General features: G+C 56.4%; 211 protein-coding genes, 12 tRNA genes, 3 other RNA genes, 2 riboswitches and 1 other annotated feature (2 of these 229 only partly in view). Of the genes, 112 read left to right on the plus strand and 114 right to left on the minus strand.

Annotated features, from left to right (window positions below):
* Window positions 1-2,671: the 5' portion of a multidrug efflux RND transporter permease subunit SdeY gene (sdeY, locus tag AC2AXP_RS01135; protein ID WP_004954537.1), read on the minus strand. 476 nt of this gene lie to the left of the window's left edge; 2,671 of the gene's 3,147 nt are visible here — the first part of the coding sequence; its start codon is at window positions 2,669-2,671; the stop codon falls past the left edge of the window.
* 17 nt (window positions 2,672-2,688) lie between these two features.
* The gene (gene sdeX, locus AC2AXP_RS01140) at window positions 2,689-3,876 is read right to left on the minus strand and encodes a multidrug efflux RND transporter periplasmic adaptor subunit SdeX (protein ID WP_004954534.1); all 1,188 of its coding nucleotides are present in this window, start codon (window positions 3,874-3,876) and stop codon (window positions 2,689-2,691) included.
* A gap of 142 nt (window positions 3,877-4,018) precedes the next feature.
* On the opposite strand from sdeX, the gene acrR reads away from it, so the two are divergent.
* From acrR to mscK, 3 genes are all read left to right on the plus strand, one after another.
* Window positions 4,019-4,699 (plus strand): multidrug efflux transporter transcriptional repressor AcrR, encoded by a 681-nt coding sequence (gene acrR / locus AC2AXP_RS01145; protein WP_004954531.1) that lies wholly within the window; start codon window positions 4,019-4,021, stop codon window positions 4,697-4,699.
* 19 nt (window positions 4,700-4,718) lie between these two features.
* Window positions 4,719-5,072 (plus strand): DsrE/DsrF/TusD sulfur relay family protein, encoded by a 354-nt coding sequence (locus AC2AXP_RS01150; protein ID WP_039992404.1) that lies wholly within the window; start codon window positions 4,719-4,721, stop codon window positions 5,070-5,072.
* A gap of 106 nt (window positions 5,073-5,178) precedes the next feature.
* A complete protein-coding gene (gene mscK / locus AC2AXP_RS01155; RefSeq protein ID WP_371902028.1) occupies window positions 5,179-8,562 on the plus strand; it encodes a mechanosensitive channel MscK in 3,384 nt (1,127 codons plus the stop codon).
* 20 nt (window positions 8,563-8,582) lie between these two features.
* Here mscK and rsmS read toward each other — a convergent pair whose 3' ends face one another.
* Both rsmS and priC read right to left on the minus strand, forming a co-directional pair.
* Window positions 8,583-8,762 (minus strand): pleiotropic regulatory protein RsmS, encoded by a 180-nt coding sequence (gene rsmS / locus AC2AXP_RS01160; RefSeq protein ID WP_004954523.1) that lies wholly within the window; start codon window positions 8,760-8,762, stop codon window positions 8,583-8,585.
* A gap of 109 nt (window positions 8,763-8,871) precedes the next feature.
* Entirely contained in the window at window positions 8,872-9,408 is a 537-nt protein-coding gene (gene priC, locus AC2AXP_RS01165; RefSeq protein ID WP_039992402.1) for a primosomal replication protein PriC, read from the minus strand.
* A 357-nt stretch (window positions 9,409-9,765) separates the two neighbouring features.
* On the opposite strand from priC, the gene AC2AXP_RS01170 reads away from it, so the two are divergent.
* The 16 genes from AC2AXP_RS01170 (at window position 9,766) to AC2AXP_RS01245 (ending at window position 27,378) form a co-directional block, all read left to right on the plus strand.
* Complete coding sequence (locus tag AC2AXP_RS01170) at window positions 9,766-11,097, plus strand: MFS transporter (protein WP_371902029.1); 1,332 nt, start codon at window positions 9,766-9,768, stop codon at window positions 11,095-11,097.
* Window position 11,098: 1 nt separating this feature from the next.
* Complete coding sequence (locus AC2AXP_RS01175; protein ID WP_004954513.1) at window positions 11,099-12,037, plus strand: aminoimidazole riboside kinase; 939 nt, start codon at window positions 11,099-11,101, stop codon at window positions 12,035-12,037.
* A gap of 17 nt (window positions 12,038-12,054) precedes the next feature.
* The gene (locus AC2AXP_RS01180; RefSeq protein WP_273868983.1) at window positions 12,055-13,095 is read left to right on the plus strand and encodes an ADP-ribosylglycohydrolase family protein; all 1,041 of its coding nucleotides are present in this window, start codon (window positions 12,055-12,057) and stop codon (window positions 13,093-13,095) included.
* A gap of 61 nt (window positions 13,096-13,156) precedes the next feature.
* Window positions 13,157-13,891: a GntR family transcriptional regulator gene (locus tag AC2AXP_RS01185; RefSeq protein ID WP_039991036.1), complete on the plus strand. Its 735-nt coding sequence runs from the start codon at window positions 13,157-13,159 to the stop codon at window positions 13,889-13,891.
* A gap of 47 nt (window positions 13,892-13,938) precedes the next feature.
* A complete protein-coding gene (locus AC2AXP_RS01190; protein WP_004954505.1) occupies window positions 13,939-14,319 on the plus strand; it encodes a DUF454 family protein in 381 nt (126 codons plus the stop codon).
* Between the two features lie 268 nt (window positions 14,320-14,587).
* Window positions 14,588-15,139 carry an adenine phosphoribosyltransferase gene (gene apt / locus AC2AXP_RS01195; RefSeq protein WP_039992400.1) on the plus strand — a complete coding sequence of 184 codons (552 nt, stop codon included), beginning with the start codon at window positions 14,588-14,590 and terminating at the stop codon, window positions 15,137-15,139.
* A gap of 148 nt (window positions 15,140-15,287) precedes the next feature.
* Window positions 15,288-17,249, plus strand: coding sequence for a DNA polymerase III subunit gamma/tau (gene dnaX, locus AC2AXP_RS01200; protein WP_004954501.1), 1,962 nt, complete (start codon window positions 15,288-15,290; stop codon window positions 17,247-17,249).
* Window positions 16,582-16,646, plus strand: a sequence feature (DnaX frameshifting element). (Overlaps the previous gene by 65 nt.)
* Before the next feature lie 42 nt (window positions 17,250-17,291).
* Window positions 17,292-17,621, plus strand: a complete 330-nt coding sequence (locus tag AC2AXP_RS01205) for a YbaB/EbfC family nucleoid-associated protein (protein WP_004954498.1) — start codon at window positions 17,292-17,294, stop codon at window positions 17,619-17,621.
* A complete protein-coding gene (recR, locus tag AC2AXP_RS01210) occupies window positions 17,621-18,226 on the plus strand; it encodes a recombination mediator RecR (RefSeq protein WP_004954497.1) in 606 nt (201 codons plus the stop codon). The genes AC2AXP_RS01205 and recR overlap by 1 nt, the downstream gene beginning before the upstream one ends.
* 144 nt (window positions 18,227-18,370) lie before the next feature.
* Entirely contained in the window at window positions 18,371-20,242 is a 1,872-nt protein-coding gene (gene htpG, locus AC2AXP_RS01215) for a molecular chaperone HtpG (protein WP_039991035.1), read from the plus strand.
* 196 nt (window positions 20,243-20,438) lie between these two features.
* Window positions 20,439-21,083 (plus strand): adenylate kinase, encoded by a 645-nt coding sequence (gene adk, locus AC2AXP_RS01220; protein WP_484381380.1) that lies wholly within the window; start codon window positions 20,439-20,441, stop codon window positions 21,081-21,083.
* Window positions 21,084-21,245: 162 nt separating this feature from the next.
* Window positions 21,246-22,379, plus strand: coding sequence for a sugar diacid recognition domain-containing protein (locus tag AC2AXP_RS01225; RefSeq protein WP_484381381.1), 1,134 nt, complete (start codon window positions 21,246-21,248; stop codon window positions 22,377-22,379).
* 120 nt (window positions 22,380-22,499) lie between these two features.
* Window positions 22,500-23,765 carry a GntP family permease gene (locus tag AC2AXP_RS01230; protein WP_198773339.1) on the plus strand — a complete coding sequence of 422 codons (1,266 nt, stop codon included), beginning with the start codon at window positions 22,500-22,502 and terminating at the stop codon, window positions 23,763-23,765.
* A gap of 10 nt (window positions 23,766-23,775) precedes the next feature.
* Window positions 23,776-24,924 carry a glycerate kinase gene (locus tag AC2AXP_RS01235; protein ID WP_039991033.1) on the plus strand — a complete coding sequence of 383 codons (1,149 nt, stop codon included), beginning with the start codon at window positions 23,776-23,778 and terminating at the stop codon, window positions 24,922-24,924.
* Between the two features lie 108 nt (window positions 24,925-25,032).
* Window positions 25,033-25,995, plus strand: a complete 963-nt coding sequence (gene hemH, locus AC2AXP_RS01240; RefSeq protein ID WP_004954482.1) for a ferrochelatase — start codon at window positions 25,033-25,035, stop codon at window positions 25,993-25,995.
* Window positions 25,996-26,073: 78 nt separating this feature from the next.
* Window positions 26,074-27,378, plus strand: coding sequence for an inosine/guanosine kinase (locus AC2AXP_RS01245; protein ID WP_004954479.1), 1,305 nt, complete (start codon window positions 26,074-26,076; stop codon window positions 27,376-27,378).
* Between the two features lie 65 nt (window positions 27,379-27,443).
* Here the strand turns inward: AC2AXP_RS01245 and ybaL are convergent, their stop codons facing one another.
* A complete protein-coding gene (gene ybaL, locus AC2AXP_RS01250) occupies window positions 27,444-29,138 on the minus strand; it encodes a YbaL family putative K(+) efflux transporter (RefSeq protein WP_004954475.1) in 1,695 nt (564 codons plus the stop codon).
* A 229-nt stretch (window positions 29,139-29,367) separates the two neighbouring features.
* Window positions 29,368-30,588, minus strand: a complete 1,221-nt coding sequence (locus AC2AXP_RS01255; protein ID WP_004954469.1) for an MFS transporter — start codon at window positions 30,586-30,588, stop codon at window positions 29,368-29,370.
* Window positions 30,589-30,766: 178 nt separating this feature from the next.
* On the opposite strand from AC2AXP_RS01255, the gene ushA reads away from it, so the two are divergent.
* The gene (gene ushA / locus AC2AXP_RS01260) at window positions 30,767-32,419 is read left to right on the plus strand and encodes a bifunctional UDP-sugar hydrolase/5'-nucleotidase UshA (protein WP_198773337.1); all 1,653 of its coding nucleotides are present in this window, start codon (window positions 30,767-30,769) and stop codon (window positions 32,417-32,419) included.
* Between the two features lie 49 nt (window positions 32,420-32,468).
* Here ushA and ybaK read toward each other — a convergent pair whose 3' ends face one another.
* The 3 genes from ybaK to copA form a co-directional block, all read right to left on the minus strand.
* Entirely contained in the window at window positions 32,469-32,948 is a 480-nt protein-coding gene (gene ybaK / locus AC2AXP_RS01265) for a Cys-tRNA(Pro)/Cys-tRNA(Cys) deacylase YbaK (protein WP_449145276.1), read from the minus strand.
* Window positions 32,949-33,179: 231 nt separating this feature from the next.
* Entirely contained in the window at window positions 33,180-33,983 is an 804-nt protein-coding gene (locus AC2AXP_RS01270; RefSeq protein ID WP_004954455.1) for a TraB/GumN family protein, read from the minus strand.
* A gap of 160 nt (window positions 33,984-34,143) precedes the next feature.
* Complete coding sequence (gene copA / locus AC2AXP_RS01275) at window positions 34,144-36,663, minus strand: copper-exporting P-type ATPase CopA (protein WP_050763090.1); 2,520 nt, start codon at window positions 36,661-36,663, stop codon at window positions 34,144-34,146.
* Window positions 36,664-36,771: 108 nt separating this feature from the next.
* On the opposite strand from copA, the gene cueR reads away from it, so the two are divergent.
* Window positions 36,772-37,173 carry a Cu(I)-responsive transcriptional regulator gene (cueR, locus tag AC2AXP_RS01280; protein WP_004954450.1) on the plus strand — a complete coding sequence of 134 codons (402 nt, stop codon included), beginning with the start codon at window positions 36,772-36,774 and terminating at the stop codon, window positions 37,171-37,173.
* Here the strand turns inward: cueR and AC2AXP_RS01285 are convergent.
* Both AC2AXP_RS01285 and AC2AXP_RS01290 read right to left on the minus strand, forming a co-directional pair.
* Complete coding sequence (locus tag AC2AXP_RS01285; RefSeq protein ID WP_273869123.1) at window positions 37,170-37,628, minus strand: NfeD family protein; 459 nt, start codon at window positions 37,626-37,628, stop codon at window positions 37,170-37,172. The genes cueR and AC2AXP_RS01285 overlap by 4 nt on opposite strands.
* A gap of 2 nt (window positions 37,629-37,630) precedes the next feature.
* Entirely contained in the window at window positions 37,631-38,536 is a 906-nt protein-coding gene (locus AC2AXP_RS01290; protein ID WP_004954444.1) for an SPFH domain-containing protein, read from the minus strand.
* Window positions 38,537-38,779: 243 nt separating this feature from the next.
* On the opposite strand from AC2AXP_RS01290, the gene cfa reads away from it, so the two are divergent.
* On the plus strand, window positions 38,780-39,931 hold the full coding sequence (gene cfa / locus AC2AXP_RS01295; protein ID WP_039991032.1) for a cyclopropane fatty acyl phospholipid synthase: 1,152 nt from the start codon (window positions 38,780-38,782) through the stop codon (window positions 39,929-39,931).
* 182 nt (window positions 39,932-40,113) lie between these two features.
* Here the strand turns inward: cfa and AC2AXP_RS01300 are convergent, their stop codons facing one another.
* The 3 genes from AC2AXP_RS01300 to tesA all read right to left on the minus strand — a co-directional run bounded on the left by AC2AXP_RS01300 (window position 40,114) and on the right by tesA (window position 42,486).
* Entirely contained in the window at window positions 40,114-40,968 is an 855-nt protein-coding gene (locus AC2AXP_RS01300) for a thioredoxin family protein (protein WP_004954440.1), read from the minus strand.
* Between the two features lie 77 nt (window positions 40,969-41,045).
* Window positions 41,046-41,822 (minus strand): SDR family oxidoreductase, encoded by a 777-nt coding sequence (locus AC2AXP_RS01305; RefSeq protein ID WP_004954437.1) that lies wholly within the window; start codon window positions 41,820-41,822, stop codon window positions 41,046-41,048.
* Between the two features lie 25 nt (window positions 41,823-41,847).
* On the minus strand, window positions 41,848-42,486 hold the full coding sequence (tesA, locus tag AC2AXP_RS01310) for a multifunctional acyl-CoA thioesterase I/protease I/lysophospholipase L1 (protein WP_164844328.1): 639 nt from the start codon (window positions 42,484-42,486) through the stop codon (window positions 41,848-41,850).
* Between tesA and ybbA the strand changes: the two genes are divergently transcribed.
* Together ybbA and ybbP are read left to right on the plus strand one after the other, a co-directional pair.
* The gene (ybbA, locus tag AC2AXP_RS01315) at window positions 42,457-43,143 is read left to right on the plus strand and encodes a putative ABC transporter ATP-binding protein YbbA (protein ID WP_039991029.1); all 687 of its coding nucleotides are present in this window, start codon (window positions 42,457-42,459) and stop codon (window positions 43,141-43,143) included. The two genes, tesA and ybbA, sit on opposite strands and share 30 nt — an antisense overlap.
* Window positions 43,140-45,572 (plus strand): putative ABC transporter permease subunit YbbP, encoded by a 2,433-nt coding sequence (gene ybbP, locus AC2AXP_RS01320; RefSeq protein WP_004954431.1) that lies wholly within the window; start codon window positions 43,140-43,142, stop codon window positions 45,570-45,572. The genes ybbA and ybbP overlap by 4 nt, the downstream gene beginning before the upstream one ends.
* A gap of 57 nt (window positions 45,573-45,629) precedes the next feature.
* On the opposite strand, the gene AC2AXP_RS01325 is transcribed toward ybbP, so the two are convergent.
* Window positions 45,630-46,535, minus strand: coding sequence for a LysR family transcriptional regulator (locus AC2AXP_RS01325; protein ID WP_484381382.1), 906 nt, complete (start codon window positions 46,533-46,535; stop codon window positions 45,630-45,632).
* A gap of 184 nt (window positions 46,536-46,719) precedes the next feature.
* Between AC2AXP_RS01325 and AC2AXP_RS01330 the strand changes: the two genes are divergently transcribed.
* On the plus strand, window positions 46,720-47,817 hold the full coding sequence (locus AC2AXP_RS01330; RefSeq protein WP_039991028.1) for an NADH:flavin oxidoreductase: 1,098 nt from the start codon (window positions 46,720-46,722) through the stop codon (window positions 47,815-47,817).
* An 87-nt stretch (window positions 47,818-47,904) separates the two neighbouring features.
* Here AC2AXP_RS01330 and purK read toward each other — a convergent pair whose 3' ends face one another.
* The 4 genes from purK to ppiB form a co-directional block, all read right to left on the minus strand.
* Complete coding sequence (gene purK / locus AC2AXP_RS01335; RefSeq protein ID WP_371902033.1) at window positions 47,905-48,972, minus strand: 5-(carboxyamino)imidazole ribonucleotide synthase; 1,068 nt, start codon at window positions 48,970-48,972, stop codon at window positions 47,905-47,907.
* Window positions 48,969-49,493 (minus strand): 5-(carboxyamino)imidazole ribonucleotide mutase, encoded by a 525-nt coding sequence (gene purE / locus AC2AXP_RS01340; protein WP_004954422.1) that lies wholly within the window; start codon window positions 49,491-49,493, stop codon window positions 48,969-48,971. The genes purK and purE overlap by 4 nt, the downstream gene beginning before the upstream one ends.
* A 166-nt stretch (window positions 49,494-49,659) precedes the next feature.
* Window positions 49,660-50,382, minus strand: coding sequence for a UDP-2,3-diacylglucosamine diphosphatase (locus AC2AXP_RS01345; RefSeq protein ID WP_004954419.1), 723 nt, complete (start codon window positions 50,380-50,382; stop codon window positions 49,660-49,662).
* 10 nt (window positions 50,383-50,392) lie between these two features.
* On the minus strand, window positions 50,393-50,887 hold the full coding sequence (gene ppiB, locus AC2AXP_RS01350) for a peptidylprolyl isomerase B (protein ID WP_004954414.1): 495 nt from the start codon (window positions 50,885-50,887) through the stop codon (window positions 50,393-50,395).
* A gap of 279 nt (window positions 50,888-51,166) precedes the next feature.
* Between ppiB and cysS the strand changes: the two genes are divergently transcribed.
* Window positions 51,167-52,552, plus strand: a complete 1,386-nt coding sequence (gene cysS / locus AC2AXP_RS01355) for a cysteine--tRNA ligase (protein ID WP_004954412.1) — start codon at window positions 51,167-51,169, stop codon at window positions 52,550-52,552.
* A gap of 54 nt (window positions 52,553-52,606) precedes the next feature.
* On the opposite strand, the gene ybcJ is transcribed toward cysS, so the two are convergent.
* On the minus strand, window positions 52,607-52,819 hold the full coding sequence (ybcJ, locus tag AC2AXP_RS01360) for a ribosome-associated protein YbcJ (protein WP_004954409.1): 213 nt from the start codon (window positions 52,817-52,819) through the stop codon (window positions 52,607-52,609).
* Window positions 52,820-52,829: 10 nt separating this feature from the next.
* Window positions 52,830-53,696 (minus strand): bifunctional methylenetetrahydrofolate dehydrogenase/methenyltetrahydrofolate cyclohydrolase FolD, encoded by an 867-nt coding sequence (folD, locus tag AC2AXP_RS01365; protein ID WP_198773331.1) that lies wholly within the window; start codon window positions 53,694-53,696, stop codon window positions 52,830-52,832.
* A gap of 320 nt (window positions 53,697-54,016) precedes the next feature.
* Between folD and AC2AXP_RS01370 the strand changes: the two genes are divergently transcribed.
* A tRNA-Arg gene (locus AC2AXP_RS01370) sits at window positions 54,017-54,093 on the plus strand.
* A gap of 387 nt (window positions 54,094-54,480) precedes the next feature.
* Here the strand turns inward: AC2AXP_RS01370 and AC2AXP_RS01375 are convergent.
* From AC2AXP_RS01375 to AC2AXP_RS01395, 5 genes are all read right to left on the minus strand, one after another.
* Window positions 54,481-55,947 carry a hypothetical protein gene (locus AC2AXP_RS01375; protein ID WP_484381383.1) on the minus strand — a complete coding sequence of 489 codons (1,467 nt, stop codon included), beginning with the start codon at window positions 55,945-55,947 and terminating at the stop codon, window positions 54,481-54,483.
* Between the two features lie 364 nt (window positions 55,948-56,311).
* Window positions 56,312-56,926 carry a YagU family protein gene (locus AC2AXP_RS01380; RefSeq protein WP_484381384.1) on the minus strand — a complete coding sequence of 205 codons (615 nt, stop codon included), beginning with the start codon at window positions 56,924-56,926 and terminating at the stop codon, window positions 56,312-56,314.
* Window positions 56,927-57,631: 705 nt separating this feature from the next.
* Window positions 57,632-58,735, minus strand: coding sequence for an acyltransferase family protein (locus AC2AXP_RS01385; RefSeq protein ID WP_484381385.1), 1,104 nt, complete (start codon window positions 58,733-58,735; stop codon window positions 57,632-57,634).
* A 400-nt stretch (window positions 58,736-59,135) separates the two neighbouring features.
* Complete coding sequence (locus AC2AXP_RS01390) at window positions 59,136-59,471, minus strand: hypothetical protein (RefSeq protein ID WP_127913644.1); 336 nt, start codon at window positions 59,469-59,471, stop codon at window positions 59,136-59,138.
* A gap of 386 nt (window positions 59,472-59,857) precedes the next feature.
* On the minus strand, window positions 59,858-60,757 hold the full coding sequence (locus AC2AXP_RS01395) for a LysR family transcriptional regulator (protein ID WP_004954332.1): 900 nt from the start codon (window positions 60,755-60,757) through the stop codon (window positions 59,858-59,860).
* Between the two features lie 280 nt (window positions 60,758-61,037).
* Between AC2AXP_RS01395 and AC2AXP_RS01400 the strand changes: the two genes are divergently transcribed.
* Together AC2AXP_RS01400 and AC2AXP_RS01405 are read left to right on the plus strand one after the other, a co-directional pair.
* Complete coding sequence (locus tag AC2AXP_RS01400; protein WP_273869125.1) at window positions 61,038-61,472, plus strand: (R)-mandelonitrile lyase; 435 nt, start codon at window positions 61,038-61,040, stop codon at window positions 61,470-61,472.
* A 56-nt stretch (window positions 61,473-61,528) separates the two neighbouring features.
* Entirely contained in the window at window positions 61,529-62,578 is a 1,050-nt protein-coding gene (locus AC2AXP_RS01405) for an NAD(P)-dependent alcohol dehydrogenase (RefSeq protein ID WP_198773428.1), read from the plus strand.
* 475 nt (window positions 62,579-63,053) lie between these two features.
* Here the strand turns inward: AC2AXP_RS01405 and AC2AXP_RS01410 are convergent, their stop codons facing one another.
* Window positions 63,054-64,121, minus strand: a complete 1,068-nt coding sequence (locus AC2AXP_RS01410) for an aldo/keto reductase (RefSeq protein WP_371902037.1) — start codon at window positions 64,119-64,121, stop codon at window positions 63,054-63,056.
* A gap of 93 nt (window positions 64,122-64,214) precedes the next feature.
* On the opposite strand from AC2AXP_RS01410, the gene AC2AXP_RS01415 reads away from it, so the two are divergent.
* Both AC2AXP_RS01415 and AC2AXP_RS01420 read left to right on the plus strand, forming a co-directional pair.
* Complete coding sequence (locus AC2AXP_RS01415) at window positions 64,215-65,108, plus strand: LysR family transcriptional regulator (RefSeq protein WP_004954325.1); 894 nt, start codon at window positions 64,215-64,217, stop codon at window positions 65,106-65,108.
* Between the two features lie 459 nt (window positions 65,109-65,567).
* Window positions 65,568-67,016: a GGDEF domain-containing protein gene (locus AC2AXP_RS01420; RefSeq protein WP_004954322.1), complete on the plus strand. Its 1,449-nt coding sequence runs from the start codon at window positions 65,568-65,570 to the stop codon at window positions 67,014-67,016.
* 4 nt (window positions 67,017-67,020) lie between these two features.
* Here AC2AXP_RS01420 and AC2AXP_RS01425 read toward each other — a convergent pair whose 3' ends face one another.
* Entirely contained in the window at window positions 67,021-67,182 is a 162-nt protein-coding gene (locus AC2AXP_RS01425; protein ID WP_004954320.1) for a YnfU family zinc-binding protein, read from the minus strand.
* Window positions 67,183-67,258: 76 nt separating this feature from the next.
* Window positions 67,259-67,738 carry a cold-shock protein gene (locus AC2AXP_RS01430; protein WP_039991019.1) on the minus strand — a complete coding sequence of 160 codons (480 nt, stop codon included), beginning with the start codon at window positions 67,736-67,738 and terminating at the stop codon, window positions 67,259-67,261.
* Between the two features lie 299 nt (window positions 67,739-68,037).
* Here AC2AXP_RS01430 and cspE point away from each other — a divergent pair, with 299 nt between their 5' ends.
* Window positions 68,038-68,247: a transcription antiterminator/RNA stability regulator CspE gene (gene cspE / locus AC2AXP_RS01435; RefSeq protein ID WP_002210315.1), complete on the plus strand. Its 210-nt coding sequence runs from the start codon at window positions 68,038-68,040 to the stop codon at window positions 68,245-68,247.
* A gap of 57 nt (window positions 68,248-68,304) precedes the next feature.
* Here the strand turns inward: cspE and AC2AXP_RS01440 are convergent, their stop codons facing one another.
* The 3 genes from AC2AXP_RS01440 to crcB form a co-directional block, all read right to left on the minus strand.
* Complete coding sequence (locus AC2AXP_RS01440; protein WP_004954314.1) at window positions 68,305-69,498, minus strand: Bcr/CflA family efflux MFS transporter; 1,194 nt, start codon at window positions 69,496-69,498, stop codon at window positions 68,305-68,307.
* The gene (locus AC2AXP_RS01445; protein WP_004954311.1) at window positions 69,491-70,102 is read right to left on the minus strand and encodes a TetR/AcrR family transcriptional regulator; all 612 of its coding nucleotides are present in this window, start codon (window positions 70,100-70,102) and stop codon (window positions 69,491-69,493) included. Before AC2AXP_RS01445 ends, AC2AXP_RS01440 begins: the two co-directional genes overlap by 8 nt.
* A 278-nt stretch (window positions 70,103-70,380) precedes the next feature.
* The gene (crcB, locus tag AC2AXP_RS01450; protein ID WP_004954303.1) at window positions 70,381-70,764 is read right to left on the minus strand and encodes a fluoride efflux transporter CrcB; all 384 of its coding nucleotides are present in this window, start codon (window positions 70,762-70,764) and stop codon (window positions 70,381-70,383) included.
* A gap of 175 nt (window positions 70,765-70,939) precedes the next feature.
* Window positions 70,940-71,002, minus strand: a riboswitch (Fluoride riboswitch).
* A 177-nt stretch (window positions 71,003-71,179) separates the two neighbouring features.
* On the opposite strand from crcB, the gene tatA reads away from it, so the two are divergent.
* Window positions 71,180-71,386, plus strand: coding sequence for a Sec-independent protein translocase subunit TatA (gene tatA, locus AC2AXP_RS01455; protein WP_004954300.1), 207 nt, complete (start codon window positions 71,180-71,182; stop codon window positions 71,384-71,386).
* 100 nt (window positions 71,387-71,486) lie between these two features.
* Here the strand turns inward: tatA and lipA are convergent, their stop codons facing one another.
* The 13 genes from lipA to leuS form a co-directional block, all read right to left on the minus strand.
* Window positions 71,487-72,452, minus strand: coding sequence for a lipoyl synthase (gene lipA, locus AC2AXP_RS01460; protein WP_004954298.1), 966 nt, complete (start codon window positions 72,450-72,452; stop codon window positions 71,487-71,489).
* A complete protein-coding gene (lipB, locus tag AC2AXP_RS01465) occupies window positions 72,445-73,113 on the minus strand; it encodes a lipoyl(octanoyl) transferase LipB (RefSeq protein WP_198773327.1) in 669 nt (222 codons plus the stop codon). Before lipB ends, lipA begins: the two co-directional genes overlap by 8 nt.
* A 134-nt stretch (window positions 73,114-73,247) precedes the next feature.
* Window positions 73,248-73,514 (minus strand): DUF493 family protein YbeD, encoded by a 267-nt coding sequence (gene ybeD / locus AC2AXP_RS01470; protein WP_004965965.1) that lies wholly within the window; start codon window positions 73,512-73,514, stop codon window positions 73,248-73,250.
* A 202-nt stretch (window positions 73,515-73,716) separates the two neighbouring features.
* Window positions 73,717-74,928: a D-alanyl-D-alanine carboxypeptidase DacA gene (gene dacA / locus AC2AXP_RS01475; RefSeq protein WP_039992375.1), complete on the minus strand. Its 1,212-nt coding sequence runs from the start codon at window positions 74,926-74,928 to the stop codon at window positions 73,717-73,719.
* Window positions 74,929-75,089: 161 nt separating this feature from the next.
* On the minus strand, window positions 75,090-76,166 hold the full coding sequence (gene rlpA / locus AC2AXP_RS01480; protein ID WP_004965961.1) for an endolytic peptidoglycan transglycosylase RlpA: 1,077 nt from the start codon (window positions 76,164-76,166) through the stop codon (window positions 75,090-75,092).
* 10 nt (window positions 76,167-76,176) lie between these two features.
* Entirely contained in the window at window positions 76,177-77,289 is a 1,113-nt protein-coding gene (gene mrdB / locus AC2AXP_RS01485) for a peptidoglycan glycosyltransferase MrdB (RefSeq protein ID WP_004965959.1), read from the minus strand.
* Window positions 77,290-77,295: 6 nt separating this feature from the next.
* Window positions 77,296-79,191, minus strand: a complete 1,896-nt coding sequence (mrdA, locus tag AC2AXP_RS01490; RefSeq protein ID WP_198773325.1) for a peptidoglycan DD-transpeptidase MrdA — start codon at window positions 79,189-79,191, stop codon at window positions 77,296-77,298.
* Between the two features lie 36 nt (window positions 79,192-79,227).
* Window positions 79,228-79,698: a 23S rRNA (pseudouridine(1915)-N(3))-methyltransferase RlmH gene (gene rlmH / locus AC2AXP_RS01495; protein WP_004965954.1), complete on the minus strand. Its 471-nt coding sequence runs from the start codon at window positions 79,696-79,698 to the stop codon at window positions 79,228-79,230.
* Window positions 79,699-79,701: 3 nt separating this feature from the next.
* Window positions 79,702-80,019, minus strand: coding sequence for a ribosome silencing factor (gene rsfS, locus AC2AXP_RS01500; protein WP_039992842.1), 318 nt, complete (start codon window positions 80,017-80,019; stop codon window positions 79,702-79,704).
* An 88-nt stretch (window positions 80,020-80,107) separates the two neighbouring features.
* Complete coding sequence (gene nadD, locus AC2AXP_RS01505; RefSeq protein WP_004965948.1) at window positions 80,108-80,770, minus strand: nicotinate-nucleotide adenylyltransferase; 663 nt, start codon at window positions 80,768-80,770, stop codon at window positions 80,108-80,110.
* Entirely contained in the window at window positions 80,760-81,794 is a 1,035-nt protein-coding gene (gene holA / locus AC2AXP_RS01510; protein WP_004965946.1) for a DNA polymerase III subunit delta, read from the minus strand. Before holA ends, nadD begins: the two co-directional genes overlap by 11 nt.
* Window positions 81,791-82,363, minus strand: coding sequence for an LPS assembly lipoprotein LptE (gene lptE, locus AC2AXP_RS01515; protein ID WP_039992374.1), 573 nt, complete (start codon window positions 82,361-82,363; stop codon window positions 81,791-81,793). The genes holA and lptE overlap by 4 nt, the downstream gene beginning before the upstream one ends.
* 14 nt (window positions 82,364-82,377) lie before the next feature.
* On the minus strand, window positions 82,378-84,960 hold the full coding sequence (leuS, locus tag AC2AXP_RS01520) for a leucine--tRNA ligase (protein ID WP_371902040.1): 2,583 nt from the start codon (window positions 84,958-84,960) through the stop codon (window positions 82,378-82,380).
* Window positions 84,961-85,224: 264 nt separating this feature from the next.
* Between leuS and AC2AXP_RS01525 the strand changes: the two genes are divergently transcribed.
* Window positions 85,225-85,707, plus strand: coding sequence for a zinc ribbon-containing protein (locus AC2AXP_RS01525; RefSeq protein WP_004965940.1), 483 nt, complete (start codon window positions 85,225-85,227; stop codon window positions 85,705-85,707).
* An 86-nt stretch (window positions 85,708-85,793) separates the two neighbouring features.
* Here the strand turns inward: AC2AXP_RS01525 and rihA are convergent, their stop codons facing one another.
* The 11 genes from rihA to miaB all read right to left on the minus strand — a co-directional run bounded on the left by rihA (window position 85,794) and on the right by miaB (window position 96,701).
* On the minus strand, window positions 85,794-86,726 hold the full coding sequence (rihA, locus tag AC2AXP_RS01530; RefSeq protein ID WP_273869048.1) for a pyrimidine-specific ribonucleoside hydrolase RihA: 933 nt from the start codon (window positions 86,724-86,726) through the stop codon (window positions 85,794-85,796).
* 102 nt (window positions 86,727-86,828) lie between these two features.
* Window positions 86,829-87,554 (minus strand): amino acid ABC transporter ATP-binding protein, encoded by a 726-nt coding sequence (locus AC2AXP_RS01535; protein WP_004965935.1) that lies wholly within the window; start codon window positions 87,552-87,554, stop codon window positions 86,829-86,831.
* Entirely contained in the window at window positions 87,554-88,228 is a 675-nt protein-coding gene (gltK, locus tag AC2AXP_RS01540) for a glutamate/aspartate ABC transporter permease GltK (RefSeq protein ID WP_004965933.1), read from the minus strand. Before gltK ends, AC2AXP_RS01535 begins: the two co-directional genes overlap by 1 nt.
* Window positions 88,228-88,968, minus strand: a complete 741-nt coding sequence (locus tag AC2AXP_RS01545; protein ID WP_039992372.1) for an amino acid ABC transporter permease — start codon at window positions 88,966-88,968, stop codon at window positions 88,228-88,230. Before AC2AXP_RS01545 ends, gltK begins: the two co-directional genes overlap by 1 nt.
* Window positions 88,969-89,171: 203 nt before the next feature.
* Window positions 89,172-90,068 carry a glutamate/aspartate ABC transporter substrate-binding protein gene (locus tag AC2AXP_RS01550; RefSeq protein ID WP_484381386.1) on the minus strand — a complete coding sequence of 299 codons (897 nt, stop codon included), beginning with the start codon at window positions 90,066-90,068 and terminating at the stop codon, window positions 89,172-89,174.
* Between the two features lie 370 nt (window positions 90,069-90,438).
* Window positions 90,439-91,968: an apolipoprotein N-acyltransferase gene (gene lnt, locus AC2AXP_RS01555; RefSeq protein WP_004965924.1), complete on the minus strand. Its 1,530-nt coding sequence runs from the start codon at window positions 91,966-91,968 to the stop codon at window positions 90,439-90,441.
* Between the two features lie 7 nt (window positions 91,969-91,975).
* Window positions 91,976-92,854, minus strand: a complete 879-nt coding sequence (gene corC, locus AC2AXP_RS01560; RefSeq protein WP_004965923.1) for a CNNM family magnesium/cobalt transport protein CorC — start codon at window positions 92,852-92,854, stop codon at window positions 91,976-91,978.
* Between the two features lie 85 nt (window positions 92,855-92,939).
* Window positions 92,940-93,413 carry an rRNA maturation RNase YbeY gene (gene ybeY, locus AC2AXP_RS01565; RefSeq protein WP_004965920.1) on the minus strand — a complete coding sequence of 158 codons (474 nt, stop codon included), beginning with the start codon at window positions 93,411-93,413 and terminating at the stop codon, window positions 92,940-92,942.
* Complete coding sequence (locus tag AC2AXP_RS01570; protein WP_004965918.1) at window positions 93,410-94,465, minus strand: PhoH family protein; 1,056 nt, start codon at window positions 94,463-94,465, stop codon at window positions 93,410-93,412. The genes ybeY and AC2AXP_RS01570 overlap by 4 nt, the downstream gene beginning before the upstream one ends.
* A gap of 346 nt (window positions 94,466-94,811) precedes the next feature.
* Window positions 94,812-95,147, minus strand: a complete 336-nt coding sequence (locus AC2AXP_RS01575; protein ID WP_039992370.1) for a zinc ribbon domain-containing protein YjdM — start codon at window positions 95,145-95,147, stop codon at window positions 94,812-94,814.
* A 117-nt stretch (window positions 95,148-95,264) separates the two neighbouring features.
* Window positions 95,265-96,701 carry a tRNA (N6-isopentenyl adenosine(37)-C2)-methylthiotransferase MiaB gene (miaB, locus tag AC2AXP_RS01580; protein WP_088499619.1) on the minus strand — a complete coding sequence of 479 codons (1,437 nt, stop codon included), beginning with the start codon at window positions 96,699-96,701 and terminating at the stop codon, window positions 95,265-95,267.
* A 200-nt stretch (window positions 96,702-96,901) separates the two neighbouring features.
* Between miaB and ubiF the strand changes: the two genes are divergently transcribed.
* Window positions 96,902-98,083, plus strand: a complete 1,182-nt coding sequence (gene ubiF / locus AC2AXP_RS01585) for a 3-demethoxyubiquinol 3-hydroxylase (RefSeq protein ID WP_004965910.1) — start codon at window positions 96,902-96,904, stop codon at window positions 98,081-98,083.
* Between the two features lie 95 nt (window positions 98,084-98,178).
* Here the strand turns inward: ubiF and AC2AXP_RS01590 are convergent.
* From AC2AXP_RS01590 to nagB, 12 genes are all read right to left on the minus strand, one after another.
* A tRNA-Gln gene (locus AC2AXP_RS01590) sits at window positions 98,179-98,253 on the minus strand.
* Window positions 98,254-98,271: 18 nt separating this feature from the next.
* Window positions 98,272-98,348 (minus strand) — tRNA-Met (locus AC2AXP_RS01595).
* Window positions 98,349-98,387: 39 nt separating this feature from the next.
* Window positions 98,388-98,462, minus strand: a tRNA-Gln gene (locus AC2AXP_RS01600).
* A 44-nt stretch (window positions 98,463-98,506) separates the two neighbouring features.
* Window positions 98,507-98,581, minus strand: a tRNA-Gln gene (locus tag AC2AXP_RS01605).
* A gap of 28 nt (window positions 98,582-98,609) precedes the next feature.
* A tRNA-Leu gene (locus AC2AXP_RS01610) sits at window positions 98,610-98,694 on the minus strand.
* 10 nt (window positions 98,695-98,704) lie between these two features.
* Window positions 98,705-98,781, minus strand: a tRNA-Met gene (locus tag AC2AXP_RS01615).
* 217 nt (window positions 98,782-98,998) lie between these two features.
* The gene (gene asnB / locus AC2AXP_RS01620; protein WP_430299486.1) at window positions 98,999-100,663 is read right to left on the minus strand and encodes an asparagine synthase B; all 1,665 of its coding nucleotides are present in this window, start codon (window positions 100,661-100,663) and stop codon (window positions 98,999-99,001) included.
* Window positions 100,664-100,967: 304 nt separating this feature from the next.
* Window positions 100,968-102,431, minus strand: a complete 1,464-nt coding sequence (locus tag AC2AXP_RS01625) for a carbohydrate-binding protein (protein ID WP_039992369.1) — start codon at window positions 102,429-102,431, stop codon at window positions 100,968-100,970.
* A gap of 205 nt (window positions 102,432-102,636) precedes the next feature.
* Window positions 102,637-103,389, minus strand: a complete 753-nt coding sequence (locus AC2AXP_RS01630; RefSeq protein ID WP_004965903.1) for an HAD-IIA family hydrolase — start codon at window positions 103,387-103,389, stop codon at window positions 102,637-102,639.
* A gap of 63 nt (window positions 103,390-103,452) precedes the next feature.
* Window positions 103,453-104,673 (minus strand): DNA-binding transcriptional regulator NagC, encoded by a 1,221-nt coding sequence (nagC, locus tag AC2AXP_RS01635; protein WP_004965899.1) that lies wholly within the window; start codon window positions 104,671-104,673, stop codon window positions 103,453-103,455.
* A gap of 23 nt (window positions 104,674-104,696) precedes the next feature.
* Window positions 104,697-105,836 (minus strand): N-acetylglucosamine-6-phosphate deacetylase, encoded by a 1,140-nt coding sequence (nagA, locus tag AC2AXP_RS01640; protein WP_004965896.1) that lies wholly within the window; start codon window positions 105,834-105,836, stop codon window positions 104,697-104,699.
* An 18-nt stretch (window positions 105,837-105,854) separates the two neighbouring features.
* Window positions 105,855-106,655: a glucosamine-6-phosphate deaminase gene (nagB, locus tag AC2AXP_RS01645; protein ID WP_039992368.1), complete on the minus strand. Its 801-nt coding sequence runs from the start codon at window positions 106,653-106,655 to the stop codon at window positions 105,855-105,857.
* Between the two features lie 514 nt (window positions 106,656-107,169).
* On the opposite strand from nagB, the gene nagE reads away from it, so the two are divergent.
* The 5 genes from nagE (at window position 107,170) to AC2AXP_RS01670 (ending at window position 116,110) form a co-directional block, all read left to right on the plus strand.
* The gene (nagE, locus tag AC2AXP_RS01650; RefSeq protein ID WP_371902042.1) at window positions 107,170-109,206 is read left to right on the plus strand and encodes an N-acetylglucosamine-specific PTS transporter subunit IIBC; all 2,037 of its coding nucleotides are present in this window, start codon (window positions 107,170-107,172) and stop codon (window positions 109,204-109,206) included.
* A gap of 247 nt (window positions 109,207-109,453) precedes the next feature.
* Window positions 109,454-111,121 (plus strand): glutamine--tRNA ligase, encoded by a 1,668-nt coding sequence (gene glnS, locus AC2AXP_RS01655; protein ID WP_004965890.1) that lies wholly within the window; start codon window positions 109,454-109,456, stop codon window positions 111,119-111,121.
* Window positions 111,122-111,645: 524 nt separating this feature from the next.
* Window positions 111,646-113,052, plus strand: coding sequence for a chitoporin ChiP (gene chiP, locus AC2AXP_RS01660; RefSeq protein ID WP_004965888.1), 1,407 nt, complete (start codon window positions 111,646-111,648; stop codon window positions 113,050-113,052).
* A 49-nt stretch (window positions 113,053-113,101) separates the two neighbouring features.
* On the plus strand, window positions 113,102-113,428 hold the full coding sequence (chiQ, locus tag AC2AXP_RS01665) for a ChiQ/YbfN family lipoprotein (RefSeq protein ID WP_004965886.1): 327 nt from the start codon (window positions 113,102-113,104) through the stop codon (window positions 113,426-113,428).
* Window positions 113,429-113,446: 18 nt separating this feature from the next.
* Window positions 113,447-116,110: a beta-N-acetylhexosaminidase gene (locus AC2AXP_RS01670; RefSeq protein WP_484381387.1), complete on the plus strand. Its 2,664-nt coding sequence runs from the start codon at window positions 113,447-113,449 to the stop codon at window positions 116,108-116,110.
* A gap of 200 nt (window positions 116,111-116,310) precedes the next feature.
* On the opposite strand, the gene fur is transcribed toward AC2AXP_RS01670, so the two are convergent.
* From fur to ybfF, 4 genes are all read right to left on the minus strand, one after another.
* A complete protein-coding gene (gene fur / locus AC2AXP_RS01675; RefSeq protein WP_004965880.1) occupies window positions 116,311-116,757 on the minus strand; it encodes a ferric iron uptake transcriptional regulator in 447 nt (148 codons plus the stop codon).
* Between the two features lie 324 nt (window positions 116,758-117,081).
* The gene (fldA, locus tag AC2AXP_RS01680; RefSeq protein WP_371902044.1) at window positions 117,082-117,621 is read right to left on the minus strand and encodes a flavodoxin FldA; all 540 of its coding nucleotides are present in this window, start codon (window positions 117,619-117,621) and stop codon (window positions 117,082-117,084) included.
* A 229-nt stretch (window positions 117,622-117,850) separates the two neighbouring features.
* Complete coding sequence (ybfE, locus tag AC2AXP_RS01685) at window positions 117,851-118,138, minus strand: LexA regulated protein (RefSeq protein WP_004965877.1); 288 nt, start codon at window positions 118,136-118,138, stop codon at window positions 117,851-117,853.
* Window positions 118,139-118,388: 250 nt separating this feature from the next.
* Window positions 118,389-119,159, minus strand: coding sequence for an esterase (gene ybfF / locus AC2AXP_RS01690; RefSeq protein ID WP_198773318.1), 771 nt, complete (start codon window positions 119,157-119,159; stop codon window positions 118,389-118,391).
* A gap of 213 nt (window positions 119,160-119,372) precedes the next feature.
* On the opposite strand from ybfF, the gene seqA reads away from it, so the two are divergent.
* From seqA to AC2AXP_RS01710, 4 genes are all read left to right on the plus strand, one after another.
* Entirely contained in the window at window positions 119,373-119,909 is a 537-nt protein-coding gene (gene seqA / locus AC2AXP_RS01695) for a replication initiation negative regulator SeqA (RefSeq protein WP_004965869.1), read from the plus strand.
* Between the two features lie 75 nt (window positions 119,910-119,984).
* Window positions 119,985-121,628, plus strand: coding sequence for a phosphoglucomutase (alpha-D-glucose-1,6-bisphosphate-dependent) (gene pgm / locus AC2AXP_RS01700; protein WP_371902045.1), 1,644 nt, complete (start codon window positions 119,985-119,987; stop codon window positions 121,626-121,628).
* A 166-nt stretch (window positions 121,629-121,794) separates the two neighbouring features.
* Complete coding sequence (locus AC2AXP_RS01705; RefSeq protein ID WP_039992363.1) at window positions 121,795-122,439, plus strand: PadR family transcriptional regulator; 645 nt, start codon at window positions 121,795-121,797, stop codon at window positions 122,437-122,439.
* Window positions 122,439-122,741, plus strand: coding sequence for a DUF3861 domain-containing protein (locus AC2AXP_RS01710; protein ID WP_004965859.1), 303 nt, complete (start codon window positions 122,439-122,441; stop codon window positions 122,739-122,741). The genes AC2AXP_RS01705 and AC2AXP_RS01710 overlap by 1 nt, the downstream gene beginning before the upstream one ends.
* A 70-nt stretch (window positions 122,742-122,811) precedes the next feature.
* Here the strand turns inward: AC2AXP_RS01710 and AC2AXP_RS01715 are convergent, their stop codons facing one another.
* From AC2AXP_RS01715 to AC2AXP_RS01760, 10 genes are all read right to left on the minus strand, one after another.
* The gene (locus AC2AXP_RS01715) at window positions 122,812-123,483 is read right to left on the minus strand and encodes an oligogalacturonate-specific porin KdgM family protein (RefSeq protein WP_004965857.1); all 672 of its coding nucleotides are present in this window, start codon (window positions 123,481-123,483) and stop codon (window positions 122,812-122,814) included.
* A gap of 74 nt (window positions 123,484-123,557) precedes the next feature.
* Entirely contained in the window at window positions 123,558-124,865 is a 1,308-nt protein-coding gene (locus tag AC2AXP_RS01720) for a TRAP transporter large permease (RefSeq protein ID WP_004965855.1), read from the minus strand.
* Entirely contained in the window at window positions 124,862-125,374 is a 513-nt protein-coding gene (locus tag AC2AXP_RS01725) for a TRAP transporter small permease (protein ID WP_004965854.1), read from the minus strand. The genes AC2AXP_RS01720 and AC2AXP_RS01725 overlap by 4 nt, the downstream gene beginning before the upstream one ends.
* Window positions 125,375-125,388: 14 nt before the next feature.
* A complete protein-coding gene (locus AC2AXP_RS01730; protein ID WP_273869077.1) occupies window positions 125,389-126,375 on the minus strand; it encodes a TRAP transporter substrate-binding protein in 987 nt (328 codons plus the stop codon).
* Window positions 126,376-126,552: 177 nt separating this feature from the next.
* Window positions 126,553-127,242 (minus strand): two-component system response regulator KdpE, encoded by a 690-nt coding sequence (gene kdpE, locus AC2AXP_RS01735; RefSeq protein WP_004965850.1) that lies wholly within the window; start codon window positions 127,240-127,242, stop codon window positions 126,553-126,555.
* 6 nt (window positions 127,243-127,248) lie between these two features.
* Window positions 127,249-129,951, minus strand: a complete 2,703-nt coding sequence (kdpD, locus tag AC2AXP_RS01740; RefSeq protein ID WP_273869081.1) for a two-component system sensor histidine kinase KdpD — start codon at window positions 129,949-129,951, stop codon at window positions 127,249-127,251.
* A gap of 72 nt (window positions 129,952-130,023) precedes the next feature.
* Window positions 130,024-130,593 carry a potassium-transporting ATPase subunit KdpC gene (kdpC, locus tag AC2AXP_RS01745; protein WP_039992362.1) on the minus strand — a complete coding sequence of 190 codons (570 nt, stop codon included), beginning with the start codon at window positions 130,591-130,593 and terminating at the stop codon, window positions 130,024-130,026.
* A gap of 18 nt (window positions 130,594-130,611) precedes the next feature.
* Window positions 130,612-132,681 (minus strand): potassium-transporting ATPase subunit KdpB, encoded by a 2,070-nt coding sequence (gene kdpB, locus AC2AXP_RS01750; RefSeq protein ID WP_484381388.1) that lies wholly within the window; start codon window positions 132,679-132,681, stop codon window positions 130,612-130,614.
* Between the two features lie 22 nt (window positions 132,682-132,703).
* The gene (gene kdpA / locus AC2AXP_RS01755; protein WP_484381389.1) at window positions 132,704-134,392 is read right to left on the minus strand and encodes a potassium-transporting ATPase subunit KdpA; all 1,689 of its coding nucleotides are present in this window, start codon (window positions 134,390-134,392) and stop codon (window positions 132,704-132,706) included.
* Window positions 134,392-134,481: a K(+)-transporting ATPase subunit F gene (locus tag AC2AXP_RS01760; protein ID WP_039992361.1), complete on the minus strand. Its 90-nt coding sequence runs from the start codon at window positions 134,479-134,481 to the stop codon at window positions 134,392-134,394. The genes kdpA and AC2AXP_RS01760 overlap by 1 nt, the downstream gene beginning before the upstream one ends.
* A gap of 475 nt (window positions 134,482-134,956) precedes the next feature.
* Here AC2AXP_RS01760 and AC2AXP_RS01765 point away from each other — a divergent pair, with 475 nt between their 5' ends.
* The 12 genes from AC2AXP_RS01765 to nei all read left to right on the plus strand — a co-directional run bounded on the left by AC2AXP_RS01765 (window position 134,957) and on the right by nei (window position 145,476).
* Complete coding sequence (locus AC2AXP_RS01765; protein ID WP_004965842.1) at window positions 134,957-135,163, plus strand: YbfA family protein; 207 nt, start codon at window positions 134,957-134,959, stop codon at window positions 135,161-135,163.
* A 142-nt stretch (window positions 135,164-135,305) separates the two neighbouring features.
* Complete coding sequence (locus AC2AXP_RS01770; RefSeq protein ID WP_004965840.1) at window positions 135,306-136,259, plus strand: YbgA family protein; 954 nt, start codon at window positions 135,306-135,308, stop codon at window positions 136,257-136,259.
* Window positions 136,260-136,334: 75 nt separating this feature from the next.
* On the plus strand, window positions 136,335-137,765 hold the full coding sequence (gene phrB / locus AC2AXP_RS01775; protein ID WP_484381390.1) for a deoxyribodipyrimidine photo-lyase: 1,431 nt from the start codon (window positions 136,335-136,337) through the stop codon (window positions 137,763-137,765).
* A gap of 19 nt (window positions 137,766-137,784) precedes the next feature.
* The gene (locus tag AC2AXP_RS01780; RefSeq protein WP_004965836.1) at window positions 137,785-138,765 is read left to right on the plus strand and encodes an MBL fold metallo-hydrolase; all 981 of its coding nucleotides are present in this window, start codon (window positions 137,785-137,787) and stop codon (window positions 138,763-138,765) included.
* 18 nt (window positions 138,766-138,783) lie between these two features.
* Window positions 138,784-139,527, plus strand: coding sequence for a type 2 GTP cyclohydrolase I (locus AC2AXP_RS01785; RefSeq protein ID WP_004965833.1), 744 nt, complete (start codon window positions 138,784-138,786; stop codon window positions 139,525-139,527).
* A 207-nt stretch (window positions 139,528-139,734) separates the two neighbouring features.
* A complete protein-coding gene (pxpB, locus tag AC2AXP_RS01790; RefSeq protein ID WP_088499621.1) occupies window positions 139,735-140,391 on the plus strand; it encodes a 5-oxoprolinase subunit PxpB in 657 nt (218 codons plus the stop codon).
* Entirely contained in the window at window positions 140,385-141,317 is a 933-nt protein-coding gene (gene pxpC, locus AC2AXP_RS01795; protein WP_004965828.1) for a 5-oxoprolinase subunit PxpC, read from the plus strand. Before pxpB ends, pxpC begins: the two co-directional genes overlap by 7 nt.
* Window positions 141,307-142,044 carry a 5-oxoprolinase subunit PxpA gene (pxpA, locus tag AC2AXP_RS01800; protein ID WP_371902051.1) on the plus strand — a complete coding sequence of 246 codons (738 nt, stop codon included), beginning with the start codon at window positions 141,307-141,309 and terminating at the stop codon, window positions 142,042-142,044. The genes pxpC and pxpA overlap by 11 nt, the downstream gene beginning before the upstream one ends.
* Before the next feature lie 228 nt (window positions 142,045-142,272).
* Window positions 142,273-143,001, plus strand: a complete 729-nt coding sequence (locus tag AC2AXP_RS01805) for a DUF969 domain-containing protein (protein WP_004965824.1) — start codon at window positions 142,273-142,275, stop codon at window positions 142,999-143,001.
* On the plus strand, window positions 143,001-144,008 hold the full coding sequence (locus AC2AXP_RS01810) for a DUF979 domain-containing protein (RefSeq protein WP_039992837.1): 1,008 nt from the start codon (window positions 143,001-143,003) through the stop codon (window positions 144,006-144,008). The genes AC2AXP_RS01805 and AC2AXP_RS01810 overlap by 1 nt, the downstream gene beginning before the upstream one ends.
* 8 nt (window positions 144,009-144,016) lie before the next feature.
* Entirely contained in the window at window positions 144,017-144,661 is a 645-nt protein-coding gene (pcp, locus tag AC2AXP_RS01815; RefSeq protein ID WP_004965820.1) for a pyroglutamyl-peptidase I, read from the plus strand.
* A gap of 23 nt (window positions 144,662-144,684) precedes the next feature.
* Window positions 144,685-145,476: an endonuclease VIII gene (gene nei / locus AC2AXP_RS01820; protein WP_004965817.1), complete on the plus strand. Its 792-nt coding sequence runs from the start codon at window positions 144,685-144,687 to the stop codon at window positions 145,474-145,476.
* A gap of 139 nt (window positions 145,477-145,615) precedes the next feature.
* Here the strand turns inward: nei and AC2AXP_RS01825 are convergent, their stop codons facing one another.
* Window positions 145,616-146,905, minus strand: a complete 1,290-nt coding sequence (locus AC2AXP_RS01825; RefSeq protein ID WP_004965815.1) for a citrate synthase — start codon at window positions 146,903-146,905, stop codon at window positions 145,616-145,618.
* A gap of 756 nt (window positions 146,906-147,661) precedes the next feature.
* Between AC2AXP_RS01825 and sdhC the strand changes: the two genes are divergently transcribed.
* From sdhC to pnuC, 29 genes are all read left to right on the plus strand, one after another.
* Window positions 147,662-148,051: a succinate dehydrogenase cytochrome b556 subunit gene (sdhC, locus tag AC2AXP_RS01830; protein ID WP_004965813.1), complete on the plus strand. Its 390-nt coding sequence runs from the start codon at window positions 147,662-147,664 to the stop codon at window positions 148,049-148,051.
* The gene (gene sdhD / locus AC2AXP_RS01835; RefSeq protein WP_004965811.1) at window positions 148,045-148,392 is read left to right on the plus strand and encodes a succinate dehydrogenase membrane anchor subunit; all 348 of its coding nucleotides are present in this window, start codon (window positions 148,045-148,047) and stop codon (window positions 148,390-148,392) included. Before sdhC ends, sdhD begins: the two co-directional genes overlap by 7 nt.
* Window positions 148,393-148,395: 3 nt before the next feature.
* Complete coding sequence (sdhA, locus tag AC2AXP_RS01840; RefSeq protein WP_004965810.1) at window positions 148,396-150,162, plus strand: succinate dehydrogenase flavoprotein subunit; 1,767 nt, start codon at window positions 148,396-148,398, stop codon at window positions 150,160-150,162.
* An 18-nt stretch (window positions 150,163-150,180) separates the two neighbouring features.
* Window positions 150,181-150,897, plus strand: coding sequence for a succinate dehydrogenase iron-sulfur subunit (locus AC2AXP_RS01845; RefSeq protein ID WP_004965808.1), 717 nt, complete (start codon window positions 150,181-150,183; stop codon window positions 150,895-150,897).
* Between the two features lie 290 nt (window positions 150,898-151,187).
* Entirely contained in the window at window positions 151,188-153,995 is a 2,808-nt protein-coding gene (gene sucA, locus AC2AXP_RS01850) for a 2-oxoglutarate dehydrogenase E1 component (RefSeq protein WP_004965806.1), read from the plus strand.
* An 18-nt stretch (window positions 153,996-154,013) separates the two neighbouring features.
* Window positions 154,014-155,234: a 2-oxoglutarate dehydrogenase complex dihydrolipoyllysine-residue succinyltransferase gene (odhB, locus tag AC2AXP_RS01855; RefSeq protein WP_004965803.1), complete on the plus strand. Its 1,221-nt coding sequence runs from the start codon at window positions 154,014-154,016 to the stop codon at window positions 155,232-155,234.
* A 121-nt stretch (window positions 155,235-155,355) separates the two neighbouring features.
* Window positions 155,356-156,522: an ADP-forming succinate--CoA ligase subunit beta gene (gene sucC / locus AC2AXP_RS01860; protein ID WP_004965801.1), complete on the plus strand. Its 1,167-nt coding sequence runs from the start codon at window positions 155,356-155,358 to the stop codon at window positions 156,520-156,522.
* Window positions 156,522-157,394 (plus strand): succinate--CoA ligase subunit alpha, encoded by an 873-nt coding sequence (gene sucD / locus AC2AXP_RS01865; protein WP_004965798.1) that lies wholly within the window; start codon window positions 156,522-156,524, stop codon window positions 157,392-157,394. The genes sucC and sucD overlap by 1 nt, the downstream gene beginning before the upstream one ends.
* A gap of 731 nt (window positions 157,395-158,125) precedes the next feature.
* Window positions 158,126-159,694, plus strand: a complete 1,569-nt coding sequence (gene cydA / locus AC2AXP_RS01870) for a cytochrome ubiquinol oxidase subunit I (protein WP_004965795.1) — start codon at window positions 158,126-158,128, stop codon at window positions 159,692-159,694.
* Window positions 159,695-159,708: 14 nt separating this feature from the next.
* Window positions 159,709-160,848: a cytochrome d ubiquinol oxidase subunit II gene (gene cydB, locus AC2AXP_RS01875; RefSeq protein WP_004965793.1), complete on the plus strand. Its 1,140-nt coding sequence runs from the start codon at window positions 159,709-159,711 to the stop codon at window positions 160,846-160,848.
* Window positions 160,849-160,865: 17 nt separating this feature from the next.
* Window positions 160,866-160,979 (plus strand): cytochrome bd-I oxidase subunit CydX, encoded by a 114-nt coding sequence (gene cydX / locus AC2AXP_RS01880; protein ID WP_004965790.1) that lies wholly within the window; start codon window positions 160,866-160,868, stop codon window positions 160,977-160,979.
* Window positions 160,979-161,272 carry a cyd operon protein YbgE gene (gene ybgE, locus AC2AXP_RS01885; RefSeq protein WP_004965788.1) on the plus strand — a complete coding sequence of 98 codons (294 nt, stop codon included), beginning with the start codon at window positions 160,979-160,981 and terminating at the stop codon, window positions 161,270-161,272. The genes cydX and ybgE overlap by 1 nt, the downstream gene beginning before the upstream one ends.
* Before the next feature lie 129 nt (window positions 161,273-161,401).
* A complete protein-coding gene (gene ybgC / locus AC2AXP_RS01890) occupies window positions 161,402-161,806 on the plus strand; it encodes a tol-pal system-associated acyl-CoA thioesterase (protein WP_039992359.1) in 405 nt (134 codons plus the stop codon).
* Window positions 161,803-162,486: a Tol-Pal system protein TolQ gene (tolQ, locus tag AC2AXP_RS01895; protein ID WP_039992358.1), complete on the plus strand. Its 684-nt coding sequence runs from the start codon at window positions 161,803-161,805 to the stop codon at window positions 162,484-162,486. The genes ybgC and tolQ overlap by 4 nt, the downstream gene beginning before the upstream one ends.
* A 12-nt stretch (window positions 162,487-162,498) precedes the next feature.
* Window positions 162,499-162,927, plus strand: a complete 429-nt coding sequence (tolR, locus tag AC2AXP_RS01900) for a colicin uptake protein TolR (RefSeq protein ID WP_004965781.1) — start codon at window positions 162,499-162,501, stop codon at window positions 162,925-162,927.
* 78 nt (window positions 162,928-163,005) lie between these two features.
* Complete coding sequence (gene tolA, locus AC2AXP_RS01905) at window positions 163,006-164,193, plus strand: cell envelope integrity protein TolA (protein ID WP_004965779.1); 1,188 nt, start codon at window positions 163,006-163,008, stop codon at window positions 164,191-164,193.
* A 257-nt stretch (window positions 164,194-164,450) separates the two neighbouring features.
* Complete coding sequence (gene tolB / locus AC2AXP_RS01910) at window positions 164,451-165,743, plus strand: Tol-Pal system beta propeller repeat protein TolB (RefSeq protein WP_004965777.1); 1,293 nt, start codon at window positions 164,451-164,453, stop codon at window positions 165,741-165,743.
* 44 nt (window positions 165,744-165,787) lie between these two features.
* Window positions 165,788-166,300, plus strand: a complete 513-nt coding sequence (pal, locus tag AC2AXP_RS01915) for a peptidoglycan-associated lipoprotein Pal (protein ID WP_039992356.1) — start codon at window positions 165,788-165,790, stop codon at window positions 166,298-166,300.
* A 9-nt stretch (window positions 166,301-166,309) separates the two neighbouring features.
* On the plus strand, window positions 166,310-167,095 hold the full coding sequence (cpoB, locus tag AC2AXP_RS01920) for a cell division protein CpoB (protein ID WP_004965773.1): 786 nt from the start codon (window positions 166,310-166,312) through the stop codon (window positions 167,093-167,095).
* A gap of 175 nt (window positions 167,096-167,270) precedes the next feature.
* Window positions 167,271-167,346: transfer RNA gene (locus AC2AXP_RS01925), tRNA-Lys, on the plus strand.
* Between the two features lie 15 nt (window positions 167,347-167,361).
* Window positions 167,362-167,484: non-coding RNA, RtT sRNA (locus AC2AXP_RS01930), on the plus strand.
* A gap of 66 nt (window positions 167,485-167,550) precedes the next feature.
* Window positions 167,551-167,626, plus strand: a tRNA-Lys gene (locus tag AC2AXP_RS01935).
* A gap of 15 nt (window positions 167,627-167,641) precedes the next feature.
* Window positions 167,642-167,764: non-coding RNA, RtT sRNA (locus AC2AXP_RS01940), on the plus strand.
* Between the two features lie 57 nt (window positions 167,765-167,821).
* A tRNA-Lys gene (locus tag AC2AXP_RS01945) sits at window positions 167,822-167,897 on the plus strand.
* A 15-nt stretch (window positions 167,898-167,912) separates the two neighbouring features.
* A non-coding RNA gene (locus AC2AXP_RS01950) (RtT sRNA) lies at window positions 167,913-168,035 on the plus strand.
* A gap of 58 nt (window positions 168,036-168,093) precedes the next feature.
* A tRNA-Val gene (locus AC2AXP_RS01955) sits at window positions 168,094-168,169 on the plus strand.
* A 6-nt stretch (window positions 168,170-168,175) separates the two neighbouring features.
* Window positions 168,176-168,251, plus strand: a tRNA-Lys gene (locus tag AC2AXP_RS01960).
* Between the two features lie 645 nt (window positions 168,252-168,896).
* A complete protein-coding gene (gene nadA / locus AC2AXP_RS01965; RefSeq protein ID WP_198774138.1) occupies window positions 168,897-169,958 on the plus strand; it encodes a quinolinate synthase NadA in 1,062 nt (353 codons plus the stop codon).
* A gap of 27 nt (window positions 169,959-169,985) precedes the next feature.
* Complete coding sequence (gene pnuC, locus AC2AXP_RS01970; protein WP_004965765.1) at window positions 169,986-170,711, plus strand: nicotinamide riboside transporter PnuC; 726 nt, start codon at window positions 169,986-169,988, stop codon at window positions 170,709-170,711.
* A gap of 33 nt (window positions 170,712-170,744) precedes the next feature.
* Here the strand turns inward: pnuC and zitB are convergent, their stop codons facing one another.
* The 4 genes from zitB to AC2AXP_RS01990 form a co-directional block, all read right to left on the minus strand.
* Window positions 170,745-171,695 carry a CDF family zinc transporter ZitB gene (zitB, locus tag AC2AXP_RS01975; protein WP_004965763.1) on the minus strand — a complete coding sequence of 317 codons (951 nt, stop codon included), beginning with the start codon at window positions 171,693-171,695 and terminating at the stop codon, window positions 170,745-170,747.
* Between the two features lie 3 nt (window positions 171,696-171,698).
* On the minus strand, window positions 171,699-174,902 hold the full coding sequence (locus tag AC2AXP_RS01980; protein WP_430298933.1) for an ATP-binding protein: 3,204 nt from the start codon (window positions 174,900-174,902) through the stop codon (window positions 171,699-171,701).
* Window positions 174,902-175,507 carry a response regulator gene (locus AC2AXP_RS01985; protein WP_004965759.1) on the minus strand — a complete coding sequence of 202 codons (606 nt, stop codon included), beginning with the start codon at window positions 175,505-175,507 and terminating at the stop codon, window positions 174,902-174,904. The genes AC2AXP_RS01980 and AC2AXP_RS01985 overlap by 1 nt, the downstream gene beginning before the upstream one ends.
* Window positions 175,508-175,585: 78 nt before the next feature.
* Window positions 175,586-175,915 (minus strand): protein YbgS, encoded by a 330-nt coding sequence (locus tag AC2AXP_RS01990; RefSeq protein WP_004965756.1) that lies wholly within the window; start codon window positions 175,913-175,915, stop codon window positions 175,586-175,588.
* A 229-nt stretch (window positions 175,916-176,144) separates the two neighbouring features.
* Here AC2AXP_RS01990 and aroG point away from each other — a divergent pair, with 229 nt between their 5' ends.
* Window positions 176,145-177,200 (plus strand): 3-deoxy-7-phosphoheptulonate synthase AroG, encoded by a 1,056-nt coding sequence (gene aroG / locus AC2AXP_RS01995; protein WP_004965752.1) that lies wholly within the window; start codon window positions 176,145-176,147, stop codon window positions 177,198-177,200.
* A 60-nt stretch (window positions 177,201-177,260) separates the two neighbouring features.
* Here aroG and gpmA read toward each other — a convergent pair whose 3' ends face one another.
* From gpmA to modE, 9 genes are all read right to left on the minus strand, one after another.
* Window positions 177,261-178,013: a 2,3-diphosphoglycerate-dependent phosphoglycerate mutase gene (gene gpmA, locus AC2AXP_RS02000; protein WP_004965750.1), complete on the minus strand. Its 753-nt coding sequence runs from the start codon at window positions 178,011-178,013 to the stop codon at window positions 177,261-177,263.
* Between the two features lie 200 nt (window positions 178,014-178,213).
* The gene (locus AC2AXP_RS02005) at window positions 178,214-178,555 is read right to left on the minus strand and encodes a PsiF family protein (protein ID WP_004965748.1); all 342 of its coding nucleotides are present in this window, start codon (window positions 178,553-178,555) and stop codon (window positions 178,214-178,216) included.
* 314 nt (window positions 178,556-178,869) lie between these two features.
* Window positions 178,870-179,913, minus strand: coding sequence for a galactose-1-epimerase (gene galM / locus AC2AXP_RS02010; protein ID WP_004965745.1), 1,044 nt, complete (start codon window positions 179,911-179,913; stop codon window positions 178,870-178,872).
* On the minus strand, window positions 179,907-181,058 hold the full coding sequence (gene galK, locus AC2AXP_RS02015) for a galactokinase (protein ID WP_004965743.1): 1,152 nt from the start codon (window positions 181,056-181,058) through the stop codon (window positions 179,907-179,909). Before galK ends, galM begins: the two co-directional genes overlap by 7 nt.
* A gap of 11 nt (window positions 181,059-181,069) precedes the next feature.
* A complete protein-coding gene (gene galT, locus AC2AXP_RS02020) occupies window positions 181,070-182,119 on the minus strand; it encodes a galactose-1-phosphate uridylyltransferase (RefSeq protein WP_430298935.1) in 1,050 nt (349 codons plus the stop codon).
* A gap of 297 nt (window positions 182,120-182,416) precedes the next feature.
* On the minus strand, window positions 182,417-183,238 hold the full coding sequence (locus AC2AXP_RS02025) for a CPBP family intramembrane glutamic endopeptidase (protein WP_430298936.1): 822 nt from the start codon (window positions 183,236-183,238) through the stop codon (window positions 182,417-182,419).
* Window positions 183,239-183,423: 185 nt separating this feature from the next.
* Window positions 183,424-183,996 carry a cysteine hydrolase family protein gene (locus AC2AXP_RS02030; RefSeq protein ID WP_273866943.1) on the minus strand — a complete coding sequence of 191 codons (573 nt, stop codon included), beginning with the start codon at window positions 183,994-183,996 and terminating at the stop codon, window positions 183,424-183,426.
* Between the two features lie 116 nt (window positions 183,997-184,112).
* Window positions 184,113-185,585 carry a molybdate ABC transporter ATP-binding protein ModF gene (gene modF, locus AC2AXP_RS02035; RefSeq protein WP_039992355.1) on the minus strand — a complete coding sequence of 491 codons (1,473 nt, stop codon included), beginning with the start codon at window positions 185,583-185,585 and terminating at the stop codon, window positions 184,113-184,115.
* 90 nt (window positions 185,586-185,675) lie between these two features.
* Entirely contained in the window at window positions 185,676-186,470 is a 795-nt protein-coding gene (gene modE, locus AC2AXP_RS02040; RefSeq protein ID WP_004965730.1) for a molybdenum-dependent transcriptional regulator, read from the minus strand.
* A gap of 198 nt (window positions 186,471-186,668) precedes the next feature.
* Here modE and AC2AXP_RS02045 point away from each other — a divergent pair, with 198 nt between their 5' ends.
* The 4 genes from AC2AXP_RS02045 (at window position 186,669) to modC (ending at window position 189,516) form a co-directional block, all read left to right on the plus strand.
* A complete protein-coding gene (locus tag AC2AXP_RS02045) occupies window positions 186,669-186,812 on the plus strand; it encodes an AcrZ family multidrug efflux pump-associated protein (protein WP_004965725.1) in 144 nt (47 codons plus the stop codon).
* Window positions 186,813-186,987: 175 nt separating this feature from the next.
* Complete coding sequence (gene modA, locus AC2AXP_RS02050; protein WP_484381641.1) at window positions 186,988-187,761, plus strand: molybdate ABC transporter substrate-binding protein; 774 nt, start codon at window positions 186,988-186,990, stop codon at window positions 187,759-187,761.
* On the plus strand, window positions 187,758-188,447 hold the full coding sequence (modB, locus tag AC2AXP_RS02055) for a molybdate ABC transporter permease subunit (RefSeq protein ID WP_004965720.1): 690 nt from the start codon (window positions 187,758-187,760) through the stop codon (window positions 188,445-188,447). The genes modA and modB overlap by 4 nt, the downstream gene beginning before the upstream one ends.
* 1 nt (window position 188,448) lies before the next feature.
* The gene (modC, locus tag AC2AXP_RS02060) at window positions 188,449-189,516 is read left to right on the plus strand and encodes a molybdenum ABC transporter ATP-binding protein ModC (protein WP_004965717.1); all 1,068 of its coding nucleotides are present in this window, start codon (window positions 188,449-188,451) and stop codon (window positions 189,514-189,516) included.
* Between the two features lie 30 nt (window positions 189,517-189,546).
* On the opposite strand, the gene AC2AXP_RS02065 is transcribed toward modC, so the two are convergent.
* Window positions 189,547-190,368 carry a pyridoxal phosphatase gene (locus AC2AXP_RS02065; protein WP_004965715.1) on the minus strand — a complete coding sequence of 274 codons (822 nt, stop codon included), beginning with the start codon at window positions 190,366-190,368 and terminating at the stop codon, window positions 189,547-189,549.
* 176 nt (window positions 190,369-190,544) lie between these two features.
* Here AC2AXP_RS02065 and pgl point away from each other — a divergent pair, with 176 nt between their 5' ends.
* Window positions 190,545-191,549 (plus strand): 6-phosphogluconolactonase, encoded by a 1,005-nt coding sequence (gene pgl, locus AC2AXP_RS02070; RefSeq protein ID WP_484381391.1) that lies wholly within the window; start codon window positions 190,545-190,547, stop codon window positions 191,547-191,549.
* Window positions 191,550-191,899: 350 nt separating this feature from the next.
* Here pgl and AC2AXP_RS02075 read toward each other — a convergent pair whose 3' ends face one another.
* Window positions 191,900-192,382 carry a kinase inhibitor gene (locus AC2AXP_RS02075; RefSeq protein ID WP_430298939.1) on the minus strand — a complete coding sequence of 161 codons (483 nt, stop codon included), beginning with the start codon at window positions 192,380-192,382 and terminating at the stop codon, window positions 191,900-191,902.
* Between the two features lie 48 nt (window positions 192,383-192,430).
* Window positions 192,431-193,417, minus strand: a complete 987-nt coding sequence (dmeF, locus tag AC2AXP_RS02080) for a CDF family Co(II)/Ni(II) efflux transporter DmeF (protein ID WP_198772847.1) — start codon at window positions 193,415-193,417, stop codon at window positions 192,431-192,433.
* Window positions 193,418-193,495: 78 nt separating this feature from the next.
* Here dmeF and AC2AXP_RS02085 point away from each other — a divergent pair, with 78 nt between their 5' ends.
* Window positions 193,496-193,771, plus strand: coding sequence for a metal/formaldehyde-sensitive transcriptional repressor (locus AC2AXP_RS02085; protein WP_004965709.1), 276 nt, complete (start codon window positions 193,496-193,498; stop codon window positions 193,769-193,771).
* Window positions 193,772-193,773: 2 nt separating this feature from the next.
* Window positions 193,774-194,175, plus strand: coding sequence for a YkvA family protein (locus AC2AXP_RS02090; protein ID WP_004965707.1), 402 nt, complete (start codon window positions 193,774-193,776; stop codon window positions 194,173-194,175).
* Window positions 194,176-194,177: 2 nt separating this feature from the next.
* Here the strand turns inward: AC2AXP_RS02090 and bioA are convergent, their stop codons facing one another.
* Window positions 194,178-195,452, minus strand: a complete 1,275-nt coding sequence (bioA, locus tag AC2AXP_RS02095; protein ID WP_430298941.1) for an adenosylmethionine--8-amino-7-oxononanoate transaminase — start codon at window positions 195,450-195,452, stop codon at window positions 194,178-194,180.
* 89 nt (window positions 195,453-195,541) lie between these two features.
* Here bioA and bioB point away from each other — a divergent pair, with 89 nt between their 5' ends.
* Genes bioB through bioD form a run of 4 tightly spaced genes read left to right on the plus strand, consistent with a single transcriptional unit; the run spans window position 195,542 to window position 199,160 of the window.
* Complete coding sequence (bioB, locus tag AC2AXP_RS02100; RefSeq protein WP_004965703.1) at window positions 195,542-196,579, plus strand: biotin synthase BioB; 1,038 nt, start codon at window positions 195,542-195,544, stop codon at window positions 196,577-196,579.
* Window positions 196,579-197,739, plus strand: coding sequence for an 8-amino-7-oxononanoate synthase (gene bioF, locus AC2AXP_RS02105; protein ID WP_004965702.1), 1,161 nt, complete (start codon window positions 196,579-196,581; stop codon window positions 197,737-197,739). The genes bioB and bioF overlap by 1 nt, the downstream gene beginning before the upstream one ends.
* A complete protein-coding gene (gene bioC, locus AC2AXP_RS02110) occupies window positions 197,714-198,481 on the plus strand; it encodes a malonyl-ACP O-methyltransferase BioC (protein WP_430298943.1) in 768 nt (255 codons plus the stop codon). Before bioF ends, bioC begins: the two co-directional genes overlap by 26 nt.
* On the plus strand, window positions 198,471-199,160 hold the full coding sequence (bioD, locus tag AC2AXP_RS02115) for a dethiobiotin synthase (protein ID WP_004965700.1): 690 nt from the start codon (window positions 198,471-198,473) through the stop codon (window positions 199,158-199,160). The genes bioC and bioD overlap by 11 nt, the downstream gene beginning before the upstream one ends.
* A 29-nt stretch (window positions 199,161-199,189) precedes the next feature.
* Here the strand turns inward: bioD and AC2AXP_RS02120 are convergent, their stop codons facing one another.
* A complete protein-coding gene (locus tag AC2AXP_RS02120; protein WP_004965699.1) occupies window positions 199,190-199,900 on the minus strand; it encodes an ATP-binding cassette domain-containing protein in 711 nt (236 codons plus the stop codon).
* Window positions 199,901-201,073: 1,173 nt separating this feature from the next.
* On the opposite strand from AC2AXP_RS02120, the gene uvrB reads away from it, so the two are divergent.
* Together uvrB and AC2AXP_RS02130 are read left to right on the plus strand one after the other, a co-directional pair.
* Window positions 201,074-203,086: an excinuclease ABC subunit UvrB gene (gene uvrB, locus AC2AXP_RS02125; RefSeq protein ID WP_430298944.1), complete on the plus strand. Its 2,013-nt coding sequence runs from the start codon at window positions 201,074-201,076 to the stop codon at window positions 203,084-203,086.
* A 107-nt stretch (window positions 203,087-203,193) separates the two neighbouring features.
* A complete protein-coding gene (locus AC2AXP_RS02130) occupies window positions 203,194-203,439 on the plus strand; it encodes a VF530 family protein (RefSeq protein ID WP_004965697.1) in 246 nt (81 codons plus the stop codon).
* Here the strand turns inward: AC2AXP_RS02130 and yvcK are convergent.
* Window positions 203,436-204,353: a uridine diphosphate-N-acetylglucosamine-binding protein YvcK gene (yvcK, locus tag AC2AXP_RS02135; protein WP_004965696.1), complete on the minus strand. Its 918-nt coding sequence runs from the start codon at window positions 204,351-204,353 to the stop codon at window positions 203,436-203,438. The genes AC2AXP_RS02130 and yvcK overlap by 4 nt on opposite strands.
* Window positions 204,354-204,735: 382 nt before the next feature.
* Window positions 204,736-204,878: riboswitch (molybdenum cofactor riboswitch) on the plus strand.
* Here yvcK and moaA point away from each other — a divergent pair.
* From moaA to AC2AXP_RS02170, 7 genes are all read left to right on the plus strand, one after another.
* A complete protein-coding gene (gene moaA / locus AC2AXP_RS02140) occupies window positions 204,865-205,851 on the plus strand; it encodes a GTP 3',8-cyclase MoaA (RefSeq protein WP_039992353.1) in 987 nt (328 codons plus the stop codon). (Overlaps the previous riboswitch by 14 nt.)
* A gap of 49 nt (window positions 205,852-205,900) precedes the next feature.
* Window positions 205,901-206,413, plus strand: a complete 513-nt coding sequence (moaB, locus tag AC2AXP_RS02145; protein ID WP_004965694.1) for a molybdenum cofactor biosynthesis protein B — start codon at window positions 205,901-205,903, stop codon at window positions 206,411-206,413.
* Window positions 206,414-206,417: 4 nt separating this feature from the next.
* The gene (gene moaC, locus AC2AXP_RS02150; protein ID WP_004965692.1) at window positions 206,418-206,900 is read left to right on the plus strand and encodes a cyclic pyranopterin monophosphate synthase MoaC; all 483 of its coding nucleotides are present in this window, start codon (window positions 206,418-206,420) and stop codon (window positions 206,898-206,900) included.
* Window positions 206,893-207,138: a molybdopterin synthase sulfur carrier subunit gene (gene moaD, locus AC2AXP_RS02155; RefSeq protein WP_004965690.1), complete on the plus strand. Its 246-nt coding sequence runs from the start codon at window positions 206,893-206,895 to the stop codon at window positions 207,136-207,138. Before moaC ends, moaD begins: the two co-directional genes overlap by 8 nt.
* A 2-nt stretch (window positions 207,139-207,140) precedes the next feature.
* The gene (moaE, locus tag AC2AXP_RS02160) at window positions 207,141-207,593 is read left to right on the plus strand and encodes a molybdopterin synthase catalytic subunit MoaE (protein ID WP_039992833.1); all 453 of its coding nucleotides are present in this window, start codon (window positions 207,141-207,143) and stop codon (window positions 207,591-207,593) included.
* 121 nt (window positions 207,594-207,714) lie between these two features.
* Window positions 207,715-208,425: a Bax inhibitor-1/YccA family protein gene (locus tag AC2AXP_RS02165; protein ID WP_039992351.1), complete on the plus strand. Its 711-nt coding sequence runs from the start codon at window positions 207,715-207,717 to the stop codon at window positions 208,423-208,425.
* Window positions 208,426-208,631: 206 nt separating this feature from the next.
* The gene (locus AC2AXP_RS02170; RefSeq protein WP_004965682.1) at window positions 208,632-209,060 is read left to right on the plus strand and encodes a DUF2628 domain-containing protein; all 429 of its coding nucleotides are present in this window, start codon (window positions 208,632-208,634) and stop codon (window positions 209,058-209,060) included.
* Window positions 209,061-209,111: 51 nt separating this feature from the next.
* Here AC2AXP_RS02170 and AC2AXP_RS02175 read toward each other — a convergent pair whose 3' ends face one another.
* The 6 genes from AC2AXP_RS02175 to AC2AXP_RS02200 are packed head-to-tail and all read right to left on the minus strand — an operon-like array spanning window position 209,112 to window position 215,248.
* Window positions 209,112-209,429, minus strand: coding sequence for a hypothetical protein (locus AC2AXP_RS02175; protein WP_039992349.1), 318 nt, complete (start codon window positions 209,427-209,429; stop codon window positions 209,112-209,114).
* Between the two features lie 55 nt (window positions 209,430-209,484).
* The gene (locus AC2AXP_RS02180) at window positions 209,485-210,591 is read right to left on the minus strand and encodes an ABC transporter permease (protein WP_004965679.1); all 1,107 of its coding nucleotides are present in this window, start codon (window positions 210,589-210,591) and stop codon (window positions 209,485-209,487) included.
* Between the two features lie 9 nt (window positions 210,592-210,600).
* Window positions 210,601-211,773, minus strand: a complete 1,173-nt coding sequence (locus tag AC2AXP_RS02185) for an ABC transporter permease (RefSeq protein WP_198772844.1) — start codon at window positions 211,771-211,773, stop codon at window positions 210,601-210,603.
* Window positions 211,770-213,518 carry an ATP-binding cassette domain-containing protein gene (locus AC2AXP_RS02190; protein WP_004965676.1) on the minus strand — a complete coding sequence of 583 codons (1,749 nt, stop codon included), beginning with the start codon at window positions 213,516-213,518 and terminating at the stop codon, window positions 211,770-211,772. The genes AC2AXP_RS02185 and AC2AXP_RS02190 overlap by 4 nt, the downstream gene beginning before the upstream one ends.
* Window positions 213,519-213,535: 17 nt before the next feature.
* Window positions 213,536-214,531, minus strand: a complete 996-nt coding sequence (gene hlyD / locus AC2AXP_RS02195) for a secretion protein HlyD (protein ID WP_430298945.1) — start codon at window positions 214,529-214,531, stop codon at window positions 213,536-213,538.
* Window positions 214,532-214,549: 18 nt separating this feature from the next.
* Complete coding sequence (locus AC2AXP_RS02200; RefSeq protein WP_004965672.1) at window positions 214,550-215,248, minus strand: transcriptional regulator; 699 nt, start codon at window positions 215,246-215,248, stop codon at window positions 214,550-214,552.
* Between the two features lie 307 nt (window positions 215,249-215,555).
* On the opposite strand from AC2AXP_RS02200, the gene rhlE reads away from it, so the two are divergent.
* Together rhlE and dusC are read left to right on the plus strand one after the other, a co-directional pair.
* Entirely contained in the window at window positions 215,556-216,899 is a 1,344-nt protein-coding gene (gene rhlE / locus AC2AXP_RS02205; RefSeq protein WP_004965671.1) for an ATP-dependent RNA helicase RhlE, read from the plus strand.
* A gap of 122 nt (window positions 216,900-217,021) precedes the next feature.
* Window positions 217,022-217,957 (plus strand): tRNA dihydrouridine(16) synthase DusC, encoded by a 936-nt coding sequence (gene dusC / locus AC2AXP_RS02210; protein WP_198772843.1) that lies wholly within the window; start codon window positions 217,022-217,024, stop codon window positions 217,955-217,957.
* Between the two features lie 36 nt (window positions 217,958-217,993).
* Here dusC and ansP read toward each other — a convergent pair whose 3' ends face one another.
* On the minus strand, window positions 217,994-219,460 hold the full coding sequence (gene ansP / locus AC2AXP_RS02215) for an L-asparagine permease (RefSeq protein ID WP_484381642.1): 1,467 nt from the start codon (window positions 219,458-219,460) through the stop codon (window positions 217,994-217,996).
* Between the two features lie 558 nt (window positions 219,461-220,018).
* The gene (locus AC2AXP_RS02220; protein ID WP_430298947.1) at window positions 220,019-220,456 is read right to left on the minus strand and encodes a PACE efflux transporter; all 438 of its coding nucleotides are present in this window, start codon (window positions 220,454-220,456) and stop codon (window positions 220,019-220,021) included.
* 134 nt (window positions 220,457-220,590) lie between these two features.
* Between AC2AXP_RS02220 and AC2AXP_RS02225 the strand changes: the two genes are divergently transcribed.
* Window positions 220,591-221,472 carry a LysR family transcriptional regulator gene (locus AC2AXP_RS02225; RefSeq protein ID WP_430298948.1) on the plus strand — a complete coding sequence of 294 codons (882 nt, stop codon included), beginning with the start codon at window positions 220,591-220,593 and terminating at the stop codon, window positions 221,470-221,472.
* A 75-nt stretch (window positions 221,473-221,547) separates the two neighbouring features.
* On the opposite strand, the gene AC2AXP_RS02230 is transcribed toward AC2AXP_RS02225, so the two are convergent.
* Window positions 221,548-222,114, minus strand: a complete 567-nt coding sequence (locus AC2AXP_RS02230; RefSeq protein ID WP_004965659.1) for a DedA family protein — start codon at window positions 222,112-222,114, stop codon at window positions 221,548-221,550.
* A 292-nt stretch (window positions 222,115-222,406) separates the two neighbouring features.
* On the opposite strand from AC2AXP_RS02230, the gene pbpG reads away from it, so the two are divergent.
* Window positions 222,407-223,336, plus strand: a complete 930-nt coding sequence (pbpG, locus tag AC2AXP_RS02235; protein WP_039992828.1) for a D-alanyl-D-alanine endopeptidase — start codon at window positions 222,407-222,409, stop codon at window positions 223,334-223,336.
* A 367-nt stretch (window positions 223,337-223,703) separates the two neighbouring features.
* On the plus strand, window positions 223,704-224,621 hold the full coding sequence (locus AC2AXP_RS02240; protein WP_004965652.1) for a DUF808 domain-containing protein: 918 nt from the start codon (window positions 223,704-223,706) through the stop codon (window positions 224,619-224,621).
* A 36-nt stretch (window positions 224,622-224,657) separates the two neighbouring features.
* Here AC2AXP_RS02240 and AC2AXP_RS02245 read toward each other — a convergent pair whose 3' ends face one another.
* The 3 genes from AC2AXP_RS02245 to AC2AXP_RS02255 form a co-directional block, all read right to left on the minus strand.
* A complete protein-coding gene (locus AC2AXP_RS02245; RefSeq protein ID WP_039992344.1) occupies window positions 224,658-225,209 on the minus strand; it encodes a GNAT family N-acetyltransferase in 552 nt (183 codons plus the stop codon).
* A gap of 152 nt (window positions 225,210-225,361) precedes the next feature.
* A complete protein-coding gene (locus AC2AXP_RS02250) occupies window positions 225,362-226,390 on the minus strand; it encodes a MerR family transcriptional regulator (RefSeq protein ID WP_004965649.1) in 1,029 nt (342 codons plus the stop codon).
* 135 nt (window positions 226,391-226,525) lie between these two features.
* Window positions 226,526-227,338, minus strand: coding sequence for a MetQ/NlpA family lipoprotein (locus AC2AXP_RS02255; RefSeq protein ID WP_430298949.1), 813 nt, complete (start codon window positions 227,336-227,338; stop codon window positions 226,526-226,528).
* Window positions 227,339-227,586: 248 nt separating this feature from the next.
* On the opposite strand from AC2AXP_RS02255, the gene AC2AXP_RS02260 reads away from it, so the two are divergent.
* Window positions 227,587-229,417: the 5' portion of a hypothetical protein gene (locus tag AC2AXP_RS02260; RefSeq protein WP_484381392.1), read on the plus strand. The gene runs 5 nt beyond the window's last position; 1,831 of the gene's 1,836 nt are visible here — the first part of the coding sequence; the start codon lies at window positions 227,587-227,589; the stop codon falls past the right edge of the window.

Below are 229,417 nucleotides of genomic sequence, written 5' to 3' on the forward strand. Positions count from 1 at the left end.
ACAGCGCCGCCAGACACAGGAACACCACCAGAATCGAGATGGCATACAGTGAAGGGGCCTGGTTACCGGACAGACGTTCCTGGTAGGACATACCGGTCCAGTCATAGCCAACGCCGCTTGGCAGTTTCGACGCCAGTTCTTCCATCAGGTTCATGGCTTCACCGGTACTCTTGCCGGGTGCAGCCTGGCCGAGGATTTCCATCGATGGCAGACCGTTGTAACGCTCCAGACGCGGTGAGCCGTATTCCCACTTCGCGGTAGCGAAGGAGGAGAACGGAACCATCTGGCCGCTATCGCCACGCACATACCAGTTGTTGATGTCGTTCGGCAACATACGGAACGGCGCATCAGCCTGTACGTAAACCTTCTTCACACGACCACGGTCGATGAAGTCGTTGACGTACGAACCACCCAGCGCGGTGGTCAGCGTACTGTTGATGGTGGTAATGCTGACGCCCAACGCCTTGGCTTTTTCCTGATCGACGGTCAGTTTGAACTGTGGCGTATCTTCCAGACCGTTAGGACGCATACCGACCAGCATATCCGGATGCTGTGCAGCCATCCCCAACAACTGGTTACGCGCTTCGGTCAGTTTTTCGTGTCCCAGACCGCCCTGGTCGATCAATTCAAAGTCGAAGCCGGTCGCGGTGCCCAACTCGATAATCGCTGGCAGGTTGAACGGAATGACCATACCGTCCTTGATTTGCGAGAAGGCAGCCATGGCTCGGCCGGCAATCGCTTCAACCTTGTTCTCGGTGCCCGGACGTTCGTCCCAGTTCTTCAGGCTGACGAAGGACAGACCGTTGTTCTGGCCATTACCGTTAAAGCCGAAGCCGGCAACGGTAAACACCGACACTACGTTGTCTTTCTCTTTCGTCAGGAAGTAGTCGGTGACTTCTTCCAGCACTTTCGAGGTACGCGCTTCGGTGGCACCGGCAGGCAACTGCACCATGGTCAGCAGGATGCCCTGATCTTCATCCGGCAGGAACGAGGACGGCAGGCGCAGGAACAGGAACGCCATGCCGACGACGATCAGCAGGTAGATCAGCAGGTAACGACCGGTGCTGCGCAGAATGTTGGCTACGCTGTCGGTGTAGTGGTGCGTGCTCTTTTCGAACATGCGGTTGAACCAGCCGAAGAAGCCGGTCTTCACGCCGTGGTCGCCTTTCGCTACCGGTTTGAGCAGGGTGGCACACAGCGCCGGCGTCAGAATCAACGCAACCAGCACCGACAGGGCCATTGCCGAAACGATGGTAATCGAGAACTGACGGTAAATTGCCCCGGTAGAACCGCCGAAGAACGCCATAGGTACGAATACCGCTGACAGCACCAGCGCAATGCCGACCAGCGCACCCTGGATTTGGTCCATCGATTTTCTGGTAGCTTCTTTCGGCGGTAGCCCCTCTTCGGACATTACACGCTCGACGTTTTCCACCACCACGATGGCATCATCCACCAATAGGCCTATCGCCAACACCATGCCGAACATCGTCAGGGTGTTTATCGAGAAGCCGAACGCCGCAAGTATGGCAAATGTCCCCAGCAACACGACCGGCACTGCGATGGTTGGAATCAAGGTCGCACGGAAGTTCTGCAAGAACAGATACATGACCAGGAACACCAGCACGATCGCTTCGAACAGCGTTTTCACCACTTCATTAATCGAAATCTTGACGAATGGGGTGGTGTCGTACGGATAAACCACTTTCATCCCTTGCGGGAAGAACGGAGCCAGCTTGCCGAGCTCTTCTTTTACGCCAGCCGCGGTGTTCAGGGCGTTGGCGCCGGTAGCCAGTTTGATACCCAGACCTGCCGCCGGCTTGCCGTTGAAGCGTGCCGTTACCGAATAGTTTTCGGCACCGCGTTCGATGCGCGCCACGTCTTTCAGACGCACCTGCGAACCGTCGCTGTTAACCTTCAGCAGGATCTTGCCAAACTCTTCCGGTGACTTCAGACGGGTCTGCGCAATGATCGAAGCGTTCAACTGCTGGCCCGGTACCGGAGGCATACCGCCCAGCTGCCCTGCGGCAATCTGGTTGTTCTGCTCGGTGATGGCGCTGGTGACATCGGTGGTCGTCAGCTGGAAGTTATTCATCTTGTTCGGATCGAGCCAGACGCGCATCGCGTATTGCGCACCGAACAGCTGAACTTCACCCACGCCGGAAGAACGGCTGATCGGGTCTTTGATGTTGGAAGCCACGTAGTCCGCAATATCATCCTGGGTCATGTTCGGATCGTCGGAAACGAAGCCGGCCACCATCAGGAAGCTGCTGCTGGATTTTTCTACTTTCAGGCCTTGCTGTTGCACCTCTTGCGGCAACAGTGGCGTTGCCAGTGACAGTTTGTTCTGGACCTGAACCTGCGCGATGTCAGGGTCGGTGCCAGATTCAAACGTCAGGGTAATTTGTACGCTACCAGAGGAGTCACTGGATGAGGACATGTACATCAGATTATCGATACCGTTCATGTTCTGTTCGATAATCTGTGTCACGGTGTCCTGCACCGTCGTGGCATCAGCGCCAGGATAGGTGGCGGAGATCGTCACCGCCGGTGGTGCGATAGTCGGATACTGCGCAATCGGCAGTTTCATTATCGCAAGCACCCCCGCCAACATCACGATGATGGCGATTACCCAGGCGAAAATAGGGCGATCTATAAAGAACTTAGCCATGTATTACCGGCTCCTTTTTATGACTTCTGCGCGTCAGCCTGCGGCTGTTTTTGCGCCTGAGTGTCAACTTCTTGTGCTTTTACCTGCGCGCCAGGTTTGACTTTCATCAACCCGGTGACAATAACGCGATCGCCGGCTTTCAACCCTTCGCTGACCAGCCATTTGTCGCCAATTGCCTGATCCGCTTTCAGTGAACGCAGCTCCACCTTGTTGTCTGCACCGACTACCAGCGCAGTCGCATCGCCACGCGGGTTACGCGTTACGCCCTGCTGTGGTACCAGCAGCGCGTCGTTGCGAACGCCTTCATCCAGACGGGCGCGCACGAACATGCCAGGCAACAGTTCATCTTTCGGGTTAGGGAACACGGCGCGAATGGTGATGGAACCGGTGGTTTCATCAACGGTCACGTCAGAGAATTCCAGCGTGCCTTCCTGGGCGTAGGTCTGGCCGTTCTCCAGCAGCAGCTTGACCTTGGCCTTGCCGTTTTCCTGCTTCAGCGAGCCGCTGGCCAGTTCCTGTTTCAGACGCAGGAAATCGTTGCTGGACTGGGTAACGTCAACGTACATCGGATCCAACTGTTGTACGGTAGACAACGCGTTGGTTTGACCGCTGGTCACCAGCGCACCTTCGGTAACGGCGGATTTGCCGATACGCCCGGAAATCGGTGACGTCACCTTGGTGTAGGCCAGATTGATGCGCGCCGTTTCTACCGCAGCCTTGGCCGCGACCACTGCCGCATTGTTCTGCTGCAAGGTGGAGATGGCGGTATCGTAATCCTGCTTACTGATGTAATTGGTACCCAGCAATGGTTTGTAACGGTTGACCGTCAGACGGGCGATGTCGGCTGCGGCCTGTGCCTTGGCCAGATCGCCTTTGGCGCTGTCGTAGGTGGCTTGATAAGTCGCGGGATCGATCTGGTACAGCGATTCACCGGCTTTGATATCACTGCCTTCAACAAAGTTGCGTTTCAGAATAATACCACTGACCTGCGGACGAACTTCGGCGATGCGATACGCAGCGGTGCGACCAGGGAGATCGGTAGTAATGTTGAGAGGTTCGGTTTTCAGGGTCACCACACCCACTTCAGGGGCCGGTTGTTGAGCGCCTTGCTGTTGGGCTTCTTTATCATTACATCCTGTAAGCACTAAGCTGCCGGAAAGCATCAGAACTGCCGCCAGAGGCGTTAACCCTCTGTTTTTGTTCATAGAAAAACCTCAAGTGTCCGATTTCAAAATGATCAATGGATCACAAGCATTAAAACCCATTGCTGCGTTAATTATATGTGCGTGCTATGGTACATACATTCGCGAATGTATGTAAATCACAGTCCCCCTAAAAAACAACGCCATGGCACGAAAAACCAAACAGCAGGCGCAAGAAACCCGACAGCACATTCTTGATGCTGCGGTTCGAGAATTCTCTGAACGTGGCGTTTCTGCAACGTCACTGACAGATATTGCCACCGCAGCCGGGGTTACGCGTGGTGCAATTTATTGGCACTTCAAAAATAAGGTAGACCTGTTTAACGAAGTTTGGGAATTATCAGAATCGAAAATAGGCGACCTCGAAGTAGAGTATCAGGCAAAGTTTCCAGAGAATCCACTGAGGATTTTAAGGGAAATCCTGATTTACATCTTGACCGCTACGGTAGAGGACGTCCGCCGACGCGCATTGATGGAGATTATATTTCATAAATGCGAGTTTGTGGGCGAAATGATGCCGTTACATGATGTGCGCAAGGTGTTGTACCTGGAAAGCTACGAACGCATTGAATCGGTGCTGCAGAACTGCATCCGTCATAACCAGCTTCCGGTGGATCTGCATATTCGCCGTGCGGCTATTATTTTACGTGCCTATGTTACCGGCCTGATGGAAAACTGGCTTTTTATGCCGGAAAGCTTTGATTTGAAGCGCGAGGCAGCAACGTTGGTTGATGCGTTTATCGAAATGGCGCAATACTGCCCAACGTTGCGTATCAAACCGGGTGAGCGGGCGGCGTTGTCGCAACGTGCTGACTGCCCCCTTTAACTGCAAGCAGGGAGGAATGATGTCTTCAATGGTACTGATTGCCAGCGGTGCGGCCTACGGGCAGGAATCGCTGTTCAATGCACTGCGTCTGGCGATTGCCTTGAAAGAGCAGCAACAGGCGCTGGATTTGAAACTGTTTTTGATGTCTGACGCGGTGATTGCCGGCATCGCCGGGCAGCAGCCGCACGAAGGCTACCATCTGCAGCAGATGCTGGAAATTCTCAGCGCCCAACAGGTGCCGATCAGACTGTGTAAAACCTGCGCCGATGCGCGTGGCGTCAGCAGATTGACGCTGGTCGACGGGGTGGAAATCGGGACACTGATTGAACTGGCGCAGTGGACGCTGGCAGCGGACAAAGTTCTGACGTTCTGAGCAGGCGGCCTGACGCGCCATTCATCATCGGCAATATTTTTCTCGTTTTTTGCCAGGTGGCGAACATGCTAATCTTGAGACTTGTTGGTTGAAACGAAGTCAAATCATGAGTCGCAGGTTCGTCACATCCTTTTCCTCGGCCTTACTGTTACCGTCGCGCATGGCCTTACGCTGCGCGGTGGCGCTATTGCTCCTGATTGTCTGCACGTTATGGCAGCCGGCGCTGGCACAGATTTCCTATAATAGCGACCTGCCGACGCGCAGCGATATCCAGAATCAGCTTGAGGCGTTGGCCAGGCAAAAAAATCTGACGCCGGTCGAAAAACTGTCACAACAGGATCTCAACCGCACCACCGAACTGCTGGACGCTCTCGAGCATGTCCGGCAGGAAGGGGCGCAGTTGAAACAGCAGCTACAGCAGGCTCCGGTGAAACTGAGGCAGGTGACGGCGCAGCTTGAGGCGATGAAATCGCCGCCGGATGATGCCGCGGTACGTGCCGAACTGCTGTCGCTGTCGCTGCGTCAATTGGAAGGTCGCCTGTACCAAACGCTGGATGAACTGCAAAGCGCGCAGGAAAACCTGTCGACCTACAATAGCCAACTGGTGTCGCTGCAAACCCAGCCGGAACGGGTGCAAACCAGCATGTACACCGCATCGCAGCGCCTGCAGGAGATCCGTAATCAACTGAATGATCAATCGCCGGGGCAGGCGGTGTTGCGCACCAGCCAACAGGAGATGCTGGCTACCGAGCAGGTTTTGCTGAATGGGCAGATCGAACTGCAACGTAAAAGCCTTGAAGCCAATACCACGCTCCAGGATTTGCTGCAGAAACAGCGTGACTATACCAACGGTCATATCGAGCAACTGAACCATCAGGTGCAGATGCTGCAGAACGTGGTCAACAGCAAGCGCCTGACGCTGTCGGAAAAAACCGCCAAAGCGGCGCAGAACCCGGAAGATGCCACCGACATCCAGCACGATGCGCTAGTGCGTAATGAACTGGACCTCAATCGCCAGCTCAGCCAGCGGCTGATTGCCGCAACGCGTGAAAGCAACACCTTGTTCCAACAAAATATCCAGGTAAAAAGCTGGCTCGATCGCGGCCTGCAATCCGAACGCAATCTGAAAGAACAGATCCAGATGCTGAAAGGCAGCCTGGTGCTGTCGCGCATTCTGTACCAACAGCAGCAGAGCCTGCCGCAGGGGGCGCTGGTGGCAGATATGCAAACCCACATTGCCGACCTGCGTCTGGAGCAATTTGACATTAACCAGCAGCGGGACGAGCTGTTCAAGGGCAATGATTACATCGATAAGCTGTTGGCCAATGCCCAGGAAAAAGCCAGCGATGACGTGATTGATGCATTGAATGAAATCATTGATATGCGCCGCGAATTGCTGGATCAGCTTAACCGCCAATTGAGCAATCAACTGACGCTGGCGATTAATCTGCAAATCAATCAGCAGCAGCTCACCAGCGTATACGATTCGGTGCAGGACACGCTGACCCAGCAGATTTTTTGGGTGAACAGCAATAAACCCATCGACCTGGCTTGGCTGAAGGCCTTGCCCGGCGCCATCAAACAACAGTTGGCGTCGCTGGATTTCAAATTCAAAGCCGCCAAACTGCTGGACGGCGGACTGCGTGTGCTGGTGTTCCTGCTGCCGATGCTGTTGATTATCGGCCTGCTGCGCTGGCGCTATAGTCTGATTGACAGCCATATACAAAAGCTCAGCAATGACGTGGGGCAATTGAAGCGTGACAGCCAGCTGCATACGCCAAAAGCGCTGTTGCTGATTTTGCTGAAAGTGGTGCCGGGTGCCGCGTTGCTGCTTGGCGTCGGCTTTTGGTGCTACCGCTCGGAAATCAGCATCAGCGATTTTTTATGGTCGCTGTCACAGCAGCTGTCGCTGTTTTACCTGGTGTTCGGCTTCACCTTCCGCCTGATGGCGCCAGGGGGGATTGCCGAGCGGCACTTCGCCCTCGCGGCGAGCCTGTGCGCGCACTACCGCCGCCAGACAATTCGTCTGGGACTGGCGCTATTGCCGCTGATCTTCTGGTCGGTCCTGGGTGAAAAGGCGCCTTTGCGACTGGTGGAGGACGTGATCGGTCAGGTGGTGGTGATGTTGACGCTGCTGCTGCTGGCGGTGCTGGTATTCCCGCTCTGCCGCGACAGCTGGCGCGAAAAGGGCGCGCATGCGGTACGGCTGGTGATTGTTACCGCCATTGCCGCGACGCCGCTAATGCTGCTTGGGCTGATGTTCGCCGGTTATTTCTATACCACGCTGCGGCTGGCAGGGCGCTGGATCGACAGTCTGTATCTGTTTTTCCTGTGGAATATCGTTTATCTGACCGCCATCCGTGGCTTAAGCGTTGCCGCGCGGCGTTTGGCTTACCGCCGGGCGCTGGCGCGACGCCAAAGCCTGGCGAAAGAGGGCGCAGAAGGCAACGAACCGGTGGAAGAGCCGCCGTTGGCGCTGGATCAGATCAATCAGCAGTCATTGCGTTTGACCACCATGGCACTGTTTCTGCTGTTCGCGACCGCGTTCTATGCGATTTGGTCGGATCTGATCACGGTGTTCGGCTACCTCGACAGCATCTCGCTGTGGCATTACACCAGCGTGGTGGCTGGCAGCAGCCTGCCGCAGGCGGTGACGCTCGGCAATCTGATGGTGGCGTTGCTGGCGGTGATAGTCGCCTATGTCATGACGCGCAACCTGCCGGGGCTGCTGGAGGTGCTGGTGCTGTCACGCTTGCAACTGCGGCAGGGGGCGTCGTACGCCATCACCACCATTCTGACCTATCTGATCACCGCGGTAGGCACCGTAACCGCGCTGGGATCGCTGGGCGTCTCGTGGGACAAGCTGCAGTGGCTGGTAGCGGCGCTGTCGGTCGGGCTGGGCTTTGGCTTGCAGGAGATCTTCGCCAACTTTGTTTCCGGCTTGATCATCTTGTTTGAACGCCCGGTGCGCATCGGCGATACCATTACCATCGGTACTTTTTCCGGTTCGGTCAGTAAAATTCGCATTCGCGCCACCACCATTACCGATTTCGATCGCAAGGAAGTGATCATCCCGAACAAGGCGTTCGTCACCGAAAGGCTGATTAACTGGTCGCTGTCCGACACCATTACTCGGGTCTTGATCAAGGTAGGCGTGGCCTACGGTTCCGATCTGGACAAGGTCAAACAGGTGTTGCTGAAGGCCGCGCACGATAATCCGCGGGTAATGACCGATCCGGAACCGCAGGTGTTTTTCCTGAATTTCGGTGCCAGCACGCTCGATCATGAATTGCGCCTGTACGTACGCGAGCTGCGCGATCGCAGTTATACCGTCGATGAGCTTAATCGCTCAATCGATCGCTTGTGCCGCGAGAACGACATCAATATCGCCTTCAACCAGTTGGAAGTGTATTTGCATAACCAGCAGGGCAATGAGGTGCAGGAAGTGAAGCGTGACTTCAATCCCGGGCCGGAACAACCGGCCGGCTGATGGGCAACCGCTGCGCGGTGTTACGGGGTGCCGGGCAGATACGGCGTGCTGGCACCGCTGCGCTGCATTTTTTCCTGATAGTCCCGTTTGACGATATCCAGCGCCGCCAGCGCGGTGGCTGGATCGATCTCGTTACATTCCAGCAGGTAAATCAGATCGACTGCCAGCTGTAATTCTGGTGAAGCATTTTCTAGGGACATAAATCCAACATTATTTGGTTTGCGATAGGTGAATGAACTCTGACACTGGCTGAGTATAGTGAACCCTGGCCGGGGAGGGGAATATTCCTTCAAATAATGTGATAAAACTTCAAAAACCGTTTTCTTTTCTTTCAATACTGCGTTCTATGCGTGCCAACGCTTGACGGCATCGCATCAACCGGCCTTCGAGTGCCGCCAGCTCCTGCTGTATTTTTTGCTGCCCAGCCAAAGTGGTCTGTCGGCCTAACAGGCTTTCGCGATCCTGGATCATCGCCAGCAAACGACGCTCATAATCCTGATGCTCCGCCAGTTTATGGTACAGATCGACCTGCGCCGGTGCTTTGGGTTGATTCTGACGTCGCAGCGTCTGGGTGGCCAGTTCACGTTGCAGAGCGCCGATCTGCGCGACCAGCTTTTCCGCCAGGAACGCCACTTGCGCGTTGCGATTGTCATGGACGGCGGATTGCAATTGGCTGAAGTTCTTCTGCACCTGCGCCAGGTAATCTCGCAGCCGCGTCCCGTGGTTGGCAAACAACGCGCTATCGAAACGCGCCTGCGAAACCGGTGTATCGCCGCGCGGCGTTACTTCGCTGGCAAGCGCCGCGATTTGCTGCTGCAAAGCCTGTAATAAATGCTGCGTATTCACGCCGATCCCCAAGTTGTACTCACAGAAGCCTAGCTTGCCCGCGATAGTCGTTTGATACAAGCGCCATCGCCATTATCGGCTATTTCGCCAGCAGCTTGAATGCAAAAGAATTTTTGTCTGGTTGTTGCCATCAACAATCCCGATGGCAGCTTTTTTTTGTGATCTCAATTAAAAAGTATAATGGTATACCTTTATATTTTTATCATATTCACTACACTGGGTTGGTGCCAACGTTCCAGGGGGGCGAAGCAAGCAAACGGCTTGAGTCGTCAACAACCGGCCAAACGGGTCAGGTTGTGAATAATAAAAATGACCCGCAGTTGATGCCGGCGTCATACGTTATTAAAAGGTGCTCAGATGAAACTGTCAGTAATAGAGAAAGTAGGCTTTGGCGCCGGGGATATGGCAATCAATATCATCATGATTGCGATGCAATTGCTGCTGGCCTATTTTTATACCGACGTATATGGCTTGCATGCGGTCGACGTCGGCGTGTTATTTATGGTGGTGCGTTTTATCGACGCCATTATCGATCCGTTGATGGGTATGTATACCGATAAGGTCAATACACGCTGGGGACGTTACCGCCCTTATCTATTATGGTTTGCCCTGCCGTTTGGTTTTGCGGTCTATCTGATGTTTATTACGCCAGATGTTGCCTATACAGCAAAACTGGCCTGGGCCTATTTTACCTACATACTGATGACCGTGGTCTATACCGCGATAACCATTCCTTATATCTCAATGATTGGCGTTATTACCGACGATCCGCTAGAGCGATTGAGCGCGAATGGATATCGCTTTGTGATGACCAAGATTGCCGCGTTTCTGGTAACCATCATTGTGCCGATAATGGCGGTGTGGCTCGGCCAGGGTAACAAGGCGCTGGGCTATCAATTGTCTATGGGGCTGATGGGGGCGGTCGGGGCGGCGCTGTTCATCTTCTGCTTCCTGACCACGCGCGAACGTAGCCGACCGGAAATCCCTACCATGCGCAGCGGCGAACAGTTCAGGCTGCTATTGCGTAACGATCAATGGCTACTGCTGGGTGTGGTGATCATGCTGCTGATGTGCGGATATGTGATTCGTGGTTCGGTAGCGGCGTATTACGCCAAATATTATCTGAATGGCGGTGACGCGTTAATTTCACCTTTTTTAACCATCGGCGTGGTGGCTTCGATATTGGCAATGATATCTACCACCTATATAACTCGGACCTATGACAAGATAAAACTGTTCCGTCATACCCAGTTGATGACCTTTATTCTCAGCCTGGCGATGTATTTTCTGGTGGGGCAGGGCGATCTGTGGTTGGCCTTTATCGCCTATTTCCTGATTAATTATTTCTGCGATATGCAAATGCCAATTTTCTGGTCGTCGATTGCCGAAGCGGTAGATTACGGTGAACACAAAAATGGCAAACGGGTTTCCGGTCTGGCTTTTGGCGGCATCCTGTTTTTCCAGAAGTTCGGCATGGGCATCGCCGGGGGAATATTGGGTTTTCTGCTGAGTTATTTCGGTTACCAGCCGGATGCGCAACAATCGCCAACGGCATTGGCCGGCATCGCGCTAATGATGACGATAATTCCCGCTCTGTTTCATTTTGCCATTAGCCTGATCATGAAGCGTTACATCATTAATAATCACTATTATGCCGAGCTGAAGCTAGCGCTTGGCAAGCGAGGCTGATATGCAGACTAAAAATACCGTCTGGGTGATTGGCGATGCCTCGGTCGATCTGGTGCCCGATGACCAACAACGCTATTTGAAATGCCCCGGCGGCGCGTCGGCCAACGTGGCGGTGTGCGTCGCCCGACTGGCCGGCAGTTGCGGCTTTATTGGCCGCCTGGGGCTGGATCCGGTCGGGCACTTTCTGGCACAAACCCTGCGGCGTGAAGGGGTCGACATTCGCCATCTGACCCTCGACCCGGCGTTGAAAACTGCGGTACTGATTGTCGATCTGGCGGCCGACGGCGAACGTTCGTTCAGCTATCTGGTGGCCCCCAGCGCCGACAGTTTTGTCTGCGCCGCCGATCTGCCGCCGTTCGCTGCCAATCAATGGTTTTACTTCAACTCCATCGGCCTGATTCGCCAGCCAGCGCGCGATGCCTGTCTGCAAGGCGCCCAGCGCATGCGTTTGGCGCACGGGTCGGTGCTGTTTGACGTCAACCTACGCGAAGCCATGTGGGACTGTCCGGCTGACATTGCGCCACAAATCGAAAATGCCATTGCCCAGGCGGATATCTGCAAGATTTCGGCCGATGAGCTGTGTCGATTGACTCAACGGCAGGACTGGCGCGCCGCCCGCTACTACGCCCGAGAACTGGGTTGCCCGACCACCGTCATTTCGCTCGGTGACGCGGGGGCGTATCTGATACATCAACGGCAAGAACGGCATTATCCCGCGCTGCCGGTGCAGGTTGTCGATACCACCGGCGCGGGCGACGCCTTCGTCGGCGGATTACTGCTCGAGCTGGCGAAGCAACCGGACTGGCGGCAGCAATCGCTCACCTCGGCGATGCACGTTGCCAATTTTTGCGGCGCGGCGGCAGTAACACAAAAAGGCGCCATGACGGCGCTGCCGGATGCCGAACAACTGGCGGCATTCATGACCCACCAGACCCGATAAACCCCAAGGAGATTTTGATGAACGCAAATTACGACCACGTTTTAGGCTGCCTGATTGGCGCCGCCGCCGCCGATGCGATGGGCGCCGCTACGGAAGTGCGGACACAACAACAGATAAAAGACACCTTTGGCGGCTGGGTGACCACCTTTGTCAAGCCGCCGGCGGATACCTTTGGGCGTTGCAACGAAGCCGGCATGTGCACTGACGATTTTATTCAAGCTAAATATATTATGGATGCACTGCTGGCTCATGGGCGTAAAGTCACGGACTCGGCAATGAAAGAAGCCTTTCAGCGCTGGCTGGATTATCCGTTTTATGCCAATTTTACCGGCCCAACAACGCGCGCGGCGATGAAGGCGATTTTCAACGATCGGCGAGCGTCGCTGCAGGGGGAACTGGAAGGGGAAAAACAGTCGGTACAGATCATCAACGGCGGCAATGCGGCGGCTACCAACGGATCGGCGATGAAGATCTGGCCCGCAGCGGTGCTGCACCCCGGCGATCTGGACGGCGCTATTCAGTGTGCGCTCGACATTGCGCGCTTTACCCACAATAACGTTTTGGCGATGTCAGGCGCGGCCGCGATGGCGGCGGCGATCGCCGAAGCACTCTCGTCCAGTGCCAGCAGTGCGTCGATCGTCGCCGCGTCGATCTACGGAGCGGATAAAGGGCTAGTCCTGGCCGCAGAGCAGGGAGCGATGGCGATCGCCGGGCCGTCGGTCGGTCGGCGTATCGAACTGGCCGTTGCCATTGGCAAGCGTCACCGCCACTGGGAAACCGCGATCGTCGAACTGAACGATATCATCGGCACCGGGCTGCACGTCAGTGAGGCGGTTCCCGCGGCGTTGGGATTATTTGCCTGCTGTGCCGCTACGCCGGTTGATGCTATTATTTCCGCCGTTAATATCGGTAATGACACGGATACCGTCGCAACCATGGTCGGTGCGATTTCAGGGGCATACCATGGTGCTGCGGCCTGGCCTGAACATTACCTGCCTCTGCTGGATAAAATGAACCATTTCTCGCTGGAGGCGCTGGCGCGTTCAATAACCGAATAATGCATAACCAAGGGAAAGCGCTGCAACTTTCCCTTCCAACCTGACCAGGCGAGGTTTTACGTTGGTGGTAGATAAGGCGAGCTATACGCCATTATACAAGCAGTTATATTCCATTATCTGCCATCGGATCCTTGACGGCACCTATCGGCTGGGCGATCGCCTGCCGACGCAAAAAGACATCGCCCGCCAGTTTGATGTATCGCTGATTGTGGTAAAGCAGGCGTGGAACGCGCTGGTGGAAAGCGGCATCATTGCGTCGCAGCGTGGTACCGGCTCGGTGGTCAATGCGTTGCCGGAGGGCGCCAGTTACGGTCATACCTTCCGCGGTATCACCGCCGATCTCAGTTTTTCCCAGATCCGCATCGACAGTCAGATCCTCGACATTGCGCTACGCAGCGCCAAAGATGCCCTGCTGGACGGGTTGAACCTGCCACCCGGCAATAAATACCTGTTTATTTCGCGCGTGCGTTCCGCCAAGGGCAAGCCGTTCAACCATGAGAAAATCTATATCAACCTGGCGTTTTTCCCCGGGTTGCAACTGCAGCCGCAGGATCTGGCCAATCAATCGCTCTATCAGTTGCTGATGGCGCGTTATCAGATCGCCATCGGGTCGGCGGTAGAAAAAATCGACGCCATCTTGCCATCTCGTGAACTGTGTGAACTGCTGCAGATAGCGGCGAATACGCCATTGCTGTCGGTCGCTCGGCAAACTTTTCTCAGCGGTGCCGATCAGCCGTTTGAATATTGCCGTTATGCGGTGCTTTCGGAATATTTTGGCGAGATTCATTATCAGTAGTTCCGGTGTTACAGTCATTGGCATAATGACTCGCTAAAAGGATCGGCATGACGCGTTGGCTGTTGATCGCTGTAGGTTGGGTAGCGGTGGCGTTGGCCACGCTGGGCGTAGTGTTACCGTTGTTGCCGACCACCCCTTTTCTGCTGCTGGCGGCCTGGTGTTTCGCCCGCTCGTCGCCGCGGTTCCATCAATGGCTGCTGTACCGTTCATGGTTCGGCGGTTATCTGCGTCACTGGCAACGGCACCGCGCATTGCCGCCGGGCGCCAAATGGAAGGCGATGCTGTTTATCGTGCTGACTTTCGCCGTGTCGTTATGGCTGGTGAAAATCTGGTGGGTGCGCGGTCTGCTGCTGCTGATGCTGGCGACGCTGTTGATCGTCATGCTGCGTCTGCCGGTGGTTGATCCGCAGCAGCACAAACGGCGCTGATGGCGGGGTAAAATTCTTGTTAGCCTGACGTCGTCAACTGACGGCAAGCGTATGAATCTGCAGGCCCCGACGGCGTTCGCCTACCCCTGCGCGGCAGGAAAGATGCAGGGCAGAGTTGCAATTGTCAGCCAGTTTGCATAGATTTGGGCGTTTTCGTGCGCGGGAACCCTCCCTGAACGTCCTTGATTAATGGTTTCGCCCCTTGGGGTGAAGCGGGATGTCAGGCGGCCTGCGTTCCAGTTTCAAGCAGTTTTATCAGGCAATAATTATGACCGCTACTGCGCAGCAGCTTCAGTTTATCAAAGACAGTATCAAAACCATCCCGGATTACCCTAAACCGGGCATCCTGTTCCGTGACGTCACCAGCCTGCTGGAGAATCCGCTGGCTTACGCTGCCAGCATCGAGCTGCTGGTTGAGCGTTATCGCGAAGCAGGCGTCACCAAAGTGGTCGGTACCGAAGCGCGTGGTTTCCTGTTTGGTGCGCCGGTGGCGCTGGCGTTGGGCGTGGGGTTTGTGCCGGTGCGCAAGCCGGGCAAATTACCGCGTGCCACGCTGATTGAAAGCTATGAGCTGGAATACGGCACCGACCAGCTTGAAATCCACAGCGATGCCATCAGCGCTGACGACGTGGTATTGGTGGTGGACGATCTGTTGGCGACCGGCGGTACCATCGAAGCCACCGCCAAACTGATCCGCCGTTTGGGTGGCCAGGTGAAAGACGCCGCCTTTATCATCAACCTGCCGGATCTCGGTGGCGAAGCGCGTCTGAACAAGCTTGGCATCGATTGCTACAGCCTGGTCAACTTCGCGGGTCATTGATTTAACGTTCTATCCCGACGAATATCGAGCGACTGGGGCACAGGCCATTGGTCAACGGCGCTGTCGCTCGAAACAGAATGGGCTATCGCGGATCGCCGCACTGCTGTGTTAGCATGACCCTCCAGATTATTCGACTTCTCCGGTATTAATGAGCTATCAGGTTCTCGCCCGTAAGTGGCGCCCGCAAACCTTTGCAGATGTGGTTGGGCAAGAACACGTCCTGACCGCACTGGCCAACGGCCTAACGCTTGGGCGGATTCATCATGCCTATCTGTTCTCGGGCACGCGCGGCGTGGGTAAGACCACCATCGCCCGCCTGTTGGCCAAAGGCCTTAACTGTGAAACCGGCATTACCGCTACCCCATGTGGCCAATGCGACAACTGCCGCGAGATTGAGCAGGGGCGTTTTGTCGATCTTATCGAGATCGATGCGGCCTCCAGAACCAAGGTGGAAGATACCCGCGATCTGCTGGACAACGTGCAGTACGCGCCAGCACGCGGCCGTTTCAAGGTCTATCTGATCGATGAAGTGCACATGCTGTCGCGCCATAGCTTCAATGCGTTGCTGAAAACGCTGGAAGAGCCGCCGGCGCATGTGAAATTTTTATTGGCGACCACCGATCCGCAAAAACTGCCGGTGACCATTCTGTCACGCTGCCTGCAATTCCATTTGAAGGCGCTGGACGTGGAGCAAATCCGCAATCAGCTGGAAACGGTACTGCAGGCAGAACAGATCGCGAGCGACGCTCGTGCACTGCAACTGTTGGCGCGCGCCGCTGACGGCAGCATGCGCGACGCCCTTAGCCTGACCGATCAGGCGATCGCCATGGGCGAGGGCCAGGTCACCAGTGCCACCGTCAGCCATATGCTCGGCACGCTGGACGACGAACAGCCGTTGGCGATCCTTGAAGCGCTGGTGAGCGCCGACGGCGAAAAAGTCATGGCCCAGGTGGCGCAAGCGGCAGCTCGCGGCGTCGACTGGGAAAACCTGCTGGTGGAAACCCTGGCGCTGTTGCACCGCATTGCGATGGTGCAATTGCTGCCTTCGGTGCTGGACCATCATTACGCGGCTATCGAACAGCGACTGCGCGAGCTGGCGCGCAGCTTGCCGCCCACCGACGTGCAACTGTATTACCAGACGTTACTGGTGGGCCGTAAAGAACTGGCCTATGCCCCCGATCGCCGTATGGGCGTAGAAATGACCCTGTTGCGAGCGTTGGCGTTTCACCCCAAGGCGCAGATCCCCGAACCGGTAGCGATTACCCCAACGTCCTCGACGCAGGGCGTGACGCCGGCCGTCCCGGCAGCGCAGGCGAGGTCGGCAGCGCCGTCACCGTCAGAGACGCCGCCGCCGTTAGGGCAGGCCGCACCCTCGTCACCGGCGGTAAATTTACCGGATGCCACCGCGCAATTATTGAAGGCGCGCACCCAGTTGCAGCGGCAACAGGGGGCATCTACACCAAAAAAGAGTGAGCCGGCGGCGCCTGGAAGAGCGCGGCCGGCAAACTCGGCACTGGAGCGATTGGCTTCCGTGACTGAGCGCAGCCAGCAGCGTCAGGCGGAAAAAATCGTCAAGGAAAAACCGGCCAAGCCGGAGGCGTATCGCTGGCGGGCGCAAACCGCGCCAGAAGCAGCGCCAGAACCACTGGCGACGCCAAAGGCACTGCGTACCGCGCTGGAACATGAAAAAACCCCCGAGCTGTCGGCTAAACTGGTGGTAGAGTCAATCGCGCGCGACCCGTGGGCGGCGGAAATAGACCGGCTGACTATCCCGAAACTGGTGCAGCAACTGGCGTTGAACGCCTTTAAACAGCAGTCGGAACCCGGCAAGATTTGTCTCCATCTGCGGCCTGCGCAGCGCCATCTGAACACCCCCTCGGCGCAAAAGGCGTTATGCGACGCGCTCAGCGAGCTGCACGGCGGCCCGATTGAGCTGACCGTAGTGGAAGACGAAAACCCGGCGGAGCGTACGCCGCTGGAGTGGCGGCAAGCCATTTATGAAGAAAAACTGGCGCAGGCGCGTCAGTCCATCGTTGCGGATACCAATATCCAGACGCTGCGTCGCTTCTTTGATGCAGATCTGGATGAAGACAGTATTCGCCCCATTTAACCGCTGCGCACCGTGCGCGGCCCATTGCTACGAGAGACGACTATGTTTGGTAAAGGCGGTCTGGGCAACCTGATGAAGCAAGCCCAGCAAATGCAGGAAAAAATGCAGCAGATGCAGGAAGAAGTCGCCAAATTGGAAGTAACTGGCGAATCCGGCGCTGGCCTGGTGAAAGTAACCATCAACGGGGCGCATAACTGCCGCCGTGTGGAAATCGATCCGAGCCTGATGGAAGACGATAAAGACATGCTGGAAGATCTGATCGCGGCTGCGTTCAATGATGCAGCACGTCGCGTTGAAGAAACCCAGAAAGAAAAAATGGCGTCGGTCTCCAGCGGTATGCAGTTGCCGCCTGGCTTTAAGATGCCGTTCTGATGCAAACCAGTCCGCTGCTTGAAACCTTGATGGAGGCGCTGCGCTGCCTGCCGGGCGTTGGCCCGAAATCGGCGCAGCGTATGGCGTTTCAACTGCTGCAGCGCGATCGCAGCGGTGGCATGCGTCTGGCACAGGCGCTGACCCGTGCGATGTCGGAAATCGGCCATTGCGCCGATTGCCGCACCTTCACCGAGCAGGACATTTGCACCATATGCGCCAATCCGCGTCGTCAGCAAAACGGCCAGATTTGCGTGGTGGAAAGTCCGGCGGATATCCATGCCATCGAGCAGACCGGCCAGTTCGCCGGCCGCTATTTTGTGCTGATGGGCCATCTGTCGCCGCTTGACGGCATCGGGCCCGGCGATATCGGTCTCGATCGGCTGGAGCAACGGCTGGAACAGGAAAGCATCAGCGAAGTGATCCTGGCCACCAACCCGACGGTGGAAGGCGAAGCAACCGCCAATTACATCGCGGAAATGTGCGGCCAGTACGGCGTACTGGCCAGCCGCATTGCGCACGGTGTGCCGGTAGGCGGTGAATTGGAAATGGTCGACGGCACCACGCTGTCGCACTCATTGGCCGGTCGCCACGCCATCAAATACTGACGCACTTCCCTGACGGGGCGGCTTCGCCCCGTCAGCTTCGGTTAAAAAATTCCCCGTCACCCGCTTGAAAAATAAGGCTCTCATCCCCACCTGATCCTCATTGTCTGTGTTTGGTTGCAATTGTCTTTGAGGTAAGCAATGAGTATGAAAGGTCAAGAAACTCGCGGATTTCAGTCTGAAGTAAAACAACTGCTTCATTTGATGATTCATTCGCTGTACTCCAATAAAGAAATTTTCCTGCGCGAACTGATTTCCAACGCATCCGATGCGGCGGACAAACTTCGTTTCCGCGCGCTGTCTGCGCCGGAACTGTACGAAGGGGACGGCGAGCTGCGCGTACGTCTGTCCTTTGACAAAGAAAAACGTACTCTGACCATCGCTGACAACGGCATCGGCATGCGTCGCGATGAAGTGATCGAGAACCTCGGCACCATCGCCAAATCGGGCACCAAGGCTTTCCTCGAATCGATCGGTTCCGATCAGGCTAAAGACAGCCAGCTGATCGGTCAGTTCGGCGTCGGTTTCTACTCGGCGTTCATCGTCGCGGACAAGGTGACGGTACGCACCCGAGCCGCAGGCGCCGCTGCCGATGAGGGCGTGTTCTGGGAATCCGCCGGCGAGGGCGATTACACTATCGCCGACATCAGCAAAGCCGAACGTGGCACCGAAATTACGCTGCACCTGCGTGAAGGTGAAGACGAGTATCTCGACGCCTGGCGCCTGCGTTCGGTGATCGGCAAATATTCCGATCACATTGCGTTGCCGGTTGAGATCGAAAGCAACAACCCGGAAGAGGCCGACGGCGCGACCCACTGGGAGAAAATCAACAAGGCCCAGGCACTGTGGACGCGCAGCAAGTCCGATATTACCGATGAAGAATATAAAGAATTCTACAAGCACATTGCCCACGACTTCACCGACCCGCTGAGCTGGAGCCACAACCGCGTTGAAGGCAAGCAGGAATACACCAGCCTGCTGTACATCCCGGCGCAGGCACCGTGGGACATGTGGAATCGCGATCACAAACACGGCCTGAAACTGTACGTACAGCGCGTATTCATCATGGACGACGCAGAGCAGTTCATGCCGAACTACCTGCGCTTTGTGCGCGGGCTGATCGACTCCAACGATTTGCCGCTCAACGTATCGCGTGAAATTCTGCAAGACAGTCGCGTGACCCAGAACCTGCGCAGCGCGCTGACCAAACGTGTACTGCAGATGCTGGAAAAACTGGCCAGGGACGACGCTGAAGCCTATCAGAAGTTCTGGCAGCAATTCGGCCTGGTGCTGAAGGAAGGTCCGGCGGAAGATGCGGCAAACAAGGACGCAATTGCCAAGCTGTTGCGCTTTGCCTCTACTCACGGCGACAGCTCGGCGCAAACCGTGTCGCTGGAAGAGTACGTCAGCCGCATGAGCGAAGGGCAGGATAAGATCTACTATATCACCGCCGACAGCTACGCCGCGGCCAACAGCAGCCCGCACCTGGAGCTGTTCCGCAAGAAGGGCATCGAAGTACTGCTGTTGTCTGAGCGCATCGACGAATGGATGATGAGCTACCTGACCGAATTCGACGGTAAATCATTCCAGTCGGTCAGCAAGGCCGATGAAGCGCTGGAAAAACTGGCGGAAGAAACCGAAGAACAGAAAGACGCTGAAAAACAGCTGGAGCCATTCATCGAACGGGTTAAAACCCTGCTGGGCGAGCGGGTGAAGGACGTGCGCCTGACGCACCGTCTGACCGATACGCCGGCGATCGTGACCACCGATGCCGATGAAATGAGCACCCAGATGGCGAAACTGTTCGCAGCCGCCGGCCAGCAGGCGCCGGAAGTGAAGTACATTTTCGAGCTGAATCCGGAACATGCGTTGGTCAAACGCGCATCCGATGTGGGTGATAACGAACAATTTGCCGAATGGATCGACCTGTTGCTGGATCAGGCGTTGCTGGCCGAACGCGGCACGTTGGAAGATCCGAACCAGTTTATCCGCCGCATGAACAAGTTGCTTTCCGCATAATTCCGATTTGCCACGCCCAAAATCGTCTGGTTTTGGGCGTTTTCCCCGCTATAACCCGTGCAGTCGTGTCTTTTCGCCACTTTTCTCCCTGTCGATACGCAATCGATTTCCTTTCTCGTGCCTTGAGCCACCCCCCGCTAAAATGGTATGGTTGAGCGTTTTCGCAATTTTATAAAAATATAAGAGGATTTACGCAATGCGTATCATTCTGCTGGGCGCTCCGGGCGCTGGTAAAGGTACTCAGGCTCAATTCATCATGGAGAAATACGGTATTCCGCAAATCTCCACCGGTGATATGTTGCGCGCAGCCGTGAAGGCCGGCACTGAACTGGGCAAGCAGGCGAAAGAAATCATGGATGCCGGCAAGCTGGTCACCGATGAGCTGGTGATTGCCCTGGTAAAAGAGCGGATCGCCCAGGAAGATTGCCGTAACGGTTTCCTGCTGGACGGTTTCCCACGCACTATTCCACAGGCCGATGCGATGAAAGAAGCCGGTATCAAGGTGGATTACGTGCTGGAATTCGACGTGCCGGACGAACTGATCGTCGATCGTATCGTTGGCCGCCGTGTGCATGCGCCATCGGGCCGCGTGTATCACGTTAAATTCAATCCGCCTAAGGTCGAAGGCAAGGATGACGTGACCGGTGAAGAGCTGACCACGCGTAAAGACGACCAGGAAGAAACCGTGCGTAAACGTCTGGTGGAATACCATCAGTTGACGGCGCCATTGGTTGCCTACTATCGCCAGGAAGCCGACGCCGGCAACACCGAATATCACAAAATCAACGGCACCCGCAAAGTTGATGAAGTGAGCGCCGAACTGGCCACTATTCTCGACTAAGTCGAGAGGTCAGCGTCAGCCAACGTCGGGCATGCGCCCGGCGTTTTTTTTTGCTTTTTTCCCACGAAATGTGATCCCCTTAGCTTGTTGCAGCGCCGTTGTTTAAATCCCTAACGGGAATGGCGTATAACAGCCTCCATTTCAGCCGTCAGGAAGAAGCGCATGCTCAGACAGACTACTTTTCTGGAAGAATCCACCGCTCGGCAGATCGTTCAACGCGCCATGGGGATCATCAACCATTCGGTAAACGTGATGGATCACAATGGTGTCATTATCGCCTCTGGGGATGCGACGCGGCTGTTCCAGCGTCATGAAGGCGCGGTATTGGCATTGACCGAAAACCGCGTGGTGGAGATCGATATGGCCACCGCCGCACACCTGAAAGGCGTACAGCCGGGCATTAATCTGCCGTTCTGTTTCCGCAATCAGCGGGTGGGGGTGATTGGTATCTCCGGCGATCCGGCGCAGGTGCGCAACTATGCCGAGCTGGTGAAGATGGCGGCCGAACTGATGGTGGAACAGGCGGCGCTGCTTGGCCAGCATCAGTGGGAAAAGCGCTACCGCGAAGAACTGGCAAACCAGCTGTTGCAGGGAACCGGGGAGCCGGCGGCGCTGGAATCCATGGCGGCGTATCTGGGGCTGGATCTGCAACAGCCGCGAATTGTGTGGATCATCGAGTTGCACGATCGGCAACCGCACCTGCTGCGCGAGTTGCTGAGCGAACTGGAAAACACCCAGCGTGAGGCGCTGATCGCCATGACCGGCTTCAATGAGCTGGTGTTGCTGCGGCCTGCCAGCCTGGCGCAGGGAGTGTGGAACCTGAAGCAGGAGCGCAAGCAGGCGCAGCAGTTGCAGGCGCAGTTTCAGCAGCGCTTCAATCTGCGGCTGATCGTCGGCGGGTTGTTTGGCGGCGGCGACGGGGTTTTCCGTTCCGGACTGACCGCGCGAGCCACCCAGGCGATGGCAAAGCGGCTCAAGCTACGGCATAAATCGTTGTTTTACCCGGACTATCCGTTGCCATCTCTGCTGTGCGACATGAGCGACGATTGGCGAGCCCAGGAGCTGAGCCGTCCGTGGCAGCAACTGTGTGAACACGATGATAAAGGGGTACTGCGCCAAACCCTGCGGCAATATTTTTACCGGAACTGTGATCAAACGCAGACCGCGGTTCAGCTTCATATCCATGTCAATACCCTGCGCTATCGCCTGCAACGAATCGAGGCGATTACAGGATTAAAAATCAATGAATTAACCGGAACCTTGCAGTTGTATATCGGCATGCTGATGAACGAGTGAATTGTGTTAACCCACAACTTTGTTGCCACTCATCGGCGCGTTTTTTGTTGCTTCCTCTCAAGTTAATCCCGTTGTGCGGGGATATGTTGGCCTAACACCAACAACAAGAGAATAACAACAATGACAACGGTATCCACACTGGGTGCACTGGTGGCGTTGATTGTCGCCATCGTGCTGATTTTACGCAAGGTTCCGCCCGCTTACGGCATGATAGCCGGCGCGTTGGCGGGAGGATTGGTCGGCGGTGCCGATCTGGTACAAACCGTTACGCTGATGATTACCGGCGCTCAGGGCATTACCAATGCGGTGATGCGCATTCTGGCGGCGGGCGTGCTGGCCGGGGTGCTGATTGAGTCCGGCGCGGCGCATACCATTGCCGAAACCATCGTGCGCAAAGTGGGTGAAACCCGCGCGCTGCTGGCGCTGGCAGTGGCTACACTGATCCTGACGGCGGTCGGGGTATTTATCGACGTGGCGGTGATTACGGTTGCACCGATCGCCCTGTCGATCGCACAGAAGGCGGGGATCTCACGCGTGGCGATCCTGCTGGCGATGATCGGCGGCGGTAAGGCGGGCAACGTGATGTCGCCTAACCCCAACACCATTGCGGCGGCAGATAATTTCCACGTGCCGCTAACCTCGGTGATGATGGCGGGCATTGTGCCCGGCCTGTGCGGACTGGTGGTGGCCTACCTGCTGGCCAAGCGGCTCAGCAATCGGGGCAGCATGGTCAGTGCCGATGAGCTGACGGTGCAGGCCGAGGGCGTTCGCCCCGGTTTTATGGCGGCGATCAGCGCACCGTTGGTGGCCATCCTGCTGTTGTCGCTACGGCCGATCGCCGGCATAGCCATCGATCCCTTGATCGCCTTGCCGGTTGGCGGCCTGGTCGGCGCATTGCTGATGGGGCGAATTCGCCAATGCAATCAGTTTATGGTGTCGGGTCTGTCTCGCATGGCGCCGGTGGCGATCATGTTGCTTGGCACTGGCACGCTGGCGGGCATCATCGCCAATTCACAGTTAAAGGACGTGTTGATTAACGGCCTGACGCATACCGGCCTGCCGGCCTGGCTGCTGGCACCACTGTCCGGCGCGCTGATGTCCATGGCGACCGCGTCGACCACCGCCGGCACCGCCGTGGCATCAGGGGTGTTTAGCAGCACGCTGCTGGAACTGGGCGTCAGCGGCCTGGCGGGTGCAGCGATGATCCACGCCGGCGCTACGGTGCTTGACCATTTGCCGCACGGCAGTTTCTTCCACGCCACTGGCGGCAGCGTCAATATGGCGGTGCACGAGCGGTTAAAACTGTTGCCGTACGAAACGCTGGTGGGCTTTACCATTGCGGCAGTCTCTGCGCTGATGTTTGGCGTATTCAATCTGGCAGGCTAAGGAAACTATGATGAAAGCGCTGAGGAAAGTGGTAATCGCTCCGGACTCCTTTAAGGAAAGCCTGAGTGCGCTGGACGTTGCAGCGGCGATTGAACGCGGGTTTCGCCAGATTTATCCCGACGTTGAATACGTCAAGTTGCCGATGGCCGACGGCGGCGAAGGCACGGTGGATTCGATGGTGGCAGCGACCGAGGGCGAAATCGTTCAGTTGTCGGTACGTGGGCCGCTAGGCATGCCGGTTGAGGCATTTTATGGCCTGCTGGGCGACGGCGAAACGGCGGTGATTGAAATGGCGGCGGCCTCCGGCTTGCACCTGGCACCGAGCGATCAGCGCGATCCGTTGATCGCCACCAGCTATGGTACTGGCGAACTGATACTGGCGGCGCTCGATCGCGGCGTTAGCGCGATTATCCTCGGCATCGGCGGCAGCGCAACCAACGACGGCGGTGCCGGCATGATGCAGGCGCTGGGCGCCAGGCTGCTGGATGGGCAACAACGTCCCTTGCCGCCGGGCGGCGCGGCGCTGGCCAGCCTGGCCGAGCTTGATCTTTCCGGCGTGGATGCGCGTTTGCAACAGGTGAAGGTTACCGTGGCCTGCGACGTGGATAATCCGCTGTGCGGTAAAAACGGCGCTTCGGCCATTTTTGGTCCGCAAAAAGGTGCGACGCCGGCGATGGTTGAGCAGTTGGATAACGCGTTGCGTCATTACGGCACCCTGTTGGAACAGACCACCGGGCGCAAAGTGCTCAATGCACCGGGTGCCGGGGCGGCTGGCGGTATGGGCGCGGCATTGCTCGGCATGCTCGATGCGCAGCTGCGGCCAGGCATCGAAATCGTGATCGAAACCCTGCGGCTGGAAGAGGCGATCCTGGGAGCCGATCTGGTGATCACCGGCGAAGGGCGACTCGACAGTCAGTCTGTCCATGGCAAGACGCCGATTGGCGTGGCGCGCGTCGCCAAGCGGCATCGGCTGCCGGTGATTGGCATTGCCGGTAGCCTGGCGGCGGATTATCAGGTGGTGCACCAGCACGGCATCGACGCGGCGTTTTCGGTGATCGATCGCATCGTGACGCTGGAGGAGGCGCTGGGCAGCGCGGCGCATAACCTGGAAGTCACCGCGCGCAACGTGGCGGCGGTGTGGCAACTGGCACAACGGTAAAGCCTGTCGCTGTTATCGGTTCCGATAAACCTCATTTCCGTTACAATAGCCTCAGTCAATGGTTATAACCAGGATGCGCTGGGCGTAAGGGAAACGAGGGGAACAAAGATGAAGCAAGAGAAACACGGGGTGCTGCTGGTGAACTTGGGTACGCCGGATGCCCCGACTTCGCCTGCGGTAAAACGCTACCTGAAGGAATTCCTCAGTGACGATCGCGTGGTAGACACCGCGCCGCTGATCTGGTGGCCGATTCTCAATGGCGTCATTTTGCCGATCCGCTCGCCGCGCGTTGCCAAGCTGTATCAGTCGGTGTGGATGGACGAAGGTTCACCGCTGCTGGTGTTCAGTCGCCGGCAGCAACAGGCGCTGGCGGAAAGAATGCCGAACACGCCGGTGGAGCTGGGCATGAGCTATGGGTCGCCGAGTCTGGCACAGGCCATCGACAAACTGCTGTCGCAGGGCGTAACCCATCTGGTGGTGCTACCGCTGTACCCACAGTATTCATGTTCGACCAGCGCTGCGGTGTGGGACGGCGTGGCGCGCGTGCTCAAAGGCTATCGTCGCCTGCCATCGGTCAGCTTTATTCGCGATTACGCTGAGCACCCGGCGTATATCGCCGCATTGCGTCACAGCGTCGAACGGGCATTCGATCAGCATGGCCAGCCCGATCGGCTGTTGCTGTCGTTCCACGGCATTCCGAAACGCTATGCGCGGCTGGGGGATGACTACCCGCAACGCTGCGAAGATACCCTGCGCGCGCTGTCGGCATCGCTGCCGCTGGCGCCGGATCGCATCATGCTGACCTATCAGTCACGCTTTGGCCGTGAGCCATGGCTGACGCCGTATACCGACGAAACGCTGAAGGCGTTACCGGCGCAAGGCGTCAAGCATATTCAGGTTATTTGCCCGGGCTTCTCGGCCGACTGTCTGGAAACGCTGGAGGAAATCAAAGAGCAGAACCGCGAAATCTTTCTGCATGCCGGTGGTGAAAAATTTGAATATATTTCAGCGCTCAATGACGATTCGGCGCATATCGACATGATGCAGGAGCTGGTGGCGCAGCGTTTCTGATTGCCAACGGCGTATCATTTATCCGGCGGGAATGTGTTAACATTCCCCGCCTGTTAACTGCTACTACCGCCAAATTACATGAAATTTCCTGGTAAACGTAAGTCCAAACACTATTTTCCGGTGAACGCCCGCGATCCGTTATTGCAACAGGTTCAGCCCGAAAACGAAATCAGCACCTCTTATATCGTCGGCATCGATCAAACGCTGGTTGATATTGAAGCCAAAGTGGATGACGCGTTTGTTGAGCGCTATGGCCTGAGCCTGGGCCACTCGTTGGTGATTGAAGACCAGGTCGCCGAAGCGCTGTATCAGGAATTGAGCGAAAAAAACCTGATAACCCATCAGTTTGCCGGTGGCACCATCGGCAATACGCTACATAACTATTCGGTGCTGGCGGACGATCGCTCGATCTTGCTGGGTGTCATGTGCAGCAATATCAAAATCGGCAGTTACGCCTATCGTTACCTGTGCAATACCTCCAGCCGCACCGATCTCAACTATTTGCAGGCGGTAGACGGCGCGATTGGCCGTTGTTTCACGCTGATTAGCGAAAGCGGCGAACGCACCTTTGCCATCAGTCCCGGCCAGATGAACCAACTGCGCCCGGAAAGCATTCCGGAAGAGGTGATCGCCGGCGCGTCGGCGCTGGTGCTGACGTCATATCTGGTGCGTTGCAAACCCGGCGAACCGATGCCGGCGGCAACCATGCAGGCGATTGCTTTTGCCAAAAAGCATGATGTGCCAGTAGTGCTGACGCTGGGCACCAAATATGTGATCGCCGACAACCCGCAGTGGTGGCGCGACTTCTTGCGCGACAACGTCTCGATCCTGGCGATGAACGAAGACGAGGCGCTGGAACTGACCGGTCTAAGCGATCCGCTGACCGCGTCGGATATGGCGCTGGACTGGGTCGATCTGGTGCTGTGCACCGCCGGGCCGAACGGACTGTACATGGCCGGCTATACCGAAGAGGCGACCAAGCGCCAGACGCAGCACCCGTTGCTGCCGGGCCACATTGCCGAATTCAACCTTTACGAGTTCAGCCGTGCGATGCGTCGTGAGCATTGCGCAAGCCCGTTCCGCGTCTATTCGCATATTGCGCCGTATATGGGCGGGCCGGAAAAAATCATGAATACCAACGGGGCCGGTGATGGGGCGCTGTCGGCGCTGCTGCATGATATTGCCGCCAACGGTTATCACCGTAACAACGTGCCGAACTCCAGCAAGCATGCGCGCAGCTACCTGACCTACTCCTCGCTGGCACAGGTGTGCAAATATGCCAACCGCGTCAGCTATCAGGTGTTGAATCAGCATTCACCGCGTCTGACGCGCGGCCTGCCGGAACGGGAAGACAGCCTGGAAGAGTCTTACTGGGAACGGTAACCAGGGTTTGCTGCCATGCCGCTCAGGTTGAGCTGTCCGGCATGGCGATCCGCCAGGCAGGCCAATCAGATTGGGCAGGCTCCGGCTTTTTCTTCTTCGCTGATCTCGTCGAGTTGCAGAATATTCAGCATGCTGTTGGCGATTTCGCGTTCGCCCATCACCACCTGGTCGGCGCCGCGTTCGCTAATGTAGGTCACTTCATCGTCGTAATGGGCACGGGCGATAATGTCGATGTTTGGCCGCTTGCTGCGCGCCGAGGCGACGATTTCCCCCGCCTCGTAGCCGTTCGGAATGGTTAGCAGCAGCCATCGCGCGCAGTCGAGCCGCGCCAGCTCCATCACCTCTACGTTGGCGGCGTTGCCCAATACCGCTTTGATGCCCTGTTCGCGTAGCGCTTCCACCCGCGGGCGCGAGGTTTCAATCACCACCATCGGAATGCCGGCTTCGCGCAGCTTTTCGCCCAACAGGCTGCCAACGCGACCGTAGCCGACCACCAGCGCGTGGTTGCACATATCTACCGGGATCTGTTTTTCTTCTTCCACCGCTTCTTCCAGACTCTGCTCTTCCAGGGTTTCGGTTTTTGCCAGATAACGTTCGAGCAGGGTAAACAGCAGCGGGTTGAGCATAATGGACAAGATGGCGCCGGCCAGCACCAGATTGCGCCCGTGTTCCGACATCATGCCAAGCGAAATCCCCAGGCCGGCCAGAATAAAGGCGAATTCACCGATTTGCGCCAGGCTGGCGGAAATGGTCAGCGCGGTACGCTTGGAGTGTCCAAACATTCTCACCAACAGGAAGGCGGCGGCGGATTTGCCGAACACGATGATCGCCAGCGTCGCCAGCACCGCCAGCGGTTCGTTGATTAAAATCATTGGGTCGAACAGCATGCCGACCGAAACAAAGAACAGCACCGCAAAGGCATCGCGCAGCGGCAGGGTATCATGTGCCGCACGCTGGCTCAGTTCCGATTCGTTCAGCACCATGCCGGCAAAGAAGGCGCCGAGCGCAAACGACACGTCAAACAGGCCGACGGCACCGTAGGCGATACCGAGCGCCAGCGCCAGCACCGCCAGGGTAAACAGTTCGCGTGAGCCCGTGCTGGCGGTCTTGGCCAGGATCCACGGCACGGCACGGCGGCCGACGACGATCATCAGCGCCATAAAGGCCACCACCTTGCCGATGGTGATTGCCAGCTCGCTCAGCAGTTGCAGAGTGCTGGCGTGATTGCCGCCGCCCAACAGATTGCCGAAGGCCGGCAACAGCACCAGCGTCAGCACCATCGCCAGATCTTCGACGATCAGCCAGCCGATGGCGATTTGCCCGCGCTGGCTGTCGATAAGCTGCCGTTCTTCCAGCGCCCGCAGTAACACCACGGTACTGGCGGTCGACAGGCAGAGGCCAAATACCAGCCCGGAAATCAGATCCCAGCCTAGCAGATGCGACAGGCCGATACCCAACAGGGTGGCGACGGCGATCTGCGCAACGGCGCCGGGGATGGCGATGGATTTTACTGCCAGCAGATCTTTAAGCGAGAAATGGAGACCGACGCCGAACATCAACAGGATCACGCCGATTTCCGCCAGTTCCGGCGCCAGTGAGGTGTCGGCGACAAAGCCCGGCGTGAACGGGCCGGCGAGCACGCCTGCGGCAAGGTATCCCACCAACGGGGAAATGCGCAGACGGTTCGCCAGCATGCCGAGGAGGAAGGCGAGTACTAACCCTCCGACGATGGTGGTAATCAGCGGTGTTGAATGATGCATCCAGTCTCCTTCTTGCTTGCGGCGGGCGGGCTGTTACGTATTGATACATTTAGTTTATGACATTTGTCGGTACGCCGTTTGATTAAATGTTGCTATTTTGCAGAAAAAACGCTGATTGTTATGATAATCATGCCAAATGGCAGTTTTATGATGGATGGCGACAAATCACTAGTGGAGACAAGGAAGTGACCCGGTTGAAAGCTGATTTTCAACCGGGATAAAACGGCTGTTACTGCGGTTTATGATCCATATTTGGCAATAGTGCGGTGATAATGCCAATAAGAGGCAGGAAAGCACAGATTTTATAAACCAGCTCGATGCTGGTGGCATCCGCGACGTAGCCGAGTACCGCCGCGCCCAACCCGCCCATGCCAAAGGCAAAACCGAAGAACAGACCGGACACCATCCCCACTTTGCCGGGGATCAGCTCCTGCGCATATACCAGAATGGCCGAGAAGGCGGAAGCCAGAATCAGGCCGATGATCACCGTTAAAATGCCGGTCCATTCCAGCGAAACATAGGGCAGGGCCAGGGTAAACGGCGCCGCACCCAGAATGGAGGCCCAAATCACGTATTTGCGCCCGAAGCGGTCGCCAATCGGCCCACCGATAATGGTGCCGGCTGCCACCGCGAACAGAAAGGCGAACAGATGGATTTGCGCACTTTGCACCGACACGCCGAACTTGTGGATCAGATAAAAAGTGTAATAGCTACTGATGCTGGTGAGATAAAAATACTTGGAAAAAATCAGCACCAGCAAAATGGTCAGCGAAAAGGCGACGGTACGCTTGGGCAGCGGTTGCAGCAGCGCTGCCGGTTTGGCTTTGCCCTGTGCCGCACGATGCTGTTGTTGATACCATTTGCTGACCTGCAATAACACCACGATCGCCAATAGCGCCGCCAGGGTAAACCAGGCGACGTTGCCTTTGCCGTAAGGAGCAATAATCAGCGCAGCCAGTAGCGGGCCAAGCGAACTGCCAAAATTGCCGCCTACCTGGAACAGCGATTGTGCCAGTCCATGGCGCCCACCGGACGCCATGCGCGCTACCCGCGACGATTCCGGATGGAACACCGACGAGCCGGTACCGACCAGCGCCGCCGCCAGTAGCACCAGCGGGAAGGTGTTGGCCATCGACAGCAGCAGCAGGCCGCACAGGGTAAAGCCCATACCTATCGGCAGCGAATAGGGCTGCGGGTGCTTGTCGGTGTAATAGCCGATCAGCGGTTGCAGCAGCGAGGCAGTGAGCTGATAAGTCAGGGTAATCATGCCGATCTGCACGAAGCTAAGGTTAAAGTCGGCTTGCAAAATAGGGTAAATCGCCAGGATCAGCGATTGGATCATATCGTTAAGCAGGTGTGAAACGCTGATGGCGCCCAGTATGGAAAACGCGGTGCCCTTAACCGCGCTGCCTTTGGCCGGAGGCGTGGCGATGTCGCTACGGTCAGTCATATTATTGTTAGCCTGGTAAGGTTTAGTAGACAGGCTCACATCTTAAGCAGGTTGCTGGTTTTTTGCCAGATGCGACATAATCTGACGCATATCGCAAAAAATTGAAATCAGCGGTGGTTTATCTGCGTTACAATTCTGCACTCGTCACTTTGAACTGCTTATAACATGGAGATTCGTCATGCGTTTTGCGTTAAAAGCCAGCGTCTGTGCGTTGGCGGCGTCCCTCAGCGTGCTGCCAGGATTGGCCAGCGCCTGGGAAAAGGATAAAACCTACGACATCACCATTTTGCATACCAACGATCATCACGGCCATTTCTGGCGTAACGATCACGGCGAATATGGCCTTGGCGCGCAAAAAACGCTGGTGGACAGCATTCGTCAACAGGTGGCTGCACAGGGTGGCAGTGTGCTGCTGCTGTCGGGTGGCGACATCAATACCGGCGTGCCGGAGTCAGACTTGCAGGACGCCGAGCCTGATTTCCGCGGCATGAATCTGATTGGTTACGATGCAATGGCCATTGGCAACCATGAATTTGATAACCCGCTGAGCGTGTTGCGCCAGCAGGAAAAGTGGGCCACATTCCCACTGCTTTCCGCCAATATTTACCAAAAAAGCACTCAGCAGCGATTGTTCAAACCGTATGCGCTGTTTGACCGGCAAGGTATCAAAATTGCCGTTATCGGCCTGACAACCGACGATACTGCCAAAATCGGCAACCCGGAATATTTCACCGATATCGAGTTCCACGCGCCGGCCCAGGAAGCCAGGCGGGTGGTGGAGCAACTGCGTAACAGCGAAAAACCGGACGTGATCATCGCGGCGACCCATATGGGCCATTATGACGACGGAAAGCACGGCTCCAACGCACCCGGTGACGTCGAAATGGCCCGTAGCCTGCCGGCAGGCTATCTCGACATGATCGTCGGTGGCCACTCGCAGGATCCGGTATGCATGGCTGACAAAAACCATAAACAGGTCGATTACGTACCGGGTACGCCCTGTGCGCCAGACCGGCAGAATGGCACCTGGATCGTTCAGGCTCATGAGTGGGGCAAATACGTTGGCCGCGCTGACTTCCAGTTCCGCAACGGCGAGCTGAAGCTGGTGCATTATCAACTGATTCCGGTGAACCTGAAAAAGAAAGTGGACAAGGCCGACGGCAGCAGCGAACGGGTGTATTACACCCAGGAGATTGCGCAAGACCCCGGCATGATGAAATTGCTGACGCCGTTCCAGGACAAGGGCAAGGCGCAGCTGGAGGTCAAGATCGGCAGCGTTGACCGCAAACTGGAAGGCGATCGCAGCAAAGTGCGTTTTGTGCAGACCAATCTGGCGCGGGTGCTGCTGGCAGCACAAATGGAACGTGCCAACGCCGATTTCGCCGTGATGAGCGGCGGCGGGGTGCGGGATTCGATCGAACCTGGCGACATCACCTATAAAAACGTGCTCAAGGTACAGCCGTTTGGCAACACCTTGGTGTATGCGGATATGACCGGTCGCGAAGTGGAAAAATACCTGGCGGTGGTGGCCAATATGAAACCGGATTCCGGTGCCTATGCCCAGTTCGCCAACGTCAGTCTGCTGGCCGATGGCACCGGCGTCAGCCAGGTGAAGATCAACGGACAACCGCTGCAGGCGGATAAAACCTACCGTATGGCGACGCTCAATTTCAATGCCCTGGGCGGTGACGGCTATCCGAAGATCGACGGCTTGCCAAGCTATGTCAACACCGGTTTTATTGATGCCGAAGTGCTCAAGCAGTATATCGAGCAACATTCGCCGCTGAAGGCTGCGGCGTATGAGCCAAAAGGTGAAATCGTTTATCGGTAAACCTGGCGGCGGTGTTTTGTCGATGACAAGGCACTGCCGTGCGCCATGCTCACTCCCGCTTGGCGATATCGGCAAAGCTGCCTGACAGCAAACGACACAGGTCCGCTGCTGCCAGTTCAATATCCAGCCCGCGTTTGCCGCCGGAGACAAAGATGGTGGCAAACTGCTGTGCCGGGCTGTCGATCACCGTTGGCAGGCGCTTTTTTTGCCCAAGCGGGCTGATGCCACCGACCAGATAGCCGGTCACGCGTTGCGCCAGCTGCGGATCGGCCATTTCCGCCTTTTTGGCTCCCAGCGCCTTGGCCACCTTCTTCAGATCCAACTGACTGGCTACCGGCGTGACCGCCACCGCCAGGTGTTTGGCATCGCCGTTTAACGCCACCAACAGCGTTTTATAGACTTGATCGGCATTGAGCCCGAGCTTTTTGACCGCCTCATCACCAAAGTTGGTTTCGTCACTGTCGTGGTGATAAGGATGCAGGGTGAAGGCGACCTTTTGTTTTTCAAGCAGCACAACGGCGGGTGTCATAATGTTTGTCCTAGGATGATCCCGAGCGGGAAAGCGTTGCAACGTACGGCAACAAAATTACAAAAATAGCGCAAATACAGCAAGCCGTGCCGCCAATCAATAAAGCAGGTTGCCAATATGTTCACCAGATTGCTACCCTGTCAGCTGTAACCGTTAACACGGTTGCAATGCGTATAACTAGAATATGAGAAATTCCTCTTTGACTGGCCAATAGCGATATTGGCCATTTTTTTACTCTGCCAGCAGCATCGCCGGCAGGTTGTCCTCGCCGTACAAATGCAGGGCGCCGACCGCCACCACATATTTACCCGGCGGCAACGCCCGCAGTTGTTGCTGCCAGTTGCGGTTGCGCTGCTGCATCAGCACATCGTATAGCGCAGCGCTAAAGGTGGCCGGCAGCGTTTCCAGCGCCGTGTTGGGTTTGGCGTCCAGCCACCAACTGACCATGGTTTGCAGCAGGCGTGCATTGGTATGCCAATGCTCCAGCGTATCGCGCAGCAATGCCATACCGCCTTCGGGCAGCGCCTGCAGCATGTTCAATTGCTGTTGTGCACCTTCCAGCTCAATGACCTTTTTTTGCTGATCTCTGGCGGCCTGCAACAGCTGATAGTCAATGCCGTACTCCGCCCGTAGCCCAAGCCGTTGCGCTTGACGTGCCTGCATCATCAGCGCCACTTGCCAACCGGGCAGGGCGTTGAAAGCCTCAATATCCGTTCCCAGCTCCTGACACAGGAGTTGCAACTGCGCCAGCTCTTCTGCGTTGAGCCTTTCCGTCATCAAGGGCTGCGGATCGGCATCTGCGAACGGCGATGCGCTACCGGTAATGTCCGCTTCAACGATCAGCGCGTCGGCCTGCTTAAGCCGGCTGACCAACCGGGCAGGCAGTGGTTCCATGTCGACGGTGCCCATGTGAATGCTGCCAACCAGATGCAGTTGGCGATCGCCCGGCAGCGTCACGTCCAGAGCTGGATAGGCGTAGGCGATGGGAGAGATAAGGCCGAAAAAAGCGGCAATGCGGCGTAGCAGTTGACCCATACAACGTGGCTCCTGATGGCTCCGAGGACGCAGGCGATATGCTGTCGTTCATCGGGTAAAGCGTTTACCCCATGCTAAACGCTCTGCGCCGCGCAGGAAAGACAGAAAGTGGCAAAGAAGGGGCACAAAGAAAGGGGCCGCCAATGGCAGCCCCCGAGCATTACTGTTTAGGTTTAAAGCGCAATAAGCGGTTGGCGTTGCTGACCACGGTAATCGATGAGAGCGCCATTGCCGCGCCGGCCACCACCGGACTGAGCAGCGTCCCGGTGAGCGGGTACAGCACGCCGGCGGCGATCGGGATGCCCAAGGTGTTGTAAATAAACGCTCCGAGCAGGTTTTGCTTCATGTTGCGCAGCGTAGCCTTGGACAGTTCAAGCGCATCGGCAACGCCGTTCAGGCTGTGGCGCATCAGCGTAATCGCGGCGGTTTCGATGGCAATATCGCTGCCGCTGCCCATGGCAATACCGACGTCGGCCTGCGCCAATGCCGGGGCGTCGTTGATGCCGTCGCCCACCATTGCGACACGATGGCCCTGTGCCTGCAATTGCTTGATGGCGTCTGCCTTGCCGTCTGGCAGAACGCCGGCAATCACTCGGTCAATTCCGGCCTCCTTGGCGATGGCGTTTGCCGTCACCGGGTTATCGCCGGTCAGCATCACCAACTGATACCCCTGTTGATGCAAGCGCTGCAATGCGGCGACGCTGTCGCTGCGCAGCGGATCGCGAATGGCGATCAACGCAGCCGGTTTGCCGTCGGCGGCCAACAGCACCGGCGTGATGCCGCGCTCGGCCTGTTGTTGCATCTGGCTTTCCAAGGCGGTGATGGCAATCTGATGGTCCTGCAACAACCTGGCGTTGCCCAGCAGCAGTTTTACCCCGTCGGCCTCACCACTGACACCGGCACCGCGCAGGGTACGGAACTGACTAATCTGCGGCAGGTTCTGGCCCTCAGCGTGGTCGATAATGGCGCGTGCCAGCGGGTGGCTGGCGCCCTGCTCGAGCGCTGCTGCCCAACGTAGCGCCTGCTGTTCGCTCACCTGATTAAAGGTGACGATCTCCACCACGCGTGGTTGGCCTTCGGTCAGGGTGCCGGTTTTATCAAACACCAGCGTATCGAGATTACTGGCCTGTTGCAGCGCATCGGCATCACGTACCAGAACGCCAAACTCTGCCGCACGGCCGACGCCGGAAATAATCGACATTGGCGTTGCCAGGCCGAGCGCACACGGACAGGCGATGATCAGCACCGTGGTGGCGATCACCAGGGTATAAACCAGCTGCGGCTGCGGGCCGAAGAAATACCAGATTGCCGCGCTGAACAGCGCGATGGCGACCACCGTCGGCACGAACACCGCAGATATCCGGTCGGCCAACTGGCCTATTTCCGGTTTACTGCTTTGCGCCTGGCGTACCAGCTTGATGATGCGCGCCAGCGTGGTTTTGCTGCCGATGGCGGCGGCGCGGAACAGCACGCTGCCGTCTTCCACCACCGTGCCGGCATGTACGGTATCGCCAACGCCTTTTTGCTGCGGTACTGCTTCACCGGTCAGCATTGCTTCGTCGATCCACACTTCACCCTGAATGATTTCTCCGTCCACCGGAATACGGTCGCCGGTAGTCAGGCGCAGCGTCATGCCCAGTTGCACTTCTGCCAGCGGGATACTCTGCTCACCGTTATCGGTAACCAGACGCGCAGTGGGCGGTGTCAGATCCAGCAGTCTTTCCAGCGCCTGCGAGGAGCGTTGACGTGCCCGCTGCTCCATTGCATGGCCGAGGTTAATCAAGCCGATGATCATGGCGCTGGCTTCGTAATACAGATGTCGCGCCGCCATCGGGAAGAATTCGGGCCACAGGTTAACGCTGATCGAATACAGCCATGCAGCGCCGGTACCGAGCGCCACCAGCGTATCCATGGTGGCGCTGCCGTTTTTCAGCGCACGCCAGGCGTTACGGTAAAAGTGACCGCCGGCAAACACCATGACCGCCAGGGTTATCAGACCGACGATCAACCACGGCCGTTGGGTCTGCGCCGTCAGCGTCATGCTGCCGCCAAACAGACCCCAGGCCATCAGCGGGATACCCAGAGCCAGGCCGAGCGCTGCCTGCCAGCGGAACCGCTTCATATTGTCCTGTGCGGTTTGTTGCTGGCGTTCGCGACGTTCGGTTTCATCCTGAATCATTTCCGCGCCGTAACCGGCTTTTTCCACTGCGGCTATCAGCTGCTGCGGATTGGCCGCGCCGGTGATCAATGCGCTGCGCTCCGCCAGATTGACCCGCGCCTGTTCGACGCCTGGCACGCTCTGCAGCGCATTTTGCACTTTGCTGACGCAGCTGGCACAGCTCATGCCGCTCAACAACAGTTGCACGCTGTCGTCGTCCTGCTCGGATGTTGCCGGAGTTAAAACCTGTGCCGCTGACTGCGTTTCCGGCAACGAAGGAGTTGCATCAACCAACGGCTCAGTTTTTGGGTGGCTATCGGCTCCCGCCAGGCTGGCATGATACCCGGCCTGTTCGACTGCCTCGATCAAGGTCTGCGGATCGGCGTCGCCGGTGACTTTGGCGCTGTCGATGGTGACGTCCGCAGTCGTGACACCCGGCACAGCTTCCAGGGCTTTACGTGTACTGCCAACACAGTGCATGCAGGACAGTCCCTGCAATGCCAACACGGTAGTTTGTGACATAGAGTGGTTCCTCGCGTTAGGGAGTTGATTAAGACTTGACCGCCTTAACTCTTTTCATTGAGAATGAGCTTAAACCTTCCAGCAAGGGTAAGGTCAAGGGGGGGGGGAATGAATATTAGCGATGTTGCCAAAAAAACCGGTTTAACCAGTAAAACCATTCGTTTTTACGAGGAAAAAGGCTTGGTCACCGCGCCGATGCGCAGCGAGAACGGCTACCGCAGCTACAGCGCGAAGCATATAGAAGAACTGACATTATTGCGCCAGGCGCGTCAGGTTGGTTTTAATCTGGACGAATGCCGTGAGCTGGTCGCGCTGTTTAACGATCCCGCCCGGCACAGTGCCGATGTTAAAGCCCGCACGCTGCAAAAAGTGACCGATATTGAAAAACACATTCAGGAACTGGGTGAAATGCGTCAGCGCCTGTTGCTGCTGGCGGAGCAGTGCCCGGGGGATGATGGTGCAGACTGCCCGATCATTAACAATCTGGCAGGCTGCTGCCACAAACATTAGCGATTAAGCGCGCGGATCACCAGCGTAGCGCCGTCAACCGCAATCACTTCTACTTCGGTACCGGCCGGTAAATCCTGTGCTGCCTGCGCACGCCAGCTGCTGTCACCGATGTTTACCCGCCCCACGCCGTTGCGTATCGGTTCGCTCAGCGTGGCGCGGGTGCCGATCAACTGGCGGTTGCGTTGGTTCAGCACTGCGCTACCGCCGGTTTCCTGCGGGCGCTGTCGTAGCCAGTACCACCATAGATAGGCTACCAATATCACCAGAATGGCAAACAGTACGCCTTGCCATTCCCAACTGATGGCCGGTAGCAGCCAGGCGATGGCGCCGACCACTACCGCAGCCACGCCGCTCCACAACAGGTAGCCGCTGGCGCCAAGCATTTCCGCCGCCAGCAGCAGACCGCCGAGTGAAAGCCAGAACCAGTGTGGATGTGCCGCAATCTGTTCCAGCATCATTATTGGCCTTTGCTGTCTTTCAATAATTCGCTGATACCACCAATCGAGCCGAGCAGGCTGCTGGCATCCAGCGGCATCATGATTACTTTACTGTTGTTGGCGGAGCCGATTTTTTGCAGCGCGTCGGTGTATTTCTGCGCGACGAAGTAATTAACTGCCTGAATGTTTCCGTTTGCTATCGCGTCGGACACCAGTTGGGTGGCGCGGGCTTCGGCTTCGGCTGCACGTTCCCGCGCTTCTGCCTGCAGGAAGGCAGACTGACGTTCGCCTTCCGCCTTGAGGATTTGTGACTGTTTATCCCCCTCGGCGCGCAGTATCGCGGCCTGCCGTACTCCTTCGGCTTCCAGAATGTCCGCACGTTTGGTACGTTCCGCCTTCATTTGCGCGTTCATCGAGGCGACCAGCTCGGCCGGTGGGCGCACGTCGCGGATTTCGATACGGGTGATTTTGACGCCCCACGGATTGGTGGCCTCGTCGACGATATGCAGCAGTCGGCTGTTGATACTGTCGCGCTGCGACAGCATTTCATCCAGTTCCATCGAGCCGAGAACGGTACGGAAGTTGGTCATGGTCAGATTGACAATCGCCAGCTCAAGGTTGCTGACCTCATAGGCGGCACGTGCCGGATCGACCACCTGAATAAAGCACACGGCGTCGATGGCGACGTTGGCGTTGTCACGTGAAATGATTTCCTGCGACGGGATGTCGAGCACCTGTTCCATCATGTTGATTTTGCGACCAATACGGTCCATGAATGGCACTACCAGGTTCAGGCCGGGCATCAGCGTCTTGGTGTAGCGGCCAAAGCGTTCAACCGTCCATTGGTAACCTTGCGGCACAATTTTGACGCCGGCGAACACCACGATCAACGCCACGACGATGATGATGGGAATAAGGGTAAACATGGCATAACCTCCTGTCAGACATATGTAAATAGATATTACGCCACCCGGTGGGTAAAGCCTAATCAATCCACAAGATGTCATCTTCAACTATGCCAATTTGGCATGTTGCCAATAATTTTAATTCATTTCATGCCATTTAACCGCTTGGTTACAGTAATAGAGAGGACAACCTCCCATTTCAAAAATTTGTCATTTCAATTTGCGACTATGCTTTTTGAAACGTCTTTTACGGCAAGGATTCTTATGGATTCGATCGGTATTAATGAACTGTCGCAGAAAAAAGATCGCTGGCATGTCATTATTGAACAGATGCTCGGTGAGGCTGGCATAACAATTAATGGCAGCCAGACGTTTGATATTCAGGTAAAAAACCCGGCGCTGTTCAAACGTATATTGCAGGAAGGCTCGCTGGGTTTCGGTGAAAGTTATATGGATGGCTGGTGGGATTGCGAACGGCTGGATATCTTGTTCACCCGTATTTTACGGGCGGGCATTGATGAACGCCTACCGAGCAGCCTGACGGATATTGCGCGTATCGCCTATGCACGACTGGTCAACCGCCAATCGCGCAAACGCGCCTGGCAGGTTGGCAAGGAACATTACGACATTGGCAACGACCTGTTCAGCCAAATGCTGGATCCCTACATGCAGTATTCCTGCGGCTATTGGAAAGACGCGGACACGCTGCAGCAGGCACAGCAAAACAAGCTGAAGATGATCTGCGAAAAGCTGCGCTTGCAACCGGGAATGAGCTTGCTGGATATCGGCTGCGGCTGGGGTGGGCTGGCGCAGTATGCGGCGGAACAGTACGGAGTAAAAGTGCATGGCGTGACCATTTCTGCCGAACAGCAAAAAATGGCGCAGCAACGTTGTGCCGGCCTGGAGGTCGAGATTTTATTGCAAGATTACCGCGATCTGCATCGGCAGTTTGACCGCATCGTCTCGGTGGGGATGTTCGAGCACGTCGGGCCGAAAAACTACGACACTTATTTTAACGTAGCGGCACGCAACCTGAAGCCTAACGGACTGTTTTTGCTGCACACCATCGGTTCCAATCAAACCGATCTCAACGTAGACGCCTGGATCGATAAATACATCTTCCCGAACGGCTGTCTGCCATCGGTAAAACACATCGCCGAGGCCAGTGAAGGGCGTTTTGTGATGGAAGACTGGCACAATATCGGCGCGGATTACGACCGCACCCTGATGGCCTGGCTTGATAACTTCACCCGGGCATGGCCGTCGCTGGCGGACAATTACTCCGAGCGCTTCGAACGCATGTTTACCTACTACCTGAATGCCTGCGCCGGCGCATTTCGTTCGCGCAATATTCAGCTATGGCAGGTGTTGTTCAGTCCGCAAGGGGTTGAGGGCGGGGTGCGGGTTTACCGTTGATATCCCCGTTATATTTCACGCTGCCTCGGCGTTGGCTGCCTTCAGTCACCCCGGTCACACAGTGACCTATGCTGCCGGGGATTCCTGGCGTTGCCGCCTTGATGCAACGCGAACTATCCAAGGGATAACGTTCGCGTCTGGGATCGCGTCGAAAAGGGCGGTGGAGCCCGCCCACTCGGCGATCAGTAGAGCAATGAATACAGCTGGCGGCGGTACTTGGCTGCCAGCGCATCGCCGGTACCGAGCGCGGCGAGGATATCCATCAGCGTCTTGCGGGCGCTGCCGTTGGCGGCGGTCAGATCTTTCTTCAGGTGACCCATCAGCTGTTCCAGTGCTTCTTCGTTGCGACCAACCTGGTGCAATTGCAGCGCCAGCTGTACCGCCAATTCGGCGTTGGTTGGGTCGGCGTCAACCTGCTGCTGCAAAAGCTGGATTTCCGGCGTATCGGCGGCCTGTTTCATCAGTTCGATCTGTGCTACCAACCCTTGATAACGCGTGTCGCGATCTTGCAGCGGGATGGTGGCCAGCACCGCTTCGGCGTCTTCAATGCGGTTGAGCGTCAACTGGGTTTCCGCCAGTGTCAGTCCGATATCACCGCGCTGATTGCTGCTCTGCCAGGCGTCCTTCAACAGCGGCAGCGCCTCGATGGCGTTGCCTGCCTGCAACAGTTCATTGGCCTGTGCCAGCTTCAGATCTTCCGCCTTCGGCAGAAAACGCTGCAGGAATTCGCGGATAACCTCTTCCGGCTGCGGGCCCTGGAATCCGTCTACCGGCTGGCCGTCTTTAAACAGATAAACGGTAGGAATCGAACGTAACCCGAACTGCGAGGCAATCATCTGTTCGGCATCACAGTCCACTTTTGCCAGCACGAACTGGCCGGCGTATTCCGTCGCCAACTTGTCCAGCAACGGCGTCAGTTGCTGGCAGTGCTGGCTGCGATCGGACCAGAAGTAGAACAGCACCGGAACGGACATCGATTGTTCCAGCGTTTGCTGCAGATTCATTTCGTTAATATCAATAACAGTCGGAGCTAGCATGGGTTTCTCTCTGATCGTGCAAGTCTGATTAACACTAGGTGGGGGCAGGGGGGACATCGTTCAACCCCGCAATGAAATTAACCGTTGCTGCGCAACAGCCAGTCCAGCGCGCGACCGGGCAAAATACGGCGCAGTACGCTCAAGGCATGGGCCAACAGGGTCACCGGATAGCGCAGCCGCGCTTTCGGGCTTTCCAGCGCATGGCGCAATTTGGGCAACACCGCCTCTGGCGGCAGCGTCAGGCGTTTGGCAATCCCCGGATTGTGTACCGGCCGATCGCTACGCGTTTGGTTGACGTTTTGGCTGAAATGGGTAGTCAGCGGGCCGGGTTCGATCAGACTGACCTGAATACCGGTACCGTGCAGTTCCATACGCAGGGCATCTGACCACGCTTCCAGCGCGAACTTGCTGGCGGCATAGGCGCCGCGCCCGGCACTGGACACCAGCCCCATCACCGAACTGGTCTGAATAATGCGCCCTTCGCCGTGCGGCAGCATGGCCGGCAACAGCAGTTGCGTCAACTGGTGGGTGCCGAACAGGTTGGTGGAAAACTGCTGTTCCAACTGTTGGCGGGAAATGCCGCTGAGCGGGCCGTATACCCCGAACCCACCATTGTTGAACAGGCCGTACAGCCGACCGCCGGTCATGTCGATCACCTGCGCCGCCGCCCGCTCAACGCTGGCGCTGTCGTCCAGATCAAGCTCGATGCCTTCCAGCCCGAGCTGCTGCATGTTGTCGACGTCCTGCGCCTTACGACAGGCCGCCAGCACGCGGTAGCCGCGGTTACGCAAGTCCTGAGCTGCGATCAGGCCAATGCCGCTGGAACAACCGGTTATCAATACCGCTTTTTGCATAACTTTACCTAGTGTACAACCCTATTTAATTAGACTCATGTTTTACTAATGGTTTCAGGCGCTCCGCCATCCAGGTGGCGATAAACGGCTGCGCGTCGCGGTTGGGGTGCAAACCGTCATCCTGCATCCATTCCGCTTTGATCGCCACCTGTTCCATATAAAACGGCACCAGCGGAATGTTGAACTGTTTGGCCAACTGCGGGTAAATCGCGCTGAAGGCCTCAGTATAGCGGCGTCCGTAGTTCGGCGGTATGCGGATTTGCATCAGCAGCGGCTGGGCGCCAGCCTGTTGCACCAGGGTAATGATCTGGCCGAGATCGCGCTGCACATCCTGCGCCGGGAAGCCGCGCAGGCCGTCGTTGGCCCCCAGCTCAATCAGCACCCAACGCGGTTTATGCTGCGTCAACAGCGTCGGCAAGCGTGCCAGGCCTTGAGCGGCGGTGTCGCCGCTGATACTGGCATTGATTACCGTCGGCTCACCGGGCTGCTGCTGCCATTGGTTGGCCAGCAGCGTCGGCCAGGCCTGTGCGACCGGCAGCCGATAGCCGGCGCTTAAACTGTCGCCAAGAATCAATAACGTATCGGCAGCCGCCGCACGTAAACCGAATAAGCCCAACAGCAAAAGGAAGGGAAAATGCCAGCGGAAAACGTTCTTGAAGTTCATCATCTTAGTAAACACGTTGGTCAGGGTGAGCATCAGCTCACCATCCTTACCGGAGTCGAGCTGGTTGTCAAACCCGCGCAGACAATTGCCCTGATAGGCGAGTCCGGTTCGGGCAAGTCGACGCTGTTGGGGATCCTGGCCGGGTTGGATGACGGCAGCGCAGGCGATGTTCATTTACTGGGCGAATCATTGACCGCGTTGGACGAAGAGGGGCGCGCCGCGTTGCGCGCCAACAACGTCGGCTTTGTGTTTCAGTCGTTCATGCTGGTGCCGACGCTCAACGCGTTGGAAAACGTACAATTGCCGGCGTTGCTGCGCGGCGAAAGCGATCGCCAGAGCCGCGAACAGGCGGTGCAACTGCTGGAGCAGCTTGGTCTGGGGCAGCGTCTGAGTCATCTGCCGGCACAGCTGTCCGGCGGTGAGCAGCAGCGGGTGGCGCTGGCGCGTGCCTTTAGCGGTCGGCCGCGGGTGCTGTTTGCCGACGAGCCGACCGGCAACCTGGACCGCCAGACCGGCGAGCGCATCGTCGATCTGCTGTTTACCTTGAACCGCGATTTTGACACCACGCTGATCCTGGTGACTCACGATGAAACGTTGGCGGCGCGCTGCCAGCGTCGGCTGCGCTTGCGTGAAGGCAAGCTGTGGGAGGAAGCATGATCTGGCGCTGGTTCTGGCGTGAATGGCGCTCTCCCTCGCTGCTGATTGTCTGGTTGGCATTGACATTGTCGGTGGCCTGCGTGCTGGCGCTTGGCAGTATCAGCGATCGCATGGACAAGGGGCTAAGCCAGCAGAGCCGGGATTTCATTGCCGGCGATCGGGTGTTGCGCAGCGCGCGGCCGGTGCCGGAGGGCTGGCTGCTTGATGCGCAACAGCAGGGCTTGCAGGTCAGTCGCCAACTGTCATTTACCACCATGACCTATGCCGGCGACAGACCGCAACTGGCGAACGTCAAGGCGACCGATCTGGCCTATCCGCTGTATGGCCGGCTTGAGACACGCCCGGCCAACGTCAAGCCGCAACCAGGCACGGTGCTGGTGGCGCCGCGCCTGCTGGCGTTGCTGGGGGTGAAGGTCGGCGATAACCTGGAGGTGGGTGATACCCGGCTGCGTATCGCCGGGGAGATCGTCCAGGAGCCGGATTCTGGCTTTAACCCTTTCCAGACCGCGCCGCGTATTCTGATCAACATGGCGGATGTCGACAAAACCGGTGCGGTGCAGCCCGGCAGTCGCTTGACCTATCGCTATATGTTTGCCGGTACGGCGGAGGATCTGGCGCGTTATGAAACGCGTCTGACCCCACAGCTGAAAGCCGACCAACGTTGGTTTGGACTGGAAAATTCCGGCGGGGCGCTGGGTAAGTCGCTGCAACGTTCGCAACAGTTCCTGCTGCTGTCTGCGTTATTGACGCTGCTGCTGTCAATCGCCGCGGTGGCGGTGGCGATGAGTCATTATTGCCGCAGCCGTTACGATCTGATCGCGGTATTGAAAACCCTGGGCGCCGGCCGCCGGGCACTACGTCGGCTGATTATCGGCCAGTGGCTGGCGGTGCTGGCGCTGGCAGCGCTGTGCGGCAGCGTCATCGGGCTGGCGTTTGAGGCGTTGCTGATCAGATTGCTGGCGCCGGTGTTACCGGGCGAGCTGCCGGCAGCCGGCGGCTGGCCGTGGTTGTGGTCGATGGGTGCGCTGGTGCTGATCTCCCTATTGGTCGGTATACGGCCGTATCGCCAGCTGTTGGCCACCCAGCCGCTGCGCGTGTTGCGGCGCGATGTGGTGGCCAATGTCTGGCCGCTGCGCTATTTCCTGCCGGCGACCGCCATCGTGGTGGTGGCGGTGCTGACGGTGCTGATGGGAGCCAGCACGCTGCTGTGGTCGATTCTGGCCGGTATGCTGGTGCTGGCGCTGCTGTTGGGCGGCATTGGCTGGGGCAGTCTGCTGTTGCTGCGTCGTATCACGCTACGCAATCTGGCGCTACGTCTGGCGGTCAACCGGCTGTTGCACCAGCCGTGGGTGACGGTCAGCCAATTGGCGGCCTTTTCGCTGTCGTTCATGCTGCTGGCGTTGCTGTTGGTGTTGCGCGGCGATCTGCTGGATCGTTGGCAGCAGCAACTGCCGCCGGATACGCCGAACTACTTCCTGCTGAACATGACCGGCGAACAGGTACCGCAGGTCAAGGCGTTCCTGCAACAGCATCAACTGCCGGAGGAAACCTATTATCCGATTGTGCGCGTCCGTCTGACGGAAATTAACCAACAGGTGGCGACCGAACGGGTGCATGAGGACGATCCGGGCGGCGAAGCGGTCAACCGCGAGCTGAACCTGACCTGGCTGGCGGCACGGCCGGATCACAATCCGCTAACCGCCGGATACTGGCCACCGAAGGCCGGTGAAGTGTCAATGGATGCCGGCATCGCTGAGCGACTTAAGGTGACGTTGGGCGATACGCTGACCTTCAGCGGCGATACGCAGTCGTTCAATGCCAAAGTAACCAGCCTGCGCCAGGTGGATTGGGAAAGCCTGAAACCCAACTTCTACTTTATCTTCCCGCCGGGTGCGCTCGACGGTCAGCCGCAAACCTGGCTGACCAGCTTCCGTTACGACGGTGACGGCAGCATGCTGACGCAATTGAATCGGCAATTCCCGACCCTAAGCCTGATGGATATCGGTTCCATCCTGCAACAGGTCGGCGGCGTGTTGCAGCAGGTGAGTCGGGCGCTGGAGGTGATGGTGGTACTGGTGGTGGTGTGCGGCGGTCTGCTGTTGCTGGCGCAGGTGCAGGTCGGCATGCGCCAACGGCGACAGGAACTGGTGGTGTACCGCACGCTGGGCGCCAGCAAGCGTTTGCTGCGTGGCACGCTGTGGTGCGAGTTTGCACTGCTCGGTCTGGTGGCGGGGATCGCCGCTGCGGTCGGCGCAGAGGCGGCGCTATGGTTGCTGCAAAGCCGGGTGTTTGACTTCCCGTGGCAGCCAACGCCGCTGTTGTGGTGGTCATTGCCGTTGCTCAGCGCGTTGCTGCTGTCACTGTGCGGCGGCTGGCTGGGAGTGCGCCTGCTGCGTGGCCAGGCGCTGTTCCGCAGCTACGAGGGTTAACGCCGTTATGACCAGCCCAGCCCTGTGGCGGCGTTCCGCCTGCTACAGGGCTGGTGATCAATGGCCCTGCCGGCGGTGGCCGCTGTCTGGCTGCGTGAGCGCGGCTTTCAAGGCGTCGATAAAAACCGTCACCCTGTGCGGCAGATAGCGAACGGTGGGCACGACCGCCCAAATTGAGAGCTGCTGCGGGTTCGCGTCCTGCAAGCTGACTTCTTGCAACAGACCCAGGGCAAGCTCCTGTTTGACATCCCAGCGGGATAATTGCGCCAATCCTACTCCCTGCAGGCATAACGCCCTGATCCCTTCCACATTGCTGCAGCTGAAGCGCCCGTCAACGCTGCAGCCGGTTATCTGCCCATCAATATCAAACGACCACTGCGGCACGTTGGAGAGTCGCAGACAGTGGTGTTGCCCGAGCTGATTTATCGAGCGTGGCGAGCCGTGCAGCGCCAGATAATCCGGCGATGCGCAGAGTATGCGTGGGTTATCGGCGATTTTGCGCGCGATAAGGCTGGAGTCACGCAGCGGCGCCACCCGCACTGCCACATCGATACCACGGCCGACGATGTCCACCACTTCATCGCTGAGCTGCAGATCGATACGCATCTCGGGATTGTTGGCCAACAGCGTGGGTAGCAGCGGCAGCAACGTCCTGTTTCCCAGTCCTGATGGCGCGGTGATGCGCAATAATCCGCTGGCGCCTTTGCTGTTGGGGAGAAACAGCGCTTTCGCGCTCTCTTCAGCCTCGGCGATCGCTCTGGCATAGGGAATAAATTCGGCGCCTTCCTGGGTGAGCGAAATGGCGCGCGTGGTGCGTTGTATCAGGCGCTTGCCCATTTCCTGCTCCAGTGCCGCCAGTCGTCGCGAGGCTGACATCGGCGTGATGCCGAGCCGCCGCGCTGCCTGCGCCAGACTGCCGCTTTCGGTAACGGTAAGAAAAAGCTGAACATCGCTGATATTCATTATTCATTGCCTATGTCTGTCGCGCCGCTGCAATTGCCCGGATGACCGGCAACGCCGGTTCGCTGAACGGAGTTACCCTGATTATAACGATTTTCGTTATTCTGCCGTATCAGAATGGGCGATTTCCGCTTTGTCTCACAAGGATTATATTTTTTGCAGAGATAAATAGTCATCAGGAGTCGTTATGTCCCTTTCCCCGCTGTTCAGTCCCAACGCCGTTAATCGCCTACGCTTGCGCAATCGTCTGGTGGTGGCGCCAATGACCCGCGTAACCGCGTCGCAAGACGGCATCGCCAGTGAACGAATGCAACGTTACTACCAGGATTTTGCCCGCGGTGGCTTTGGGTTGACGATTACTGAAGGTATCTATATTGATGACCAATGGTCGCAGACCTATGATTTCCAGGCGGGACTGATAAATGACGCGCAGGCCAACGCCTGGTTGAGCATCACCGACGCGCTGCATGCGCATGGCGGCAAGATGATTGCCCAGTTGCAGCATGCGGGGGCGCTGTCTCAGAGCGATCGTTACCGCCAGGGTACGGTGGCACCCTCCGCCGTTCAGCCGCAGGGAGAGCAGTTGACGTTCTATCGCGGTGAGGGGCAGTACCCGTTGCCGCGCCAACTGAGCGATGCAGAAATCCGCGCTATTATCGACAGCTTTGCCGGGGCCGCCGAACGCGCGGTCAGTCAGGCGGGCTTTGATGGCGTAGAGATCCACGCTGCGAACGGTTATCTGCTGGATCAGTTCCTGACCAAACACACCAATCTGCGCAGCGATAAATGGGGTGGGGATACCGCGCAACGCATGTCGCTGAACCTGGCGGTGATCGACGCCGTCCGCAGCCGGCTCGGCAATGATGCGCTGGTTGGCATCCGTATCTCACAGGGCAAGGTGAATGACTTTCAGCACAAGTGGGAAAACGCCGAGCAGGATGCGCGCACGGTATTTACCCTGTTGGCTGAGTCGGGGGTAGATTATATCCATCTCACCGAGCATCAGGCCTGGCAGCCGGCGTTTGCCGACGGCGGGCTGTCGCTGGTTGCGCTGGCGCGAAAATATGCGCCTGAGGTAACGATTATTGCCAACGGCGGTCTGCATGAGGTTGCCAAAGCAGAAGCGTTGCTGCAACAGGGCGCCGATCTGATCGCCCTGGGACGCGGTGCGCTGGCAAACCATGACTGGCCAAAACGCGTTGAAGGTGGTGAGCCGTTGCGCGAATTTGATCGTCGCATCCTTGGGCCGATAGCCGATATCAAAGACAGCGAATTACCGTCATAGTCACCGTTTTTGGCGGTACGGCAATAAAAAAGGGCGCGATTCATTGGAACCACGCCCTTTTTGCTGCCGGTCAGCGAAGACCAGGAATTAGGCCAGCCTTTGCCGCGCCCAGTCGAGGCCGCTGCGGTATTCCGCCGGCAGCAGGGGAGTCAGATCTTCAAGTGCCTGCGCCAGTGCGTCGGCGTCGGGATCGTTGAGATTGAGGTGACCCACTTTGCGACCTTCGCGCACCTCTTTGTCATACCAGTGCAAATGCACCAGCGGCAGGCCGAGCCAGGCGGTATTCACTGCGGTGCCAATCAGATTGACCATCACCGACGGCGTATTGACCACCGGTTTGGGCAGCGGCAGGCCGAGAATAGCCCGCAGATGCAGCTCGAACTGGCTGATTGACGCGCCGTTCTGCGTCCAGTGCCCGCTGTTGTGTACCCGCGGCGCCAGTTCGTTAATCAGCAGTTTGTCGCCGACGATAAAGCACTCCATCGCCATTACGCCGACGTAGTCGAGCGCATCAAGGATGGCCGACAGCATCTGTTCCGCCTGCTGCTGTAACGCCGGGTTTGGCGTAGGCAGCGCCACGCTGGTGCGCAGAATGCCGTCTTCATGCAGGTTGTGGGTCAGCGGATAGAATACGCATTGACCATCATGACCGCGTGCACCGACCAGCGACACTTCACCCGAAAAGTTGATGCCCTGCTCGACGATGCATTCGCCGTATGCATCGGCCGGCAATTCGTGCTGCTGACCATCGCGCAAACGCCATTGGCCGCGACCGTCATAGCCGCCGACGCGGCGTTTGACAATTGCCAGCTCACCCAACGAGGCGAACACCTGCGGCCATTCGGCGGCATCCGCCAGCAGTTGCCACGGCGCGGTAGCCAGATTGAGCCGATCGAGCAGCTGTTTTTGCGTCAGGCGATCGGCCAGACGCGGGAAGATATCGCGGTTGACGAAGCTGTTATGCGTCGCCAGTTCGCGCGTCAGCGCCGTTTCTGGCCAGCGCTCGATTTCGGCGGTGATCACGCTGTTTTGGTACGGCACCGCTTCGGGTTCGGCATCCAGCCCGACAGGGTAAACGGCGATGCCCAGCGGTTCGCCGGCCTGGCGCAGCATGCGCCCGAGCTGTCCGTTGCCGAGTACGCAAACCGGTTTCATGCATCCTCCCGCGGGTCCGGATGGTTCAGCACCTCATCGGTTTGCGCCTGGCGCCAGTCGGCCAGACGCTGTGCCAGTGCGGCATCGTGCAGTGCCACAATCTGTGCCGCCAGTAGCGCGGCGTTCGCTGCGCCGGCCTTGCCGATCGCCAGCGTGCCGACTGGAATGCCGCGTGGCATCTGGACGATGGAATACAGGCTGTCAACGCCGCTCAAAGCCGCGCTCTGCACCGGCACACCCAGCACCGGTACCAGCGTTTTCGCCGCCAGCATGCCTGGCAGATGCGCTGCGCCGCCGGCACCGGCGATAATCACCTCAAAGCCGTTGGCGCTTGCCTGTTCGGCAAAGCTGAACAGTTTATCCGGCGTGCGGTGAGCGGAGACGACCTCGACATGGAACGGGACATCAAGTGAAGTCAGAACCTCGGCCGCGAATTGCATGGTGGCCCAGTCACTTTTTGATCCCATTACAATTGCGATTTTAGCCTTGGTATTGGCGGCTGAAGCAGCGTTGGCTCCCATGGATGTAAGGCTCCTGTAGATTGTTCACGCATCGGCCGGTTGCCAGCGGAGGCAGGCCGTTTGAGGGCGTAGAGCATATCATGGGTACACGGCGAGGAAAACGGTTGCGTGGCCGCTTTTCGCCGTCAAAAGCGCTAAAATTTTTAGTACAGCGTCAGCGTGGCAATCAGAACGGGAATGGGATCAGCTCAACGGCGTCGGCGGTGACCTTGACCATCGAACCTTGATGATGCCAGGCGCCAAGCACCACTCGCTGCGCTTTGCCGTTGGCGAGTTGCAACGAATGTACCGCAGGGCGGTGGGTATGGCCATGGATCATCCAGTGTACCTGATGTTGCACCATCGCCTGCTCAACCGCCTGTGGATTGACGTCCATGATGTCCAGCGATTTATGCTGATTGCTTTGCTGGCTGCGCGCGCGCATATTGGCGGCGATCTTCAGGCGCCAGCGTAAAGGCATCGCCAGGAACAGTTTCTGGATCAGCGGGTTATGTACCCGACGGCGAAACTTTTGATAGGGCAGATCGTCGGTGCACAGGGTATCGCCGTGCAGGATCAGTATCCGTCGACCGTACAGCTCCACCACCTGCTGTTCCGGCAGTAGCGTCATGCCGCTGGCGTTGGCAAAGCGTTTGCCGAGCAGAAAATCACGGTTGCCGTGGATGAAATAGCACGGGACGCCAGCCTGTTGCAGCGCTTTCAAGGCGGCGGCGATTTCAGCGTGCAGTGGTTCGGGATCGTCGTCGCCAATCCAGGCTTCAAACAGATCGCCAAGAATGTAGAGCGCTTCTGCCTGAATGGCTTCTCGCTGTAAAAAACGCAGAAAACCGGCAGTAATTGCCGGTTCCTGTGCGCATAGATGCAAGTCTGCGATAAACAGCGTGCTCATGCCGCCGCGATTACTCGCTGACGGTAACGCTGGTGATCACCACGTCTTCTACCGGCACGTCCTGGTGCATGCCGCTGCGGCCGGTTTTCACACCTTTGATTTTATTGACCACGTCCATGCCTTCAACCACTTCGGCAAATACGCAGTAACCCCAACCCTGTGCGTTCTCGCCGCGGAAGTTCAGGAAATCATTGTCTGCCACGTTGATGAAGAACTGCGCGGTAGCGGAGTGCGGATCGTTGGTGCGCGCCATCGCCAGGGTGCCAACGGTATTTTTCAGGCCGTTGTTGGCTTCGTTGTTGATTGGCGACTGGGTGCTTTTCTGGTTCATGCCAGGTTCAAAACCACCACCTTGAATCATAAAGCCATTGATAACACGGTGGAAAATGGTGTTGTCGTAGAAACCAGCGCGGCAGTAGTTCAGGAAGTTTTCAACGGTGACCGGTGCTTTGTCAGCGAAGGTGTTGATGACGATGTCGCCGTGATTGGTGTGGAAAGTAACCATAGTTTTAATCCTAACAAGATGAAGTGAGATGCCACAAAACAGGTGTGAACAATCAGAACGACCTTATAACATATCTCCTTTGGCGAGTCAGTAGCGGCAACCGGACACGCCGTCGCCACAAACGGGGATGTTATGTTATAACTCATCAACCAGATCGCAGGTTTCTGTCGCCCGCCAGCGCAAACCTTGGCCTTGACCTTGCATTAGATCGGCCTTCGCGGTTCAATACGCTGATCCCTGTTATTAATACTGTTACTACGCACACCACGGAATGTCCCGATGCTAAAGATTTTTAATACCCTGAGTCGTCAAAAAGAGGAATTCAAACCTATTCATGCCGGAAAAGTCGGTATGTATGTGTGCGGGGTAACCATTTATGACCTGTGCCACATTGGCCACGGGCGTACCTTTGTTGCTTTCGACGTAGTAGCGCGTTATCTGCGTTACCTCGGTTACGATCTGAATTACGTGCGCAACGTGACCGACGTTGACGACAAAATCATCCGCCGTGCGGCGGAAAACGGTGAAACCTGCGATCAACTGACCGGTCGCATGCTGGCAGAAATGCACGCCGATTTTGATGCGCTGCTGATCGAACGTCCGGATCTGGAACCGCGAGCCACACAGCATATCGCCGAGATCATCGAGCTCACCGAGCGTTTGATCGCTCGCGGTCACGCCTATGTCGCCAGCAACGGTGACGTGATGTTCGCCATCGACAGCGATGCGGATTACGGTCTGTTGTCGCGCCAGGATTTGGACCAGTTGCAGGCCGGTGCGCGCGTTGAGGTTGACGACGTCAAGCGTAACCCGATGGATTTCGTGTTGTGGAAAATGTCCAAGCCGGGCGAGCCGAGCTGGCAGTCGCCGTGGGGCGCTGGCCGTCCTGGCTGGCACATCGAATGTTCGGCGATGAACTGCAAGCAGCTCGGTACCCATTTCGATATCCATGGTGGTGGTTCGGATCTGATGTTCCCGCACCACGAAAACGAAATCGCCCAGTCCAGCTGCGCCCATGACGGTCCATACGTCAATTACTGGATGCACTCCGGCATGGTGATGATCGACAAAGAGAAGATGTCCAAGTCGTTGAACAACTTCTTCACCATTCGCGACGTATTGGGCTATTACGACGCAGAAACCGTGCGTTACTTCCTGATGTCCGGCCACTATCGCAGCCAACTGAACTACAGCGAAGAGAACCTCAAGCAGGCGCGTGCATCGCTGGAGCGCTTGTACACCGCGCTGCGCGGTACCGATCCGTTGGCGACTCCTGACGGTGGCGCCGAGTTCGAGGCCCGTTTTCGTGAAGCGATGGATGATGACTTCAACACGCCGGAAGCCTATTCCGCCCTGTTTGATCTGGCGCGTGAAGTGAACCGTTTGAAGAACGAAGACATGGCGGCCGCTAACGCAATGGCGGCGGAATTGCGTAAACTGGCCAAGGTGCTCGGCCTGCTGCAACAAGAACCGGAAGCGTTTCTGCAAAGCGGTGCACAGGCCGACGACGGAGAAGTGGCGGAAATCGAGGCGTTGATCAAACAGCGTAACGATGCGCGCAAATCCAAAGACTGGGCGCTGGCGGATGCCGCGCGCGATCGCCTGAACGAAATGGGTATCGTGCTGGAAGATGGCCCGCAGGGCACCACCTGGCGGCGTAAGTAAGTTTGTCTCGGTAATAAAAAAGGCGCCTGAGGCGCCTTTTTTACTTGACCGTGTTCAGGGTTTTACCGTCACTTTACTGCCGGCGAATTCGACCACCTGGTCGGCAACGATCTTGCAGCGTTTACGCGTTTCCACCTTGCCATCAACCTTCACCAACCCTTCGGCGATGACTTCTTTGGCGGCACCGCCGCTTTCGCACCAGCCCTGAAACTTCAGCAGATCGCACAGTTCGACGTGAGGGTGACTTTCCAGATTAAAAATTTCCATACTGCCTTACTTATTTAGGTTGAACGTCATGGTATTCCTCGCAGGCCTGCAAGGTATTCTGGATCAGTGTAGCAACGGTCATCGGGCCGACGCCACCCGGCACTGGCGTGATGTAGGCCGCACGCTGGCTGGCAACGTCAAATTCTACGTCGCCGACCACTTTGCCGCTTTCCAGGCGGTTGATGCCGACATCAATGACGATCGCGCCCGGCTTGATCCAGTCGCCGGGAATAAAGCCCGGTTTGCCCACCGCCACCACCAGCAGGTCGGCGTTCTCGACGTGGTGACGCAGGTTCTTGGTGAAGCGGTGGGTAACGGTGGTGGTGCAACCGGCCAGCAGCAATTCCATGCTCATCGGTCGACCGACGATGTTGGATGCGCCGACCACCACGGCATTCAGGCCGTAGGTATCGATATTGTAGCGTTCCAGCAGCGTAACGATGCCACGTGGGGTGCAGGGGCGCAGCTTGGGGGCACGCTGACACAGGCGGCCGACGTTGTAGGGATGGAAGCCGTCGACGTCTTTGTCCGGATTGATGCGTTCCAGCACTTTGACATTATCAATACCGGCCGGCAGCGGCAGCTGTACCAGAATACCGTCGATGTCGCCGTCGACATTCAGTTGGTCGATCAACTTCAGCAGTTCGGCTTCGCTGGTGGAAGCCGGCAGATCGTAAGAGCGGGAAACAAAACCCACTTCTTCACAGGCACGTCGCTTGCTGGCAACGTAAATTTGCGAGGCCGGGTTCTCGCCAACCAGCACTACTGCCAGGCCTGGCGCGCGTTTACCCGCGTCCAGACGTTGTTTAACTTGCTCAGCCACTTCGTTTCTAACCTGCTGCGCAATCGTTTTACCATCAATAATCTTTGCTGCCATCGGTGTGGAAATCCATCAAATAAGAAAAGCGGGGATGCGGCTATTTTGTCAGAAGCTGAGCGCGCTGTCAGGCGCTGAATCAGGATATGCATCGTTTACTGCGGATGAAACGCTCCCATCCCGGGCATTTTTTGCCGGCTTGTGTGGGTTGCCGGCGGCAAAATATCACGGCGCACGGCCAGATAGCGGCTGGTAAGCCATTGCGCTGGATGAAAAATCAGCATAAGGCGCGCTTGGCGCGGCGAGGTTATGAAAAGGCATTGACTCAACAACCTCTGACCGTATAATCCAACCCGCAACTTCGGTTGCCGCATCCCAATGCGCCCTTAGCTCAGTTGGATAGAGCAACGGCCTTCTAAGCCGTAGGTCACAGGTTCGAGCCCTGTAGGGCGTACCATTTTCGCTTCTCCCGACCTCTACTAAAGTCCACCGGTCTTCCATCACATGCGACTTCTGCAAGCAGCTTGTCTAGCCATACCTCTTAAGGTGATTAATCCCTGGCCGTTGCATAGACACTTGGTACATTCGCAACCGGGAGATCATAAAGCGTATCGCTATTGCAGTTGCGGCAGATAATACGATCGCCATCGATGGCATAAATAGCTCAGGCAAGCTATCTACAGCGAGGAACTACATACAACAGACCATTAAGTGCTATTGATCGTCTGCGGTATTCCGATAACAACTCAAGCTTGCCGGTTGGTATCATGCTATAACCCGATTATGGCGGTGTACTGACGGCGCTAATCTATTAACAGCGGACGATTAACGCCGGTTGATTGTATTAATCGCAGCTGAAAGTGATGTTTTTTTCATAAACAAATATTTGTTTATCGCCAACATTGATCACTTTCGATGGAGTGCCAAAACTTTTGATGATTATCTCTCGCATTAAATTATCGTCTGTTATTATGAAGTTTCCGCCGCGTTGGTACCACTCAGCTTTCGACAACCATCTATTGCAGGCGAGGATATTCAAATCTCTATTTACATTAAGTGGAGCAACGGATATATCACCGTCAATGCTAACAGATGACGCAAACCAAAATGAGGCGTATCCATTTTCCAAGTGATTTTCTCTAATAGCGAGTTTTAACTGGTTTATGATGTCACTTGATATGTCTTTTTTCTCACTAACCACAACGGAAGAAACTAGCACTGCAATGACAACAGCGCCAAGCATGCAAAATCTCCATCCTTTGGATAAGGACGATCTACCAATGACTACGGGCGCTAGAATAAAGAAAGAAACGATATATCTTATTGTCCATACATCTATCGGGCGATTACTGACAAGATAGGCTGGCACCATAACCAGGCAGGCTAGGCAAATGGTCATGTTCAATATCGATGTCGTGAATATCTCTTTTATTGATAATGCACAGGCAATAAGCAAAATGGTCAAAATAATAAAGCAGAAAACAGAAAGTATAGCCGTGATATCAGAAGGTGACTTGCCAAAAAAGAAGGCGCCGCTATAAAGAAGGAATCCTTTTGTGAAGAGGTACAGATTGTTCCCGATATCATCAAAGGCAACAAACGTTGGGGCGGGGATCCCGGGCAGGATGAACCAACCGTTGGATCTCGCATACCTGACCATCATCTTTGATGCCACATATGCCAATAGGCTGGCAAACAGTATTATAATATATACAGGTCTTTTTTCCTTTGCAAAGAAATAAATAGAAGATATTAATATCGGTGTAAGTATAATTAGTTTTATTATATCGTCACTGAAACAGGCCAACGTTAACGATAAGGTATAAATAATTATCGACAATAATGAATCTGTTTTAGTGTAACGTTCAATCATTATGAAGCATACAAGCATGCAGACATAGGTACCGACATGTATTACCGCTATTAAGGTGTTGAATGCAGCGAATCCAGATGGAATAGCCACGCAAAACGCAATGGCCCATAGCGAGCCAGCGTCTTCCCTGGACAGATAAAATGTCATCAACGTCACCATTGAATACATTATCGCTGGTATTAAATATGCTTGATATGCTCCGTAGCCGAAACTTTTTGAAGCAAGACCGTACCAGATTATATCGGTAAAATAAAATGACACGGTAGAAAGATGCCAGCCGCCAAGCGTCCAGTTCCCGTTAGCCATATCCTTGCCGGCTAACAATCCTGAAACGGCATCTGAATTTGGTAGTATCTGGCTGGAAATGTGTGCATAGAACAATGTTAAAATTACAAAAGCAATGGCGTAAAAAACTATTTTCTTTATAGATGATGGCATCTTACTGTTCCTTTAAAATTTATCTATTATTATTTGAAATAGTTGACAGTATTTATATGGGCCTTGCCTATAGTTTTAGATTGCAATCTCCAAACATGTTTTTTGTTATATGGTTTTTGAGCGACATTACAGGAAAGCCATTCGTCTGCGTGCATCCTACGTTCAGTGCTTTCTTTCTTTAATGTAAAACAGCCAGCCGGGAAGTGCATCGCGGATATTCAGCCGGTGACGGAGCAAGCAAAGCTATTATTGTTATTAGCTAATGGCCACCGAGCCAACGTTAATTCAAACCTTGACGATGTGATATACACCAGTTAAATACTTAAGTGCTATGTAATAGCCCCCCGTTATACGGGAGGATCTGTCATCGGCTTGTTACCCGTGGGATCTCCGGATCTGGTTCGTGAGTTATTCGGTTACGCAGATCTCTGCGGATAATTTCAATCGACCAGAACCAGACTAAATGCCCAAAAATTTCAGACACATTTTCATACCATGGAAGGTCTAACAGAGCAGGAGTCAACCCCATAAGAGGGAAGGAAATCATATGTACAAATAGCTGTGCTAATGCACCCGCCAATAACCCCTGCCAGAGTTTGATTTTCGGGAAAACCTCGGCTACAACGCAGTAACCCAGCGCGAAAACTATTGAAAAGATGATGTGTGTGACACCGACCCAGTTAAACACATGTCCGGCAAAGGTATAGACTGCCGAGTTAGGATCGGCAATACCCAACCAGTCACGCAGAAAAATATAGGGTGGGTTGAGGAAGTTGCGGGAGCAATCGATTTGTTCCGCCGCTCTGATTAATGATTCAGGGCCACAGGCAGCAGTAAAAATATCCGTTGGGCTGCGAGGGGGGAAAGGAACTTCGGCCCCCCATTTGACGAATGCTGACACGATGCCGGCAATCAGGCCGATAAAAACAGCCAAACCATAACGTCTACGCTTTGCTGGAGTCTGTTCAAATATATTCATATTCCATCCATTGAATTTACTTATGTTAATGTAATCATTTATTAGTATTCCAAAAGGTTAGGAATATAAATAAATGCCTTGATGGGGAGCTCAATTTTACTATTGCAATATAAAGCATTCACCCGGACCAGCCAAGCCACCGGTCGGGTTCCAATTCGCCAGTTCACTACCTTGCTAGCGCCGCAGCCCACCACCGGCGACGGTAATCCTTCCCTTTATTCCTTTTGTCGTGGATATATTGCAAGCCTTTGTAGGCTAACAGAGGGGGCGTCGCTGGCAATGAGAAGTCTTTTTTAGTGGTTAAAACGAGGACGTTTGATTGAATTTATATGCGGAGCGTAACAATATGAGGGTAATCCGGCAATGCTTAAAGTGACCATCAGCAAGACAACGTTATACTAATTTTTAGTAACATAACTCTCATGCTTGTTTTCAACCCGACTTGATGGTCGGTTATTATTGAAAAACTCTGAGTGAAAGCAAAAAGCCAGCTGTCGGGGGAGTTGTTGAGCATCCCCTCAGCAACCATGCAGCTTTTGGCGGCGTGGCTGCATTGCTGTGCCTATCAGCATTGTTGAGACGGTTTTTGCCGGCTTCTCATGCTGACGGGAACACTAACGTCGGCGATTGATCCCCTGGTAGAGGGATCGCCAGGGGAGCCTAACCGTAGTAAGGAGATCATGGCCGTCAGCGCGGCCATGGCCATCAGGCAATTTTCTTGGACAGGAAAATTGAGGGTTTTTCTACCGTATAATGCAGCAGCGTTGATAATAATAGGATAAAGGCAAAGGTAATAAAAAATGCGGCTGCAACACCCACGTTATGATCAACCAGGATGCGTAAGGTGGCATAGCCAATAACGGAATGTAACGCGTAATAGGGATAGCTGATACTAGACAGGAATGAGAGTACCCGGAATTCCCTGAATTTATCTCTCAATGCATAGCATGTGCTAAATAGCAGCAATGCATAAGCGTAGCTCATGGGGGAGTTGGGAAATTGATCGGCGATCGGCCCTATGTACCAGGTAACCAGCACTATGGCAAACAACGCTATAGCGTAGATAATTAACTGTCTGCTATTTATCCTCTGCTCTAAATGATAGTGGAATAAAATACCTATCGACATAAACAGCATAAAAAGTAGACACATTTTTATACCGTACGGGGAGAGTTTAAATTCGCCGATAGAATAGGTATTCGGCATTCCTTTTGATAAATAGGTCAATAAACAAACGGTGAGAGAGGTGATGAAAATCAATGAGACGCTGCCGCTCAATATCTTGCCCCTGAAAACGGCGCAAAACAGGTAAAATACGATCTCTATCGATAGCGTCCAGTTGACCGCATCCATTGAGCGCTGATCAAAGATCAGCTGTGTTAGCGTCAGATTTGCCAGCACGTTCCAGAAGGAAAACTCAGGCGCGGCTCCCCAGTAAAAGCGTGAGGTCATAAATATAAATAACATCATAGTCAATGACGCAAATATATAGGTTGGGTATATTCTTACTGCCCGTGCCATTATAAATCGGGCTGGCTTTTTGTTTTTTAACGAAAATGGGATGACAAATCCGCTGATCAGAAAAAACACTGCAACGCCAAAGCTCCCATAGTCAAACCATGGCACCGGCGGCATCAGCCGGTCGATGTAGTGTGGGGTTATGCCAATAATTTCTGGTGATTTTGTCAGATATGCCACCACGGGTTGCGCCTCCCAAAATCTGCCAACCCAATGCGTTATCACCACAGAAATAAATGCCAAAACGCGAAGTTGATCGGCAAATACGACTTTCCCGGCCTTATTGTTCACTTTTAGTTCCCTGTTTTTCAATAGCACAGCTTGCCGGCAAAGCTTGAGCCATACATGACGCAAGCTTAAATTATGCAAACGCCACAATGCCGACATCAGCGTTAAGCAGCAGATCCTGACGGCGCTGAGAGTGTTGGTTAGGCCTGGCAAAAAGCAAGGCTACTCAGCATTTTACCTGGTGATAAGCGATAGGTCACGGGGGATGCTGGTGGAACGTTAATGATGTTAGCGTTGATGAACGGAAAAATGGCTTGGTGAACGAGGATTACGCTTTATTCCTTTACAACGCATTACGATAACTGACAGTTTAATAACATTTGATTTACAAAATAACCTTATCAGCGGGATTTAAACGTCGATGGGGCACCAGGTGATTTTTTATGTGTATCACTAGCGCGAGTCATCTTTTTGCAAACTCTTTATGCTGATAAAAAAACTGCGCATCTTTATTTTGTGGGCGAATAGTGAATGAAAGATTATCTGAAGCTTGCATTACACCTTCAATTTCCTGCACTGAAAAGATCGGCGATGAGTTAGGATGATCGACCTTACAGATTGAAATCCATGAGTTTTTATCAGAAGATAATGAACAGAAAGTGTTGTGATGAGTGATTGCGCTGATTCTCTTTTCGATAAGCTTGTTGGCATTAACCGCAAAGGAAGGAGGGGATTGATCACAGCCGACAATTATTAATGCAACAACAAAAATAGACAATTTCTTACACAAGCCATCCATATATTTACCTATTAATTATATATTAATTTACGGGTGATTGAGCTTGGTGATTATACCAGATGCAGTATGTGTGACAATATTTCGCCGCTAATCATTCACAGAATAAATAATAAATGCGCACTTTAGGTAAATACATTCGACATAATAAGCCATGCGTGCCGTTTGTCGTGTCGAGGCGTTATCCCTGATAACTGGGTAAGGAAAACCTGATAGCAAGCCAATCATGGGCCACTCCGGGCAGTGCGTCAGCCACCCTGGGCTCGAACCTGTGACCTGCGGCTTAGAAGGCCGTTGATCGATTATTGGCGTTTTGCAGCATATTACCGGGTGGTCGGCAACAGCACCACGGCAGCTGGCAGCGTGGCACATTGACCGCCGTCGGCAGCTTATACCTGTCGGGGGTAGCGTAGCGCATCGACAAACAGCGAAAAGGCGGTGGTGTGCTGCCTACGGCTTGGGTAATACAGGTAATAGCCAGGAAACGGCGCGCACCAGTCGTCAAGCACGTTGAGTAACTGGCCGTTGGCAATATCTGCCGCTACCGTGTCTTCTGGAACGAATGCAATCCCCAGACCGCTGCGCGCGGCATCAATGCGCTGTGGTAGGCTGTTGATGGTCAATTGACCGTCAACGCGCACGTTGACGGTACGGCCGTCTTTTTCAAATTCCCAGGCGTACAATCCGCCTTGCGTCGGTAACCGCATAGTAATGCAGCGATGACGTTGCAGCGCTTGCGGTGTCTCGGGCTGGCCATGCTTGGCGAAATAGTCTGGCGATCCTACTGCGACAAACCGCAGCTGTGGGCCGATGGGTATGGCGACCATATCTTTTGCCAGCTGTTCTCCCAAACGAATGCCGGCGTCAAAACGGCCGCTGACGATATCGGTGAGCGAATTGTCGGCGATCACTTCCACGTGGATATCTGGGTAACGTTGTAAGAAGGGATTCAGCACTGGCCATAGCACCGAATGAATGGCATGTTCACCTGCGGTGAGGCGAATATTTCCCGCCGGCGTTGCGCGCATATCCCCCAGCGCCACCAGTTGATGTTCAATTTCGCTGATGTGTGCGCCGATGGCGTTGACCAGGCGCTCACCGGCCTCGGTCAATGCAACGCTGCGCGTGGTGCGGGTCAGCAAGCGAAGATCAAGACGCTCCTCCAGCCCGCGAATGGCATGGCTCAAGGCCGACTGTGATACGCCGAGCCTGGCGGCGGCACGGGTAAAACTGCGTTCTTCTGCCACCATAAGAAACGACAGCAAGTCGTTGAAATTCTCTTTTAACATTTCTCTGCCTGAGTGAGTCATCGTGTCAACGGCTGGTTGCGCCGCCGCGAAAATGAGGGGTTTCCAGCAGTAACGAAACCGCAGATTTAATGAGTTTACCTCATAAGCGCATTCTTATTTTGCACTCTAATCGGCAAAGTCCGTCGCTGTTATTCTTGCCATTACCGTCGGTGGTAAAAACCGTTGCATGCCGAATCTACGGCAGTTCGATACCGAATCGGCTAAACCTTAATGAGGAGCGATTATGAAATTACTCGCAGCGTCAGCGGTAATGATGTCTATGTTAGCCCCGGCAGCGTATGCCGATGTGGAGGAAAAAATGAAAATTCAACGCAGTGGTTCGCAACCGTCGCAAGCCGGACCGGAAGCCTATTTCAGCGGTCAGGTGCGTATCGATGCGCCTTTTCAGGGCAGCGAGCCGGCGCGGGTGGGGGGTGCGACCGTCACCTTCGAACCGGGCGCGCGTACTGCCTGGCACACTCACCCACTGGGTCAAACGCTGATCGTCACCCAGGGGCGTGGTTGGCTCCAGCAGTGGGGCGAGGCAATGCAGGAAATCAATCAAGGTGATATTGTCTGGATCCCGCAGGGCGTCAAACACTGGCATGGCGCAACCGCCACCACGGCAATGACGCATATCGCGATTGCCGAATCACTCAACGGCAGCCCGGTTGAGTGGATGGAAAAAGTCAGCGACGAACAGTATCAGCAGTAAGCCACAGAACCGCCGTTGCTCATTGTTAGCTATCCCGCCGAACAGGAGTCTAGATGATGAAAGTACTTGGTTATGCAGCTAAGTCAGCGCAGGTGCCGCTGGCGCCGTTTGAATTTACTCGCCGCGATCCACGCCCGGACGACGTGGTGTTCGAGGTTCTTTATTGCGGTGTGTGCCATTCGGATTTACATCAGGCACGCAACGACTGGGGAATCAGCCTTTATCCGCTGGTGCCGGGTCATGAGGTGATTGGCCGCGTGACGGCGGTAGGTGACCAGGTGACCGGCGTTAAACTCGGCGATATTGTCGGCGTGGGGTGCATGGTGGACTCGTGTCGCCAATGCCAACCATGTCAGCAGGGACTGGAGCAGTACTGCGAGCAAGGGAACATCCAGACCTATAACGGCATCGATCCTCACGACAGCTTGCCGACCTATGGCGGTTATTCGCAAACCATGGTGACGACGCAAGATTTTGTGCTGAAAATTCCCGCAGGTATGGATCCCTCATCGGCGGCTCCGCTGTTGTGTGCTGGCATCACCACCTGGTCGCCGTTGCGCCGTTGGCATATCGGCAAAGGCAGCAAAGTGGCGGTGATTGGCCTGGGAGGGCTGGGCCATATGGCGCTGAAGCTGGCAAATGCGCTGGGTGCCGATGTTACGCTGTTCACCCGTTCGGCGTCGAAAGAGGAGGACGCTCGCCGGCTGGGGGCGCATCATGTGATCCTGTCCAGCAGCGACGCGCAAATGGCCGAAGTGGCAGGGACGTTTGATCTGATTATTGATACCGTGCCGTACGTCCATGATATCAATCCGTATATGTCGACCCTGACGCTTGACGGTACGCTGGTGTTTGTCGGTTTTCTGGGTGATATCGATCCGATGCTGAACACCGTTCCGCTGATTTTAGGGCGTCGTTCGGTGGCTGGCTCGTGCATCGGCGGTATTGCCGAAACGCAGGAGATGCTGGATTTTTGTGGGCAGCATGGCATTACCTGCGACGTTGAGATGATAGCGATACAGGATATAAACCAGGCTTATGAGCGGATGCTGAAAAGCGACGTGAAATATCGCTTTGTCATTGATATGGCCTCGCTGCATGCATAACGGACGAATGGAATAATGCGCTCAAGCCCTGGCCGCTGACGTCAGCAGCTAACGCCAGCATGGCCAAGGTTTATTTTTCCATTCGGCGTTACATCTGTCACAGCAAACTTACCGAGCCATGACAAATCTATACACTGGAATTGCTAGTGTTAACTCACCCGATGATGTTGTGTGTTATTCCTTTCCTGTAGTGTATATCCCATCCCTATCGAGTTTACCCCGCCTGGTGCGGGATTTTTTTTATTGGCGCGGTGACAGTTAGCGTGCCGGACATAATAAGCCACCAGCGCCGGCATGGCGGAGACTGTTTTTTCCATTCGGCGTTACATCTGCCTCAGCAAACTTACCGAGCCATGACAAATCTATACACTGGAATTGCTAGTGTTAACTCACCCGATGAAGTTGTGTGTTATTCCTTTCCTGTAGTGTATATCCCATCCCTATTGAGTTTATCCCGCCTGGTGCGGGATTTTTTTTATTGACGTGCGGCGATATTTATCTCGCCGGACATGATGTTGCGGGTGGTAGGCAGGGCCAAAAAGTCATGCGGGAAACCGAGTTCGATGGCGCTGACCTCAGCCAGCCGTTGCCATTGCTCCGCCTCCAGGCAGACTTCCAGCGCGGCCAGGTTATCCTCTAGCTGCGCCAGCGTACGAGCGCCGACGATCGGCGCGGTGACCGCCGGGTTTTGCAACGTCCAGGCCAGCGCAACCTGCGCCGGGCTGTAACCGGCCTGCTGCGCAATGATTTGCACCGTTTCGGCGATGGTGAGGTTACGTTCACTCAGCGAGCCCTTGCTGCGCGCGACGTCACGTCGGGTACCGCTCTCATCGCCAGTGGGGCGTAGATCCTGGCGCGAATATTTGCCACTCAACACGCCGCTGGCCAGTGGCGACCAGGGGATGACGCCCATACCCAGGGCCTGTGCCATCGGGATCAGCTCACGTTCAACGGTACGCTCGGTCAGGTTGTATTCAATCTGCAAGGCGATCAGCGGCGACCAGCCGCGCCAATCGGCCAGCGTTTGCATGCGTGCCGCCTGCCAGGCAGGGATATCGGAAATCGCCAGGTAAAGCACCTTGCCGGCACGCACCAGATCGTCCATTGCGCGCATGATTTCATCTACCGGCGTGGTGTCATCCCAGGCGTGCAGGTACAACAGATCGAGGTAATCGGTTTTTAGCCGTTTCAGGCTGTTCTCTACCGAATGCACCATGCTTTTCCGGTGGTTGCCGCCGGAGTTGGCATCGCCAGGATAAGTGGGCAAAGTGTATTTGCTGGCGATCACCAGACTGTCGCGGCGGCCGACGGCGAATTCGCCGATAAACTGCTCCGCGCTGCCTTCGGTATAACGGTTGGCGGTATCAATGAAATTGCCGCCGCGATCGACATAAGCGTCAAATATATGGCGTGATTGCTCTTTCTCGGCCCCCCAGCCCCAATCGGCGCCAAAGGTCATGGTGCCGAGCGCTAACGGCGAAACGCGCAGGCCGGAGCGGCCGAGTAAACGATAGGTATCCAGCGTGGTGGTAGCCATGGGCATTCTCCTGTGGTGTTGGTATTTTTAAGATAGTTGCCCAGCGCTATCGACGGAATACACTATAATGCGCATGTATTATTAAGTCAGAGAGGCATAATGAGAGGCGGTGACTTTGCAGAACTACGCGCCTTCGTGGCGATTGCCGAACACGGGAGCTTTGCTCGCGCGGCCGCTCACCTTGGCATGTCGGCGTCGGCGCTTAGCCAGACGCTGCGCAATCTGGAAACCCGCCTCGGCGTGCGGCTGTTAAACCGTACCACCCGCAGCGTGGCGCCGACCGAAGCCGGCGCGCAGCTGTGGGAAAGGTTACGCCCGCTAATGGCGAACCTGGACGCTGCCGTCGCACAGGTGATTGACCAGCGTCAGCAGCCGGCCGGATTGCTGCGGCTCAATATCACGCGGGTGGCTGCGATGCATTTTCTTGCGCCGCGCATCAGCGCTTTTAACGCGCAGTACCCGGATATTACCCTCGATCTGAACGTCGAAGATAAGCTGGTGGATATTGTCGCTGGCGGTTTTGATGCCGGGGTGCGGCTGCACGAAAAACTCGACAAGGATATGGTGGCGATCAAGCTTGGCGGGGAACTGCGGATGCGCGTGGTTGCCGCGCCAAATTATCTGTCGCGCTATGGCGAGCCGCAAACGCCACGCGATCTGTTGCAGCATCGCTGTCTCAACTATCGCTGGCCGACCAATGGCAATCTGTACCGCTGGGAGTTTGAGCGCGGCGCGGAGAAGCTGGACATTGCCGTCGAGGGGCCGTTGGTAGTTAACGAGCCGGAGATATTGGTGCAGGCCGCCATCGACGGCATGGGCATCGCCTATCTGTTTGAGCATCAAATAGCCGCTGGGTTGGCGGAGCGGCGGCTGCTGCCGTTGCTGGATGACTGGACGCCGCCGTTTCCCGGTTTTTATCTTTATTACCCAGCTAACCGGCAGATGCCGCGCCCGTTGCGCGCGTTTATCGACTTCGCCCGGGCGAAGCGTTAAATGTGTGCCGTCGCTGCCCCTGTTCATTTTTTCTGCACATTTTGGCGGTACCGTATGCGCGTTATTAGCCCGCTTAGGCTAACACTGCATACTGGTACAAATACTCCCGGTTCCTAGACCGGGTTTTTTGTTGGCATTTGCCAGCACGTCACATAATCCCGCGCGAAAACAGCAGCATCTCGGTAAGTAGCCCTAAGAATAATGTGGCTTACTGTTTGTTCCGAAAGACTACGGCTTGCGCTATGCTGTTGACGTCTAGCCGCTCACCGAGAAAGCTGCGGCGATGCTGATAGAGCCGACCATTAAGCGATTTGCCCGAATAATGCGTTAGAATGTTCTTGTTAAATAAAATTAACGCGGCAGACAGCCTGATTTGCGGCTTATTTATCTTCCCTATTTTGCTGGGTCATAGAATATGCACACAACTATTCTGGTTATTATGCGCGCGTGGTCAACACCATGAACGCCAGGATAATTTCTAAATATGGCCTACCGGTTGCACTTCAGCTTATTAACCTTTTCTTACTGACATTTCTGCTATCGCTGGTAGGGATATTTTCTCGTCCGATCGGCTCGCTGTCATTATTCTGGCCGGTCAACGCCATTTTACTGGGACTGTTATTGCGCAAGCCGGCGTATGCCACGCCGATGGGCTGGCTGGCCACCTACCTTGGCATGGTCAGCGCCGATCTGACCACCGGTGAAGGCGCGCCGCTGGCGCTATGGCTGAATGCCTGCAATATGGCGTTGATCGCCACCGGTTACGGCGTGATGCTGTTACTGCCCCAGTCGCAACGGCGGATGGGCAAGCCGCAGGCCATTCTGTATATGTTCGCTGCCAGTTTATCCGGCGCGGCGGTGGCGTCGACGCTGTCGGTGCTGCGCAATGACAGCCTGTATAACAATACGGTGATTACCGCCTGGCTGGCCTGGTTTAGCGAACAGTTTTCCACCACCTTGCTGATTCTGCCGGTGCTGCTGGCTGCCCCGCGCCTGAAGCCACTGCTGCGGATGCGATTCAACTGGCGGTTGAGCGCCAGCCTGCCGTTACTGGCGCTGATCGCGTCGTTGCTGTTTAGCGTGTACATCGGTGGGCCGGGAGCGATTGCCTTCCCGATCCCGGCGCTGCTGTGGTGCGCAGTCAGTTATCAATTGTTTACCGTTACGCTGTTGACGCTATTGACCGGCATTATCGAAATCAGCAGTATTTCGGCCAATGTAATGCTGTATGAAACCCCGAGCACCCGCGGCGCGCTGCTGGATACGCTGATGTCCGCCCGCTTGGGTATTGCCATGCTGGTGATGGGGCCGTTGATTGTGTCGAGTTCGATAGCCGTTAACCGCAAGCTGATGCGGCGGCTGGAACACAGCGCCAGCCATGATTTTCTCACCGGCACCTTGACGCGCAGCGCGCTGATGCGCAAAACCCGCGAACTGCTGGAGCAGAAACAGCGCTGCAAAGAGGCAGTGTCGTTACTGTTGATTGACGTCGACCATTTCAAACTGATTAACGATAGCTATGGCCACGTGATTGGCGATCGGGTGTTGGCGAATTTTATTCATCTGCTGCGGCGCGAATTGCGCCCCGATCAACTGCTCGGCCGTCTGGGCGGTGAGGAGTTTGCCATCGTGATGCCGCGTGCCCTGGCGGCACAGGCGGTGGCCATGGGGGAGTATTTGCGGCGTCAGGTGGAAAAAGCGCAAATCGACACGGGCGATCGCGCGCCGTTGAAACTGACCATTAGCGTCGGCGTCGCCAGCCTGGCGATGAACGAAGACAAGTCGCTGGAGCAGTTGATGAACATGGCGGATATCGCGCTGTATCGCGCCAAATCGCTGGGGCGTAACAGGGTCGAACCGTTTAACGTGCTCAGTGGCAACAGCGTCGATCACATCCTGTTCAAATAGGGGCTCAGCCCTGCTGTGGTTTGAATTTAACGCCGCAGTTTGGGCAAATCAGCATCACGCTTTGCTGCAGGCGCGAGCACTGTTGATTGGTGACATAGGCACATTTCGGGCAGGCGATTCGCATGGTGCGATGAATGATGCCTTTAACGTCGCGGGACTCAGACATGGCAGCTCCCTGTGTGAGGTGAAAGTCCACGCTAACACAGGTGCTTTGAAATTGCCTTAGGGATTTGTTGCCGGCGTTACAGCGCCTTCAACGCGCTCAAGGTTTCATCCATATCAATCTCGTGTTCAGAGAAGGTGTGGGTGACGTTTTGAAAGGTGACGATCGACAGCATGCGCAGACTTTGCATGGCTTGCGGCTCGGCCGCTGCCTGCGGGCGGATGCGATTCATCAACAGGCCGACTGACAGCACGGTATTTTCTTTGTCCACCTCGGCTTTTACCGGCACCTCTTTGGTGAAGGTATGGAACGACTTGATGCTGCTGATCTTGATGCGTTCATTGGCAATAATGATGTATTTGCTTGGCGCCAGAACTTTAACCGCAAAGGCAGAAGGCCCCTTGGCATTGTTGGTCGGTTCAAAGGTCACCGCGGCATTTTTCTTTATCAGCTCCGGGTTTTGCACTTTAATCACGTGAAAATAACGATTTTCTCCGTTCTCATCGGTAATAAAGCCGAAGCCTTTGTCTTCAAAAAAAGTCGTTATCTTGCCGTTCATGGTCATTCTCATCAGTTTGTACAATACAGTGCTTATGATAGCGCGGAATGTGGCGCAGTGACAGCCGGGCAACGCTAGCGGAGGCGCTGTAAGCGGGACGTCTGGGGGGCACAACCCCTTGTTCGGCATGATTGGCGGCGACACGTTGGCGGTATGCTGAAGTGGGCGCGGCTGGTCAGGCGATTATTTCATTTTTTATTGGTTTTATGTGATCTCGGTGGTGGACAAAATCTCGCCCAGTTGCTGTACTGTAATGGACACACGTTTTGTGTCTTACATTCACGTTAAAGGTAAGTTTGATGTCTAAGATTAAAGGTAGCGTTAAGTGGTTTAATGAATCCAAAGGTTTCGGCTTCATTACCCCGGAAGATGGTAGCAAGGACGTTTTCGTTCACTTTTCTGCCATCGCTAGCAATGGTTTCAAAACTCTTGCTGAAGGCCAGCGTGTAGAATTTGAAATCACGAACGGTGCCAAAGGGCCATCTGCTGCTAACGTTATCGCTATCTAAGCTATAATCGCTAATATTCTTAAAACCCGCTCATCGAGCGGGTTTTTTATTGCCCGTTTATGCCGTCTGCGGTTTACGCACCAGCGTGGTGAACAGCGTGATGGCGATAGCATAACAGCCGACGATGGTCAGCGCCATTGAGGTGCTCGAGGTGCCGCCCAAGCCGGTGATTGGCACGCTGCACGCCCCGAGCGCGAACATGCATACGCCAATCAACGCCGATGCGCTGCCGGCCCGATCGCCCTGGCTTTGCATCGCCAGCGATGAGGCGGTGGGGCCAACGGTGCCAACCACCGCTACTGACAGGAACAGCGGCACCAGCAGCAGTATCAGCGGCGCATGCAACCAGCCGGCCAGCAGCAGTAACAGCGACGAGATGGCCGCCAGGCTCAGCCCGGCTTTCAGCACCCGCAGTTCGCCGAAGCGATGACTCAGGCGTGCCGCCGTCTGGGCGGAAATCACCAGACCAATACCGTTAATCGCAAAGCACAGGCTAAACATTTGCGGGCTGAGTCCGTAAATTTCTTGCAGCACGAACGGCGAGGCGCCGATATAAGCGAACATGCCGGCCATCACAAAGCCCTGCGTCAGGCACAGGCCAATAAACTGGCGTTGGCGCAGCAGGCCGCCCAGCGACATCAGCATGGTCAAAATGCCGCCCTGACTGCGACGCTCTGCGGGCAATGATTCATGCAGTTTCAGTAACGAAAGGGCAAACAGCAGCAAGGCGATCAGCGCCAGCGCGCCAAAAATGCCACGCCAATCCATAAACTTCAGCAGCACGCCGCCCAACACCGGAGCGACGATCGGCGCCAGTCCGTTCACCAGCATCAACAGCGCAAAAAAACGCGTCAATTCATGGCCGGAATACAGGTCGCGGGCGATGGCGCGAGAGATCACCGCGCCGCCGGCGCCGGCCAGCCCCTGCAATAAACGGGCGATCAGTAACTGATCGATACTGGGGGCCAGTGCGCACCACAGCGAGGCCGCCAGTAGCAACAGTAGTGACAACAGCAATGGGCGCATTCGCCCCAACTTGTCGCTATAAGGACCGAATATCAGTTGACCGAGGCCCAGACCGAGCAGGCCGGCGGTCAGGCTCAGCTGCGCAGTGGCGGTGGTGGTATTCAGTTCCCCTGCCAGTTCCGGCAGGGCGGGCAGATACAGGTCGGTACACAGCGGGCCAAGCGCTGCCAAAAGGCCGAGCACCAGTGCATAAACCAGGCGCTGGCGATGTTGTTGTTTAGTCATTAGGCGTTTCTAGCTGGTGGAAAAGATGTGAGATAGCCTGCTGATACAAACCTTCCAGCAGGGTGATGTCGGCTTTTTGCGTGGTCAACAGGCGGTAGCCGGTGCCTTCGCTCAGCACTGCGATGAACTCGACCCGCGCAGCGATTTCCGCATCGCTAAATTGCGGATAGAGCGTTTTCAGGTTGCGGCAGACATGGTGGAACAGACGCGCTTCGGCATCGCTGAGTATCTTGGCTACTAGCGGATTGCGCGTGGCTTCGGCGGTGACTTCCAGCATCAGCAGGTGATCGATCTCGCTTTGGCCGGGCGTTTGATACAGCGTACGGGCGGCGAGGGTAGCGGCGATCAGATTGATGTGGTCGCTGATGTCTTCCAGCCGCCGCATTTTCTCATTGATGATACGGTTGACGATTTCTTCAATGATGGCGTCTTTATTGGCGAAGTAGCGATAGATCTGGCCAACGCTCAGCGCAGAACGCTGGGCGATTTCCGCCATGCTGGCTGCGTGAAAGCCACGTTGCCGGAAGCAGATTTTCGCGGCATCGACGATTTGGTTGCGTCGCAGTTCGGCTTTGGCCTGTCTGCTTGCCGTTGGGGTTGGCATAGTCCGATCCTGTGCCAGCAAATCGCTGACGTTTGGGTGTGAACGTTCATTCTCAATTGTAAGGCAAGATCGGTTTTTTGTGGAGTTTTTTATACCCGCGTTAATAACGCTAGGCGAACAGGTAAACGTTGATAAACGTCACCACGATCGCCAGGCAAAATACGGTCACCGCCATTTCAGACAGGTTTTTCGGCAAGCTCGGCATAGGGAATCTCATCCAGTTGATCACATGGGATAAGATTATCCGTACGCAGGATTAAGAAAACATTAAGCTGAGGTTACTGGCCGCTGATCCAGTTGACCAACATGAACGCCAGTAAGGTCATTGCCAGTGAACCAGCCAGGTTAATCAGGGCATTAGTCAGCGCCCAGAGCATGCGCCCGTCCTGAATCAGGTAAACGACTTCCAGCGAAAAGGTTGAAAAGGTCGTCAGACCGCCGCAAAAGCCGGTGGTGATCAATAAACGCCAGGTGGCGTCAATGGAGCCCGCGCGGCTAAACAGCGCCATCGCCAAGCCGATGATAAATCCGCCCAGCAGATTGACCGCCAGCGTGCCAAGCGGAATATGCGCATGCAGTGGGTTCAGTTTCATTCCGACTAGCCAGCGCAGTACGCTGCCCAACCCGCCACCAATAAAAACAGCCAGTAAAGAACTCATCATGATCGGAAAATCCCTTGATTAAAATTGACCATCTCAGATAGGCGGTGCTCACATATTCATGTTGCAGATGGGGTAGTTCACCGATCCCGCATAACAGCGTGGAGAATCAATGCCAGCTACGCCGTTGTGCTTTGTGATATGACAAGTACCGGCGCGACGCTACCCACCTCTCTGAGGTAACGTAGGCATCATCAGCCGGTAAGGGCGGTTATGGAGGAATGCCATCTCCAAGGGAAGAAATCTTACACCTTGTGTGGCGGATTTTGTAGTCCCGTCAGCGGTCGGAACGCGACCATGACGATCGAACTCTGTTACAGGTTGCAGTTGTTTTAGCCGATCAAAAGTAGGTAAATATCCACAGGCAAGGTTTGTTTCTTCGCTGCCTCCGCAGCAAACATGAATAGAGAAGGGATATATGGAAGGTATCAGTATTACCAAACTGCTGGTGATTGCCGTGTTGATCGTACTGCTGTTCGGCACCAGTAAGTTACGCACCCTGGGCGCGGATCTTGGCGCAGCGCTGAAAGGCTTTAAAAAAGCGGTTGGCGATGATACGCCGCCGGCTCAGAATAACGCCGAACAACAGACCACGGCGCAAAACGTCGAAAAGAAAGATCGCTAAGCGCAGGTCGACGAAATAACAAAAACGGATGCCGCAAGACATCCGTTTTGTATTTTTTGCAGGTCAAAGCGTAACAAAAAATTACGCTATTACCCCGTGCTTATTTTACTTCCATGCCTTTAGCTTGCAGATCGGCATGATAGGAAGAACGCACAAACGGGCCGCAGGCTGCGTGCGTGAAGCCCATCGCCAGCGCTTCTTCTTTCATTTCGTCAAACTCGGCCGGGCTGACGTAACGTTGTACCGGCAGGTGGTGACGGCTTGGCTGCAGATACTGGCCCAGCGTCAGCATGGTCACCCCGTGGCGGCGCAGATCGCGCATCACTTCAACGATTTCGGCATTGGTTTCACCCAGGCCGACCATCAGGCCGGATTTGGTTGGAATATCCGGATGTGCTTCCTTGAAACGCTCCAGCAGCTTCAATGACCATTCGTAGTTGGCGCCCGGACGCACCTGGCGATAAACGCGCGGCACATTTTCCAGATTGTGGTTGAACACATCCGGCGGCGTCGCGGTCAGGATATCCAGCGCGCGATCCATTCGGCCGCGGAAGTCCGGCACCAGCGTTTCAATCTTGATGTTCGGGCTTTTGGCGCGAATGGCGGCGATGCAATCGGCAAAGTGCTGGGCACCGCCGTCGCGCAGGTCATCGCGGTCAACCGAAGTGATTACCACGTAGCGCAGACCCATATCGGCGATGGTTTGCGCCAGTTTTTCCGGCTCGTTGACGTCGGGGGCCACTGGACGGCCATGCGCCACATCGCAGAACGGGCAGCGACGGGTGCAGATGGCACCGAGGATCATAAAGGTGGCGGTGCCGTGGTTGAAGCACTCGGACAGATTGGGGCATGAGGCTTCTTCACAGACTGAATGCAGGCCGTTCTTGCGCATGGCGGCCTTGATGCCCTGGATACGCGTTGAATCGGCAGGCAGCTTGATCTTCATCCACTCGGGTTTACGTAACAGCTCCTGCCGTTCGGTGACCACCGTTTTTACCGGGATCAACGCCATTTTGTCTGCATCGCGGTATTTTACGCCGCGTTCCATCTGAATTGGTTTACTCATAGTCGTGCAGGTTCCAGTTACGAGACTCGACCGTCTGGTAGCCGAGTAAATGAACAAATTCCTGAACCAGGATTGGATGTACGTCTTCTATGCCAACGCCGGGCGCCAGGGCGCTGACCTGGGTCATCTGCATGCCAGCGTAGCCGCAGGGATTGATACGTTGAAACGGGCCGAGATCCATCGACACGTTAAGGGCCAGGCCGTGGAAGGAGCTGCCCTTGCGAATACGCAGTCCCAGAGAACAGATTTTCTGTTCCCCCACATAGACGCCGGGCGCGTCGGGGCGCGCACGTGAATCAATGCGAAAGTGGCTGAGGGTATTAATCACGGTATCTTCTATGGCGGTGACCAGTTGGCGGACGCCAACCTTGTTGCGTTTAAGATCGATCATTACGTACAGCACTTGCTGGCCTGGCCCATGATAGGTGACCTGACCGCCGCGATCGCTCTGGATCACCGGAATATCGCCGGGCATCAGCAGGTGCTCGGCCTTGCCGGCCTGCCCTTGGGTGAATACCGGCTGATGCTGCACCAGCCACAGTTCGTCGGGCGTGGTTTCGCTACGGCGATCGGTGAAGTTGTGCATGGCTTGGGATACAGGCGCATAAGGCTGTAACCCCAGCTGACGCAAAATGATCTTATTGTGTTGCAAATGAATCATCGTCAGGTTACAGAGGTGGTAAAGCGATTATACCGGGCGCTCTGGCTCGCGACCAGCGTTTCGCTGAGCAAAAATGCGCAACCCGGGCAGAGGATGGTCTAGCCCGGGTTGCTAAGCAGTGTTTTATGCTGGGATTACAGCACCATGCGGACAATTTCAATATTGCCCAACTCTTCGTATAAGGTTTCCACCTGGTCGATATGACTGGCGGTAATGGTGATGGAAACGGAGTGGTAGTTGCCTTTGCTGCTCGGCTTGACCTGCGGGGTATAATCCCCCGGCGCATGGCGCTGCACCACTTCAACCACCTGGTCTACCAGCTCGGGTTGCGCCAGGCCCATCACCTTGTAGGTAAAGGAACAGGGGAATTCGAGCAGTTCGTTCAGTTTAGTTTTTTGCATGTGCGCTCCAGAGTGACATCTTTTAAACCCGATATTTGGCGTTGCGGCATGGCGTGTACGGCGTTTCGGGTTGACTGGCAAACCAGGGAACCGACATCAGTGTACGCTGCTTCAAATCTGCGGGCTGTATAAATTATAACTCCCGCCGGAGCGAGAGTTAGTGTTAATTGCTATATGGGGGCGTTTTCGCCGATTTCAAGCGTTAGCCGAACCAGTGATGGAACATCAATTTGATGTAATCCACGATGCGGCTGACGAAGCCGCCTTCCTTCACTTCGTTCAACACCACCAGCGGGCGTTGATCGATGGTCTTGCCGTCCAGTTGGAAGTTGATGCTGCCAACCACCTGGTTTTTCGCCAACGGCGCGTGAATTTCCGGCGTGTTGAGCACGTAGCTGGCTTTCAGATCTTTCATCCGGCCGCGTGGAATGGTCAGGTAAACGTCTTTGTCGACGCCCAGTTCGACGCGATCGGCGTCACCGAACCATACTGGTTCAGAGGCGAATTCCTTGCCGGCTTTCAGTGGCGCAACGGTTTCAAAGAAACGGAAGCCCCAGGTCAGCAGTTTCTTGCTTTCGGTTTCGCGACCCTTATAGGTACGACCACCCAGCACCGCCGAAATCAGACGCATCTGGCCTTCGGTCGCCGATGCCACCAGGTTGTAACCTGCGGCAGAGGTGTGGCCGGTCTTGATGCCGTCAACGTTCAGGCTGGTATCCCACAGCAGGCCGTTACGGTTCACCTGACGGATATTGTTGAAGGTGAACTCTTTTTCTTTATAGATGGCGTATTCGTCCGGCACATCGCGGATCAGCGCCTGGCCGATCAGCGCCATATCGCGCGCCGAGCTGAATTGACCCTGCGCATCCAGGCCGTGCACGGTCTGGAAGTGGGTGTTCTGCAGGCCCAATTGCTTGACGTAGGTGTTCATCAGATTGACGAACGCGTCCTGGCTGCCGGCAACGTAATCGGCCATTGCCACGCAGGCGTCGTTACCGGATTGCAGGTTGATGCCGCGCGTCAGTTTGGAAACCGGCACGCGATCGCCAGGCTTCAGGAACATCAGCGAAGAGCCCTTGAACACCGGGTTGCCGGTAGCCCATGCATCTTGACCGACGGTCACCAGATCTTCCTGGCCGATTTTGCCGGATTTGAGCGCCTGGCCGATGACATAACTGGTCATCATTTTGGTCAGGCTGGCGGGATCGCGACGCGCATCCGCATTGGATTCCGCCAGAACTTTACCGGAGTTGTAATCAATCAGGATGTACGATTCCGCATCGATTTGCGGGACACCCGGGATCATGGTTTTGATATTAACATCATCGGCATGCGCGCTGTTGGCTGCGCTCATCGCGATAACGGTACCGAGCGCTAGGCTCTTGATTATGCGAAAAGAAGTTACATGTTTCATGATCTGGACTACAACATCCGTGAGAAAGTAAATGAAAAAACGAGCCACACTATAACAGATGGGATCCCGGCAAGCATTAGTCATTCATCCGACTAACAATGCTTTACACTTTTTTGCTGAAAGAAAATGTTTCCGCAAATTCTTGCCAGCCGGGTATCTGATCACGGTGCCGCAGTGACAAATGATTGTTGTTGTGCCTCGGTTGCCAAGCGTTGCTGCAGCTGCAGCGCCTGCTGACGATCGCTGAACGGGCCAAGCTGCACACGATACACGTTACCACTGTTGCTGACGGTGCCTGGCACGCTGAACTGCTGGCTGAGCTGTTGCTGCCATTGCTGCGCACGTGCGGCATTGCTCAACGCGCCGACCTGCACCACAAACCCGGATGCAGAACTGGCAGAGGCTGTGCTGGTCGTCGCAGCAGTTGCCGCCACGCCGGCAGCGACAGGCGCTACCGCGTTCACCGGTTCGTCGCTTTCCAGCACGCCGGCCGGTACGGCGCTTGGCGCGCCGAGGAAACCACTACGGCTGTTGCCGGTCGCTGGCGTTTCGCCGTTGTTCAGGCTGGCATTGTCAATCGGACGGACGTCGTTGGCGTTCATGGCCGGCGGATCCTGCTGAATGGGCGTACCCATGGCGCCACTGCTCAGATCCGGGCGCGCCGGCAGCGCATAGCTCTGCTTGGCGACGGTGGTGCCGATGGTGCCTGGTCCGCTCAGCGTACCGTCCGGGGCGACGTTGATAAAATCAACCTTCACCTTGGTATTGTTCGACAGGTTCAAACGATCGGCCGCCGCTTTGGACAGATCGATAATACGCCCCTTGGTATACGGGCCGCGGTCATTGACGCGCACCACCAGTTGGCGGCCGTTGGCCAGGTTGGTCACCCGCACGTAGCTTGGAATTGGCAGAGTAGGGTGCGCGGCGCTCAGTGCGTTTGGATCAAACGGCTCGCCAATGGCAGTGGTATTGCCACTGAGCTCCTCGCCATACCAACTGGCCAGCCCGGTTTGCGAGAAGTTTTGCGGATCCTTGACGATGCGATAGGTGTCGCCATTAACCTTATAGTCCTGCGAGGTGCCAGGGTTATAGGGTTCATAGTGAGGCTCCACGCCGCCGATTTCCACCACCGGTCCGTTATACGGCTGCTGCGGTGGCGCCTGCTGTTCTGTCGTTGTGGTGGTGCAGGCGGAAAGCAATACCGCAACTGCGCCGATCCAAAGCCATTCCTTACGCATTACTCACCTCTTATAAACTCTTAGACAGCATTTTCCGATGCGTGTGGATCGACATCACGATGCCGAAGCCCGCCATGAGCACGATCAGCGCCGATCCACCGTAACTGACCAGAGGCAAAGGTACGCCAACTACCGGCAAAATGCCACTGACCATACCAATGTTAACAAACACATAAACGAACAGAATCAGCATTAATCCGCCGACCATCACGCGGCCAAAGGTGGTTTGCGCCTTGGCGGCGATCATCAGCCCGCGAATGATCACCAGCAGGTACAGCGCCAGCAGCACCAGTACGCCGATCAGCCCCAGTTCTTCTGCCAACACGGCAAAAATGAAGTCGGTGTGGCGTTCCGGCAAAAACTCCAGCTGCGACTGGGTGCCGTGCAGCCAGCCTTTGCCCGACAGGCCGCCGGAGCCAATGGCGATTTTCGATTGGATAATATGATAGCCGGCGCCCAGCGGGTCGCTTTCCGGATCGAGCAGCATCATCACGCGGTCGCGCTGATAGTCATGCATCAGGAAGAACCACAGCACCGGAATGAATGCGGCCAGCAGCACCGCAGCGACGGCGATCAGCTTCCAGCTCATGCCGGACAGGAACAGCACGAACAACCCGGATGCGGCAATCAGAATCGAGGTGCCAAGGTCCGGTTGCGCGGCGACCAGCAGCGTCGGCAGGAAAATGAGCACCAGCGCAATGCCGGTGTTTTTCAACGACGGCGGGCAGACGTCACGGTTCATAAAGCGAGCCACCATCAGCGGCACGGCGATTTTGGCTATTTCCGACGGCTGAAAGCGCACGAAGCCGAGATCCAGCCAGCGCTGCGCGCCTTTACTGATTTGGCCGAAGGCGTCCACCAGGATCAGCAGGATAACGCAGAAGATATACAGGTACGGCGCCCAGCTTTCATATACCCGCGGCGGGATCTGCGCCATCACGCCCATCACGATCAGGCCCATGACGATTTGGCCGATCTTGCGCTCCATCATGCCGATATCCTGGCCGCTGGCGCTCCACATGACGAAGGCGCTGTATACCAGCAGGGCCAGAATGAAGAGCAGGAAGGTGGGGTCAATGTGGATTTTGGTCCAGATTGAGCCCTTTTGTTGGCTTTCGGTCATGGTCTGTTAATCACCTTCTGAACCGGGCGGCGCCGGTGGCGCGTCCGGTAATTGCGTATTGTCGTCGCCCAGCAAAATATGATCCAGGATCTGGCGGGTAATGGTGCCGACCGCCGGGCCGGCGCCGCCGTTTTCCAGAATGATGGCCACCGCAACCGTTGGGTTTTCGTACGGTGCAAAGGCGGTCATCAATTTGTGGTCACGCAGATGCTCTGCGAGTTTGTGGGCGTTATAAGTTTCATAGCCGAATACCTGAGCGGTACCCGATTTCGCCGCGGCTTTGTACGGTGTCTTGTCAAAATACTTGCGTGCAGTACCGTTGGGACGGTTGGCAACGCCGTACATGCCGTCTTTGGCAATTTCCCAGTAGCCAGAGTGAATATCGCCGATTTGCAGGCTTTCCTGCTGGCGGAACGGCACCCGGGTGCCGTTGATTTTGGTGCTTTCCAACAGATGCGGCGTTTTGACGTTGCCGTCGTTAATCAAGGTGTTCAGCGCCTTGGCCATCTGGATCGGTGTGGCGGTCCAATACCCCTGGCCGATACCGACCGGGATGGTATCTCCCTGGTACCAGGGTTTCTTGTAGCGTTTGAGCTTCCATTCGCGCGTTGGCATCAGGCCGGAGCGCTCCTCGGAGAGATCGATGCCGGTATAATCGCCGTAGCCGAACTTGCCCAGCCAGCTCGACAGCCGGTCGATGCCCATGTCATACGCTACCTGATAGAAATAGGTATCGGCGGATTCTTCCAGCGCTTTGGTCACGTTCAGGCGACCGTGACCCCATTTTTTCCAGTCGCGGAAACGTTTTTCCGAGCCAGGCAACTGCCACCAGCCCGGGTCGAACACCACGGTGTTTTTGGTGATCACGCCGGCGCTGAGGGCAGAAACGGCAATGTAGGGTTTCACCGTTGATGCCGGCGGATAGACGCCCTGCGTCGCGCGGTTGATCAACGGGCGATTCGGGTCGTTCAACAACCCTTGATACTCTTTGCTGGAGATGCCGTCAACGAACAGGTTCGGGTCATAGCTGGGATTGGACACCAGCGCCAGGATGCCGCCGGTACGCGGATCGCTCACTACCACCGCGGCACGGCTACCGACCAGCAACTGCTCGATATAACGTTGCAGGTTGAGATCGAGCGTCAGATAGATGTCTTGCCCGGCGGACGGCGGCTGTTCGTGCAACTGGCGGATCACCCGACCTCGGTTGTTGACTTCAACCTCTTCATAGCCGGTTTTGCCGTGCAGCGTATCTTCGTAATAGCGCTCGATGCCCAGTTTGCCAATATCGTGAGTGGCGGCGTAGTTCGGCATTTTACCGTCTTTGTTCAGCCGTTCGACGTCGCGGTCGTTGATCTTCGACACATAGCCGATCACGTGGGTGAGGGCGGAACCGTAAGGATAATAGCGGCGCTGATAGCCTTTGACTTCCACGCCGGGAAAGCGGAACTGGTTGACCGCAAAGCGGGCGACCTGAACTTCGCTCAGCGCGGTTTTTACCGGAATGGAGACGAAGCGGCGCGAGCGTTTGCGCTCTTTTTCAAAGTTGGTGATGTCGTCATCGGTCAGATCGACCACCGGGCGCAGCGCCTGCAGCGTCGCTTTCAGATCGTCGACCTTTTCTGGCATCAGCTCAAGCTGGTAAATGGTGCGGTTAAGCGCCAGCGGCGTGCCATTACGATCGTAAATAATGCCGCGGCTGGGGGCGATTGGCACCAGCTTGATGCGGTTTTCGTTGGAACGGGTGCGGTAATCCTCAAAGCGGTCGATCTGCAAATTGTACAGATTGGCGATCAGGACGCTGGTCAGCGCCAGAATAACCAAGAACGCCACCAGGGCGCGGCGTACAAACAGGGCAGATTCAGCCGTATAGTCGCGAAAAGGGTTACGTTCTATTTTCATCCCGTTGTTTTATTTCACTCTCACTGTCAGCGCCGGTCATTCCCGGTGGTAAGGATGATTGGTCGTAATGCTCCAGGCGCGATAGAGGCTTTCCGCCACCAATACGCGCACCAGAGGATGCGGCAGCGTTAACGGCGAAAGCGACCAGCTCTGTTCCGCTGCGGCTTTACATGCCGGTGCCAGCCCTTCCGGACCGCCGATCAACAGGCTGACGTTGCGGCCATCCTGTTTCCAGCGTTCCAGCTGCTGCGCCAGCTGCGGCGTTTCCCATTTGCTGCCGGGGATATCCAGCGTGACGATACGGTTGCCTTTGCCCACGGCCGCCAGCATTTGCTCGCCTTCCTTGTCCAGAATGCGTTTGATGTCGGCATTCTTGCCGCGCTTGCCTGCCGGGATTTCGGTCAGCTCAAACGGCATATCTTTGGGAAAACGGTGCAGATAATCCATAAAGCCGGTCTGAACCCAGTCCGGCATTTTGGTGCCAACGGCGACCAGTTGCAGTTTCACCGCTTAACTCCAGAGCTTTTCCAGTTCGTACAGGCGGCGGCTTTCTTCCTGCATGACGTGTACGATCACTTCGCCCAGATCGACAACCACCCAGTCAGACGCTTCCTGGCCTTTCATGCCGAACAGTTCCATGCCCTGGGCACGGGATTCCTGCACTACGTGGTTGGCAATCGACATCACATGGCGGGTTGAGGTGCCGGTGCAGATGATCATGCAGTCAGTGATGCTGGATTTGCCCTGGACGTCCAGAGCGATAATGTCTTGGCCTTTCAGGTCATCGATTTTATCGATAACGAAATCTTGGAGCGCTTTACCTTGCAAAGGTTCCCCCTCGGGTGTGTTCTGTTCAATCGGTTTCATGCAGGCGGATACCTGAAAAATAGCGGCGCAGTATATCACGGGGTCTGAGCTAGCGATATAAACCCTGCAACTCGATATAGCGCTGCACCGAACGCGGTAACAGATCGTCGCAACTGATGCCGTGATGGCGGCGTTCGCGGATCTCGGTGGCGGAAATTTCCAGCAGCGGAGTCTGCGCCAAATAGAGATAGCCCTGCGGCTGTTCGCTCAGCGCGGCGGCGTCGCGGACGCGATGTCGCTCCAGCCAGCGTTGCAGTGCCGGCGTCTCCATCTGCTCACCGTAGCCCGGGCGCGCCAGCACCAGCAGGTGGCAATAGCTCAGCAGATCTTGCCAGCGGTGCCATTTGTGCAGACTCAGCAATGAATCCTGGCCAATGATAAATGCCAGTGGCTGCGTACTGCCACGTTCTTTACGCAGCGTTTCCAGCGTCTCAACGGTGTATGACGGCGAGGAGCGCTGCAATTCGCGATCGTCAACGGCAAACAGTGGGTTATCGGCAATGGCCAGCTCGACCATTGTCAGACGTTGCTGGGCGCTCGCTTCCGGCTGTGGACGGTGCGGCGGCACGTGGTTGGGCAGCAGCGTCACCTGGTTGAGGCCGACTTCAGCGGCCAGCGCTTCTACCGGCCGCAGGTGGCCGTAATGGATAGGATCAAAGGTGCCGCCGAACAGGGCGTGCAGCGCCGCGGCGCGCGGTGGGTTAGTGGGCATCGGGGACGCTCGTGGCCAGAGGTTTACCGCACAGCAGCATCGACAGGCTCTCCAGTTGTGGCCATACCGATTGGCCGTAGTCCTGTTTCAGCGTGATTTCAATCTGCGTCAGCAGGTGCACCGCCTGTTGCAACTGGGCGGCGGACAGCCGCTGCAGCGCCTGGGTGATCAGGTTACGGCGATTCTGCCAGACTTTGTGCTGGTCGAAGAGGGTACGCAGCGGTGCGCTGGCCATGCGGCGTTGCAGCGTCAGCAACATCAGCAGCTCGCGCTGCAGCGTGCGCAGCAGGATCACCGGCTCGGCGTCCTCCTGTTGCAGCTGTTGCAGGATATGCCAGGCACGTTTGCTTTTGCCGGCCAGCAGCGCATCCAGCCAGTGATATGGCGAGAAGTGCGCGGCATCGTTTACCGCCTGCTCAACGCGCGGCAGCGTCAGTTTGCCGTCCGGATACAACAGTGACAGCCGTTCCAGCGCCTGTGCCAACGCTAGCAGATTGCCTTCGTAGCAGTAACACAACAGTTGGTTGGCGGCGTCATCCACTTCCAGCTTCATCGTTTTGGCGCGCGTGGCCACCCAGCGCGGCAGTTGCGCCTGTTCCGGCGTCTGGCAGGTGACGTAAACGCCGTTCGGGCTCAGTGCCTTGAACCAGGCGCTGTTTTCCTGCGCCTTGGTGAGACGCGGGCCGCGCAGCATCAGCAGAATATCGTCGTGCAGCAGGCTGGACAGTTTCACCAGTTGTTCGCCAATCGGCGCCGTCGGGCCATTTTCCGGCAATATCAGCAGTAGCGTTTGCCGGCTGGCGAACAGGCTCATCGCCTGGCAGATGCTGAAGATGGCATCCCAGTCGGTGTGGGCATCGAGGGAAATGCTGTAGTGTTCGCTGAACTGCTGCTGTTGCGCGGCCTGCCGAATCAGATCCTGGCTTTCCTGCAATAACAGCGGTTCATTGCCGCTCAGTAAATAACAAGCGCGCAGCCCCTCTCGGAGCTGCGCGGCAAGTTGTTCAGGGTAAAGGCGGATCATTGCGCTGGGCGACTGACCGGTTGCTCAGCGACGGCCGCCGCAGCGGCTGCGGCTTTTTGCTGGGCTTCTTCTTCTGCCGCATGCACGCTCAGCAGTTTACGTACCAGCTGCTGTGCTGCCTGCTGACGCATTTCCTGCAGGATGATTTCCTGTTCGGAGTCTTTTGCCAACGCGGTAAGCGGGTTGTCGAAGAACGAGCGGAAGACCTTCGCATCCAGCGGATAAATGTCATGGCCCGGGATCAGTACCTGCGCCTGGACGGTCATCACCATCTGGTATTCCGCAGTTTTGCCGTCCTGGAAGATTGACACCGTGTCCTGACTCTGGTTGGTGCCGACGATACGCAGGGAAGGGATGTCCTGACGCTTGGCATCCTTGACGATAGTCACGCCGTTCAGGCGCAACTGTTCACGCACCGCGCGGGTCAGCGGACCGTAAGGGTCATAGCTGTCCAGCATCAGCGTTTTCATTTCCGAGGGAACCTGCGTGGTGCCACGCAGGTGAAAACCGCAGCCGGCGGTGACCAGCACCGCCAACCCCAGCAACAACGTCATAATACGAAGTCGCACAACGCCTCCTTGTGTTAACCCACAACCAGGTTAAGCAATTTGCCAGGAACATAGATCACTTTACGTACCGTGACCCCGTCCAGATATTTAGCCACCAGATGCTCCTCAGCGGCACGTTCACGCACCTGTTCTTCGGTTGCATCGGCTGGCACGGTAATTTTAGCGCGAACCTTGCCATTGACCTGTACCACCACCAGCTTGGAGTCTTCGACCATGGCGGCGTCATCGGCCTGCGGCCATGGCGCGGTGTCGATATCGCCAGCGCCGCCCAGCGACTGCCACAGGTCAAAGCACACGTGCGGTGTGAACGGATACAGCATACGTACCACGGCCAGCAGCGCTTCCTGCAGCAGCGCGCGATCCTGTTCGCTGTCCTGCGGTGCGCGGCCCAGTTTGTTCATCAGCTCCATCACTGCGGCGATGGCGGTGTTGAAGGTCTGGCGGCGGCCAATGTCATCGGTCACCTTGGCAATGGTTTTGTGCACATCGCGGCGCAGCGCCTTTTGATCTTCGTTCAGTGACGCAACGTCCAGCGGTTGTACGGCGCCTTTTTCGAGGTGATCGAAAGCCAGTTTCCAGACGCGTTTCAGGAAGCGGTTGGCCCCTTCAACGCCGGACTCCTGCCATTCCAGCGTCATTTCTGCCGGTGAGGCGAACATCATGAACAGACGCACGGTGTCGGCACCGTATTTCTCTACCATCTCCTGCGGATCGATGCCGTTGTTCTTCGACTTCGACATTTTGCTCATGCCAGCATAGACCAGTTCGCGGCCTTGTGGATCGGTTGCTTTGACAATGCGGCCTTTTTCGTCACGTTCAACGGTGGCGTCAACCGGGGAAACCCACACGCGCTCACCGCTGTTGCCGGTGTAGTAGAAGGCGTCAGCCAACACCATCCCCTGGCACAGCAGACGTTTGGCCGGCTCATCGGAATCCACCAGGCCGGCGTCGCGCATCAGCTTATGGAAGAAACGGAAATACATCAGGTGCATGATGGCGTGTTCAATGCCGCCGATATACTGATCGACCGGCAGCCAGTAGTTGGCAGCCGCCGGATCCAGCATCCCGTCGTCATACTGTGGACAGGTGTAGCGCGCGTAATACCAGGAAGACTCCATAAAGGTGTCGAAGGTGTCGGTTTCACGCAGTGCCGGCTGACCGTTGACGGTGGTCTTCGCCCACTCGGGATCGGCCTTGATCGGGCTGGTGATGCCATCCATCACCACGTCTTCCGGCAGGATCACCGGCAGTTGATCTTCCGGCGTCGGCATCACGGTGCCGTCTTCCAGCGTTACCATGGGAATTGGCGCGCCCCAGTAGCGTTGGCGGGAAACCCCCCAGTCGCGCAGACGGTAGTTGACCTTGCGCTGGCCTACGCCCTTGGCGACCAGTTTGTCGGCAATGGCATTGAAGCCGGCTTCGTGGTCCAGACCGTCGAACTCGCCGGAGTTGAACAGCGCGCCTTTGTCGGTCATGGCTTCGCTGCTCACGTCAGGCTGGCTGCCGTCAAGGTTGAGGATCACCGGCGCGATGCGCAAATCGTATTTGGTGGCGAATTCCCAGTCGCGCTGATCGTGGGCGGGAACGGCCATGACCGCACCGGTGCCGTATTCCATCAACACGAAGTTGGCGACCCACACCGGCAGCTTTTCACCGCTCAACGGATGAATGGCGAACAGGCCGGTGGCCATGCCTTTCTTCTCCATGGTGGCCATTTCGGCTTCGGCAACCTTGGTGTTGCGGCATTCTTCGATAAACTCGGCCAATGTCGGGTTGTTGATGGCGCCTTGTTGCGCCAGCGGGTGGCCCGCGGCGACTGCGACGTAGGTCGCGCCCATAAAGGTATCTGGACGGGTGGTGTACACCGTGACCTTCTCGTCGCTATCGGCGACGTCGAAGGTGATTTCCACGCCTTCAGAACGGCCAATCCAGTTGCGCTGCATGGTTTTTACCTGCTCTGGCCAGCTTTCAAGCGTGTCCAGATCGTTCAGCAACTGATCGGCGTAAGCGGTGATCTTGATGAACCACTGCGGGATTTCCTTGCGCTCGACTTTGGTATCGCAGCGCCAGCAGCAGCCGTCGATAACCTGTTCGTTGGCCAATACCGTCAGATCGTGCGGGCACCAGTTGACCGCAGAGGTTTTCTTGTAGACCAGGCCTTTCTCGTACAGCTTGGTGAAGAACCACTGCTCCCAACGGTAGTAGTCGGGCTTGCAGGTCGCGATTTCACGATCCCAGTCATAACCGAATCCCAGCAGTTTCAGCTGGTTCTTCATGTATTCGATATTGTCGTAAGTCCACGGTGCTGGCGCGGTGTTGTTTTTAACCGCGGCGCCTTCCGCCGGCAGGCCGAAGGCATCCCAGCCGATTGGCTGCAGTACGTTTTTGCCCAGCATGCGCTGGTAACGGGAAATTACGTCGCCAATGGTGTAGTTGCGCACATGGCCCATGTGTAGACGCCCGGAAGGGTACGGCAGCATCGAGAGGCAATAGTACTTCTCTTTGCTGGCGTCTTCGGTCACCTTGAATGTCTGTTTTTCTTGCCAGTGACGCTGTACGTTGGTTTCGATATCTTCGGGGCGATATTGCTCTTGCATGGCGGCTGGTGGTCCTGTAGGTGTCAAACAGCTACATCCGTAGCATTTTGTTTAGTATTTAGATCCGCATAGCATAGCTGATAAGGCCTGCCGGCAACAACTCCAAGCGCCCCTGTGCCGGCGTATTTAAATTTATGCCCACCATGATGCGCTTCACAACCTGGCAATCCCATCGCTTGCCACATGACATCAGTAATTTACGGCTAAAATGAGAACAGGTAGTTTAAAACGGCTTCTGTCGCAGACGTTCATCGAGGAGAGAATATGAACAAGGTTGCTCAGTACTATCACGAATTGCTGACATCACTGACCGAGCGTTTAAAGAACGGTGAGCGTGACATTGACCAGCTGGTCGCCAGCGCCGAACGACGGCTCAATGCGGTTGGCGAGCTAAGCCGTAGCGAGGTGGAGCAGGCAAAACAGGCGGTTCGACGCGATCTGGAAGAGTTTGCCCGCAGCTATGAAGAGAATCGCGACGATTTTACCGACAGCGTCTTCATGCGGGTGATTAAAGAAAGTCTGTGGCAGGAGCTGGCGGATATCACCGACAAAACTCAACTGGAATGGCGTGAAGTGTTTAAAGACGTTAGCCACCATGGGGTGTACCACAGCGGAGAAGTGGTGGGGCTGGGGAATCTGGTGTGTGAAAAGTGCCATCATCATCAGGCATTTTACACACCGGAAGTGCTGCCAAAATGCCCGAAGTGCGGGCACGATCAATTTCAGCGTCGGCCGTTTGAGCCGTAATCCGCGCAACGGCCTGCACGCCGCCTGCGCCGGGATGACGCCGGCGGTTAACCTCGCACTGCCCGCCATCGGCGCCGCTCGGTAACTTAATAGCGGCGCAGGCAGCTTAGCAGCAGTTCGACGAAACCCTGGCGATCAATGCCGGTCAACAGCTGTACGTTGGCCGCGTTGCCGCTTTGCTGGAACTCATCCACCACGGTTTGACCAAGGGTATATGTACCTTGGGTTTCCACCCCCACCCAGCATTCGCGACTGTCGAACAGCTGCGGCGCCAGCAGCCAGGCAATGGCGCAGGGGTCATGCATCGCCGCACCCGGCAGCCCGCGCGCATGGCGCAGATAGACGGGCAGATAAAAATCGAGCATTTCACCCACCGCCTTGGCCACCGGATTGTCGATCGCTTTAACGCGTTCGACGTCTTGCGGCAGCATCAGCGCCTGATGAGTCACGTTCAAACCGGCCATGGTCAGCGGTACGCCGGATTGCAGCACCATCTCCGCCGCTTCGGGATCGACATAAATATTGAACTCGGCCACCGGCGTGGCGTTGCCGCCGTGCAGCGCGCCGCCCATAAACACGATGCGTTCGATGTTGGCCTTCAGTTGCGGATACTGAGCCAAAAGCAGCGCGATATTGGTCATCGGCCCGGTGACTACCAGCGTGATGGGCCGTGGGCTGGCGCGCAGCAGATCGGCGATCAGCGTCACGGCACTGGCCGCCGCTGGCTGGATGCGCGGCGTTGGCAGGCGGGTGTTGCCCATACCGGTTTTACCGTGTACCTGTTCGGCAATCACCAGCGGGCGCAACAGCGGCTTGGCGGCGCCGCCGGCGACCGGGATATCCTCGCGTTGCATCAGCGTCAGCAGGGCGAGGGCGTTATGCAGGGTCTTGTCCGGCGTCTGGTTGCCGGCTGAGGTGGTGATGGCTTTTACGTCCAGGTCGGGCGCTCGCAGCGCCATTGCCAGGGCTATGGCGTCGTCGAGGCCGGGATCGCAATCAATAATTATTGGGCGTGGCATGGCGTTATGTCCTCTGCGCGTCGGTTTTACCCTGAGCATCGGATCAAACTTGCCGATAAACAAGCGTTTTTAATGCGCCCACCGCGGGCGCATTGGCAGGGATCAATGCAGGATTTTCGCCAGGAAGTCTTTGGCGCGTTCGGATTGCGGGTTATTGAAGAAATCGTCTTTATTACGATCTTCAACGATTTTCCCCTCGTCCATAAAGATCACCCGGTGTGCCACCTTGCGCGCGAAGCCCATTTCGTGCGTGACCACCATCATGGTCATGCCTTCGTGAGCCAGTTCGACCATCACGTCCAGCACTTCATTGATCATTTCCGGGTCGAGCGCCGAAGTCGGTTCGTCGAACAGCATGGCGATGGGATCCATACACAGCGCACGGGCAATGGCCACACGCTGTTGCTGGCCGCCGGAAAGCTGCGCCGGGTATTTGTCAGCGTGGGCGGTCAATCCGACGCGCTTGAGCAGTTTCAGGCCTTTTTCGCGCGCCGCGGCCTTATCACGCTTGAGCACTTTGACCTGGGCGAGGATCAGGTTTTCAATGATCGACAAATGCGGGAACAGTTCGAAATGCTGGAACACCATGCCGACTTTGGAACGCAGCTGCGCCAGGTTGGTTTTCTTGTCGTTGACCGGGGTATCGTTGACCAGGATCTGGCCTTGCTGGATCGGCTCCAGGCCATTGACGGTCTTGATCAAGGTCGATTTGCCCGAGCCTGAAGGACCACAGACCACGACTACCTCACCTTTTTTTACCTCTGTGGAGCAGTCGGTCAGCACCTGAAAGTGACCGTACCACTTCGAAACATTTTTCAGGGAAATCATCAAACAGTCCTTTTCTTCAAATAGCTGACCAGCGCCGAGGCGGCGATGCTGATCACAAAGTAGACAAAGCCGGCGAACAGGATCATTTCGACCTGCGTACCGTCACGCTCGCCGATGCTGGAGGCCGTACGGAAGAAATCAGCCAGGCTCAGCACGTAAACCAGCGACGTATCCTGGAACAGCACGATGCCCTGCGTCAGCAGCAGCGGCACCATGGCGCGGAACGCCTGCGGCAGAATCACCAGCTTCATTGATTGCCAGTGGGTCATGCCCAGCGCCAGCGCCGCGGAGGATTGGCCGCGCGACACGCTTTGAATGCCGGCGCGGATGATTTCCGAGTAGTAGGCGGCTTCAAACAGCGAAAAGGCTACCATAGCCGAGATCAGGCGAATATCGGTTTTCGGCGAGATGCCTAGAACCTGTTGTAATAAGCTTGGCACCACCAGATAGAACCACAACAGCACCATCACCAGCGGTACCGAGCGGAACAGGTTGACGTACAGCGTGGCGAACCAGCTGATCGGCTTGAGCGGCGACAGGCGCATCACTGCCAGAATGGTGCCCCAAACGATGCCGAAGACCACTGCGGTGACGGTGATCTTGAGCGTAACTATCATGCCCTGCATCAGATATGGGAGGCTTGGGACTATCGATCCCCAGTCAAACTCGTACATTATTTACTCCCCATATTGCCAGGCAACTGCACTTTTCGTTCAACGACACGCATCACCAGCATAATCACGGCGTTGATGCCGATATAGGCCAGGGTAATGGCAGTGAAGGACTCATAGGCATGCGCGGAGTAATCCAGCAGTTTGCCGGCCTGAGCGGCCATGTCCACCAGCCCGATGGTCGAGGCGATGGCGGAGTTTTTCACCAGGTTGAGCATTTCCGAGGTCATCGGCGGTACAATCACCCGGTAGGCGTTCGGCAACAGCACATAGCGGTAGGTTTGCGGCAGCGTCAGGCCCATCGCCAGGCCAGCGGCCTGTTGGCCACGCGGCAGCGACTGAATGGCGGCACGTACCTGCTCGCACACTCGGGCGGCGGTAAACAGGCCAAGACAGATGGTGGACGACACGAAGAACTGCACGTTGGGATCGAGCTCGGCCTTGAACCACATGCCGATGTCTGGCGGCAGCAGTTCGGGGATCACCAGATACCAGGTAAAGAACTGCACGATCAGCGGCACGTTACGGAACAGTTCGACGTAGGCGGTGCCGATGGCAGCCAGAAAACGGTTCGGTACGGTACGTAAAATCCCGAACAGCGAGCCGACAAAGAAAGCGATAATCCATGCACAGACGGAGAGGGCAATCGTCACCTGAAAGCCGGACCAGATCCAGCCAAGATAGGTGGTGTTGCCAAACGGGGCCTGCTGCAAGAAGATACCCCAGTTCCAATCTATTGACATAACAAACTCCGATAAACACGCGTCGGGCGCGCTAAATATTGATGGTTGCATGACGCAAAACGCCGCAGCGCCAGTCGGGCTGGCTTGGATGTGCGGTGACTGCGTTGGGAAATGCGGCAGGGGAACGGCCTGCCGCATCGGTTACCTGTCTGTCGCGACCATCAAAGGGCGGGGCGGCGTTCAGCGCACCCGCTCTATTGTTATTAGTTCAGTGCCTTGTCGTTTGGTTCTTTGAACAGTTGCTTCATGTCATCAGACAGATCGAAGTTCATGTTCAGGTTTTTTGGTGGGATAGGCTGTTTGAACCACTTGTCAAACCATTTGGCGGCCTCGCCAGAGGTTTGCGCTTGTGCGATGGTGTCATCAACCAGTTTCTTGAATTGCGGATCGTCTTTGCGCAGCATACAGCCATAGGCTTCCTTGGACTGTGCAGTACCGATGATTTGCCATTGATCCGGTTTTTTGGCCTTGGCGCGTTCACCGGCCAACAGCGCGTCATCCATCATGAACGCCACCGCACGGCCGCTTTCCAACGTGCGGAACGAGTCGCCGTGGTCTTTGGCGCTGATGATGCGCATGTTCATTTTGTCTTTGTCGTTCAGCTTGTTGAGCAGCACCTCAGAGGTGGTGCCCGAGGTGACGACCACCGCTTTACCGGCCAGATCCTTGAAGTCCTTGACCTCAGACCCCTTTTTCACCAGCAAACGGGTACCCACCACGAAGATGGTGTCAGAGAAGGCGGCCTGTTTCTGACGCTCGATGTTGTTGGTAGTGGAACCGCATTCGAAGTCAAAGGTACCGTTTTGCAGCAAAGGGATACGGTTTTGCGAAGTGATCGGCATCATTTTGACCTGCAGATCGGGCGCATTGAGCTGCTTTTTGATCGCTTCAACGATCTGGTTTGAATAATCCTGGGAATACCCCACCACTTTCCGCTGGTTGTCGTAGTAGGAGAACGGCACGGAGGATTCGCGGTGGCCGACAACGATCACGCCGTTGTCTTTGATTTTCTTCAGCGTACCGGTCAACTCTTCCGCATAGGCTACGCTACTTGCCATTCCGATCAGCAGTAACGATAACGCCAGTTTACGCATTTGCATGGTCCAACTCCTTGCTGTTGTGGTGGCTCTGACTAAAGAGCGTCAGGGTAAAAATGGCTATCTGTTGCTCACATTATAAAGATAGTCTTGGTACAGATTACCGTTAGAAAATAGCCGATTGTGAACAGGTTGAAACTAAAATGTTTCATAATTTGAGACATCACGCGCACCAAATGAATGCAATAAAACGCCGGTGCACCATTAGGGTGCTGCTGATGCACGCAGGTTGTGCGCAGGTGCGAGCAAAGGTCTCTAAAAGTAAATCAGCGATTGATTACAGGGGGATTAAAGCAAGGAGTGTGCCAAAAACGTTGATTTGCCGGCGCTTGAGCAACCGGAAGCGGGGCGCAGCGGGCTGCGCCCCGGTGGGTTATTTGCGACGCAGACTGCACACCAGTGCCAGACCACCGAACAGCGCGGTGATGATCCACCACGGCAGCGAACCGAAGCGGGCATACGGCGTGACCCCGGTGGTCGGCGTCACTTTCACTTCCAGCACCTGACGGGTGAACTGCGGGATCTCGGCAATCACCTCGCCGGTCGGGCCGACCGCGGCGGTAACGCCGTTATTGGTACTGCGCAGCAACGGGCGTCCCAGTTCCAACGCCCGCATACGCGCCATTTGGAAATGCTGCCACGGGCCGATGGAATGGCCGAACCAGGCGTCATTGGAAATGGTCAGCAGGAAGTTGGTGTCCGGGCGGAAATTGTCGCGCACCTGCTGGCCGAGCACGATTTCATAGCAGATCGCCGCCGTCAGGTTGAAACCGTGCACCTTCAGCTGTGGCTGCACATAGTCGCCGCGACTGAATGACGACATTGGCAGATCAAAGAACGGCGCCAGCGGTCGCAGCAGGGTTTCCAATGGCACGAATTCGCCGAACGGCACCAGGTGATGCTTGTTGTAGCGATCGGCAGCCGGATAACGGTAAGGCTGTTGCTCGCCCAGCACGATCACGCTGTTATAGAACTCGGTGCCCCGTCCGGTGGCGCGTGCGTCAACGATACCGGTAATCAGGCTACTGTTCTTGGCGCGCATCAGCTCGTCCATCATGGTCAGGAATCCGTTCTGGTTGCTTTCCACGTCGGGAATGGCGGACTCGGGCCAGATAATGATTGGTGCTTTGCCGACGTAAGGGCGGCTGGCGTCCAGATAGGTTTGCAGCGTACCGATCAGCGCTTGTGGATCCCACTTCATCGACTGCGCGATATTGCCTTGCACCATGGCGACGTTGACCGCGCGTGCTGGCTGTGGGGTAAACCAGTGCAGCTGGCGCAGTGGCCACGGCAACAACAGCATCGCTATCGCGATCGCCGCCGGCACGATACGCCGCTGATTGAGGGCGTAAACCAGCAGGCCACTCAGCGACATTAGAATAAAGGTAATGGCGTCAACGCCGAACAGGGGCGCGAGGCCTTTCAATGGGCCGTCGATCTGGCTGTAGCCGAATTGTAGCCATGGGAAGCCGGTCAGCACCCAACCGCGCAGAAACTCGGTGACCTGCCACAGCGCCGGCGCGGCAATGGCCAGCCGCAGCCAGCCGGTTTTCGGCCACAGTCGCGTCAGCACGCCGGCAAACAGACCGGTGTAGAGCGACAGATAGGCGGCCAGCAGGATCACCAAAAAGATGTTGACCGCGAACGGCATGCCACCGAAATCAGCGATGCTGACATACACCCAGTTGACGCCGCTGCCAAACAGACCCATCCCCCAGGCAAAGCCGAGCAGGGCGGACTGTCTGACGCTGCGATTCAAGGTGACGGCCAGCAGGCCGAACAGGGAAACAATGGCCGCAGGCCAGAGATCGTAAGGGGAAAAGGCCAGCGTTCCGCTGGCACCGAACAACAGCGCCAGCAGGGTTCGGACCCACTGGCGTTCAAGTAAAGAGGCTTTGACCATGTGAAGTTTAGTCTTCCAGTTTCGGTTGCGGAGCGTCGTCCGGAATTTTTACATGAACCTGGATGATACGTCGACTGTCGGCCATGGCAACTTTAAACAGGTAACCTTCGATTTCAATGGTTTCCCCGCGTGCCGGCAGATGGCCGAAGGCTTGCATGATCAGGCCGCCAATGGTGTCGACCTCGTCATCGCTGAAGTGGGTATCGAAGGCATCGTTGAAGTCTTCGATCGGCGTCAGGGCGCGCACGGTGTACATGTGGCGGCTGAGCTGGCGGATATCACGATCTTCCTCATCGTCATATTCGTCTTCGATTTCACCGACAATCAGTTCCAGAATGTCTTCGATGGTAACCAGGCCCGACACGCCGCCGAACTCGTCAATGACGATAGCCATATGATAACGCTGGGAGCGGAACTCCTTCAGCATGCGGTCAACCCGTTTGCTCTCCGGGACCACCACCGCGGTACGCAGCACCTTGTCGATGCTGAACGGCTCGGACTCGGTGCGCATAAACGGCAGCAGGTCCTTGGCCATCAAAATGCCTTCGATATGATCTTTATCTTCGCTGATCACCGGGAAACGTGAGTGGGCGGATTCGATGATCACGTCCAGGCACTCTTCCAGCGTCTGGTTACGCTTAAGCGTCACCATCTGCGAACGCGGGATCATGATATCGCGCACGCGCTGCTCGGCGATATCCATCACGCCTTCCAGCATGTCTCGGGTATCGGGATCGATCAGATCGTTTTGCTCGGAATCACGGATCAGCTCTACCAGATCGCCACGGTTTTTGGGTTCGCCGTGGAACAGCTGGTTAAGGATAAGAGTAAAGAACCCCTTTTTGGGACTGGGGCTGTCATTGCTTGATGAATGGTCGTCGCTCATGGCGTTTTAGTTAATATCACTCATGTCAGAGTAAAGAAGTTAGCGACAGCCCGTTGCCGGGCTGCGGGGGACTCAGCTAACGCGTTTAGGCGGGGTCTTTTTCCGCAAGGTACGGGTCCTGGTAGCCAAGGCCCTGCATAATTTCGGTTTCCAAAGACTCCATTTCTTCGGCTTCATCGTCTTCGATGTGGTCATACCCTAGCAGATGTAAGCTGCCGTGAACAACCATATGCGCCCAGTGGGCTTCCAGCGCCTTGCCTTGCTCAACCGCTTCCTGTTCAACCACCTGTCGACAAATGATCAAATCGCCCAACAACGGCAGTTCGATGCCCGGCGGGGCTTCGAACGGGAACGACAGCACGTTGGTCGGTTTGTCCTTGCCGCGATAGGTCAGGTTCAGCTGATGGCTTTCCGCTTCGTCCACCAGGCGAATCGTGACTTCGGCCTCGGCCTGAAACTGTGGCAGCACACCCTCCAGCCAACGCTGGAAGGCGGCTTCGTCAGGCAGGCCGTTGGCGTGTTCACAGGCAATTTGCAAATCCAGAATCACCTGGCTCATGGTGTCTCCTGCTCAGAGGCGATCTGCGCCTCGCGTTTGCGCTGTTCGGCGACGGCATCCTTGCGTTTTTGTTCAGCCGCTTCCCAGGCTTCATAGGCAATAACCACGCGTGCGACCACCGGGTGGCGCACCACGTCTTCGCTATGGAAGAAGTTGAAACTGATTTCTTCCACTTCCGACAGCACTTCTACCGCATGACGCAGGCCGGACTTCTGGTTGCGCGGCAGGTCAATCTGCGTCACGTCGCCGGTGATCACCGCCTTGGAGTTAAAACCGATGCGCGTCAGGAACATCTTCATCTGTTCGATGGTGGTGTTCTGGCTTTCATCAAGAATGATAAAGGCGTCGTTCAGCGTGCGGCCGCGCATATAGGCCAGCGGTGCGACTTCGATCACGTTGCGTTCGATCAGCTTTTCTACCCGTTCAAAACCGAGCATTTCAAACAGTGCGTCGTACAGCGGACGCAGATATGGGTCGACCTTCTGGCTGAGATCGCCCGGTAGAAAGCCCAGTTTTTCGCCGGCTTCCACCGCAGGGCGGGTCAGCAGGATACGGCGGATTTCCTGGCGCTCCAGCGCGTCGACCGCGGCGGCAACCGCCAGATAGGTCTTGCCGGTACCGGCCGGGCCGATGCCAAAGGTAATGTCGTGATCGAGAATATTGGCGATATATTGCGCCTGATTAGGCGTGCGCGGTTTCACCATGCCACGCTTGGTCTTGATGTTTACCGCTTTACCGTAATCCGGCACGCTGTCGGCCACCTGCTCCAGCACCCGGCTCTCTTTGATCGCCAGATGAATCTGTTCCGGATCGATATCCGGGACTATGCCGCGGATTGGCGCGGTATCGACATACAGATGGCGCAGGATATCGGCGGCAGCCACCACGCAGGGGTTCTTGCCGACCAGCTTGAAACGGTTGTCACGGCGGTTGATTTCGATGCCCAACCGGCGCTCCAGCTGTTTGATGTTGTCATCAAACGGGCCGCACAGGCTCAGCAAGCGCTTGTTGTCTGCGGGCTCTAACAGAATTTCTTGTGTTGCGACGTTCAAACGATTCCTCAAGGCTCGCACAGGGCCTGGTTGATGGTTCACGGTATAGGTCACCGACGGGCGCTTGCGGGGCAATCCCGCGCGCCAATACAACGCAGCAGGTTTGCGTTGCAGCGCGGTGACCGGCGCTGCGCCCCGACAGCCTGGACCATCGGGCTGGGGGAGCGTGAGCGGCTAACGCACCAGCGACTCGCCGCATGACGGCTATAAAGTGAATTATTCATGGTGCGCGGCCGACGCGCAAGTTTACCCCTGATCTATCTGTGCGCCAGCGGTGGAATTCAAGGCCTGATGGCTAAAAAATGCACGTTGGGCCCATCTGACTATCGGCCCAACCGCCAGCGGCTCAGTTTTTCTTCACAAATTCCGATTTCAGCTTCATCGGGCCGAAACCGTCGATTTTGCAGTCGATATTGTGGTCGCCTTCCACCAGACGAATGTTCTTCACCTTGGTGCCGATCTTCAGCATCGATGAGCTGCCCTTGACCTTGAGATCCTTGACCACGGTGACCGAGTCGCCGTCTGCCAGCAGGTTGCCGTTGGCGTCTTTTACCGTCAGTGTTTCATCGTCCTGCGCGGCGCTGCTGTCGTTCCATTCGTTGGCGCACTCCGGGCAAACGTACATGTCGCCGTCCTGGTAGGTGTATTCGGAGTTGCACTTCGGGCAGTGTGGGAGTTGCATGATGCTGTAGCCTCTTGATAAAAAATAAAAAACATCGCCGGACGCGGACGCCCGGCGGCGAAATAAAGGGGAGTAATCCCCGAAGGGCGCCAGAATGCCTGGCGTTACCTCGGGGGTTCAGCGATGGAGGGAAGGCTGGTAGCTGCCGACACCCAGGGCATCTTCCTTGCGGGTACGGGCAATCACCGACTGTGGGGATTCATGTACGCGCAGATCCATCTGCTGTTCGGTACGTATCACCAGGCCACGCAGCGAATTGGTCAGCACCTCGGTAATTTCCACATCGACAAACTGGCCGATCATGTCCGGCGTGCCTTCGAAGTTTACCATCCGGTTGCACTCGGTGCGTCCGGCCAGTTCCATCACGCTTTTGCGCGAGGTGCCTTCGACCAGAATGCGTTGCACCGTGCCGAGCATCTGGCGGCTGAAGCGCATTGCCTGCTGCAGGATGCGCTCCTGCAAAATGTACAGCCGCTGCTTTTTCTCGTCTTCGCTGACGTCATCGACCATGTCTGCCGCCGGCGTGCCGGGGCGTGAAGAGTAGATGAAGCTGAAGCTGGTATCGAAATTGACCTCGGCAATCAGATTCATGGTCTGCTCGAAGTCAGCCTGGGACTCTCCCGGGAAACCAATGATAAAATCGGAGCTTATCTGGATATTCGGCCGTGCCTTGCGCAGTTTGCGAATGATGGCCTTGTATTCCAGCGCGGTGTGGGCGCGTTTCATCATGGTCAGAATGCGGTCGGAACCGCTCTGAACCGGCAAATGCAGGAAACTGACCAGCTCCGGCGTATCTTCATACACGGCGATGATGTCATCGGTGAATTCAATCGGGTGGCTGGTGGTGAAGCGAATACGGTCGATACCGTCAATCGCCGCCACCAGGCGCAGCAGTTCGGCAAACGAACAGACGCCGCCATCGTAGGTGGCGCCGCGATAGGCATTGACGTTCTGGCCGAGCAGGTTGACTTCACGCACGCCCTGTGCGGCCAACTGGGCTATTTCGAACAGCACGTCGTCGCTCGGCCGACTGACTTCTTCGCCACGGGTGTACGGCACTACGCAGAAGGTACAATATTTGTTGCAGCCTTCCATGATCGACACATAGGCGGTCGGCCCTTCGGCGCGAGGTTCCGGCAGACGATCGAATTTTTCGATTTCCGGGAAGCTGATGTCGACGATCGGGCTGTGAGTGCCCTGCACGTGGTTGATCATTTCCGGCAGACGGTGCAGGGTTTGCGGCCCGAAAATAACGTCGACGCACGGTGCGCGCTGGCGAATGTGCTCACCTTCCTGCGAGGCGACGCAGCCGCCGACGCCGATAATCAGGTTCGGGTTTTTTTCCTTCAGCAGCTTCCAGCGGCCCAACATAGCGAAAACTTTTTCCTGCGCTTTTTCACGGATCGAGCAGGTATTCAGCAGCAACACATCCGCCTCTTCGGCGTTGTCGGTCCATTGGTAACCGTGCGTGCTTCCCAGTAAGTCGGCCATTTTCGATGAATCGTATTCGTTCATCTGGCAACCCCAGGTTTTGATATGTAGTTTCTTGGTCATTGAATAGCCATTAATCAGTGCGGAGCGAAAAAAGGTGCATTAGCGCCATTGCAGGGCGCTTATTGTAAACACTTGATGCGGTTGTGACCAGCATCAGGAAAACGCCCTGTGACCTGAAGCCGGAGAAAAAATCCGGTACACTGACACAAAACGCCGTTAGCGGTTGAACGGCGGCAATCAACCAACAAGCATAGTCAAACATGAAGACATCTCAAACACGGGTTGACGTCGTTGTCGTGGGCGGCGGAATGGTCGGCGCAGCAGCGGCGTTGGGACTGGCACAGGCGGGTTTTGACGTGGCGTTGCTGGAGCACCAGCCGCCGCAGGCGTTCGAGCCGCACAGCCCGCCGGATTTGCGTATTTCCGCGATCGGTTGCACCTCGGTCGGCTTATTGAAACAGCTTGGCGCCTGGCCGGCGGTTGAGCAGATGCGCTCGGCGCCGTATCGCCGGTTGGAAACCTGGGAGTGGCAGTCTGCGCGGGTGGCGTTTGACGCTGCGGCGCTTGGCCTGCCTGAGCTGGGTTTTATGGTGGAAAACCGTATTCTGCAGCTGGCGCTATGGCAACAGCTGTCGCACTGTAACAACCTGACGCTGCATTGTCCGGCCAGACTGCAGCATCTGCAACGCGACGCCGAAGGCTGGCTGGTGACGCTGGACAGCGGCGAAGTGCTGGCGACGCGGCTGGTGATCGGTGCCGACGGTGCACATTCGCAGGTGCGCCAACGGGCGGCGATCGGCACCAGTGGTTGGCAATATCGCCAGTCCTGTATGCTGATTACCATACAGACCGGTGCCGCTCAGCAGGACGTTACCTGGCAGCAGTTCTTCCCGTCCGGACCGCGGGCCTTTTTACCGTTGTATGAGGACTGGGCTTCGTTGGTGTGGTACGACAGCCCACAGCGGATCCGCCAGTTACAGGCGATGCCGATGGCTCAGTTGCAGCGTGAGATTGTCGATGCCTTCCCGGCGCGACTTGGCGCGGTCAGCGCGCATGCTGCCGGCGCCTTTCCGCTGGTGCGTCGACATGCGCAGCGTTATGTGCTGCCGGGACTGGCGCTGATCGGTGATGCGGCGCATACCATCAACCCGCTGGCGGGGCAGGGCGTCAACCTCGGCTACCGTGACGTGGATGCGTTGCTGGCGGTGTTGAGCGCGGCGCGTGAACAGGGTGACGACTGGGCCAGCGAGGCTGTACTGTTACGCTATCAGCGCCAGCGGCGTACCGATAACCTGCTGATGCAAAGCGGCATGGATCTGTTCTATACCGCGTTCAGCAATAATCTGGCTCCGCTCAGCGTGGCGCGCAATCTGGCGCTGATGGCGGCCGAACGCGCCGGCGTATTGAAACAGAAGGCGTTGAAATACGCTCTGGGACTGTAGCGCAGACGTGCAGATACGGGTCGGTTACAAACCGGCCCGTTATTTTTGCAGGCGCAGAAAAGCGAAAAGCCCACCGAAGTGGGCTGTTCTGAAGATGGCTGGGGTGCCAGGATTCGAACCTGGGTATGCTGGTATCAGAAACCAGAGCCTTACCGCTTGGCGACACCCCAATAGTATGTCAGTAAAAATGGTGGCTACGACGGGATTTGAACCTGTGACCCCATCATTATGAGTGATGTGCTCTAACCAGCTGAGCTACGTAGCCATGCTAATTTTTACTGCGTTGATTTGCAAGTTGTTTGTATGGCTGGGGTACCTGGATTCGAACCAGGGAATGCCGGTATCAAAAACCGGTGCCTTACCGCTTGGCGATACCCCAACAACTTAACAAATCTTCTGCCTTGACCCCTTCCCGAAGGAAAATGGCTGGGGTACCTGGATTCGAACCAGGGAATGCCGGTATCAAAAACCGGTGCCTTACCGCTTGGCGATACCCCATCAGCAGAGTTAACTCAGATGAAGAGAGTGGTGCGGGAGGCGAGACTTGAACTCGCACACCTTGCGGCGCCAGAACCTAAATCTGGTGCGTCTACCAATTTCGCCACTCCCGCAAAAAAAAGATGGTGGCTACGACGGGATTCGAACCTGTGACCCCATCATTATGAGTGATGTGCTCTAACCAACTGAGCTACGTAGCCATCTTTTTGCGCGCTGCCTTCATCTGCGTTGCGGGGCGCATTATGCGTATATGGCCGTTTTGCGTCAACAAGTTTTTTGCCGAAAAACCCCAGCGATGTGCCGTTTGTCTGGGTTGTGAACAGGTTGGCGATAAAATCGACAATTCATGCAATTAATGGTTGAAAACATCAACAAAAAGGCGAGCCCGGAGGCTCGCCAATCAGCAAAAAGCGGCGCTTATTGATATGCGGATTGATGCACGCCGACGGCACGGCCGGAGGGATCGTCCATTTTCTTGAATGACTCGTCCCATTCGACGGCCTTGGCTGACGAGCAGGCGACGGAAGGGCCGCCCGGTACGCATTCGGCCGCGCTTGGCAGCGGGAACAGCTGTTCGAAGATTTCGCGGTACAGGTAGCCTTCTTTTGACGTTGGCGTATTGTACGGGAAGCGGAAACGGGCGGTTTCGAGCTGTTGATCGCTAACCTGCTGCGCAGCGACTTCTTTCAAGGTATCGATCCAGCTATAACCCACGCCGTCGGAGAACTGCTCTTTCTGGCGCCAGGCCACGCTGGCCGGCAGATAGGATTCGAAACATTCACGAATGATATGTTTCTCCATTTTGCCATTGCCGCACATTTTGTCTTGCGGGTTGATGCGCATTGCGACGTCGAGGAAGTTTTTATCCAGGAACGGTACGCGGGCTTCAACGCCCCAGGCCGACATCGCCTTGTTGGCGCGAGCGCAGTCGTACATATGCAGTGCCAGCAGTTTGCGCACGGTTTCTTCGTGGAACTCTTTGGCGTTTGGCGCTTTGTGGAAGTACAGATAGCCGCCGAACACTTCATCGGCACCTTCACCAGACAGCACCATCTTGATGCCCATCGCCTTGATTTTTCGTGACATCAGATACATCGGCGTTGAGGCGCGAATGGTGGTGACGTCATAGGTTTCGATGTGGTAAATCACATCGCGAATGGCGTCCAGCCCTTCCTGTACGGTGAAATGAATCTCATGGTGCACGGTGCCCAGATGGTTGGCCACTTCCTGCGCGGCGCGCAGATCCGGCGAACCTTGCAGACCGACGGCGAAGGAGTGCAGCTGCGGCCACCAGGCTTCGCTGCGCTCGTCGTCTTCAACGCGGCGTGCGGCGTATTTCTTGGTAATGGCGGAGATCACCGAGGAGTCCAGCCCGCCAGACAGCAGTACCCCATAAGGCACGTCGGACATCAGATGGCTTTTTACCGCCTCTTCCAGCGCGTTGCGCAGGGCGTTGGCGTCGGTAACGTTATCCTGCACGTTGGTGTAATCGAACCAGTCGCGTTGATAATAGCTGCGGATCTCGCCGTCCTGGCTAGACAGATAGCTGCCGGCCGGGAATTCTTTAATGGTACGGCACACCGGCACCAGCGCTTTCATTTCCGAGGCGACGAACAGGTTGCCATGCTCGTCGTGGCCCATATACAGCGGGATAATGCCCAAATGGTCGCGGCCAATCAGGTAGGCGTCCTTTTCTGCGTCATACAGCGCAAAGGCGAACATGCCTTGCAGATCGTCGAGGAAGTCTGCGCCTTTCTCCTGATACAGCGCCAGGATCACTTCACAGTCGGAACCGGTCTGGAATTGGTAGCGGTCGCTCAGTTTCTGACGCAGCGCCTGGTGGTTGTAAATCTCACCGTTGACCGCCAGAACGTGGGTGTGCGCAGCGTTGTACAGCGGTTGAGCGCCATTGTTGACGTCGACGATCGACAAACGCTCATGGGCCAGAATGGCTTTATCGCTGGCATAAACGCCAGACCAGTCCGGCCCGCGATGGCGCATCAGGCGCGACATCTCCAGCGCTTTCTTGCGCAGCTCTGTCGGATCGGACTTCAGGTCGAGCACACCAAAAATAGAACACATACAAACTCTCCTAAACGACTTTTATTAGACTGTGATGTTGTCTTGCTGTTATGGGCAGCGTGGCCGGCGGGGCAATGCCGACGCGGCTTTGCTGCGCTGTTGATTATGAAAATGCGTCAAAAGCGCAGGCAGATGCAAGCGTTTTAACGCCAGGCTGAAAAATAGTTGTTTGTCGAGGTTGGAAACTTAACGGATGTTCAGTTTTAGCATCATAAAATTATGGAATATTCAAAAAACGGGCCTTGCCGTCTGTTTTATAAACGACAAAGCCCGTCTGCATTACATTTATCGATACTGGTGCCAATTACGACATTGGCAGCCATAAGGCGAGGGTGGTATCCGGCGTCCAGCCGATGTTGGAAGTGTGCGTCTGGCGGCAGGTGTATAGCTTGCCTTGGTAGCTCACCCGCTCGCCTTCCTGATAGGCATGGTTGACCTCCCATTCACCCACTACCGGATCCGGCGGCGTGGTGCCATCTGCGGCGGTGGTGATCGCTAACGCCACGCTTGGCGCAGAGGCGTTGTTTTTGCTGTCGATGGCGATAACGGTGTAGCTGTAACGACTGTCTGGCGTCAGGCCACTGTCATGCAACAACGGCGCATCAGGTTGAGCAATGACGCTGCCATTGCGCAATACGCGGTAGCTGACGATCGGGTTGGGGCCGGTGGCTGGTGCCCAGCCGAGCGTCAACGAGGTGGCGGTGAGTTCGCTAACGTTCAACGCCTTGGGGGGCTGTGGATTTTCTACCGGTGGCGTAACCTCGCCCTCGATCAGCGCGGCATAACGTGTGCTGAACTCCCCGTTGTACGGCACGCCGTTTTTGTTGTTGCCGTTATCCCAGTTCACCGACCAGGTCATCAGGCCCTTGATCGACAATCCCTTGGCATCCAGGCGTTTGAACGCGTTGTACACCGCCTGTGGATCGACGACATAACCGGTGGCCGCCGCATCGACGTTGCTCGGCAGGCCAATGGCGAATTTTGCGGCAGGAATGCGAGCGTAGTCGCGGGTGCCGCTGACCAGGCTTTCGGTCAGGTAGTACAGGAAATCCTCTTTCATGGCGTCGTTGTTTTGCGAGATCCACGCACCGGCACCGCCGTTGGCCTCATCCACCCAAATGCCGTCGCCACCCTGGTTATAATATTGCGGCGCAATAAAATCGTAATAACCTTCGAGAGCGGAAATATATTCCAGGTAGCTGCCTGAAGTGCGCAAATAAGGGAACTCCGGCGCCATACTGATAATAAAGTTTTTACCCTGCTCGGCATAATGCTGTTTTACGCTCTTCAGCGCGGCGGGCAATACCGTTTTATTATTGGCGGCGTCAATAGCGGTCTGTTCCAGATCGATATCCAAACCGTCAAAGCCGTAGGTTTCCACCAGACGGATAATTTCGTCTTTCAGTCTTCCTTCGTCGCCGGTTGTTAGTTCGATATGGGCATCGGCGCCACCGAGCGAGATCAGCACCGCGCGCCCCTGGGCGTTCAGCACGCCGACCTGACGGCGGAACTCGGTGTCGCTCAGGTTGTAGGGCTTGAAGGTCGGAATGCCGGCGCCTTTCATAAAGGCCACCGCCACCACGTTGTAGGCCGGCGGGATATCCGTCAGGTTCATATTGGCGAACTGGCCATGCTGGTAACCGTCGCTGGTGCCGGCCTGCCAGTTGTGCCAAAAGCCCATCATGATTTTTTTGCCGGACATATCCGGCATTGCCGATGCGTCATCATTGGCGGCGGTGGTAACTGTGTTTGAATTTAATGAATTCATTATGGCCTCGTCATCGCGTAATAGAAATAGAGTGTTGCTTACCGGCAATATTTGTTGCCGGTGAGAATCATTCTGCGCGAATTAATGCCGGGTATAATGAAAGTTTAGCCGGGCATAAATAAATTAAATTCATCAACAGCGCGGCTCGGCGTTTTATTGGCGTGGCGAAGTAAAAAATGGCGGCATTAACGGCCGCCAGCGTGAACTAGAACAGGTTGATATCGGCAACGGAGGGGAAGATATAACTCGGTCGGAACGGCATGGTTTCAATATCGTTGAGGGTCGATACCCCGGACAGTACCAGAATGGTTTCCAGCCCGGCCTGGAAGCCAGCCAGTATGTCGGTGCGCAGGTTATCGCCGACGATCACCGTTTCTTCCGAATGCGCCTGCATTTTGTTCAGGGCGGCGCGGATGATCCACGGGCTGGGTTTGCCGACGTAAAACGGTTTGCGGCCGGTTATTTTTTCGATCGGCGCACAGAGCGCGCCGCAGGCCGGCACGTAGCCGTGGCCATGGGTGTCAGGATTGGTGGCGATAAAGCGTGCGCCGTTGTTCACGAAATACGCGGCCTTATGCATCATATCCCAGTTGTAGGAGCGTGTTTCACCAACGATAACAAAATCAGGGTTGATATCGGTGATGGTGAAACCGGCTTTATACAGTTCGTGAATCAATGCGCCTTCGCCGACCACGTAGGCTTTTTTACCTTCCTGGCGCCGCAGAAAATCGGCGGTGGCCATTGCCGAGGTGTAAAAGGCGCTTTCCGGTACCTCGAGACCGGCCGCAGCAAAGCGGTTGGCCAGATCCTGCGCGGTTTGCGACGGGTAGTTGGTCAGCATCACCAGCGGCATGCCCTGCTGCTGAATCCGTGCCAGAAACAGATCGGCGCCGGGAACGGCGGTGTTGTCATGCATCAGCACGCCGTCGATATCACAGATAACGTTTTTAATGGTCATTGGTGCAGTGTCTCATGATGGCGGCGAGCAAAAGCGACAGCGGCCTGCTCGCCGAAATGCGTTTTAGCTTTCCAGCAAACGCTGTAACAGAACGCCGTTGAGCATTGCGCGTTTCGCCAACGCAAACGCCCCGATCGCCGAGCGATGATTCAGTTCGGAGGTGACAATCGGCAGGTTCTTGCGGAAGTCCTTCAGTACCTGATTATTGATGCAGCTCTGGATGGCCGGCAACAGCACTTTTTCGGCTTCGGTAATTTCGCCGGCGATCACCACTTTTTGCGGATTAAACAGGTTGATGGCGATGGCGACGGCCTTGCCGAGATAACGACCAACGTGCTCGAGCACCTCGCTGGCCAGCAAATCGCCACGGTTGGCGGCTTTGCAAATGGCGTTGATGCTGCAGTCATCGAGCGTCAACTTGCTGGGATAGCCCTGGGTCAGTAACTGGCGCACGCGCTGTTCAATGGCGGCGTTGGCGGCCACGGTTTCCAGACAGCCGAAGTTGCCGCAGTGGCAGCGCTCGCCGAGCGGGTCAATCTGGATATGGCCAATTTCGCCGACGTTGCCGTTGTTGCCAAGAAAAATCTGGCCGTTAACGATAATGCCGGCGCCGGTGCCGCGGTGCAGTCGAACCAGAATGGAGTCTTCGCAGTCGCGTGTGGCGCCGAAATAATGCTCGGCCAGCGCCAGGCTGCGAATATCGTGGCCGACAAAACTGGTGACGTTAAAACGCTGCTGCAGGTTATCGACCAGCGCCCAGTGATTGACGCTGATGTGCGGCATATAGCGCACCACGCCCAATGCCGGATCGACCAGGCCAGGCAAAATCACGGAAATGGCGATCAGCTCGCGCAGTTTGCGTTGATAGCTCTCGATAAACTGGGCAATGGCGTTGAACAGTGCATTTTCCAATGTCTCCTGGGTACGCTCCGGCAAAGGGTAGTGCTCTTCGCCGAGTGATTTGCCGCTCATGTCATACAGCGTGATGGTGGCGTCGTGCCGGCCAAGACGCACGGCCACGGTATGAAAATGACGGGTTTCGGTGACAATGGAAATGGCACGGCGACCGCCGGTGGAGGCTTGCTGATCGACTTCCTTGATCAGCCCGCGCTCCAACAGCTGGCGAGTAATTTTGGTGACGCTGGCGGGAGCTAACTGGCTCAGTTCGGCAATTTGAATGCGCGAAATCGGACCCTGTTGGTCGATAAGGCGATACACTGCTGCTCCATTTAGTTGCTTGACTAAATCAACGTTGCCAATCTGTGCCTGCCCGCCAGTGCTCATCAATAAATTTACTCGCTGTTTGATTAAACCTCGTTGCCGTTAACGAGAGTTTTGGTGATGTTGAATTCTCGGTCAAAGGCGGTGAGGTTCGCCACCTTACCGGCTTCAATACTGCCCAAATGCTGGTCGACGCCGATGGCGCGCGCCGGATACAAGGTTGCCATACGCAGCGCTTCATCCAGGGCGATACCTACATGTTCGACGCTGTTCTGCACCGCTTCGATCATGGTCAGCGCAGAACCGCTCAGGGTGCCGTTTTCATCAACGCACAGCCCGTCACGATAGTATATTGTTTTACCAGCGAAAATAAATTGGTCAATATCTGCACCTGCCGGCGCCGTGGCGTCGGTGACCAGCACCAATTTATCACCTTTAAGGCGTTTGGCGTTACGGATACTCGCCCAGGCGACGTGATGACCGTCGGCGATGATACCGGTATAGACTTCCGGCGTATCGAAAATCGCGCCCATCAGGCCCGGTTCGCGACCGGTGATGTACGGCATGGCGTTATACAGGTGAGTGGCAAAACTGATGCCGGCGGCGAAACCGATGCGCGCCTGATCGTAGCTGGCGTTGGAGTGGCCAGCGGAAACCACGATGCCTGCGTCACGCAGCTGCTTGATAAAGTGCGGTTCGACCATTTCCGGTGCCAGCGTCACCTTGGTGATCACATCGGCGTTGGCGCACATGTAATCGACCATTTCACGGTCTGCTTTTCGGATAAATGCCGGGTTATGGGTGCCTTTTTTGGCCGGGCTCAGGTAAGGCCCTTCCAGATGCAGACCAAGTGCCTGATTGGCGTGTTTTTTCAGATAAGCGCGCATCACTTCGATGCTGTGCTTCATAAATTCATCGCTGCTGGTGATAAGCGTCGGCAGGTAACTGGTACAGCCCGACTTTTCATTGGCGCGCTGCATGATATCCAGCGTTTCCTGCGAAATGGCTTCCAACGAATCGTTGAACTGTACGCCACCGCAGCCGTTAAGCTGAACATCGATAAAACCTGGGGCTAGCATGGCACCACCCAGATCGCGCGTTTCGATACCGGCAGGCAACTCGGCCAGCGGGCAAACTCGTTCAATCAGACCATCGGCAATGATTACGGCGTGGTCATCAAGCACGTCGTGGCCGGTATAAATCCGACCGTGGGTTAAAGCGAACATGTAGCCCCCTAAAAAAAATTAAATATTCTTCATGCTTTCCGCTTCTAACTCGCGGAAGTACTTAACGGTTTTGACTTTCAGTTCCATGGTGGACGGCTCATCGCACACGACCACGGCCTTGGCATGCAGTTGCAGACAGCTAATGGTCCACATGTGGTTGATATTGCCTTCAACCGCGGCTTCCAGCGCCTGCGCCTTGCCGTGACCGGTCACCAGGATCATCACTTCTTCCGCGTCCAGCAAGGTGCCTACCCCAACGGTCAGCGCATATTTAGGCACCTGATCGACATCGCCGCCAAAGAAACGGGAGTTGGCGATACGGGTATCTTCGGTCAGCGTTTTGATGCGGGTACGCGAAGCCAGGGACGATGCCGGTTCGTTAAACGCGATGTGGCCGTCAACGCCTACGCCGCCCATAAACAGGTGGATTTTACCGTAAGATTTGATTTTCTCTTCGTACTGACGACATTCGGCATCGACATCTGCGGCATTACCATTCAGCAAGTTGATATTTTCACGCGGAATATCAACATGATCAAAGAAATTACGGTACATAAAGGTATGATAGCTTTCCGGGTGTTCCTGCGGCAGGCCAACGTATTCATCCATGTTGAAAGTCACCACATGCTTAAAGCTTACTTCACCTGCTTTGTGCATCGCAATCAGATGTTTGTACGCTTCGAGCGGCGTGCCGCCGGTTGGCAGACCCAGCACAAACGGACGATCGGCCGTTGGCTTGAACGCATTGATGCGCTGCACGATATGGCGCGCCGCCCATTTGCCAACTTGTTGGGTATCTTTCAGTGGGATAAGTCTCATCATACACCTCTTGGGTAAGTAAACTATGGCTATACTGTACGGGCTTTGGCAGACGCCTTAAGCGTAACTCAGCTTTGTGCTTTGCGTGTGAAAGGCCATCCGCTTTGATTTTTTGAATGATAAAATAAGTTTTGTGTGATGGCTAGCAATGTGACAGATAAAGGCACATTTTTGGTGATATAAATCACAAAAAATGAGGTTTTAATTTGCGATACGAAATAATTTTTTTACACTCCGCATGAACAGACTGCATCCCACCATTACAGCTGGGAGTGGCTGGTGGTGATTTGAGCGCACTGCAAGACGTGAACCATGAAATCTGCGGGGTCAAACCCGCGGTCAGGTACGCACCGAGGTGTTCAAATGAGCCAACCCGCAGGGGCGCGCACCCCAAGAGTCCGGCGGTCATGGTGGGATACAGTCAGTCAAGTGTCATACGTTATTTCTAAAAGGTAGTGAGCTGGTCTCAATAAACTACCAATAGGGTCCGTCCGCGGACGAATAGGGGGAAAAGGTGAACATTCTTAGTTACTTGCAAAAAGTGGGGCGGGCCTTGATGGTTCCGGTCGCCACGCTGCCTGCCGCCGCCATCTTGATGGGCGTCGGGTATTGGATTGACCCTGTTGGTTGGGGCGGTGACAACGCTCTCGCTGCTTTCTTTATCAAATCTGGCTCAGCCATCATCGACAATATGTCGGTGCTGTTTGCCATTGGTGTGGCTTACGGGATGTCAAAAGACAAGGACGGTGCCGCGGCATTGACCGGCTTTGTCGGCTTCCTGGTGTTGACTACGCTCTGTTCACCGGCCGCGGTGTCGATGATTCAAAAAATCCCCCTCGATCAGGTGCCAGCTGCGTTCGGTAAAATTCAGAACCAGTTCGTGGGTATCCTGGTCGGTATCATTTCCGCCGAGATTTACAACCGCTTTAGCAGCGTGGAGCTGCCGAAGGCGCTGTCATTCTTCAGCGGCCGCCGTCTGGTGCCGATCCTCATTTCCTTCCTGATGATCCTGGTGGCCTTCATTCTGATGTACATCTGGCCGGTGATTTTCAACGGTCTGGTGAACTTCGGTGAACATATTCAGAAAATGGGCTCGACCGGCGCGGGTATTTACGCATTCTTCAACCGTCTGCTGATTCCGGTTGGTCTGCACCATGCGCTCAACTCGGTGTTCTGGTTCGACGTGGCCGGCATTAACGACATCCCTAACTTCCTTGGCGGCCAGCAGTCTATCGAAGCCGGTAAAGCGGTGGTGGGCATCACCGGTCGTTATCAGGCGGGCTTCTTCCCGATCATGATGTTCGGCCTGCCGGGCGCGGCGCTGGCGATTTACCACTGCGCACGCCCAGAGAACAAAGCCAAGGTCGCCGGTATCATGATGGCAGCCGCCTTTGCCGCCTTCTTTACCGGCATCACCGAACCGCTGGAATTCTCCTTCATGTTCGTGGCTCCGGTGCTGTACGTGATCCACGCGGTACTGACCGGCATTTCGGTATTTATCGCAGCCAGCATGCATTGGATCGCCGGCTTCGGCTTCAGCGCCGGCCTGGTGGATATGGTGCTGTCGTCACGTAACCCGCTGGCGACGCACTGGTACATGCTGATCCCGCAAGGGCTGGTGTTCTTCGTTATTTACTATGTGGTGTTCCGTTTCACCATCAACAAGTTCAACCTGATGACCCCAGGCCGTGAGCTGGCAGTTGCCGGTGATGAAAGCGACGGTTATGACGTCAACGTTGATGCCTCTGCTGGCAAAGACGAAAACGAAACCACCACTATCGCTCGCCGTTACGTCAGTGCGATTGGCGGCTCCGACAACCTGACTGGCATCGACGCCTGCATTACCCGCCTGCGTCTGAACGTGAAAGACTCGGCGCTGGTCAATGATGCACTGGCGAAGCGCCTCGGTGCATCCGGTGTCATTCGTCTTAACAAGCAAAGCGTGCAGGTTATCGTTGGTACCCGTGCCGAACTTATCGCCAGCGCCATGCGCAGCGTGGTGGCTGCCGGTCCAGTGCCTGCCGCTGCCGCCGCGACCGCCGTGCCGGCAAGCGAAGCCAAGCCGCAGGCGGTGCCAAACGCGCCGAAAGCGGTACTGGAAGCGCTGGTCGCACCGGTCACCGGTGAAGTGATCGCGCTGGATCAGGTGCCGGATGAAGCCTTCGCCAGCAAAGCGGTAGGTGACGGCGTGGCGATTCGCCCGACCGACAAAACCGTTGTGGCGCCGGCTGACGGCACCGTGGTCAAGATCTTTAACACCAACCACGCTTTCTGCCTGGAAACGGCCAACGGTGCGGAAATCGTGGTGCATATGGGCATCGATACCGTAGCGCTGAACGGCCAGGGCTTTACACGACTGGTGGAAGAGGGGGCCGACGTCAAAGCTGGGCAACCGATTCTGGAACTGGATCTGGCGTTCCTCAATGCCAATGCCCGTTCGATGATCAGCCCGGTGGTGGTCAGCAACGCCGACGATTATGCCGGTTTGAGCGCGCTGGCCAGCGGCACTGTGGTTGCCGGCCAGACCATCCTGTTCGAGATTCAAAAATAAGACAGTTTTTCCTGAGTAGTACCTTGGGGGCCAGCGAGTCATGACGTGACGCTCCCAGACGTTGGCGGGAGGAGAGCAATCTCTTCCCGCTTTTTTTTGGCCACTCGCCGCCGCCCGCTGGCGACAGGGTGGAGCGCGCTGGGGCATAGCCTTATACTTTTTGATGAAACTAACGGTTGTTTCCGCGCGTGGGTTGTTGGATCATAGGCGGTTATGTGAAGCACTCTGGCATTTGAGGAATAGTGAAATGAGTGAGGCTGAAGCCCGCCCAACCAATTTTATCCGTCAAATCATCGACGAAGATCTGGCATCAGGGAAGCATTCAACGGTTCATACCCGTTTCCCGCCTGAACCTAATGGCTATCTGCACATTGGCCATGCGAAATCCATTTGTCTGAACTTTGGCATTGCCAAGGATTATCAAGGCGAGTGCAACCTGCGTTTTGACGATACCAACCCGGTAAAAGAAGACATCGAGTTCGTTGAGTCGATCAAGCGCGACGTTGAGTGGCTGGGTTTCCATTGGAGCGGCAATGTCCGTTATTCCTCTGACTATTTCGATCAACTGCACCAGTATGCGGTTGAGTTGATCAACAAGGGCCTGGCCTACGTTGACGAACTGACGCCGGAACAGATCCGCGAATACCGCGGCACCCTGACTGCGCCGGGTAAAAACAGCCCGTACCGCGATCGTACGGTGGAAGAAAACCTGGCGCTGTTTGAAAAAATGCGTAACGGCGAATTTGCCGAAGGTACGGCGTGCCTGCGCGCCAAGATCGATATGGCTTCGCCGTTCATCGTGATGCGCGATCCGGTTCTGTACCGGGTTAAATTTGCCGAACACCACCAGACCGGCAAAAAATGGTGCATCTATCCGATGTACGATTTCACCCACTGCATTTCCGATGCGCTGGAAGGCATTACCCATTCGCTGTGTACGCTGGAGTTTCAGGACAACCGTCGCCTGTATGACTGGGTGCTGGATAACATCAGCATTCCATGCCATCCGCGTCAGTATGAGTTCTCACGTCTCAATCTCGAATACGCCATCATGTCCAAGCGCAAGCTGAACCTGCTGGTGACCGAGAATATCGTTGAAGGCTGGGATGACCCGCGTATGCCGACCGTCTCCGGCCTGCGTCGCCGTGGTTATACCGCAGCGTCAATTCGCGAATTCTGCCAGCGTATCGGCGTGACCAAGCAGGATAACAACGTTGAAATGATGGCGCTGGAATCCTGCATTCGCGACGATCTGAACGAAAATGCCCCGCGAGCCATGGCGGTTCTGGATCCGGTCAAGGTGGTGATTGAAAATCTGCCGGCAGACGCGGTGGAAATGGTCACCATGCCCAATCATCCGAATAAACCGGAAATGGGCGACCGTCAGGTGCCGTTCAGCCGCGAAGTGTACATTGACCGCGCTGACTTCCGTGAAGAAGCCAACAAGCAGTACAAGCGCCTGGTGTTGGGTAAGGAAGTTCGCCTGCGCAATGCCTATGTCATCAAGGCCGAGCGCGTGGAAAAAGACGCGGACGGTGAGATCACCACCATTTTCTGCAGCTACGATGCGGACACCTTAAGCAAGGATCCGGCCGATGGCCGCAAGGTGAAGGGCGTGATCCATTGGGTTTCCGCGGCGCATGCGCTGCCGGCGGAAATTCGCCTGTACGATCGTCTGTTCAGCGTGGCGAACCCGGGTGCGGCAGAGGACTTCCTGGCGACCGTCAACCCTGAATCGCTGGTGATCAAGCACGGCTTTGTCGAACCAAGCCTGGCGGCGGCACAGCCTGAGCACGCCTACCAGTTCGAGCGCGAAGGCTATTTCTGCGCCGACAGCCGCTATTCTTCGGCTGAACATCTGGTGTTTAACCGCACCGTCGGCCTGCGTGATACCTGGGCCAAAGCGGGCGTCTAAAGCGCGCGAGCCGATCTGAACAACAAGCGCAACGTCGGTTGCGCTTTTTTTTTGCTGCTTTCCCGCAGACCATTGCCGGCTGTTTTCTTCCGCGCCGATCAATCCGCAAACCGCCTGTCCGCTGTATATTCGCGTTGCGAATTAATGTCATTTGGAGAGCGCTCTCTAAACTGGTGATAATTCACGGCTTTACCCGCGCTGAATCCATTCAATTAAGATTCTTAAAACTGATTTATCAATAATTATTCTGATTTAATTGAATTTTTTATTCAAAATGACCGAATTCTGACGATGTAATAATTTCTCATCAATATGTGCTCTTTGTCATACTTTGACAAACCTATGGTAATTTTCAATTGATAATTCGCGTCGCGAAAAATAGTCTATCAGTAGCAATAAATGCTGTGGGGTTTTTCCCCCATGGCGAAAAACTTTTACCCGATTGGGTTTTTATTAGCGGCCGTGCAGGGCAGTGGTGAACACGGCGGCCGCACTTTTACGTTACGTCAAAGAGGAATTTTATTATGGCTACGCACGGTGCACAGCGTAAATCGCTGGCGCTCGCAGTCGCGGGTGCACTGTTGGGAACGGGTTTTACTATCGCCCCCGAGGCGAAAGCGGCAGGGTTTATTGATGACTCCACGCTGACCGGCGGTATTTATTACTGGCAACGTGAACGCGACCGTAAAGACGTAACGGACGGCGACAAATACAAGACCAACCTGTCGCATTCCACCTGGAATGCCAACCTGGATTTCTCCTCCGGCTATGCCGCGGATATGTTCGGTATCGATCTGGCGGCCTTTACCGCCATCGAAATGGCGGAATCCTCCGAAAGTGGTCACCCGAACGAAATTGCCTTCTCCAACTCCAACCATGCCTACGATGAAGACTGGTCCGGCGACAAGAGCGGTATCAGCGTTTACAAAGCGGCGGGTAAATTCAAATACGGTCCGGTCTGGGCGCGAGCCGGCTGGATCCAGCCGACCGGCCAAACGCTGCTGGCGCCGCACTGGAGCTTTATGCCCGGCACCTATCAGGGTGCTGAAGCCGGAGCCAACTTTGATTACGGCGATGCCGGTGCCCTGAGTTTCTCCTACATGTGGACCGACAAATACAAATCCCCATGGAACCTGGAAATGGACAAGTTCCGCCAGGGTGACAAGAAAACCGGTGTGTCTTATCTGCACTCGCTGGGCGCCAAGTATGACTTCAAGAACGATCTGGTATTGGAAGCGGCATTTGGCCAGTCGCAAGGCTATATGGACCAATACTTTGCCAAAGGCTCTTACAAATTTGACGTTGCCGGCAACCCGTTGAGTGCCAGTTACCAATTCTATGGCGCGCGCGACCGCATCCATGATGCCAAGGACGTCAATCCGGCAAGTACCAGCGATCTGTATGACGGCATGGCCTGGCTGCAAGCGCTGACGTTTGGCTACAAAATCGGCCAGGTCGATTTGCGGCTGGAAGGCACCTGGGTGAAGGCGGAAGGCAATCAGGGGTTCTTTTTACAGCGTATGACGCCAACCTACGCCTCCTCCAATGGCCGGCTGGATATCTGGTGGGATAACCGTTCCGACTTCAATGCCAATGGCGAAAAAGCGGTGTTCGCCGGCGCGATGTATGACCTTAGCAACTGGAATCTTCCGGGCTGGGCGGTGGGCGCATCCTACGTTTACGGCTGGGACGCCAAGCCGAGCACCAACCCGATGTATGACCAAAGCCAGCGTTTGAAGGAAAGTGCCTACAGCCTGGATGCACTGTACACCGTGCAGGAAGGGCGGGCGAAAGGCACCTTGTTCAAGCTGCACTTTACTCAATACGACAACCATACCGACATCCCAAGCTACGGTGGCGGCTACGGCAACATCTTCCAGGATGAGCGCGACGTGAAATTTATCGTGATTGCGCCATTTACTCTCTTCTAATGCTCCTTGCCCGGTGGTGACACCGGGCAAGCATGCTCAAGGAACAGCGATGAAAAACCTATTGTTGTTGGTGGCTGCGGTACTCGGGCTTAGCGCCTGCGTTCAGCCGCAAACCCCGCCGGAAGACGCCAAACTGCGTCAGGCCTACAGTGCCTGCATCAATACGGCGGAAGGTTCGCCAGAGAAACTGCAGTCCTGTCAGGCGGTATTGAACGTATTGAAACAAGAGAAACAGCATCAACAGTTCGCCGAACAGGAGACGGTCCGCGTACTGGATTATCAGAGCTGCATTCAGGCTGTACACACCGGCAATGGGCAGGCGTATGACAGCCAGTGCGGCAAGATCTGGCAAGAAATTCGCGCAAATAATCACTGATTACGGATGAGGTCGAAGATGAACATATTCAAATTGAGTGCCCTTGCCGCATTAACGGCCAGCGTTGGCATGTTCGGCAATATCGGCAGCGCCATGGCCGATCAACAGCTGGTGGATCAACTGAGCCAGTTGAAACTGAATATCAAGATGGTTGACAATCGCGCGGCTGAACATGGCGTTGATTGCGCCAAGCTGGGCGCAGACTGGGCATCGTGCAACAAGGTCCTGATTACGCTGGCCAACGACGGCCAAGATATCACCGGCAAGGACTGGGTTATCTACTTCCACAGCCCACGCCAGACGCTGCAGGTCGACAACGATCAGTTCACCATCTCTCACCTGACCGGCGATCTGTATAAATTGGTGCCAAGCGAAACCTTCAGCGGTTTCCCGGCTGGCAAAGCGGTGGAAATTCCGATCGTGACGGAATATTGGCAACTGTTCAAAACCGACTTCCTGCCGCGCTGGTATGCGACCTCTGGTGACGCCAAACCGAAAATGCTGGCCAATACCGATACCGAAGATCTGGATCAGTTTGTGGCACCGTTTACCGGCGATCAATGGAAACGTACCAAGGACGATAAAAACGTTCTGATGACGCCGGCCTCGCGCTTTGTCAAAAACGCCGAGTTGAAAACCCTGCCGACGGCGTCGTTGCGCGGGCAAATCATCCCGACGCCAATGGACCTCAAGGTTCATGCCCAGGACGTGGATCTGAGCAACGGCGTGGCGCTGGACCTGAGTGCGCTGGCCAAACCGTCGGCCGATGTGGTCAGTGAGCGTTTTACCCTGCTGGGGGTGGCACCGACACGCAGCGGTTATCCGATTAAAACCGACATCAAGCCGAACGCCTTCAAGGGCGACCTGGCGGTGGCAGGCGCCTATCAGTTGCAGATCGGCGCCAAACAGGCGGTGGTGACCGGCTTCGATCAGGCTGGGGTGTTCCATGGCCTGCAATCGATTCTGTCGCTGATCCCGACCACAGGCGACAAGAAAATCGCCACGCTGGATGTTAAAGATGCGCCGCGCTTTGAATACCGTGGCCTGTTCCTCGACGTTGCGCGCAACTTCCACCACAAGGATGCGGTGCTGCGTCTGCTGGATCAGATGGCGGCCTATAAGCTGAACAAGTTCCACTTCCACCTGACCGATGATGAAGGCTGGCGCATCGAGATCCCCGGCCTGCCGGAGCTGACCGAGATCGGCGGCCAACGCTGCCATGACCTGAGCGAAACAACCTGCCTGTTGCCGCAGTACGGTCAGGGGCCAGAGGTTTACGGTGGTTTCTTCAGCCGTCAGGACTATATCGACATCATCAAATACGCCCAGGCACGCCAGATTGAAGTGATCCCGGAGGTCGATATGCCGGCGCACGCGCGTGCGGCGGTGATATCCATGGAAGCGCGTTATAAGAAACTGCTTGCCGAAGGTAAGCAAAAAGAGGCCGAGGAGTTCCGTCTGCTGGATCCTACCGACAGCTCCAATACTACCTCGGTGCAATTCTTCAATCGCCAGAGTTATCTGAACCCGTGCCTGGATTCATCAACCCGCTTTGTCGACAAGGTGATCGGTGAAATTGCCCAAATGCATAAGGAAGCCGGTCAACCGCTGAAAACCTGGCACTTTGGCGGCGATGAAGCCAAGAACATCCGTCTGGGCGCCGGTTATACCGACATCAAACAGCCAGAACCGGGCAAAGGCATGCTCGATCTGAGCAAAGAAGACAAACCGTGGGCCAAGTCGCAGGTTTGCCAACAGATGATCAAGCAGGGCAAGGTTGCCGACATGGAACACTTGCCGAGCTACTTCGGTCAGGAAGTCAGCAAACTGGTTAAAGCGCACGGCATCGACAGAATGCAGGCCTGGCAGGATGGCTTGAAGGATGCCAAAGACGCCAAGGCGTTTGCCACGGCGCGCGTTGGCGTCAACTTCTGGGATACCCTGTACTGGGGCGGGTTCGATTCGGTAAATGACTGGGCCAACAAGGGTTACGAAGTGGTGGTTTCCAACCCCGACTACGTCTATCTGGACTTCCCGTATGAGGTCAATCCAAACGAAAGCGGCTATTACTGGGGCACCCGCTTCAGTGATGAGCGCAAAATATTCAGCTTTGCACCGGATAACATGCCGCAGAACGCTGAAACGTCGGTGGATCGCGATGGCAACTATTTCACCGCCAAGAGCGATAAACCGTGGCCGGGCGCCTATGGCCTTTCCGCCCAGCTGTGGAGTGAAGTGGTGCGCACCGATCCGCAAATGGAATATATGATGTTCCCGCGCTCGCTGTCGGTGGCGGAACGAGCCTGGCACCGCGCCAGCTGGGAACAGGACTATAAGGCAGGTCGAGAATACAAGGGCGGGGAAACCCACTTGGTCGATGACAAAAAGTTGCAGCAGGACTGGCTGCGGTTTGCCAACCTGCTGGGGCAGCGCGAGTTGGGCAAGCTGGATAAAGGCGGGGTAAAATACCGCCTGCCGGTGCCAGGTGCGCGGATCGTCAACGGCAAGCTGGAGGCCAATATTGCTTTGCCGGGACTGGCTATCGAGTATTCCACCGACGGTGGCAAACAGTGGCAACGCTATGATGACAGCGCCAAGCCGGCAGTAGCCGGCGAGGTGCAAATTCGCGCGGTCAGCCCTGACGGCAAGCGCTTTAGCCGTGCGGAACCGGTGCAGGCGTAGTGACCAATGCCTCGCTGCGTGTCGGCGGCGGGGCGTTTGGGGTGTGGAGGGGGTAATACCCTGATGAAAGAGGTGGTTTGCCGCTGCATTGTTATCTTTTGTGACATGATTTCCCCGGCGCGTCCGGGGATTTTTTTGCCTGTCTGACAGGCATAAAAAAACCGCCGTCTGGCGGTTCCTTGCTTATTAATGCATCAGCATTATTTTTTGTCGTGCAGCGTATCGTCTTCGCGGCAATCACCGATGGCGCAATGACCGTACAGGTACAGGCTGTGGTTGGTGAGTTTGATGCCGTGCTGTTTGGCAATGTCACGCTGACGCGCTTCGATGGATTCATCGCTGAATTCGATCACTTTGCCGCAGTCCAGGCAAATCAGGTGATCGTGATGGTGCTGCTGAGTCAGTTCGAATACTGATTTGCCGCCTTCGAAATTATGACGGGTGACAATCCCGGCGTCGTCAAATTGGTTCAGTACGCGGTAAACCGTCGCCAGACCAATTTCTTCGCCCATATCAATCAGTTTCTTGTACAAATCTTCCGCACTGACGTGATGGCAAGCCGGATCTTGCAGTACTTCCAGGATTTTGAGTCGCGGAAGCGTGACTTTTAAGCCGGCCTTCTTTAATGCGGTATTGTTGTCAGTCATGCGGATTCAGTCCTGTTACTATGCTAATCAAGTTGAGGCATTTTTGCCTATGGCATCGGTCGGCACAAAGAATTTATTGCGTCTCATTATAGAACCGGTTGACCTAAATGGAAACCGCCGGTTGTTAACAAAGATATATTCGCACCGTTACATGTCACACATGTAACATCTTGATGGGTGGGATAAACCGAACCGCAGTCTACCGTGACGAGGGGGGAAGTTACAATTTTGTAGCTTCTATCGCTTCAATCCGTGATGTCGATAACGGCCCTGCGTTAATCATGCGTCTCGCAGGGCCTTGAACGGCGGGGAAATAACCGCTGCTTAACCTACGATGTCTGCCAGGCTCAGCTCTGCGCTGATTTGCGCCACCCAGCCCTGCACGCGTTCGTCGGTCAGTTCGGGTTGGCGATCTTCGTCAATCGCCAGGCCGATAAAGTGATCGTCGTCTGCCAGACCCTTGGAGGCTTCGAAATGATAGCCTTTGGTTGGCCAGTGGCCGACAATCGCTGCGCCGCGAGGTTCGATGATGTCACGAATGGTCCCCATCGCATCACAGAAATATTCCGCGTAATCTTCCTGATCGCCGCAGCCGAACAGCGCGACCAGTTTGCCATTGAAGTCTATTTCTTCCAGCGTAGGGAAAAAGTCGTCCCAGTCACATTGTGCTTCACCGTAATACCAGGTTGGGATACCGAGCAGCAGAATGTCGAATGCGTCCAGATCTTCTTTGCTGCTTTTGGCAATGTCATGCACCTCAGCCACATCGTCGCCAAAGCTCTGACGAAGAAGTTTTTGGATCATCTTGGCAATGTTTTCGGTATTGCCGGTGTCGCTGCCAAAGAAAATGCCTACGTTAGCCATATCGCGTATAACCTTTAAATTCAATTAATTACAATACTCGACGCCCGGCTTTCGCACCGGTATCGTTTAAAATATCGCCATGGTGAGGAGCCAGCTCCCACCGCTAAACGCGTATCATGCCAGAAATTTGCCCCGGGGTTTTATCGCGTTTATGCGATGCCCGAAGAATAAAATGCGGAGTTGATCCGGCGTCATCCTTAACGCCGCGCCGCGCGTGCGGCTGATAAGATCATTGTTCTGGCTGTTCTTCCGCCAGTTGCGCCAGCAGCATTTGCTCAATGAGCTCGCTGCGACTGATATTACGCTGTTCCGCCAGTTTGTTCAGAGCGTCCACCGCATCCGCGTTGATTTTCAGCTCCACACGCCGCAAACCACGTACTTTATCGCGCCGTAGCTGATTCCGCTTATTGATTCTAAGCTGTTCATCACGGGATAGCGGGTTGGTTTTCGGGCGCCCCGGACGGCGTTCATCTGCGAACAGATCCAGCGTCGTGCGATCCGTTTGTTCTTTTGCCATAGGTAGCGGTACTGCAAGGGAGTTTGCATCAAAAAGCGTTTCACGCTTCCGGACGGTTCGGTTAATACAGTTCAGGTCGATAAAACCTAACCCAAATTTGCCCCCATTCCGGCGTTTTACACCACGCTGGCGACGGCGGCAAAATTATAGCGCGCCATATTACCCCAGCAGATGGAGCAACGACAATGCTTTACTGCGTTGCAAACGCGCTAAGCCGTTATCTTTAGCGCGTTTTTTCGCCAACTGGCCGTCAGGCCTGGTCGATGAAGCGATGAATGGCACGCAGTACCGCATCCGGTTTCTCGGCGTGTACCCAGTGGCCACTGCCAGCCACTTCATACGCCCGTGCCTGCGGGAACTGGCGGGCGATGTCGTCGCGGTAGTCGTTTTTTACGTAAGGCGACAGCCCGCCACGAATAAACAGAATCGGCTGCGGCCAGGCCGGCACCGGTTGCCAGCCAATGATGGTTTCATATTGCTCGATCAGCACCGGCAGGTTGAAACGCCATTCGCCCTGATGGAACGATTTCAGCAGAAACTGAATCACCCCTTCTTCATCCAGCATGGTGCGCATCAGCGCCGCCGCCTGCTGACGCTGAGTCATGCCGGCGGCGCTCACTGCCTGCAAGGCGGCGAAGATTTCATCATGGTGTCGGGTCTGATAAGCCACCGGTGCGATATCGATAACCACCAGTTTGGCAATACGCTCGGGAGCAATCGCCGTCAAGGCCATTGCTGCCTTGCCCCCCATGGAATGGCCGATGACGATGGCACGCTCGATATTCAGGCTGTCCAGCAGCGTAAGCAAATCCTGCGCCATCACCGGATAGCTCATTTCGGCGGCGTGCGGCGAAAGCCCATGGTTGCGTAAGTCGACTTTCACCACCGGATGCTGGCGGTGCAAATCGCGCGCCAGTACGCCGAGGTTGTCAAGGTTGCCGAAAAGCCCGTGTATCAGCACAATCGGCAGCGCGTTTGTCTGTTCGGCCTGGGCGGCCAATAATTGATAGTGTAATTTCATGGCGAAGTTCATGACCTGAAAACATTCTGTTAGGGTATCATACCCATCAGCAAAGAGGTGGGCGGGTGATGCCGGCTATAGGTAATAGTCTGCTTTTGCCCCCAGAGGGCACTTTGTTATGTTTGCTCTCGCGCTTTTAACCTTATAATCCCATAGCTTGAATGCAGAACCCGGTTTCGGATTCTACGTAGAAAAATACAGTACTGGATAAAGATGAAAACTATTGAAGTCGACGAAGAACTTTACCGCTATATTGCCAGCCACACGCAACATATTGGGGAAAGTGCGTCTGATATTTTACGGCGTATGTTGAAGTTTACCGCAGGGCAGCCAGTGCGCCCCGTGTCTACCGCTGCGAGTGGCAGCGCGGAGCCGGAAAAAGCCACCGCGTCGCGCCCACGGGATCGCGTCCGCGCCATGCGTGAACTGCTGCTGTCGGATGAATACGCCGAGCAGAACAAGGCCGTAAATCGTTTTATGCTGGTACTGTCAACGCTGTACACCCTCGATGCGGCCGGCTTCGCTGCCGCGACCGACGCATTGCATGGCCGTACACGCACCTATTTTGCCGGCGATCAGCAAACGCTGCTGGCAAACGGAACGCATACCAAACCGAAACACGTTCCCGGCACCCCTTATTGGGTGATCACCAATACCAATACCGGCCGCAAGCGCAGCATGATTGAACATATCATGCTGGCGATGCAGTTCCCGGCGGAACTGACAGAAAAAGTGTGCGGCACGATCTGATTTAGCGAACCGCCCGTCATAGTGGTCGCGCAACCTTTCGCCCGGCCGCTGGACAGAGGAAAGGGAGAAAAGTTGATGGCGAACAATCCACGCGCCGGGCAACCGGCTCAGCAAAGCGATTTGATCAATGTGGCTCAGCTGACGTCGCAGTACTACGTGCTGCAACCGGAAGCGGGCAACGCCGCCCATGCGGTGAAATTCGGTACCTCGGGTCACCGTGGCAGCGCGTTGCGCCACAGTTTCAATGAAGCGCATATTCTCGCCATCGCGCAGGCGATTGCCGAAGTACGCCGCCAGCAGGGCGTCAGCGGTCCGTGTTACGTCGGCAAGGACACCCACGCGCTGTCTGAGCCAGCGTTTATTTCGGTGCTGGAAGTGTTAACGGCCAACGGCGTCGACGTGGTGGTACAGGAAAACAACGGCTTCACGCCGACGCCGGCGGTTTCCCATGCCATCCTCAGCCATAACCGCTCGGGCGGCGCGCTGGCTGACGGTATTGTCATTACGCCGTCGCACAACCCGCCGGAGGACGGCGGTATCAAATACAACCCGCCGAACGGCGGTCCGGCTGACACCAACCTGACCTCAGTGATTGAAAAACGCGCCAATGAACTGCTGGTGCAAGGGCTGAAGGGCGTACAGCGCCAGTCGCTGGACCAGGCCTGGCGCAGCGGCCACCTGCACGCGCAGGATTTGGTGCAACCGTATGTCGAAGGGCTGGCGGATATCGTTGACATGCCGGCGATCCAACGTGCCGGCATGAAGCTTGGGGTCGATCCGCTCGGTGGTTCCGGTATCGCCTACTGGCAGCGTATTGCCGAGCATTACGCGCTGGATCTGACGCTGGTTAACGATTCCATCGATCAGACCTTCCGCTTTATGCACCTTGACCACGACGGCATTATCCGTATGGACTGCTCGTCCGAGTCGGCGATGGCCGGCTTGCTGGCATTGCGCGACAAGTTTGATCTGGCGTTTGCCAACGATCCGGATTATGACCGTCACGGTATCGTGACGCCTGCCGGTCTGATGAACCCGAACCATTATCTGGCGGTGGCGATCAACTACCTGTTCCAACATCGTCCGCAGTGGGGCGCCGACGTTGCCGTGGGCAAAACGCTGGTTTCCAGCGCGATGATTGACCGAGTAGTGGCCGATTTGGGTCGCAAGCTGGTGGAAGTGCCGGTCGGTTTCAAATGGTTCGTTGATGGCCTGTTCGACGGCAGCCTGGGGTTCGGCGGCGAAGAAAGCGCGGGAGCGTCGTTCCTGCGTTTCAACGGCACGCCGTGGTCTACCGATAAAGACGGCATCATCATGTGCCTGCTGGCGGCGGAAATCACCGCAGTGACCGGCGACAATCCGCAGCACCATTACGACCATCTTGCCAAGCGTTTCGGTGCGCCAAGCTACAACCGCATTCAGGCACCGGCCAGTCACGCGCAGAAAGCCGCGCTGGCCAAGCTGTCGCCGGAAATGGTCAACGCCAGTACGCTGGCTGGCGACGCGATTACCGCGCGCTTGACCGCCGCACCGGGCAACGGCGCGTCGATCGGCGGCCTGAAGGTGATGACCGATAACGGTTGGTTCGCTGCGCGTCCATCCGGCACCGAAGAAGCCTACAAAATATACTGCGAAAGCTTCCTGGGGGCGGAACACCGCGCCAAGATCGAACAGGAAGCGGTAGAGATCGTCAGCGAAGTGCTGGCTTCTGCCAAGTAATCTCCCTGTCTCCAAACAAAGCGCTGTTTTTACAGCGCTTTTTTTATGCCTGCAATTTAGATATATCTAAATTTGTTTTTCCGCTTGCTCATTTCGATATATCGATCTAGATTAGATATATCGAACCAGATTCGATATATCTAAAACTGAGCATGAGGTAGACATTATGTTTCATCGTTTTCGCGCCAGTCGTTGTAGCGATCGCTACGCCGATCACGGCGAAGATCATCATCGCTGTCATCACCAGCGCGCCGGCCGCCATCATTTTGGCGCGCACGGCGAAGAGCACGGGCGTGGCCGCGGCCGCGGCAATAAACTGCACCGCCTGTTTGAACACGGCGATTTGCGCATGGTGCTATTGGCACTGGTCGAACGCAAACCGAGCCATGGTTACGAACTGATCAAGGCGATAGAAGAGGCCTCCTCCGGCCTGTATGTGCCGAGCCCGGGGGTAATTTATCCCACCTTGACGCTGCTGGAAGAGCAGGACTTTCTTGACGCTACCACCACCGGCAAGGGCCGCAAGAGCTATCACATCACCGATGCCGGCAAGGCAGAACTGGCGCAGCACCAGCCGGCAGTGGACGTGATCTTTGCGCGTCTGGCGGACGTGAGCCGTCGCCGCGAAGGCAATCTGGCCGAAGGTATCGCGGAAACCATGCAGCGACTGAAACGTGTACTGCGTGGCAACATGATGCGTGCTGACTTGAGCCAGCAGCAGGTGGAACAGATCAATCAGGCGCTATTGACCGCGGTGGAAAGCATCGAAACCACCGTGGCGCAGGCGGAACAGCCAGAGGAGAACCGCTGATGCCGGGACACCGTTTTCGTATTACCGTTGAAGCGCTGACCGATCGCCAGGGTAAGCCGGTAGAAAAAACGCCGCTGGTGTTTGAAGTGGAAAACCATGATGACATCCTCGGCATCGTTGAACGGATCCAGGCGCGCCAGGATCTGAACTTTGGTGAGGAAAAAAGTGCGGCGTTCGCCGTTGGGTTAAAGCTGTTTTCTGAAGTGATGATTGAAAACCGCAAACATCCGCTATTTTTGCCGCTGCGTGACGCGTTCAAGGATTTCATGATCGGTCTGAAGAAAGGCCCCGATGCGCCGTAATGCCCGCGGCCTGCAGCAAACGGTTGATAGCCAATGAGCCTCATAGGCGAGGCTCATTGTATCGCATTGCCTAGAAGGTATAGCCTAACCCGACGCGAAAACGCGTTTGGCGTTCATCGGTGGTGCTGCGTACCGAAACGTTGCCGATTTCGATAAACGGCGACCAGGCGTCGATGTGATAAGCCGTTCTAAAATTGTATTCATAGTTATAGGTGTGGTTATCATATAAATTATATTTTTCCGCTTTTTTATAGATACCTTCCACAGAAAAATCCCAACTATTAACCTTATAACCAGCCCATAAATCAATACGGTTTATTTTATCATCTTCGCGCTGATCGGAAGAACGGCGGAAATACTCAAAACGATAGCGTCCCGCAATCCACCAGGACTCATTCAATACCTTGGTGGCACGAATATACGGTTTGTAAACCGAATAACCATTGCCGGTTTCCAATACCAGGCCAGGTTGAATATCAACGCCGTGGTATTTAAACTGGTAATTGGCCGTGTACTCATTGCCCTGGCTTTCCATATCGTTGAATGGCTTATTGGTGTCGTCGCCGCCAGACTTTGAGATGGCTTCCAAGGCGAAACCGAAACCGCTGTCAAAACGGTGCGAGATATAGACACGATCGTAGTTGGCTTTGCTGTCATCTAAATATTCATGTCGAATATCCACATAGGTTGCGAATGCAGAGGACGAGAAAAAAGGCAATAGCAGTACCGAGAATTTCTTCATGTAAAATTCCTTTCAATAATTATCATTGTTTATTTTTATTGAACCCAGAGGGAAGTGCCTGTTTAAAATGGGCGCTACATCACGCCCAGTATTCTTGGTAAAAATAACGTGAGCTCAGGAATATAGGTAATCAACAACAGCATACTGACGATGGCGACATAGAAGGGCATCAGCGGACGGACCAGTCCCTCGACCTTTACATTACCGACGCTGGCACCAACGTAAAGGCCGCTACCGACCGGCGGAGTGATGGTGCCAAATGCCAGGTTATACACCATAATAATGCCGAAATGGACCGGATCGACGCCGACCTTGACCAATATTGGCAGCAGAATAGGCGTGAATATCAGAATGGCGGGCCCAATATCCATAAATGCGCCGATAATCAGCAGAAAAACGGTGATGATTAACAAGATAACCAGCTTGTTTTCCGAAATACCCAATATCATATTGCTGAGCGCTTCCGGGATACTGGTGATCGCCATGGCAAATGACATTGCCGACGATGTGGCAAGCAAAAACATGATGATGCCGGTCATTAATGCCGTCTGAACCAAAATGGCGGGAATATTTTTCAGCTTTAGCGTCTTGTAAACCAGCATGGTTAAAAACAGGGTATATACCACCGCAACCGCCGAGGCCTCAATGGCGGTAAAAATACCCAATACGATCCCGCCAATGATAATGACGATCAGCAACAGGCTGGGTAACGCTTCCCAGGTGACTTTCCAGAGCAGTCCCTTTTGCACGGTGAAGAAATTAATATAATTATGGCGTTTGGCGACAAACCAGGTCACCAGCATGCAGCTGACGCCCCAGAGCAGCCCGGCGACCAGACCGCCGGCAAACAGGGCTGCAACCGAAGTGCCGCCGCTGGCCAGGGCATACAGGATAAAAGCCGTGGTTGGCGGGATCAGCATGCCGGTCGGCGCCGAGGCAATATTCACCGCGGCGGCAAATTCGCGGTTATAGCCTTCCCGCGCGCTCATCGGCACCAATACGCCGCCGATTGAGGTTGAAGCGGCAATCGCCGAGCCGGAAATGGCGCCAAACATCATATTGCCGGCAATATTGGTATAAGACAGCGAGCCCGGCAATTTACCGGTAAACAGCTTGGCAAAATTGACCAGCCGAGCCGCGATGCCGCCACCGTTCATAATCACGCCGGAAAGAATGAAAAAGGGCACCGCCAACAGTGAAAAACTGTCGAGGCTGGAAAACATTTTTTGCGCCGTCGCGAACATCGAAATGTCAAAAGGCAATACCAGCAGCATGGTACAGCAGGACGCCACGACAATACATAAGCCTATTGGCGCGCTCATTGCCAGTAACACCATGAAAACGCAGACCATTACGCCAGAGGCCAATACCGGGTCAATCATAATGCCTCTCCGTTGCTGTTATTGTGTGACACAGTGACTCGACGCTTTTCATGCATCAGATCATAAATATTGAGTACGCTATAGACGATGATCAGCAGCCCGCTAATTGGCAAGGCGTAATAAACCCTGCCCATCGGAATATTGAGCGCTGGCGATAATTGCTGCATGGAAATAGATGATATTTTTAACCCGCCAATAATCAGTATGTATATTGCCAGCAGCGCAAAGCATACCTGCAATAACGACACCCATAAAAAATGCAGCGAGCCCGGGATCTTGTCGAGGAAGAACGTCAGGCTGATGTGCTGCTGTTTGCCCGCGGCGTAAGCCATGCCGAACATCGACAGCCACACCAGTGAAAAACGCAATAGCTCCTCGCTAAAGGTACTGGGCTGTCCCAGTGCATAACGGCTAATCACCTGCCAGCATGAAACGATCACCATCATGGTGAGCAATAAACAGCAGATGGCTTCAAGTAATTTATCAAGTCCTTGTCGGATGGCGTGCATAATATGCCTCTGAGTTAATTTTTTGCTGCTTCGATCGTCTGGTAAAGCTGATAAAGCACCGGAGTGCTTTTCAGGCTGTCATAGATAGGCTGGACGGCGGCTTGAAACGGCTTTTTATCGATGTCAAAGAATTCGACGTTGAACTGTTTGATTGCCAGCGCTCTGGTTTTTTCTATTTCTTTATCCCAGGCGGCTTTTTCAAAAGCAATTGACGCCTTCACTGCATCACTGACGATACGCTGCTGCTCGGGCGTCAGTTTTTCCAGCGTCAAGGCGCTCATCAATAAGATATCCGGAATACGCGTATGCATATCATAGGTATAATAACGGGCTACCTCGCCATGACGGGCAATGGTCAAGGCAAACTCGTTATTTTCCGCGCCGTCTAAAATACCTTGCTGCAACGAGGTATAAACTTCCGCCTGCCCCATGGCAATTGGCGACGCGCCGAGCAGTTTCATGGTGCGTATTGCGGTAACGCTCTGCATGACACGAATCTTTTTGCCCTTCAGATCGTCAATGGTGCGGACAGGCCCTTTGGACATGTAAAAGTTACGCGATCCGGAATCATACCAACCGATGCCGATAAAGCCTTGCGCTGCGGTAGATTGATATACCGTATCCATAACATCAGGATTATCCATCACACGATAAAATTCTTCTTTCGATGAAAAAAGATAGGGCAGGGAGAATACGCCGTATAAAGGTGAAAAACTCTCCATTAACCCGGAAGAGACCTTGGTGATATCTACCACTCCGGTCTGAGTGAGTTCCACCAGTTCGCGTTCGCCGCCTAACTGACCGTCCGGGAAATAGGTAACCTTGACTTGGCCCTGGGTTTTTTCCTCGATTTCCCTGCCGAGAAAATGTAAGGCATCTTTTATCGGTTGGCTATTTTCAGCATACGCCAGCCGTAAAACGGTTTGCGCCTGACCGCCAAGCGATAAGCTAAAAAATAATGCGATGGCGAGCGTGGTTTTTATTATTGTCTGCGGTTTCATAAGCACTCGTATGTACTTTATTCCAGAGGGAGTATCATACGAGCGCCCGAGGGGGCAAACCTTTTGGATTTTGCCTTTAAACGCCTTTTATTGGCTCTGGCAGAAAGGTTTTACCAACCAAGATCACATATTTATCATTGTGACGACGGAGGGGAGTGATGCCAATAGCGCACCGTATCAGGGCATAAAACGATAGCCGACGCCGGTTTCGGTCAGGAGGTGCCTAGGTCGCGCCGGGTCGCTTTCCAGTTTTTGGCGCAAGTGTCCCATATAGATACGCAGATAATGGCTGTGTTCGACGTAATTCGGCCCCCAGACGTGGTTCAACAATTGGCGTTGCGTCAGCACTTTGCCGGCGTTGGCCAGCAGCTCGGTGAGTAGGCGAAACTCAATCGGCGTCAGATGCAGTTCTTCACCGCTGCGCAGCACCCGGCGGTTGATCAGATCGACGGTGATCTCCGAAAAGGTGACCAGCGGATTTTCTTGCTGGCTGCTGGCGTGGCGGCGCAGCGCCACTCGCACGCGAGCAAGCAGTTCGCCGATGCCAAACGGTTTGCTGAGATAATCGTCGGCACCGGCATCCAGCGCCGAAACCTTGTCTTCTTCCGCATTGCGTGCCGACAGCACGATCACCGGAATGGCGCTCCACTGGCGCAGATCGCGGATAAAACTTAAACCGTCACCGTCCGGCAACCCCAAATCGAGAATGATCAAATCCGGTTTGCGGGTGCCGGCCTCAATCAGCCCGCGTTGCAGCGTTTCGCTTTCAAACACCCGCAACCCTTCGCTTTCCAGCGCGGTACGCACAAAACGACGAATTTCTTTTTCATCTTCAACGATCAGGATGTTGGTTGGCGTAGTGGTCACATTACCTCAATATTGTTTTGGCAGATCAAAAGCATCGCTGTCCATCTCCGGCATTTTTTCCAGCGGTAGCAGGAACTTGAAACTGGCTCCGCCCTGGCTGGCATCATCGGACCAGATACGGCCGCCGTGCACTTCAATAATGGCACGGCAAATTGCCAACCCCAAACCGACGCCGGGAATCGGTGATTCTTTATTGCCGCGAGCAAACTTGTCAAAAATGCGCTGTTTCTGTTCTTGTGGAATGCCCGGGCCGTTATCCCAGACTTCAACTTCCAGCCAGTCCGGCAAGGTGCGAGCACGAATGCCGATAATAGCATCGTGCCCGGCATATTTATTGGCATTTTCCAACAGGTTGGTGAATACGCGTTCCAACAGGCTGCCGTCACAATTGATCAATACCATGTCGTCGGGCAGCTCGACCCTGATGTCATGCTGGCTGAGGATCGGCTCGAGCATATGCAGCGACGCGCCAACGATCTCCTCCAATGATTGCCACTCTTTACGCAGGCTGAAACCGCCCGACTGAATGCGCGCCATGTCCAGCAGATTGTTCACCAGCCGGGTAGTGCTCAGCACCTGCTGACGGATCTGGCTGGCCTGCTGCGCATGTTGGGAACCTTCGCTGGCCAGATCCAGCGTGAGGATTTCCGCCTGGCCGAACAGCACCGTCAGCGGGGTACGCAAATCATGGGACAGGGCGGCCAGCAGCGAATTGCGCAGCTGTTCGCGTTCAGCGTCCAGTTTGGCTTCGGCGGCACTGCGCGCCAGTTGCAAACGCTCGAGGGCGCTGGCGATCAGCACGGTGAAGGTTTGCAACAGGCGTTGTTGCTCCGGTACCATCAGTTGCCGCAGGTTATTCGGCTCAATCGCCAACAGGCCAAAGGTCTGCTGTGAGGCGGTCAGCGGCAGCAGTTGGTAGGGTACACCGGGCAGCGTATCGGTGCCGGCACCGGCAGGTAGGCCTTTGTCGTAACTCCAACGAGCGATGGCGTCGTCCACCGTCAACAGGCCACCTTCTTCACCGACCATCTGCCTGAGATGGCCGTCGTCCTGTGGCAGCAGCAGAACCGCTTTCGCCTGGAAACTGCTGGCAAGAAAATGACGACTGGCGCTGGCGATGTCCTCGATAGTCAGTGACTGGCTCAGACCTCGCGACATTTCATACAGATGACGCGCCCGCTGCTCGCGATAGCGCGCCACCCGCGCCTGATAACGCACGCCGGCGGTCAGGTTACCGACGGTGATGCCGACGATCAGCATCACCGCAAACGTCAGCAGATACTGCACGTCGCTTACCGCGAATGACCAGTGCGGCTGGACGAAGAACAAATCGAAGCTGGCGACATTGATCACCGCCGCCAGCACCGACGGCCAGCGGCCGTAAAACAGCGCCACGATCACCACGCCCAGCAAATAGATCATCACCAGGTTGGCCTGATCGAAGCCCGGCAGCAACCATTGCGAAAGCAGCGTAATTGCCGCACACAGCGCAAAGGCCACCGCACAGCCACGTAGCTGGATGCGCCATTTGTCACTGAAATTGCGGCCGTCGGCCTCTTTGGCGAGGGGCGACGGCGGTTCATGTTCCAACGCCACGATCACCAGATCGAGATCCGGCCCCAGTTGCCCCAGCCGATCGGCAAAGCTGCTGCGCCATTTCCAGCGCTGTTCGCCGTGGCGACCAATGATGATTTTGCCGAGGTTATGCTCGCGCGCGTAGCGCAAAATGGCACGCTCCTCACTCGGATCGGACAGCGTAGCGGTTTCCGCTCCCAGTTCCTGCGCCAGACGCAGCGCGCGTAAAATGGCGCGTCGCCGATTTTCCGGCAGCCGGTGCAGCGTTGGCGTTTCGACATACACCGCGTGCCAATCACATCCAAGGCGTGCCGCCAGCCGTGCGGCGATGCGCACCAGTTTTTCGTTGCCGCTGTGATGGCCAACGCACAGTAGGATGCTGTCGCGCGTATGCCAGACTTTTTCGCGCCCTTGGGTATCGCGAAAGGCGCGCATTTGATCGTCCACCCGGTCTGCGGTGCGGCGCAAGGCCAATTCGCGCAGGGCAATCAGATTGCCTTTGCGGAAAAAGTGCTCGATAGCGCGTTCAGCCTGGCCGGGAATATACACCTTGCCTTCGTGCAGCCGCTGGCGCAGGTCATCCGGCGGCAGATCCACCAGCACCACTTCGGTCGCTTCGTCAAATACGTGATCGGGCACGGTTTCACGTACGCGCACGCCGGTTACGCCGCCAACGATGTCGTTCAGGCTTTCCAGATGCTGCACGTTGACGGTGGTCAGTACGTCGATACCGGCGTCCAGCAGTTCTTCCACGTCTTGCCAACGTTTGGGGTGACGTGAACCGTGGGCGTTGCTGTGCGCCAGCTCGTCCATCAGCACCAGCGCCGGGTGGCGCGCCAGCGCGGCGTCCAGATCGAACTCATGCACGGCCCGCCCGCGGTGCTGGATACGTTTTTGCGGCAGTATTGGCAGGCCGGCCAACAAAGCGGCCGTTTCGCTACGGCCGTGGGTTTCGACCACGCCGATCAGCACGTCCAGCCCCTGGGCGCGCTGGCGCTGCGCCTCCTGCAGCATGGCGTAGGTTTTGCCGACGCCGGCGCAGGCGCCAAAAAACACCTTCAGCCGGCCGCGAGGCTTTTCGTTGGCGGCGGCCAGCAGGCTATCGGGGTCGGGGCGCTGTTGTTCATCAACCATGTCGGATCCTTGTCACTCAACGCAAAACGGGTCCGGCACGCCGGACCCTTGATGTTATCGCGTAACCTGCGATTACTTTAGCGCATCCAGCGCCATATTCAGTTTCAGCACGTTAACCACCGGTTCACCGATAAAATTCGGCATCGGGCGCTCGCTATTTTGTTCGATCAAATCGGCGAGCCGTTGCGGCGGCAAGTGGCGCGCTGCCGCCACCCGCGCCAGCTGATAGTGCGCCGCTGCCGGGGAAATCTGCGGATCAAGCCCGCTGCCTGAGGCGGTCAGCAGATCGACCGGGATCGGCCCGCGCATAGTAGGATTGGCCTGGCGCAACTGTGCGGCGCGTTCGGCGATGGCCTTATCCAGTGCCGGATTGGAAACCGCCAGATTGCTGCCGGCAGAGGCTTCGGCATTATAAGCCGAATCAGCGGTGGCAGAAGGGCGTCCCCAAAAATACTGCGGCTGGCTGAAGTTCTGGCCGATCAGCGCGGAGCCAACCAGCTTGTCCCCTTGATACAAGAGTGAACCCGCGGCGCGCTCGGCAAACAGCAGCTGTGCCAGTCCGGTGGTCAGCAGCGGATAGGCAATACCGGTGAGCAGCGCCAGTAACAAAAGCATCACCAATGATGGGCGTAAATAAGACATAACTATCTCCTCTCGAGCTTAGCCGGCAACGTGCAGCACGGTGAGCAGCAGGTCGATCAGCTTGATGCCGACAAACGGCACCAGCAGACCGCCGACGCCATACAGCCACAGGTTGCGGCGCAACAGAGCCGCCGCGCTCAGCGCCTTGTAACTGACGCCCTTCAGCGCCAGCGGGATCAGAAACACAATCACCAGCGCGTTAAAAATCACCGCCGACAAAATGGCCGAAGCGGGTGAATGCAGATGCATCACGTTAAGCGCATTCAACTGCGGATAGGTGGCGGCGAACGCTGCCGGAATAATGGCGAAGTATTTCGCCACGTCGTTGGCGATACTGAAGGTCGTCAGCGAACCGCGCGTCATCAGCATCTGTTTGCCGATATGCACCACTTCGATCAATTTGGTCGGGTTGGAGTCCAGATCGACCATATTGCCGGCCTCTTTGGCCGCCTGGGTGCCGGAGTTCATCGCCACCGCGACGTCAGCCTGCGCCAGCGCCGGGGCGTCGTTGGTACCATCGCCGGTCATTGCCACCAGTCGGCCTTCAGCCTGATACTGGCGAATCAAGGCCAGCTTGGCTTCCGGCGTCGCTTCCGACAGAAAATCGTCTACCCCGGCCTCGGCGGCAATGGCGGCGGCGGTCAAGCGGTTGTCACCGGTGATCATCACCGTTTTGATGCCCATTTTGCGCAATTCGGCAAAACGTTCCTTGATGCCGCCTTTGACAATGTCCTTCAGCGCGACCACGCCCAGCACTCTGGGGCCTTCCGCCACCACCAGCGGCGTACCGCCGGTACGCGCCACGCTTTCCACCAGCGCATCTACCGCCGCCGGGAAGTGGCCGCCGTTGGACTCCACGTGGCGACGAATTGCGTCCACCGCACCTTTACGGATCATGCGGTCCTGCACGTTGACGCCGCTCATCCGCGTTTGCGCCGAAAACGGCACAAAGGTGGCATTCAAGGTCTGCAGGTCGCGTTCGCGCAGATTAAAGCGCTGTTTTGCCAGCACCACGATGCTGCGACCTTCCGGCGTTTCATCCGCCAGTGAAGACAGCTGCGCGGCATCGGCCAGTTCCTGTTCTTTTACGCCGGGGGCCGGCAGGAACTCCGAAGCCTGTCGATTGCCAAGGGTGATGGTGCCGGTCTTATCCAGCAGCAGTACGTCGACGTCGCCGGCCGCCTCAACGGCGCGGCCGCTGGTGGCGATGACGTTGGCGCCGAGCATGCGGCTCATGCCGGCGACGCCGATGGCTGACAGCAACCCGCCGATGGTGGTCGGGATCAGACACACCAGCAGCGCCACCAATACGGTCACGCTGACGACCGAGCCGCTGCCGGCGGCATTGACGCTATATTGCGAGAACGGCAACAGCGTGGCCACCGCCAGCACGAACACGATGGTCAGTGCCACCAGTAAAATGGTCAGCGCCACTTCATTCGGCGTTTTACGGCGTTTGGCGCCTTCGACCATGGCAATCATGCGATCGAGGAAGGTCTCGCCGGGGTTGACGCTGCATTGCACCACCAGCCAGTCGGACAGCACGCGCGTCCCGCCGGTAACCGAGGAGAAGTCACCACCGGATTCGCGGATCACCGGCGCCGATTCGCCGGTAATGGCGCTTTCATCCACCGACGCGCCGCCTTCCAGCACTTCGCCATCGCAAGGCAGGGTATCACCGGCTTCCACCAGCACGATGTCGCCTTTGCGCAAGCTGTCTGCGGCGACCTTTTCCGTCGCGCCATCGCGTTTCGCCGCGGCCAGCTTTTTAGCCCAAATGGTTTTCCTGGTGCCCTTCAGACTGGCAGCCTGTGCCTTGCTGCGGCCTTCGGCCAGCGCTTCGGCAACGTTGGCGAACAGCACGGTAAACCACAGCCACAGGGCGATACTGCCGGTAAACGCGGCGCTGCCGTCAGTTTTACCGGCCAGCAGACTGAGCCAGATCAGGGTGGTCAGCACGCTGCCGATATACACCACGAACATCACCGGATTGCGCCACTGGACGCGAGGATCCAGCTTCTTCACCGCGTCGAGCAGCGCGGCCCGTACCAGAACCGGTTCAAAAAGCGCACGTTGTTTGCGAGTCATACGATTTCTCTCTTTATGCCGGTTAGTGTGCCAGCCAGACCTGTAAATGCTCGGCCACCGGGCCTAGCGCCAGCGCCGGAACGAAAGTCAATGCGCCAATCAGCAGTACGGTGCCGATCAACAAGCCGATAAACAGCGGCCCGGTGGTCGGCAGCGTGCCGTTGCCCGCCGGTTGGCGCTTCTTCACGCACAGCGAACCGGCGATGGCCAGCACCGGCAGGATCACGCCAAAACGGCCGACAAACATGGCAAATGCCAGTAACAGGTTGTAGAACGGGGTGTTGACGCTCAGCCCGCCAAATGCGCTGCCGTTGTTGTTGGCGGCGGAGGAGAGGGCGTATAGCACTTCGCTAAAACCGTGTGCGCCAGGGTTAAGGATCCCGGCGCGGCCGGCGGCGGTGCCGATGGCCAGCGCGCTGCCCAGCAGCACCAGCGTTGGCGTCACCAGAATCGCCAACGCGGTCATCTTCATATCGTAAACGTCAATTTTCTTGCCGAGGTATTCCGGCGTGCGGCCGATCATCAACCCGGCGATAAACACCGTCAGCAACACGAACAGCAGCATGCCGTACAGGCCGGAACCGACGCCGCCGAACACCACCTCGCCGATCTGCATCAGCCACAGCGGTACCATGCCGCCGAGCGCGGTGAACGAATCATGCATGGCGTTAACCGCGCCACAGGAGGCGGCGGTGGTCACCACCGAAAACAGGCTGCTGGCGAGAATGCCAAAGCGCGACTCTTTACCTTCCATATTGGCGTTGCTGGCGCCACCCAGGGCGCTCAGATGCGGGTTGCCTGCCAGTTCGGCATACATCACCACCACTACCGCCACCACGAAGATCAGCCCCATTGCCCAGATCAGCGCATGGCCCTGACGGTTTTCGCCCGCCACCTGGCCAAAGGCAAAGCACAGCGCGCATGGGATCAGGAAGATCGCCAGCATCTGTACGAAATTGCTCAATGCGGTCGGGTTTTCAAACGGGTGCGCCGAATTGACACCAAAGAAGCCGCCACCGTTGGTACCGAGCATTTTTATCGCCTCTTGCGACGCTACCGGCCCCATGGGCAGGATCTGCTGCGCGCCTTCCAGCGTGTGCAGGTGCAGGTATGGCGACAGGTTCTGCAGCACGCCCTGGCTTACCAGCAACAGTGCGATAATCAGCGATAGCGGCAGCAATACATACAGCGTGATACGCAGCAGATCTACCCAGGCGTTGCCAATGGTGGCGCTTGAACGGCGAGCGAAGGCGCGAATCAGCGCGAACGCGACGGCGATGCCGGTGGCGGCGGACAAGAAGTTTTGCACCGCCAGACCTGCCATCTGGCTCAGATAGCTCAGGGTGCTTTCACCACTGTATGCCTGCCAGTTGGTATTGGTGACGAAGCTGACGGCGGTATTCAGCGCCAGATGCCACGACAATCCCGGAAAGCTTTGCGGATTGAGCGGCAGCGCGCCTTGCCCCATCAGCAGGGCAAACAGCAGTACGATACCCAGCAGGTTGAACATCACGATCGCCAGGGCATATTGCCGCCAGTGCATTTCTGCGCCGTTGTTGCCGCAGCAGCGCCAGACGCCGGCTTCGAAGCGGCGTAATATCGGCAGTGGTTCGCCTTCTATAAGACGGGCCAAAACGCTGCCCAGCGGGCGGGACAGCACCAGAAGAACCAGCATGAAGCTGGCGATAAGTAGAAAGGCCGACGCAGCCATCAGAAATCCTCCGCATTAAACAGCGCGTAAACCAGATAGCCCAACAGCAGCAGAACCAACAGCGCACCACTTATGACGCTGAAACTCACGGGACACCTCCACAGGTGTAGGTTTGGATAGCGGGAGTGTAGAGAGGGCGGTAGAAAGAAGATGAAAAAATAGGGTGGGCCGGTGTAAAAAAAGTATAAAAACGCCGACGTGCGCGGCAAAAAAAGAGGGCGATGCGTTACGCAAGGTAAACTTGCCATTAACGTAGCCTTGGTTGTTAGTTAACCTTTATGTAACAAACTTTCAGTATAAGCAGTAAATGAGTGATTTTTTGTGCGATCTGGTGGTCGGATGAGTAGTAAACTTTCAGCCGATGCGCTAAAATTTTGTCCAGTTAACACATTATCCCGTTTTCTTTTACGCTGAGCTGTTCCTGACCGTTGTGCCCCGCAGCCGGCGTTATATTAACCCCGCAATTTGTTGGCATCGTATCAAGCCGGCCATTCGGTAAACGCGGGTTTACCGGCTGAGGCCGTGCGGCAGCGATGTTAAACAATAGGGTCAAAGGAGGTTCGCATGTCCCTGTATCACGCTTATCCATTGCATCGGATTCTCCTGCGCCGCAGCGCAGTAGTCCTGCTCGGCATATTGGCTTTGCCGATCATGCTGTTCCGCGCCGATCGCGCACGGTTCTACAGCTATTTGCACCGCGTCTGGTCCAAGACCAGCGATAAACCGGTGTGGCTGCAACAGGCGGAGCTGGCGTCTGGCGATTTTTACTAAACCGCGCTGCCGTGCCTGCAACCCTCGCATTGACATGCGGGGGTTTTTTTTCGCCATTTTTTAGCGTATTACCTTCGGTAGGTCGTATTAACTCACGAATTATTCTACACTTTTAGCATAATCCATCCTGCAGGGAACCAACATGAGCGATAAAATTCCGATCGGTATCAGCGCTTGCCTGTTAGGGGGCGCAGTGCGTTTCGACGGCGGCCATAAACGGCTGGCCTTTGCGGTGGAACAGCTGGCACCGTTCGTGCAATTCGAGGCTATCTGCCCAGAAATGGCGATGGGATTGCCAGTCCCTCGTCCAGCGTTGCGGCTGGTCAAAAAGGGCCAGCAAACGGCGTTGTGCAACAGTAATGACAGCACGGTGGATGTTACCGATGATATGCAGCAGTTTTCCGCCCAACGGGTCGCGGCGCTGCAGCATTTATGTGGTTACATCGTCTGCGCCAAGTCGCCGAGCTGCGGCATGGAACGGGTCAGGGTGTATGGCGAACACGGCGAGGGCGCACGCAAAAGCGGCGTTGGGCTGTTTACCGCCGAACTGATGCGGCAGATGCCCTGGCTGCCGGTAGAAGAGGACGGCCGACTGAATGATGCGCAGCTGCGGGAGAATTTTGTCGAACGCGTCTACACGCTGTACGAACTGAATATGCTGTGGCAGCAGGGTTTGACGCGTGGCGCGCTGATGGCTTTTCACAGCCGTTACAAACTGTCGCTGCTGGCGCATTCACAGATGGAATATCGCCAGTTGGGGCGCTTTGTGGCCGCCATCGACCAATGGTCGTCGCTGGACGCCTTTGCACAGGAATACCGCAGCCGGTTGATGAAATTGCTGGCGCATAAGGCCACGCGGCGTAACCACACCAACGTACTGATGCACGTGCAAGGCTACTTCCGTCGTCAGCTCAGTGCGGCACAACGGCAAGAACTGGCGCAACTGATTGACCGTTATCGTCAGGGAATGCAACCGCTGTTGGCACCGATCACCCTGTTAAAACATTATATGGCGGAATATCCCGACAGCTATCTGGCGCAGCAACGTTATTTTGAGCCCTATCCGGAAGCGCTGCGGCTGCGTTACGGCCATTGAGCGCTCGGCGATGGCCGGGATCTGCCAGCCGATATTATCAACCCGCAAAGGGATAGCTCACCATAAAGGAGTGTTATGACCACCCATCTGGTCTGGTTGCGTAACGATTTGCGTGTCACCGACAACCAGGCGCTGTATGCCGCCTGTCGCGATCCCCAGGCCACGGTGATGGCGGTATTTATCGCCACGCCGCAGCAATGGCGGCAACATCATATGGCTGCGCGTCAGGCGGCGTTTATTCACGCCACGCTGCGGCAGCTGCAACAGGCGTTGGCGCAGCGCGGCATCCCGCTGGTCACCCAGCAATGTGACGATTTTGCCGCCGCCGTCGATTGGCTGGCTGATTTCTGTCAGGCTTTGCACGTTGATGCGCTGTTTTACAATCGCCAATACGAATTGAATGAACGACGGCGCGACCGCCAGCTGGAACAGCGTCTGAACGGCATGGTGAACTGCCAGGCGTTTGATGACAGTCTGTTGCTACCACCCGGCAGCGTACTGAGCGGTAACGGCGAAATGTATAAAATGTATACGCCGTTTCGCCGGGCGTTTCTGGCGCGTTTGGCGGAGTCTGACATTGCCAGTCTGCCGGCGCCCGTGCAGCGGTCCTGCGGTCAGTGGCAGGCCATCACGCCGCCGGCGCCGTTCGATTATCCTGCCGCTGAGCTTGACGACGGGTTCCCGGCGGGAGAGGAGGCGGCGCTGCGCCGGCTGCGCCATTTTTGCCGGCAGCAGGTGCAGGACTACCATCATCAACGCGATATTCCTGCGGTTGATGGCACCAGCGTTCTGTCACCCTATTTGGCGGTCGGCGCGCTGTCACCACGGCAATGTGTCAATCGTCTGCGTGCCGAATGTCCAGATATGCTGGCCAATCCGCACGGCGGTGCTTTCTGCTGGTTGAACGAGCTGATTTGGCGCGAATTTTACCGTCATTTGCTGGTGGCGAATCCGGCGTTGTGCCGCCACCGTCCCTTTATTGCCTGGACAGACCGGGTACGCTGGAACCCGGCGGCTGACAATTTCCTCGCCTGGCAGCAGGGGCGCACCGGTTATCCGATCGTCGATGCCGCCATGCGTCAGCTCAACCAGACCGGCTGGATGCATAATCGTCTGCGGATGATCGCCGCCAGTTTTTTGGTGAAAGATTTGCTGATCGACTGGCGTGCCGGCGAACGCTACTTCATGTCGCAACTGCTGGACGGCGATCTGGCCGCCAACAACGGTGGTTGGCAATGGGCAGCATCGACGGGCACTGACGCCGCACCGTATTTTCGCATTTTCAATCCCACCACCCAGGGCAAACGTTTTGATCCACAAGGCAGTTTTATTCGCAAGTGGTTGCCCGAACTGGCGGATGTGCCCGACAATGAACTCCATCAGCCCCACCGTTGGGCGGAAAAACAGCAACGAGTGCTGGATTATCCGTTGCCGATTGTCGATCACCCACAGGCCCGGCTGGCCACGCTGGCAGCGTTTGACGCGGCGAAGCGAGGAGCAGGGTAACGCGAGCAAGGAGCGAAGTATGTTGAAGAAGGTGTTGGCCGTTTGTCTGAGCGGTTACTCGGCGCTGGCGATGGCCGGTTTTGACGTGGTCGCACTGGGGGTAAACGGTGGCATCAGCGACGGCAATCTGACGTCCTACCTGATCCGCAGCGACGGACAGACACAGTATGTGGCGCTGGACGCCGGCTCATTGCTGCCCGGCATCGCCAAAGGGCTTGAAAAGGGCAGTTTCCCCCAGGTCACACCTCAACTGGCTGCGCCCTATACGCCGCAGGGGTACGTGTTTCGTCAATTGATTGGCGGCTATTTTATCAGTCACGCGCATCTCGACCACCTGGCGGGCCTGGTGCTGGCGGCGCCGGAAGATAACAAGAAAACCCTTTATGCCTCTTCAGATACCGTACTGACGTTGCGTAATCACTACTTCAACTGGAAGGTCTGGCCCAACTTCACCGATTCCGGCAACGGCGCCCGGCTGGGAACCTACCGTTTGCAGCCGGTGCGGGAGCAGCAGCGTTTCACCTTCGGCACTACCGGGCTGAGTGGCGTACTTTACCCCCTCAGTCACGATCGTTACCCTTCGTCGATGGTGTTGCTGTCCGATCGCAGCGGCGCATTTGCCTACTTCGGCGATACCGGGCCGGACGCGGTGGAGCAGTCGCGTCATCTGGATACCGTCTGGCGTGCGTTAGGTCCGCTGATCCAGCAAAAAAAGTTGAAGGGGATGATTATCGAAACCTCTTACCCAAACGGGGTGGCGGACAATCAGCTGTATGGTCATTTGACGCCGGACTGGCTGCTAAAAGAGCTGCATAACCTGCAAAAGTACAGCGGCGGCGACGGTTCGCTGCAAGACCTGCCGGTAGTGATAAGCCACGTCAAGCCGAGCATCAGGCAAGGTGACGATGTGCGCACCACCATTAAACGACAGTTGGATCAGGGGAACGATCTCGGCGTGAAATTTATCATGATGGAACAGGGCGATCGGCAGACGTTTTAATTTTAAAGAGAGAAATCCATGCATAACCTCGATCTGGAAAAACTGATCAACAACGAACTTAACTGCGCGGCGTTCCAGGACTATGCGCCCAACGGCCTGCAGGTGGAAGGGCGGCCACAGGTGCAGCGCATCGTCACCGGGGTAACTGCCTGTCAGGCGCTGTTGGACGCGGCGGTTGAACAGCAGGCTGACGCCATTGTGGTGCACCATGGCTACTTCTGGAAAAACGAAGCGCCGGCGGTGCGGGGCATGAAACGCAACCGCTTGAAGACGCTGCTCTGCAATGATATCAATTTGTACGGCTATCATCTGCCGCTGGATGCGCATCCGGTATTGGGCAACAACGCACAGTTGGCGCAGATGCTGGACATTGGTGCGATCGGTGAAGTGGAGCCGTTGGTGCCGTACGGGGAGCTGACTCAGCCATTGAGCGGTGAGCAATTGCAGCAGCGGATAGAAAGCCGCCTTGGGCGTACGGTGTTGCACTGCGGTGACAACGCGCCGGCGCAAATCCGTCGGGTGGCCTGGTGTACCGGCGGCGGACAGGGCTTTATCGACAGCGCGGCGCGCTTCGGCGTTGACGCCTTTATCAGCGGCGAAGTGTCTGAACAAACCATTCACAGCGCACGGGAAATGGGCGTGCACTTCTTTGCTGCCGGCCACCATGCCACCGAGCGTGGTGGCGTCAAGGCGTTGGGAGAATGGCTGGCGCAGCAGCATGGTTTTGACGTGACCTTTATCGATATCCCTAATCCCGCCTGATTTTTTCTCTTCAGGATCAGCCCGGCCACCGCGCCGGCTGAATCCTTTTACCGGCCTATCTCCTTATTTTCTCAATGGTTGCGTTCTATTGACAGCCAGAGCCCTGTCGAGCATAACTGATACGCAGACAAATAATAAATCCCCTGATGGGTTTCAAACGGCAGCCGTGCTGCGGTTTGCAATACCACGGGTACAAGGAGCATAAGGGTGCAACGAGCACGTTATTACCTACTGGGTGAAAGAGCGGTAGTGCTTGAACTGGCGCCACCGGTGACGCTGACCAGCCAGCAGCGCATCTGGGCGCTGGCGGAAAAACTCAACCACCATCCTCAGGTTCGCGAAGTGGTGCCAGGCATGAATAATCTGACCTTGATGCTGGATACGCCGCAGGCCGATGCCGAAGCGATGCTGGTATTATTGCAACAGGGGTGGGAAAGCAATGAAACGCTGGTACCGGAATCACGCCAGGTGGATATTCCGGTGGTTTACGGTGGCGAACAGGGGCCGGATCTGGCCGACGTGGCGCGCCATACCGGCATGACGATACAGCAGGTGGTCGAATGCCATGCCTCGGCAGACTATATCGTGTATTTCCTGGGATTTCAGCCGGGGTTCTCCTACCTTGGCGGCATGCCGGAACGCCTTGCCACGCCGCGTCGTGCCGAGCCGCGTCTGTCGGTACCCGCCGGTTCGGTGGGCATCGGCGGCAGCCAGACCGGCATTTATCCGCTGGCGACGCCGGGCGGCTGGCAACTGATTGGCCGTACGCCGTTGGCGCTGTTCAATCCGCTTGAAATGCCGCCTACGCTGCTGCGCCCCGGCGACAACGTGCGCTTTGTGCCGCAAAAGGAGGGCGTATGTTGAATATTTTACGCGCCGGCATTTACACCACGGTGCAGGATCTGGGCCGTAATGGCTTTCGTCGTTTGGGTATCAGCCAGGGCGGGGCGTTGGATACACCCGCGCTTAAAATTGCCAACCTGCTGGTGGGCAACGCGCCTGACGCCGCCGGCCTGGAAATCACCCTGGGCCAGTTCAGCGCCGAATTCACCCGCAGCGGCTGGATAGCGCTGACCGGGGCGGGTTGCGATGCGCAACTGGATGGCAAACCGCTGTGGACCGGATGGCGTTATGCGGTCAAAAAGGGTCAGAAGCTGGTATTGAGTCAGCCCAAACGCGGCATGCGCAGCTACCTGGCGCTGGCCGGTGGCATTGCGGTTGCAGAAATGCTCGGTTCACGCAGCACCGATCTGAAAGCCGCCTTTGGCGGGCTGGAGGGACGGCTGTTGAAAGATGGCGATCGCCTGCCGTTAGGCAAAAGTGCCTCGTTGCCGGCCACGTCGGTTGGGGTGAAGCAACTGCTGTTCAACAACCGCATTCGCGCCATGCCGGGGCCGGAATACGACGAGTTTACGCCGGAGGCACAGGAGGAATTTTGGCGTACCGCCTGGCAGCTCAGTCCACAGAGCAACCGCATGGGCTATCGACTGCATGGCAGCGGGATGCTGGCGCGTACCACCGATCGCGAAATGCTGTCGCACGGCCTGCTGCCGGGCGTGGTGCAGGTGCCGCACAACGGGCAGCCGATCGTATTGATGGCCGATGCGCAAACCACCGGTGGCTATCCGCGGATTGCCTGCGTGATCGAAGCCGATCTCTACCATTTGGCGCAGATCCGCCTGGGCGAACCGATCCATTTCATTCCTTGCAGCGTGGCGCAGGCGCAGCGCGCCAAAGCCGAGCAGGATCATTTTATCCAACAAATTGCCTGGGGGTTGAATGTTCGTTGATTTAAACGCCGATCTCGGTGAAGGCTGCGCCAATGACCAGGCGCTGCTGCAATTGGTCAGCTCCGCCAATATTGCCTGCGGCTTCCATGCTGGCGATGCGCAAACCATGCGGCAGTCGGTACGTTGGGCGCAGCAATACGGCGTAGCCATCGGCGCGCACCCGAGTTTCCCCGATCGCGAAAACTTTGGTCGCACGCGTATGCAACTGCCGCCGGAAACGGTGTTTGCACAGGTGGTGTATCAGTTGGGGGCGCTGGCCGCCATTGCCCGGGCGGAAGGCGCAGTGATGGTACATGTGAAGCCACACGGCATGTTGTACAACCAGGCGGCGGTCGAACCTGCACTGGCGGAGGCGATAGCCCGCGCGGTGCAGGCGGTTGACCCGGCGCTGCGGCTGGTAGGCCTGGCCGGCAGCGAGCTTATCCGCGCCGGGGAACGACTCGGGCTGGCAACGCGGCAGGAGGTGTTTGCCGATCGTGGATATCTGGCTGACGGCACGCTGGTGCCGCGTGGTCAACCGGGGGCGCTGATCGATAACGATGAGCACGCGTTGCAACAAACGCTGGAAATGGTGCGCCATCATCGCGTGCGCAGCGTGGAGGGTAAGTGGGCCGCCGTTCAGGCCGAAACCGTCTGCCTGCACGGCGACGGCGAACATGCGTTGGAATATGCAAGAAAACTGCGTGAAAGCTTTAAAAAACATAATATTAGCGTTAGCGCAGAATAATAATAACGCCAGATTGATGACCAGGTTGCCGTCGGGTACGACAGCCTGGCGGCTGGCGTAGCGAAAGCTGCTACCGGTGATTATCCTGCGGGGCAGGCCAGGGGATGCCAGGGGAACATTTGATTTGTCGGCGCTTTATGCCGCCACTTCAACGGCATGTTTTCGCTACGTTCTGCCGTTGTCAGCAGTCAGCACACAACATTACTAACATCATAAAAGGGAAACACTATGGAACAGGTGGTTAATCTCTGGCCACTGATCGGCATTGCCGTCATCGTGGTTGGCTTTGTTTTACGCTTTAATCCGGTATTGGTGGTGATCGCCGCCGGTATCGTCACCGGGCTGGCGGCATTTATGCCGCTGGCGCAGATTCTGGAAAAGCTGGGGGAGGGGTTTCTCAATACCCGCAACCTGCCGCTGATATTGCTGTTGCCGCTGGCGGTTATCGGTTTGCTGGAACGCCATGGACTGAAAGAACGCGCACAGGCATGGATCGCCAAGATCAAAAGTGCCACCGCCGGTCGTTTGCTGATCGTCTATCTGTTTGTACGTGAAATTACCGCGGCGATGGGGCTGACCAGCCTGGGCGGGCACCCGCAAATGGTGCGTCCACTGCTGGCGCCGATGGCAGAAGGTGCGTCGGAGAACCGTTACGGCGAACTGCCTGAGCGCGTGCGACATCGCCTGCGTGCCATGTCGGCGGCAACCGACAACGTCGGGCTGTTCTTTGGCGAAGATATTTTTGTGGCGTTCGGCGCCATCATCTTTATGCACAATTTTATGCTGGAATCGGGGGGGATTCAGACCGAGCCGCTGCATATCGCTTTGTGGGGGATTCCGACGGCGATTTTTGCCTTCCTGATCCATTCCTTCCGTCTGTATCGCATGGACCGGCAGCTCAGCGCCGAACTGGCGCAGCTTAATCAGGCGGCGCTGCAGAGCAAGGGAGACGCATGATGCATTTTCAGCAGCAATATCTGTATTGGTTGGCCGGCGTGGTACTGGTGATTATCGCCGCGATGTCGCTGCGCGATCGCGCCAATCCGCGGCGTGTGACTACCGCCCTGTTCTGGGGGCTTTATGGCCTGGTGTTCCTGGTGGGTGACTGGACTTACGCGCTGTTCGGCAGCGGGGCAGAGGCCAAGCGTTATCTGCATATCGCCATCGGCGGCCTGGTGGTGGTGATGGCATTGATTGCCGGCTTCGGCGGTGTGCGCCTTGGCAGTTATCATCAGCGTACGCCGCAGGAGCGTGAGGTTAGCGCCAAGCGGCTCGGTAACCGATTGTTTATTCCCGCGCTGGCGATACCGGTGGTGACGGTCGTCGGCGTACTGCTGTTCAATAATATTCCGGCGTTGCAAATGGCGGTGTTTGGCCCGGGCAATCACTCCACCCTGATTACGCTGTTTTCCATGGCATTGGGGGTAGTGCTCGGCGGTATCATTGCGGTGAGGATGACCCGTGAAAGCGCGACGCAGCCGTTGCAGGAGGCGCGACGTCTGCTGGATTCGATCGGTTGGGCGTTTATCCTGCCGCAGATCCTGGCCACGCTCGGTCTGCTGTTTACCGTGGCGGGCGTCGGCACGGCGATTTCACACCTGACGCAGGAGTATCTGGCGGTGGATAACCGCTTTATTGCGGTAGCGGTATACGCTATTGGCATGGCGGTGCTGACCATGGTAATGGGCAACGCCTTTGCCGCTTTCCCGATTGTCACCGCCGGTATCGGTATTCCCATCTTAGTGTTGCAGCACGGCGGTAATCCGGCGGTGATGGCGGCAATTGGTATGTTTTCAGGCTATTGCGGTACGCTAATGACGCCAATGGCGGCTAACTTTAATATTGTGCCGGCAGCACTGCTGGAGTTGCCGGACAAAAATGCGGTGATCAAGGCGCAGATCCCGACCGGTGCCTTGCTGTTGCTGGTCAACGTATTCCTGCTGTATTTCTTGATGTTCCTGTAGGAGAGCGCATGCAAAAAGTATTGATAACCGGCTTTGAACCGTTTGACGGCGAGCGTGTGAATCCTTCATGGGAAGTGGTCAGGCAACTGAACGATATGCAACTGGCCGGCATACGGGTAGTGGCGCGTCAGTTGCCGTGCGTGTTTGGCGCGGCGCGTGAGGCGCTGAACGCGGCGATTGACGAGGTCGAGCCGCTGCTGGTGCTGGCGATCGGTCAGGCCGGCGGCCGCAGCGATATTTCGCTGGAGCGGGTGGCGATCAACGTCGACGATGCGCGCATCCCGGATAACCAGGGGCAGCAACCGATCGATGAGCCGATTGTCGCCGACGGCCCGGCGGCCTACTTCAGCAGTCTGCCGATCAAGGCAATGGCAACGGCAATGCGCGAGGCGGGTATTCCGGCGTCGGTATCGCAGACCGCCGGTACCTTTGTCTGCAACCATGTGATGTACGGTCTGCTGCACCATTTGCACCATCGGCCACACATCAAGGGCGGGTTCATTCATATTCCCTACCTGCCGGAACAGGCGGCGGCGCATCCCGGTGCGCCAAGCATGGCTGCCGGCACCGTGCTGTTTGCCCTGGAGCTGGCGATTTCCATCGCCCTGCAGGTGGAGCATGATTTGAAAATCGGCGGGGGCGCTACGCATTAACCCCCGTATCAGGAGACGTTAGCATGCCGGAAGGACCGGAAATTCGCCGGGCGGCAGATAGCTTGGCGGCGGCGGTGCTGGAGCAGCCGCTGACCGAGGTTTGGTTCGCCTTTGCGCAGTTAAGGCACTACCAGCCAGAGCTGATCGGTCAGCGGATCGTGGCGATTGAACCGCGCGGCAAGGCGCTATTGACGCATTTTTCCAATGGGTTAACGCTGTACAGCCATAACCAGCTGTATGGCGTATGGAAAGTGGCGAAGGCCGGGGAAACCCCGACGACCAAGCGCGATCTGCGGGTGAGGTTGCAAACGGCGCAGCAGGCGATTCTGCTGTACAGCGCGTCGGATATCACCCTCGGCCCGCGGGAAGAGATAGCCATGCATCCGTTTTTACAGCGCATCGGCCCGGATGTGCTGGATATGGCCTTGACGCAACGGCAGGTTACACAACGTTTGCTTGCGCCAGCATTTTGCCGGCGGCAGTTGGGCGGGCTGTTGCTCGATCAGGCATTTTTGGCGGGGCTGGGTAACTACCTGCGGGCGGAAATCCTGTGGCTGGCGCAGTTGGCGCCGCAACACCGGCCGCGGGACTTGTCTGCCGATGCGCTGCAACGTCTGGCGCAGGCAATATTGGCATTACCGCGATTATCTTATCAGACGCGTGGTCAGGCCAATGACGATGTGCATCATGGGGCGTTGTTCAGCTTTAAGGTGTTTCATCGCAGCGGCGAGCCGTGCCTGCGCTGCGGAGCGATGATCGTGAAAACCACGCTGTCGTCGCGGCCGTTTTACTGGTGCCCAAATTGCCAGCATTAACCGCTGGTGGCGGGTGTTGATAATGCCTGTCTTGTTTGACGGTGGCCCAAATTGCCAGCATTAACCGCTGGTAGTGGTTAATAAAAAAACGCCGCCCTGATGGGCGGCGTTGTCAGATTCAATCTGGGTCAATGCGGCGTTATTTCTTCAACTGAGAATTGAAATCACGCTCGGCGTAGCCGGTATACAGCTGGCGCGGACGGGCGATCTTGATGCCTTCGTCGTGCATTTCGTTCCAGTGGGCGATCCAGCCTATGGTACGCGCGATGGCGAAGATCACGGTGAACATCGAGGACGGAATGCCCATTGCCTTCAGAATAATGCCTGAATAGAAGTCGACGTTCGGGTACAGTTTCTTCTCGATGAAGTACGGGTCGTTCAGCGCGATGTGTTCCAGCTCCATCGCCACGGCCAGCAGGTTATCGTCTTTCTTGTTCAGTTCTTTCAGCACTTCGTGACAGGTTTCACGCATCACCGTGGCGCGCGGATCGTAATTTTTGTACACCCGGTGGCCGAAGCCCATCAGACGGAACGAATCGTTCTTGTCTTTGGCGCGCTTGATGAACTCTGGAATGTGTTCAACGGTTTTGATTTCTTCCAGCATCTTCAGTGCGGCTTCGTTGGCGCCACCGTGCGCCGGCCCCCACAGGGAAGCAATACCGGCCGCGATGCAGGCAAACGGGTTGGCGCCTGAGGAACCGGCGGTACGCACGGTAGAGGTGGACGCGTTCTGCTCGTGATCGGCATGCAGGATCAGGATGCGATCCATGGCGCGTTCCAGCACCGGGTTCACCACGTACTCTTCACACGGGGTGGCGAACATCATGTGCAGGAAGTTACCGGCATAAGACAGATCGTTGCGCGGATACACGAACGGCTGGCCAAGAGAGTATTTGTAACACATCGCCGCCACGGTCGGCATTTTGGACAGCAGGCGGAATGCGGTAATTTCACGGTGGCGTTCATTGTTGACGTCGAGCGCATCGTGGTAGAACGCCGCCAGCGCGCCGGTTACGCCACACAGCACCGCCATGGGGTGCGAGTCGCGACGGAAGCCACGGAACAGATGGGTGATCTGATCGTGGATCATGGTGTGGCGGGTGACGGTGGTCTTGAAGGTTTCGAACTCTTCCGGCGTTGGAGTTTCGCCGTACAGCAGGATGTAACACACTTCCAGATAAGAAGATTGTTTCGCCAGCTGCTCGATCGGGAAGCCACGGTGCAGAAGAACACCTTTGTCACCGTCAATGAAGGTGATTTTGGATTCGCAAGAAGCGGTGGAGGTAAAGCCGGGATCGAATGTGAAATAACCTTTGGAACCCAGGGCGCGGACGTCGAGGACATCGGGACCCAGCGTTGGGGTTAGTACGCCCAGTTCGATCGGAGCTTCGCCGCCATTGATGGTTAGCGTCGCTTTCTTATCAGTCATTTACAGTCTCCTTAGCGCCTTATTTTAAAAACCTCTAACAACTGAAATACCTTAAATCTCCGCCAGTTGCCCACAAATGAGCAAAACCGGCGCCAACTCTGTGAGCGACTGCGCAATTGCGCTGGTAGGGTACAGAGTGTCAAACCGTTCGTCATTCATGTCGCAGCGGTGTGGCCGCGTGCCGACCCCGATGGTGTATGCCGTTCAGGCAGTCGGGGACATACGCTTGCCTCCTGGCTACAATGTGACATCCATTGGGTTTGACCAGGCGAACGAGACGGGTGACCAGTTGTTAACGATTCGTTGAATTCGTTATTTTCTGTTAATCATTACCTACGACGTGTTCGGGGGTTTTAACCAAATACACTGTTGCATAACTTGTGCGTAGGGGGAAGTGTATCTGCTGACCTATAGCGCATCATAGGACCGTTTGTGCCCCTATATGTAATGGAAATGTTGATCTCTTGTCAAATCAGATAATTAATTTTGTACCAATTGTGAAAATCGTGATCTAAATCACTGTTCGGGGGAAATGTTATCAAAGGGATTGTACGGGAATTGTAATCAGAATGTGATCCTCCTATACTGCCGCCAGGTCTCCGGATTACCCTGAAGTAGGAGCACCCAGCGTTATAACTACGCGCCGTTTAAGCACAGAGGATGTTGATGTTTGAGCGCGTGACGTGTAAGGGTTTTGGCTCTTAACGCTGTCTGATCCCCACCCAGGCCCGGAGGAAGGAAAATAATAAGAGCTGTGTGGGCAAAACCGTGAAAAAACAAAGACCTGTCAACCTGGATCTGCAAACGATCCGGTTTCCCGTAACTGCGATAGCGTCCATCTTACACCGAGTCTCTGGCGTAATTACCTTCGTTGCCGTGGGTATCCTCCTCTGGCTGCTGGGCATGTCACTCTCCTCCCAAGAGGGTTTCCTGCAGGCTGCCGCCATCATGAATAGCTTCTTCGTCAAATTCATCTTCTGGGGGATCCTCACTGCGTTGGCCTATCACATTTGCGGTGGCATTCGTCACTTGTTAATGGATTTTGGCTATATCGAAGAGAGTTTAGCCGCTGGCCAGCGTTCTGCCCAGGTGGCGTTCGTTCTGACCGCCGTGCTGTCAATTCTGGCTGGAGTCCTCGTATGGTAAGCAATGTTTCTGCATTAGGACGTAACGGCGTACACGACTGGTTGTTACTGCGTGCTTCCGCCATCGTCATCACCCTGTATGTTCTCTATATCCTGGGCTTTGTTGCCACGGCTCCGGACATGACCTATGAAATCTGGCGCGGTTTCTTCGCAACCAGCATTACGAAAGTATTCACCCTGTTAACGCTGTTGTCGATTCTGGTGCACGCCTGGATCGGTATGTGGCAGGTGCTGACGGACTATATCAAGCCACTGGCGTTACGCCTGATGCTGCAACTGGCGATTGTCGTCGCGTTGCTGGTCTATTTACTGTACGGAACAATCGTAGTGTGGGGTGCGTAAACAATGAAACTGCCAGTCAGAGAGTTTGATGCAGTGGTTATCGGTGCAGGCGGCGCAGGTATGCGCGCGGCACTGCAAATTTCCCAAGCGGGCTCAACCTGTGCCCTGCTGTCAAAAGTATTCCCGACCCGTTCCCATACCGTGTCTGCCCAGGGCGGTATCACCGTTGCGCTGGGTAACAGCCACGAGGACAACTGGGAATGGCATATGTACGATACGGTGAAAGGCTCCGATTACATCGGTGACCAGGACGCCATTGAATATATGTGTAAAACCGGCCCGGAAGCGATTCTGGAACTGGAACACATGGGCTTGCCGTTTTCCCGCCTGGACGATGGCCGCATTTACCAACGTCCATTCGGTGGCCAGTCGCTGAACTTCGGCGGCGAGCAGGCGGCACGTACCGCGGCGGCGGCTGACCGTACCGGTCATGCGCTGCTCCACACCCTGTATCAACAGAACCTGAAGAATCACACCACCATCTTTTCCGAGTGGTACGCGCTTGATCTGGTCAAAAACCAGGATGGCGCGGTGGTGGGCACTACCGCCATCTGTATTGAAACCGGCGAAGTGGTGTACTTCAAGGCCAAGGCGACCGTGCTGGCCACCGGCGGTGCGGGCCGTATTTACCAGTCCACTACCAACGCCCACATCAATACCGGCGATGGTGTCGGCATGGCTATTCGTGCCGGCGTGCCAGTGCAGGATATGGAAATGTGGCAGTTCCACCCAACCGGCATCGCCGGAGCCGGGGTACTGGTTACCGAAGGTTGCCGCGGCGAAGGTGGCTACCTGCTGAACAAGCACGGCGAGCGCTTTATGGAGCGTTATGCGCCAAACGCCAAGGATCTGGCGGGTCGCGACGTGGTTGCCCGTTCGATCATGATCGAAATCCGCGAAGGTCGCGGCTGCGAGGGTCCATGGGGTCCGCATGCCAAGCTGAAACTGGATCACCTCGGTAAGGACGTGCTGGAATCTCGCCTGCCGGGCATTCTCGAGCTGTCGCGTACCTTTGCTCACGTCGATCCGGTTAAAGAACCGATCCCGGTTATCCCGACCTGCCACTATATGATGGGCGGTATTCCGACCAAAGTGACCGGTCAGGCGCTGACGGTGAACGAAAAAGGTGAAGACGTCGTGATTCCGGGGCTGTTCGCGGTGGGTGAAATCGCCTGCGTATCGGTACACGGCGCCAACCGTCTGGGCGGTAACTCGCTGCTGGATCTGGTGGTGTTCGGCCGTTCCGCCGGCATGCACCTGCAGGAATCGTTGGCAGAGCAGGGTGAAAGCCGTGACGCCAGCGACTCTGACGTCGAAGCTTCGCTGGACCGCCTCAATCGCTGGAACAATACCCGCTCCGGTGAAGATCCGGTCGAAATCCGCAAGGCACTGCAATCCTGTATGCAGCACAACTTCTCGGTGTTCCGCGAAGGTGATGCGATGGCGAAAGGATTGGAAGAGCTGAAAGTGATCCGTGAACGCCTGAAGAACGCCCGTCTGGACGATACCTCCAGCGAATTCAACACCCAGCGTATTGAATGCCTGGAGTTGGATAACCTGATGGAGACTGCGTTTTCCACCGCCGTTTCGGCCAACTTCCGTACCGAGAGCCGTGGCGCGCACAGCCGCTTCGACTATCCGGAACGTGACGATGCCAACTGGCTGTGCCATTCGCTGTATCTGCCGCAGTCGGAAAGCATGACGCGTCGTGAAGTGAACATGCAACCGACACTGCGCCCGGCATTCCCGCCGAAAGTGCGTTCTTACTAATTTCGCGGAGATCGATTGATGAAACTCGAATTCTCAATATATCGCTATAACCCGGATGTCGACGACGCTCCGCACATGCAGGATTACCAGCTTGAGGCGGAAGAAGGGCGCGACATGATGCTGCTGGACGCGCTGATTCTGCTGAAGGAAAAGGATCCGACGCTGTCGTTCCGTCGCTCATGCCGTGAAGGCGTGTGCGGTTCCGACGGTCTGAACATGAACGGTAAAAATGGCCTGGCGTGTATCACCCCGGTGTCGTCGCTGAGCAAAGGCAAGGGTAAAATCGTCATTCGCCCGCTGCCGGGGTTGCCGGTAGTACGCGACCTGGTGGTCGATATGGGGCAGTTTTATACCCAGTATGAAAAGATCAAGCCTTACCTGCTGAACGACGGAAAAACGCCGCCGGCGCGCGAGCACCTGCAATCGCCAGAACAACGGGCTAAACTTGATGGTTTGTACGAGTGCATTCTGTGCGCCTGTTGCTCCACCTCGTGTCCGTCGTTCTGGTGGAACCCGGACAAATTCGTTGGCCCGGCTGGCCTGTTGGCGGCGTATCGCTTCCTGATTGACAGCCGTGACACCGAAACCGCAGCACGTTTGGATGATCTGGACGACGCTTTCAGTGTTTTCCGCTGCCATAGCATTATGAATTGTGTCAGTGTATGTCCTAAAGGCTTGAACCCGACCCGCGCTATCGGTCACATCAAGTCGATGCTGCTGCAACGCGGCGCATAATCGGATGGTGCGCCGGGCTTGCCCGGCGCACCATTGGCAGGAAACCTCTAAAAACTGACCCGTGATTGTGGCAGCAGACAATCAGGTTCGTCCCGCCGGTTTTTAGAGGTTCCTTGTAAGGGACCGCAAGGTCCATAGCAGAACGTAAATAGATACCCGAAGTCGCCGATGCCCTGCATTGGCAGCCCAGGGGATACGTCCAGTGAACCGTTTTTACGGCAAACCGTTTCAATCACGGTAATTATGTTAACCACGGCGAAAACTAAAGCTTTAAAGCTTAAGGGATCATAATGCAGAACGGCGCAATGAAGGCCTGGCTGGATTCCTCCTATCTGGCGGGCGCGAACCAGTCCTACATAGAGCAGCTCTATGAAGACTTTTTAACCGATCCGGGCTCCGTTGAAGATAGCTGGCGTTCCATTTTCCAACAGCTACCAACTGCGGGTGTCAAACCCGATCAACTCCACTCCCAAACTCGTGAATACTTCCGCCGGCTGGCGAAGGACTCTGCGCGTTATAACTCCACCATCACCGATCCTGAAACCGATGCCAAGCAGGTCAAGGTATTGCAGCTGATTAACGCCTTCCGTTTCCGCGGACATCAGCATGCCAACCTCGATCCGCTCGGGCTGTGGAAGCAGGAAGCGGTTTCTGACCTCGATCCGGCATACCACAACCTGACCGAGGCGGATTTCCAGGAAAGTTTCAACGTGGGTTCATTTGCCATTGGCAAGGAAACCATGAAGCTGGCGGATCTGTACGCCGCGCTGAAGCAGACCTATTGCGGTTCGATCGGTGCGGAATACATGCACATCACCAACACGGAAGAAAAACGCTGGATCCAGCAGCGTATTGAGTCCGTGGTCGGTCATGCCAGCTTCACCACTGACGAAAAGCGTCGTTTCCTGAACGAGCTGACCGCGGCGGAAGGGCTGGAACGCTATCTGGGCGCCAAGTTCCCAGGGGCGAAACGCTTCTCGCTGGAAGGCGGCGACGCGCTGGTACCCATGCTGAAGGAAATGGTGCGTCATGCCGGTAAGAACGGCACGCGCGAAGTGGTGCTGGGCATGGCTCACCGTGGGCGACTGAACGTGCTGATCAACGTGCTGGGTAAAAAACCGGCCGATCTGTTCGACGAATTCGCCGGCAAGCACAAAGAGCACCTCGGTACCGGCGACGTAAAATATCACCAGGGCTTCTCCTCCGACGTTGAAACCGAAGGCGGCATGGTGCACCTGGCGCTGGCGTTCAACCCGTCACACCTGGAGATCGTCAGCCCGGTGGTCATGGGCTCGGTTCGCGCACGTCGCGATCGTCTGGACGAAGCGCGCAGTAACATGGTGCTGCCAATCACCATCCACGGTGACGCTGCGATTACCGGTCAGGGCGTGGTGCAGGAAACCCTGAACATGTCTCAGGCGCGCGGCTACGAAGTGGGTGGCACGGTGCGTATCGTCATCAACAACCAGATTGGTTTTACCACCTCCAATCCGCAGGATGCGCGCTCGACCCAATACTGTACCGACATTGCCAAGATGGTGCAGTCGCCTATCTTCCACGTCAATGCGGACGATCCGGAAGCGGTAGCCTTTGTTACCCGTCTGGCGTTGGATTTCCGTAACACCTTTAAACGTGACGTGATGATCGATCTGGTCTGCTACCGTCGCCATGGGCACAACGAGGCCGATGAGCCAAGTGCAACCCAGCCGGTGATGTATCAGAAGATCAAAAAGCATCCGACACCTCGCAAGATTTATGCCGACGTGCTGACCGAGCAAAAAGTCGCCACGCTGGAAGATGCCACGGAAATGGTCAACCTGTATCGCGATGCGCTCGACCGCGGCGAATGCGTGGTGGAAGAGTGGCGGCCGATGAATCTGCACTCCTTTACCTGGTCGCCGTACCTCAACCACGAGTGGGACGAAGAGTACCCAAGCAAGGTTGAAACCAAACGCCTGCAGGATCTGGCGCGCCGTATCAGTACGGTGCCGGACGCGGTAGAAATGCAGTCGCGGGTAGCAAAAATCTATGGCGATCGCAGCGAAATGGCCGCCGGCAACAAACCGTTCGACTGGGGCGCGGCCGAAACGCTGGCCTATGCCACGCTGGTAGATGAAGGCATCCCAATCCGCCTGTCCGGTGAAGACGCCGGTCGCGGTACCTTCTTCCACCGCCATGCGGTGGTGCACAACCAGAAAAACGGTTCGGTGTACGTCCCGCTGTCCAATGTGCATTCCGGCCAGGGCGAGTTCAAGGTATGGGACTCGGTGCTGTCTGAAGAAGCGGTGCTGGCATTCGAATACGGCTACGCCACCGCAGAACCGCGTACCCTGACCATCTGGGAAGCGCAGTTCGGTGACTTCGCCAACGGCGCGCAGGTGGTGATTGACCAGTTCATCAGCTCTGGCGAACAGAAATGGGGCCGCATGTGTGGTCTGGTGATGTTGCTGCCGCATGGTTACGAAGGCCAGGGCCCGGAGCACTCCTCCGCACGTCTGGAACGTTATCTGCAGCTGTGTGCCGAACAGAACATGCAGGTGTGCATCCCGTCTACGCCGGCGCAGGTTTATCACATGTTGCGTCGCCAGGCGTTGCGCGGCATGCGCCGTCCGCTGGTGGTGATGTCGCCGAAATCTCTGCTGCGCCATCCGCTGGCCATATCCTCGCTGGATGAACTGGCCAACGGCAGCTTCCTGCCGGCGATCGGTGAAATCGACGCGCTGGATCCGAAAGCGGTCAAGCGTGTGGTGATGTGCTCGGGCAAGGTGTATTACGACCTGCTGGAACAACGCCGCAAAAACGACAAGAAAGACGTCGCCATCGTCCGTATCGAACAGCTGTACCCGTTCCCGCACCAGGCGGTGCAGGCGGTACTGGAACAGTATGCGCACGTGCATGACTTCGTCTGGTGTCAGGAAGAGCCGCTGAACCAGGGGGCCTGGTACTGTAGCCAGCATAATTTCCGTGAAGTGATTCCTTTCGGGGCCTCTTTACGTTACGCCGGGCGTCCAGCCTCTGCCTCGCCGGCAGTGGGTTATATGTCCGTACACCAGAAGCAGCAACAGGCTCTGGTTAATGATGCGCTGAATATTGATTAAAAATTTAAGGGAAAGCTAATGAGTAGCGTAGATATTCTGGTTCCTGACCTTCCTGAATCGGTAGCGGATGCGACCGTGGCGACCTGGCATAAAAAACCGGGTGATGCGGTAAACCGTGATGAAGTGCTGGTAGAGATCGAAACCGACAAAGTGGTACTCGAAGTACCGGCCAGTGAAGCGGGCATCCTGGATGCGATCGTTGAAGACGAAGGTGCCACGGTGCTTTCTCGTCAAATCCTGGGGCGTATTCGCCCGGGCGACAGCGCGGGCAAACCGACCGCAGAAAAGAGCCAGAGCACAGAATCCACCCCGGCCCAGCGCGCTACCGCCAGCCTGGACGAAGAGAGCAATGACGCGCTCAGCCCGGCGATTCGCCGTCTGATTGCCGAACACGATCTCGATGCTGCCGCCATCAAGGGCAGCGGCGTGGGTGGCCGTATCACCCGTGAAGACGTTGAAGCGCACCTGGCGAACGGCGGCAAGCAAGCCGCCAAGCCGGCGGCAGCGGCAGAGGCCGCACCGCAGCCAGCCTTGAGCGCACGCTCCGAAAAACGCGTGCCGATGTCTCGTCTGCGCAAACGCGTGGCCGAGCGTCTGTTGGAAGCGAAGAACAGCACGGCCATGCTGACGACTTTCAACGAAATCAACATGCAGCCGATCATGGATCTGCGCAAGCAATACGGCGAAGCCTTCGAAAAACGCCACGGTGTACGTCTGGGCTTTATGTCCTTCTACATCAAGGCGGTGGTTGAAGCGTTGAAACGCTATCCGGAAGTGAACGCCTCTATCGACGGTGAAGACGTTGTCTATCACAACTACTTCGACGTCAGCATCGCGGTTTCTACCCCGCGTGGCCTGGTAACGCCGGTTCTGCGCGACGTGGACACCATGAGCATGGCGGACATCGAGAAGAAAATCAAAGAGCTGGCGGTCAAAGGCCGTGACGGCAAATTGAAAGTGGAAGAACTGACCGGCGGTAACTTCACCATTACCAACGGCGGCGTCTTCGGCTCGCTGATGTCTACCCCGATCATCAACCCGCCACAGAGCGCGATCCTCGGCATGCATGCCATCAAGGATCGTCCAATGGCGGTGAACGGCCAGGTGGTCATTCAGCCGATGATGTATCTTGCGCTCTCTTACGATCACCGCCTGATCGACGGCAAAGAGTCCGTGGGTTATCTGGTGACGGTGAAAGAGATGCTGGAAGATCCGGCTCGTCTGCTGCTGGACGTATAGTAACGCCTACCTGGGCGCGGCAATGTCGCGCCCGCACTCTGTGCTATGTGGCCGATACGTCACGCGGTTTTTCCGCAACGGTGACCCGGCTAAAACTTCAGACCTGAATGGATAGAACATCATGAATTTACACGAATATCAGGCAAAACAGCTGTTTGCTCGGTATGGTATGCCGGCACCAACCGGTTATGCCTGTACTACACCGCGTGAAGCAGAAGAAGCCGCCTCCAAAATCGGCTCCGGCCCGTGGGTAGTGAAATGTCAGGTTCATGCTGGCGGCCGCGGCAAAGCTGGCGGCGTTAAAGTGGTTAACAGCAAGGAAGATATCCGCGCCTTCGCCGAAGCGTGGCTGGGCAAACGTCTGGTGACCTACCAGACTGACGCGCTGGGCCAACCGGTTCACCAGATCCTGGTGGAAGCGGCGACCGACATCGATAAAGAGCTGTACCTGGGCGCGGTGGTTGACCGCGGTACGCGTCGTATCGTGTTCATGGCGTCTACCGAAGGCGGCGTGGAAATCGAGAAAGTGGCGGAAGAAACCCCGGAACTGATCCACAAGATGACCATCGATCCACTGGCAGGCCCACAGCCTTACCAGGGGCGTGAGCTGGCGTTCAAACTGGGTCTGACCGGCAAGCAGGTCAGCCAGTTCGCCAAGATCTTCATGGGTCTGGCCACGCTGTTTATCGAACGCGATCTGGCGATGGTTGAGATCAACCCGCTGGTGATCACCAAGCAGGGCGATCTGATCTGCCTGGACGGTAAACTGGGCGCTGACGGCAATGCCCTGTTCCGCCAGTCCGAACTGCGTGAAATGCGCGATCCTTCTCAGGAAGACGAGCGCGAATCACGTGCAGCGCAGTGGGAACTGAACTACGTCGCGCTGGACGGCAACATCGGCTGCATGGTTAACGGCGCAGGTCTGGCGATGGGTACCATGGACATCGTTAAACTGCACGGTGGCGAACCGGCCAACTTCCTGGACGTCGGTGGCGGCGCAACCAAGGAGCGTGTGACCGAAGCGTTCAAAATCATCCTGTCTGACGACAAGGTGAAAGCGGTTCTGGTTAACATTTTCGGTGGTATCGTGCGTTGCGATCTGATCGCCGACGGTATCATTGGCGCAGTGGCTGAAGTGGGCGTTAACGTCCCGGTGGTGGTGCGTCTGGAAGGTAACAACGCCGAACTGGGCGCCAAGAAACTGGCGGACAGCGGTTTGAATATCATTGCTGCGACCAGCCTGACTGATGCGGCTCAGCAAGTTGTTGCGGCAGTGGAGGGTAAATAATGTCCATTTTAATCGATAAGAACACCAAAGTAATTTGCCAGGGCTTCACCGGTAGCCAGGGGACCTTCCACTCCGAGCAGGCGATCGCCTACGGCACCAAAATGGTTGGCGGTGTAACGCCAGGCAAGGGCGGCACCACGCATCTGGGCCTGCCGGTGTTCAACACCGTGCGTGAAGCGGTAGAAACCACCGGCGCTACCGCGTCTGTTATCTACGTTCCTGCACCGTTCTGTAAAGACTCCATCCTGGAAGCCATCGATGCAGGCATCAAACTGATCATCACCATCACCGAAGGCATCCCGACGCTGGACATGCTGACCGTCAAGGTGAAGCTGGATGAAGCGGGTGTGCGGATGATCGGCCCGAACTGCCCAGGTGTGATCACTCCGGGCGAATGCAAAATCGGCATCATGCCTGGCCATATCCATTTGCCGGGTAAAGTGGGTATTGTTTCTCGTTCCGGGACGCTGACCTATGAAGCGGTGAAGCAAACTACCGATGCAGGTCTGGGTCAGTCCACCTGCGTGGGCATTGGCGGCGATCCAATTCCTGGGTCTAACTTCATCGATATCCTGAAAATGTTCCAGGAAGATCCGCAAACTGAAGCTATTGTCATGATCGGTGAAATCGGCGGTAGCGCGGAAGAAGAAGCGGCAGCCTATATCAAGGAACACGTGACCAAGCCGGTGGTTGGCTATATCGCTGGCGTTACCGCGCCGAAGGGCAAACGTATGGGCCACGCTGGCGCCATCATTGCCGGCGGCAAAGGCACTGCGGATGAGAAATTCGCCGCGCTGGAAGCGGCAGGGGTGAAAACCGTACGCAGCCTGGCTGACATCGGTGACGCCGTGAAAGCGGTATTGAATCGCTAATCAGTACGCGATAACACCATTTCGACATGTTTGGCCGCCCATTGGGCGGCCTTTTTTATGTCCAGTGATCAAAACGTGCCTTGCTGCGGCGTAAGAAAATAAAATTATAAAATTTGCGATCGACTCCGCAAACTGACGCTATAGTTAATTAGCCTATCCGTCATTTTGACTCAAGGCAGGATAAGTCTTGCAGGAAAATAAAAGGTTAATATTCGGTGCATTAAAATAGCCGTTTACTCTAATGTCAGCCTTTTCGGTCACAAGCCATTAACACAAAAATATCATTAAAAAACAATTAAACCATTAATTAACACGGCCTCAAGAAAATTAGACGAAATCGTGTGATGAATCTGGAAATAAACTCCAGTTAGGCTTAAATTGTTCCAGATCAATTTGCACCCGAGTACCACTTTTGGCTACGTTTTGACCTGTATCCAAATTTCCAACCCGCGTCACGTAAAAACCTATTTATTGTGTGGGTTTGGGCGAGTATCATCATAATGTAATTATGAATTGTTGATCTTGTTGCATTTGTTACCCGCTGTCGGTTTTCGGTGGTGCGTTCATACCTGGTCTGGTCCAGGTTGGAGTGCATAGCTGAAAGCCGAGAGGCTGGATCAAAATTGTTGTGTTTAGGGCATTCACTGCGGGGCGTTATTGGTTAGCTTTCTGGATGGGGTAATACCAATAATTGCAATTCGGAGTCTTCCTGCGAGGAGCAAGGAGTCAAGATGTTTGATATTGTCGAACTGTCGCGCTTACAGTTTGCTTTAACGGCGATGTATCACTTCCTATTCGTCCCATTAACGCTTGGCATGGCGTTTTTGTTGGCAATTATGGAAACGGTATATGTGCTGTCCGGCAAACAAATCTATAAAGACATGACCAAATTCTGGGGCAAGTTATTTGCAATTAACTTTGCCCTGGGTGTGGCCACCGGTTTGACCATGGAGTTCCAGTTCGGGACCAACTGGTCGTATTTCTCTCACTACGTCGGTGACATCTTCGGGGCGCCGTTGGCTATCGAAGGTCTGATGGCGTTCTTCCTTGAGTCAACGCTGGTCGGCCTGTTCTTCTTCGGCTGGGATCGCTTGAGCAAGGTCCAGCACATGGCGGTAACCTGGTTCGTGGCGCTTGGCTCCAACCTGTCGGCGCTGTGGATCCTGGTCGCCAACGGCTGGATGCAGAACCCCATCGCTTCAGACTTCAACTTCGAAACCATGCGCATGGAGATGGTCAGCTTCTCCGAACTGGTGCTTAACCCGGTTGCGCAGGTGAAGTTCGTTCACACCGTGGCGTCCGGCTACACCACCGGCGCGATGTTCGTGCTGGGCATCAGTGCCTATTACCTGCTGAAAGGCCGCGATGTCGCCTTTGCCAAACGCTCCTTCGCCATTGCTGCCAGCTTCGGTATGGCTGCCGTGTTGTCGGTTATCGTACTGGGTGATGAATCCGGTTACGAAATGGGCGACGTGCAGAAAACCAAGCTGGCGGCGATTGAAGCCGAGTGGGATACCCAGCCGGCACCGGCGGCGTTTACCCTGTTCGGCATTCCGAATCAGGACAAACAGGAAAATGCCTACTCCATTCAGATCCCGTATGCGCTCGGTCTGATTGCCACCCGTTCTACCGATACCCAGGTGACCGGTCTGAAAGACCTGATGGCGCAGCACGAAGTGCGTATCCGCAACGGTATGAAGGCCTACCAACTGCTTGAAGAGCTGCGCTCTGGCAACACGGACCCGACCGTGCGCGCCGAGTTCAACAAAACCAAGCAGGATCTGGGTTACGGCATGCTGCTCAAACGCTATACGCCGAACGTGGTTGACGCCACGGAAGCGCAGATTGCCCAGGCAACCAAAGACTCCATTCCACGCGTAGCGCCGTTGTACTTTGCCTTCCGCATCATGGTGGCCTGTGGGGTGCTGATGCTGATCATCATCGGTCTGTCGTTCCTGAGCGTGGTGCGCGGCCGCATCGGCCAGAAAAAATGGCTGCTGCGCGCGGCACTGTACGGCTTGCCGCTGCCATGGATTGCGGTAGAAGCCGGCTGGTTCGTTGCCGAGTATGGCCGTCAACCGTGGGCTATCGGTGAGGTGCTGCCAACGGCGGTTGCCAACTCATCCCTGACGGTGGGCGACATCCTGTTCTCGATGGGGCTGATTTGCGGCTTGTACACCTTGTTCCTGGTGGCTGAAATGTACCTGATGTTCAAGTTTGCGCGTTTGGGGCCAAGCAGCCTGAAAACTGGCCGCTATCACTTTGAACAACCGACTGCCGCCGTGCAGGAAGCGCGCTAAACAGGAGTCCATGTATGTTTGATTATGAAGTACTACGCTTTATCTGGTGGGTGCTGGTTGGCGTGCTGCTGATTGGTTTTGCCGTCACCGATGGTTTCGATATGGGCGTTGGCATTCTGGTGCGCATCATCGGGAAAACCGATACCGAACGCCGGGTGATGATCAACGCCATTGCCCCGCACTGGGACGGCAACCAGGTCTGGCTGATCACCGCCGGTGGCGCGTTGTTTGCCGCCTGGCCGATGGTGTACGCCGCCGCATTCTCCGGCTTTTATGTGGCGATGATCCTGGTGCTGGCCGCCTTGTTCTTCCGCCCGGTCGGTTTTGATTACCGTTCCAAACTGGAAAACAGCCGCTGGCGCAACATGTGGGACTGGGGCATCTTCGTTGGTTCCTTCGTGCCTGCGCTGGTGTTTGGCGTAGCGTTCGGCAACCTGCTGCAGGGCGTGCCGTTCCATATGGACGAATACCTGCGTCTGTTCTATACCGGCAACTTCTTCCAACTGCTGAACCCGTTCGGTCTGTTGGCGGGTGTGGTCAGCCTCACCATGCTGATTACCCAGGGCGCCACCTACCTGCAAATGCGTACCACCGGTGAAATTCACCTGCGTTCACGCGCTGCGGCACAGATCGCTACGCTGATCATGGCGGTGTGCTTCCTGCTGGCAGGTATCTGGCTGGTGAAAGGCATCGATGGCTATGTGGTGACCTCGGCGCTGAACACCGCGGCGGAATCCAACCCGCTGCGCAAGGAAGTGGCACATCAGGCCGGGGCTTGGCTGATCAACTTCAACAACTATCCGGCGCTGTGGGCGCTGCCGGCGCTGGGCGTGGTGTTACCGCTGTTCACGCTGCTGTTCTCACGTCTGGAAAGGGGAGCGCTGGCGTTCCTGACATCGTCACTGACCATTGCCTGCGTCATTTTGACCGCCGGCGTGACCATGTTCCCGTTCGTCATGCCGTCCAGTACTAACCCGAACATGAGCCTGACCATGTGGGATGCCACCTCCAGCCTGTTGACGCTGAAAGTGATGACCGTGGTGGCGATCATCTTCGTGCCAATCGTGTTGGGCTACACCTGTTGGGCATACTACAAAATGTTTGGCCGGCTGGATAAGAACTTCATCGAAAACAACAAGCATTCGCTGTACTAAGAATAAGGAGCTAAACCATGTGGTATTTTGCCTGGATTCTCGGAACGCTTCTTGCCTGCGCCTTCGGTATCATCACGGCGCTGGCGCTTGAGCACAGCGAAGATGCCAAAGCCCAGCAAGACGGCAAGTGATGAGCTCGCTGACTGACAGGCTGTATGCCGTTGTCGACAAGGGCCCGATTCGGGCCCTTTCACTGGCATTGGCGCTGTTTATGGCCGGCAGCGTATTCTGGGATCCGACGCGTTTTGCGGCGCGCACCAGCAGTCTGGAGATCTGGCAGGGCATCCTGCTGGTTTGGGCGGTGTGTGCCGGGATGGTGCATGGCGTCGGTTTCCGGCCTCAGCGCCTGCTGTGGCGCGCTTTTTTTGCGCCATTGCCCGCAATTGTGATCCTTGCCGCTGGATTACTTTACGTTTCTTTATAATATGCGTCACACCCCATGATATGGGCTCTCGCGGCCCATAATTATTTTCGTTCCCCTCTTGTAACCCATTCCCAACCCGATCGCTCTTGCGTATAGTAGCAGCGTTAAATTGCATTGCTGGGAAGTCTAGTGAGTAATACGTTATTTCGATGGCCGGTCCGGGTTTATTATGAGGATACCGATGCCAGTGGTGTGGTGTATCACGCCCGCTACGTCGCCTTTTTTGAAAGAGCGCGCACCGAAATGCTGCGTCAACGTAACTTTCATCAACAGCAGCTGCTCAGTGAGAATATCGCTTTCGCTGTCCGGCGCATGACGGTGGATTACCTGCTGCCAGCTCGTCTTGACGACCAGTTGGAAGTACAGAGTGAGATCACCCAGATGCGCGGGGCGTCCCTTACGTTTGCCCAACGCATTGTCAATGCCGACGGGACTCTGTTGAGTCAGGCGGATGTATTGATTGCATGCATTGATCCACACCAAATGAAGCCCAGAGCGCTTCCTAAGTCTATTGTCGCGGAGTTTAAGCAGTGACTGACATGAACATCCTAGATCTATTCTTGAAGGCGAGCCTGCTGGTTAAGCTTATCATGTTGATTCTGATATGCTTTTCAGTGGCTTCATGGGCGATCATCATCCAGCGTACCCGCATCCTCAATGCGGCCACGCGTGACGCCGAAGCCTTTGAAGACAAATTCTGGTCTGGTATCGAGCTTTCCCGTCTGTATCAGGAAAGCCAGGCGCGTCGAGACAGCCTGACCGGCTCAGAGCAGATTTTCCATTCCGGCTTTAAAGAGTTTGCTCGCCTGCACCGCGCCAACAACCATGCGCCGGAGTCGGTGATTGAAGGTGCGTCGCGTGCGATGCGCATTTCAATGAACCGCGAGCTGGAAACGCTGGAAAACCATATCCCGTTCCTGGGGACCGTTGGTTCCATCAGCCCGTATATCGGCCTGTTCGGTACCGTTTGGGGCATCATGCACGCCTTTATCGCGCTGGGTGCGGTGAAACAGGCCACGTTGCAAATGGTTGCACCGGGCATCGCCGAAGCGTTGATCGCCACCGCGATCGGTCTGTTTGCCGCGATCCCGGCCGTTATGGCCTACAACCGCCTCAACCAGCGCGTCAACAAGCTTGAGCAGAATTACGACAACTTTATGGAAGAGTTCACCGCCATTCTGCATCGTCAGGCCTTCTCCAGCGACAGCAAATAAGTAGGAGGTTGTATGGCGAGAGTACGTGGCCGTAAACGGCGTGAGCTGAAGTCGGAAATCAACATAGTTCCATTGCTGGACGTACTGCTGGTGTTGCTGCTGATCTTTATGGCAACCGCGCCGATCATTACCCAGAGCGTGGAAGTTGATCTGCCGGACGCCACCGATTCCAAAACGGTATCCAGTGACGATAATCCACCGGTGATCCTTGAGGTGTCCGGCGTCGGGCAATACACCATGGTGGTTGATCACGATCGCATGGAACTGTTGCCGCCGGAGCAGGTGGCAGCGGAAGCAAAATCGCGCCTGGAAGCCAATCCGAAGACGGTCTTTTTGATCGGTGGGGCGAAGGAAGTACCGTACGATGAGATTATCAAGGCATTGAATATTCTGCATCAGGCGGGCGTGGCTTCCGTGGGGTTGATGACCCAGCCAATCTGACCGTAAGGCGAATGGCAACCCGGCTCCCGTTCTGCGGTTCGGGAGCCCCGTTTAAGCACCAGTTTTTGGGAATCTATTTTGGTAAAGGCAACTGAGCAAAACGATAAGCTGAACCGCGCCGTTATTGTTTCGGTGGTTCTGCACATTGTATTGATTGCCCTGTTGATTTGGGGATCGCTGCACGAAAACGCTGAAATGAGCGCCGGCGGTGGCGGCGACGGCTCGGTGGTCGGCGCGGTGATGGTCGATCCTGGCGCGGTGGTGGAGCAATACAACCGCCAGCAACAGCAGAGCAACGACGCGCAGCGTGCAGAAAAGCAGCGCCAGAAAAAAGCGGAGCAGCAGGCGGAAGAGCTACGGCAGCAGCAGACCGAAGAGCAACAGCGTCTGAAAGCGCTGGAGCAGGAACGTCTGGCGGCGCAAGAGAAAGCCGAAGCCGAAAAAGCGGCCCAGGCCGCGCAGCAAAAACAGGCCGCCGAGCAACAAAAGCAGGCAGTGGAACAGCAGAAGGCGGCAGAAGCCGCTGCAGCGAAGGCCAGAGAACAACAGAAGGCGTCTGAACAAGCTGCCGCCAAGGCAAAAGCCGACGCGGACAAGATAGCCAAGGCTCAGGCCGATGCTCAGAAGAAAGCGCAAGCCGAGGCCAAGAAAGAAGCCGCCGCTGCCGCCGCCGCCAAAAAACAGGCGGAAGAAGCGAAGAAAGCGGCGGAAGCCAAAGCGACCGCCGAGGCCGAAAAGAAAGCCGCAGCGGAGGCCGAGAAGCAAGCCAAGGCCGAAGCCGCTAAAAAGGCCGCGGCAGAAAAAGCCGCCGCCGCCAAGAAAGCGGCAGCGGAAGCGAAGAAAAAGGCCGCAGCAGAAGCCGCCAAGCAGTCTTCCGAGGTTGAAGATTTGTTCGGTGGTCTGGCCGACGGTAAAAACGCGCCAAAAGGCGGCGGCAAGCAACAGGGCGACGGTAAGCCGGCCGGACAGGGCAATGCCAAGACCGCCGGTGCCAGCGGTGCAGAAATCAGTGGCTATCTGGGGCAGATTACCGCCGCCATCCAGAGCAAGTTCTATGACGCCGACCTGTACAAAGGTCGCCAGTGTGATTTGCGAATCAAACTGGCGCCGGACGGTCTGCTGATTAGCGTGAAGGCTGAAGGGGGCGATCCTGCGCTGTGCCAGGCGGCCATCGCCGCGGCGAAACAGGCGCGGATCCCTAAACCGCCAAGTCAGGCGGTCTATGAGGTATTTAAGAATGCTCCTCTTACCTTCAAGCCGCAATAATGGTTGTTTAGCCGAGTGAAACGGCAGGGATGTACTAAGGTAACCAACAGGGATTATGCCCCTTGGATTTCGAGCCGTCGCGTCGTCGACCGCGCGTATGCCCGCCGGTGGCTTGTTAGCGCAAGCGCCGGAGGAGCGCGTTTTTGACGCCCCGACTATCGCCTGAAATGCGTTGGGTAAACGTAGTTTTGTTTGCGTTGGTTTGTTAAAATTCTGCTAATTTATCGCAGGCATCCCGCCTGGATAAGGGAGATGAGATGAAGCAGGCATTTCGAGTAGCGCTAGGTTTTTTAATACTGTGGGCCTCCGTGTTGCACGCGGAAGTTCGCATTGAAATCACCCAGGGGGTCGACTCTGCGCGGCCGATTGGCGTGGTGCCGTTCAAATGGGCGGGTCCAGGCACGCCTCCGGAAGACGTAGGCAAGATCGTCGCCGCGGATTTGCGCAACAGCGGCAAATTCAACCCGATCGATGCGGCACGTATGCCACAGCAACCGACCACCGCGTCTGAAGTGACGCCGGCGGCCTGGACTGCGCTGGGTATTGATGCAGTCGTGGTCGGCCAGGTTCAACCGGGCGCTGACGGCGGTTATCTGGTTTCCTACCAGCTGGTAGACACCTCCGGTTCGCCGGGCACCGTGCTGGCACAAAACCAGTACAAGGTAACCAAGCAATGGCTGCGTTATTCGGCGCATACCGCCAGTGACGAGGTGTTTGAGAAGCTGACTGGCATCAAGGGCGCGTTCCGCACCCGCATCGCCTACGTGGTACAGACCAACGGCGGCAAGTTCCCGTATGAATTGCGCGTTGCCGATTACGACGGCTACAACCAGTTTGTGGTGCATCGTTCGCCGCAGCCGCTGATGTCGCCGACCTGGTCGCCAGATGGCAGCAAATTGGCGTATGTGACCTTTGAAAGCGGTCGTTCCGCGTTGGTGGTGCAGACGCTGTCTAACGGTGCCATCCGTCAGATCGCTTCGTTCCCGCGCCACAACGGTGCGCCGGCGTTCTCGCCGGACGGTAGCCGACTGGCGTTTGCGTTGTCCAAGAGCGGTAGCCTGAACCTGTATGTGATGAACCTGGGCTCTGGCCAGATAACTCAGCTGACCGACGGGCGCAGCAACAATACCGAACCAACCTGGTTCCCGGATGGCCAGTCTCTGGCGTTTACCTCCGATCAGGGCGGCCGGCCACAGATTTATAAAATTAGTGCAAGCGGCGGTGCCGCACAGCGTCTGACCTGGGAAGGTGGCCAGAATCAGGACTCTGAAGTCAGCGCCGACGGTAAATTCCTGGTGATGGTGACCACTAACAACGGTGTTCAACATATCGCCAAACAAGATCTTGGATCGGGAGCCGTTCAAGTATTAACGGACACGTTCCTGGACGAAACGCCGAGTATCGCGCCAAACGGCACCATGGTGATCTATAGCTCCACGCAAGGTATGGGCTCCGTGCTGCAATTGGTATCGACCGATGGGCGTTTCAAAGCGCGTCTTCCGGCAACTGATGGACAGGTCAAATTCCCTGCCTGGTCGCCGTATCTGTGATGCATGTGTAAATATGTATGGCAAACTATAAAAGGATCAAAGAAATGCAACTGAACAAAGTGCTGAAAGGGCTTCTGCTGGCACTGCCAGTTCTGGCTGTAGCAGCTTGTAGTTCTAACAAAAGCGCGGACAACGACCAATCTGGTGTAGGCGCAGGCGGCACTGGTATGGAAAGCGGCAGCAGCAACCTGTCTTCCGAAGAACAAGCTCGTTTGCAGATGCAAGAACTGCAAAAGAACAACATTGTCTACTTCGGTCTGGACAAGTATGACATCTCTTCTGAGTTCGCTCAGATGCTGGATGCGCACGCGACTTTCCTGCGTAACAACCCATCTTACAAAGTGACCGTTGAAGGTCACGCGGATGAGCGCGGTACGCCAGAATACAACATCGCCCTGGGCGAACGTCGTGCTAACGCGGTTAAAATGTATCTGCAAGGTAAAGGCGTTTCTGCCGATCAGATCTCTATCGTTTCTTACGGTAAAGAAAAACCTGCAGTACTGGGCCACGACGAAGCGGCTTACTCTAAAAACCGTCGTGCCGTTCTGGTTTACTAAGAGAATCGCATGAACAGTAACTTCAGACGTCACCTGTTGAGTCTGTCGTTACTGGTTGGCGTAGCGGTCCCATGGGCCGCTACTGCCCAAGCGCCAATCAGTAATGTCGGCTCCGGCTCGGTCGAAGACCGTGTCACCTCACTTGAGCGAATCACCAATGCTCAGGGTCAGCTGTTAAACCAACTCCAGCAACAAGCCTCCGATAACCAGCGTGATATCGACTCACTTCGTGGTCAAATCCAGGAAAGCCAATATCAGTTGAACCAGGTTGTTGAACGCCAGAAGCAAATCTATGAACAGATAGACAGCCTCGGGCAGGGCGGCGCTCAGAATTCTGCAGCTACGGCAGGCGCTGCCGCGGCGGCTTCTTCCGCCGCTAGCAGCAGTGCCCCGGCGGCAGCTTCGGCGGCTCCGGCCAGCACGGGCGACGAGAACAGTGACTACAATGCCGCTGTCTCTCTGGCGCTGGAAAAAAAGCAGTACGATCAGGCTATTTCCGCGTTTCAGGGCTTTATAAAACAGTATCCAAAGTCTACTTATCAGCCTAATGCCAATTATTGGCTTGGTCAGTTGTTCTACAACAAAGGTAAGAAAGACGATGCGGCATACTATTTTGCGGTAGTGGTAAAAAATTACCCGAAATCGCCAAAAGCGCCGGACGCGATGTACAAGGTCGGTATCATCATGCAGGAAAAAGGTCAGGCGGATAAAGCCAAAGCCGTATTCCAGCAGGTGATCAAGCAATACCCAACCAGCGATGCGGCCAAGCAGGCCAACAAGCGTATTGCAGGTTAATAGCAAAAAAGAGCCCGGAATTTGGCCGATCAGGCCGAATTTCGGGCTCATTCGTGTGAAGAACAAGCAGTTGAACCCGATGAGTCAAAATTTAGGTTGCGCTGCTGAGATAAATTAGTAATATATGCCGCCGTTGCCAAGACATCTTGCAAGGTGTTAAAGCAGCAAGGAAATTGGGTCGTTAGCTCAGTTGGTAGAGCAGTTGACTTTTAATCAATTGGTCGCAGGTTCGAATCCTGCACGACCCACCAATTCTTAACGGATTGGTAAGCGTTGAGTCGGAAAGGATGAGAACCGTCAAGGTTCGAGTCGAGCGCAAGCGAGACAACATCACCCAGTGATGGCCCGAAGGGCAAGGCGCAAGCCGCGTCATCCTGTACGACCCACCAGTTTTGGAATTGCAAGTTCAAAACGGTGAGTAAAATTTCCTGGTAGTTGGCAGTAACCACGTCAGTGGGTCGTTAGCTCAGTTGGTAGAGCAGTTGACTTTTAATCAATTGGTCGCAGGTTCGAATCCTGCACGACCCACCAATTCTTAACGGATTGGCAAGCGTTGAGTCGGAAAGGATGAGAACCGTCAAGGTTCGAGTCGAGCGTAAGCGAGACAACATCACCCAGTGATGGCCCGAAGGGCAAGGCGTAAGCCGCGTCATCCTGCACGACCCACCAATTCTTGACGGATTGGCAAGCAAAGCTTCAGACGGCAAAGCAGTAAACCACGTCAGTGGGTCGTTAGCTCAGTTGGTAGAGCAGTTGACTTTTAATCAATTGGTCGCAGGTTCGAATCCTGCACGACCCACCAATTCTTAACGGATTGGCAAGCGTTGAGTCGAAAAGGATGAGAACCGTCAAGGTTCGAGTCGAGCGCAAGCGAGACAACATCACCCAGTGATGGCCCGAAGGGCAAGGCGCAAGCCGCGTCATCCTGCACGACCCACCAATTCTTGACGGATTGGCAAGCAACGGCTTCAGACGGATTAGCAGTAAACCACGTCAGTGGGTGATTAGCTCAGTTGGTAGAGCATCTCCTTTACACGGAGGGGGTCGGCGGTTCGAGCCCGTCATCACCCACCACTGCATGGGTCGTTAGCTCAGTTGGTAGAGCAGTTGACTTTTAATCAATTGGTCGCAGGTTCGAATCCTGCACGACCCACCAATTTAGAAAAAAGCGCCTTTAGGCGCTTTTTTTGCATTTGAGCTCGGTGTAATCTCGAGCGCCGACCTACCATACGCAAAGATGTCGTGTGGGTGAGGACCTGCGTTCAGGTTCGACAAAATCGCCGGGAGCGATTTTGAACAGCGCTTGCGCTGGCCCGCAGGGCGAGTCTCATGGATGAGACGAGTAATAAGCGAAGCGAGACGACAACGCATAGCGTTGCCCGCAAGGCGAGGCCAACGGCCGAGTCAATCCTGCACGATTTCTTCTACCCGTAACCGCACTCTTTAGGCGCTTTTTTTGCATTTGAGCTCGGTGTAATCTCGAACGCCGACCTACCATACGCAAAGATGCCATGCCAGATACCTAGGTTGAGGTTCGCCAGCATCTCCGCTACCCGGCAAGCTCGTTGATACCAGCCGCCAGTACCCTGACGCATTGTTGTTTAAGTAAGGCAGCACCGGCTCGGTGATGACTGCAAATGGCGCCTCATGTTCTGCAAAATAAACATTTTTCGCCAATAGATGAAAATTACAGCGACTTTTTGCTATGAATTAGGTATTTTGTTTAGTATGTAAAACAAGGGCGCGAAGAGGATAGCAACACAGGTCCGGCAGGCGCCCAGCCTAGCACGAGATGACGGTGATGAGTGAAATGTTTGATGTCAACGCGGCGATTTATCCTTTCCCGCCCAAACCGGCAACGCTGGACCAGGCGGAAAAAGCCTTCTATCGCGAAAAAATAAAAAAGCTGCTTAAACAGCGCGATGCGGTGATGGTCGCGCACTATTATACCGATCCTGAAATCCAGGCATTGGCGGAAGAAACCGGTGGCTGCGTGGCGGACTCGTTGGAAATGGCACGTTTTGGCAGCCAGCATCCGGCCTCGACGCTGTTGGTGGCCGGCGTAAGGTTTATGGGCGAAACCGCCAAAATTCTTAGTCCGGAAAAAACCGTGCTGATGCCGACGCTGTTTGCTGAATGCTCGTTGGATCTCGGTTGCCCTGAAGCAGAATTCAATGCCTTTTGCGACCAGCATCCGGACCGTACGGTGGTGGTTTACGCCAACACCTCCGCGGCGGTAAAAGCGCGCGCCGACTGGGTAGTGACCTCCAGCATCGCCGTTGAACTGATTGAACATCTCGACAGCCTGGGGGAAAAAATCCTCTGGGCGCCGGATCGCCACCTCGGTAATTACGTACAGAAACAAACCGCTGCCGACGTGCTATGCTGGCAGGGTGCCTGCATCGTTCATGACGAATTTAAAACCCAGGCGTTGCTGCGCATGAAGGGGTTATATCCGAACGCGGCGGTACTGGTGCATCCGGAGTCACCGCAGGCGGTGGTAGAACTGGCTGATGCCGTCGGCTCCACCAGCCAGCTGATTCAGGCCGCACGGCAACTGCCGCATCGGCAACTGATTGTTGCCACCGATCGCGGTATTTTCTACAAAATGCAGCAGGCATGTCCGGACAAAGAGCTGTTCGAAGCGCCGACGGCGGGCGAGGGTGCGACCTGCCGCAGTTGCGCGCACTGTCCATGGATGGCGATGAACGGTTTGCAGGCGATTGCCGAGGGGCTAGAGCAGGGCGGTGTACAACATGAGATCCTGGTGGATAGCGCACTGCGCACCAAGGCGCTGATACCGCTCAACCGCATGTTAGATTTTGCCGCACAGCTGAAAATGCAGGTTAAAGGGAACGCATAAAACTCACCACGAGATAAGGAAGGCCAGATGAGCTTTTTCAGTACCAGCAATATCATGGTGCACATCCCGTTGGGTGCCGGTGGCTACGATCTGTCGTGGATTGAAGCCATCGGTACCCTGTTCGGTCTGCTATGCATCTGGTATGCCAGCAAAGAAAAAATCATTAACTACCTGTTCGGCTTGATCAACGTTACGCTGTTTGCGGTGATTTTCTTCCAGATCCAGCTGTACGCCAGTCTGCTGCTGCAGCTGTTCTTTTTTGGCGCCAATATTTACGGCTGGTATGCCTGGAGCCGCCAGACGGCGGATCATCAGGCGGAGCTGCAAATTCGCTGGCTGTCGCTGCCAAAGGCCCTCGGCTGGGCGCTGGTATGCGTGCTCGGTATCTTGCTGATGACCTTCAACATCGACCGGGTATTTGCCTGGTTGACGCAGATTGCAGTGGCGGTGATGCAAATGCTCGGTATACAGGTACAGCAGCCAGAGCTACAGCCGGACGCCTTCCCGTTCTGGGATTCCACCATGATGGTGCTGTCGATTGTGGCGATGATCCTGATGACGCGCAAATACGTTGAAAACTGGCTGCTGTGGGTGGTAATTGACGTTATCAGCGTAGCCATATTTGCCTATCAGGGAGTTTACGCCATGGCGTTGGAATACGTGATCCTGACGCTGATTGCGCTCAACGGTTCCTGGCTGTGGATACGTAGCGCGGCCAGGAACCAATCCCGACCGCTGTCTTCAGGCGAGTAAACCGCTAGGGGCGCTGCAATGCGCCCCGTTGGCTCAATGGTGATGCCCCAGATGAGAATGTGAGTGTTCACTCGGCTCTGGGGCGCGGTTGATACCGCAATCCGGCGCGTCACAGTGTTGGTATTCCATCTGAATGGTGGCATGGCCAATCTGGTAATGCGTCAGTAAATAGGCTTCGATACGCCGCAGCAGCCCGTCATGATCGTGCGGTGGAATAACCTGGGCATGCAGCGTCATCAGTCGTTGCTCACCGATTTGCCACACGTGCACGTGGTGAATATTCCGCACCTCCGGCAAATTCAGGCACAGGTCTTTTTGCAGTTTGGCGATATCCACTTCTTGCGGTGTCCCTTCCAGCAGTTCATGGAAACTTTCTTTCAGCAGTTTCCAGGCGCTGCGCAATACCAGGCATGACACCAACACCGACAGGATCGGGTCAATCGGCGTCCAGCCGGTAGTGAGAATGACCACTGCAGCGGCAATGGCTCCGACCGAGCCGAGCAAATCCCCCAACACGTGCAGCGCAGCGGCACGAACGTTGATGTTTTTTTCTTCACTGCCGCGATGCAGTAACCAAAAGGCGAACAGATTGGCCAACAGGCCGGCGATAGCAATAATCAGCATCGGCGTGCCCATTACCGGCTGTGGTTCGAAGAAGCGCCGTATCGCCTCCCACAGAATGAATACCACGATAACCAGCAGTGCAGCGGCGTTGAGAAACGCGGCCAGGGTGGTCAGTCGCAAATAGCCAAAGGTGTGGCGTGCATTGGGCTTGCGTTGCGAAAAGTGCACGGCCATCAGTGCCACCAGCAGGGCCGCGGCGTCGGTGAGCATATGTCCGGCATCCGCCAGCAGCGCCAGCGAACCGGAAAGCAGTCCGCCGATCGCTTCGGCGATCATAAAGACGGCAGTGACCAGAAAAGCGGTCAGTAGGCGTTTACTATTACTGTCTTTCGGCAGGTGAACGTGAGAGGTTTCCGACATCTGTTATCCCTTTGCGTGATAAAAACATGATTCGCCAGCGCTGAGCAGGCTATCCAGTCCGCTCAGTATTTCTGCCACCGACGCCATCATATCAGTATAGGCATCTGGCGCTAACCGTTGCGCATGTGCGGCATCGATCACCTGTTGGCACGCTTGAGCCGCCTGCGGCAGTTGCAGCATCAGCACACTGCCTTTGATGCGATGTGCCGCCTGGCCCAATAGCGCCCATTGCTGCCGCTCGGCCGCCTCGCTGGCACGCTGACGATCTTCGCGCAGGGTGGCCACTAGCGTGGTTGCCAGCTTGTGTTGCATCGCCGGGTGGTGGCCGGCCATGGCGGACAGTACGTTTTTTAGGTCAGTAAGGGCTGACTGCGATCTTACCCCAGGTGCGGCCTGAGACAACAGTTGACCAAGGACCGCCAGCGGGATCGGTTTGGTCAGCAACCGATCGACCGCCAGCGACTCGGCTGGAATACGGGTAAACTCCTGCACGTCGGCCGAGCACAGCACGATTTGGCTGGCGGCCAGTCCACGTCGTTGCTCGTCGCGGCGTATTAGCCGCGCCAACGTCAGGCCGTCTGGACGAGGCATATTGTAATCGATAAACAGCATGGCGAACGGCTGCTGACGGTGGGCTTTCAACAGGTCATGGCCGCGTTCAAATAGCGTGGGCGCAAGGCCGAAGTGCTGTAACTGGCGTTGCATCAGCAGCAGGTTGGTTGGGTGGTCGTCAATCAACGCCACCCGCAGCGACGGGGTGGGTAATGTCGGCGGTGTGGCCTGTGGCAGACCGTCTGCCTTACTCTCCGCCAGCGAGGCAGGGATAACGACATGCACCTGGGTGCCAACGCCGGCCTGTGATTGCAGCTGAATATGCCCGCCCATTTGCTCGACGATCTCTTTACAAATCGACAATCCCAGCCCGGTGCCCTGTACTGAAATGCGCTGGGCGCTGCGCGCGCGATAAAACGGCTGGAAAAGCCGGTCAATTTCACCGGCGGCGATGCCACAACCGCTATCGGACACGCTCAGCCGTAATTCTCCCCGTTGCGCCTCCTGCGGCTGCCAGTCCAGGCTGATATCAATGTTGCCGCGAGGGGTGAATTTGATCGCATTGTTGATCAGATTATTCGCTACCTGGAGTAAACGCTCACCATCAAGCATCAGTGCGACAGGCAACGTCTCGCCGAGATGAATCTCCAGCGTCACCGGCCGTTGGCCGATCAGCGGACGATACAGCGCGCCAAGGTGCTCCGCCCAGGGCCGCAGTGCCAGCGCCTTCGGAGCCAAAGTCAGCGAGCCGGTTTCCAGCTTGGCGTGATCCTGCAGGTCATTCAGCAGGTTCAGCAATGAGGATGCCGAACTGTAGATCACCGGCAGGCTGCTGGCCGCCGATGGCTGTTTCAGCTCCAGTTCCAACAGGCCGAGGATCGCATGCATCGGCGTACGCAATTCATGGCTGATGGTGGCGAGGAATTTACTCTTTCTGCGGTTTTCCGCTTCGGCTTGTTGCCGCGCCAACTCCAGCTGCGCTCGCTCACGCCGTTCGCGGCGTTGTTGAATATAACGGCGTAGCAGCAAGAGCAGTAACAACGCAACGCAGGCACCAAGCAGCGCCAGCAGCCAGGTAGTTTGCGGTTGCATGCGGTTATCATTCACTGCGTCAATTAAACTGCTGCGATCGACGATCCATTCGTCGCGCAGCGATTGCAGCGTTTCGGCCGGGATCTGCATCAGGTTTTTATCGATGATCGCCAGCAGCAACGGCTGGTTCGGCTGAACGCCGAAGGCGATGGGATAGGCAACGTTATTGGCGGCAAACGCCAGCTTGATGGCACCAGAGTAACGCGAAAGGGCAACGAAATTGGCTGAAATGATATTGTCGATCAGGGCATCCAACTGCCCATTGGCCAGCGCGTCGTACATTGCTTTGCCGTCATTGAAGGCAATGGCGACACCGTCGGCCGGGATCAGGCTTTGCCCGAGGTCGCCGCGCACAAAGCCGATGCGCTTGCCATGCAGGCTGCTCCAGCCTGAGACGCCGCTGGCATATTGGCCGATGTACACGCCCCATAACGCACGGTGGATCGGCATGCTGGCCGCGTAGCGTGCCTTCACCCCGTGCGCCAAAGGCAGGGCGATACGGAAACTGGCATGGCCGTCGCTCACCAGCCGGTCGGCCTGCTCGGCATTGCGCGCCCAGCGGGGAACAAACTGCATGCCGGTATTTTGCGCAATGATATTGAGGATATCGATGGCATAACCGTGTGGTTGACCATCGGAGCCGCGATAGGCAAACGGGAAATCGTTCTCGATGGCGGCAAAGGTCACGCTGCGGTGCCGATCGACCCACTGCTGCTCCATTTGGGTCAGATCGGCATTGCCGCTGTCCAGGTAGCTGGGGATTTTCTTACTCCAGCGACGTTGGATGGTATTCATCAGCTCCATTGGGGTGTTGGCGATAGCGGTATTCAGCGTGGTTATTAATGAGCGGTTGGCTGCCGCAAACACAAACGATAAATTGCCAAGATTGACGCTGCTTTCGATTTGGTAGAGTTGCCCCAATTGCAGCTGATCGAGGATAAAACTGGCGCTGGCTTCGTCTGCGATAAAATAGTCGCTGCTGCCGTTGAGCAAGGCGTACACCGCCTGCAGATTATTTTCGTAACGTTGCAGGTGCGACGTTACCGCCTGGAGCGCCGAACCGGCCTGCATATCGGTCAGGGCGCCGATGGCGACGCGCGCATCGGCGGAATTGAGCATCACCTGACGCTTATTGGCACGATCGCGCAGCACGCGCAGATTACTGACGTAATACGGCTGCGAAAGCGTCAAACCGTGCAGCGCCGCGTGTTGCGGTATGCCGTACAGCAGATCGATGTCGCCGCGCTGCAGTGCCTGCTTTAGCTGCGGCAGGTCGGCAAAGCCATAAATGGCGAAGCGAATGCCCGTTACCTGTTGAATATAGTCGAGGTAATCGGCGTTCAAACCGTATAAATCCTCATCCACCAGAATGTTATAAGGGCTGGTATTTTCACTGATGATACCTACCCGTACGGTACGCTCACGCCAAGGCGTTTTTTCGCCGGCGATCAGCATATTGGTGGGGAGGGTCAGATTGCTGATCAACTGGTAGCGCTGCGGCGGCTCGGCTCGCGCGGTGCCGCACAGGCATAACAACAGCAACAGCAGCAGCCAGCGGTGCATTATGGCGTCAGCTCTTTGAACACCGCGACCAGTTCAAGCAGGTTACTGGCGCCGGTCTTGCGCAGGATGTTCTTTTTGTGGGTGCTGACGGTCTTGTTGCTGATGTTTAGCATTGCGGCGATTTGCAGATTCGACAGTCCCTTGCTGAGTAGCCCGAGCACCTGCAGCTCTTTCGGCGTCAACTGGGGGCTGTCGGTTGCCGCTGTCTCGTCAGTCGGCAGGTCGGCGGGAAAGCCGCTTGCGCCGCCGAGCACCGCGTCGATCGCCTGCACCAGCTGTTCCAAAGGCTTGCCCTTGTGGACGAAACCGTTGGCGCCGGCGCTGTAGGCCATACGTGCATACACCTCTTCTTCCTGCGCGGTGTAAATCAGCATCGCCTGTTGCGGATAATGACGGCGAATTTTTTTCAGCAGTTGCAGGCCGTCTACCTGCGGCAGACCAATGTCCAGAATCACCAGATCAAAACGGTTGGCCGCCAGTTCGCTCAGCGCCTGCGTATCGTTATGTACGGCGTGCAGCGCATAGGCGTGGGGGGAAGTCATCAGCGCCGCTTCCAATGCGACATGAACCACCGGGTGGTCATCTACCAACAATAGAGAGTGCATTATGGTGCTCAAGTCAGAGAGTCCTGAGCGTTAGCATAACGAAAAAGGGGAGCGGATGCTCCCCTGGATCGCCGTCGATCATTGCCGGGGCGGCTGATCCATCCCTTCTTTTTCAGCCTGGTCCTTTTTTTGCGGATCCGGGCAGCGGCCGTCTTTGCACATTGCACGCTTGTGCATTTCATCCTTGCTCATGTTCTGACTGTTGTTCTGTCCATTGCTTTGGCTGTCGCCGTTGGTGTTGATTTGGCTGTTATCAACGTTATTGGGCGGCATGGCGTCTTTAGCCCCTTCGCTTTTGGTCATATTGGCATGGCCATTATTGCTGTTGGAGCCGCTATCTTCTGCCAGCGCCGCGCCGCTGGCCAAGGCCATACACAGTGTCAGGAGCAGGGTCGCAAGTTTATTCATAATGTTTCTCCATCATTGTTACAGATTCGTGACTGATGGTGAGCGGCTGTATGCTGTGGCCGCTCGCTGAGCTGCCGTTAATTGGTAAGTTTAGTTTATATGTCATGACGATCAACCAGACAGCTCTCATTCAGCTGGTCAAAGGTGATTTACAGCGCCAGTCGCACAGGCTAGATTGGTTGGATCTACGCATTGCGAATTACCCCTGTTGATACCGAATGGAAATGTTATGACCTACCAAAACGACGACTTGCGCATTACAGAAATCAAGGAACTGTTGCCACCGGTGGCGCTGTTGGAGAAATACCCGGCCAGCGAACGGGCAGCGGAAACGGTGTCATTGGCGCGTAGCGCAATTCATAAAATTCTCCGTGGCAGCGACGATCGTCTGCTGGTGGTGATCGGGCCGTGCTCGATCCATGACACCAAAGCGGCCAAGGAATACGCCGCTCGCCTGCTGACGCTGCGTCAGGAACTGCAAGGCGAGCTGGAAGTGGTGATGCGCGTTTATTTTGAAAAGCCGCGTACCACCGTGGGCTGGAAAGGGCTGATCAACGATCCGCTGATGGACAACAGCTTCCAGATCAATGAAGGCCTGCGTCTGGCGCGTAAGCTGCTGCTGGATATCAACGACAGCGGGCTGCCGGCAGCGGGGGAGTTCCTTGACATGATCACCCCGCAATACCTGGCGGACCTGATGAGCTGGGGAGCGATCGGCGCACGTACCACCGAGTCTCAGGTGCACCGTGAGCTGGCGTCCGGCCTGTCCTGCCCGGTGGGCTTCAAGAATGGCACCGATGGCACCATTAAAGTGGCGATCGACGCCATCAACGCTGCCAGCGCGCCACATTGCTTCCTGTCGGTGACCAAGTGGGGGCATTCCGCCATTGTCAACACCAGCGGCAATGGCGACTGCCATATCATTCTGCGCGGCGGCAAAGAGCCAAACTACAGCGCGGCTCACGTCAAGGCGGTAAAAGAGGGGCTGGGCAAAGCGGGTCTGCCGGCCAACGTGATGATCGATTTTAGCCACGCTAACAGCAGCAAACAGTTCAAAAAGCAAATGGACGTCAGCGCTGACGTTTGCCAGCAGATTAGCGGCGGCGAGAAAGCGGTGATCGGCGTGATGATCGAAAGCCATCTGGTAGAAGGCAATCAGAATCTGGAAAGCGGCGAACCGCTGGTTTACGGTAAGAGCGTTACCGACGCCTGCATCGGTTGGGACGATACCGAAACCGTGCTGCGCAATCTGGCCGCGGCGGTAAAAGCCCGTCGTAGCCTGTAAATTGACGGCATAAAAAAAGCCCCCGGCGCAAACCGGGGGCTTTTTATATGGGGGCGAAAATTACTTCGCTTTACCCTGGTTGGCGACGGCAGCGGCTTTCGCAGCGATTTCGTCGGCATTGCCCAGGTAGTATCGTTTGAGTGGTTTGAAGTTTTCATCGAACTCATACACCAACGGCACGCCGGTCGGGATGTTCAGCTCGAGGATTTCATCTTCGCTCAGGTTGTCCAGGTATTTCACCAGCGCACGCAGGGAGTTACCGTGGGCGGCGATGATCACGCGCTCACCGCTTTTGATGCGTGGCAGGATTTCAGCGTCCCAGTAAGGGATAACGCGATCGATGGTCAGCGCCAGGCTTTCGGTCAGTGGCAGTTCGCTTTCGGTCAGCGCTGCGTAACGCGGGTCATGGCCAGGGTAGCGCTCGTCGTCCTTGGTCAGTTCTGGTGGCGTTACCGCGAAGCCGCGACGCCATTGCTTAACCTGCTCGTCACCGTATTTTTCTGCGGTTTCCGCTTTGTTCAGACCCTGCAACGCACCGTAGTGGCGTTCGTTCAGCTTCCAGGATTTTTCGGTCGGCAGCCAGGCCTGATCCAGTTCGTCCAGTACGCTCCACAGGGTGTGGATCGCGCGCTTCAGTACGGAGGTATAAGCGAAGTCGAAAGCGAAACCTTCATCTTTCAACAGCTTGCCAGCTGCTTTCGCTTCGGTGCGGCCTTTATCGGACAGATCAACATCATACCAACCGGTAAAGCGGTTTTCGTTGTTCCACTGGCTTTCGCCGTGACGCACCAGAACCAGCTTAGTTACAGCCATAGCTTAACTCCTTAATAATCTGACAGTTCAATGATAACTAATATCATTATATTGCCGCCATGGTCGGCGCGGCAATCGATAGTGTTAAACCATAGCGAATTTATTGCCGTTTAGTAAGGGTTGGCGTGCGGAAAAGCTGAATCGTTCAGGCGGCAAAACAGGGATGACGGCGCGCAGTAGCGCGCCGAGGGGCAAGGCGGTCAGGCGGTTTTTTTCAGGCAACCGCTCATAAAGGATTTGCGCTCTTCGCCTTTCAGGCTCTTCTTGGCGGCATCGGCGTTGCAGCTCTTCATTTTCTGCTGCTGTGGCGTTAGCGCCTTATCGGTAGTCTTGTGGCCTTCCGACTTCAGGCAGGTGCTCATAAAGGTGGAGCGATCGGCGCCTTTCAGTGATTGAGTGGTGGCTTGCTGATTGCAATCGGTCATGCGTTTTTGCTGGGCTGCCTGCGCCGGCGACGGCGTTTTGGCCGGCGTTTCGGCTGCCATCAGGGTAGTGCTCAACAGTAAACCGGCCAGTAATGGGAGTGCAGTAATCAGTCGCATAAGTGTTCCTTCAGCTATTAACCGGGCTATACAGCCGTTGTTGCCGCTGCCTCGTTGCTGGCGCTGCCTGTCTGCTTCGACGCCGAACCGGGCGGTTGCCGAAACGGAGCTGGCTGCCGCCGCGATGCACCATCAATGACGGGCGGTATAAAGACCGAAAATTGTGACGTTGCACAAGACGTTGTGCCTATCACGGTAGCCTGATTCTAGTGTGCGCCTGACGATAAGGAAAGGCGGCAGAGGGGGGCGTGGGCAGGGAAAACGGTAAGGATTTATAACAGTACGCCCCGCACCGCATGGCACGGGGACGCCGATCATAATGCAAGAAACTGATAATGGGTGGCGCTGCGGTAGGTTTGCCCTGGCTGTAGCCAACAGCTTGGCTGCGGCCACTCTGGGTGATGCGGGCTGTCGGGCAGGAACTCGCTTTCCAGCGCCACGCCGGCGTAATTGGCATAGCTGCCGCCGTCACGTGCCGGTACGCCGCCAAGGTAGTTGCCGCTGTACAATTGCAGCGCTGGCGCGTCGGTGAACACGCTCATTTTTACCTTGCCGTCCGCAGACCACAGGTGTGCCGCCGGGCTTGCCAACGCGCCGCAGCCAGTATGCAGCAGATAGGCGTGATCGTAGCCTTTTACCCGTTGCTGGTCGCGATCGCGCAGCAGGTCCTGCATGATGGTTTTTGGCTGACGGAAGTCCATGCCGCTGCCGCTGACCTCGTTGAGCGGCGCGCAGGGAATGCCTTCGCTGTCGACCGGCAAATAACGATCGGCAAACAGTTGCAGCGTTTGCAGACGCGCATCCTGACCGGCGCCGTCAAGATTAAAATAGGCGTGGTTGGTGAGATTGACCGGGCACGCCCGATCGGTCTGCGCCTGATAGCGGATTTCCAACCGGTGATCGTCGGTGAGGTGGTAGCTGACGCTGACCTGCAGATTACCGGGGAAGCCCTGATCGCCATCGGCCGAATGCAGTTGATAGACCACCTGCTGCGCATCCTGGCTGGCAATCTGCCAGCGGCGGGCGTGAAACCCCTGCGGTCCGCCATGCAGCTGATGTTCGCCCTGATTGGCGACCAATGGGCAAGGCGCGCCGTCGACGGTCAGGCTGGCGTGGGCGATGCGGTTGGCGTAACGGCCGACGGTAGCGCCAAGGTAGGCGTCCTGCCGTGGATAGAGCGCCGGTGACGCGCATCCCAACAGCAGCTCGCGCTGTGAGCCGTCATGCAACGGCAGCAACGCAGACAGCCAGGTCGCGCCCCAGTCCATCAGCGTAATGCTCATGCCGCCGGCGTTTTGCAGCGTCGTCAGGGTAAACGGCTGGCCGTCGGGGGCCAATAGGTCGTCATGGTTCAGCATCGGCCGGCTCCTTGTGAAGCAGTGCAGATATAGAAGGTTTCCTGTAGTCCGTTGGTCAGTTTAGGATATTCGCGCTGTACCGTGCTACGAACCGCTTCCACCAGATCCAGCGGCATCAGCGCGACGATACAGCCACCAAAGCCACCACCGGTCATACGAACGCCGCCGCGATCGCCAATCACGCCTTTCACGATCTCGACCAGCGTGTCGATCGGCGGTACGGTGATTTCAAAGTCGTCGCGCATCGACGCGTGCGATTCGGCCATCAGCACACCGATTCGCTTCAGATCGCCGGCCGCCAGCGCCTCTGCCGCTGCCAGCGTGCGTTGGTTTTCACTGATTACATGGCGCGCGCGCTTGGCCACCAGCGGATCCATTTCATGCTGGATCGGGAAAAACAGCGCCGGACTGACGTCGCGCAGCGCCTTGACGCCAAAGAAACGGGCTGCCGCTTCGCACTGCTTGCGGCGGGTGTTGTATTCGCTGTCGACCAGTCCACGTTTGACGTTGGAATTGATGATCACCACCGCAACATCCGCGGGCATTGGTACCGCGCGCGTTTCCAGCGTGCGGCAGTCGATCAACAGGGCGTGATCCTTTTGGCCGAGGGCGGAAATCAGCTGATCCATAATGCCGCAGTTACAGCCGACGAACTGGTTCTCCGCTTCCTGGCCGTTCAGCGCCAGTGCCACACCGTCGAGCGGCAGCTGGTACAGCGCCTGCAACGCCTGGCCGACGGCCACTTCCAGCGAGGCTGAGGAACTGAGGCCGGCCCCCTGGGGCACATTGCCGCTGATCACCAGATCCGCACCGCCAACGTCGGCGTTGCGGCTTTGCAGATGTTTCACCACGCCGCGCACGTAATTGGCCCATTGCAGTTGTGGATGCGCTTCGATAGCGGCGTCGAGGGAAAATTGATCCAGTTGATGATGGTAGTCGGCGGCCAGCACGCGGATCTGGCGATCGTCGCGTTTGGCAATGCTGATTACCGTTTGATAATCGATGGCACAGGGCAGTACGAAGCCGTCGTTGTAATCGGTATGTTCGCCGATCAGGTTCACGCGACCGGGAGCCTGGATGGTCATGGTCGGTGCGTAACCGAAGCGTTCGCTGAAAACGGTTTGTGTCAGGTTTTTCAAACTCATTATGCGGTTCCTTACTTCACTTGGGCTTCACGGTAATGAATATCGCTAACGGCGCGCAGGCGTTCGGCGGCCTGTTCGGCGGTCAGGTCACGCTGGGTTTCCGCCAGCATCTCGTAGCCCACCATAAATTTGCGCACCGTGGCTGAGCGCAGCAACGGTGGGTAGAAGTGGGCATGCAATTGCCAGTGGCGGTTATCCGCCTGGTTGAATGGCGCACCGTGCCAGCCCATGGAATAGGGGAAGGAACACTGGAACAGATTGTCATAACGGCTGGTCAGTTTCTTCAGCGCCAGCGCCAGATCGGCGCTTTGCTGCGGGCTGAGTTCGCTAATGCGCTGCACTGCGGCCTTTGGCAGCAGCAGCGTTTCAAACGGCCAGGCGGCCCAATAGGGCACCACCGCCAGCCAATGTTCGGTTTCTACCACCGTACGACTGCCATCGGCCAGTTCACGTTGCGCATAATCCACCAGCATCGCCGAGCGATGCTGCGCGTAATATTCACGCTGTAGTCGGTCTTCGCGTTCGGCCTCGTTGGGCAGGAAACTGTTGGCCCAGATCTGGCCGTGCGGATGCGGATTGGAGCAGCCCATGGCTGCGCCCTTGTTCTCGAAAACCTGTACCCACGGGTAGTCGCGCCCCAGTTCGGTGGTCTGCGTTTGCCAGGTTGCCACCACCTGTTCCAGCGCCGCCAGCGTCAATTCGGGCAGCGTTTTGCTGTGATCCGGCGAGAAGCAGATCACCCGGCTGGTACCGCGGGCGCTTTGGCAGCGCATCAGCGGATCGTCACTTTCTGGCGCCTGCGGGGTATCGCTCATCAGGGCGGCAAAATCGTTGGTGAACACATAGGTGCTGTGATAGTCGGGATTCTGGTCGCCGGTGACGCGGGTATTGCCGGGGCACAGGAAACAGTCCGCATCATGCTGCGGCAGCATTTCCGGCGCCGAAGCCTCTTGCTGTCCTTGCCACGGTCGCTTGGCGCGGTGCGGCGAAACCAGTACCCACTGCGCGGTCAACGGGTTGTAGCGGCGGTGTGGATGATCGATGGGATTAAAGTCCGTCATGTCGTTTCCTTCAGCATGCTTGCACAGCGGTGTGTAATCGCTTCCAATTCACCGTTGCCCGGCATCGGCCGGATGGCGTTGTCTATTTAATGGCTGAAAAGATAGCATGCTCGCGGCAATAAAAAGGTGATCCAGCGCGAAAAATGGAATCGTTTACACAGGCTGGCGTCCAAGTGTGACAAGGTCAATCAGATTCTTTAATTGGCGTATATCATCACGGTGAGCAATAGCGAAGCGATTGGTGGTAGCGTTTTCATCCATATTATCGGCAGGAAAATCCCTGCCGACGTGTACAGTTTATGGATGTTGATAGAGCGGATAGGTGAAAAACAGCAGGTGGATCAGGTTGAGGCCAAAATGCAATGCGATAGGCAGCCATAAACGGCCGCTCCACATCCAGGCCAGGCCATAGATCAACCCGCTCAGCGTGGCGAAGGTCACCATCAGCATGCCGGCGGGGAAGTGTGCCGCACCGAACAGCAGCGATGCCACGATCAGCGCCGGATAGGCTCCCAGCCACGCGCCCAGCCGCTGTTGCAGATAGCCGCGGAATAACGCTTCTTCCGCCATCGACACAAAGAACAGATTGGCCATGCTAAAGGTCAGGATCCAGTACGGGAAATGAGGTTCTATTTTGAGTCCGCCAATCGCCACCGCCACCAGCAGCAGCAACGGAACGCTGGCGAACAGCCCCAGCCAGGCCCCAACGCCGACGTTTTTCTCCGCCTTGCCGGCGTTGAACAGGGTGGGCAGACAGGCAAACAGCAGGAACGGTATCAGCGCCTTGTCAAAGTTGTAGTACATATTGAACGGCGCGCTGAGCGGGCCGGCTTTCACGTTCTCTATCGCCAGCGGATTATTGAACCCTGGCAGCAGATGAAAGAACAGCGCGACGCAGCCGGCGACCAGCAATGCTTCCAGCACGCTGGCCAATCCGCGCTGTGAGCGGTAATGATGGCGCAACGCGGCCAACCCGGCGAGAACGGCCATACCGGCCAGGCTGGACGGCGTCAGTATATGATGATAGATGCCCATGCCCGTCGCGGCAGCCAGAATGCACCAGGCAATCAGGCGATTAAATGGCAAAAAAAACAACGAAGCCGATAGTACGCCCCACATAATCGTATCCCTTTAAAATTAATACACGGCGCTCATTACCGAAGGCAGTCATTGCGATCTCGGCATGTAATGAGCCAATGAAGTGAGAGTAAACCGGATAGTAACATAAGCAAATGCCCGACAAGGTCGGTGCAGTGAGCAATTAGGATAAAACGCCGGCCGAGGCGGCTGGCGTGATGTTGAAATCAGCGCTTCATCCAGTGTTGCGAGCGGGTAATTTCTGCCAGATTCTGCAACGTTTCCAGACTTTGCAGGTGGAGCTCTTCGCTTGGCGCGGCGCATAAGTCCTGCAGTACCGTCACCTGAAAGCCGTTGTCGTGCGCCTGTCGCGCGGTGCTTTCAATCGCCAGCGGAGTACTGACGCCGCCCAGCAACAGATGATGGTAACGATGCTGCTGCAGCCACACTAACAAATTGTTACCGGCAAACGCCGAGACGGCGGTTTTTTCAAAGCAGACATCTTGCTCATATACCTCTAACCCGCTCGCCCATTCGCAGCCGGGGCTGCTCCGGCGCAGAGCGCCTACCTGTTTTAAGCGAGCAAACAGCGGCGAATGGGGGGGAATGTCGTGATAGTCGTCGGCAAAACCCACCCGTACCCAGACCACCGGGATTTTACGCACTCGGGCGTAGGCCGCAGCAGTATTGACGTGCGCGATAACCGCATGCTGTTCGACCTGTTGGTGACATTGGTTGGCGCGCCCGGTGGCGCCGATCAGATCCTCGATCAGATCGATAATAATCAGTGCGGTAGACATGTGTTCTCCTGCAACGGCTCTCCATCCCCTTATCATAAAAGGCCAGATGTGACGTGCTGCGGGGAAGTGTTGCCGAATATGTCGCAGATGCGTGGAATACCACGCATCCATACAGGTTACGCCAGGCTAGCAGATTGATACCGGTAGCCGTCGGCGTCGGCAATAAAGCTAAGTCGATGGGTGATGCACTGAGGAGCATCTTCCGCATGGTGTGACACAAACAGCAACTGGGTAGCGCCCTGGCCGATCAGTACGTCAACAAAACGGCGCACCAGTTGGCGGTTGATCGGATCCAGTCCCTGTAATGGCTCATCCAGAATCAGCAACGCCGGGTGCTTGACCAGCGCGCGCGCGATCAGCGCCAGACGTTGCTGCCCCCAGGAAAGGCTGTGGAAGGGCGTTTCACCGCGTGCGCCGTCCAGTCCGAGCAGCTGTAACCATTGGTCGGTCAATTGCCGCTGGCGATCGGAAACCGCCTGATAAATGCCAATGGAATCAAAGAAGCCGGAGGTAATGACGTTGCGCACGCTGCTGCTGACGCGATAATCCAGATGCAGGCTACTGCTGACGTAGCCGATATGACGTTTGATGTCCCAGATGGTTTCGCCGCTGCCGCGTCGGCGGCCGAACAGCGTCAGATCGTTGCTGTAACCCTGTGGATGATCGCCGGTGATCAAACTGAGCAGGGTGGATTTGCCGGCGCCGTTGGGGCCGATGATTTGCCAGTGCTCCCCGGGATTGACCTGCCAGTCGAGATGGTTGAGGATCGGCCGATCGTTGTAGCTGACCACGCCGTCGCGTAACAGGATCAACGGCTGATCCGCCGGCAGCGTCGACGTTTGCTGCGGATCGTCGCTTTCCGGCAGCGCCAGACCGGCGAGGTTTTCGCTGTGTGCCAGCTGGGCCACCAGCGCATCGCGCATCACCTGCTCACGTGGACCTTGGCTGGCCAGCGTGCAATCCGCCAGTATGCCGACCTGCTGGACAAAATCGGGAATTTCGTCAAAACGATTCAAGACCAGTACCAGCGTGCAGGCCTGCTGGGACAGCGTCGCCAGCAAAGCGGCCAGCTGTGCGCGCGAACTCACGTCCAGTCCATCGAACGGCTCGTCGAGGATCAGCAGATCCGGCTGCGGCATCAGCGCGCGGCACAGCAGCGTTTTGCGGGTTTCACCGGTGGAAAGATATTTGAAGCGTCGCTCAAGCAGGGCGCTGATACCGAACTGGGCGGCCAGCTGTGCGCAGCGCGCGGCATCTTTTACCTCTTCCTGAATGATTTCTGCGGCAGTACGGCCGGTGTCCTCTTCGTCCGGACTCAGCATATCGGTATTGTTGCGTTGCCATTCGTCGCTGACCAGCTTTTGCAACTGTTCAAACGAAATTCGCACCGCGTGCTGAAAGTCACTGCGACGTTCACCTCGCAGTAACGGCAGTTCATCCGCCAGGGCACGCGCCAGAGCAGACTTGCCGCTGCCGTTGGCGCCAACGAACGCCCAACTGTCGCCGCAACGGATCGTTATCTCGTCCAGCGTCAGGGTACGGGTATCGCTTAACCGGAATGAACCTTGCGAAATGTGCAACGATGACATCATCTATTCCTTTTTATGCAATTATTAGGATTAGAAATAAGCGCATCGTCATGGGATGTCAATTGACAAAAATGCAACGACACATTGCGTTCAGCACAGCGTGGCGACGATCACCCGATCGGCATTGAACAAGGCATTGACCGCCATGCCGGGCCGCAGTTTGAGCTGTTGTAGCTCCGGGTTGGCTACCGTCGCGCACAAGGTTTCGCCACCGTTCAGCGTCACCAGCACTTCACTGTGATCGCTACCCGGCTGGATGCTGGCCACCTTGCCGCTCAGGGCGTTGTCTGCGGCGCCGGCCAGCGCCGGATCGGTATTGAGTTTTACCCAGGGCGCCTTGATCAGTGCCAGTACCTCTTTGCCGGGCGACAATTTCAGGCGCTCGGCGCTCTGTTCGGTGACGGCGGCGGTCAGACGGCTGTGCCCATCGGCCAGCAACAGCTGGACATGCTGCTGCACCTGCTGGCCATCACGTTCGATCACCGTGGCGAAGAACTGGTTGCGTGCGCTGGTTTGCAGCGAAAAGCGTGAAATTGCCGCCAACAGGCTGTCGAGTGGCAGCGTGTCATCCTGTTGCAACACATCAAAGGCTTTTTGCTGGATCTGGCCCAGCAGATCGTACAACTGCATCAGCCGCTGACCGTAGCGGGTAATTTGCGCACCGCCACCGCCTTTACCGCCGGTCGCGCGCTCCACCACGGTGTGCTCCGCCAGCAGGTTCATTTCGTTAATCGCGTCCCAGGCGCTTTTGTAGCTGATACCTGCCAGTTTGGCGCCCTGACTGATTGAACCGGTCTGTGCCACCTGTTTGAGCAGCGCAATGCGGCGCGGATCGGCAAACAGTTTTTGCTGGAGCTTGAGAGTAAGAAGAATTTCGGCCTGCATGACACATCCTGTCGGCTGCAAAAGGTTGATTTTGCCATTGTCGCCGATCTGACGATAAGCGCCAAATCGCGTGGTTTCAGCACGTTTGGCTGAGGATTAACTTCACACTGTCGCTAAAATACCCGCGTTTTTACCGTGAATATAGTTTACAGTAAAGGTTGAGCCGTTGTTTAAATACGCAGTATAAGTGAGGCTAACATGTTGGAATTATTGAAAAGTCTAGTGTTCGCCGTGGTGATGGTACCCGTCGTCATGGCAGTGATCCTCGGCCTGATCTACGGCTTGGCGGAAGTGTTCAATATCTTCTCCAAAGCCAGCCCTTCAAAAGAAAAACGTAGCTGATCCCTTTTTCTGACGCCCGTCGTGCCTGCGGCGGGCGTTGTTCAAGTTAATTTCCCCACTGCCGATAAACGCATTATTCGACCATAAAGCGCATGACAAGCTTTTGCTCAACGTTATATCATTTTGTATATAACGAAAATTAACCCGGCGTATAATTGGCAAAGAGAGCGGAATGATGAAACAGCAATGGACTCAATGGCTCGGCGGTATCGTATTGGCATCCGGCATGGTGATGCAGGCTTCGGCGGCAGATAAAATCACCGTTTTTGCCGCGGCGTCGTTAACCAATGCGCTACAGGATATTGCCGAGCAATATCAGCAGGGTAAAAACGTGCAGGTGGTGTCTTCCTTCGCTTCCTCATCCACCCTGGCGCGGCAGATTGAGCAGGGCGCGCCTGCCGATCTGTTTATCTCCGCCGACCAGCAATGGATGGATTACGCTATCGACAAGGAGCAGATGGTAGCAGACAGTCGTTATACCCTGCTCGGCAACGATCTGGTGCTGATCGTCGCCAGGGACGCCAAACTGGACAAGGTCGCCATCACGGCGCAAACCGACTGGGCTCGACTGCTGGACGGCGGCCGACTGGCGGTGGGCGATCCCGATCACGTGCCGGCCGGTATTTATGCCAAGCAAGCGCTGCAAAGCCTCAAGGCCTGGCCGCGGTTGGAACCGACACTGGCGCGTGCCAATAACGTACGCAGCGCGATGGCGCTGGTGGAGCGCCAGGAAGCGCCGCTGGGCATCGTTTACGGTTCCGATGCCGTCGCCAGCGATAAGGTGAAGGTGATCGGCGTGTTCCCGGCCGAGAGCCACAAACCGGTTGAATATCCGATGGCGATAGTCAAAGGCCATGACAGTCCGAGCGTGAGCGCTTTCTATACCTATCTGAAGAGTCCGCAAGCCGCGGCAATCTTCCAACGTTATGGGTTCTCCCCACGTCAATGATGCTTAGCGAGTATGAATGGCAGGCCATTGAACTGAGCCTGAAAGTCGCCAGCCTGGCGGTGATAGGCAGTTTGCCGTTGGGCATTCTGATCGCCTGGATCCTGGTACGTTGCGACTTCCCCGGTAAATCGCTGCTGGACAGCATTATCCATTTGCCATTGGTGTTGCCACCGGTGGTGGTGGGGTATCTGCTGCTGATCGTCATGGGACGACGCGGTGCGATAGGCGAGTGGCTGTATGACTGGTTCGGCTTCAGCTTCAGTTTCAGCTGGCGTGGCGCGGCGCTGGCGTCGGCGGTGGTGGCATTCCCGCTGATGGTACGCGCCATCCGGCTGGCGCTGGAGGCGGTCGATAGCCGTCTGGAACAGGCCGCGCGCACCCTTGGCGCATCGCCATGGCGGGTGTTTTTTACCATTACGCTGCCGCTGTCGTTGCCCGGGGTGATCGTCGGCGTGGTACTGGCGTTCGCCCGTTCTCTGGGCGAATTTGGCGCCACCATTACCTTTGTATCCAATATTCCCGGTGAAACCCGTACTATTCCGCTGGCGATGTACACCTTGATCGAAACGCCCGGCGCTGAGACCGCCGCCGCCCGTTTATGTGCGATCGCCATCGTACTGTCGCTGGTTGCGCTGATGGCGTCGGAATGGCTGGCCCGTTGGGGCCGTAAACGGATGGGAGGCTGAAATGCTTACGCTGGATGTCAGCCAACGGCTGGGGGAACTGCAACTGGAGGTGCAGGCTGAGCTGCCGGCGCAGGGCATCACGGCGATTTTCGGCCTGTCCGGTGCCGGTAAAACCTCGTTAATCAACGCCATTGGCGGGCTGACCCGGCCGGATCGCGGGCGCATCGTGCTCAATGGCCGCACGCTGGTGGACACCGCTGCCGGCCTGTGTTTGCCAGCCGAAAAGCGGCGCATCGGCTATGTATTCCAGGACGCGCGCCTGTTCCCGCACTACCGGGTGCGTGGCAATCTGCAATACGGCATGGCGCCGTCGATGCGTGGACAGTTTGACGGCATCGTTGAGCTGCTGGGCATCGAACCCTTGCTTAACCGACTGCCGCTGACGCTGTCCGGCGGCGAGAAACAGCGGGTGGCGATTGGTCGCGCGCTGCTGACCGCGCCGGAACTGCTGCTGATGGATGAACCGCTGGCATCGCTGGACTTACCGCGCAAGCGCGAACTGCTGCCGTATCTGGAACGTCTGACACAGGACGTTAACATCCCGATACTGTACGTTAGCCACAGTATGGATGAGATCCTGCGCCTGGCTGGACAGGTGATGGTGCTGGACGGTGGGCGGGTGCTGGCCTGCGGCGGCCTGGAAGAGGTTTGGGCCAGCAGTGCGTTGCGACCGTGGTTGCAGCGCGAGGACCAGAGCAGCGTGCTGTGCGTCAGCGTGCTGGAACATCACCCGCGCTATGCGATGACCGCATTGCGGCTGGGAGATCGTCGCCTGTGGGTCAGCGCAATTGCTGCGCCGATTGGCAGCGCGTTGCGTATTCGCATTAACGCGGCCGATGTGTCACTGGTATTGCAGCCGCCCAGCAACAGTAGTATTCGCAATATCCTGCCGGCCAAGGTCATCGAATGTCTGGAAAGCGCCGGGCAGGTCGAAGTGAAACTGGCGGTAGGGGACAGTGTACTGTGGGCGCGCATTACCCCCTGGGCGCGTGATGAGCTGGCGATCAAAGCCGGGCAGTGGCTGTATGCGCAGATAAAAAGCGTGTCGATCAGCCGTGAAACGGGATAGCGCCTCGCTGCCCGGTGAATGCAGAGCGAATTAACCCAGCACCCGCGTGCGGATCACCTCTGCGATACCGGGCTGCAAGTGATCGGCAATCACCAGATCGGCGCGCTGTTTGATGGCGTCGTCGGCATTCCCCATGGCGACGCCGAGCCCAACCGCTTCCAGCATGCTGAGATCGTTGTAATTGTCGCCAAACGCCACCACCTGATCCATACGCAGCCCCTGGGCAGTAACCCACTGTTGCAGGCGGTTGCCTTTGCTGTTGCCGCTTTTGGCGATGTCGACCTGATCGTGCCACGACCATTCGCATGCCAGACCCAGCTCTTTTTCCACCATCTCGGCAAAACTGCGCAGCGCCGGAATATCCGCATGCGAGGTGGCGAACTTCCAGATCGCCTGCGCGTCTTCGGCCGCCTGCGTCAGGCTGTCAACCTGCAACAGCGTTGGGCGCTGTGCAACCGGCAGGGTTTCCGCCCACGCCAGGGAACGGATCACGTGGCCGCTCGGTTCCTGGTATAGCATGGCGTCGTCAACGTACATCAGGCCGTGAATATCGCTCTGTTTGAGCATTTGCAGCACCAGCTGCGCTTGCTGTTTGGGCAGCGGATCGGAAGCCAGCACTTTTTTCTGCTGAAAATCATACAGGTAGGTGCCGTTGCAGCAGATAGCCGGGGTATCCAATTGCAGCGCCTGGTAGAACGGGTGAATGGCGACGTGGTGGCGACCGGTCACCACCACCACCTTGATGCCTGCCGCGCGCGCTGCGGCCAGCGCTTCCAGGGACTGCGGCAAGATGCGTTTCTGGTTGTCCAGCAGGGTGCCGTCCAAATCGAGAGCGATTACGCGGTAGGTCATAGCGGTTCCATTATCGTTAGCAAGAAAATTAACCTGATGGTACACCGGATCCTTGCGGGATAAAACCGCGCCGAATTCTGTTGCAAGCCGGGGTTGTTATGTCAGCTTTGTCAGGTAAGCTAAGGGAAACCGAAAAACCTGCAACCGGTTTCTCTTTTCCCTTTCAAGGAGCCAAAATGAAGCAAATCGTTTATGTCGCCAGCCCGGAAAGCCAGCAGATTCACGTCTGGCAGTTAGCGGATGACGGCGCGCTGACGCTACTGCAAACCGTTGATGTCCCAGGGCAAGTACAGCCGATGGCCATTCACCCGGACAAAACCCACCTGTACGTCGGCGTACGCCCGGCGTTTGGCGTGGTCAGCTACCGCATTGCGCACGACGGTCAACTGCAGCAGGCCGGCATGGCGCCGCTCCCGGGCAGCCCGACCCATCTGTCGACCGATTTACAGGGCCGCTATGTGTTCTCGGTTTCCTACAGCGGCAACTGCGCCAGCGTTAGCCCGATTGGTCATGACGGCGTGGTGACAGCTCCTCTACAGCAGATTGATGGCCTGACGGCGCCGCATTCCGCCAATATCGATCCCACCAATCAGCGGGTACTGATCCCTTGTCTGAAGGAAGATCGCGTTCGTCTGTTCGCTCTGCAGCAGGATGGCACGCTGGCAGAGCAAACGCAGGCGGCGGTAGCCACCGTTGCCGGCGCAGGCCCGCGTCACATGGCCTTCCACCCAAATGGTAGCCATGCCTATCTGGTGAATGAGCTGGACAGTACGGTTGAGGTGCTGGCGATTGGCGACCATGGCGACAGCTATACCCGCGTTCAAACCCTCGACGCGATGCCGGCCGATTTTAACGGCACCTGCTGGGCGGCGGATATTCATATTACCCCTAACGGTCGTTTCCTCTATGCCAGCGATCGCACCGCCAGCATCCTGTCGATCTTCAGCGTATCGGCAGACGGCAGCCGTCTGACCGTCGTCGGCCATCAGCCGACCGAAGAGCAACCGCGCGGTTTCAATATCGATCACAGCGGCCGCTTCGTGATTTCGTCCGGCCAGAAGTCCGATCACATCGCGGTGCATGAAATTGATCAGGCCAGCGGTCAGCTGACTATGCTGGCGCGTTATCCGGTGGGCAAAGGCCCGATGTGGGTAAGCGTGTTAGATACCCGTCATACTTGAAGCTGCCTCTGTGTTGGCTGCATTTGCTCACCCCAGTCACTTACTTGAGTAAGCTCCTGGGGATTCACAAATTTGCCGCCTTGATGCAGCTCCAATTATTTAGGGTATAGATACCCGTGATACTTGAAGCTGCCTCTGTGTTGGCTGCATTTGCTCACCCCAGTCACTTACTTGAGTAAGCTTCTGGGGATTCACAGATTTGCCGCCTTGATGCAGCTCCAATTATTTAGGGTATAGATACTCGAGATACTTTATTTAGGGTATAGATACCCGTGATACTTGCAGCTGCCTCATATGATCTGCGCCGAATCAACTTTCCGTCGGGGCGGATACACCTGTCCCGAGCGTTCTCAGTTGTATTTTACCGTCAGCGTGGCGCTGCCGAGGCTGTGGAAATGCACGTTAAAGCCCACCAACGCGCCGCTGGAACCTTCATCCACCTCAATGCTTTCCACGTCCAGCGCATGCACGGTGAACTGATAGCGGTGGCTTTCGCCCTGCGGCGGTGCCGCACCGCCGTAGCCCGCCTGGCCGAAGTCGGTGCGGGTTTGAATGGCGCCGGCTGGCAGTGCCGCCTTGCCGGAGCCAGCACCCTGAGGCAGCTCACGCACCTGTGCGGGGATATTGACTACCACCCAGTGCCACCAGCCGGAACCGGTCGGGGCATCGGGATCGTAAACGGCGACCACGAAACTTTTGGTGCCTTCTGGCACGCCATCCCAGGCCAGATGCGGCGACAGGTTATCGCCGTGGTAGCCCATGCCGTTAAATACCTGGCGCTCCGGCATTTTCGTGCCGTCTTGCAAATCGTTGCTGTACAAACGAAAAGTCATAATGACTCCCAGTTGTCGATAAAAGCTGAACCCCTAAGCTAGATCGTTTTAGCGGAACAATACAACCCCCTGCGCCAGCGGCGGTCGGTTGATCTCGACCGTGACGTGCACCAGTTCATGATGCACGGCCAGCAGTTGGCGCACCCGATCGGCGGTCAGCGTGGTATCGGCGCTGCTCAGCGCGATAACGCACTGGTATTTCCCTTTGCCGATGCGCCCAAGGTGTAAATCAGTAACAGTCAGCGCATGGCCACAGCCGGCCAATTGTTGGCGAATTTCTGTTACCACCGGCGCGTCCATCTCGGCATCCAGCAAGACTTTGCCGCAGTCGCGTATCAGGCTAAAGGCCCATACCGCCACCAGGGCGGCACCGGCGATCCCCATCAGCGGGTCGAGCCAGTTCGCTCCCCACAGCTTGCCGCCAAATAGCGCAACGATCGCCAATACCGAGGTCGCCGCGTCGGCGATAACGTGCAGATAGGCTGAGCGCAGATTGAGATCCTGCCGATGTTCGCCAGCCGGCGGCGTATGTGCCGGGGAATGATCGTGATGACCATGTTGATGATGGTGGTGATGGCCGCTATCGCGCAGCAGCCAGGCGCAGGCCAGATTTACCACCAGCCCGACCATGCCGATGACGATGGCCTGGTTGTAGTGAATGGCGCTTGGGTTGAGCAGCCGTTGCGCCGATTGGAACAGCATCAACGCCGCCACCAGCATCAGCAATAGCGCGCTGGTATAGCCGGCCAAGACTTCTATTTTCCAGGTCCCGAGGCTGAAGCGGCGATCGCGCGCCAGCCTGCGAGCGGCAGCGTAGGCCAGCAGCGACAGGCCCAGCGCCAGCGCGTGCGAGCTCATGTGCCAGCCGTCGGCCAGCAGCGCCATCGAGTTGAACCACCAGCCGCCAACGATTTCAATCACCATCATCAGTGCGGTCAACAGCACCGCCCAGCGTGTGTTTCTTTCGGCCAATGGGTTACCATCATCAAAAACGTGGCTGTGTTCACGCTGGCGGCTGGGGGCGTATAAAGACATGGCGGCGAGATTTCCTGTCGTAACTCCATCTTCAATTATACTATACCCCAGTATAGTAAGTAGCAATGGGAAGTGAGCATGAGCCATACCATCAAAGACCAGAAAAAACTGCTGGCACGGGTGCGACGAATCAAAGGACAGGCGGAAGCGTTGGAAAGAGCGCTGGAGAATCAGTGCGAATGTTCTGCTATTCTGCAACAGATCGCGGCGGTTCGCGGCGCGGTAAACGGTTTGATGGCGCAGGTGCTGGAAGGGCATGTGCGCGAGCATCTCGCCGCTGAAGATTCGACGCAGCAGCAGCGTGAGCAGAACATTGAGCAATTGATGACGGTTTTACGTTCTTATATGAAGTAAACATGATTTCTTTGAAAAAACGCACGCCGTGGTTTGGTTGGCTACGCCGCTGGGCCAAGGGCATCAAACGCGACATTGTAGCGCTGTGGCTGGCGGCGCGCGATCGCCGTACGCCGTGGTATGCCAAGCTGATCGCCTTGCTGGTGGCGGGCTATGCGGTGTCGCCGATCGATCTGATACCGGATTTTGTTCCGCTGCTGGGCTATTTGGACGACGTGATTATCGTACCACTGGGCATCATGTTGGCGGTACGTTTAATCCCCAAACCGCTGATGGCGGAGCTGCGCGCCAAGGCGCAAAAGCGCATTGACAACCCGCGGGGGCGTTTCGCCGCGCTGGTGATCGTGGTGCTGTGGATCCTGTGCCTGGTGTGGCTGGCCCGTTATCTGGACCAGCACTGGTAAGGCTAGGCGACCGCAGCGCCAATCGCGTCGGTCAGGCGGCTGAGCTGTTGCGGCTGGATGATATACGGCGGCATCAGATAAATCAGTTTGCCAAATGGGCGTATCCACACGCCGCGCTCGACAAACAGGCGTTGCAGTTGCGCGACGTCGACCGGCTGATGCATCTCCACCACGCCAATCGCCCCCAATACCCGCACGTCAGCCACCTTGGGCAGTGCGGCCAGCGGCAATAGCTGCTGCTTGAGTTGCTGTTCGATCGCCGCCACCTGTTGTTGCCAGCGATTTTCCGCCAGCAGTGACAGGCTGGCGCTGGCAACGGCGCATGCCAGCGGATTGCCCATAAACGTCGGGCCATGCATAAAACAGCCGGCCGCGCCGTTACTGATGGTTTCAGCGACGTGGCGGGTAGTCAGCGTGGCGGAGAGCGTCATATAGCCACCGGTCAGCGCCTTGCCCAGACACAGGATATCCGGGGTGATATCGGCATGCTCGCAGGCGAACAGTTTGCCGGTACGGCCAAAGCCGGTGGCGATTTCGTCGGCAATCAACAACACCTGATGGCGATCGCACAGTTCCCGTACTCGACGTAAATAGGTCGGATGATAAATCCGCATTCCGCCGGCGCCTTGCACCACCGGTTCCAGGATCACTGCGGCCACTTCACCGGCATGCTGTTCCAGCAGCGCGGCAAACGGCGCGATATCCTGCTCGTCCCACTGGTCGTCGAAACGACATTGCGGCGCGCTAGCGAACAGGTGCGACGTCAGATAGCCCTGATACAGGCTGTGCATCGAGTTGTCCGGATCGCACACCGACATGGCACCAAAGGTATCGCCGTGATAACCGTGGCGCAGCGTAAGGATCCGCTGGCGTTTCTCGCCACGCGCCTGCCAGTATTGCAACGCCATTTTCAACGACACTTCCACCGCTACCGAGCCGGAATCGGCCAGGAATACGCATTCCAGCGCCGCCGGCGTAATGTCAACCAACTGACGGCACAGGGCGATGGCCGCCGGGTGGGTAATGCCGCCGAACATCACGTGGGACATTTTTTCCAGTTGGCTGTTTGCCGCCTGATTTAACCGAGGGTGGTTGTAACCGTGGATCGCCGCCCACCACGAGGACATGCCGTCGACCAGTTTGCGGCCATCGGCCAGCTGCAGCTCGACGCCCGACGCGGCCTCGATCGGGTAGCAAGGCAGCGGGTGACTCATCGAAGTGTAGGGGTGCCAGATGTGGCGTTGATCAAATTCAAGGTCGGCGGCGGAGATAGACATACTTGTAAACCAAATCAATTACTGAATGGTTGACAGTATATCCACAATATCTAAACTGACGACACTTTTTTCGTTTTGGAGACGCCGTCATGGCTGACCGCATTCACTGGACCGTAGGGCAAGCCCAAGCCCTGTTTGACAAGCCGTTACTCGAGCTGTTGTTTGAAGCACAGACCATTCATCGCCAGCATTTCGACCCACGCCAGGTGCAGGTCAGCACTCTGTTGTCGATCAAGACCGGCGCCTGCCCGGAAGACTGCAAATATTGTCCGCAAAGCTCACGTTATAAAACCGGGCTGGAAACTGAGCGGCTGATGCAGGTTGAGCAGGTGCTGGAATCGGCGCGCAAGGCCAAAGCCGCCGGCTCGACCCGTTTCTGCATGGGCGCGGCGTGGAAAAACCCGCACGAGCGCGATATGCCGTATCTGCAACAGATGGTGCAGGGCGTGAAGGCAATGGGGATGGAAACCTGCATGACACTGGGCACCCTTGACGGTACCCAGGCCGAACGTCTGGCCGACGCGGGGCTGGATTACTACAACCATAACCTGGACACCTCGCCAGAATTTTACGGCAATATCATCACCACGCGCAGCTATCAGGAGCGACTGGATACGCTGGATAAAGTGCGCGACGCAGGCATCAAGGTCTGTTCCGGCGGCATTGTTGGCCTGGGGGAAACGGTACGCGATCGCGCCGGCCTGCTGGTACAGCTGGCCAACCTGCCCAAACCGCCGGAAAGTGTGCCGATCAACATGTTGGTGAAGGTGAAGGGGACGCCGCTGGCGGATAACGACGACGTCGATCCGTTTGATTTCATTCGTACCATCGCGGTGGCGCGCATCATGATGCCTGGCTCTTACGTGCGGCTGTCCGCCGGTCGTGAGCAAATGAATGAACAGACGCAGGCGATGTGCTTTATGGCCGGCGCCAACTCAGTCTTCTACGGCTGTAAATTACTGACCACGCCGAACCCGGAAGAAGACAAGGATTTGCTGCTGTTCCGCAAGCTGGGCCTTAATCCGGAGCAGACCGCGACGGAACACGGTGATAACCAGCAACAGCAGGTGTTGGCGCAGCAATTGCTGAATGCCGATACCGCCGAGTATTACAACGCGGCGCTGTAATGAGCTGGCAACAACGGATCGATAGGGCGCTGGCCCAGCGGCGACAGGCAGCCGCTTATCGTTCGCGTCAGGTGAATCAGGGCGGCAATGGCCGCCATATTCAGCTGGACCAACGGCAATATCTCAATTTTTCCGGCAATGACTATCTGGGGTTGAGCCGGCACCCGGCGGCGATCGCTGCCTGGCAGCAGGGGGCGCAGCAGTATGGCGTCGGCAGCGGCGGATCGGGCCATGTGACCGGATTTAGCCTGCCGCATCAGCAACTTGAGTCGCAGTTGGCGGAGTGGCTCGGCTATCCACGCGCGCTGTTGTTCATTTCCGGTTATGCCGCGAATCAGGCATTGCTGGCGGCGTTGATGCAGGTTGATGACCGTATTCTGGCAGATAGGCTCAGCCATGCTTCGTTGCTGGAAGCGGCCGCTCACTCACCTGCGCAACTGCGGCGTTTTCAACATAACCAGCCGTCGTCATTGGCCGGTCTGCTGGCAAAACCCTGTAGCGGGCAGCAGTTGGTGGTGACCGAAGGCGTGTTCAGCATGGACGGCGACGCGGCGCCGTTGGCGGAGTTGCAGCAACTCAGCCGGCAGCAGGGCGCATGGCTGATGGTCGACGATGCCCACGGCATCGGGGTGCATGGCGAGCAGGGACGCGGCAGCTGTTGGCAACAGCAGGTGCGGCCGGAGGTGCTGGTCGTCACCTTTGGCAAGGCGTTCGGCGCCAGTGGCGCAGCGGTACTGTGCGACCAACCGTTGGCGGAATACCTGCTGCAGTTTGCCCGCCATCTGATTTACAGCACCGCCATGCCACCGGCGCAGGCCTGTGCGCTACAGGCGGCGCTGCGTTGCGTGCAGCAGGGGGATGAATTACGCCGCCGTCTGCACCACAACATTCAGCGTTTTCGCGCCGGCGTTGCCGGCTTGCCGTTAACCTTGACCGAGTCGCACACCGCTATCCAGCCGCTGCTGGTAGGGGATAACCAACGCGCGCTCGATCTGGCAGAGCAACTGCGTCAGCACGGGCTGTGGGTCAGCGCCATTCGGCCGCCCACGGTTCCGCCGGGCGGCGCGCGGCTGCGCATTACCCTGACGGCGGCGCATCAGCCGCAAGACATCGATCGCCTGCTGGAGGTATTGCATGATATCAGCACAGAAAACTATTGATAAACATGCGGTTGCATCGGCGTTCAGTCGTGCGGCACAAAGTTATGACGCCGCTGCAGCACTGCAGCGTGAGGTTGGCGAGCGCTTACTGGGGATGGGGAGTATGCATCCGTCGCGGCAGGTGCTCGACGCCGGTTGCGGCACCGGTTATTTCAGCCGCCGCTGGCGTGAGCTGGGCAAGCAGGTCACCGCGCTCGATCTGGCGCCGGGCATGTTGGCCTTCGCCCGTCAGCAGCAGGCGGCGGATGACTATCTGCTCGGCGATATCGAGCATATTCCGCTGCCGGACGCCTGCGTTGATCTCAGCTTCAGCAGTCTGGTGGTGCAATGGTGCAGCGATCTGCCGGGTGCATTGGCCGAACTGCGCCGCGTCACGCGGCCGGGCGGTCTGACCCTGTTTTCGACTCTGGCACAGGGATCGCTACATGAATTGGGCGATGCCTGGCAGCAGGTTGACGGCGAGCGCCACGTAAACCAATTTTTGCCGCTGTCGGCGATCGAAGCGGCCTGCGCGCCGTATCGCCACCGACTTGAGGCGGTATGCCGCACGCTGAATTATCCGGATGTGATGACCGTGATGCGATCGCTGAAAGGCATCGGTGCGACGCATTTGCATCAGGGGCGCGATGCCGGGTTGATGTCCCGTCGCCGCCTGAAGGCGTTACAGGCGGCGTATCCCTGCCAACAGGGACAATTCCCGCTCAGTTATCAGTTAGTTTATGGAGTGATTTATGGCGATTAAGCGTTGGTTTGTCACCGGAACCGATACCGAAGTGGGCAAAACCGTGGCCAGTAGCGCATTGCTGCAAGCGGCGCAGTTGGCCGGTTACCGCTGTGCCGGTTACAAACCGGTGGCTTCCGGCAGCGAAATGACGCCGGACGGTCTGCGCAATAGCGATGCGCTGGCCTTGCAGGCCAACAGCAGCATTGCGCTGGGCTATCATGACGTCAACCCTTATACCTTTGCCGAACCGACCTCGCCGCACATCGTCAGCGCGGCGCTGCAACAGCCGATCGTCTTTGAGCGACTGTCTGCCGGTTTACGCAGGCTGGAGCAACGCGCCGACTGGCTGCTGGTGGAAGGCGCCGGCGGCTGGTATACGCCGCTCAGCGAAACGCAAACCTTTGCCGATTGGGTACAGCAGGAGCAACTGCCGGTGCTGTTGGTGGTCGGTATGAAGCTCGGTTGCATCAACCATGCGCTACTGACCGCGCAGGCGGTGCAGCAGGCCGGCTTGACGCTGGCCGGTTGGATCGCCAATGATGTGGCGCCGCCGGGGCGACGCCATCAGGAGTATCTGACCACGCTGCGTCGCATGCTGCCAGCGCCGATGCTGGGGGAAATTCCGCATCTGCCGCAGGCCGAAGGTCAGCCGCTGGGGCAGTATCTGAACCTGTCGCAGCTGTCGTCGGCAGTATGATATGACACAGCAGCGCGCCTGCTGCTGCGTCATACCGTCAGATAGGCGCTGATCAGCCCCTCGTCCAGTTGCTCCACGGTGCCGGTAGCGACGTTGCGCCCTTGATCCATCAGGCAGAAACGATCCGCCACACGGCGAATAAACGGCAGTCGGTGTTCGACCAGCAGGATGGTGATGCCGAGTTCCCGGTTGAGTTTGTGGATCACGTTGCCTATCTCCGCCGCGATAGACGGCTGGATGCCGACCGTCGGCTCATCGAGGATTAGCAGCTCAGGTTCCAGCACCAGCGCCCGGCAAATAGCCAACTGCTGCTGTTCGCCTGCGGCCAGATCGCCGGCACGGCGGCCGCGCATCGCTTTCAGATTCGGGAACAGGCTGTAGATTAGCGGTGGGATACGGCGGGTTCTATCGTGTCCCGCCATCAGCGCAACCTGCAGATTCTCCTCGACGCTGAGCGGCGAAAAAATCTGCCGCCCCTGCGGCACATAACTGATGCCCAGCGCCGCGCGAGTCTCGACCGGCTGCTGCAACAGATTTTGCGGCGGCTCGTCGGCCAGCTGCCAGGTCATACTGCCGCTCACCACTGGCAAATGTCCCATGATGCAGTTCACCAGCGTGGTTTTTCCCACGCCGTTGCGCCCCAGCAACACCGTACATTGGCCACGTGGCAACTCCAGATTGATATCCCACAACGTATGGTTCTGCCCGTAAAATTGATTTACTGAACGTAGGCTTAACATTCGGCATTCTCCTCAAAGACCTGTTTCACACTCATGCAACCTGTGCCTCCGTGCTTTTTCCTTTCCTTCGCGGTTAGCGATTTCTTTCCCGAGTGGTTTAACGTCCAGAACAAAATGCCGCCTGGGCTGCGCGGTAATTGCAGTACAGGTTGGGGCTAAAAAAACGATGTTTGGCTAAAAATGGTGCTTTATGACCGAATAACGCGTCTATTCGCTTTTTTTGGCGCTCTGAGCCATCATCCTTTGTATGGCGACGGCGTCACGACAAACAGTTATTCCTGTCGTCTCTCAATAAAAAGCAAGCGGTCTGCACTTGTCTGCCACTCAGTATTGCAACTCTCAGGCCAACTTTTATCGGTCAATAAAAAAGCAGCTTGTTATTGTTATGTTAAGCTGAGCGCTTGTGGCGACCGGGGCCGCTGCGCAGGGCAAAATATCGACGCAGCTTGATTCGAACGTTTTTTGCACTGTTACGGTGCCACCTCGTTGAAACATGGTGCAAGGCTGTGGCGGCGATGGTCGGCGTTTCGCCACCGTCGGAGGCAAATGAGTGAAATGCATTTATGGCAATGGGCATTTTTAGTATTTATAGGCATAAACAAAGCAATAAAAGTGTCAAAAAATAACTAAAAAAGCCGCCTCGAAGCCGATGCCAGCGAAAAAACGATTTTTCTGTAACTCCCGTGGCTGGCGGGGCGGTGAGAGTTATCCACCATTCCTGTGGATAACCTTGTGTATTAGATTTAGAAAAGCGGTTTAAAGCGAGAGCCGGCGCGGGTTGTCTTCGCATTGTCCGGATTCTCGTCTTTTTACTAAAGTCTTTTTTTATCAAGTACTTAATTAAAAGCAATATGCGAAGGCATTGCTGGCAATCCTATGTATGATTTTTCGCCTCGCCGCTATCAATAAGTTAATTCGCGACAAATTCTGGGGATAAAACGGTTATTGACAATAAAAATGTCACCGCAGTGTAACCTTGGCGGTGCAACGGGTTTTTGGCCGGGTACGACAAAGCCACTAATCCGCTTGAAGCTGGTTTTATATCCAGTATCATAGGCACTGGCGAAAATCGCCGCGACTTTCCATACTTACAGGCCGCTGTGCCGACGGGTTCGCATCCGCGGTTGGGGTAGGCGCAGGCAACCCTGCGGCGACGGGAATGATGAAGGGTATATGAGTAAACTTTTTAAACTGCATTCAGACTTCAAACCGGCCGGCGACCAGCCGGAGGCCATTCGCAAGCTGGAAGAAGGGCTGGAAGATGGCCTGGCGCACCAGACGCTGCTGGGGGTTACCGGTTCGGGGAAAACCTTCACCGTTGCCAACGTGATCGCCGATCTGAACCGGCCAACGATGGTGCTGGCGCCCAACAAAACGCTGGCGGCGCAGCTGTACGGCGAAATGAAAGAGTTCTTCCCCGAGAATGCGGTGGAATACTTTGTCTCGTATTACGATTACTACCAGCCGGAAGCCTACGTGCCGAGCTCGGATACCTTCATCGAAAAGGACGCTTCGGTAAACGAACATATTGAGCAAATGCGCCTGTCGGCGACCAAAGCGCTGCTGGAGCGGCGTGACGTGGTGGTGGTGGCGTCGGTCTCGGCGATCTACGGTCTGGGCGATCCGGATCTGTACCTCAAGATGATGCTGCACCTGACCAAGGGCATGATCATCGACCAGCGTTCGATCCTGCGCCGACTGGCGGAGCTGCAATATACCCGTAACGATCAGGCGTTCCAGCGCGCTACCTTCCGGGTGCGTGGCGAAGTGATCGATATCTTCCCGGCGGAATCCGACGAGCTGGCACTGCGAGTTGAACTGTTCGACGAGGAGGTCGAGCGGTTGTCATTGTTTGATCCGCTCACCGGTCAGGTCGAACAGGTGGTGCAGCGTTTTACCATTTACCCGAAGTCGCATTACGTCACGCCGCGTGAACGCATTCTGCAGGCGATGGAAGAGATCAAGGTCGATCTGACCGAGCGTCGTCAGGTGCTGCTGGCCAATAACAAACTGCTGGAAGAGCAGCGGCTGACGCAGCGCACCCAGTTCGATCTGGAAATGATGAACGAGCTTGGCTACTGTTCGGGCATCGAAAACTATTCGCGGTATCTGTCCGGTCGCGGCCCGGGTGAGCCACCGCCGACGTTGTTCGATTATCTGCCTGCTGATGGCCTGTTGGTGGTGGATGAATCGCACGTCACCATCCCGCAGATTGGCGGTATGTACAAAGGCGACCGTTCGCGCAAGGAAACGCTGGTGGAATATGGTTTCCGCCTGCCTTCGGCGCTGGACAACCGACCCATGCGCTTTGAGGAGTTCGAGGCGCTGGCACCGCAAACCATTTACGTTTCGGCGACGCCGGGCAAATACGAACTGGAAAAATCCGGTGGCGACGTGATCGACCAGGTAGTGCGGCCGACCGGTCTGCTGGATCCGCAAGTGGAAGTGCGGCCGGTGACGACCCAGGTCGACGATCTGCTGTCGGAGATCCGTAAACGGGTAGCAGTCAACGAGCGGGTGCTAGTGACCACGCTGACCAAACGCATGGCGGAAGATCTGACCGAATATCTTGAAGAGCACGGCGAGCGCGTACGTTATCTGCATTCCGACATCGACACCGTCGAACGCGTCGAAATCATTCGTGATTTGCGTCTGGGCGAGTTTGACGTGCTGGTGGGCATCAACCTGTTACGAGAAGGCCTGGACATGCCTGAGGTGTCGCTGGTGGCGATTCTCGACGCAGATAAAGAGGGCTTCCTGCGTTCCGAACGCTCGTTGATCCAGACCATCGGCCGTGCGGCACGTAACCTGAACGGCAAGGCGATTCTGTATGGCGACAGAATCACCGACTCGATGGCCAGAGCGATCGGCGAAACCGAGCGGCGCCGCGCCAAACAGCAGGCGTACAACCAGGAAAATGGCATTGTGCCGCAGGGGCTGAACAAGAAAATTGCCGATATCCTGCAACTGGGTCAGCCGTCATCGCGTGGCAAGGGCAAAGGGAAGAGCAAGGCGGCAGAAAACGCTACCCAGTATCAGCAGCTCACTCCTAAAGCGCTGGATCAGAAGATCCGCGAGCTGGAAGCACAGATGTACACCCACGCACAGAATCTGGAGTTCGAACAGGCGGCGGCGTTGCGGGATGAAATCCATCAGTTGCGCGAGCAGTTTATCGCCATCTCCTGACGCAGTCGTAGCCGGGGGCGATAAAGTAACAAATTTCTTGTCGCGCCCGGCAAAGCTGATTAAGGTGTGCGGCCGAATATGCCAAGCCAAATGAGTTGAATTGCACGATGAGCGAACATAAATCCAAAGATCCGTTGCATGGCATCACGCTGGAGCAGTTGTTAAACCGGCTGGTGGCGACCTACGGCTGGTCCGGGCTGGCCGAGCGCATCCGCATCAACTGTTTCAGCAGCGATCCGAGCATCAAGTCCAGCCTGAAGTTTTTGCGCCGCACGCCGTGGGCGCGCAAGCAGGTAGAAGATCTTTATCTCGCCATGATCGGCGAGAATCCATGGTATCAGGGCAAAGACTAAGGGCGTGCCGCCAGTTCAATCAGCGCCCTTTCGAGCGCCTGGCGCAGGAGTTGGCGATCGTGACGGTAGGGAATGTCGCTGGCCTCAAGGTTTTGCTGAATCACAACCCGATCCTGCACCGAAGCGCTATTGATCGCCGGGCTGACGATCACTGCGTCGATCATTTTACGGCCGATCTTTTCTTCCATCAGATCCAGCTTGTCTTTTAGCGACAGCGCGGCGGCGGCAACGCTGAGCTCGCGCCCCAGATTGTCGATATAAATCAGGTTGGCGCTACTGCGGCGCAGGGCCTGGGTCAAATCGTCAAGCAACAGCAGCGGCATCAGGCTGGTCAGGAAACTGCCCGGGCCAATCAGAATCAAATCCGCCTGCGCAATCGCATCCACCGCTTCTCGGGTGGCGTGCACATGCGGCGACAGCATCAATTCCTGCGGCATCGCGGTCAGTTGATCGACATTGACTTCGCCATAGACGTGATTGCCTTCGTGATCGTGTGCCATCAGATCCACCGGCTGTTCCGACATCGGGATCAACGCCGCATCGACTTTCAACAGACTGCGAACCAGGTTGATCGCTTCCAGCGGCCGCACGCTCAGGTGATCGAGTGCCTTCAGCATCAGATTACCCAGATTATGTCCCGACAGCTCGCCGTTGCCGCTGAAACGGTATTCAAACATGGCGGAGGCGACGCTGGGTTCGGTTATCAGCTGGTTCAGGCAGTTCCGGGTATCACCCCAGGCAATGCCGCCCTCAGAGCGACGGATCCGCCCGGTGGAGCCGCCATTATCGGTGGTGGTGACGATGCCGGTCAGGCGGGATCCCAAAGACGACAGCGATGACATCACGCGGCCAAGGCCATGGCCGCCGCCTAATGCCACCACGCGATCCAGATCGGCGAGGGTACGATTACGCATAAAATTCCTTATACCTGTCCGTTTGCTATCGCTGGACTGGCGTATTTCTGAGACGGTTTACCGGCAGATGCCCGTTACGCTGCACGCTGTTTAGCGCATAAAGTAGCGGATTTGGCGCAAAAAGGCGAAGAAGAGTGTCATTTGCCTGATTCTGGTCAATTCGTCTGCGCAAGCAGCGGTTATCATGCTTAACTTGTTTGGCAGAGCCTAAAATCGCTGTATAGACAATTATATAGCGAAATTGCACATTGGCTATCGTCGATAATTGGCGCTAGAATTCTGCTGAAAACCACGGTTTCATTCCGGCTACGTGCATGGTCGTATCCCCGCAGGTGGCAAACAGCATCCGTCACTGGCGGTGCGGTTTGCCAGACGCAGGCAGATGAAATCAAAACTCCTAGCCCTTGGGCCTACGTTATTCCACGTGAATGATATGGCGCCTGGGCCGTGGCGAAGTCAGCCACCAGGGTGCAGCTAGAAATGTCTGCATCTCCCGACTTGGAAAGGTGTTATGGTGCCGCAACTTACCGATGCTTTTGAGCGCAAGTTCTATTACCTGCGCCTGTCGATCACCGACGTGTGCAACTTCCGTTGTACCTACTGTCTGCCGGATGGCTACAAACCGACCGCCAGCCCCAAGGCCTTTCTGTCGCTGGATGAAATTCGGCGCGTCAGCCGGGCGTTTGCCGAACTCGGCACCGAAAAGGTGCGGCTGACCGGCGGCGAGCCGTCGTTGCGCCGCGACTTTACCGACATCATTGCCGCCGTGCGTGAAAACCCGGCGATCCGCCAATTGGCGGTGACCACCAACGGCTATCGCATGGCGCGCGACGTTGCGCAGTGGCGTGACGCCGGCTTGACCGCCATCAACGTCAGCGTCGACAGTCTCGATGCGCGCCAGTTTCATGCCATTACCGGTCAGGACAAGTTCCACCAGGTGATGGCGGGAATCGATGCCGCTTTTACTGCCGGCTTCAGCAAGGTGAAAGTCAATGCGGTGCTGATGCGCGACGTCAACCATCACCAGCTTGACACCTTCCTCAACTGGATCCGCCAACGCCCGATTCAACTGCGTTTCATCGAACTGATGGAAACCGGCGAAGGCGGCGATTTGTTCCGCAAACACCACGTTTCGGGAGAAGTGCTGCGCCAGCAACTGGAACGGCAAGGCTGGCAGCGGCAACCGCGTGGCCGCAGCGATGGCCCGGCGCAGGTGTTCAGCCATCCGGATTACCTGGGCGAAGTCGGGCTTATCATGCCATACGAAAAAGACTTCTGCGCCAGCTGCAACCGGCTGCGGGTTTCCGCCATCGGTAATCTGCATTTGTGCCTGTTTGGTGAACAGGGGATCCCGCTGCGCGACCTGCTGGCTGACGATCGACAGTTGCAGGTGCTGAAACAACGTATTCAGAGCGGCTTGCTGAGCAAGAAACAGACCCATTTTCTGCATCAGGGCAACAGCGGCATTACCCAGAACCTTTCTTTCATTGGCGGCTGATCCGGCGTTTGCCAAGGCAATCAGGATCTTACAGTACAGGAGCAGCGACATGAGCCATGCCAGCAGCGAATTCATCCCGGCGCGTATCGCCATTTTGACCGTCTCTGACAGTCGCGGTGAAGCAGAGGACACCTCTGGTCACTATTTGCAGCAAGCGGCGTTGGAAACCGGGCATCAGGTGGTGGCGCGCGCCATTGTCAAAGACGACATTTACCAGATTCGCGCGCAGGTTTCCGCCTGGATCGCCGACCATCGGGTGCAGGCGGTGCTGATTACCGGTGGCACCGGCTTCACCGCGCGTGACAACACGCCGGAAGCGCTGCTGCCGCTGTTCGACCGTCAGATCGACGGCTTCGGCGAACTGTTTCGCATGGTGTCATATGAAGACATCGGCACGGCGACCATTCAGTCGCGCGCGCTGGCCGGTATTGCCAACCAGACGGTGCTGTTCGCCATGCCGGGATCTACCCGCGCCTGCCGTACCGCATGGGAACGCATTATCGAATCGCAGCTGGATGCGCGTAACCGCCCGTGCAATTTTCATCCACATCTGAAGAAGTAACCCCATGACGCAGCTAACTCATATAAACGCCGCCGGCGAAGCGCATATGGTCGATGTTTCGGCCAAGGCGGAAACGGTACGCGAAGCGCGAGCCGAAGCCTTTGTCGAGATGCATGCCGCTACGCTGGCGATGATCGTCGACGGCAGCCACCACAAGGGCGATGTGTTTGCCACCGCGCGCATTGCCGGCATTCAGGCGGCGAAACGCACCTGGGAACTGATCCCGCTGTGCCACCCGCTGATGTTGAGCAAAGTCGAAGTCCAACTGGAAGCACAGCCGGAGCATAGCCGGGTGCGTATCGAAACCCGCTGCCGCCTGAGCGGCAAAACCGGGGTGGAAATGGAAGCGTTGACCGCTGCGTCGGTGGCTGCGCTGACCATTTACGACATGTGCAAAGCGGTGCAGAAGGACATGGTGATTGGCCCGGTGCGTCTGCTGGCGAAAAGCGGCGGAAAATCCGGCGATTTTGAGGTGAGATATGATTGATATTCTGTTTTTCGCACAGGTACGTGAACTGATTGGCACTGAAAGCCTGAGCCTGCCGGCGGAGTTTGCCAACGTCGAAGCACTGCGTCAGGCGCTGTGCCAGCGCGGCGATCGCTGGGCGCTGGCGCTGGAGTCAGGCAAGTTGTTGATGGCGGTAAATCAGTCGCTGGTGGGCGCGGAGCACCCGCTGAACGCCGGTGATGAAGTCGCTTTCTTTCCGCCGGTAACCGGAGGATGAGCGTGGAAAATACGCGTATTCGCGTGGGTAGCGCGCCGTTTGGCGTGGGCGAGGAATACCAGTGGCTGGCGCAGTGCGATGATGATGGCGCGGTAGTGACCTTCACCGGCAAGGTGCGCAATCATAATCTGGGCGCTGACGTCAGCGCATTGACGCTGGAACATTATCCCGGCATGACCGAAAAAGCCTTGACCGCCATCGTGGTGGAAGCTCGCGAGCGTTGGCCGCTGCAGCGCGTCAGCGTCATCCATCGGGTGGGCGAACTGTTCCCTGGTGATGAAATCGTGTTCGTTGGTGTCACCAGCGCACATCGCAGCATGGCGTTCGACGCCGCCGAATTTATCATGGACTATCTGAAGACCCGCGCCCCGTTCTGGAAGCGTGAAGCCACCGGACAGGGTGAACGCTGGGTTGACGCGCGTGACAGCGATCGGCAGGCGGCAAAACGCTGGTAGGCCGCAGGCTGGGGTAACAAATCCATACCTTTGTCCGCAGCGGGTTACATATTCTGTGGTACGCTTAATACCGGTGGGGGCTTTCCCCGAACTTTGGTTTTACATGTAAAAGGTAACCGTCATGGACCGATATCCACGTTCCAATGGTTCGATCGTCGAACGTGCCGGCAGCGGCATTCAAACCTATATGGCGCAGGTGTATGGCTGGATGACCTGTGGCCTGCTGTTAACGGCCTTTGTTTCCTGGTACGCGGCGAACACGCCGGCGATACTCAACTTCATCTTTTCCAGCCAGATCACCTTCTTTGGCCTGATCATCGCGCAGTTGGCGCTGGTGTTCGTTATTTCCGGCATGGTGAACCGCCTGAGTGGCGCGGTGGCCACCTCGCTCTTCATGCTGTATTCGGCGCTGACCGGCTTGACGTTATCCAGCATCTTTATCGTTTATACCTACAGTTCGATTGCCAGCACCTTCGTGGTTACCGCCGGCATGTTTGGCGCCATGAGCCTGTATGGCTACACCACCAAGCGCGATCTTAGCGGCTTCGGCAATATGCTGTTTATGGCGCTGATCGGCATCGTGCTGGCCTCGCTGGTCAACTTCTGGCTGAAGAGTACCGCATTGATGTGGGCGATCACCTATATCGGCGTGGTGGTGTTCGTTGGCCTGACGGCCTATGACACCCAGAAACTGAAAGCGATGGGCGAGCAGCTCAACCCGGATGACAAGGACGGTTTTCGCAAATACGCCATCGTTGGCGCGCTGACGCTGTACCTGGATTTCATCAACCTGTTCCTGATGCTGTTGCGCATTTTCGGCAACCGCCGCTAATAGTCGGAGCGCGTCATAGCGGCGCGCAAACGATCGAAAACCGCCCCCGGGCGCTGTCTGACGACGGCGCCTTTTTTTGCGCCAGCGTATAATACATTAATAATTCTTTGCTGTTTTATTGACATCAATAGGGCTATTTCGTTGAATGACTAGGCTCTATGGAAAGGTCATAATTTAAAAATTACAGTGATGGTAAAGAGGTGTTTATGCATAAAGAGTTAAGCCTAAAATGGCAGGCGCGTTTTGCGCTGTTCGATAGCGTCGGCGGCGATATCACGTCTGACGAATACCGGCAGAAAATCAAGGAGCTGGGTTTCTTTGGCCGCTTGAAGTACATGATGAATTTTTTCGCCTTTTTCTTCGGCATTATCTATTTCTGCATTCTCGGATTGTGGAAGAAAGGGCTGGTGCTGTTCGTCGGCATGTGCGTAGTTAACGTGATCATCGGCATGGTTGAATATTCGACCGGCAACGATCTGGACGGGCTGGTACGCGGGGTGAATATCGCCTATGCGGTGATGTGCGCAATGACCGCCAATTACGCCTACTACCTGAAGGAAACGAAGGGTATCCAGGGTTGGAACCCGTTTGAAGGCTTTAGCAAAAGCTCAGCGGCCAACATCGCGCAACGCTAAGCGCCAGCCATCGGCAAGGCGGGTTGCCCATGGCCAGGCTGCCACTGCCGGCTAGGTCACCAGCAACAGGGCAATGGCGTAGAGCGCGAACACCGCCAGCGCAGTCAGCAATGACAGCAGCGCGCGCCATTTCAACGACGATTTGAACAGCCCGACCAGCGCCAGGTAAAACACCGCCAGATTGGCGATCAGATTGCCGCCGACCAGCGCCAGCATCGCCAGATTGACCCATTCCGCGCTGTCCTCCGGCAGCAGTACGCCGGCCAGATAGATAATCACCACCATCAGCAGGCTGATGATGGCCAGCCGAAAGGCAAAGCGGATCATACTGTTGAATTCGTCGTTTTTTATCGTCGGATTATCGCTCATCACCGTTTCTCCGTGGGGGCGACGGGCGCGGTTACCGAGCCGCATCGCCGTGCCGTCAGGCAATCTTGCGGCGGAACATGGCATAGGCGGCGCTGCCGGTGGTCACGGTGATCGCCAGCAGCGGCCATAGACTGTGCCAGATAATGGCAAAACTGGCGTCTTTCAGGTAGATCTGTTTGGTGATGTCGGTAAAGTGGCGAATCGGATTGGCCCAGGTCAGGTTCTGCAACCACACCGGCATGTTTTCCACCGGCGAAACGTAGCCGGAAAGCAGAATGGCCGGCATCATAAACACGAACACGCCGATAAACGCCTGCTGCTGGGTCGCGCACAGCGATGAAATCAGCAGCCCGAAGCCCACCAGCGACAGCCCGTAGATCAGCATGGTGGCATAGAACAGCAGCAGTGAGCCGGCAAACGGGATCTGATAGAGAAAGATGCCAATCAGCAGTACGATCGAGGCCTGAAAGGTGGCGACCATCAGTGCCGGCACCGCTTTGCCGATAAATATCTGCCAGGTATTGAGCGGGGAAACCAGTAGCTGCTCCAGCGTGCCCTGTTCCCGTTCGCGCGCCACCGACAGCGAGGTGACGATCATCACGCCAATGGTGGTGATCATGGCAATCAGCGACGGCACGACAAACCATTTATAATCGAGATTCGGGTTATACCAGTTGCGTACCACCAGCTCGCTGTTATTGGGTTTCTGCCGTTGACCAATCAGTTCATTTTGATAATCCTGCACGATCTGCTGAACGTAGTTGGCGGCAATCTGCGCGCTGTTGGAGTTGCGGCCATCGAGGATCAGCTGCAGCGGTGCCGGGTTGCCGTTGGCAATATCGCGTGAAAACTGCGCCGGAAAGCGGATCAGCAACAGCGCCCGCTGATTATCGATGGTATCGCGGATCTGCTGCGGACTGCGCAACAGCAGCACATGCGGGAAGGCTTTCGCTTTGGCGAAGCGTTGGGTCAGCTCGACCGACGCGTGTCCGCTGTCCTCGCTGTACACTGCAATGGTGGCATTGGTCACTTCCAGCGTAGCGGCGAACGGGAACAGCAGCACCTGCAAAATGACCGGCAGTACCAGAATGGCGCGGGTCTGCGGATCGCGCAGCAGCGACTGCATTTCCTTGATAATCAATGTCCAAAGCCGATGGAACATGGTTTCCCCTTAATCCAGTCGTCGCTGGGTCTTCCAGGCGGTCAGACCGATAAACACCACCGCTGAAGCAACCAGGAACAGCAGGTTGATCAGCAGCATCGAGCCGATATTGCCCGCCAGAAACAGCGTTTTCAGCGTGCTGACAAAGTAGCGTGCCGGGATGATATAGGTAACGGCGCGCACCACTGCCGGCATGCTGTCGATCTGAAAAATAAAACCGGAAAGCATAATCGAAGGCAGGAAGGCGGCGTTCAGCGCCACCATTGCCGCATTAAACTGGTTGCGGGTAACGGTGGAAATCAACAGTCCCATGCCCAGCGTACCGATCAGGAACAGGCTGCTAATGACCCACAGCAGCAGTAGCGAACCGCGGTACGGCACGCCAAAGATAAACACCGATACCACCATGCACAACGCCATGGCGATCATGCCAAGGAAATAATAGGGCACCAGTTTGGACAGCAACAGCTCGCTGCGCGTCACCTGCGTTGACAGCAGCGCCTCCATGGTACCGCGTTCCCATTCGCGGGCGATCACCAGCGAGGTGAGGATCGCGCCGATTACCGTCATGATGATGGTGATGGCGCCGGGAATGATAAAGTGCTGGCTGATGGCCGCCGGGTTGAACCAATAGCGCATCTGCACCTCGATCAGCGGCCGATCCTCACGCCCGGCGTCGGTGGCGCGCTGTTGCTGCCACACTTGCCATACCCCCTGGGTGTAGCCCTGCACAAAATTGGCGGTGTTGGGCTCGCTGCCGTCGGTGACGATCTGGATCGGCGCCTGATCGAACGGCCGCGCCATGCGCTGGGCGAAATCCACCGGGATCACCACCAGACCGCGGATGGTGCCGGCCTGCATTTTTTCGATCAGCGCCTGACGATTATCACTGATGGTGGGATCGATATACGGCGATCCGGCAAAGGCATTGGCCAGATCGCGCGCGTCTTCACTTTGCTGCTCAAGTAGAATACCGAGGCGCAGCTTGCTGGAATCCAGATTGATGCCATAACCAAAGATGAACAGCAGCATCAGCGGGATTAAAAACGCGATCAGCCAGCTGCTGGGATCGCGCAGCATCTGTCGCGTTTCCTTGAGGCACAGTGCGCGCAGCCGTCGCCAGGAGAATCGGCTGTCGCCCGTCGGCAACGAATTGCGGTTATTGGCCACCTTGTCGTTCACGGCTGTTCCTCCCGATCGTAACCCTGCACCAGTTCGATAAACGCCTGCTCCATTGACGGATTCGGATTGTGGTCGCTGGCGATGCGTTGTTTGAGATCGTCCGGCGTGCCGGCGGCGATGATTTTTCCGCGATACACCAGCCCGATGCGATCGCAGTATTCCGCTTCGTCCATAAAGTGGGTGGTGACCATCACCGTCACGCCTTTATCGACCATGCCGTTGATATGCAGCCAGAACTCGCGCCGGGTCAGCGGATCGACTCCGGAGGTCGGCTCATCGAGAAACAGAATGTCCGGTTCGTGCATCAGCGCACAGGCCAACGCCAAACGCTGCTTGAAACCGAGCGGCAGCGCATCCGGCGTCTGGTTGAGGATGGGCGCGAAATTGAAGGCGCTGGACATTTCGTTGATTTTCTCGCGCTGTCGCCTGCCGCTCAACCCATAGACGCCAGAAAAGAATTTAAGGTTCTGCGCCACCGTCAGGTTGCCATACAGCGAGAATTTCTGCGCCATATAGCCCAGATGTTGACGCGCCTTGCCGGAACCGGTTTTAAGATCCATCCCCAGTACCAGCGCCTTGCCGTCGCTGGGCACCAGCAGGCCGCACATCATTTTAAAGGTGGTGGACTTGCCGGCACCGTTCGGCCCCAGCAGGCCGAAGATTTCACCGCGCTGCACCTTGAAATCCACATGGTCGGTGGCGGCGAAGTCGCCGAACCTTTTGGTCAGGCTCTGCGCTTCGATCACCGTCTCCGTACTGTTGCCCTCGACGCTGGGCATGATATCCGCCAGCGCCGAACGACTGTTTGGCCCACCGCCGAGCAAATCGATAAACGCATCTTCAAAGCGCGGTTCCGCTTCCATCAGTTGCGCATCGGCAACCGCCAGATCGTCAAGCACCTGACGATGATCGACATGCGGTTTCAGGATCAACCGCAGGTACTTGCCCTGGATGACGCCGTCGGTGACCGTCGGCAGGCAGATCGCCCGTTGCAGCAGCGCGCGATGGCTGCCGGCCGGTACGGCGATCAGTACCGTTCGCCCGGCCATGCGCTGGGTCAGCTCTTTGGGAGCGCCGCTGAACAGCAGTTCGCCTTCGTTCAATAGCAAAACTTCGCGACACTGCTCGGCTTCGTCGAGGTAGGAGGTGCTCCACAGGATCAGCATGCCGTCGTTAGCCAGCTCGTGCACCATGCGCCACAGTTCGCGGCGCGAAATCGGATCGACGCCGACCCCTGGCTCATCCAGCAGCAGCACCTGCGGTTCGCCAACCAGGGTACAGGCCAACCCCAGCTTTTGCTTCATGCCGCCAGACAGCTTGCCGGCCAGGCGATCGGTAAAACGCGTCAGATCGGTAAACGCCAGCAGGCGTTCGAAGGTGGTGCGGCGCTGTTCGCCGATAACGCCGCGCAGATCGGCATACAGCGTCAGGTTTTCCATCACCGTCAGATCTTCATACAGGCCGAATTTCTGCGGCATATAGCCAAGAATGGCGTGCAATTGACGATCCTGGGCGATCGGATCCAGCCCGGCGACGCGCAGCGTGCCGCTGCTGGGCTTCAACAGACCGGCCAGCATGCGCAGCAGGGTGGTTTTACCCGCGCCATCCGGCCCCACCAGCCCGGTCACCGCGCCGCTGCGCAACTGGATGGTCAGGCTGGCTACCGCCGGTTTATCCAGCGCAGGGAAGCGTTTTTCCAACGCCTCCAGATCGATGGTATGTGCCCGTTGTTGTTCCATCACCATTCCCAACAGATTATGACCTAGGGTTGCTGGCCGTTGGCAAAGCGCAGGGTGACCGGCATGCCCTGGCGCAATCCGTCGTCGGCGTCGGTGACGATCACCCGCAGGCGGTACACCAGATCGGTACGCAAGTCGGTGGTTTCGACGCTTTTCGGCGTAAATTCGGCGGTTGGCGACACGAAGCCGATTTTGCCGTGATACGGTTTGCCCGGACGCCCATCGGTATAGATTTCCAGTTCGGTCCCCGGCGCTGCCTGGCCGAGACTGGCTTCACTGACGTAGGCGCGTACCCACACCGGCGTGGTCAGCGACAGGGTGAATACCGTACTGCTGGCGCTGAGCATGGTGCCCGGCTCCACCGCCCGAGTCAGTACGGTGCCGGCGGACGGTGACAACAAGCCGGTGTCCTGGACGTCCAACTGCGCCTGAGCCAGTGAGGCTTGCGCCTGTGCCACTTCCGCTTTGGCCTGCTCGATTTCCTGCGGCCGATTGCCGCTGAGATATTGCGCCAGTTTGTCCTTTGCCGCCTGCAAGTTGGCCTGTGCCTGGTTGCGCGCGGTGCGTGCATCCTCCAGCGCATCGGCGGACGTGGCGCTTTTCGCCCATAATCCCTGCTGGCGTTTTAGAAAACTGTCGGCATAGTTAAAGGCGGAGAGTTTTTGCGCCATTTCGGATCGCACCTGGGCTATCTCTTCGGCGCGATAGCCGGCCAGCAACAGCGCCAGTCTGGCCTGAGCGCTGCCAACGTTGGCCTTGGCCTGCTGCAATGCATTGCGATAAGGGCCGTCATCCAGTTTGCCGAGCAGTTGACCGGGTTGCACGGTATCGCCTTCATCCACCGTCAGCGAGGACAACCGCCCGCTGACGCGAAAGCCCAGATTGACGGTGCGGATGTCCACATTGCCATACAGCGTCAAGGGCTTGTGCTGTTGCTGCTGGTAATACCACCACCCGGCGGCTGCGGCGGCGAGCAGTGCCACAATCGCCAGCATCCAAATGACTCTTTTGTTGTTCATAACACTCCCTGCCAAAGTTTATGCGCCATAACGGTGGCGTAAGCCATTAACCAGAAGATCGATATGTTCAGCCAGTACCTCAGCGATTTGCGCCGCTTCATTCGGGCCAATATGCTGCCAGCCGGCCTGACGGCGGATGGTCTCGCGCGCCACGCGAAACGACAGCACCTCTCCGAGCAGCGCATGGGTATGCAGCACGATTTTGGTGGATTGCGCGTCGATACCGCTGTAGGCCGCCAGCAGTCGGCACAGTTTGTCATGCAGCGGCGCGATGACCTGCTGATGGATCAGCGGATAGGCGTCTGAGGGGGAGAGCTGTTCGCGCGACATGATTTTGCTGAGATTGAGCGTATGCGGCTGGGTCATCAGTTCACTGAAGGCCAGCAGTCCGCGCTTGAGGTGGTAGAGATAGTGTTCCGGCAAGCGTTCCGTTGCTGGCAGCAGCCAGAAACGGTCGATTTCGTCGGCCAGCGGTCGGAAAGCCTGTTGGATAAAATCGGCAATCCATTGTGCGACCGCCAGATAAAGTCCTTCTTTGGAGCTGAAATAGTAGGTAATGGCGGCGATATTCTGGCCGGCTCGCTGGGCGATAACGCGGGTAGTGGCACCCTGAATGCCGAATTCGCCAAACACGTCGATGGCAGCGCTAATCAACTGTTCGCGCGCCTGTTCGCCGCGTGGGCGGTTGTTCGGGGGCGTACTTTCAGCAAGAGGCATACGGCATCGCCTGCAAAAGTTAATCAATCGTATGATTAACTTTAGGCGGGTTGCGTGAGAATGCAAGCACTATAACCCTTCATTTAGTAAGTCAATGAGTCGTCGCCTGGCCAGTTTTCCGGCATAATGTGCTATCGCGCGCTAAAATTGCCTTTTCTTGTTCGACTTCTGCTACAATCGGCCGCTTGGTGCACTGCAGTTTGTGCCAATCCCTCGTGGTCATGCTTAATGTCCCGTCTGATCGTCCTCCCCGGAAACTGCACCGAACTTTGTTTAGGTTAGGGGGGATCTGGAGTCTTTCTCTACTATGTCATTTGAAACCCTCGGCTTAAGTGCTGAAATCCTGCGCGCTGTTGAAGAACAGGGCTATCGCGAACCTACGCCAATCCAGCGTCAGGCGATCCCTGTGGTGCTTGAAGGCCGTGATTTGATGGCCAGCGCCCAGACCGGTACCGGCAAAACCGCTGGTTTTACCCTGCCGGTATTGCAACTGCTGAGCAAGCATGACCATGCGGTCAAAGGCCGTCGTCCGGTGCGTGCGTTGATCCTGACGCCAACCCGCGAACTGGCGGCGCAAATCGGCGAAAACGTGCAAGCCTACAGTAAACACCTGCGTCTGCGTTCGCTGGTGGTGTTTGGCGGCGTCAGCATCAACCCGCAGATGATGAAACTGCGCGGCGGCGTGGACATTCTGGTGGCAACGCCGGGCCGTCTGCTGGATCTGGAACATCAGAACGCCGTTGACCTGTCCAAAATCGAAATTCTGGTGCTCGACGAAGCCGACCGCATGCTGGATATGGGCTTTATCCATGATATCCGTCGCGTGCTGTCCAAGCTGCCGCCGAAGCGCCAAAACCTGCTGTTTTCCGCCACCTTCTCTGACGAAATCAAAGGGCTGGCCAGCAAGCTGCTGCACAACCCGGCGTCGGTGGAAGTTGCACGTCGCAACACCGCCTCCGAACAGATCGAACAAAGCGTGCATTTCGTTGACAAGAAGCGTAAGCGGGAACTGTTGTCGCAGATGATCGGCGAAGGCGACTGGCGTCAGGTGCTGGTGTTTAACCGCACCAAGCACGGTGCCAACCACCTGGCTGAACAGCTGAACAAGGACGGCATCACCGCCGCCGCGATCCACGGCAATAAAAGCCAGGGTGCGCGTACGCGTGCATTGGCCGACTTCAAGGACGGCAAAATTCGCGTGTTGGTTGCCACCGATATCGCCGCACGCGGTCTGGATATCGACCAGCTGCCGCACGTGGTGAACTACGAGCTGCCGAACGTGCCGGAAGATTACGTGCACCGCATCGGTCGTACCGGGCGTGCCGAGCGTACCGGTGAAGCGATCTCACTGGTGTGCGTCGACGAACATAAACTGCTGCGCGACATCGAACGCCTGCTCAAGCGTGAAATTCCACGTATTGCCCTGCCGGGTTATGAACCGGATCCGACCATCAAGGCGGAGCCGATCATCAACGGTCGTCAAGGCGGCGGGCGCGGTGCGCCACGCGGCAACGGCGGCGGCCAGCGCAATGGCAACGGCGGCGGTCAGCGTGAAAACCGTGGCAATGGCAACGCGCGGCCACAGGGCGATGGCCAACGTCGTGGTGCGCCACCGGCGCGTCGCCCACGTCGCAGTAAACCGGCTGAGTAAGCTCACCGTGTAAATCATCAGGCCGCCGTTTATCGGCGGCTTTTTTTATGCTGAGATTACGTTGTCTGGCGCCGGGGTTCCCCCGTATCATGGCGCCTCTTTTTTAACTGGAGTGGGTGTTAATGCGCGTTTTATTGGCGCCGATGGAAGGCGTTCTCGACTCCCTGGTCCGCGAATTGCTCAGCGAAGTGAACGATTACGATCTGTGCATCACCGAATTTCTACGCGTGGTCGATCAACTGCTGCCGGTGAAATCGTTTTATCGCCTGTGCCCCGAACTGCACCATGCCAGTCGCACACCGTCCGGTACGCTGGTGCGTATCCAACTGTTGGGTCAGTACCCCGAATGGCTGGCGGAAAACGCCGCCCGCGCGGTAGAACTCGGCTCCTACGGCGTGGATCTCAACTGCGGCTGTCCGTCGAAAACGGTCAACGGCAGCGGTGGCGGCGCGACGCTGCTCAAAGATCCCGAACTTATCTACCAGGGCGCCAAAGCCATGCGCGCAGCGGTGCCGGCGGAGCTGCCGGTAACCGTCAAGGTGCGGCTGGGGTGGGATTCGCCCCAGCACAGCCTTGAAATCGCCGACGCGGTGCAACAGGCCGGTGCAAGCGAGCTGGCGGTACATGGCCGTACCAAGGAGGACGGCTATAAGGCCGAGCGCATCAACTGGGCGGCGATTGGCGAGATTCGCCAACGGTTGACGATCCCGGTGATTGCCAACGGCGAAATCTGGGATTACGCCAGTGCACAGCAATGTATGCAGATCACCGGCTGCGACGCGGTGATGCTCGGACGCGGTGCGCTTAACATTCCCAATTTGAGCCGGGTGGTGAAATACAACGAACCACGGCTACCGTGGCCGCAGGTGGTGCAGTTGCTGAAAAAATACGTACGGTTGGAAAAGCAGGGCGATACCGGCCTGTATCACGTGGCGCGCATCAAGCAGTGGTTGGGCTATTTACGTAAGGAATACGCCGAGGCCAGCGATCTGTTTGCCGAGGTTCGCGCATTGGCGACGTCAGCCGATATTGCGCGGGTGATTAGCGCGCAAAAATAATGGGGCGCCATGGCGGCGCCCCGGATAACCCGGCGCTTACTGCTGGGGCTGCTCTTCGTGCGCCTGTTGTTCCAGTTTGACTTCCGCTGCGCGTTTGCGCAGACCGAACCAGCCCAGAATCAGCAATATCGCCAACACCGGAATGGTACCAACCGTCCAGGTGCCGTTCGGGTAATCGAAGGCCATCATGATCACCACCACCAGCAGGAACAGCAGCGTCAGCCAGGAGGTGACCGGCGCCCCCGGCATCTTGAAGGAAACCGGTTTGGCTTTGCCTTCTTTGATAGCCTTACGCAAACGCATCTGACAGACGATGATAAATGCCCATGAGCTGATGATGCCCAGCGAGGCAATGTTCAGCACGATCTCAAAGACTCGCGACGGCACCAGATAGTTCAGCAGTACGCCGATCACGTAAATGCCACAGGTCACCAGAATACCGGCATACGGCACTTGCTGGCTGCTCATCCGGGCCATGAATTTCGGCGCCGAGCCGCCCATCGACAGTGAACGCAGAATGCGCCCGGTGGAATACAGCCCCGAATTCAGGCTGGACAGCGCGGCGGTCAGCACCACGATATTCATGATGGTACCGATGTACGGCACGCCAAGCTTGCTGAAGAAGGTGACGAACGGGCTTTGACCGGCCTGATAGGCGTTCCAGGGCAGCAGCATCACCAGCAGCACCACCGAACCGACATAGAACAGACCAATACGCCAGATCACGCTGTTGACCGCTTTGGGCAACATTTTTTCCGGATCCTTGCATTCACCGGCCGCGGTGCCGATAAGCTCGATACCGGCAAAGGCAAAGATTACTCCTTGCACCAATACCAGCGCCGGTAGCAGGCCGTGTGGGAACATGCCGCCGTTATCGGTAATCAGGTGCAGACCGGTGTTGTTGCCGTCAATCGGCGTACCGACGCCGAGGAACACCACGCCCACCACCAGAAACAGCGCAATCGCCACCACTTTGATCAAGGCAAACCAGAACTCCATTTCGGCAAACCATTTCACGCCGATCATGTTCATGGTCGCGACGATACCCAGCGCGCACAGCGCAAACAGCCACTGCGATACGTCGGCGAAGGTACCCCAGTAGTGCATGTACAGCGCCACCGCGGTGATATCGACGATGCCGGTCATCGCCCAGTTGAGGAAGTACATCCAGCCGGCGACGTAAGAGGCTTTTTCGCCGAGAAATTCGCGAGCATAAGACACAAAACTGCCGCTGGTAGGGCGATGCAGCACCAGTTCGCCCAACGCACGCAAAATAAAGAACGAGAAGATCCCGCATACCAGATACACCAGCGCCAACGCCGGTCCGGCCATTTCGAGGCGCCCGCCGGTACCAAGGAACAAACCGGTGCCGATGGAGCCGCCGATGGCGATCATTTGTATTTGCCGGTTGCCCATACTTTTGTGATAACCGGATTCATGTGAGTCTAACCAACGTCTTCTCGCCGCGTGCTTGTCATGCGCCGACTTTGTGTGTGATTTCATCATCCGTCCTGTTTTTCCTGTCTATCGTTGAGTTTGCTCTGACTGCAAGCAAACGATTGCTATTGGCAATCGCATGAGAATGAGGTCATGGCGTCATTCTGCTGTTTATTGTTTGTACATCTGCCATTAAATAACGGCGGAGCATGCTACCTTTTCTGTTTAAATGAGGCAAAAGTTCCCTGCACGAAATCGTGAATAATTGTGTTTATTATTTGTTAATTGAATGAAATGATATATTTATCAAAAGGATGAAATATGTATAAAAATATTATCGATAAATAGAATAATGTGATGAGTATCGCAAAAATAAACCGCATTTTCGTCGGGGAAATAATACGGTGGCAGTAGGATGCTTGTTATAAAATATATTTGTCTGATATTTAAAACTGGTGACAAGGGAGAATATTAGCCACCTTAGTAATCAGCAGTTTCTGCTGGAGAGAGAAGGGGATCCGTCAGTTCATGTTGGCAAGCAGGGCAACGGTGGCGGTGAGTCGCGCGGGCTTGGCAGATTAACCGAGACGTGGCGCATCGTCTGGCTGCGCCACGGCCGGTGGTTCAGGCGGTTTCTTCTGCTGGCAATGCCGACGCCGGTAAGCCAAACAGTTTATCGAATGCCCAGTTATAGACGAAGGTGTAGCAGGGGATAATGACAATCAGCGCCATATCCAGCAGCAGCGCCTGCCACAGTGAAATCTCCATCCACCAGGCAATCAGCGGTATCAAATACACCACCAGCGTCAATTGAAAACCAACCGCATGGGCAATGCGGCGCTTGACCGTACGGGTGCGCGACGCCTGGCGACTTTCCCAGAATTCAAACAGGCAGTTGTAGATGAAATTCCAACTGACCGCGATGGTAGTGATCACCACTGCCAGCGGTCCGGTACTGCTGGGGGCGCTGCCGGACAGCAGCGCCAGCCCGAGCGCCGAAATTGCCATACCGATGATTTCATAGGCGGTGATATAAACCAGTTTGCGTTTAACGCCTTGCATGGTGCCTTGCTCCTTTATTTTTGGCCAATAAGCGGATCGCCGGGTGACGGCCGGCCAACGGACGGCTAAGATAGCGTCAATACTATTGATAGAAAAAGTCAGGAGCTGTCAGATTTACTGATAGATTGGCTGTTATGAATTTTTCCAGTGACAATATTGAGCTGTTTCTGGCGGTGCTCGATCGCGGTTCGTTTTCCGCAGCCGCCCGGGCGCTACGACGCGTACCATCGGCGGTCAGCATGGGCATTGCCAACATGGAGGCAGAGCTGGGGTTTCAGCTGTTCGACCGCTCGCATCGCGAACCGGTGCCGACGGCGATGGCTCTGGCGTTGGCGCCGCATGCGCGGCTGATTGCCGACCAGCTGAAGCAGTTGCATATCCACGCTATCGAGCTTTCGCAAGGGCTGGAAAGCACCTTGTCGATCGGCGTGGCGTCTGACATTAACAGCAGCGCGTTGCTGACGGCGGTAACCACGCTTGCCGAACATTATCCGCTATTGAATATCGAAGTGCTGACTGCGCCACAGGACGACGTGTTGCATATGTTGCATCAGGGGCGGGTGGGCGTTTGCCTGGCGTTCGGTGGTTTGAACGTCAATATCAACGAGCAGTTTCACTTTGTCGGCAGTGAATCGCTGATCGCCACGCTATCGGCGCAACATAGCGCGTTGCGGCATGCCGATGCGGCGCTGTACCTGGAGGATCTGGTCAATGTGCGGCAAATCATCATCGCCAGCCGCGACTTGCCGATGGCCGATCTGCGGCCGCGGGTGGCGGAATCCTATTGGCGGACCGACAGTTTGCAGATGGCGCTGAACATGGTGGAAGCCGGGTTGGGCTGGGGTAACTTCCCGCAGTCGCTGATCGCTCCGCTGTTGGCGCAGGGGCGGCTGACACGCCTGAAATTCAAGAATACCAAGAACGCGCTGCGGTTGCCGATCCACCTGATCTGGTTGAAGCATCAGCCGCTGGATAAAGCCGCCCGCGAGCTGGTGGCACTGATGCGTCAGCAATAACCGGCCGGTGGTTCACCGGCGTTATCCGATTATGTACTGGCATGACTCGGGCTGACGCTGATGCTGAATAAATGACTATTCATTTGCATGGCGGCGGCGCCACCAATAGCGCAGCAGCCAGATAAGGGCAACCGCCACGACCACCAGCAGCAGAGCGGAGAACTTTTTGTCGATGCCGGCAAGAAAGCCTTCCATTGCCTGCCCGCCAAAGTAGCCGATCAGCACAAAAATCGTTGCCCATAATAGTGCCCCGAGCAGATTCAACGGGATAAAACGCGACGGCGGTAATCGACTGGCACCGATCAATACCGGGCCGATAATGCGAAAGCCGTACATGAAACGCACGCCGATGACAAACAGCATCGGATGGCGAGCGATCAGTTTTTGCGCGCGCTCAATGCGCTGCTGCTGGCTCTTCAAGCGGGCGATCGCCTTGCCGCCAAAACGCCGGCCGGCGAAATACAGCAGTTGATCCCCCAACGTGCCGCCAAGCGCCACCACCGCCAACACCCAGGGCAGTTGCAACAACCCTTCATGCGCGGCCATGCCACCGAGCATGGTAATGGTTTCCCCTTCCGCCAGGCAGCCGATGAATAACGCCCAGTAACCGTAATCCGTAATATAGTGGGCCAGTTCGTTCATCCCAGACTCCTTGTATTGCCGACAGTTGGCGTTAAGTATACGCGTCAGTGTGACAACCGGGCAGATTGACGGTGCGCCATCGGCCCAGCGACTGGGCTTGATCGACTGCGGCCAGCGGCGCTGTCACTTTTTAACGCAGGCCGACAAGCCCGCCAGACTGGCGCTTTGTGCCTGTTTGCCGCCGACAGAATTTGTCACAAATAGGCGCGCATATTCACAGTGCCAAGACCCTAGTGCTAATTTATACTTCCTCGCAGTTTCTCAAGCTATCCCCTCTATCTGTGACAGAGTAATTCATGTGAAAATCCGAGTTTTGGTTCTGACCCTATTGGCATTGCAGTCTGGCGTGGGTTTGGCGCCACGCGCACTGGCCAGCGAAAGTGCTACCGCTCTGCATGCCACCCAGCCTGAGCTGGCCTCTGGCAGCGCGATGGTAGTGGACATGAGCAGTCATAAAGTCCTTTATGCGCGTAACCCGGATGAAGTGGTGCCGATTGCCTCGATCACCAAGTTGATGACCGCCATGGTGACGCTGGATGCGCATTTGCCGCTCGATGAGATGTTAACGGTGGACATTCATCAGACGCCAGAAATGAAAGGCGTCTATTCCCGCGTCAGGTTGAACAGTGAAATCAGCCGCAAGGATATGTTGCTGCTGGCGTTGATGTCGTCGGAAAACCGTGCTGCCGCCAGTCTGGCGCACCATTATCCTGGCGGATATAACGCGTTTATCAGCGCGATGAACGCCAAGGCCAAGGCGCTGGGGATGACCCGAACTCATTACGTTGAACCGACCGGTCTGTCGATTCACAACGTGTCTACCGCGCGCGATTTGAGCAAGCTGCTGCTGGCCACCAAGCAGTACCCGCTGATCGGCCAGCTCAGCACCACCACCGAACGCATGGCGAGCTTCAAGGATCCCAATTACACGCTGCCGTTCCGTAACACCAACCATCTGGTGTATAACCCGAAATGGAATATCCAACTGACCAAGACCGGTTTTACCAATCAGGCTGGTCACTGTCTGGCGATGCGTACCATGATCGGCAACCGCTCGGTGTCGCTGGTGGTGCTGGACGCGTTCGGCAAGTACACCCACTTTGCCGATGCCAGCCGACTGCGCAGCTGGATTGAAACCGGCAAGGTGACGCCAATTCCGGCCGCCGCGCGCGATTACCGCCGTCAGAAGGATGCACGTCTGGCGAGCAACGCCGCCGAATAAGCCGTATCCCGGCCCGGATTGCCACGGGCCGGCCATCTCCTGCCGCAAGATGTTCTATGCTTAATCAAACGCTGGCTGATTCATAAGATAGCCACGCATCCGTTGTTAAATCCCGTTATGCTTACAAGGTATTGCTTTGTGAGATTGGTGACAAAGTCGACCGTTGGGGCGAGATACCCGGACCTGACGCAGCCAGGGGCATGCTGGGACAGATCCCGGTGTGCCGGTGGTTCAAGTTTGCTCCCGGCAAATTTGTCCGACGGTTGATGCCGCAACGCGCCCAACGGCACGTTCTCCCGACTCTTTGACGTTGTCGGCAGTCTGGCTTTGTCGCATTTGATTTTCTTTTTGATAAGGATGACCCAAATTGGCCGGAAGTAGCTTACTGACTCTGATTGATGACATCGCTTCGTTGCTGGACGATGTCTCGCTGATGACCAAAATGGCGGCTAAAAAGACCGCCGGGGTGTTGGGGGACGATCTGGCGCTGAATGCGCAGCAGGTCACCGGGGTAAAAGCCGATCGTGAATTGCCGGTGGTATGGGCGGTGGCGAAAGGCTCATTGATCAACAAGGCGATTCTGGTACCGCTGGCGCTGCTGATCAGTGCCTTCGCGCCTTGGGCGATTACGCCGTTGCTGATGGTGGGTGGCGCCTACCTGTGTTACGAAGGTTTTGAAAAGGTGTTCCATAGCCTGACGCATAAAAAGGGCGAAGGGGAGCACAGTGAACCGCTGAACCTGAATGAAGACGTGGCGGCCTTTGAACAGCGCAAGGTGAAAGGGGCGGTACGCACCGACTTTGTGCTGTCGGCGGAAATCATCGCCATTACGCTCGGCACCGTAGCCGCTGCCAGCTTCAGCCAGCAGGTGATCGTGCTGTGTGGCATCGCCATTGTCATGACCGTCGGCGTGTACGGCATCGTTGCCGGCATCGTCAAGCTGGACGATCTGGGGTTGTACCTCAGCCGCAAGACCAGCTCGCTGGCGCAGGCGGTTGGTCGGGCCATTGTCGGTGCGGCGCCGTATCTGATGAAAACCCTGTCGATCGTCGGCACCATCGCCATGTTCATGGTCGGCGGCGGCATTTTGACCCATGGCTTGCCGTCAGTGCATCACCTGTTTGAAGACTGGGCGTCGCATATCACGGTGATGCCATCATTCGATCACATTGTGCAGGGCGTGGTGCCTTCGCTGCTCAACGTGGCGTTCGGCTTTGTTGCCGGCGGCGTGGTGCTGTTGCTGGTATCGACCCTTGGCGCGATCCGCGGCCGTTTCAAAAACTGACCCGACGTGCGGCAGGGCGCGTCCGTGCGCTGTCGCCTACTCTGCCAGAGTGGTATTCCCTGCTGCCAGTGCCCGCTGCATCAGGTGGGTATCGCGCCAGCAACCGAACTTGAAGCCGACGGCGTTCAAGGTGCCAATGCTGGCAAAACCCAGTTTGCGATGCAGCTCCAGTGAGCCGAGATTGTTTGCCGAGTCGCCGACCACTGCCAGCATCTGGCGCCACGGGCCGCGTTCGCAACGGGCAATCAATGCGCCAAGCAGCGCTTTACCTATGCCTCTGCCCTGCATGCCGGCGGCGATATACACCGAATCTTCCACGGTAAACCGATAGGCGGGGCGCGGGCGATACGGCGTGGCATAACAATATCCCACCACCTGACCCTCCAGCTTCGCCACCAGCCATGGCAACCCGGCAGACCGCACGCTATCGTGGCGCTGTTGCATTTCTGCCAGCGTCGGTGGCGTTTCTTCAAATGAACCTGCGCCATGCAACACATGGTGACGATAAATATCTGCCACGGCGACGAGGTCTGCCGGCGTGGCATCGGTAATCGACAGCAGCGCCTGCGGCATTGCGGAAAGTGACATGGTATATCCTGTTTACTGAATGAAATCAGACGGGAAACCATTATGCGTGCTGCCAAACGACAAGGTAAATTGCTCTTTGTTATCGCGTTATAAGCAAGCGATCTGACCGCCGGGGAGGCCGTTACCCGCCACGGCGAGTAACGGCGGGAAACCTATTGGCCGCGCATCAGGTTGTTCACCGCCTGGCGCAGATAGGTCAGCAGCGCCGGCGTCAGCCAGGTGCCTTCGCTCAGCGTTGGTTCCTGCTCCATCGCCTGGCGGATTTTCATCTGCGTTGCCGGGTTGTCGCCGGCATAGGAACGGAACAGCGCCAGCCACTGGGACGCCAACTGGCGGGCGTGCTCGCCATCTGGGGGGACGCCGTCGTCAACCGCCTGTTGAAAGCTGGCGATCAGCGCCGGCCATTCCTGCATCCGATCAAAATAATGCCGGCGCACGTAGGCATATTCCTCGGCGGACAGGTATTTTTGGTAAATCGCCAATTTGGTTTCGGCAAATGCCCGAGTAATGTAATCGGTCATTGCCGGCGTAATGCCGGTTTGCTGGCGCATGGACGGTTCGTCGGCGTGCATGGTATTCAGGCGGGTAAGAAACGCCGGATTGCCGGCGGTGTCGCGTTCCAGCGTCACCATCCAGCGCCGTGCGATGGCTTGCGCCTGCGGATCCTGCGCCGCAACGCCGTTTTGCATCAGTTGGCGCACCTGCTCCACCATGGATGCCCACTCCTGCTGACGCTCGGCGTCAGGGTGGTAGAACGGCAGTTGCGTCAATTCGTCAGTGGTAAAATACTTGTCGTACATGGTCATTAACTCCAACGTGGTCAGCCAGTCGTTCAGCGCCGGTTCATTGCCAACGGTCAGCTGTGTGTGCAGCTGCTGCAAGCGATGGCGCAGCGTGGCGATCTGTGTCAGTTGCCGATCGAGCATGGCAATCTGCTTTTCAATCACCGCCGGCAAAGCCAGCTCCGAACGTGCCAGAATCGTCCCGACTTCCGCCAGCGTAACGCCCATACGGCGCAGCGCCTGTATCTGATGCAGACGGGTGACATCAGCACGGTTATACAAACGATAACCGGCGTCGGAACGCGCCGAAGGGACCAGCAGGCCAATATTGTCGTAATAATGCAGGGTGCGAACGGTAATACCGGAGCGGCGTGCCAGTTCACCGACTTTCAATAACATGCTGTATTCCTCCCTTATGCGTGCAGAAAGACTACAGCCTGACGTAACGTCAGGGTCAAGCGGAGGATCGCCATTTTTTTTGTCCGGCTATCGGGGGGCTGAATGCCACCCCGATAGCCGATCGGGCGTTGCGGTTTACCAGCCCTTGACGGCGCCGCCGTTAAACAGGGTGGCCGCGGCGTTGGCGACCTCGTCCGACTGATAGGCTTTCACGAAGTTTTGCACGTTTTGCGCGTTTTTATGGTCTTCGCGCGCTACCACGATATTCACGTAGGGCGACTGTTTATCCTCAATGAAAATACTGTCTCGGGTGGGCGACAGGCCGATTTGATTGATATAGGTGGTGCTGATGATCGCCACCGCCACCTTGGCATCGTCCAGCAGGTGCGGCAGCTGCGCACCTTCCAGTTCCATGATGCGGTAATTGTGCGGGTTGGCGCTGATGTCCAAAGCGGTCGGCAGCAGCCCTTTACCTGATTTGAGCGTAATCAGGCCGGTTTTTTGCAACAGCAGCAGCGCGCGGCCAAGGTTGGTGGGATCGTTGGGAATGGCGATGGTGGCGCCGTCCGGTAATTGGCTGACCGAGGCGTATTTTTTCGAATAACCGGCCATCGGGAAGACGAAGGTGTTGCCGACCGCAACCAGCTTGTAGCCATGATCCTGGTTCTGCTGTGCCAGGAATGGCCGATGCTGGAACACATTGGCATCCAGCTCGCCCTTGTCGGTGGCATCATTGGGCAGCAGCGAACCGCTGAATCCCACCAGTTCGACCTCCAGGCCGTATTTTTCCTTTGCCACCCGTTTGGCCACTTCGGCAACGTCCTGCTCGGCGCCGTTGATCACGCCGACCTTGATATGGTTTTGATCGGACTTTTGCTCACAGCCTTGCAGTAACACCGTTGTCGCCAATGCGGCCGCCAATGCGCCGTACCGCCAGTTAATCGCCATCTGTCACTCCCTGAAAAAAACAAGAAAATCAGTCGTTTTGTCCTGACAGATAAGCGCAGCCGCGTTGGGAAGTCAAACCCGGCCTCAGCACATTCGCTTATAAATAATAAATACTCGATATAAATTCCATCACCTTGTTCTGTCATACCTCAGCAAACAGCAGATGGTCGTTTAAGAAATATGTTTCGATATAGTTAATTTCCCTGTCCGAGAAATACGTCTCTGACAATATTATTAAGGGATAAACTATGTCATTGCCCGTATTAAGTGCCACTTATTATGTACCAACGTTGAATGATGTTGCGGTGAATACGAGTGACGTGGAGGAGATCGTTGTCACGGATAGTTTTACTGGCGGCAGATTTATTAAGAAAGTGTCCAGCCCGACGGTTGATCGTTGGGATGTTGACGGTGTGATTTTGATAAAAGATGCTAACAATACGATTTGGGAGCGTATTTATGATGACTGTGTCGATCCCGAATGGTGGGGAGCCAAGCCGTTTTACCGCAACAAGGCGGGAGAGTTTGTTAATGACGGTTATGACAACGCCCCTGCCTTTAACCGCATGCTGACATGGCTAATTGATACGGCATCAGGGGCGCACATCAACTGGACACCCAAACCAGCGGGAGTGCGCTTTAAGGGGAACCGCCAATATGGTTTGGACACTCCTGTCATTTGGAACACACGTATCAATCTTTATGCTAACGGTGGCGCCTTATTCGCCAATGAAGGATTTAACCAGGATGTAAATTCACCCAAGGCATTATTGCGCCTGTATAACGTGCAAAACCGCCCGACTATCGAATGTACCCTGGAAAAGATAGAAATGTATCCATGCAGCCCCGATCGTATCGATAGTGGTACGATCAACCAGGGCGTAATGGCGATGCTGTTTGATGGTGAAGGTACTGCCGGTGATTTTCGCTTTTGTCGCTGTGTTGTTAGAGAGGCGAAATTTTATCAATTCAGAACTGCACCTGCGGTAAAATATGGCGCACGCGCTTATTTAATTAGGTTCTATGACTGTTATTTCTCGCAGAATGCTGGGGGGGATGTTTATTTCCCCGCTGGGATTGCTGATGCAGGTGAAAACTTCAGCTACACCAATTGTATTTTCGGTAATGGTGGCGCAATTAATCTCGAAGGCGGTGGGCATAACTTTGTCAATTGCTCAATTGATTATCAAAAAGTTGCTTTTTTAATTCATAATGCCCGCGTTTGTATGATAGGCGGTCACGTGGAAATTAACAGTAGCAATGATAAGAGTCGGATCGTTATTACTGGAACCGGGAGTTTTACTGCCATGGGGACCAAGTTCTATGGCACTACAAATACTCCTATCATCGCTCCGTCTTATTTTGATGCTCAGCAATACCATAGTAAAGTCATCTTGCAGAGTTGTGAGTTTCAGACTACTTACGGATACGCGTCCCTGTTGTCGGGTAACGGCCAACTGAAAACGAAAGATTGTTTTATGGTTGACCAAAATCAATGTCAGATATTGCAACCATTGACATCCAAAAATAATCGAATGCACAAGGTACAAACGGCGGAACAGGTGACCTCTTATTTGGCAACTTTGTATGGTTATGCATTTACAGCCGCCAATTATCTAGTGCAAATGGTGGATGCACCCACAGGGTCCGGTTTTATCGGTCGGGTGATAGAAATCAGAAAAACGACGATAACCAGCGGAAGCCAGCGCATAGCAATTCCCATGTCAATGGGTGAAGGGCGGGTGCCGTATTGCGATATACAAGTGATGGGCACGACAGCATTTACTACTACGGCGGGGTATGCGTTCTCTGGCGAAGGGGTACGGAGTTCCTCATCTCCTGCCGGATATTATTTCTCTAACCTGAAAAATACTTGGAATTATGGTTCGGCCAATATTACAACCTCGCCAACGACGCCAATCAGTATGTTTGGCAATGCCAGCGATTTTAATATTGGCAGCGGGCAGATACCGCGTAACATCGCTGATAATAGCCAGCAGTGGCTGTTATTCTACATTGACTTATCCAATTTACCACTTAATGGTTCGCTATATATTGGTAATATTAACTTTAATGTTC

The organism is Serratia sp. Sp408 (genome assembly GCF_057180665.1).

Excerpts from the sequence above, each read along its gene's own strand:
- sdeX (WP_004954534.1), bottom strand. The coding sequence starts at position 3,876 with ATGAACAAAAACAGAGGGTTAACGCCTCTGGCGGCAGTTCTGATGCTT.
- acrR (WP_004954531.1), top strand. The coding sequence starts at position 4,019 with ATGGCACGAAAAACCAAACAGCAGGCGCAAGAAACCCGACAGCACATT.
- AC2AXP_RS01150 (WP_039992404.1), top strand. The coding sequence starts at position 4,719 with ATGTCTTCAATGGTACTGATTGCCAGCGGTGCGGCCTACGGGCAGGAA.
- mscK (WP_371902028.1), top strand. The coding sequence starts at position 5,179 with ATGAGTCGCAGGTTCGTCACATCCTTTTCCTCGGCCTTACTGTTACCG.
- rsmS (WP_004954523.1), bottom strand. The coding sequence starts at position 8,762 with ATGTCCCTAGAAAATGCTTCACCAGAATTACAGCTGGCAGTCGATCTG.
- AC2AXP_RS01170 (WP_371902029.1), top strand. The coding sequence starts at position 9,766 with ATGAAACTGTCAGTAATAGAGAAAGTAGGCTTTGGCGCCGGGGATATG.
- AC2AXP_RS01175 (WP_004954513.1), top strand. The coding sequence starts at position 11,099 with ATGCAGACTAAAAATACCGTCTGGGTGATTGGCGATGCCTCGGTCGAT.
- AC2AXP_RS01180 (WP_273868983.1), top strand. The coding sequence starts at position 12,055 with ATGAACGCAAATTACGACCACGTTTTAGGCTGCCTGATTGGCGCCGCC.
- AC2AXP_RS01190 (WP_004954505.1), top strand. The coding sequence starts at position 13,939 with ATGACGCGTTGGCTGTTGATCGCTGTAGGTTGGGTAGCGGTGGCGTTG.
- apt (WP_039992400.1), top strand. The coding sequence starts at position 14,588 with ATGACCGCTACTGCGCAGCAGCTTCAGTTTATCAAAGACAGTATCAAA.
- dnaX (WP_004954501.1), top strand. The coding sequence starts at position 15,288 with ATGAGCTATCAGGTTCTCGCCCGTAAGTGGCGCCCGCAAACCTTTGCA.
- AC2AXP_RS01205 (WP_004954498.1), top strand. The coding sequence starts at position 17,292 with ATGTTTGGTAAAGGCGGTCTGGGCAACCTGATGAAGCAAGCCCAGCAA.
- recR (WP_004954497.1), top strand. The coding sequence starts at position 17,621 with ATGCAAACCAGTCCGCTGCTTGAAACCTTGATGGAGGCGCTGCGCTGC.
- htpG (WP_039991035.1), top strand. The coding sequence starts at position 18,371 with ATGAAAGGTCAAGAAACTCGCGGATTTCAGTCTGAAGTAAAACAACTG.
- adk (WP_484381380.1), top strand. The coding sequence starts at position 20,439 with ATGCGTATCATTCTGCTGGGCGCTCCGGGCGCTGGTAAAGGTACTCAG.
- AC2AXP_RS01225 (WP_484381381.1), top strand. The coding sequence starts at position 21,246 with ATGCTCAGACAGACTACTTTTCTGGAAGAATCCACCGCTCGGCAGATC.
- AC2AXP_RS01230 (WP_198773339.1), top strand. The coding sequence starts at position 22,500 with ATGACAACGGTATCCACACTGGGTGCACTGGTGGCGTTGATTGTCGCC.
- AC2AXP_RS01235 (WP_039991033.1), top strand. The coding sequence starts at position 23,776 with ATGAAAGCGCTGAGGAAAGTGGTAATCGCTCCGGACTCCTTTAAGGAA.
- hemH (WP_004954482.1), top strand. The coding sequence starts at position 25,033 with ATGAAGCAAGAGAAACACGGGGTGCTGCTGGTGAACTTGGGTACGCCG.
- AC2AXP_RS01245 (WP_004954479.1), top strand. The coding sequence starts at position 26,074 with ATGAAATTTCCTGGTAAACGTAAGTCCAAACACTATTTTCCGGTGAAC.
- ybaL (WP_004954475.1), bottom strand. The coding sequence starts at position 29,138 with ATGCATCATTCAACACCGCTGATTACCACCATCGTCGGAGGGTTAGTA.
- AC2AXP_RS01255 (WP_004954469.1), bottom strand. The coding sequence starts at position 30,588 with ATGACTGACCGTAGCGACATCGCCACGCCTCCGGCCAAAGGCAGCGCG.
- ushA (WP_198773337.1), top strand. The coding sequence starts at position 30,767 with ATGCGTTTTGCGTTAAAAGCCAGCGTCTGTGCGTTGGCGGCGTCCCTC.
- ybaK (WP_449145276.1), bottom strand. The coding sequence starts at position 32,948 with ATGACACCCGCCGTTGTGCTGCTTGAAAAACAAAAGGTCGCCTTCACC.
- AC2AXP_RS01270 (WP_004954455.1), bottom strand. The coding sequence starts at position 33,983 with ATGGGTCAACTGCTACGCCGCATTGCCGCTTTTTTCGGCCTTATCTCT.
- copA (WP_050763090.1), bottom strand. The coding sequence starts at position 36,663 with ATGTCACAAACTACCGTGTTGGCATTGCAGGGACTGTCCTGCATGCAC.
- cueR (WP_004954450.1), top strand. The coding sequence starts at position 36,772 with ATGAATATTAGCGATGTTGCCAAAAAAACCGGTTTAACCAGTAAAACC.
- AC2AXP_RS01285 (WP_273869123.1), bottom strand. The coding sequence starts at position 37,628 with ATGCTGGAACAGATTGCGGCACATCCACACTGGTTCTGGCTTTCACTC.
- AC2AXP_RS01290 (WP_004954444.1), bottom strand. The coding sequence starts at position 38,536 with ATGTTTACCCTTATTCCCATCATCATCGTCGTGGCGTTGATCGTGGTG.
- cfa (WP_039991032.1), top strand. The coding sequence starts at position 38,780 with ATGGATTCGATCGGTATTAATGAACTGTCGCAGAAAAAAGATCGCTGG.
- AC2AXP_RS01300 (WP_004954440.1), bottom strand. The coding sequence starts at position 40,968 with ATGCTAGCTCCGACTGTTATTGATATTAACGAAATGAATCTGCAGCAA.
- AC2AXP_RS01305 (WP_004954437.1), bottom strand. The coding sequence starts at position 41,822 with ATGCAAAAAGCGGTATTGATAACCGGTTGTTCCAGCGGCATTGGCCTG.
- ybbA (WP_039991029.1), top strand. The coding sequence starts at position 42,457 with ATGCCAGCGGAAAACGTTCTTGAAGTTCATCATCTTAGTAAACACGTT.
- tesA (WP_164844328.1), bottom strand. The coding sequence starts at position 42,486 with ATGAACTTCAAGAACGTTTTCCGCTGGCATTTTCCCTTCCTTTTGCTG.
- ybbP (WP_004954431.1), top strand. The coding sequence starts at position 43,140 with ATGATCTGGCGCTGGTTCTGGCGTGAATGGCGCTCTCCCTCGCTGCTG.
- AC2AXP_RS01325 (WP_484381382.1), bottom strand. The coding sequence starts at position 46,535 with ATGAATATCAGCGATGTTCAGCTTTTTCTTACCGTTACCGAAAGCGGC.
- AC2AXP_RS01330 (WP_039991028.1), top strand. The coding sequence starts at position 46,720 with ATGTCCCTTTCCCCGCTGTTCAGTCCCAACGCCGTTAATCGCCTACGC.
- purK (WP_371902033.1), bottom strand. The coding sequence starts at position 48,972 with ATGAAACCGGTTTGCGTACTCGGCAACGGACAGCTCGGGCGCATGCTG.
- purE (WP_004954422.1), bottom strand. The coding sequence starts at position 49,493 with ATGGGAGCCAACGCTGCTTCAGCCGCCAATACCAAGGCTAAAATCGCA.
- AC2AXP_RS01345 (WP_004954419.1), bottom strand. The coding sequence starts at position 50,382 with ATGAGCACGCTGTTTATCGCAGACTTGCATCTATGCGCACAGGAACCG.
- ppiB (WP_004954414.1), bottom strand. The coding sequence starts at position 50,887 with ATGGTTACTTTCCACACCAATCACGGCGACATCGTCATCAACACCTTC.
- cysS (WP_004954412.1), top strand. The coding sequence starts at position 51,167 with ATGCTAAAGATTTTTAATACCCTGAGTCGTCAAAAAGAGGAATTCAAA.
- ybcJ (WP_004954409.1), bottom strand. The coding sequence starts at position 52,819 with ATGGAAATTTTTAATCTGGAAAGTCACCCTCACGTCGAACTGTGCGAT.
- folD (WP_198773331.1), bottom strand. The coding sequence starts at position 53,696 with ATGGCAGCAAAGATTATTGATGGTAAAACGATTGCGCAGCAGGTTAGA.
- AC2AXP_RS01375 (WP_484381383.1), bottom strand. The coding sequence starts at position 55,947 with ATGCCATCATCTATAAAGAAAATAGTTTTTTACGCCATTGCTTTTGTA.
- AC2AXP_RS01380 (WP_484381384.1), bottom strand. The coding sequence starts at position 56,926 with ATGAATATATTTGAACAGACTCCAGCAAAGCGTAGACGTTATGGTTTG.
- AC2AXP_RS01390 (WP_127913644.1), bottom strand. The coding sequence starts at position 59,471 with ATGGATGGCTTGTGTAAGAAATTGTCTATTTTTGTTGTTGCATTAATA.
- AC2AXP_RS01395 (WP_004954332.1), bottom strand. The coding sequence starts at position 60,757 with ATGTTAAAAGAGAATTTCAACGACTTGCTGTCGTTTCTTATGGTGGCA.
- AC2AXP_RS01400 (WP_273869125.1), top strand. The coding sequence starts at position 61,038 with ATGTTAGCCCCGGCAGCGTATGCCGATGTGGAGGAAAAAATGAAAATT.
- AC2AXP_RS01405 (WP_198773428.1), top strand. The coding sequence starts at position 61,529 with ATGAAAGTACTTGGTTATGCAGCTAAGTCAGCGCAGGTGCCGCTGGCG.
- AC2AXP_RS01410 (WP_371902037.1), bottom strand. The coding sequence starts at position 64,121 with ATGCCCATGGCTACCACCACGCTGGATACCTATCGTTTACTCGGCCGC.
- AC2AXP_RS01415 (WP_004954325.1), top strand. The coding sequence starts at position 64,215 with ATGAGAGGCGGTGACTTTGCAGAACTACGCGCCTTCGTGGCGATTGCC.
- AC2AXP_RS01420 (WP_004954322.1), top strand. The coding sequence starts at position 65,568 with ATGAACGCCAGGATAATTTCTAAATATGGCCTACCGGTTGCACTTCAG.
- AC2AXP_RS01425 (WP_004954320.1), bottom strand. The coding sequence starts at position 67,182 with ATGTCTGAGTCCCGCGACGTTAAAGGCATCATTCATCGCACCATGCGA.
- AC2AXP_RS01430 (WP_039991019.1), bottom strand. The coding sequence starts at position 67,738 with ATGAACGGCAAGATAACGACTTTTTTTGAAGACAAAGGCTTCGGCTTT.
- cspE (WP_002210315.1), top strand. The coding sequence starts at position 68,038 with ATGTCTAAGATTAAAGGTAGCGTTAAGTGGTTTAATGAATCCAAAGGT.
- AC2AXP_RS01440 (WP_004954314.1), bottom strand. The coding sequence starts at position 69,498 with ATGACTAAACAACAACATCGCCAGCGCCTGGTTTATGCACTGGTGCTC.
- AC2AXP_RS01445 (WP_004954311.1), bottom strand. The coding sequence starts at position 70,102 with ATGCCAACCCCAACGGCAAGCAGACAGGCCAAAGCCGAACTGCGACGC.
- crcB (WP_004954303.1), bottom strand. The coding sequence starts at position 70,764 with ATGATGAGTTCTTTACTGGCTGTTTTTATTGGTGGCGGGTTGGGCAGC.
- tatA (WP_004954300.1), top strand. The coding sequence starts at position 71,180 with ATGGAAGGTATCAGTATTACCAAACTGCTGGTGATTGCCGTGTTGATC.
- lipA (WP_004954298.1), bottom strand. The coding sequence starts at position 72,452 with ATGAGTAAACCAATTCAGATGGAACGCGGCGTAAAATACCGCGATGCA.
- lipB (WP_198773327.1), bottom strand. The coding sequence starts at position 73,113 with ATGATTCATTTGCAACACAATAAGATCATTTTGCGTCAGCTGGGGTTA.
- ybeD (WP_004965965.1), bottom strand. The coding sequence starts at position 73,514 with ATGCAAAAAACTAAACTGAACGAACTGCTCGAATTCCCCTGTTCCTTT.
- dacA (WP_039992375.1), bottom strand. The coding sequence starts at position 74,928 with ATGAAACATGTAACTTCTTTTCGCATAATCAAGAGCCTAGCGCTCGGT.
- rlpA (WP_004965961.1), bottom strand. The coding sequence starts at position 76,166 with ATGCGTAAGGAATGGCTTTGGATCGGCGCAGTTGCGGTATTGCTTTCC.
- mrdB (WP_004965959.1), bottom strand. The coding sequence starts at position 77,289 with ATGACCGAAAGCCAACAAAAGGGCTCAATCTGGACCAAAATCCACATT.
- mrdA (WP_198773325.1), bottom strand. The coding sequence starts at position 79,191 with ATGAAAATAGAACGTAACCCTTTTCGCGACTATACGGCTGAATCTGCC.
- nadD (WP_004965948.1), bottom strand. The coding sequence starts at position 80,770 with ATGCCCACTAACCCACCGCGCGCCGCGGCGCTGCACGCCCTGTTCGGC.
- holA (WP_004965946.1), bottom strand. The coding sequence starts at position 81,794 with ATGATCCGCCTTTACCCTGAACAACTTGCCGCGCAGCTCCGAGAGGGG.
- leuS (WP_371902040.1), bottom strand. The coding sequence starts at position 84,960 with ATGCAAGAGCAATATCGCCCCGAAGATATCGAAACCAACGTACAGCGT.
- AC2AXP_RS01525 (WP_004965940.1), top strand. The coding sequence starts at position 85,225 with ATGAACAAGGTTGCTCAGTACTATCACGAATTGCTGACATCACTGACC.
- rihA (WP_273869048.1), bottom strand. The coding sequence starts at position 86,726 with ATGCCACGCCCAATAATTATTGATTGCGATCCCGGCCTCGACGACGCC.
- AC2AXP_RS01535 (WP_004965935.1), bottom strand. The coding sequence starts at position 87,554 with ATGATTTCCCTGAAAAATGTTTCGAAGTGGTACGGTCACTTTCAGGTG.
- gltK (WP_004965933.1), bottom strand. The coding sequence starts at position 88,228 with ATGTACGAGTTTGACTGGGGATCGATAGTCCCAAGCCTCCCATATCTG.
- AC2AXP_RS01545 (WP_039992372.1), bottom strand. The coding sequence starts at position 88,968 with ATGTCAATAGATTGGAACTGGGGTATCTTCTTGCAGCAGGCCCCGTTT.
- AC2AXP_RS01550 (WP_484381386.1), bottom strand. The coding sequence starts at position 90,068 with ATGCAAATGCGTAAACTGGCGTTATCGTTACTGCTGATCGGAATGGCA.
- lnt (WP_004965924.1), bottom strand. The coding sequence starts at position 91,968 with ATGGTCAAAGCCTCTTTACTTGAACGCCAGTGGGTCCGAACCCTGCTG.
- corC (WP_004965923.1), bottom strand. The coding sequence starts at position 92,854 with ATGAGCGACGACCATTCATCAAGCAATGACAGCCCCAGTCCCAAAAAG.
- ybeY (WP_004965920.1), bottom strand. The coding sequence starts at position 93,413 with ATGAGCCAGGTGATTCTGGATTTGCAAATTGCCTGTGAACACGCCAAC.
- AC2AXP_RS01575 (WP_039992370.1), bottom strand. The coding sequence starts at position 95,147 with ATGCAACTCCCACACTGCCCGAAGTGCAACTCCGAATACACCTACCAG.
- miaB (WP_088499619.1), bottom strand. The coding sequence starts at position 96,701 with ATGACCAAGAAACTACATATCAAAACCTGGGGTTGCCAGATGAACGAA.
- ubiF (WP_004965910.1), top strand. The coding sequence starts at position 96,902 with ATGAAGACATCTCAAACACGGGTTGACGTCGTTGTCGTGGGCGGCGGA.
- asnB (WP_430299486.1), bottom strand. The coding sequence starts at position 100,663 with ATGTGTTCTATTTTTGGTGTGCTCGACCTGAAGTCCGATCCGACAGAG.
- AC2AXP_RS01625 (WP_039992369.1), bottom strand. The coding sequence starts at position 102,431 with ATGAATTCATTAAATTCAAACACAGTTACCACCGCCGCCAATGATGAC.
- AC2AXP_RS01630 (WP_004965903.1), bottom strand. The coding sequence starts at position 103,389 with ATGACCATTAAAAACGTTATCTGTGATATCGACGGCGTGCTGATGCAT.
- nagC (WP_004965899.1), bottom strand. The coding sequence starts at position 104,673 with ATGAGCACTGGCGGGCAGGCACAGATTGGCAACGTTGATTTAGTCAAG.
- nagA (WP_004965896.1), bottom strand. The coding sequence starts at position 105,836 with ATGTTCGCTTTAACCCACGGTCGGATTTATACCGGCCACGACGTGCTT.
- nagB (WP_039992368.1), bottom strand. The coding sequence starts at position 106,655 with ATGAGACTTATCCCACTGAAAGATACCCAACAAGTTGGCAAATGGGCG.
- glnS (WP_004965890.1), top strand. The coding sequence starts at position 109,454 with ATGAGTGAGGCTGAAGCCCGCCCAACCAATTTTATCCGTCAAATCATC.
- chiP (WP_004965888.1), top strand. The coding sequence starts at position 111,646 with ATGGCTACGCACGGTGCACAGCGTAAATCGCTGGCGCTCGCAGTCGCG.
- chiQ (WP_004965886.1), top strand. The coding sequence starts at position 113,102 with ATGAAAAACCTATTGTTGTTGGTGGCTGCGGTACTCGGGCTTAGCGCC.
- AC2AXP_RS01670 (WP_484381387.1), top strand. The coding sequence starts at position 113,447 with ATGAACATATTCAAATTGAGTGCCCTTGCCGCATTAACGGCCAGCGTT.
- fur (WP_004965880.1), bottom strand. The coding sequence starts at position 116,757 with ATGACTGACAACAATACCGCATTAAAGAAGGCCGGCTTAAAAGTCACG.
- fldA (WP_371902044.1), bottom strand. The coding sequence starts at position 117,621 with ATGGCTAACGTAGGCATTTTCTTTGGCAGCGACACCGGCAATACCGAA.
- ybfE (WP_004965877.1), bottom strand. The coding sequence starts at position 118,138 with ATGGCAAAAGAACAAACGGATCGCACGACGCTGGATCTGTTCGCAGAT.
- ybfF (WP_198773318.1), bottom strand. The coding sequence starts at position 119,159 with ATGAAATTACACTATCAATTATTGGCCGCCCAGGCCGAACAGACAAAC.
- seqA (WP_004965869.1), top strand. The coding sequence starts at position 119,373 with ATGAAAACTATTGAAGTCGACGAAGAACTTTACCGCTATATTGCCAGC.
- pgm (WP_371902045.1), top strand. The coding sequence starts at position 119,985 with ATGGCGAACAATCCACGCGCCGGGCAACCGGCTCAGCAAAGCGATTTG.
- AC2AXP_RS01705 (WP_039992363.1), top strand. The coding sequence starts at position 121,795 with ATGTTTCATCGTTTTCGCGCCAGTCGTTGTAGCGATCGCTACGCCGAT.
- AC2AXP_RS01710 (WP_004965859.1), top strand. The coding sequence starts at position 122,439 with ATGCCGGGACACCGTTTTCGTATTACCGTTGAAGCGCTGACCGATCGC.
- AC2AXP_RS01715 (WP_004965857.1), bottom strand. The coding sequence starts at position 123,483 with ATGAAGAAATTCTCGGTACTGCTATTGCCTTTTTTCTCGTCCTCTGCA.
- AC2AXP_RS01720 (WP_004965855.1), bottom strand. The coding sequence starts at position 124,865 with ATGATTGACCCGGTATTGGCCTCTGGCGTAATGGTCTGCGTTTTCATG.
- AC2AXP_RS01725 (WP_004965854.1), bottom strand. The coding sequence starts at position 125,374 with ATGCACGCCATCCGACAAGGACTTGATAAATTACTTGAAGCCATCTGC.
- AC2AXP_RS01730 (WP_273869077.1), bottom strand. The coding sequence starts at position 126,375 with ATGAAACCGCAGACAATAATAAAAACCACGCTCGCCATCGCATTATTT.
- kdpD (WP_273869081.1), bottom strand. The coding sequence starts at position 129,951 with ATGGTTGATGAACAACAGCGCCCCGACCCCGATAGCCTGCTGGCCGCC.
- kdpC (WP_039992362.1), bottom strand. The coding sequence starts at position 130,593 with ATGTCTTATTTACGCCCATCATTGGTGATGCTTTTGTTACTGGCGCTG.
- kdpB (WP_484381388.1), bottom strand. The coding sequence starts at position 132,681 with ATGACTCGCAAACAACGTGCGCTTTTTGAACCGGTTCTGGTACGGGCC.
- kdpA (WP_484381389.1), bottom strand. The coding sequence starts at position 134,392 with ATGGCTGCGTCGGCCTTTCTACTTATCGCCAGCTTCATGCTGGTTCTT.
- AC2AXP_RS01765 (WP_004965842.1), top strand. The coding sequence starts at position 134,957 with ATGTCCCTGTATCACGCTTATCCATTGCATCGGATTCTCCTGCGCCGC.
- AC2AXP_RS01770 (WP_004965840.1), top strand. The coding sequence starts at position 135,306 with ATGAGCGATAAAATTCCGATCGGTATCAGCGCTTGCCTGTTAGGGGGC.
- phrB (WP_484381390.1), top strand. The coding sequence starts at position 136,335 with ATGACCACCCATCTGGTCTGGTTGCGTAACGATTTGCGTGTCACCGAC.
- AC2AXP_RS01780 (WP_004965836.1), top strand. The coding sequence starts at position 137,785 with ATGTTGAAGAAGGTGTTGGCCGTTTGTCTGAGCGGTTACTCGGCGCTG.
- AC2AXP_RS01785 (WP_004965833.1), top strand. The coding sequence starts at position 138,784 with ATGCATAACCTCGATCTGGAAAAACTGATCAACAACGAACTTAACTGC.
- pxpC (WP_004965828.1), top strand. The coding sequence starts at position 140,385 with ATGTTGAATATTTTACGCGCCGGCATTTACACCACGGTGCAGGATCTG.
- pxpA (WP_371902051.1), top strand. The coding sequence starts at position 141,307 with ATGTTCGTTGATTTAAACGCCGATCTCGGTGAAGGCTGCGCCAATGAC.
- AC2AXP_RS01805 (WP_004965824.1), top strand. The coding sequence starts at position 142,273 with ATGGAACAGGTGGTTAATCTCTGGCCACTGATCGGCATTGCCGTCATC.
- AC2AXP_RS01810 (WP_039992837.1), top strand. The coding sequence starts at position 143,001 with ATGCATTTTCAGCAGCAATATCTGTATTGGTTGGCCGGCGTGGTACTG.
- pcp (WP_004965820.1), top strand. The coding sequence starts at position 144,017 with ATGCAAAAAGTATTGATAACCGGCTTTGAACCGTTTGACGGCGAGCGT.
- nei (WP_004965817.1), top strand. The coding sequence starts at position 144,685 with ATGCCGGAAGGACCGGAAATTCGCCGGGCGGCAGATAGCTTGGCGGCG.
- AC2AXP_RS01825 (WP_004965815.1), bottom strand. The coding sequence starts at position 146,905 with ATGACTGATAAGAAAGCGACGCTAACCATCAATGGCGGCGAAGCTCCG.
- sdhD (WP_004965811.1), top strand. The coding sequence starts at position 148,045 with ATGGTAAGCAATGTTTCTGCATTAGGACGTAACGGCGTACACGACTGG.
- sdhA (WP_004965810.1), top strand. The coding sequence starts at position 148,396 with ATGAAACTGCCAGTCAGAGAGTTTGATGCAGTGGTTATCGGTGCAGGC.
- AC2AXP_RS01845 (WP_004965808.1), top strand. The coding sequence starts at position 150,181 with ATGAAACTCGAATTCTCAATATATCGCTATAACCCGGATGTCGACGAC.
- sucA (WP_004965806.1), top strand. The coding sequence starts at position 151,188 with ATGCAGAACGGCGCAATGAAGGCCTGGCTGGATTCCTCCTATCTGGCG.
- odhB (WP_004965803.1), top strand. The coding sequence starts at position 154,014 with ATGAGTAGCGTAGATATTCTGGTTCCTGACCTTCCTGAATCGGTAGCG.
- sucC (WP_004965801.1), top strand. The coding sequence starts at position 155,356 with ATGAATTTACACGAATATCAGGCAAAACAGCTGTTTGCTCGGTATGGT.
- sucD (WP_004965798.1), top strand. The coding sequence starts at position 156,522 with ATGTCCATTTTAATCGATAAGAACACCAAAGTAATTTGCCAGGGCTTC.
- cydA (WP_004965795.1), top strand. The coding sequence starts at position 158,126 with ATGTTTGATATTGTCGAACTGTCGCGCTTACAGTTTGCTTTAACGGCG.
- cydB (WP_004965793.1), top strand. The coding sequence starts at position 159,709 with ATGTTTGATTATGAAGTACTACGCTTTATCTGGTGGGTGCTGGTTGGC.
- cydX (WP_004965790.1), top strand. The coding sequence starts at position 160,866 with ATGTGGTATTTTGCCTGGATTCTCGGAACGCTTCTTGCCTGCGCCTTC.
- ybgE (WP_004965788.1), top strand. The coding sequence starts at position 160,979 with ATGAGCTCGCTGACTGACAGGCTGTATGCCGTTGTCGACAAGGGCCCG.
- tolR (WP_004965781.1), top strand. The coding sequence starts at position 162,499 with ATGGCGAGAGTACGTGGCCGTAAACGGCGTGAGCTGAAGTCGGAAATC.
- tolB (WP_004965777.1), top strand. The coding sequence starts at position 164,451 with ATGAAGCAGGCATTTCGAGTAGCGCTAGGTTTTTTAATACTGTGGGCC.
- pal (WP_039992356.1), top strand. The coding sequence starts at position 165,788 with ATGCAACTGAACAAAGTGCTGAAAGGGCTTCTGCTGGCACTGCCAGTT.
- cpoB (WP_004965773.1), top strand. The coding sequence starts at position 166,310 with ATGAACAGTAACTTCAGACGTCACCTGTTGAGTCTGTCGTTACTGGTT.
- nadA (WP_198774138.1), top strand. The coding sequence starts at position 168,897 with ATGAGTGAAATGTTTGATGTCAACGCGGCGATTTATCCTTTCCCGCCC.
- pnuC (WP_004965765.1), top strand. The coding sequence starts at position 169,986 with ATGAGCTTTTTCAGTACCAGCAATATCATGGTGCACATCCCGTTGGGT.
- zitB (WP_004965763.1), bottom strand. The coding sequence starts at position 171,695 with ATGTCGGAAACCTCTCACGTTCACCTGCCGAAAGACAGTAATAGTAAA.
- AC2AXP_RS01980 (WP_430298933.1), bottom strand. The coding sequence starts at position 174,902 with ATGCACCGCTGGCTGCTGCTGTTGCTGTTGTTATGCCTGTGCGGCACC.
- AC2AXP_RS01985 (WP_004965759.1), bottom strand. The coding sequence starts at position 175,507 with ATGCACTCTCTATTGTTGGTAGATGACCACCCGGTGGTTCATGTCGCA.
- AC2AXP_RS01990 (WP_004965756.1), bottom strand. The coding sequence starts at position 175,915 with ATGAATAAACTTGCGACCCTGCTCCTGACACTGTGTATGGCCTTGGCC.
- aroG (WP_004965752.1), top strand. The coding sequence starts at position 176,145 with ATGACCTACCAAAACGACGACTTGCGCATTACAGAAATCAAGGAACTG.
- gpmA (WP_004965750.1), bottom strand. The coding sequence starts at position 178,013 with ATGGCTGTAACTAAGCTGGTTCTGGTGCGTCACGGCGAAAGCCAGTGG.
- AC2AXP_RS02005 (WP_004965748.1), bottom strand. The coding sequence starts at position 178,555 with ATGCGACTGATTACTGCACTCCCATTACTGGCCGGTTTACTGTTGAGC.
- galM (WP_004965745.1), bottom strand. The coding sequence starts at position 179,913 with ATGCTGAACCATGACGACCTATTGGCCCCCGACGGCCAGCCGTTTACC.
- galK (WP_004965743.1), bottom strand. The coding sequence starts at position 181,058 with ATGAGTTTGAAAAACCTGACACAAACCGTTTTCAGCGAACGCTTCGGT.
- galT (WP_430298935.1), bottom strand. The coding sequence starts at position 182,119 with ATGACGGACTTTAATCCCATCGATCATCCACACCGCCGCTACAACCCG.
- AC2AXP_RS02025 (WP_430298936.1), bottom strand. The coding sequence starts at position 183,238 with ATGTGGGGCGTACTATCGGCTTCGTTGTTTTTTTTGCCATTTAATCGC.
- AC2AXP_RS02030 (WP_273866943.1), bottom strand. The coding sequence starts at position 183,996 with ATGTCTACCGCACTGATTATTATCGATCTGATCGAGGATCTGATCGGC.
- modF (WP_039992355.1), bottom strand. The coding sequence starts at position 185,585 with ATGTCATCGTTGCACATTTCGCAAGGTTCATTCCGGTTAAGCGATACC.
- modE (WP_004965730.1), bottom strand. The coding sequence starts at position 186,470 with ATGCAGGCCGAAATTCTTCTTACTCTCAAGCTCCAGCAAAAACTGTTT.
- AC2AXP_RS02045 (WP_004965725.1), top strand. The coding sequence starts at position 186,669 with ATGTTGGAATTATTGAAAAGTCTAGTGTTCGCCGTGGTGATGGTACCC.
- modA (WP_484381641.1), top strand. The coding sequence starts at position 186,988 with ATGAAACAGCAATGGACTCAATGGCTCGGCGGTATCGTATTGGCATCC.
- modB (WP_004965720.1), top strand. The coding sequence starts at position 187,758 with ATGATGCTTAGCGAGTATGAATGGCAGGCCATTGAACTGAGCCTGAAA.
- modC (WP_004965717.1), top strand. The coding sequence starts at position 188,449 with ATGCTTACGCTGGATGTCAGCCAACGGCTGGGGGAACTGCAACTGGAG.
- AC2AXP_RS02065 (WP_004965715.1), bottom strand. The coding sequence starts at position 190,368 with ATGACCTACCGCGTAATCGCTCTCGATTTGGACGGCACCCTGCTGGAC.
- pgl (WP_484381391.1), top strand. The coding sequence starts at position 190,545 with ATGAAGCAAATCGTTTATGTCGCCAGCCCGGAAAGCCAGCAGATTCAC.
- AC2AXP_RS02075 (WP_430298939.1), bottom strand. The coding sequence starts at position 192,382 with ATGACTTTTCGTTTGTACAGCAACGATTTGCAAGACGGCACGAAAATG.
- dmeF (WP_198772847.1), bottom strand. The coding sequence starts at position 193,417 with ATGTCTTTATACGCCCCCAGCCGCCAGCGTGAACACAGCCACGTTTTT.
- AC2AXP_RS02085 (WP_004965709.1), top strand. The coding sequence starts at position 193,496 with ATGAGCCATACCATCAAAGACCAGAAAAAACTGCTGGCACGGGTGCGA.
- AC2AXP_RS02090 (WP_004965707.1), top strand. The coding sequence starts at position 193,774 with ATGATTTCTTTGAAAAAACGCACGCCGTGGTTTGGTTGGCTACGCCGC.
- bioA (WP_430298941.1), bottom strand. The coding sequence starts at position 195,452 with ATGTCTATCTCCGCCGCCGACCTTGAATTTGATCAACGCCACATCTGG.
- bioB (WP_004965703.1), top strand. The coding sequence starts at position 195,542 with ATGGCTGACCGCATTCACTGGACCGTAGGGCAAGCCCAAGCCCTGTTT.
- bioF (WP_004965702.1), top strand. The coding sequence starts at position 196,579 with ATGAGCTGGCAACAACGGATCGATAGGGCGCTGGCCCAGCGGCGACAG.
- bioC (WP_430298943.1), top strand. The coding sequence starts at position 197,714 with ATGATATCAGCACAGAAAACTATTGATAAACATGCGGTTGCATCGGCG.
- bioD (WP_004965700.1), top strand. The coding sequence starts at position 198,471 with ATGGCGATTAAGCGTTGGTTTGTCACCGGAACCGATACCGAAGTGGGC.
- AC2AXP_RS02120 (WP_004965699.1), bottom strand. The coding sequence starts at position 199,900 with ATGTTAAGCCTACGTTCAGTAAATCAATTTTACGGGCAGAACCATACG.
- uvrB (WP_430298944.1), top strand. The coding sequence starts at position 201,074 with ATGAGTAAACTTTTTAAACTGCATTCAGACTTCAAACCGGCCGGCGAC.
- AC2AXP_RS02130 (WP_004965697.1), top strand. The coding sequence starts at position 203,194 with ATGAGCGAACATAAATCCAAAGATCCGTTGCATGGCATCACGCTGGAG.
- yvcK (WP_004965696.1), bottom strand. The coding sequence starts at position 204,353 with ATGCGTAATCGTACCCTCGCCGATCTGGATCGCGTGGTGGCATTAGGC.
- moaA (WP_039992353.1), top strand. The coding sequence starts at position 204,865 with ATGGTGCCGCAACTTACCGATGCTTTTGAGCGCAAGTTCTATTACCTG.
- moaB (WP_004965694.1), top strand. The coding sequence starts at position 205,901 with ATGAGCCATGCCAGCAGCGAATTCATCCCGGCGCGTATCGCCATTTTG.
- moaC (WP_004965692.1), top strand. The coding sequence starts at position 206,418 with ATGACGCAGCTAACTCATATAAACGCCGCCGGCGAAGCGCATATGGTC.
- moaD (WP_004965690.1), top strand. The coding sequence starts at position 206,893 with ATGATTGATATTCTGTTTTTCGCACAGGTACGTGAACTGATTGGCACT.
- AC2AXP_RS02165 (WP_039992351.1), top strand. The coding sequence starts at position 207,715 with ATGGACCGATATCCACGTTCCAATGGTTCGATCGTCGAACGTGCCGGC.
- AC2AXP_RS02170 (WP_004965682.1), top strand. The coding sequence starts at position 208,632 with ATGCATAAAGAGTTAAGCCTAAAATGGCAGGCGCGTTTTGCGCTGTTC.
- AC2AXP_RS02175 (WP_039992349.1), bottom strand. The coding sequence starts at position 209,429 with ATGAGCGATAATCCGACGATAAAAAACGACGAATTCAACAGTATGATC.
- AC2AXP_RS02180 (WP_004965679.1), bottom strand. The coding sequence starts at position 210,591 with ATGTTCCATCGGCTTTGGACATTGATTATCAAGGAAATGCAGTCGCTG.
- AC2AXP_RS02190 (WP_004965676.1), bottom strand. The coding sequence starts at position 213,518 with ATGGTGATGGAACAACAACGGGCACATACCATCGATCTGGAGGCGTTG.
- hlyD (WP_430298945.1), bottom strand. The coding sequence starts at position 214,531 with ATGAACAACAAAAGAGTCATTTGGATGCTGGCGATTGTGGCACTGCTC.
- AC2AXP_RS02200 (WP_004965672.1), bottom strand. The coding sequence starts at position 215,248 with ATGCCTCTTGCTGAAAGTACGCCCCCGAACAACCGCCCACGCGGCGAA.
- rhlE (WP_004965671.1), top strand. The coding sequence starts at position 215,556 with ATGTCATTTGAAACCCTCGGCTTAAGTGCTGAAATCCTGCGCGCTGTT.
- dusC (WP_198772843.1), top strand. The coding sequence starts at position 217,022 with ATGCGCGTTTTATTGGCGCCGATGGAAGGCGTTCTCGACTCCCTGGTC.
- ansP (WP_484381642.1), bottom strand. The coding sequence starts at position 219,460 with ATGAAATCACACACAAAGTCGGCGCATGACAAGCACGCGGCGAGAAGA.
- AC2AXP_RS02220 (WP_430298947.1), bottom strand. The coding sequence starts at position 220,456 with ATGCAAGGCGTTAAACGCAAACTGGTTTATATCACCGCCTATGAAATC.
- AC2AXP_RS02225 (WP_430298948.1), top strand. The coding sequence starts at position 220,591 with ATGAATTTTTCCAGTGACAATATTGAGCTGTTTCTGGCGGTGCTCGAT.
- AC2AXP_RS02230 (WP_004965659.1), bottom strand. The coding sequence starts at position 222,114 with ATGAACGAACTGGCCCACTATATTACGGATTACGGTTACTGGGCGTTA.
- AC2AXP_RS02245 (WP_039992344.1), bottom strand. The coding sequence starts at position 225,209 with ATGTCACTTTCCGCAATGCCGCAGGCGCTGCTGTCGATTACCGATGCC.
- AC2AXP_RS02250 (WP_004965649.1), bottom strand. The coding sequence starts at position 226,390 with ATGTTATTGAAAGTCGGTGAACTGGCACGCCGCTCCGGTATTACCGTT.
- AC2AXP_RS02255 (WP_430298949.1), bottom strand. The coding sequence starts at position 227,338 with ATGGCGATTAACTGGCGGTACGGCGCATTGGCGGCCGCATTGGCGACA.